Annotated in this window: 203 protein-coding genes and 1 riboswitch (1 of these 204 only partly in view); of the genes, 108 read left to right on the top strand and 95 right to left on the bottom strand. The window is 47.7% G+C overall.

The annotated features are described in order from the left end of the window. Positions 1–190 carry the end of an ADP-glyceromanno-heptose 6-epimerase gene (rfaD, locus tag CWM47_RS08560; RefSeq protein ID WP_100987585.1) on the top strand. Its footprint begins 776 nt before the window's first position, so the window shows 190 of its 966 coding nt (coding positions 777–966); its start codon lies beyond the left edge, outside the window; the stop codon is at positions 188–190. 26 nt (positions 191–216) lie between these two features. Here the strand turns inward: rfaD and CWM47_RS08565 are convergent, their stop codons facing one another. From CWM47_RS08565 to CWM47_RS08580, 4 genes are all read right to left on the bottom strand, one after another. Continuing rightward, on the bottom strand, positions 217–1,530 hold the full coding sequence (locus tag CWM47_RS08565; protein ID WP_100987586.1) for a sensor histidine kinase: 1,314 nt from the start codon (positions 1,528–1,530) through the stop codon (positions 217–219). After that, positions 1,527–2,198 carry a response regulator transcription factor gene (locus CWM47_RS08570; protein WP_100987587.1) on the bottom strand — a complete coding sequence of 224 codons (672 nt, stop codon included), beginning with the start codon at positions 2,196–2,198 and terminating at the stop codon, positions 1,527–1,529. Before CWM47_RS08570 ends, CWM47_RS08565 begins: the two co-directional genes overlap by 4 nt. Before the next feature lie 88 nt (positions 2,199–2,286). Further along, the gene (locus tag CWM47_RS08575; protein ID WP_100987588.1) at positions 2,287–3,102 is read right to left on the bottom strand and encodes a hypothetical protein; all 816 of its coding nucleotides are present in this window, start codon (positions 3,100–3,102) and stop codon (positions 2,287–2,289) included. A gap of 97 nt (positions 3,103–3,199) precedes the next feature. Continuing rightward, positions 3,200–4,780: a S8 family serine peptidase gene (locus tag CWM47_RS08580; protein WP_100987589.1), complete on the bottom strand. Its 1,581-nt coding sequence runs from the start codon at positions 4,778–4,780 to the stop codon at positions 3,200–3,202. A 143-nt stretch (positions 4,781–4,923) separates the two neighbouring features. Between CWM47_RS08580 and CWM47_RS08585 the strand changes: the two genes are divergently transcribed. After that, positions 4,924–6,216: an aminopeptidase P family protein gene (locus tag CWM47_RS08585; protein WP_100987590.1), complete on the top strand. Its 1,293-nt coding sequence runs from the start codon at positions 4,924–4,926 to the stop codon at positions 6,214–6,216. An 80-nt stretch (positions 6,217–6,296) separates the two neighbouring features. Here CWM47_RS08585 and CWM47_RS08590 read toward each other — a convergent pair whose 3' ends face one another. Further along, positions 6,297–6,908, bottom strand: a complete 612-nt coding sequence (locus CWM47_RS08590; protein WP_100993791.1) for a TetR/AcrR family transcriptional regulator — start codon at positions 6,906–6,908, stop codon at positions 6,297–6,299. Between the two features lie 613 nt (positions 6,909–7,521). Here CWM47_RS08590 and CWM47_RS08595 point away from each other — a divergent pair. Beyond that, positions 7,522–9,018, top strand: coding sequence for a CotH kinase family protein (locus CWM47_RS08595; RefSeq protein ID WP_240625783.1), 1,497 nt, complete (start codon positions 7,522–7,524; stop codon positions 9,016–9,018). A gap of 84 nt (positions 9,019–9,102) precedes the next feature. After that, complete coding sequence (locus CWM47_RS08600) at positions 9,103–9,975, top strand: glycosyltransferase family protein (protein WP_100987592.1); 873 nt, start codon at positions 9,103–9,105, stop codon at positions 9,973–9,975. Between the two features lie 87 nt (positions 9,976–10,062). On the opposite strand, the gene CWM47_RS08605 is transcribed toward CWM47_RS08600, so the two are convergent. Further along, the gene (locus tag CWM47_RS08605; protein WP_206170621.1) at positions 10,063–10,935 is read right to left on the bottom strand and encodes a hydroxypyruvate isomerase family protein; all 873 of its coding nucleotides are present in this window, start codon (positions 10,933–10,935) and stop codon (positions 10,063–10,065) included. A gap of 89 nt (positions 10,936–11,024) precedes the next feature. Further along, positions 11,025–11,804, bottom strand: coding sequence for a 3-keto-disaccharide hydrolase (locus CWM47_RS08610; RefSeq protein WP_100987593.1), 780 nt, complete (start codon positions 11,802–11,804; stop codon positions 11,025–11,027). Between the two features lie 165 nt (positions 11,805–11,969). On the opposite strand from CWM47_RS08610, the gene moeB reads away from it, so the two are divergent. From moeB to CWM47_RS08635, 5 genes are all read left to right on the top strand, one after another. Further along, positions 11,970–13,109 (top strand): molybdopterin-synthase adenylyltransferase MoeB, encoded by a 1,140-nt coding sequence (gene moeB, locus CWM47_RS08615; RefSeq protein WP_100987594.1) that lies wholly within the window; start codon positions 11,970–11,972, stop codon positions 13,107–13,109. A gap of 26 nt (positions 13,110–13,135) precedes the next feature. After that, positions 13,136–13,489 carry an aspartate 1-decarboxylase gene (gene panD / locus CWM47_RS08620; RefSeq protein ID WP_100987595.1) on the top strand — a complete coding sequence of 118 codons (354 nt, stop codon included), beginning with the start codon at positions 13,136–13,138 and terminating at the stop codon, positions 13,487–13,489. Positions 13,490–13,618: 129 nt separating this feature from the next. Continuing rightward, complete coding sequence (locus tag CWM47_RS08625) at positions 13,619–14,671, top strand: lysylphosphatidylglycerol synthase transmembrane domain-containing protein (RefSeq protein ID WP_100987596.1); 1,053 nt, start codon at positions 13,619–13,621, stop codon at positions 14,669–14,671. A gap of 14 nt (positions 14,672–14,685) precedes the next feature. Continuing rightward, positions 14,686–15,165 carry a D-glycero-beta-D-manno-heptose 1-phosphate adenylyltransferase gene (gene rfaE2 / locus CWM47_RS08630; protein WP_100987597.1) on the top strand — a complete coding sequence of 160 codons (480 nt, stop codon included), beginning with the start codon at positions 14,686–14,688 and terminating at the stop codon, positions 15,163–15,165. Between the two features lie 182 nt (positions 15,166–15,347). Then, complete coding sequence (locus CWM47_RS08635; RefSeq protein ID WP_100987598.1) at positions 15,348–16,013, top strand: zinc metallopeptidase; 666 nt, start codon at positions 15,348–15,350, stop codon at positions 16,011–16,013. 176 nt (positions 16,014–16,189) lie between these two features. On the opposite strand, the gene CWM47_RS08640 is transcribed toward CWM47_RS08635, so the two are convergent. Further along, positions 16,190–16,588 (bottom strand): phage holin family protein, encoded by a 399-nt coding sequence (locus tag CWM47_RS08640; RefSeq protein ID WP_100987599.1) that lies wholly within the window; start codon positions 16,586–16,588, stop codon positions 16,190–16,192. A gap of 78 nt (positions 16,589–16,666) precedes the next feature. Here CWM47_RS08640 and CWM47_RS08645 point away from each other — a divergent pair, with 78 nt between their 5' ends. Then, the gene (locus tag CWM47_RS08645; protein ID WP_100987600.1) at positions 16,667–17,395 is read left to right on the top strand and encodes a class I SAM-dependent methyltransferase; all 729 of its coding nucleotides are present in this window, start codon (positions 16,667–16,669) and stop codon (positions 17,393–17,395) included. A 10-nt stretch (positions 17,396–17,405) separates the two neighbouring features. On the opposite strand, the gene CWM47_RS08650 is transcribed toward CWM47_RS08645, so the two are convergent. After that, positions 17,406–19,088 carry an amino acid permease gene (locus CWM47_RS08650; RefSeq protein WP_100987601.1) on the bottom strand — a complete coding sequence of 561 codons (1,683 nt, stop codon included), beginning with the start codon at positions 19,086–19,088 and terminating at the stop codon, positions 17,406–17,408. Positions 19,089–19,232: 144 nt separating this feature from the next. Here CWM47_RS08650 and gldA point away from each other — a divergent pair, with 144 nt between their 5' ends. Then, positions 19,233–20,150: a gliding motility-associated ABC transporter ATP-binding subunit GldA gene (gene gldA / locus CWM47_RS08655; protein WP_100987602.1), complete on the top strand. Its 918-nt coding sequence runs from the start codon at positions 19,233–19,235 to the stop codon at positions 20,148–20,150. A gap of 68 nt (positions 20,151–20,218) precedes the next feature. Here the strand turns inward: gldA and CWM47_RS08660 are convergent, their stop codons facing one another. From CWM47_RS08660 to aroB, 3 genes are all read right to left on the bottom strand, one after another. After that, on the bottom strand, positions 20,219–20,905 hold the full coding sequence (locus CWM47_RS08660; protein WP_157815924.1) for a transposase: 687 nt from the start codon (positions 20,903–20,905) through the stop codon (positions 20,219–20,221). Positions 20,906–21,029: 124 nt separating this feature from the next. Further along, the gene (locus CWM47_RS08665; RefSeq protein WP_100987604.1) at positions 21,030–21,563 is read right to left on the bottom strand and encodes a DUF4136 domain-containing protein; all 534 of its coding nucleotides are present in this window, start codon (positions 21,561–21,563) and stop codon (positions 21,030–21,032) included. 123 nt (positions 21,564–21,686) lie between these two features. Continuing rightward, the gene (gene aroB / locus CWM47_RS08670) at positions 21,687–22,724 is read right to left on the bottom strand and encodes a 3-dehydroquinate synthase (RefSeq protein ID WP_100987605.1); all 1,038 of its coding nucleotides are present in this window, start codon (positions 22,722–22,724) and stop codon (positions 21,687–21,689) included. A 244-nt stretch (positions 22,725–22,968) separates the two neighbouring features. Here aroB and CWM47_RS08675 point away from each other — a divergent pair, with 244 nt between their 5' ends. The 5 genes from CWM47_RS08675 (at position 22,969) to CWM47_RS39150 (ending at position 27,763) form a co-directional block, all read left to right on the top strand. Beyond that, a complete protein-coding gene (locus tag CWM47_RS08675; protein WP_100987606.1) occupies positions 22,969–24,216 on the top strand; it encodes an MFS transporter in 1,248 nt (415 codons plus the stop codon). A 1,202-nt stretch (positions 24,217–25,418) separates the two neighbouring features. Beyond that, on the top strand, positions 25,419–25,670 hold the full coding sequence (locus CWM47_RS08680; protein ID WP_100987607.1) for a redox-active disulfide protein 2: 252 nt from the start codon (positions 25,419–25,421) through the stop codon (positions 25,668–25,670). A 104-nt stretch (positions 25,671–25,774) separates the two neighbouring features. Further along, positions 25,775–26,200: a transposase gene (locus CWM47_RS39140; protein ID WP_240625788.1), complete on the top strand. Its 426-nt coding sequence runs from the start codon at positions 25,775–25,777 to the stop codon at positions 26,198–26,200. Continuing rightward, positions 26,197–26,679 (top strand): hypothetical protein, encoded by a 483-nt coding sequence (locus tag CWM47_RS39145; RefSeq protein WP_240625790.1) that lies wholly within the window; start codon positions 26,197–26,199, stop codon positions 26,677–26,679. The genes CWM47_RS39140 and CWM47_RS39145 overlap by 4 nt, the downstream gene beginning before the upstream one ends. Further along, the gene (locus CWM47_RS39150) at positions 26,651–27,763 is read left to right on the top strand and encodes a transposase (protein WP_240625792.1); all 1,113 of its coding nucleotides are present in this window, start codon (positions 26,651–26,653) and stop codon (positions 27,761–27,763) included. Before CWM47_RS39145 ends, CWM47_RS39150 begins: the two co-directional genes overlap by 29 nt. Before the next feature lie 143 nt (positions 27,764–27,906). Here CWM47_RS39150 and CWM47_RS08690 read toward each other — a convergent pair whose 3' ends face one another. Next, positions 27,907–29,046: a pyridoxal phosphate-dependent aminotransferase gene (locus tag CWM47_RS08690; protein WP_100987608.1), complete on the bottom strand. Its 1,140-nt coding sequence runs from the start codon at positions 29,044–29,046 to the stop codon at positions 27,907–27,909. 249 nt (positions 29,047–29,295) lie between these two features. Beyond that, a complete protein-coding gene (locus CWM47_RS08695; RefSeq protein ID WP_100987609.1) occupies positions 29,296–30,330 on the bottom strand; it encodes a glycosyltransferase family 9 protein in 1,035 nt (344 codons plus the stop codon). A gap of 28 nt (positions 30,331–30,358) precedes the next feature. On the opposite strand from CWM47_RS08695, the gene CWM47_RS08700 reads away from it, so the two are divergent. Next, positions 30,359–31,594: a M16 family metallopeptidase gene (locus tag CWM47_RS08700; RefSeq protein ID WP_100987610.1), complete on the top strand. Its 1,236-nt coding sequence runs from the start codon at positions 30,359–30,361 to the stop codon at positions 31,592–31,594. Between the two features lie 37 nt (positions 31,595–31,631). Then, entirely contained in the window at positions 31,632–31,958 is a 327-nt protein-coding gene (locus tag CWM47_RS08705) for a nucleotide pyrophosphohydrolase (protein ID WP_100987611.1), read from the top strand. Positions 31,959–32,084: 126 nt separating this feature from the next. Here the strand turns inward: CWM47_RS08705 and CWM47_RS08710 are convergent, their stop codons facing one another. From CWM47_RS08710 to bshA, 3 genes are all read right to left on the bottom strand, one after another. Next, on the bottom strand, positions 32,085–32,732 hold the full coding sequence (locus CWM47_RS08710) for a sterol desaturase family protein (protein ID WP_100987612.1): 648 nt from the start codon (positions 32,730–32,732) through the stop codon (positions 32,085–32,087). A gap of 95 nt (positions 32,733–32,827) precedes the next feature. Further along, the gene (locus CWM47_RS08715; RefSeq protein WP_100987613.1) at positions 32,828–34,165 is read right to left on the bottom strand and encodes an NAD(P)/FAD-dependent oxidoreductase; all 1,338 of its coding nucleotides are present in this window, start codon (positions 34,163–34,165) and stop codon (positions 32,828–32,830) included. Between the two features lie 150 nt (positions 34,166–34,315). Further along, complete coding sequence (gene bshA / locus CWM47_RS08720; RefSeq protein WP_100987614.1) at positions 34,316–35,455, bottom strand: N-acetyl-alpha-D-glucosaminyl L-malate synthase BshA; 1,140 nt, start codon at positions 35,453–35,455, stop codon at positions 34,316–34,318. Positions 35,456–35,633: 178 nt separating this feature from the next. Between bshA and CWM47_RS08725 the strand changes: the two genes are divergently transcribed. Then, positions 35,634–36,509: a geranylgeranylglycerol-phosphate geranylgeranyltransferase gene (locus tag CWM47_RS08725; protein WP_100987615.1), complete on the top strand. Its 876-nt coding sequence runs from the start codon at positions 35,634–35,636 to the stop codon at positions 36,507–36,509. 153 nt (positions 36,510–36,662) lie between these two features. After that, positions 36,663–37,043: a MerC domain-containing protein gene (locus CWM47_RS08730; RefSeq protein WP_100987616.1), complete on the top strand. Its 381-nt coding sequence runs from the start codon at positions 36,663–36,665 to the stop codon at positions 37,041–37,043. On the opposite strand, the gene CWM47_RS08735 is transcribed toward CWM47_RS08730, so the two are convergent. The 3 genes from CWM47_RS08735 to CWM47_RS08745 form a co-directional block, all read right to left on the bottom strand. Then, on the bottom strand, positions 37,040–38,227 hold the full coding sequence (locus tag CWM47_RS08735) for a cytochrome-c peroxidase (protein ID WP_240625794.1): 1,188 nt from the start codon (positions 38,225–38,227) through the stop codon (positions 37,040–37,042). The genes CWM47_RS08730 and CWM47_RS08735 overlap by 4 nt on opposite strands. Continuing rightward, positions 38,224–39,036 carry an MbnP family protein gene (locus tag CWM47_RS08740; RefSeq protein ID WP_100987617.1) on the bottom strand — a complete coding sequence of 271 codons (813 nt, stop codon included), beginning with the start codon at positions 39,034–39,036 and terminating at the stop codon, positions 38,224–38,226. Before CWM47_RS08740 ends, CWM47_RS08735 begins: the two co-directional genes overlap by 4 nt. A gap of 121 nt (positions 39,037–39,157) precedes the next feature. Continuing rightward, positions 39,158–39,913 (bottom strand): phosphatase PAP2 family protein, encoded by a 756-nt coding sequence (locus tag CWM47_RS08745; protein ID WP_100987618.1) that lies wholly within the window; start codon positions 39,911–39,913, stop codon positions 39,158–39,160. Positions 39,914–40,144: 231 nt separating this feature from the next. Between CWM47_RS08745 and CWM47_RS08750 the strand changes: the two genes are divergently transcribed. After that, a complete protein-coding gene (locus tag CWM47_RS08750) occupies positions 40,145–42,601 on the top strand; it encodes an outer membrane beta-barrel family protein (RefSeq protein ID WP_100987619.1) in 2,457 nt (818 codons plus the stop codon). A gap of 31 nt (positions 42,602–42,632) precedes the next feature. On the opposite strand, the gene CWM47_RS08755 is transcribed toward CWM47_RS08750, so the two are convergent. From CWM47_RS08755 to CWM47_RS08765, 3 genes are all read right to left on the bottom strand, one after another. Next, positions 42,633–43,109 (bottom strand): SRPBCC domain-containing protein, encoded by a 477-nt coding sequence (locus tag CWM47_RS08755; protein ID WP_100987620.1) that lies wholly within the window; start codon positions 43,107–43,109, stop codon positions 42,633–42,635. Between the two features lie 59 nt (positions 43,110–43,168). Beyond that, entirely contained in the window at positions 43,169–43,969 is an 801-nt protein-coding gene (locus tag CWM47_RS08760; RefSeq protein ID WP_100987621.1) for an RNA polymerase sigma factor, read from the bottom strand. A gap of 78 nt (positions 43,970–44,047) precedes the next feature. Continuing rightward, positions 44,048–44,893 carry a sugar phosphate isomerase/epimerase family protein gene (locus CWM47_RS08765; protein ID WP_100987622.1) on the bottom strand — a complete coding sequence of 282 codons (846 nt, stop codon included), beginning with the start codon at positions 44,891–44,893 and terminating at the stop codon, positions 44,048–44,050. A 268-nt stretch (positions 44,894–45,161) separates the two neighbouring features. Here CWM47_RS08765 and CWM47_RS08770 point away from each other — a divergent pair, with 268 nt between their 5' ends. Both CWM47_RS08770 and CWM47_RS08775 read left to right on the top strand, forming a co-directional pair. Beyond that, entirely contained in the window at positions 45,162–46,172 is a 1,011-nt protein-coding gene (locus tag CWM47_RS08770; protein WP_100993794.1) for a ScyD/ScyE family protein, read from the top strand. 72 nt (positions 46,173–46,244) lie between these two features. Next, positions 46,245–46,418 carry a DUF1059 domain-containing protein gene (locus tag CWM47_RS08775; protein WP_100987623.1) on the top strand — a complete coding sequence of 58 codons (174 nt, stop codon included), beginning with the start codon at positions 46,245–46,247 and terminating at the stop codon, positions 46,416–46,418. Positions 46,419–46,502: 84 nt separating this feature from the next. Here the strand turns inward: CWM47_RS08775 and CWM47_RS08780 are convergent, their stop codons facing one another. After that, positions 46,503–47,804 (bottom strand): alpha/beta hydrolase family protein, encoded by a 1,302-nt coding sequence (locus CWM47_RS08780; RefSeq protein WP_100987624.1) that lies wholly within the window; start codon positions 47,802–47,804, stop codon positions 46,503–46,505. A 111-nt stretch (positions 47,805–47,915) separates the two neighbouring features. Then, a riboswitch (TPP riboswitch) is annotated at positions 47,916–48,017 on the top strand. Positions 48,018–48,063: 46 nt separating this feature from the next. Here CWM47_RS08780 and thiM point away from each other — a divergent pair. From thiM to CWM47_RS08805, 5 genes are all read left to right on the top strand, one after another. Beyond that, a complete protein-coding gene (gene thiM / locus CWM47_RS08785; protein ID WP_100987625.1) occupies positions 48,064–48,870 on the top strand; it encodes a hydroxyethylthiazole kinase in 807 nt (268 codons plus the stop codon). Further along, a complete protein-coding gene (thiE, locus tag CWM47_RS08790; RefSeq protein ID WP_100987626.1) occupies positions 48,867–49,490 on the top strand; it encodes a thiamine phosphate synthase in 624 nt (207 codons plus the stop codon). Before thiM ends, thiE begins: the two co-directional genes overlap by 4 nt. Before the next feature lie 40 nt (positions 49,491–49,530). Beyond that, on the top strand, positions 49,531–50,337 hold the full coding sequence (gene thiD / locus CWM47_RS08795) for a bifunctional hydroxymethylpyrimidine kinase/phosphomethylpyrimidine kinase (RefSeq protein WP_100987627.1): 807 nt from the start codon (positions 49,531–49,533) through the stop codon (positions 50,335–50,337). A gap of 6 nt (positions 50,338–50,343) precedes the next feature. Then, a complete protein-coding gene (tenA, locus tag CWM47_RS08800) occupies positions 50,344–50,994 on the top strand; it encodes a thiaminase II (RefSeq protein ID WP_100987628.1) in 651 nt (216 codons plus the stop codon). Between the two features lie 198 nt (positions 50,995–51,192). Further along, on the top strand, positions 51,193–51,729 hold the full coding sequence (locus tag CWM47_RS08805; RefSeq protein ID WP_100987629.1) for a pyridoxamine 5'-phosphate oxidase family protein: 537 nt from the start codon (positions 51,193–51,195) through the stop codon (positions 51,727–51,729). Between the two features lie 58 nt (positions 51,730–51,787). On the opposite strand, the gene CWM47_RS08810 is transcribed toward CWM47_RS08805, so the two are convergent. From CWM47_RS08810 to CWM47_RS08845, 8 genes are all read right to left on the bottom strand, one after another. Further along, a complete protein-coding gene (locus tag CWM47_RS08810) occupies positions 51,788–53,029 on the bottom strand; it encodes an ABC transporter permease (RefSeq protein ID WP_240625796.1) in 1,242 nt (413 codons plus the stop codon). A gap of 89 nt (positions 53,030–53,118) precedes the next feature. Further along, entirely contained in the window at positions 53,119–53,556 is a 438-nt protein-coding gene (locus CWM47_RS08815) for an ester cyclase (RefSeq protein ID WP_100987630.1), read from the bottom strand. Between the two features lie 13 nt (positions 53,557–53,569). Beyond that, complete coding sequence (locus CWM47_RS08820; RefSeq protein ID WP_100987631.1) at positions 53,570–54,190, bottom strand: DinB family protein; 621 nt, start codon at positions 54,188–54,190, stop codon at positions 53,570–53,572. Positions 54,191–54,272: 82 nt separating this feature from the next. Next, the gene (locus tag CWM47_RS08825; RefSeq protein ID WP_100987632.1) at positions 54,273–55,109 is read right to left on the bottom strand and encodes a helix-turn-helix transcriptional regulator; all 837 of its coding nucleotides are present in this window, start codon (positions 55,107–55,109) and stop codon (positions 54,273–54,275) included. Positions 55,110–55,659: 550 nt separating this feature from the next. Next, positions 55,660–56,361, bottom strand: coding sequence for a hypothetical protein (locus CWM47_RS08830; RefSeq protein ID WP_100987633.1), 702 nt, complete (start codon positions 56,359–56,361; stop codon positions 55,660–55,662). A 405-nt stretch (positions 56,362–56,766) separates the two neighbouring features. After that, positions 56,767–57,153: a VOC family protein gene (locus CWM47_RS08835; protein ID WP_100987634.1), complete on the bottom strand. Its 387-nt coding sequence runs from the start codon at positions 57,151–57,153 to the stop codon at positions 56,767–56,769. After that, positions 57,150–57,596 (bottom strand): helix-turn-helix domain-containing protein, encoded by a 447-nt coding sequence (locus tag CWM47_RS08840; protein WP_100987635.1) that lies wholly within the window; start codon positions 57,594–57,596, stop codon positions 57,150–57,152. Before CWM47_RS08840 ends, CWM47_RS08835 begins: the two co-directional genes overlap by 4 nt. 178 nt (positions 57,597–57,774) lie before the next feature. After that, on the bottom strand, positions 57,775–58,125 hold the full coding sequence (locus tag CWM47_RS08845) for an MmcQ/YjbR family DNA-binding protein (protein ID WP_100987636.1): 351 nt from the start codon (positions 58,123–58,125) through the stop codon (positions 57,775–57,777). 145 nt (positions 58,126–58,270) lie between these two features. Between CWM47_RS08845 and CWM47_RS08850 the strand changes: the two genes are divergently transcribed. Next, positions 58,271–58,681, top strand: a complete 411-nt coding sequence (locus tag CWM47_RS08850) for a nuclear transport factor 2 family protein (protein ID WP_240625798.1) — start codon at positions 58,271–58,273, stop codon at positions 58,679–58,681. 234 nt (positions 58,682–58,915) lie between these two features. Here CWM47_RS08850 and CWM47_RS08855 read toward each other — a convergent pair whose 3' ends face one another. Further along, the gene (locus CWM47_RS08855) at positions 58,916–60,010 is read right to left on the bottom strand and encodes a serine hydrolase domain-containing protein (RefSeq protein ID WP_100987637.1); all 1,095 of its coding nucleotides are present in this window, start codon (positions 60,008–60,010) and stop codon (positions 58,916–58,918) included. 147 nt (positions 60,011–60,157) lie between these two features. On the opposite strand from CWM47_RS08855, the gene CWM47_RS08860 reads away from it, so the two are divergent. The 4 genes from CWM47_RS08860 to CWM47_RS08875 all read left to right on the top strand — a co-directional run bounded on the left by CWM47_RS08860 (position 60,158) and on the right by CWM47_RS08875 (position 64,290). Further along, positions 60,158–60,955, top strand: coding sequence for a HipA family kinase (locus CWM47_RS08860; protein WP_100987638.1), 798 nt, complete (start codon positions 60,158–60,160; stop codon positions 60,953–60,955). Further along, positions 60,942–61,316, top strand: coding sequence for a DUF3037 domain-containing protein (locus CWM47_RS08865; protein ID WP_100987639.1), 375 nt, complete (start codon positions 60,942–60,944; stop codon positions 61,314–61,316). Before CWM47_RS08860 ends, CWM47_RS08865 begins: the two co-directional genes overlap by 14 nt. A gap of 97 nt (positions 61,317–61,413) precedes the next feature. Next, positions 61,414–62,709 carry a serine hydrolase gene (locus tag CWM47_RS08870; protein WP_100987640.1) on the top strand — a complete coding sequence of 432 codons (1,296 nt, stop codon included), beginning with the start codon at positions 61,414–61,416 and terminating at the stop codon, positions 62,707–62,709. A gap of 228 nt (positions 62,710–62,937) precedes the next feature. Beyond that, positions 62,938–64,290, top strand: a complete 1,353-nt coding sequence (locus CWM47_RS08875) for a serine hydrolase domain-containing protein (RefSeq protein ID WP_100987641.1) — start codon at positions 62,938–62,940, stop codon at positions 64,288–64,290. A gap of 82 nt (positions 64,291–64,372) precedes the next feature. Here CWM47_RS08875 and CWM47_RS08880 read toward each other — a convergent pair whose 3' ends face one another. Continuing rightward, positions 64,373–64,813: a WapI family immunity protein gene (locus CWM47_RS08880; protein WP_100987642.1), complete on the bottom strand. Its 441-nt coding sequence runs from the start codon at positions 64,811–64,813 to the stop codon at positions 64,373–64,375. A 224-nt stretch (positions 64,814–65,037) separates the two neighbouring features. On the opposite strand from CWM47_RS08880, the gene CWM47_RS08885 reads away from it, so the two are divergent. Next, positions 65,038–66,255: a saccharopine dehydrogenase family protein gene (locus tag CWM47_RS08885; protein ID WP_100987643.1), complete on the top strand. Its 1,218-nt coding sequence runs from the start codon at positions 65,038–65,040 to the stop codon at positions 66,253–66,255. Between the two features lie 434 nt (positions 66,256–66,689). Here CWM47_RS08885 and CWM47_RS08890 read toward each other — a convergent pair whose 3' ends face one another. Both CWM47_RS08890 and radA read right to left on the bottom strand, forming a co-directional pair. Beyond that, the gene (locus tag CWM47_RS08890; RefSeq protein WP_206170623.1) at positions 66,690–67,136 is read right to left on the bottom strand and encodes a Fic/DOC family protein; all 447 of its coding nucleotides are present in this window, start codon (positions 67,134–67,136) and stop codon (positions 66,690–66,692) included. A 52-nt stretch (positions 67,137–67,188) separates the two neighbouring features. Continuing rightward, positions 67,189–68,574 (bottom strand): DNA repair protein RadA, encoded by a 1,386-nt coding sequence (radA, locus tag CWM47_RS08895; RefSeq protein ID WP_100987644.1) that lies wholly within the window; start codon positions 68,572–68,574, stop codon positions 67,189–67,191. 241 nt (positions 68,575–68,815) lie between these two features. On the opposite strand from radA, the gene CWM47_RS08900 reads away from it, so the two are divergent. Beyond that, positions 68,816–69,490, top strand: a complete 675-nt coding sequence (locus CWM47_RS08900) for a porin family protein (RefSeq protein ID WP_100987645.1) — start codon at positions 68,816–68,818, stop codon at positions 69,488–69,490. A gap of 86 nt (positions 69,491–69,576) precedes the next feature. Here the strand turns inward: CWM47_RS08900 and CWM47_RS08905 are convergent, their stop codons facing one another. Next, the gene (locus CWM47_RS08905; protein ID WP_100987646.1) at positions 69,577–69,996 is read right to left on the bottom strand and encodes a LytR/AlgR family response regulator transcription factor; all 420 of its coding nucleotides are present in this window, start codon (positions 69,994–69,996) and stop codon (positions 69,577–69,579) included. Between the two features lie 252 nt (positions 69,997–70,248). Next, complete coding sequence (locus CWM47_RS08910; protein WP_100987647.1) at positions 70,249–70,680, bottom strand: LytR/AlgR family response regulator transcription factor; 432 nt, start codon at positions 70,678–70,680, stop codon at positions 70,249–70,251. A gap of 365 nt (positions 70,681–71,045) precedes the next feature. On the opposite strand from CWM47_RS08910, the gene pheS reads away from it, so the two are divergent. The 9 genes from pheS (at position 71,046) to CWM47_RS08955 (ending at position 80,832) form a co-directional block, all read left to right on the top strand. Next, entirely contained in the window at positions 71,046–72,086 is a 1,041-nt protein-coding gene (gene pheS, locus CWM47_RS08915) for a phenylalanine--tRNA ligase subunit alpha (protein ID WP_100987648.1), read from the top strand. Between the two features lie 91 nt (positions 72,087–72,177). Further along, positions 72,178–73,380 carry an exodeoxyribonuclease VII large subunit gene (locus CWM47_RS08920; protein ID WP_100987649.1) on the top strand — a complete coding sequence of 401 codons (1,203 nt, stop codon included), beginning with the start codon at positions 72,178–72,180 and terminating at the stop codon, positions 73,378–73,380. Positions 73,381–73,473: 93 nt separating this feature from the next. Next, complete coding sequence (gene xseB, locus CWM47_RS08925; protein WP_100987650.1) at positions 73,474–73,662, top strand: exodeoxyribonuclease VII small subunit; 189 nt, start codon at positions 73,474–73,476, stop codon at positions 73,660–73,662. A gap of 161 nt (positions 73,663–73,823) precedes the next feature. After that, the gene (locus tag CWM47_RS08930; RefSeq protein WP_100987651.1) at positions 73,824–75,164 is read left to right on the top strand and encodes an OmpA family protein; all 1,341 of its coding nucleotides are present in this window, start codon (positions 73,824–73,826) and stop codon (positions 75,162–75,164) included. A gap of 178 nt (positions 75,165–75,342) precedes the next feature. Further along, positions 75,343–76,428: an SDR family NAD(P)-dependent oxidoreductase gene (locus CWM47_RS08935; protein ID WP_100987652.1), complete on the top strand. Its 1,086-nt coding sequence runs from the start codon at positions 75,343–75,345 to the stop codon at positions 76,426–76,428. 82 nt (positions 76,429–76,510) lie between these two features. Further along, positions 76,511–77,461: a TspO/MBR family protein gene (locus CWM47_RS08940; protein ID WP_100987653.1), complete on the top strand. Its 951-nt coding sequence runs from the start codon at positions 76,511–76,513 to the stop codon at positions 77,459–77,461. A 180-nt stretch (positions 77,462–77,641) separates the two neighbouring features. Further along, the gene (gene clpB / locus CWM47_RS08945; protein WP_100987654.1) at positions 77,642–80,266 is read left to right on the top strand and encodes an ATP-dependent chaperone ClpB; all 2,625 of its coding nucleotides are present in this window, start codon (positions 77,642–77,644) and stop codon (positions 80,264–80,266) included. Between the two features lie 99 nt (positions 80,267–80,365). Next, positions 80,366–80,575, top strand: a complete 210-nt coding sequence (locus CWM47_RS08950) for a hypothetical protein (RefSeq protein WP_100987655.1) — start codon at positions 80,366–80,368, stop codon at positions 80,573–80,575. Beyond that, positions 80,575–80,832 carry a type II toxin-antitoxin system RelE family toxin gene (locus tag CWM47_RS08955; RefSeq protein WP_100987656.1) on the top strand — a complete coding sequence of 86 codons (258 nt, stop codon included), beginning with the start codon at positions 80,575–80,577 and terminating at the stop codon, positions 80,830–80,832. Before CWM47_RS08950 ends, CWM47_RS08955 begins: the two co-directional genes overlap by 1 nt. Positions 80,833–80,940: 108 nt before the next feature. Here CWM47_RS08955 and CWM47_RS08960 read toward each other — a convergent pair whose 3' ends face one another. Further along, the gene (locus CWM47_RS08960) at positions 80,941–81,714 is read right to left on the bottom strand and encodes a M48 family metallopeptidase (protein WP_100987657.1); all 774 of its coding nucleotides are present in this window, start codon (positions 81,712–81,714) and stop codon (positions 80,941–80,943) included. 264 nt (positions 81,715–81,978) lie between these two features. Between CWM47_RS08960 and CWM47_RS08965 the strand changes: the two genes are divergently transcribed. After that, complete coding sequence (locus CWM47_RS08965; protein ID WP_100987658.1) at positions 81,979–82,269, top strand: nucleotidyltransferase family protein; 291 nt, start codon at positions 81,979–81,981, stop codon at positions 82,267–82,269. Between the two features lie 152 nt (positions 82,270–82,421). Then, positions 82,422–82,823: a Dabb family protein gene (locus tag CWM47_RS08970; protein WP_100987659.1), complete on the top strand. Its 402-nt coding sequence runs from the start codon at positions 82,422–82,424 to the stop codon at positions 82,821–82,823. Between the two features lie 139 nt (positions 82,824–82,962). On the opposite strand, the gene CWM47_RS08975 is transcribed toward CWM47_RS08970, so the two are convergent. Continuing rightward, positions 82,963–84,393 carry an MFS transporter gene (locus CWM47_RS08975; RefSeq protein WP_240625801.1) on the bottom strand — a complete coding sequence of 477 codons (1,431 nt, stop codon included), beginning with the start codon at positions 84,391–84,393 and terminating at the stop codon, positions 82,963–82,965. Between the two features lie 186 nt (positions 84,394–84,579). Here CWM47_RS08975 and CWM47_RS08980 point away from each other — a divergent pair, with 186 nt between their 5' ends. From CWM47_RS08980 to CWM47_RS08990, 3 genes are all read left to right on the top strand, one after another. Beyond that, positions 84,580–85,722 carry an acetamidase/formamidase family protein gene (locus tag CWM47_RS08980; RefSeq protein WP_100987660.1) on the top strand — a complete coding sequence of 381 codons (1,143 nt, stop codon included), beginning with the start codon at positions 84,580–84,582 and terminating at the stop codon, positions 85,720–85,722. Positions 85,723–85,809: 87 nt separating this feature from the next. Further along, positions 85,810–86,739, top strand: coding sequence for a helix-turn-helix domain-containing protein (locus CWM47_RS08985; RefSeq protein WP_100987661.1), 930 nt, complete (start codon positions 85,810–85,812; stop codon positions 86,737–86,739). Between the two features lie 103 nt (positions 86,740–86,842). Continuing rightward, positions 86,843–87,622, top strand: a complete 780-nt coding sequence (locus CWM47_RS08990) for an SDR family oxidoreductase (protein ID WP_206170625.1) — start codon at positions 86,843–86,845, stop codon at positions 87,620–87,622. A 10-nt stretch (positions 87,623–87,632) separates the two neighbouring features. On the opposite strand, the gene CWM47_RS08995 is transcribed toward CWM47_RS08990, so the two are convergent. Continuing rightward, positions 87,633–88,067 (bottom strand): hypothetical protein, encoded by a 435-nt coding sequence (locus CWM47_RS08995; RefSeq protein ID WP_240625803.1) that lies wholly within the window; start codon positions 88,065–88,067, stop codon positions 87,633–87,635. 120 nt (positions 88,068–88,187) lie between these two features. Continuing rightward, positions 88,188–89,852, bottom strand: a complete 1,665-nt coding sequence (locus CWM47_RS09000; protein ID WP_100987663.1) for an ArnT family glycosyltransferase — start codon at positions 89,850–89,852, stop codon at positions 88,188–88,190. A 137-nt stretch (positions 89,853–89,989) separates the two neighbouring features. Between CWM47_RS09000 and pgi the strand changes: the two genes are divergently transcribed. From pgi to CWM47_RS09025, 5 genes are all read left to right on the top strand, one after another. Next, positions 89,990–91,648: a glucose-6-phosphate isomerase gene (gene pgi, locus CWM47_RS09005; protein ID WP_100987664.1), complete on the top strand. Its 1,659-nt coding sequence runs from the start codon at positions 89,990–89,992 to the stop codon at positions 91,646–91,648. A gap of 163 nt (positions 91,649–91,811) precedes the next feature. Continuing rightward, on the top strand, positions 91,812–92,708 hold the full coding sequence (locus CWM47_RS09010; RefSeq protein WP_100987665.1) for a porin family protein: 897 nt from the start codon (positions 91,812–91,814) through the stop codon (positions 92,706–92,708). A 119-nt stretch (positions 92,709–92,827) separates the two neighbouring features. Continuing rightward, positions 92,828–93,724, top strand: coding sequence for a hypothetical protein (locus CWM47_RS09015; RefSeq protein ID WP_100987666.1), 897 nt, complete (start codon positions 92,828–92,830; stop codon positions 93,722–93,724). Positions 93,725–93,775: 51 nt separating this feature from the next. Next, on the top strand, positions 93,776–94,342 hold the full coding sequence (locus CWM47_RS09020; RefSeq protein ID WP_100987667.1) for a precorrin-2 dehydrogenase/sirohydrochlorin ferrochelatase family protein: 567 nt from the start codon (positions 93,776–93,778) through the stop codon (positions 94,340–94,342). Between the two features lie 85 nt (positions 94,343–94,427). Further along, positions 94,428–94,976, top strand: a complete 549-nt coding sequence (locus CWM47_RS09025; RefSeq protein WP_100987668.1) for an NADPH-dependent FMN reductase — start codon at positions 94,428–94,430, stop codon at positions 94,974–94,976. A gap of 9 nt (positions 94,977–94,985) precedes the next feature. Here CWM47_RS09025 and CWM47_RS09030 read toward each other — a convergent pair whose 3' ends face one another. From CWM47_RS09030 to CWM47_RS09045, 4 genes are all read right to left on the bottom strand, one after another. Further along, the gene (locus CWM47_RS09030) at positions 94,986–95,321 is read right to left on the bottom strand and encodes an MGMT family protein (RefSeq protein WP_100987669.1); all 336 of its coding nucleotides are present in this window, start codon (positions 95,319–95,321) and stop codon (positions 94,986–94,988) included. 35 nt (positions 95,322–95,356) lie between these two features. Further along, complete coding sequence (locus tag CWM47_RS09035; protein ID WP_100987670.1) at positions 95,357–96,160, bottom strand: alpha/beta fold hydrolase; 804 nt, start codon at positions 96,158–96,160, stop codon at positions 95,357–95,359. A 144-nt stretch (positions 96,161–96,304) separates the two neighbouring features. Next, positions 96,305–97,126 (bottom strand): sugar phosphate isomerase/epimerase family protein, encoded by an 822-nt coding sequence (locus CWM47_RS09040; RefSeq protein WP_240625805.1) that lies wholly within the window; start codon positions 97,124–97,126, stop codon positions 96,305–96,307. A gap of 125 nt (positions 97,127–97,251) precedes the next feature. Next, positions 97,252–100,458, bottom strand: a complete 3,207-nt coding sequence (locus tag CWM47_RS09045) for a PVC-type heme-binding CxxCH protein (RefSeq protein ID WP_394341987.1) — start codon at positions 100,456–100,458, stop codon at positions 97,252–97,254. Between the two features lie 279 nt (positions 100,459–100,737). Between CWM47_RS09045 and CWM47_RS09050 the strand changes: the two genes are divergently transcribed. Both CWM47_RS09050 and CWM47_RS09055 read left to right on the top strand, forming a co-directional pair. Then, positions 100,738–103,287, top strand: a complete 2,550-nt coding sequence (locus CWM47_RS09050; protein WP_100987671.1) for an FdhF/YdeP family oxidoreductase — start codon at positions 100,738–100,740, stop codon at positions 103,285–103,287. A gap of 287 nt (positions 103,288–103,574) precedes the next feature. Further along, complete coding sequence (locus CWM47_RS09055) at positions 103,575–104,351, top strand: glycosyltransferase (RefSeq protein ID WP_100987672.1); 777 nt, start codon at positions 103,575–103,577, stop codon at positions 104,349–104,351. 11 nt (positions 104,352–104,362) lie between these two features. Here the strand turns inward: CWM47_RS09055 and CWM47_RS09060 are convergent, their stop codons facing one another. Beyond that, positions 104,363–105,166, bottom strand: coding sequence for a glycosyltransferase (locus CWM47_RS09060; RefSeq protein WP_100987673.1), 804 nt, complete (start codon positions 105,164–105,166; stop codon positions 104,363–104,365). Between the two features lie 1,840 nt (positions 105,167–107,006). Between CWM47_RS09060 and CWM47_RS09070 the strand changes: the two genes are divergently transcribed. Continuing rightward, entirely contained in the window at positions 107,007–107,327 is a 321-nt protein-coding gene (locus tag CWM47_RS09070; RefSeq protein WP_100987675.1) for a LytTR family DNA-binding domain-containing protein, read from the top strand. A 963-nt stretch (positions 107,328–108,290) separates the two neighbouring features. Here CWM47_RS09070 and CWM47_RS09075 read toward each other — a convergent pair. Both CWM47_RS09075 and CWM47_RS09080 read right to left on the bottom strand, forming a co-directional pair. Then, entirely contained in the window at positions 108,291–109,244 is a 954-nt protein-coding gene (locus tag CWM47_RS09075) for an SGNH/GDSL hydrolase family protein (protein WP_100987676.1), read from the bottom strand. A 65-nt stretch (positions 109,245–109,309) separates the two neighbouring features. Continuing rightward, positions 109,310–110,293: a glycoside hydrolase family 16 protein gene (locus CWM47_RS09080; RefSeq protein ID WP_240625809.1), complete on the bottom strand. Its 984-nt coding sequence runs from the start codon at positions 110,291–110,293 to the stop codon at positions 109,310–109,312. A gap of 284 nt (positions 110,294–110,577) precedes the next feature. Here CWM47_RS09080 and CWM47_RS09085 point away from each other — a divergent pair, with 284 nt between their 5' ends. From CWM47_RS09085 to CWM47_RS09095, 3 genes are read left to right on the top strand one after another with little or no spacing between them, the layout of a single operon-like run. Beyond that, positions 110,578–111,327, top strand: a complete 750-nt coding sequence (locus tag CWM47_RS09085) for a dioxygenase family protein (RefSeq protein WP_100987678.1) — start codon at positions 110,578–110,580, stop codon at positions 111,325–111,327. Positions 111,328–111,343: 16 nt separating this feature from the next. Then, positions 111,344–111,853 (top strand): hypothetical protein, encoded by a 510-nt coding sequence (locus tag CWM47_RS09090; RefSeq protein ID WP_100987679.1) that lies wholly within the window; start codon positions 111,344–111,346, stop codon positions 111,851–111,853. Between the two features lie 18 nt (positions 111,854–111,871). Beyond that, a complete protein-coding gene (locus CWM47_RS09095) occupies positions 111,872–112,579 on the top strand; it encodes a pirin family protein (RefSeq protein WP_100987680.1) in 708 nt (235 codons plus the stop codon). Positions 112,580–112,680: 101 nt separating this feature from the next. On the opposite strand, the gene CWM47_RS09100 is transcribed toward CWM47_RS09095, so the two are convergent. The 4 genes from CWM47_RS09100 to dtd form a co-directional block, all read right to left on the bottom strand. After that, positions 112,681–113,256, bottom strand: coding sequence for a DUF3109 family protein (locus CWM47_RS09100; RefSeq protein ID WP_100987681.1), 576 nt, complete (start codon positions 113,254–113,256; stop codon positions 112,681–112,683). A 105-nt stretch (positions 113,257–113,361) separates the two neighbouring features. Then, a complete protein-coding gene (locus CWM47_RS09105) occupies positions 113,362–115,758 on the bottom strand; it encodes a LysM peptidoglycan-binding domain-containing protein (RefSeq protein WP_317046725.1) in 2,397 nt (798 codons plus the stop codon). Positions 115,759–115,767: 9 nt separating this feature from the next. Continuing rightward, positions 115,768–116,412, bottom strand: coding sequence for an O-methyltransferase (locus CWM47_RS09110; RefSeq protein WP_100987682.1), 645 nt, complete (start codon positions 116,410–116,412; stop codon positions 115,768–115,770). A gap of 89 nt (positions 116,413–116,501) precedes the next feature. Continuing rightward, the gene (gene dtd, locus CWM47_RS09115) at positions 116,502–116,954 is read right to left on the bottom strand and encodes a D-aminoacyl-tRNA deacylase (protein WP_100987683.1); all 453 of its coding nucleotides are present in this window, start codon (positions 116,952–116,954) and stop codon (positions 116,502–116,504) included. Between the two features lie 312 nt (positions 116,955–117,266). Between dtd and CWM47_RS09120 the strand changes: the two genes are divergently transcribed. From CWM47_RS09120 to CWM47_RS09130, 3 genes are all read left to right on the top strand, one after another. Continuing rightward, a complete protein-coding gene (locus tag CWM47_RS09120; protein ID WP_100987684.1) occupies positions 117,267–117,479 on the top strand; it encodes a hypothetical protein in 213 nt (70 codons plus the stop codon). Between the two features lie 79 nt (positions 117,480–117,558). Next, a complete protein-coding gene (locus CWM47_RS09125; RefSeq protein WP_100987685.1) occupies positions 117,559–117,855 on the top strand; it encodes a hypothetical protein in 297 nt (98 codons plus the stop codon). Continuing rightward, positions 117,842–118,276 carry a hypothetical protein gene (locus CWM47_RS09130; protein ID WP_157815925.1) on the top strand — a complete coding sequence of 145 codons (435 nt, stop codon included), beginning with the start codon at positions 117,842–117,844 and terminating at the stop codon, positions 118,274–118,276. The genes CWM47_RS09125 and CWM47_RS09130 overlap by 14 nt, the downstream gene beginning before the upstream one ends. Here the strand turns inward: CWM47_RS09130 and CWM47_RS09135 are convergent. Beyond that, entirely contained in the window at positions 118,273–120,183 is a 1,911-nt protein-coding gene (locus tag CWM47_RS09135) for a S9 family peptidase (RefSeq protein ID WP_240625811.1), read from the bottom strand. The two genes, CWM47_RS09130 and CWM47_RS09135, sit on opposite strands and share 4 nt — an antisense overlap. Before the next feature lie 285 nt (positions 120,184–120,468). On the opposite strand from CWM47_RS09135, the gene CWM47_RS09140 reads away from it, so the two are divergent. After that, the gene (locus CWM47_RS09140; RefSeq protein ID WP_100987688.1) at positions 120,469–121,254 is read left to right on the top strand and encodes a DUF2490 domain-containing protein; all 786 of its coding nucleotides are present in this window, start codon (positions 120,469–120,471) and stop codon (positions 121,252–121,254) included. 116 nt (positions 121,255–121,370) lie between these two features. After that, complete coding sequence (locus CWM47_RS09145; RefSeq protein WP_100987689.1) at positions 121,371–122,156, top strand: DUF2490 domain-containing protein; 786 nt, start codon at positions 121,371–121,373, stop codon at positions 122,154–122,156. Between the two features lie 5 nt (positions 122,157–122,161). Here the strand turns inward: CWM47_RS09145 and CWM47_RS09150 are convergent, their stop codons facing one another. Together CWM47_RS09150 and CWM47_RS09155 are read right to left on the bottom strand one after the other, a co-directional pair. Continuing rightward, positions 122,162–123,430, bottom strand: coding sequence for a sensor histidine kinase (locus CWM47_RS09150; protein WP_100987690.1), 1,269 nt, complete (start codon positions 123,428–123,430; stop codon positions 122,162–122,164). After that, complete coding sequence (locus CWM47_RS09155) at positions 123,427–124,104, bottom strand: response regulator transcription factor (RefSeq protein WP_100987691.1); 678 nt, start codon at positions 124,102–124,104, stop codon at positions 123,427–123,429. The genes CWM47_RS09150 and CWM47_RS09155 overlap by 4 nt, the downstream gene beginning before the upstream one ends. A 430-nt stretch (positions 124,105–124,534) precedes the next feature. On the opposite strand from CWM47_RS09155, the gene CWM47_RS09165 reads away from it, so the two are divergent. The 4 genes from CWM47_RS09165 to CWM47_RS09180 all read left to right on the top strand — a co-directional run bounded on the left by CWM47_RS09165 (position 124,535) and on the right by CWM47_RS09180 (position 131,964). After that, positions 124,535–125,671, top strand: a complete 1,137-nt coding sequence (locus CWM47_RS09165; protein WP_100987692.1) for a TlpA disulfide reductase family protein — start codon at positions 124,535–124,537, stop codon at positions 125,669–125,671. Positions 125,672–125,911: 240 nt separating this feature from the next. Next, a complete protein-coding gene (locus CWM47_RS09170) occupies positions 125,912–127,363 on the top strand; it encodes a TolC family protein (RefSeq protein ID WP_240625812.1) in 1,452 nt (483 codons plus the stop codon). A 125-nt stretch (positions 127,364–127,488) separates the two neighbouring features. Then, positions 127,489–130,716, top strand: a complete 3,228-nt coding sequence (locus tag CWM47_RS09175; RefSeq protein ID WP_100987693.1) for an efflux RND transporter permease subunit — start codon at positions 127,489–127,491, stop codon at positions 130,714–130,716. Positions 130,717–130,821: 105 nt separating this feature from the next. Next, the gene (locus tag CWM47_RS09180; protein ID WP_100987694.1) at positions 130,822–131,964 is read left to right on the top strand and encodes an efflux RND transporter periplasmic adaptor subunit; all 1,143 of its coding nucleotides are present in this window, start codon (positions 130,822–130,824) and stop codon (positions 131,962–131,964) included. Between the two features lie 65 nt (positions 131,965–132,029). Here the strand turns inward: CWM47_RS09180 and CWM47_RS09185 are convergent, their stop codons facing one another. Further along, positions 132,030–133,256, bottom strand: coding sequence for an FAD-dependent oxidoreductase (locus tag CWM47_RS09185; RefSeq protein ID WP_100987695.1), 1,227 nt, complete (start codon positions 133,254–133,256; stop codon positions 132,030–132,032). Between the two features lie 91 nt (positions 133,257–133,347). Here CWM47_RS09185 and CWM47_RS09190 point away from each other — a divergent pair, with 91 nt between their 5' ends. Further along, complete coding sequence (locus CWM47_RS09190) at positions 133,348–133,833, top strand: ankyrin repeat domain-containing protein (protein ID WP_100987696.1); 486 nt, start codon at positions 133,348–133,350, stop codon at positions 133,831–133,833. A gap of 94 nt (positions 133,834–133,927) precedes the next feature. Here the strand turns inward: CWM47_RS09190 and CWM47_RS09195 are convergent, their stop codons facing one another. The 3 genes from CWM47_RS09195 to CWM47_RS09205 form a co-directional block, all read right to left on the bottom strand. Next, positions 133,928–135,322 (bottom strand): M16 family metallopeptidase, encoded by a 1,395-nt coding sequence (locus CWM47_RS09195; RefSeq protein WP_100987697.1) that lies wholly within the window; start codon positions 135,320–135,322, stop codon positions 133,928–133,930. 3 nt (positions 135,323–135,325) lie between these two features. Further along, the gene (locus tag CWM47_RS09200; protein ID WP_100987698.1) at positions 135,326–136,735 is read right to left on the bottom strand and encodes a M16 family metallopeptidase; all 1,410 of its coding nucleotides are present in this window, start codon (positions 136,733–136,735) and stop codon (positions 135,326–135,328) included. A 94-nt stretch (positions 136,736–136,829) separates the two neighbouring features. Beyond that, the gene (locus tag CWM47_RS09205) at positions 136,830–137,546 is read right to left on the bottom strand and encodes an SDR family oxidoreductase (RefSeq protein WP_100987699.1); all 717 of its coding nucleotides are present in this window, start codon (positions 137,544–137,546) and stop codon (positions 136,830–136,832) included. 229 nt (positions 137,547–137,775) lie between these two features. Here CWM47_RS09205 and CWM47_RS09210 point away from each other — a divergent pair, with 229 nt between their 5' ends. Then, positions 137,776–139,164: a glycoside hydrolase family 88/105 protein gene (locus CWM47_RS09210; RefSeq protein WP_240625814.1), complete on the top strand. Its 1,389-nt coding sequence runs from the start codon at positions 137,776–137,778 to the stop codon at positions 139,162–139,164. Positions 139,165–139,336: 172 nt separating this feature from the next. Here the strand turns inward: CWM47_RS09210 and CWM47_RS09215 are convergent, their stop codons facing one another. Together CWM47_RS09215 and CWM47_RS09220 are read right to left on the bottom strand one after the other, a co-directional pair. After that, on the bottom strand, positions 139,337–139,768 hold the full coding sequence (locus CWM47_RS09215) for a nuclear transport factor 2 family protein (protein ID WP_100987700.1): 432 nt from the start codon (positions 139,766–139,768) through the stop codon (positions 139,337–139,339). 127 nt (positions 139,769–139,895) lie between these two features. Further along, the gene (locus tag CWM47_RS09220; protein ID WP_100987701.1) at positions 139,896–141,608 is read right to left on the bottom strand and encodes a GMC oxidoreductase; all 1,713 of its coding nucleotides are present in this window, start codon (positions 141,606–141,608) and stop codon (positions 139,896–139,898) included. Positions 141,609–141,759: 151 nt separating this feature from the next. Here CWM47_RS09220 and CWM47_RS09225 point away from each other — a divergent pair, with 151 nt between their 5' ends. The 7 genes from CWM47_RS09225 (at position 141,760) to CWM47_RS09255 (ending at position 149,363) form a co-directional block, all read left to right on the top strand. Continuing rightward, positions 141,760–142,506 carry an ATP-binding protein gene (locus CWM47_RS09225; RefSeq protein WP_100987702.1) on the top strand — a complete coding sequence of 249 codons (747 nt, stop codon included), beginning with the start codon at positions 141,760–141,762 and terminating at the stop codon, positions 142,504–142,506. Positions 142,507–142,542: 36 nt separating this feature from the next. Next, the gene (locus tag CWM47_RS09230; RefSeq protein ID WP_100987703.1) at positions 142,543–142,944 is read left to right on the top strand and encodes a hypothetical protein; all 402 of its coding nucleotides are present in this window, start codon (positions 142,543–142,545) and stop codon (positions 142,942–142,944) included. Then, positions 142,934–145,192, top strand: coding sequence for an ATP-binding protein (locus CWM47_RS09235; protein ID WP_100987704.1), 2,259 nt, complete (start codon positions 142,934–142,936; stop codon positions 145,190–145,192). The genes CWM47_RS09230 and CWM47_RS09235 overlap by 11 nt, the downstream gene beginning before the upstream one ends. 269 nt (positions 145,193–145,461) lie before the next feature. After that, positions 145,462–146,316 carry an SDR family oxidoreductase gene (locus tag CWM47_RS09240; protein WP_100987705.1) on the top strand — a complete coding sequence of 285 codons (855 nt, stop codon included), beginning with the start codon at positions 145,462–145,464 and terminating at the stop codon, positions 146,314–146,316. A 164-nt stretch (positions 146,317–146,480) separates the two neighbouring features. Beyond that, positions 146,481–147,344: an SDR family oxidoreductase gene (locus CWM47_RS09245; protein ID WP_100993804.1), complete on the top strand. Its 864-nt coding sequence runs from the start codon at positions 146,481–146,483 to the stop codon at positions 147,342–147,344. Between the two features lie 65 nt (positions 147,345–147,409). Next, entirely contained in the window at positions 147,410–148,768 is a 1,359-nt protein-coding gene (locus CWM47_RS09250; protein WP_100987706.1) for a cytochrome P450, read from the top strand. A gap of 217 nt (positions 148,769–148,985) precedes the next feature. Beyond that, positions 148,986–149,363, top strand: a complete 378-nt coding sequence (locus CWM47_RS09255; protein WP_100987707.1) for an HPF/RaiA family ribosome-associated protein — start codon at positions 148,986–148,988, stop codon at positions 149,361–149,363. 73 nt (positions 149,364–149,436) lie between these two features. On the opposite strand, the gene metK is transcribed toward CWM47_RS09255, so the two are convergent. From metK to CWM47_RS09275, 4 genes are all read right to left on the bottom strand, one after another. Beyond that, complete coding sequence (gene metK, locus CWM47_RS09260) at positions 149,437–150,714, bottom strand: methionine adenosyltransferase (RefSeq protein ID WP_100987708.1); 1,278 nt, start codon at positions 150,712–150,714, stop codon at positions 149,437–149,439. 84 nt (positions 150,715–150,798) lie between these two features. After that, positions 150,799–151,998 (bottom strand): lycopene cyclase family protein, encoded by a 1,200-nt coding sequence (locus CWM47_RS09265; protein ID WP_100987709.1) that lies wholly within the window; start codon positions 151,996–151,998, stop codon positions 150,799–150,801. Positions 151,999–152,094: 96 nt separating this feature from the next. Beyond that, on the bottom strand, positions 152,095–152,973 hold the full coding sequence (gene lipA, locus CWM47_RS09270) for a lipoyl synthase (RefSeq protein WP_100987710.1): 879 nt from the start codon (positions 152,971–152,973) through the stop codon (positions 152,095–152,097). A gap of 174 nt (positions 152,974–153,147) precedes the next feature. Beyond that, positions 153,148–153,933 carry a hypothetical protein gene (locus tag CWM47_RS09275; protein WP_100987711.1) on the bottom strand — a complete coding sequence of 262 codons (786 nt, stop codon included), beginning with the start codon at positions 153,931–153,933 and terminating at the stop codon, positions 153,148–153,150. Positions 153,934–154,134: 201 nt separating this feature from the next. Between CWM47_RS09275 and CWM47_RS09280 the strand changes: the two genes are divergently transcribed. Next, a complete protein-coding gene (locus CWM47_RS09280) occupies positions 154,135–154,569 on the top strand; it encodes an OsmC family protein (RefSeq protein WP_100987712.1) in 435 nt (144 codons plus the stop codon). Between the two features lie 17 nt (positions 154,570–154,586). Here the strand turns inward: CWM47_RS09280 and CWM47_RS09285 are convergent, their stop codons facing one another. After that, a complete protein-coding gene (locus CWM47_RS09285; protein ID WP_240625815.1) occupies positions 154,587–155,324 on the bottom strand; it encodes an MFS transporter in 738 nt (245 codons plus the stop codon). Positions 155,325–155,928: 604 nt separating this feature from the next. Between CWM47_RS09285 and CWM47_RS09290 the strand changes: the two genes are divergently transcribed. The 6 genes from CWM47_RS09290 to CWM47_RS09315 all read left to right on the top strand — a co-directional run bounded on the left by CWM47_RS09290 (position 155,929) and on the right by CWM47_RS09315 (position 164,994). Then, a complete protein-coding gene (locus CWM47_RS09290) occupies positions 155,929–156,744 on the top strand; it encodes a FecR family protein (RefSeq protein WP_240625817.1) in 816 nt (271 codons plus the stop codon). Between the two features lie 35 nt (positions 156,745–156,779). Continuing rightward, on the top strand, positions 156,780–159,932 hold the full coding sequence (locus CWM47_RS09295) for a SusC/RagA family TonB-linked outer membrane protein (protein WP_100987713.1): 3,153 nt from the start codon (positions 156,780–156,782) through the stop codon (positions 159,930–159,932). Positions 159,933–160,011: 79 nt separating this feature from the next. Next, entirely contained in the window at positions 160,012–161,721 is a 1,710-nt protein-coding gene (locus CWM47_RS09300; RefSeq protein ID WP_100987714.1) for a RagB/SusD family nutrient uptake outer membrane protein, read from the top strand. Between the two features lie 192 nt (positions 161,722–161,913). Further along, a complete protein-coding gene (locus tag CWM47_RS09305; protein WP_100987715.1) occupies positions 161,914–162,840 on the top strand; it encodes a sugar phosphate isomerase/epimerase family protein in 927 nt (308 codons plus the stop codon). Positions 162,841–162,899: 59 nt separating this feature from the next. Continuing rightward, complete coding sequence (locus CWM47_RS09310; RefSeq protein WP_100987716.1) at positions 162,900–163,640, top strand: 3-keto-disaccharide hydrolase; 741 nt, start codon at positions 162,900–162,902, stop codon at positions 163,638–163,640. 28 nt (positions 163,641–163,668) lie between these two features. After that, positions 163,669–164,994, top strand: coding sequence for a Gfo/Idh/MocA family protein (locus CWM47_RS09315; RefSeq protein ID WP_100987717.1), 1,326 nt, complete (start codon positions 163,669–163,671; stop codon positions 164,992–164,994). Positions 164,995–165,067: 73 nt separating this feature from the next. On the opposite strand, the gene CWM47_RS09320 is transcribed toward CWM47_RS09315, so the two are convergent. Together CWM47_RS09320 and pyrF are read right to left on the bottom strand one after the other, a co-directional pair. Next, on the bottom strand, positions 165,068–166,357 hold the full coding sequence (locus tag CWM47_RS09320; RefSeq protein ID WP_100993807.1) for a DUF2851 family protein: 1,290 nt from the start codon (positions 166,355–166,357) through the stop codon (positions 165,068–165,070). A gap of 101 nt (positions 166,358–166,458) precedes the next feature. Beyond that, positions 166,459–167,298, bottom strand: coding sequence for an orotidine-5'-phosphate decarboxylase (pyrF, locus tag CWM47_RS09325; protein ID WP_100987718.1), 840 nt, complete (start codon positions 167,296–167,298; stop codon positions 166,459–166,461). Positions 167,299–167,411: 113 nt separating this feature from the next. On the opposite strand from pyrF, the gene rfbC reads away from it, so the two are divergent. Further along, positions 167,412–167,957, top strand: coding sequence for a dTDP-4-dehydrorhamnose 3,5-epimerase (rfbC, locus tag CWM47_RS09330; protein ID WP_100987719.1), 546 nt, complete (start codon positions 167,412–167,414; stop codon positions 167,955–167,957). Between the two features lie 106 nt (positions 167,958–168,063). Here the strand turns inward: rfbC and CWM47_RS09335 are convergent, their stop codons facing one another. Next, entirely contained in the window at positions 168,064–168,756 is a 693-nt protein-coding gene (locus CWM47_RS09335) for a type 1 glutamine amidotransferase domain-containing protein (RefSeq protein WP_100987720.1), read from the bottom strand. 271 nt (positions 168,757–169,027) lie between these two features. On the opposite strand from CWM47_RS09335, the gene CWM47_RS09340 reads away from it, so the two are divergent. Then, positions 169,028–169,423 (top strand): hypothetical protein, encoded by a 396-nt coding sequence (locus tag CWM47_RS09340; RefSeq protein WP_100987721.1) that lies wholly within the window; start codon positions 169,028–169,030, stop codon positions 169,421–169,423. Positions 169,424–169,506: 83 nt separating this feature from the next. Here the strand turns inward: CWM47_RS09340 and CWM47_RS09345 are convergent, their stop codons facing one another. The 6 genes from CWM47_RS09345 to CWM47_RS09370 all read right to left on the bottom strand — a co-directional run bounded on the left by CWM47_RS09345 (position 169,507) and on the right by CWM47_RS09370 (position 179,062). Then, on the bottom strand, positions 169,507–171,048 hold the full coding sequence (locus tag CWM47_RS09345) for a hypothetical protein (protein WP_240625819.1): 1,542 nt from the start codon (positions 171,046–171,048) through the stop codon (positions 169,507–169,509). A 91-nt stretch (positions 171,049–171,139) separates the two neighbouring features. Then, the gene (locus tag CWM47_RS09350; protein ID WP_100993809.1) at positions 171,140–172,165 is read right to left on the bottom strand and encodes a DUF6807 domain-containing protein; all 1,026 of its coding nucleotides are present in this window, start codon (positions 172,163–172,165) and stop codon (positions 171,140–171,142) included. A gap of 128 nt (positions 172,166–172,293) precedes the next feature. Then, the gene (locus tag CWM47_RS09355) at positions 172,294–172,911 is read right to left on the bottom strand and encodes a hypothetical protein (protein ID WP_100993810.1); all 618 of its coding nucleotides are present in this window, start codon (positions 172,909–172,911) and stop codon (positions 172,294–172,296) included. Positions 172,912–172,967: 56 nt separating this feature from the next. After that, complete coding sequence (locus CWM47_RS09360) at positions 172,968–174,881, bottom strand: DUF3857 domain-containing transglutaminase family protein (protein WP_170069416.1); 1,914 nt, start codon at positions 174,879–174,881, stop codon at positions 172,968–172,970. 4 nt (positions 174,882–174,885) lie between these two features. Continuing rightward, positions 174,886–176,919: a transglutaminase domain-containing protein gene (locus CWM47_RS09365; RefSeq protein ID WP_100987722.1), complete on the bottom strand. Its 2,034-nt coding sequence runs from the start codon at positions 176,917–176,919 to the stop codon at positions 174,886–174,888. A 124-nt stretch (positions 176,920–177,043) separates the two neighbouring features. After that, entirely contained in the window at positions 177,044–179,062 is a 2,019-nt protein-coding gene (locus CWM47_RS09370) for a transglutaminase-like domain-containing protein (RefSeq protein WP_100987723.1), read from the bottom strand. Positions 179,063–179,265: 203 nt separating this feature from the next. Between CWM47_RS09370 and aat the strand changes: the two genes are divergently transcribed. The 5 genes from aat to CWM47_RS09395 all read left to right on the top strand — a co-directional run bounded on the left by aat (position 179,266) and on the right by CWM47_RS09395 (position 182,958). After that, positions 179,266–179,883 (top strand): leucyl/phenylalanyl-tRNA--protein transferase, encoded by a 618-nt coding sequence (gene aat / locus CWM47_RS09375; protein WP_100987724.1) that lies wholly within the window; start codon positions 179,266–179,268, stop codon positions 179,881–179,883. A 98-nt stretch (positions 179,884–179,981) separates the two neighbouring features. Continuing rightward, the gene (gene proB / locus CWM47_RS09380; protein ID WP_100987725.1) at positions 179,982–181,016 is read left to right on the top strand and encodes a glutamate 5-kinase; all 1,035 of its coding nucleotides are present in this window, start codon (positions 179,982–179,984) and stop codon (positions 181,014–181,016) included. 42 nt (positions 181,017–181,058) lie between these two features. After that, positions 181,059–181,328 (top strand): hypothetical protein, encoded by a 270-nt coding sequence (locus CWM47_RS09385; protein WP_100987726.1) that lies wholly within the window; start codon positions 181,059–181,061, stop codon positions 181,326–181,328. Next, entirely contained in the window at positions 181,325–181,705 is a 381-nt protein-coding gene (locus CWM47_RS09390) for a toxin-antitoxin system TumE family protein (RefSeq protein WP_100987727.1), read from the top strand. The genes CWM47_RS09385 and CWM47_RS09390 overlap by 4 nt, the downstream gene beginning before the upstream one ends. A gap of 2 nt (positions 181,706–181,707) precedes the next feature. Continuing rightward, positions 181,708–182,958 carry a glutamate-5-semialdehyde dehydrogenase gene (locus CWM47_RS09395; RefSeq protein ID WP_100987728.1) on the top strand — a complete coding sequence of 417 codons (1,251 nt, stop codon included), beginning with the start codon at positions 181,708–181,710 and terminating at the stop codon, positions 182,956–182,958. Between the two features lie 52 nt (positions 182,959–183,010). Here CWM47_RS09395 and CWM47_RS09400 read toward each other — a convergent pair whose 3' ends face one another. Continuing rightward, entirely contained in the window at positions 183,011–184,324 is a 1,314-nt protein-coding gene (locus tag CWM47_RS09400; RefSeq protein WP_100993812.1) for a sensor histidine kinase, read from the bottom strand. Between the two features lie 306 nt (positions 184,325–184,630). On the opposite strand from CWM47_RS09400, the gene CWM47_RS09405 reads away from it, so the two are divergent. After that, positions 184,631–184,933, top strand: coding sequence for a hypothetical protein (locus tag CWM47_RS09405; RefSeq protein ID WP_100987729.1), 303 nt, complete (start codon positions 184,631–184,633; stop codon positions 184,931–184,933). A gap of 9 nt (positions 184,934–184,942) precedes the next feature. On the opposite strand, the gene CWM47_RS09410 is transcribed toward CWM47_RS09405, so the two are convergent. The 4 genes from CWM47_RS09410 to CWM47_RS09425 form a co-directional block, all read right to left on the bottom strand. Next, the gene (locus CWM47_RS09410) at positions 184,943–186,214 is read right to left on the bottom strand and encodes a replication-associated recombination protein A (protein WP_100987730.1); all 1,272 of its coding nucleotides are present in this window, start codon (positions 186,212–186,214) and stop codon (positions 184,943–184,945) included. A gap of 147 nt (positions 186,215–186,361) precedes the next feature. Further along, positions 186,362–186,961 (bottom strand): RNA polymerase sigma factor, encoded by a 600-nt coding sequence (locus tag CWM47_RS09415; protein ID WP_100987731.1) that lies wholly within the window; start codon positions 186,959–186,961, stop codon positions 186,362–186,364. A gap of 105 nt (positions 186,962–187,066) precedes the next feature. Next, positions 187,067–188,710, bottom strand: coding sequence for an adenine deaminase (gene ade, locus CWM47_RS09420; RefSeq protein WP_100987732.1), 1,644 nt, complete (start codon positions 188,708–188,710; stop codon positions 187,067–187,069). A 3-nt stretch (positions 188,711–188,713) separates the two neighbouring features. After that, entirely contained in the window at positions 188,714–189,964 is a 1,251-nt protein-coding gene (locus CWM47_RS09425) for an acyltransferase family protein (protein WP_394341988.1), read from the bottom strand. A 136-nt stretch (positions 189,965–190,100) separates the two neighbouring features. Between CWM47_RS09425 and CWM47_RS09430 the strand changes: the two genes are divergently transcribed. The 5 genes from CWM47_RS09430 to CWM47_RS09450 all read left to right on the top strand — a co-directional run bounded on the left by CWM47_RS09430 (position 190,101) and on the right by CWM47_RS09450 (position 196,142). Next, complete coding sequence (locus tag CWM47_RS09430) at positions 190,101–191,768, top strand: UxaA family hydrolase (protein WP_100987734.1); 1,668 nt, start codon at positions 190,101–190,103, stop codon at positions 191,766–191,768. A gap of 85 nt (positions 191,769–191,853) precedes the next feature. Beyond that, on the top strand, positions 191,854–192,627 hold the full coding sequence (locus CWM47_RS09435; protein WP_100987735.1) for an SDR family NAD(P)-dependent oxidoreductase: 774 nt from the start codon (positions 191,854–191,856) through the stop codon (positions 192,625–192,627). Positions 192,628–192,792: 165 nt separating this feature from the next. Continuing rightward, positions 192,793–193,647, top strand: a complete 855-nt coding sequence (locus CWM47_RS09440; RefSeq protein ID WP_100987736.1) for a fumarylacetoacetate hydrolase family protein — start codon at positions 192,793–192,795, stop codon at positions 193,645–193,647. Between the two features lie 101 nt (positions 193,648–193,748). Continuing rightward, positions 193,749–194,573, top strand: a complete 825-nt coding sequence (locus tag CWM47_RS09445) for an amidohydrolase family protein (RefSeq protein WP_100987737.1) — start codon at positions 193,749–193,751, stop codon at positions 194,571–194,573. A gap of 105 nt (positions 194,574–194,678) precedes the next feature. Next, entirely contained in the window at positions 194,679–196,142 is a 1,464-nt protein-coding gene (locus CWM47_RS09450) for a gluconokinase (RefSeq protein WP_100987738.1), read from the top strand. Here CWM47_RS09450 and CWM47_RS09455 read toward each other — a convergent pair. From CWM47_RS09455 to CWM47_RS09470, 4 genes are all read right to left on the bottom strand, one after another. Further along, positions 196,137–196,649: a GNAT family N-acetyltransferase gene (locus tag CWM47_RS09455; RefSeq protein ID WP_100987739.1), complete on the bottom strand. Its 513-nt coding sequence runs from the start codon at positions 196,647–196,649 to the stop codon at positions 196,137–196,139. The two genes, CWM47_RS09450 and CWM47_RS09455, sit on opposite strands and share 6 nt — an antisense overlap. Before the next feature lie 97 nt (positions 196,650–196,746). Continuing rightward, positions 196,747–197,730 carry an N-acetyl-gamma-glutamyl-phosphate reductase gene (gene argC, locus CWM47_RS09460; RefSeq protein WP_100987740.1) on the bottom strand — a complete coding sequence of 328 codons (984 nt, stop codon included), beginning with the start codon at positions 197,728–197,730 and terminating at the stop codon, positions 196,747–196,749. Between the two features lie 206 nt (positions 197,731–197,936). Next, entirely contained in the window at positions 197,937–199,151 is a 1,215-nt protein-coding gene (locus CWM47_RS09465) for a glycosyltransferase family 9 protein (RefSeq protein WP_100987741.1), read from the bottom strand. Continuing rightward, entirely contained in the window at positions 199,148–200,338 is a 1,191-nt protein-coding gene (locus tag CWM47_RS09470; protein ID WP_100987742.1) for an argininosuccinate synthase, read from the bottom strand. The genes CWM47_RS09465 and CWM47_RS09470 overlap by 4 nt, the downstream gene beginning before the upstream one ends. Positions 200,339–200,790: 452 nt before the next feature. Here CWM47_RS09470 and CWM47_RS09475 point away from each other — a divergent pair, with 452 nt between their 5' ends. The 7 genes from CWM47_RS09475 (at position 200,791) to arr (ending at position 204,975) form a co-directional block, all read left to right on the top strand. After that, positions 200,791–201,765, top strand: coding sequence for a hypothetical protein (locus CWM47_RS09475; protein ID WP_100987743.1), 975 nt, complete (start codon positions 200,791–200,793; stop codon positions 201,763–201,765). Positions 201,766–201,802: 37 nt separating this feature from the next. Continuing rightward, the gene (locus tag CWM47_RS38755; RefSeq protein WP_170069417.1) at positions 201,803–201,979 is read left to right on the top strand and encodes a hypothetical protein; all 177 of its coding nucleotides are present in this window, start codon (positions 201,803–201,805) and stop codon (positions 201,977–201,979) included. A gap of 166 nt (positions 201,980–202,145) precedes the next feature. Further along, positions 202,146–202,739 carry a DUF3885 domain-containing protein gene (locus CWM47_RS09480; protein ID WP_100987744.1) on the top strand — a complete coding sequence of 198 codons (594 nt, stop codon included), beginning with the start codon at positions 202,146–202,148 and terminating at the stop codon, positions 202,737–202,739. 241 nt (positions 202,740–202,980) lie between these two features. After that, a complete protein-coding gene (locus CWM47_RS09485; RefSeq protein WP_100993813.1) occupies positions 202,981–203,322 on the top strand; it encodes an ArsR/SmtB family transcription factor in 342 nt (113 codons plus the stop codon). Continuing rightward, entirely contained in the window at positions 203,319–203,822 is a 504-nt protein-coding gene (locus tag CWM47_RS09490) for an SRPBCC family protein (RefSeq protein WP_100987745.1), read from the top strand. Before CWM47_RS09485 ends, CWM47_RS09490 begins: the two co-directional genes overlap by 4 nt. 153 nt (positions 203,823–203,975) lie before the next feature. Next, positions 203,976–204,380: a putative quinol monooxygenase gene (locus CWM47_RS09495; RefSeq protein WP_100987746.1), complete on the top strand. Its 405-nt coding sequence runs from the start codon at positions 203,976–203,978 to the stop codon at positions 204,378–204,380. Between the two features lie 166 nt (positions 204,381–204,546). Continuing rightward, positions 204,547–204,975 carry an NAD(+)--rifampin ADP-ribosyltransferase gene (gene arr / locus CWM47_RS09500; RefSeq protein WP_100987747.1) on the top strand — a complete coding sequence of 143 codons (429 nt, stop codon included), beginning with the start codon at positions 204,547–204,549 and terminating at the stop codon, positions 204,973–204,975. Between the two features lie 27 nt (positions 204,976–205,002). On the opposite strand, the gene CWM47_RS09505 is transcribed toward arr, so the two are convergent. Beyond that, positions 205,003–205,881: a diacylglycerol/lipid kinase family protein gene (locus CWM47_RS09505; RefSeq protein ID WP_100987748.1), complete on the bottom strand. Its 879-nt coding sequence runs from the start codon at positions 205,879–205,881 to the stop codon at positions 205,003–205,005. A gap of 297 nt (positions 205,882–206,178) precedes the next feature. Then, the gene (gene fabG, locus CWM47_RS09510; RefSeq protein WP_100987749.1) at positions 206,179–206,916 is read right to left on the bottom strand and encodes a 3-oxoacyl-ACP reductase FabG; all 738 of its coding nucleotides are present in this window, start codon (positions 206,914–206,916) and stop codon (positions 206,179–206,181) included. 123 nt (positions 206,917–207,039) lie between these two features. Here fabG and CWM47_RS09515 point away from each other — a divergent pair, with 123 nt between their 5' ends. After that, positions 207,040–207,492, top strand: a complete 453-nt coding sequence (locus CWM47_RS09515; RefSeq protein ID WP_100987750.1) for a YybH family protein — start codon at positions 207,040–207,042, stop codon at positions 207,490–207,492. Positions 207,493–207,567: 75 nt separating this feature from the next. Here the strand turns inward: CWM47_RS09515 and CWM47_RS09520 are convergent, their stop codons facing one another. Beyond that, the gene (locus CWM47_RS09520; RefSeq protein ID WP_100987751.1) at positions 207,568–208,800 is read right to left on the bottom strand and encodes an acyltransferase family protein; all 1,233 of its coding nucleotides are present in this window, start codon (positions 208,798–208,800) and stop codon (positions 207,568–207,570) included. A gap of 178 nt (positions 208,801–208,978) precedes the next feature. Here CWM47_RS09520 and CWM47_RS09525 point away from each other — a divergent pair, with 178 nt between their 5' ends. Next, positions 208,979–209,395 (top strand): MaoC family dehydratase, encoded by a 417-nt coding sequence (locus CWM47_RS09525; protein ID WP_100987752.1) that lies wholly within the window; start codon positions 208,979–208,981, stop codon positions 209,393–209,395. A gap of 76 nt (positions 209,396–209,471) precedes the next feature. On the opposite strand, the gene CWM47_RS09530 is transcribed toward CWM47_RS09525, so the two are convergent. Together CWM47_RS09530 and CWM47_RS09535 are read right to left on the bottom strand one after the other, a co-directional pair. Further along, the gene (locus tag CWM47_RS09530) at positions 209,472–209,654 is read right to left on the bottom strand and encodes a histone H1 (RefSeq protein ID WP_100987753.1); all 183 of its coding nucleotides are present in this window, start codon (positions 209,652–209,654) and stop codon (positions 209,472–209,474) included. Positions 209,655–209,798: 144 nt separating this feature from the next. Continuing rightward, positions 209,799–211,103: an aminotransferase class I/II-fold pyridoxal phosphate-dependent enzyme gene (locus CWM47_RS09535; RefSeq protein ID WP_100987754.1), complete on the bottom strand. Its 1,305-nt coding sequence runs from the start codon at positions 211,101–211,103 to the stop codon at positions 209,799–209,801. 245 nt (positions 211,104–211,348) lie between these two features. Between CWM47_RS09535 and accC the strand changes: the two genes are divergently transcribed. After that, on the top strand, positions 211,349–212,857 hold the full coding sequence (gene accC, locus CWM47_RS09540; RefSeq protein WP_100987755.1) for an acetyl-CoA carboxylase biotin carboxylase subunit: 1,509 nt from the start codon (positions 211,349–211,351) through the stop codon (positions 212,855–212,857). Between the two features lie 100 nt (positions 212,858–212,957). Here accC and CWM47_RS09545 read toward each other — a convergent pair whose 3' ends face one another. From CWM47_RS09545 to CWM47_RS09565, 5 genes are all read right to left on the bottom strand, one after another. After that, positions 212,958–214,007, bottom strand: coding sequence for an AAA family ATPase (locus tag CWM47_RS09545; RefSeq protein WP_394342009.1), 1,050 nt, complete (start codon positions 214,005–214,007; stop codon positions 212,958–212,960). A gap of 146 nt (positions 214,008–214,153) precedes the next feature. Beyond that, the gene (locus tag CWM47_RS09550; protein WP_100987757.1) at positions 214,154–215,065 is read right to left on the bottom strand and encodes a PorP/SprF family type IX secretion system membrane protein; all 912 of its coding nucleotides are present in this window, start codon (positions 215,063–215,065) and stop codon (positions 214,154–214,156) included. Between the two features lie 154 nt (positions 215,066–215,219). Beyond that, positions 215,220–217,610 (bottom strand): carboxypeptidase regulatory-like domain-containing protein, encoded by a 2,391-nt coding sequence (locus CWM47_RS09555; RefSeq protein WP_100987758.1) that lies wholly within the window; start codon positions 217,608–217,610, stop codon positions 215,220–215,222. Between the two features lie 237 nt (positions 217,611–217,847). Next, a complete protein-coding gene (locus CWM47_RS09560; protein ID WP_100987759.1) occupies positions 217,848–218,822 on the bottom strand; it encodes a PorP/SprF family type IX secretion system membrane protein in 975 nt (324 codons plus the stop codon). 5 nt (positions 218,823–218,827) lie between these two features. Next, on the bottom strand, positions 218,828–230,551 hold the full coding sequence (locus CWM47_RS09565; RefSeq protein ID WP_100987760.1) for an SdrD B-like domain-containing protein: 11,724 nt from the start codon (positions 230,549–230,551) through the stop codon (positions 218,828–218,830). Between the last annotated feature and the right edge of the window lie 135 nt (positions 230,552–230,686).

The raw sequence follows: 230,686 nt of genomic DNA on the forward strand, positions 1-230,686 counted from the left end.
CGCCCTCGACATAGAACCTGTTATTAGTTTCGTAGATACCCCCGTCGATATTCGAGATAAATATCAGTATTTTACACAAGCCAACATGGCCAAGCTTCGCTCTATAGGCTACGACCGCCCATTCGCATCGCTGGAAGAGGGTATCTCGGATTACGTAAAAAACTACCTGAGCAAAGGTGAGTATTTGTAAATACTTTTTTTGACGACAGAAAACAGTTAATTGATTGTACCCGGCAATATCAATTCGCTGGTGAATGTAAAGTCCTGCCAGTCGAGATGTAATTCTCCCCCTAACAACATGGTTAAACGGTGGCTAATCCACAGGCCTAATCCATGCCCTTCTTTGAGTGGGTCGGCCCGAAAATAGGGTTGTAGTAGATCGAGCGTAGAGCCACTCTTCCGAATCGTCTGATTTTGCACCTTAATGATCCAGCCAGTAGAATAGGTAGCCTGAACGAGAACGTTGGTCCCTCCTGCTGCGTACTTAATTGCATTTTCGATCAAATTCAGTACGATGTGTTCCAGTTTAACAGCATCCGTCAATACACTTTCCTGGCTCGAATCGTCTGGCTCAAACTGCACATTTACTTCGTAGTCAGTAGACAAACTTGTTAGTTGAGTTAAGCAACGACTGACTAAAGCAGGCACACTGACGTCGCTAAGCTTGAGCGCCTGTTTGGTATCTTCGGGGCGGCTCAATGTCAGAAACTCGTCCAGCAAACGCGCTAACCGGCTTACTTCATCCAGTTGACTGGCCAAAAACGGCTTTACCGTTCTATCAAGCTGTTCATTGCCAATGGTCACCTCCAGACCCGTTTTCATGATCGTCAGGGGTGTTCGGAGTTCATGGGCAGCCGCGCCAAAGAAATTGCGCTGCAAGTCTACATTTTCCCGAATTCGCTCCAGCATACGGTTCAGGGTATCGGTTAGCTGGTACAGTTCATCACGGGATTTTGGCAGTGTAATCTGGCTACTGGTGGTGGCATTGCTTATCGCATTAGCCTGATCAACAATTGACTGAATCGGACGCAGCAGCCAACCGGCAACAATGTAGCCAGCCCCAAAAGCGAGCCCAAGGCTTAGCAGCCAACCTAGGCTGAACACCCATCGTAGCTGATTTATATCCTGCCGCAGGCTCATGTCAGGCACAGCCAGTGTTAGCGTAATGAGCCCATCGGGTGCCTGCTCAGTGCTTGTTTGAGCCGTTATGGCCCGATACGAATGCGGACGCGAGCCTTTAGCCCGACCGGAACGCGATATATCTGAAAAACCAGGACTGTGGAAGAGTTCACGTTGTCGGCCGTAGGCATGATACACCACCTGCATTCGTTCGCGTTCGGTGGGCAAGGGCAAGATAACCGGGTCCACACTCACCAATGACAACAACCAGCTGGCCCGTGTTTGGGTAGCCCGGTCAAAAGCAACCTGCAAGCTTTTTTCAGCGTGATTGAGCATCAACCAACCCGCCAGCAGGCTTACCCCGGCAAAAACCGCCGTAACGGCCAGCACAATGCGACTGCGCAGGCTCATGGCGTTTTGAGCCGATAACCCCGGCTAATTAGCGTTTCAATCAGGCCAGTGGTACCAATGGCGTCAAGTTTTTTCCGCAGTTGGTAAATATGGACCTCAATAACATTGCTGCCCATATCGAAATCGACCGACCAGACCTTCTCGGCAATTTCATTTTTAGTCACCAATTGCCCGGCCTTACGCATCAGCAATTCGAGCAGGGCAAATTCACGGTTAGTCAGTTCGAGCGTCGTTTTACTTTTGGAAACCTCATGCTTAATGAGCCGCATTTCCAGATCGGCTACCCGTAAAACAACATCATCGCCTGTGGTAGTTCGGCGTTGTAGCACGCGAATACGAGCCAGTAATTCATTAAAATCGAACGGCTTTCGCAAGTAATCGACTGCGCCTAAATCCAGTCCCTGCACCACCTTATCCGGATCACTCAGCGCCGACAGAATCATAACCGGAACGGTTAGCCCGAACGAACGCAGGTTTTGCAAGACTTCAAAGCCCGTTTGTCCGGGCAGCATCAGATCGAGAAGCACCAGGTCATATAGTCCACCGGCAATATGATTGAGCCCCTCAGAACCTGAGTGGGTTAGATCGGCGACATGGCCGTGTTGCTCCAGCCCCTGTTTAATAAACCGGGCCAGTTTACGCTCGTCTTCGATAATCAGGATTTTCAATTGGCGAAAGAGTGAATGAGCGAAAGAGCGAAAAGTTGTTAGGCATGCTATTTTCCCGTACCCACTCTTTTGCTATTTCGCTCTTTAATTAGCGTACCAAATATTGTTGTCCGTTAATGGTTAATACCGACGCTCGGAGAACGTTCACTTTCTCAAGGTGCACCTGCCCATCTCTGAGGGTCTTAGGATAGCCCTGCACGGTTATTGTGCTTCCTTTTTTGGCCAAATCCGTAAGTTGATACGCTACATGGGGCGGAATGCTCACGATAGTTTTGTCATCCAGCACCAACCCGCTAACACGCCCTCCCCGATCGAGTCGATAATCGGCAATCTTGCCGGTAGCGGTCGTTAACGCGGGTGCATCGGGTACTGTTGTGGGACGAACGGGGGGCGCATCGAGAACCGTCACTTTCCCTGCGGTCAGGCTGTTCATCCGGAAACGAGTTTCGCCGGTTGGTGCTGTTTCAGAAAAGCCGGTAACGCTTACGGTGCTGCCAGCCTTGATAGCTTTCTGAACCTGCGTACCCAAGTGAGGGGGAAATTTAACGGTAGTTGTCGGGCCTGAGCCAGCGTTGAGCGTGAAGCCATCAAGAATGAAGTCGTCATTGCCGACAAACTGCCCGACTGTACCCGAAACGGTTGTTAATGAGGTGAGTCCGCCAGCCGGATGCCTCCTGCCTGGCTCCTGTTCATCACCTCTATCATCGCGCCCGAATCCAGGACCGGGTTTACCATGCCGACGACCTGGTCCGCCGGGATGTGGAGCATCGCCATCAGGCCCTTTCATCGCTAATGCCGGCTCATTTGGTGGAACGGGCCCTGCCGGGTTCTGAGCATGAGCTAAGGGCGAAGATAAAGTCGAAATAATAAGGGCGAGGGCAATTAATTTTGCGTTAGTTTCCATTAGTCAATTGTTGTTTACTGTTGATTACGGAAGCAAAACTATAACTGCCACATAAGGCCCATCTGAACTGGAAATTAATTTTTCTTCATCTCAGGATTTACTCCCAGATCACTTCAATAACTTCCTTTTTCATATCCACTGTCGTCTGTTTTTCGTCGCTTGCCCGACGTAAAATCAATTTGCCGTTACTGACTTTCACGGCTTCCTGCTGCAACACATGCGTAGCGTCTTTTTTATGGAATACAGAAACCGCCACCTCACTGGTAGAAATAGGCAGGGTCATCGTTTTGCCGGTGGCCTGCACAACACGCGGCACAGCGGGCAATTCCTGATTGCGAAGTAATGCCAGCGCCCGCGATGCCTGAGGGACGCCGTACCCAACGTAATTATTTCCGTACGGATACAAATGCGCTGACTTTTCAATAATAGCCATCACTTCTTTGTTTGTCAGTTTTGGATTTGCCTGCATAATACAGGCGGCAAATCCGGTAATTACCGGAGCCGATAAGGACGTTCCGTATAGCGAAAAACAAGACACATTCGGCTTTAAATACGCCAGATTCTCAGGGCCGATACTGCTGTAACCGATGCGGTTCCAAAGTCGGGCGTTTGTAGCGCCAATAGCCAGCACACCCTGCGCATCGGCGGGCGTGCTGATAATGCGCCACGAGCGATCTTCACCCTCGTTACCGGCCGATACAATAATCAAAATCCCTTTTTTATCGGCGGCTATCTGCGCGGCTTTGCTGATAAGACTTGTATGGCCATCCATCTGGCCCGGTTCGTAATTGTCTTTAGGGTTGCTCATGCCCTTCGCATAGCCCAGCGAAGTGTTTATGAGCCGAACACCGAGGCTGTCCATCCACTCCATCGCAGCCACCCAATTATCTTCCTCACCCCGGTATTCCCGATTTCCCTGATCTGTGCGGGCCAGGTAAAATGTTGCATCGGTGGCTAGTCCGAACTGGATGTTTTCGGTCGGGTCGCTGCCTGCAATGGCCGCCAGCACCTCCGTACCGTGAAAATCGGCGCTGGATTCGAGTGTTCGAAGGAGGTCATTATTGGTTTTCTTCTCGTTCACATAATCGCGCACACGCTTAACGCCCCCGCGGGCAAATACATGCTTAAGCGCATTGGCCGAATCGGCACCAAAGAAACCAGCATCAATAACACCAATGTTCACGAATCGACCGGTCAGTCCCGCCCTTACAAAGTCGGGAGCCTGAATCTGCGACATGACCGGAGCCAGTTGAGGGTTTGCCGGTAAGTCGATCGAGGTGATTACAATTGCCGGATCAATGGCCTGAATTCCCTTCACAAAAGGCATCTTCACGACCTGTGCATATTGCCGGGGTGTTAGCCGGGCCGACACCGCATTGAGCCAGCGTGACTGGCAAATAGGCTGAACCCCTGCTTGTTTAAGCCGATTTAGATAGGCTGTCGATACAGGCTGATCCGTATCATCCAGTGGTAAATTCTGCGTCCTGCGCTGAGCAATAGCCGTTGGCGATAAAGCGGCAGGCGATACACGGTCTCTATCAGTTAGTAGAACCCAATATTTAAGGTCTCTGGCTGGCGGGGCAGGCACAACCTGGGTTTGTGCGGGCTGTGCCAATACAGGCAGGACCTGCACAAAAAGCGTCAGCAGGCAAAATACTACAGATAGTCGACGTGTCATGGTTAGTTTAGGAAGACAGATAAGCTGGCAATAACGTTAAATACAAACCGGATAGAGTCTAAACACAAAAACGCGCAGAAACTCTTATTGCTTTTGAGTTTCTTTGCAAACTTAAACACAAATGCGCCCTCAACAGCCACGATATGCGTTATCTACCAATTGATAGCCAACTTTTTGTTCAAAATCGCCAGCGACTAGTTAGTCTGCTGAAGCCTAAATCGTTGGTGGTGGTGAATGCCAACGACATTATGCCCACCAATGCGGATGGCACAATGACATTTCGCCAAAATAATGACCTTTTCTACCTGACAGGAGTTGATCAGGAAGAAACCCGTCTGGTTCTTTTTCCTGAACATCCAGATCCGAAATTCCGTGAGGTTCTGTTCCTGCGTGAAACGAGCGAACTTATTGAAATTTGGGAGGGCCATAAACTTACCAAAGCCGAAGCCGAGCAAGTAACGGGCCTATCTCAGAAACAAGTGTACTGGATGCATCAGTTCGATCAGGTTTTTGGGCAGATGATTTTTGAAGCCGAGCACATTTATCTGAACACCAATGAACACACGCGGGCCGGTGTTGAAGTCCAGAGTCGCGATGCCCGCTATATAGACGAATTCCGCAGTAAATATCCTTTGCACCAGTTAGAACGGCTTGCACCCTTAATGCACTACCTGCGAGCCATTAAACAACCACAGGAAATACCACTAATCCAGACCGCCATCGACATTACCGACAAGATGTTCCGTCGGCTATTGGGCTTCATTAAACCCGGCGTGTGGGAATACGAAATAGAAGCCGAGATGATGCACGAATTCCTGAGAAGTCGTTCGCGGGGAGCGGCTTACTCGCCCATTATCGCTTCGGGAGCCAACGCTTGTGTACTTCATTACATCGACAACAGCCAGCAATGCCAGGACGGCGACGTAATTTTACTCGACATTGGTGCCGAATATGCGAACTACAATGCTGATATGACTCGCTCGGTACCGGTAAATGGCCGCTTCACAAACCGCCAGCGGGCTGTGTATGATGCCGTTCTCCGTGTCATGAAAGAAGCAACTCAAATGCTTCGTCCCGGCAACCTGTGGGACGAGTACCACCGCGAAGTGGGCAAGGTCATGGAATCCGAATTGATTGGCCTGGGCTTACTTGACCGCACAGACGTTGCGAATCAGGACCCTGACGCACCTTTATACAAGAAATACTTCATGCACGGCACGTCTCACTTTCTGGGTCTTGATGTACACGATGTAGGTAATAAGTACCGACGGATGGAACCGGGTATGGTATTTACCGTTGAACCGGGCATCTACATTCGGGAGGAAAAATTAGGCATACGTTTAGAGAACAATGTGCTGATCACTGAATCAGGTAACATTGATCTGATGGCCAACATTCCACTTGAGGCTGAAGAAATCGAAGACCTGATGAATTGATGTACGAGTTACGATGTACGAATTACGATTTGGCAGCCACATGGCTTGTACATCGTAACTCATACATCGTAATTAGTAAATTACTTTGTTTTGGCCTGCTCGCGCTCAAGCGCAATATTCAGACTGGAATAGATTCGGCGGATAGCCGTTTCCAGACGCTCCCAACCCGAATCGGATGTGAGGTCGATATCGCCAATGTGGTCGCGCTGTGTGCTGGTGAGCACGATGTTCGTTACAGCGGCTACCATCAGACTGGTGATTGCCAGAGGATCGAAATCTGAATAAGGCGCTAGTTTAGCGACCATATTTTTATATGATTGATCCCGGAAATCGGCTAGCCGACGGGCCAGTTCTGTTTCGCCATTGGACATTTCCCAACGAATCAGTTCCTGTGAGGACTTACGCGTTCTAAACTCACGCATAAACTGAATCGTGTATTCAGACCACGCTTTACTACGTGCTTCGGGCGGCACATTGTCCGGCACTGAGTCCAAAAATTTCTCATTGAACATGGATAGAAAGAAACCACGATGCACGTAGGCTTCCAGCAAACCATTCCAGCCCCCGAAGTAACGGTAAATGAGAACTTTGTTGACACCAGCGCGGTCAGCAACGGCATTAATGCCTGCTTTTTCGGTGCCTCGTTCGGCCATTACTTCTCCCATGGCACGTAAAATACGTTCCATGGTCATCTGGCGGTTTCTACGCTTGACGACTTTCATAGATTGGTCGTTGTTTTTGTTAAGAGGAGGAATCAATCAGTTTCTTTCCGTTTAGAAAAGAAAACCTTATTAAAAGGCTCACAAATTTACTGTAAGCGCAAATATGGGTATTAGAGCCGATGTTTTCAAGCTACAAAGTAGAAAATCAAAAAAAACTAAAACTCCAGTTTACTTATTAGGTAACACTATTCTGGGTATACTATATTTTTGTATGTCAACTTTACTCATTATATACTTAAATGCTTATCAGGACTTTAATCCTATAAATAAATACATAATTACTTAAGACTAATTGAGTACAAATACTCAGTAAAAATTATTTAATTTTTAAATAAGTTATTATAGGTCAGCAAATTAAAAAACTTTAAAATATAACTTAATGAAAATCAACTCGTTTCGTCCAATAAAATAGCCGTATTTTTATAGATAAAATTTATGGACAATGCGTATCATTTGGCTTGTTTTATTTCTCAATATCAGTTTATTCAACAGTACCGGTTTAGGCCAAATACTGAGCACATCAAATTTACCAATTATCATTATCAATACAAATGGGCAGTCCATACCTGACGAACCTAAACTCGTGGCTGAACTTCGTATCATTGATAACGGTGCGGGTAAACGCAACGATGTAGTAGACAAACCTGCTTTCATCAGTAAAATTGGCATTGAAATGCGGGGGGCAACATCCCAACAGTTATTCCCCAAAAAGCCTTATGGTTTTGAACTTCGGGATAGTTCTGGTATAAATTCCATTAATGCCTCGCTGCTTGGCATGCCCTCCGAATCAGATTGGGTCTTAAACGCAACCTACAACGACAAAACGCTTATTCGGGAAACGCTGACCTATGACTTAAATCGACAGATAAGCCCTTTTTTTACGCCCCGGTATCGCTACTGCGAGGTGATTTTAAACGGCAGTTACAATGGCGTCTACATTCTTTTCGAGAAGATCAAACGGGGCAAAAACCGGGTCAATGTTAGTAGCATCAAACCAACTGATATATCGGGCGATGCACTGACAGGGGGCTATATTTTTAAACTAGACAAAACAGAAGGGTCGCCTTCACGGTCGTGGAACTCGCCTTACAGAAGCTCAAATGGACAACTGATTCCCATTCAGATTGACCGACCAAAGCCCGAAGATCTTGCCGAAACCCAATTCCAGTATGCGAAACAATTCGTTACCGATTTTGAGAATTCGTTGAAAGGCGCTCAATATCAGGATTCCACCACAGGTTACCGCAAATACATCAACGACGATTCGTTTGTCGATTATCTACTGTTAACTGAGGTATGTAAGAATGTTGACGGTTATCGGTTAAGCAGTTATTTTTATAAAGATCGTGATAGCAAAGGAGGGAAGTTAATTATGGGTCCCATTTGGGATTATAACCTCACCTATGGCAATGCCAATTACTGTAACGGCAACCCGTATCAGGGATGGGTCTACAGTTTCAATAGCATCTGCCCAACCGATACGTATCAAATGCCCTTTTGGTGGGACCGGTTGCTTAGTGACCGTCGCTTTGCCAACAATGTGCGTATCAAATATCAGGCACTTCGCAAGAATGTTCTCAAAACGGAGCGAATTCAGGCTTATATAGATTCGGTGGCAACCGAACTTACCGAAGCCCGAACCCGTAATTTCCAGCGTTGGCCCATTATTGGCACCTATGTCTGGCCAAATGGCTATGTGGGACAAACCTATCAGCAGGAAGTTGACTACCTGAAATCCTGGGTTAAAAATCGGCTGGAATGGATAGACAACGCGATTATACCCTTTGGCTCAGAAGTACTGGCGACAGAACCTACTGATGACTATAAACTCACGATCAGCCCAAATCCATCGACCAGCGATGTTACTCTGTTTTATAAACTCCAGCAACGTACTGATTTACAACTAACAATTACAGACGACAGCGGGCGAACCGTTCATAATACATCTTGGCTTGGTCAGCCAGCGGGCGAGCACAGACAAGTATTATCTGCCGGGTCACTGCCCTCTACACCCGGAGTTTATTTCCTGCACTTGAATGCGAACGGACAACCTGTCAGCCAAAAAATGCTTCGCAATTAAGTAAACATCCCCGGCCAGGATTAAGACGGCGAATTGTGAAACGGTCTTATCTTTGGCCTTTGTCGTCCATTCATCCTGTATCTTATGAAAGTAGCCGGATTCAGTTTTATCCGAAATGCCATCCAGTTCGATTACCCAATTATTGAGGCCATTACCTCTGTCCTGCCCCTGTGCGACGAATTTGTCATTGCCGTTGGCGATTCAGACGATGACACAATTGGATTGATTGAGGCAATGTCGTCGGATAAAATTCGAATCATTCGAACGACATGGGATGAAAACGCGAAAGCCGGTGGTCGCGTGCTGGCAAAGGAAACAGATAAAGCGCTGGCCGCCATTTCGCCGGATGTGGACTGGGCTTTTTATATTCAGGGCGACGAGGTACTACATGAGAAATATATCCCGGTGGTTCGGGAGGCCATGCAGCGGTACGTGACGGATAAACATGTAGACGGACTACTCTTCAATTACCTACATTTTTACGGCTCATACAACTACGTAGGCGACTCCCGGCGGTGGTATAGGCGGGAAGTTCGGGTAATTCGCAATACGGGCAACATTGTGTCCTATAAGGATGCTCAGGGCTTCCGAACCCGCGACAACAAGAAACTAAGGGTAAAATTAATTGACGCCTACATTTACCATTATGGGTGGGTAAAGCCCCCCGAAACCCAGAAAAAACGGCTTCGTAATGCTAATCACTTCTGGAATACAGGCGAAAATATAGCCAAAGCCGATGCCGGCGTTGATGCATTCGACTATGGCCACATTGATTCACTGGCACATTTCACAGACACACATCCAGCCGTAATGCAGGCCCGCGTAAATCGGCTGAACTGGCCATTCACATTCGATACCAGTCAGAAACGCTACACCCCCAGAGTTCGATTTCTGACGTTTATGGAAAACCTGACAGGCTGGCGAATTGGGGAGTATAAGAATTATATTTTGAAGTAATAGGAGTGAGAAGCGAGTAATAGTAGGCTCAACGACAACAACGCATCTGCACTTCTACTACTCGCTATTCGCTCCTAATACTACCGTCTACACATCACACAACATCACCGCTTCTTTCAAACTGGTGAGCGGATCACGTTTAGGGATGAATTCCTGAGCCACAAAGCCTTTGAAACCAGTATCCACGATGGCCTTCATAATAGCTGGATAGTATAGTTCCTGCGATTCGTCGATCTCGTTACGACCGGGATTGCCACCGGTATGATAATGACCAATGTATTTATTATGCTCCCGTATGGTGCGGATAATGTCGCCTTCCATAATCTGCATATGGTAAATATCATACAGCAGCTTGAAGTTTTCGGACCCGACGCGTTTGCATAATTCGACGCCCCAGGCCGTATGATCGCACATGTAATCTTTGTGATCGACTTTGCTGTTCAGCAATTCCATGATCATGGTGACACCATGCTTTTCGGCACTTGGCATCAGACGTTTCAGCGCTACGGCACAGTTGTCAAGCCCCTCTTCGTTGCTCATGCCCCGCCGATTTCCCGAAAAGCAAATAACGGTCGTTAAGCCCGCAGCTTTCAGTTTTGGAAAAATCGCTTCGTAACTGGCAACCAGCTCGTCATGAAATTTTGGATTGTTGAAGCCGTCATTGATACCCTTGCCTGCACCTTGTGGCAAAGCGACCGTTAAGCCGTGTTTTTGCACGATTGGCCATTCGTCTGGATTGAGTAGTTCAATCGACTTGATGCCAATTTCTTTAGCAGCTTTACAGAAATCCTCGAGCGGAATTTTGCTGTAACACCACTTACAAACGGAGTGATTGATGTGCCCTTTCAGCAAAGGGGCTGTTTGTTCGGATTGTGCCATAGAACTTGCAAATGAGTCAGACAGCAAGGGTAGCGTCAATGCGGTACCAGTAAGCGTTTTGAGAGCCGATCGGCGTATCATAATGAGTGAATGAAAGAATGAGTGAGTAAATGAGTGATTAGTTGGCGCAGCAGTTTTCACTCTTTCGCTCTTTCACTCTTTCACGTTAGTTACAGTTCGCGTATCCGAATATTGCGGTACCATACCTTATTGCCATGATCCTGCAAGGCAATATGGCCGGTAGCATATTTACCAAAGCCTTCCCACCCTTTAAATTTACTCTCCGATACCATTTTATCCCACTCGGGGCCACTGGTTGGATATTCGGCGGTTTTTTTGCCGTTCAGGTACTGCTCCGCTTTGCCATTGTTGATGACCAAACGAGCCTTGTTCCATTCACCTGCCGGTTTAGCTGCTCCGAGTGTAACGGGCTTTTGTAGATCATAGAGCGAACCCGCCGTACGGTTACCATCCCGCCCCTGTTTAGCATCCGGGTGACGCTCGTTATCAAGCACCTGCATTTCAGGACCCGTTTGATAAGTAGCCTTAAACTGGGGGTCCTCGTGAACGTGGAAAATAATACCACTATTTCCACCCTCGGCAATTTTCCACTCGATTTCCAGCTCAAAGTTGCCGTACTCTTTGTTTGTCACTAAATCACCAACACCACCCGCCGTAAGGTGAATAGCCCCATCATCAACAGTCCATTTCTCGGTCACAGGCTGTCCTTCTTTCAGGTAAACATGCCAACCCGACAGGGTTTTACCATCGAACAGCGTTTCCCATTTGCCTTTCTTCAACAGATGAGTTGGTTGAGCAACAGATGGATTGTGGGGATTGATGCCCGCATCGACAGATGGAGCGTTAAGTGTCAGAGTGAGAGCCAGCAGACCAAGCGTTAGCGGTGGCCGAAATGTAATACCATTTGCTGGAAAACGCAGATAGTTCATAGTTGAGAATCGTTAGGATTTTGTCGGGGCAATAGTACTAAAAAAATGCACACCCATAACGTTTACTAAATATTTACCCTTGGGCTTATCTACATGCAATTTTAGATAGTCTAAATCTGTTGGATTAATGCAACACTAATTTGGGTTGCCTATTATTGCAACATTATGGAAGCGACAACATTGGTACCTGCCGAAAAACAACGTTATCAGAAGCATTTAAACTTACCGGAAATTGGCACAAAGGGCCAGTTAAGGCTCAAAAATGCCCGTGTTCTGGTAGTGGGCGCGGGTGGTCTGGGTTGCCCGGTACTGCTATACTTAACAGCGGCCGGGGTAGGTACAATTGGTGTCATTGATCCTGATGTTGTTGACCTTAGCAATCTGCAACGGCAAGTTCTTTACACGACCGATGAGGTTGGTAAACCTAAAGTGAAGGCCGCGATAAACCATTTAAACCGACTTAATCCAGACATCACGTTCGATACATTCACAACGGCTCTGGACATCACGAACGCCCGCGCCATTATTGACGCGTATGATATTGTAGTGGACTGCACCGATAATTTCAAGGTACGCTACTTAGTGAATGACGTATGCGTTGCGCAGGGTAAACCCTTCGTGTATGGGGCCATTCATCGATTTGAGGGTCAGGTGGCAGTACTAAATGCCGACCTCGGCGATGGGAAACGGGGCCCTACTTACCGGTGCCTTTTCCCGGAGTACCCAAACGACATTGAAATTCCCAATTGTAATGATACAGGTGTATTGGGCGTATTGCCTGGCGTTATTGGCACCTACCAGGCCAACGAAGTCATAAAACTTATTACAGACATTGGTCAGTCGCTTGGTGAACACCTGCTTATGGTCGATCTGCTGAACATGAGTCAGCAAAAGATTAAAACAAAGCGCCGGGCCGACGCGGAGAAGATTGCCCGCGAAGGCTTGATTTCGGCGGGCTCCAGACCTAATCCTGCTGCTTTAGGTCCGCAAAAAATATCCGTTCAGGAATTAGCAGATCGGCTGGCATTGGGCGAAGACCTCTTCCTGCTCGATGTGCGCGAACGTCCCGAGTTCGAACTTTGCCATCTGGAAGGAGCCGTTCTGATTCCGGTGGGCATGATTCCCAACAACCGGAAACGTATTCCGACCGACAAGCCAGTTATTGTTTATTGCCATCACGGTATCCGGTCGGCCAACGTAGCTCAATACCTCTACGCACAGGGTGGCCTGACAAATCTTTTCAATTTGGATGGGGGAATTAACGCCTGGGCGCGGGATATTGAACCCGAGATGGCTATTTATTAGTTATTGATTGATATTACTCAATTATCATGTTTGTTACCGTATTAAAATCAAAATTGCACCGAGTTAAAGTCACGCAGGCTGAACTAAACTATGTTGGCAGCATCACCATTGATGAAGACCTGATGGACGCGGCCAACTTACTCGAAAACGAACAGGTTCATATTGTTAACAATAACAACGGCGAACGGCTCATTACTTATGTTATTAAAGGCGAGCGCGGTTCCGGAATTATCTGCCTGAATGGGGCAGCCGCCCGCCGGGCACAGGTTGGCGATATTGTCATTATCATAGCATACGCCATGATGACCGCAGAAGAAGCTAGGATGCACAAGCCAACCGTAGTTTTCCCAAATGAGAATAACCAATTAGTGAACGGATAGCCCTTTTACTAACCATTTACCCCAGTTTCAGCGAAACTCCGTTACTTTGTAGCGGAGTTTTCTGTTTCGCGGTCGAATAGCCGCATTCGTAACCATCTCTGCTCGGCTTGCCAGCCGTGCCACTTCTATATGAATCTCAAAAACATTATCAAGTACATTGTCTCGCTGGCCATTGCCGGGGGGCTACTCTTGTTTACATTCCAGCAAAGTCACCTCGACGCAGCAGATTTGTGGCAAAAAATAAAGGGCGCCGATTATCGATGGGTGTTACTATCGGCGGTATTTACCATTGTAGCACACTGGAGCCGGGCAGAACGCTGGCGTATTCTATTGGAACCGGTCGTACCGCAACGCACAAATTCGCTCGATACAACAGCCAGTGTATTAACAGGTTATCTAGCCAATTTAGCCCTGCCCCGTGCGGGCGAAGTAGCCCGTTGTGGTACGCTTTACCGGCTGTCGGGCGTGCCGATTAATGTTAGTTTCGGTACAGTTGTAGCCGAACGCTTGTTCGATCTACTGATGCTGATCCTTTTACTAGGTACTACGTTTATTCTGGAATTTGACCGATTGAGCCAATTCTTCATGGAATTTATTGGCGGCAAGCTCCCCAAAGGCTCTAGTGGTTCCGGGGTATTGCTGCTGGCAGTTGCCGTTGTATTGGGTCTGGCATTGCTGGGATGGTTTTTGTTTAGTCGGTACCGGGAGGCACTGGGTCGTCATCCGCTCTACCAAAAAGTTAGTGCCTTTGCAAAAGGACTACTGGAAGGCTTGTTAAGTGTTCGAAAAATTCGTCGGCCGGGGGCATTTGTATTTTATACGCTGCTGATCTGGGCGATGTATTACCTCATGTCGTTCTCGTTATTCTTTGCCATGCCCGCAACAGCAAACTTAGGCCCACTGGCGGGTCTGACGATTTTGGTGGTTGGTTCCTTAGGTATGGCAGCTCCAACACCGGGCGGCATTGGTTCTTTCCACCTCTTGGTAGGCCAAGTAGCACTGCTGTATGGCCTTACCAGCCAGGATGGGCAAGTACTGGCTACCTTCATTCATGGTGTGTCGACAATAATGATTATTATTCTGGGCATTATTTCGCTGTTGGTGGTCCTGTTCCGAAGCAATAAAACAACCATGGCTATGGACGTGCTGGACGACCCCAAAGCAATCAAACTTGAGCGGTAATCCAGCTTATTTTTATGACCGAATCTAAAATTTTAACGAGGGAGAAGGCAATTCAACAAGCCGAAAAATGGCGAGCCGAAGGCCAGCAAATCGTTTTTACCAACGGCTGCTTCGACATCGTTCATCTCGGCCACATCGATTACCTCGAAAAAGCCCGCAGCCTGGGCAACCGCCTGATTCTGGGCCTGAATACCGACGAGTCTGTTAGCTGTATAAAAGGCCCATTACGCCCTGTCGTGAATGAATACGCTCGCGCCCGGCTCATGGCTGCCCTCGAATTTGTCGATGCGGTTACGCTCTTTGGCGAGCCAACACCTCTCGAACTAATTGAGGCAGTAAAACCCGATGTACTCGTGAAAGGCGATGATTATACAGTTGCCACAATTGTTGGGGCCGACTTTGTTTTAGGCCGGGGTGGCCGTGTCGAAACGGTTGCGCTTGTGCCGGGCTATTCGACTACAAAACTCATCGACCGCATAAAGGCGAGTTACTAGGCAACTTTTCTATCTATTCACTCGGGAGCGGTTTAGCTTGTCAAAAGGCTCCCCAGCTTGATAAATGGTGAAGCCATTGGGATACTTTTTCGTCCCAATAGTTGTTTTACCTATAACGAGCCAATACATTGGCCGTTTAATTGAAACCACAAACCTAACGAACAAAGATGATCTGGTTAATAATGATTCTTATCTTCGGTGCCAGTGCATTCGTGAGCTGGCGGTTACGAAGCAAGTTTAATGAATACTCACAAATTGGCTTGAGCAACGGCCTGAGCGGTGCCGAAGTGGCCCAGAGAATGCTGAATGAAAACGGCATTTACGACGTTCGCGTTGTTTCTGTCGAAGGTATGCTCACCGATAATTACAACCCACAGGAAAAAACCGTTAACCTCAGCGCCGACGTGTATTATGGCCGTAGTGTTGCTTCAGCAGCCGTAGCTGCCCACGAGTGCGGTCACGCTGTGCAGCATCAGAAAGCCTATGCACCGCTCAAACTTCGGTCGGCAATGGTGCCGGTGTTGACGTTTTCATCACGGTATATGCAGTGGATATTGCTGGGGGGTATTCTGCTACTTCGGACAACCCCGCTTCCGCTGGCAGTGGGCGTTGGTCTGTTTGCGCTAACAACCTTTTTTAGCTTTATAACACTACCTGTTGAGTTCGACGCCAGCCGTCGGGCACTGGCCTGGATTCAAACGCGCGGTATTGTGAATGAACGCGAATATGGCTTTGCCAAAGATGCACTCTGGTGGGCCGCCATGACTTACGTCGTAGCCGCGCTGGGTTCACTGGCAACCTTACTTTACTACGCGAGCATTTTAATGGGTGGCCGACGAAGCAACTAATTTATTCGAAAGCCAATTTAAAGTTAATAGGTTGATCTGAAAGGTTTTTTAACCACAGAGGCACAAAGAGCACAGAGGTTCAATAGGGTAGAAATTATCCCGTTAGATCTCTGTGCTCTTTGTGCCTCTGTGGTTAAAAAACCTTTGTCGAATGCCAATAAACTATTTTATTGGCATTATCCCATTCGTAAATCCGTCAATACGCTAACCACATAGCCGGAGTTTACCATTTCCTGCGTTGGGGCGGAGCGGTCAATAAGCGTTCCGGCAACGGCTACTGCCAGCGCAATAACAAGCGCAGGCCAGAATCCAACAATCGTGAAACTGTCCAGAAAGCTATCAATTAGCTTCAGCAAAACAGCTGTGACGATGATTCGAACGATGCCGGTCAACAAGAAAAACGTAACTAAATTAAGCGGAAACCGAATAAGCCAGCCAATAACGAAGTTGAGTAAGCCCAACAAAACAGCAATCAGAATAGCTGTTCCAAAGTTTTTAACATCAACTTGTGGCATCAGATACGCCAGACCGAAAATGACAGCGGCATCGAGTAATAAATGTAGGATTAGATTCATAATCAGGTTGTAATTTGTTTTTTAAACAACTGTTTTGCGTCAGGATGGTTTGATACTCTATACACGAACACGTTTGCCATGCACCGTATCCCGATTTTACTTTTCACGCTGCTCTTCTCCTGTTGCCGGGGAGCCTCACAGCAACAGCCCGCGACTGTTCAAACCGATTCGGTACCAGCTTACCGTCTTGATAGAGCCAGCCGCGACGGTATCGGCAAGTTTTATCAGGGCCGCGAAATTGCCCAGGTCATGGGCCACCTTGGCGCATCGTGGCTCGAACGTCCGGGGCGGGAGCAGGAAGAGCGCACCGACTTATTACTGAAAGCACTCGCGCTTAAGCCAACCTACGTGGTCGCTGATATTGGCGCCGGAACAGGCTACTTTACCTTCCTGATGGCTCCGAAAGTATCAAAAGGCAAAGTTCTGGCGGTTGATATTCAGCCCGAGATGATCGATTACTTAAACGAAGGAAAAGCCAACCGAAAAATAATTAACGTAGAGCCTGTACTCGGTACAGAGTCTGACCCGAAATTAACGGCTAATAGTATTGATCTGGCCATTCTGATCGACGCCTATCACGAGTTTTCGTATCCACGCGAAATGATGTCCCACATCGCATCGGCCTTAAAACCGGGCGGGCGCATCGTACTAGTCGAATACCGCGCCGAAGACCCTAATGTTCAGATTAAAGAACTTCACAAATTGAGCGTACCGCAGGCAACCAAAGAGATGAAGGCGATAGGCTTGAAACTATTAAAAAACGACGACCGGCTACCTCAACAGCACATTATGTTTTTTGGAAAGTAATCCCATGAATTTACACCTCCAATGCCTTTTCCCGTATGGCTAATTTACTCTTTCTGAATCCGTATGAAAAGTAAATAACCAAACCAATTACTAACCAGATTCCGAAAATCTTCCAGTTGCTGGCTCCTAATTCGGTCATAAGATAGAGGTTGGTTAGCACACCGATGACGGGCAACAACGAGAAATTGTAACGAAATCCCTGCACTGCCATAAACGCCCAAACAGCCCAGAAAACGACTAATAAAGGCTTGCTTTCTACAGTTTGCAGCAGTCCGTCTTTTGTCAGTGCATAAGCCAGTACAGCCAGCAATACCAGGCCAATGATGTATTTTCCATTTACATAAGGCACCTTGAATTTCGATTGTGCCGTGAGCCCTTTGGCGTCCAGAAACAAAATACCGGCACACACAAGAATAAAGGCAAAGAAGGTTCCAACGCTGGTAAGATCCACAAAGAACTTAAGATCCATGAACAGCGACGGAATAGCCACCAGAAAACCCGTGACGATGGTAGCGAACGAGGGCGTTTTGTAGGTAGGATGAATCTTCGAAAAACGCTTCCATAGAAGACCGTCGCGGCTCATGGTCATCCAGATGCGCGGCTGGCCAAGTTGATACACCAAAAGCGCACTGGTAATAGCAACAACGGCACTTACCGAAATCACACCCGCGACAAAATCGAGGTTCACTTTTTGGAAAACATAAGCTAGTGGATCACTCACGCCCAACTCTTTATAGTTAACCATTCCTGTCAATACGAGTGTAATCAACACATATAAAACCGTACAGATACCCAGGCAGTAAAGCATAGCGCGGGGAAGGTCGCGCTGGGGGTTTTTGCATTCTTCGGCAGTAGTTGAAATCGAGTCGAAGCCGATAAAGGCGAAAAACACCGAAGCCACCCCACTCAACACGCCAGAAATACCATTCGGTGCAAATGGCGACCAGTTAGCGGGTTTTACGTAAAAGGCCCCCACGCCAATGACCAGAGCAATGACCGCCAGTTTAAGAACAACAAGAATGTTGCTCGCTGTGCGCGATTCCTTGATGCCAATATATACCAGCGCTGTAATAAGCACGGTTATGGCCCCGGCAGGCAGATTTGCAATAAGATGGAGATTACCAACAACGGGTGCATTGGCATAGGCATCGGCAAGAAGACGTGTATTTTCGGGCAGTGTGTCGAGCGATGTTCCAGCTAGCCTGGTTTGCTCAACAAGCGTAAAGGCGCGCGACGCTGAGCCATAGTCGGTAGCAAAGTATTTGGGGAAGGTGATACCAAACCCACTGAGCATAGACGTAAAATACTCCGACCAGGATATGGCAACGACCATGTTACTGACAGCATACTCAAGGATAAGCGCCCAGCCAATAATCCACGCAAAAATCTCACCGAAAGCGACGTAGGCGTAGGTGTAGGCGCTACCGCTTACGGGCACCGTACTGGCGAACTGGGCGTAGCTTAATGCCGTGAATACACAGGCAATAGCCGTGAAAACAAACAGCAACGATACCGCCGGACCACCGTTATAACTCGCCAATCCAATTGTACTGAAAATACCGGCCCCAATAATAGCGGCAATGCCAAAGGAGGTTAAATCACGGACGCCCAACGTCTTTACCAGTGTACTTGATTCACCTTCGGCGGCATCACTCAGGATTTGGGTTACGGTCTTTTTTCGTAAAAGCGACATAGGCAGAGAAAGAAAAACGATGTCTATTGATGTTAAACCGATAAAAATAGAAATTCTTTCCGGTTTTTTGTACGTTACTTTCACATAGCGTACATGCCAGTCGTACGCTGTTTGTCGTTTATCCTTTATTAGTCAACAGTCAGCATGTCTATCCGAGTCCAGAATCTTACGAAAGAATACAATCACCAACGGGCTGTGAATCAAATTTCACTTACTGTGCAGGCGGGTGAAATCGTCGGTTTTCTGGGACCAAACGGTGCGGGCAAGTCCACGACTATGAAGATTGCAACAGGCTACCTCCCTCCTACCGATGGCACAGTGGAGGTAAATGGCTTCGACGTCAGGACTCAGTCTATGGACGTTCGGCGGAGTGTAGGCTATCTGCCCGAACACAACCCACTTTATCTGGATCTGTACGTAAAAGAATATTTGCGTTTTGCCGGGTCACTGCATGGCATGCGCGGAACCGACCTGAGTCGACGCATATCAGATATGATCGAGCTGGTAGGTCTGGGCCGCGAACAGCACAAGCGTATCGGACAGCTTTCCAAAGGCTACCGCCAACGCGTTGGACTGGCGCAGGCTTTGCTGCATAATCCGCCTGTTTTGATTCTGGATGAACCAACAACGGGCCTCGACCCGAATCAACTCGCCGAAATCCGTCAGGTTATTCGGGAAGCCGGACGCGACAAAACGGTGTTGTTCTCTACCCACATCATGCAGGAAGTAGAAGCCATTTGCGACCGTGTCATTATTATTAATCGGGGGGTTATTGTAGCCGATCAACCTTTAAGCCAGCTAAGAAGTGCCTCGGCAAATGCCAGCCTTGTTGTTGTCGCTGAGTTTGAAGGCCCATTAGCCAACCCGGATGTATTGACCTCCATACCGGGCGTTGAACGTGTGGAACCTATAGAGCGCGGACAATACCGGATAACCGCCATGCCGAACACTGACCTGCGGGTAGCTATTTTCCGGCTTGCCGCCGACCAGAACCTAACACTTGTCGGCCTGCGTCAACAGGAAAACTCACTGGAAGGAATTTTTAAAGAGTTGACGAAGTAACGCGGACATCCTGTCCGCAGTGTAAGCGAGTTGCTCATCATTTTTACACTGCGGACAGGATGTCCGCGTTACTCGTGTCTACAGTATGTATGCGGCCAGTCCTCCCAATTGTCAACCAGACCGGATTTAACTGGATTGTTCAAGATGTAGGCAATTATCCGCTCGAATGATTTCGCATTCCTTACAGAGTGATCATAACTCTCAGGTTGCCAAAATGGTTGGCCTACACGATTTAGTATCCGGTTTGCCCGAACAGCCATATACGTTTTTAAACGTTGTAGTATTTTATAAAACGGCACGCCTTCGCATAAATTCGTTAACAGCACATGAACGTGGTTATGCATAATGCAAAAGGCATGTAGATCATAGGAGGTGCCATCTCCGAAAAATAAACTACCCTTAACCAGTTCAGCAATTTCAGCATTCTGCAACCAGTTTATAGAACCCATACAGCTATCTATGTACTGATCAAACAGCACAAAGTATCTACCTTCCAGCCGTTTTTTAACAGCTTCTATCGACTCATTTTCTTTGATATGTTGTTGAACAAGCCGACTGTGTTCCTCCTGCATTTGACGTAACACAGTGTAAGGAACAGTACCATTAAGCCTAAATGTGATAAAAAGCGTTTCGCCAGGCGGCATGATATGTGGCAAACGTCGGCGGTACGGTTCGTGCATATACAGTATACGCAGACCGTCGTAAAAAGTAACGCGGACATCCTGTCCGCAGTGTAGAAAGACGTTTAAGTTCATACACTGCGGACAAGATGTCCGCCCTAGATTATCTGTATTAGTCGAAAGTAACGCGGACATCCTGCCCGCAGTATACAAAAGCCATTCAAGCCTCTTACACTGCGGACAAGATGTCCGCCCTACACTATCTGGCTGTAGCCATTAAGGGGTACTGATCGAAAATAGATCGGACGATGCCTTTGAAATAGTTGTTCTTGAAGTTCTGGTTTCGCATCATTTTCGATGCGTATCCTTTCCAGATAACCTGATACGATTCGGCGTCGATGAGCGAGATCATCAACGTACCTTCATCGAGATTGTAGTCAATTCGTTTGTAGGTAGCGTCGTCATCTTCACGTACCACCCAGTCTTTAATGACCGGTTGCTGGTAGCCCCGGAAGCGCAGGTCAGACCGGAATATATTGTAGGATATCAACAGATTTGGGCTGCGGTTACTAACCCGATAACCCCGAGCTTCCATCTGGTGTCGAATTGCATCCTGAATATCGGAGCAGAGAAGTGTTGAATCGACGAATTCACATTCTAAAAAATTAAACGATTCGTAGTTTTTGAAGTGCCCTTCGTAGCTGTAGTCATGCTCGACAAACAACCTACTCGGCGAGCAACCCGCCACCACAATTACAGCCAGCGTAAACAGAATTCCGATGCACTTTTTCATACTCCCGTTTGTAAAAAGTTTTCAATAGATAACTGAGATTAAATAAACTGCGATGACAACATTTGAACAAACCCAAATATAGACGTAAATGTTTCTTAAACAATACTATACGTCCACATTTATCTACTTATTTATGCCTCGGTAAAACTCAAGTCCCTTGCGCATTTCAGAGGCCGTTACGGCAATATCGAATGCACAGCTTCCGGCCCCATCCAGTAAGGACATTCGTACTTCACGACCCCTGTTTTTCTTGTCCTGCAAGGTTAGCGACAATATTGGTTCGATGTCCTCCTCGACTAACCGCACATTGCCATATACGGCAAATATATATTCTTCGATTTGCGTCAATAGCGATTGGTCGATCATTTTTTTGTGATGCGCTATAAACGCTTCGGCAACCATACCAACAGCAATGGCTTCGCCATGTAAAAGGCGTTTGCGCGGTTGTGTCAGGTAATAAGTCTCGACAGCATGACCCAGCGTATGACCGAAGTTCAGAATTTTACGAAGCCCTTTTTCGGTTGGGTCCTGCGCGACAACGTTTTCTTTAACGGCTACAGAATGCGCTACCAGCGCCGACCAATCCTGCTCCTCAAGATCGCGCCGACGAATTTCGTCCCACTTAGCGGCATCGGCAATGAGACAATGTTTAATCACCTCGGCAAATCCCGACCGAAGTTCGCGCTCCGGCAAGGTGGTCAGAAAGGTTGTATCAATAAGTACCGCGTTGGGTTGCTGGAACACCCCAATGTGATTTTTGAAGCCCCGAAAATCAATACCGAGTTTGCCGCCCACACTGGCATCTACCTGAGAAAGTAAGGTAGTGGGTATTTGAGCAAAGGCAATACCGCGTTTGTAGGTAGCCGCACAAAAACCACCCATATCACCAATGACGCCACCACCGAGATTCAGCACCAGCGCATGACGGTCGAAATTAGCGCGGGTCAGCGCATCCCAGATCATTTCGCAGGTAGCCAGATGCTTCTGCTCTTCGCCCGATTTGATCCGAACGAGCGTGTGCTTTGGCAAAAGCGCTTTCAACTCAGGGTAGCAGAAACGAAATGTATGGTTATCGGCAATGACGGCGATGGCCGAAAAATCGTAGGAATCGAGGAAAGCGGGAAGGCTTTCGGCAAGTGGAGCAATGGTTACGGTCGACATACTGTAAAAGTACGGCGGTCAACGGTTGGTGGAACGAGAGTGACCGAGTTTATTTTTCCGTCTAGGATGTCAGAAGCGTTTGGGCTGATTTAACGAATTCCTCAATACAAATTGATCAGATCAGGCAATCCTACCAAATAAAATATATGTCACTTACTGACAATCAGTGACATCTGTTGCTTTTCCGATCAGCCAACTTATCTTTACCCTACTCCTTTTTTTTACACACTTCATCATCTCCTTTATGAAGGTTCGCTACCGCGTTCTGGCGGGTTTATTTCTGCTCTCGACCATTACCTACCTCGACCGCGTTTGCATGAACGTAGTGAGCAAATATGTTAAAGCCGACCTCCATCTCGACAATGAACAATTTGGCTGGATTCTCGGCGCGTTCTCGCTGGCCTACGCTCTGTTTGAAATCCCCACCGGCTCCCTCGGCGACAAAATTGGCCCCCGGCGTATTCTGACGCGGGTGGTACTTTGGTGGTCCGGCTTCACGATGCTTACGGGCACTGCCTTTAATTTTATTTACCTGTTGGTGGTCCGGTTCCTGTTTGGGGCTGGCGAAGCGGGGGCTTATCCAAATGCGTCTATTGTTATTGCCCGATGGTTTCCGGCGGTTGAGGTAGGCCGGGCACAGTCCGTTATCTGGGCTGCTGGTCGGCTGGGTGGTGCCTTAACGCCTTTACTGGTTATTCCGCTGGTGCATTACGCGGGGTGGCGTTGGGCGTTTGGCGCTTTAGGCCTGCTGGGAGTTGTGTGGGCTATAGGCTGGTACATCTGGTTTCGCGACGAACCCGCGGCCCATTCGAGTATTGATCTCGACGAGGTTCGGGAGATTGAACGGGGTCGAAAAATCAAAGATTCGGATCACCTGATTCCGTGGAAAACCATTCTCCGCAACCCCGACTTATGGGCGCTGATGTTGATGTGCCACCTATTCTTTTATGGGTCCTATTTCTTCACCAACTGGTCGTCGGTGTATTTTCAGGAAGGGCGCGGTATGACCGAAGACCAGACGAAAAACTTTATCTCACTCTCTTATTTCCTGGGAGCCGTTGGCTGTCTGGTGGGCGGAGTGTTAAGTGATGCGCTCAGCAAGCGCTATGGCCTTAAAATAGGTCGTCGGGCGGTGGGCGTGGGCGGACTGGGTTTGTCGAGTCTGTTCTTCCTGCTGGCCGGTCTCACCACCGACAATCAGTTGGCGGGCTACTTTCTGGCGATCTGCGTTTTAGCTAAAGATCTGGCCTTACCTGTTGCCTTTGCGGTATGCGTAGATATTGGGCAGCGGAACGCGGGTTCGGTAACGGGTGCCATGAATTTTGCCGGGCAGTTGGGTGGCTTTTTCATCACCATCCTATTTGGCATCATCGTCAAACACACCAATAACTTCAATTACCCATTGTTTATGATTGCGGGTTGCCTGCTGGTTAGCGCGTTGCTATGGCTGCGAATTGACCCAACTAAACCGGTGACGATAAAAGGCGTGTGATTGAAATATATAGGATAGAAATACCATATAATGTTGAAATTATTTTATAAATTGATTAAAATTTTAAACTAATCAGTATAATGCTGATTGTGTAACAACTTTAGCGTACCCTTCCTGTTTATGGAAATCATAAGAAATGTTCGTTTTATACTGTCATTTATACTTATGTAGGACAGATAAGCAAGGGCCATAATCGGTTATGCTGGTTCACCAGGCGGTTATCTAAACAACATAATTTTACTCTATTTGGGCGAAGCAGTCGGCTTTCCGGGATTGAGCTGGCTTACAAGGATAGTACAGTCAAAAGGCCCATATAAGCGAGATTATAGAACTAATAGCAGGGTTTCCAACCAGCTTCATACAAATAAGGTCTTCTCTCAAAGAACACGACAATGCGGACACATATTATTACCTCACTAGTGATGATTAGTTGCGCTCTATTCCCTTTAACCAGTAACGCACAATCCGATTTGACCTCACCATTGCTTAGAAAATCGCTCTGGCGAGTAAGCTTGTTCAACTTGGTTAGACCTGGAATCAGCCATGAACTACGAGTCACTCGTAATGTTTCAGTACTCTCAGTGGCCAGTTTACGTACTGGTTACATTAGCCACAGCGAACAAAATAAGCCCACAATCTGGTATCGATCATTGGCAGCTCAAGCCAGCTTAAGTGCGCGTTATTACTACAATTTAGACCGTCGTCTAGCGGCTGGTAAGAGTATCCAGTATAACAGTGGAAATTACTGGAGTTTAGGCGCTTACTATACCTCACCAGTTATTACTCACTGGGGAGAGCAAAGTCTTTTTAATACTACCTACCCCTTAGGGTCAGGCAATTCCGTAAATATCCGATTGTTATGGGGCATGCAACGGCAGTTACCCACTAAGCGCTTTTACTACGATTTTTCGGCAGGTCTCCAAGTGAATACTAACAAACCAGACAGCCGTTTGCACGGTTCATTTACGGCTCAACTGGCTGTTGGCTATTGCTTGACCAAGTGAGTTTGACAGATTACTATAATCGTTGTGGCTGTTGCAAAAGTCAACAGAGCTATGAACCCAGCGGCTAGATAAGCAATTTCTTGCCTTGTGAACGGGTGAAATTGGCGACTGATCCAGGACAATCACACCCCTTTTAGACTTTTGCAACAACCACTGCACTTATACAACAGCATTTTTAACTACTATCAAATTATACATATGAAGAATAAAAATCTGAGCGAAATGGATAGTGAAGCTTTGCTCAAACAAGAGAAATCAATAAAGTTCTTAACCGGCATACTAATTGGAGCACTGATAGCATTACTTGCGATTGGTATTATATCGGCTTATAAGAATGGTCAATACACATTCATTATTCTGCCTCTAGCTCTACTGCCCATCGTATTTTTAAACATCAACAATTTAAAAGAAATAAAAAAGGAGATTACTTCTAGAAGAAATATGCTTTAAGTATAATGTTTGAAAACAGTATCTATTCTAGATTTTATCCCTTAACATAAAGTTAGTGGCTGTTGCAAAATTAACTCATTGAGGGTTAGATTAGTTATGAGCTCATGCTAGGCTATCACACGATCCAAACTTCGTTGGTCAAACTGGTACCCGCTCACCATCTTTACCAGCAATTGCTAAAAGCGGTCGACTTTCGCTTTGTCAGGCCGCTTTTTGAGCCCTTTTATAGCACCACGGGGCGGCCTTCGCTGGACCCAATCGTGTTTATTAAGCTGCAACTAGTAGCACATCTGGAGAATATTACCTCGGATCGGAAGCTCCTGGAACTGGCCAACCTGCATCTAGGCATCCGTGCGTTTTTAGGCTATGCACTAGAGCAGCCCTTGCCCTGGCATAGCACGCTGTCACGAACCCGCCAACGCGTCCCGGTCTCCGTCTTTGAAACCGCACCGGCGGCCCGGGTGCTTTACCCACATCGTAGGCTTATGCATCCACAAGGGGCTCGTCAGTGGCCATACCCAGGTGATTGACCGCGGCAGCGGACCGCTCTGCCTACATCAAAGCGAATGCGTCGATGAGTCGGCTGAAGCGAAAGCCGGCCATCTGGTCATCTGAGACGACTTCTTCGTTAAGTAAGCTTAACGCCCCTCGGCTAACCGCTTCGGCGGATCGCTTACAGCACATCCACCGGTTTCATAAAAACATCAAAAAAGCTGCCCCTAACAAAACGGGCCAACTTTTCAGCAATCTCACTCATTATAGCCCCACAGACCCAGATGCCCGTATTGCGTTCAAAACCGGTAAGCCTCGCCAACTGGCGTACATGACCAGCGTGAGCGTGGATGCCTCCCAACATGTGATCACGCATATTAAGGCGGGTTCAGCCGACCGGCGCGATAGTCGCAATCTACTACCAATCGTCGATACCACTCAAACCCGCTTGACGAGTTTTGGTGTGTCCATAAGCAACATAGTGGCCGATGCGGCCGGGCCGCCGGTGCGGCTATAGTTCCGGGGAAAACTATGAGCACTTAGAAGATCGGGGATTGACCGGTTATATACCTCCTCATGGCAAGTACAAAAAGGAGCGGCCAGGCTTCCGCTGTGATCCTACGAGTGACAGTTACACCTGTAGTCAGGGGAAACGTTTGGCTTTTGATCGACTGGTGGTTGATAAACAGGGAAATCCTAAGAAACGCTATATGGCCAAGGGGTCCGATTGTAAAGACTGCAACCTTTGTGAGCCCTGTAAGGGCAAGAAGGCTAGCGAAAAGCGCTTACATCATACTTACTTTAAAGCTCAATACGAGCGAATGGTGGAGCGGTTATCGAGTCGATTCGGCAAGCGCATGATGCGGATACGATCAGCGACGGTCGAGCCGGTCTTAGGTAGCCTGATCAATTACTTTGGGCTCCGCCAAATCAATACTCGGAGCCGAGAAGCTGCGGCAAAGGTGATGTATGTGGCAGCCATGGCCTACAATCTGAAGAAGTACCTGCGCTTTACCCCCGTTGAACAAAGTGGAATGGTAATCGCTCTGCCAATACCTGATCAGTTTTATTATATACTGTTCTACTTTTGCAACAGCCACCGTTCTTATACAACAGTCGTGAAATCCAACCTTATTACTCTTTTTAGAATCACGGTTAAAGATAAATTAATCGATTGGGGTATGAGAAGTATTGTATTAAGTATACTAGTGTACGTGACCTTGGGTTTGGCAGGTTGTCACCAAGAGGTTGATCCTATCAATGAACACACTCAAAATGTGCAACAAGCAAAGAAATGGTTTCTTGGTCGGTGGAAACTCGTCAATGTAGTTGTCCAGTTACCTAATCCTGTGATACCGAGTGTAAACTTGGTAGTAGACGATAATCAAATTAAACTTTTACAAGATGGTAGCCAGATTGACAGAGTTGACTATGAAATAATCAGCGTAAATAATGGTCTGAAGATTACGACCAATGCTCAACCCAGAACTGATAATTGGTATGTACGCAATCCTAGTTTGTACCTCAATAAAAAGCGAATGTTTCTAGATTTAGGCGTGGCTTCGGATGGGCCAGGTTTTGAATTTATTAAAGTAGATTAGCTTGGGCCATTTGTAAATAACGAGGATTGGCATTCATCAAGAAATCTTTCTGGAACAGGCAAAAAAAGTGGTGCCAACGTAGGGCACCACTTTTTTATAAGGTTTATGTCTGCGTAGCGGTTTTCCAGCCGCATTACGTTTATTTACGAAATCAGTTTCAGTCCATCGGCAAAGGCCTGCATCTGCGGCATAGTGCCCAGGCTAACGCGGCACCAGTATTGACCGTCGAATTTCCACTGGCGGATGCTCACACCCTGATCCATCATTCGGGTTACGAAATCTTCACCCTTCATCCGAATCGGGAACATCACGAAGTTTGCGCCCGATGGAAGCGGCTCATAGTTGGTTTGTTTTAGCACTTTATACAGATAGTCTTTTGATTCCTGCGCCTTACCCAGCGAGTACTTCACGAACTCTTTATCCTGCAAACTGACAATGGCAGCCCGCAGTGTGGTCATGCTCATCGAACTGCCGCCGGTTGCGAATTTGGAAATTTGCTCCAGTAACTCCGGCTTGGCAATCATGTAGCCCGCCCGCAAACCGGCGAAACCATGTACTTTCGAGAACGTTCTGGTAATGATAACGTTGCTGCCTTTCTTCACCAGATCGACCATTGAGTAGGCTTTTGGATCGGGCGTGTAATCAATGTAGGCTTCATCGACCAGAATGGGCGTTTTGGCCCCTACCGCTTCGCAAAAAGCACGCAGTTTGGTTGGATCAACGGTTATGGCGGTTGGGTTGTTGGGGTTGCATAGATAGACCATGCCCGTCTGACTACCAACGCGCTCGTTGAGTTTATTCAGGTTGATATCATAACCATCAGCTGCCACCAGTGGAACTTTGTCCATCGTGATGCCGTGTTTAACCGCCGTGCGGGGCAATGCGTCGAAGGTTGGGTCTGGCGCGACAATCGTGCGACCAGCATCAGGCCGGTAAGCCGCCCAAAGTGAAGCCGCCGTTAGCAACTCGCCCGAACCAGCACCCAGCAACACGTGATCTTCAGGCACGCCTTCGGTGTCGGCAACGAGTTTGCGGAATTGCTTGGCATACTCCATAGCGTACAAATAGCCATCGGGCGCAGCCTCCGTAATGGTTTTAATCGCCTTAGGCGAGGGGCCATAGGGGTTTTCGTTGGCTGACAAACGAGCTTTCAACGCTCCTTTCGGAATTTTGTAGCCCTTGGGCATTTCTGGTTCTGGTTCACAGAATGCCGCAGGAGCAGCCGCTAGCGTCAGGCCAGATAACATACTGGCCCGTAGCCAGTCACGACGATTGATAGACATAGCAGAACATGGATCTTACGTACAGACCAAATATATCCCTTTTACCTATATCTATCAAATAATATTCTGGCAATTAACCTTTTTGTAATTATAAAATTCTAATAAGTAAATATACTCCAAATAAACTGCAAATAAATGCAACAGCGTAGCGTGGACGGTCGGCCGTTGCGGTGGAAACCCGCGACTGATGCGTCAGCAGTAATTCGTCAGTAATGATGTACAATTTGATACTACCCCATTGCTAACGCATCAATCGCGGGTTTCCGCCCGCGCTACGTCCTCTAGCCGAATGCCCCAGGCACAACGGAAATGACCAAGCGGACAGGACTTTTGGCCATGTAAGCTACAGGGCTTGCAATCCAGCCGTTCGGGGGTTTGTACCACGCGGGATACATCGGCCAGGGGGCCAAAGCCAAATTCGGGAACCGTCGAACAAAAGATTGCCGTTGTTGGCGCGTTCATTGCCGAACAGAGATGCAACGGAGCCGAGTCATTCACGTAGTTCATGATAGCCCCCTGTTGCAAGGCAGCCGACTGAAGCAAGCTTAACGTACCGGCCAGATTGACAATTTTCATTCGGGGTGCAGCTAATGTTTTGATCGTTTCGCAGGCAGATACATCGGTTGGCGCTCCCAGCAAATACACCGTCATGTCTTCTGGCAAGGCCTGAATCAGTTCAACCCATCGTTTGGTCGGGTACTGCTTCGTAAACCAAACCGACATGGGTGCCATACAAACATAAGGATGAGCTTTGTAAACGTTGACAGCCTCATAATCGGCAATCGATGGGTACAGTTTGGGCCGACGCGCAAACCCGCCTTTGATGCCCATTGCCCGCAATAAGCTTGTATTTCGATCTACCTCATGTACACCCGGCTCAAACCGATGCTCTACCCGGTGCGTAAAAAAGCGGGCCAATGGGTTTTTATCATAACCAATCGTTGTTTTTGCTTCCGACAAAACCGTTAGCAAGCCCATCGTACCATATCGCTGAAGATTCAGCACCGTATCGTACTGGCGGGCGCGGATGATTTTTAGCAGACGCCAAAAATCAGTGTATTTGGCAAATGCACCACCGGCCCCTTTTTTATGCCAGATCAGGACTTCGTTCAGAAAGGGATGATTCGCCAGTAAACCCTCGTTACCTTTGCGAACCAGTATATCCAGCATCGCGTTAGGATATGCCTCGTGTACTTGTTCGAGCATAGCCGTAGCCAAAATTACATCACCAATAAAGGCAGTTTGGATAATCAGGAACCGGGGCGGATTGGTAGCGGTTATCATTAGTACGCTCAATGCGTAAAAGCTAAGAATGGAAGATTACGAAGTTTATACTTTGCCCAACGGAATTCGGATTGCGCACAAACAAATACCGCATACGCAGATTGCCCACTGTGGCATTATGCTCGACATTGGTAGCCGCGACGAACAACCGCATCAGCAGGGACTGGCCCATTTCTGGGAACACATGGCATTCAAAGGTACGGAGAAACGAAAATCCTACCACATAATTACTCGCTTAGAAAACATTGGTGGTGAGCTTAATGCCTACACAACTAAAGAAAAAGTGTGTTTTCATGCTTCTGTGCTAAATGCTCATTTCGAGAAAGCTACGGAGTTATTGGCAGATATCACCTTTCATTCGATTTTTCCCGAAAAACAAATCGAACGGGAACGTAGCGTTATCCTCGAGGAAATGGCGATGTACTACGATTCGCCGGAAGATGCGATTCAGGATGATTTTGATGAATTGGTATTTCCGAACCATGCGCTCGGTGGCAATATTCTCGGCACCATCGAGACGGTGGGATCGTTTACCCGCGAAGATCTTCAGCAATTTATTGCCGAGAACTACGATACAAGCCGAATCGTGTTTGCCTCGGTGAGTAATCTGTCGTTCAAACAGGTCGTCAAGGTAGCAGAAAAATATTTTCGGGATGTACCAGCGCAGCATTCGGCTCGTGCGCGAAACAAGCCGACAAACTACATGCCGCGTCAAACACGGGTAGAACGGCCCATTACGCAGGCGCAGTGCGCTCTTGGCCGACCAGCCTATGGCCTGACCGACCCAAAGCGGCTCCCGTTTTTTATGCTTGTCAACCTTCTTGGCGGGCCGGGCATGAACTCGCGGCTAAATTTGAACCTGCGCGAAAAGTATGGTCTCGTTTATTCAATTGATGCCAGTTATACCCCCTATCTGGACACGGGTTTTCTAGGCATCTACTTTGGTACGGACCCTAAAAAGGTAGATAAAGCGCAGGCGCTCATTGTCAAAGAGCTGAAGCGACTACGCGAACAACCGCTGACAACCCTGCAGTTGCACCAAACAAAAGAGCAATTGATTGGGCAGTTGGCAATGGCCGAAGAAAGCAATAACAGTTTTATGCTGATGATGGCGAAAAGCTTGCTCGACATTGATCGGGTCGAAGCATTGAACGACATCTTCAGCGATATAAAAGCCGTGACCGCCGAGCAATTGCAATCGCTCGCTCAGGAGGTTTTTGATGAAGATCAATTCAGCTTCCTGACGTTTGTACCAGAGAAGTAATGTTTTGTCGGGCTGGCGATCCAGCATGCCAAAAATAATGACTATTAAAGACGCCCAAACTACCGTCGACGACTGGATCAAGACGGTTGGTGTTCGTTACTTCAATGAACTTACCAATATGGCCCAACTGACCGAAGAGGTTGGGGAGGTAGCTCGTATCATTGCCCGGCGGTATGGCGAGCAGTCCGAAAAAGAATCCGATAAGAACAAAGACCTTGGCGACGAACTGGCTGATGTACTCTGGGTAGTCATTTGCCTAGCCAATCAAACCGGCGTCGATCTGACAGAAGCATTCCAGAAGAATCTGGACAAAAAAAACATCCGAGACGCCACCCGGCATCTTGACAATGAGAAACTTAAGTAGCGCGGACATCCTGTCCGCAATGCTATATGTTAAATTAAATAGCATTGCGGACAGGATGTCCGCGCTACACAAAAAAATCCCCGCTGGAGGCCAGCAGGGATTTTTTTGTTTTAATGCAGGCGAACTCTATTTCTGAAACGATCCAAAAATATAGTCCCAGAACGGCGACGATACACCGTAATTACTTTCGGGATTTTTGTAGTGGTGAACGCTATGGTTTATCCACAAAACCTTGAAGAAATTCTTGGGTGGCGCATACGCATGAACAATGAAATGCACAGCTAAATAGCCGGAATAACCGACCAGAAATCCGGGGAAGAACGCATAAGCCGCTTCGCCCATGACCAGAAAGAATAACCCAAAAAACGCACCTGCCACAAATATCGCCAGTGCCGGAGGCATTGCCAGCCGAGTCTTGTCTTTCGGATATTCGTGGTGAATACCGTGGAAGGTGTACTGGATTTTAGCGCGTTGGGGCGTCGATGGAGTTAAGTGGTACAGATATCGATGCAATACGTATTCAAACAGCGAGAACACCAATAAGCCCGTTACAAATAGCGTTGCGATGGTACTGGTACCCATATCGGTGTATGTGAACGCGTACCAACCTAAAAATACCGATAAAACAAGCCACATAGAAATGGGCACCATAATGTGTGTCCGCGAGAGGGCTTCCAGAATCGGGTTATCAAATAGCTTTTTACTACCGCTATTTTTAGGCCGGGTTTTACCGTGACCGGCCATAGTATGGAGCTTTTCAGTAGTTGATTCCATAGAGAAAGATCATTAACAAAGAGTATTACAGGCACAAAATTAAAACGAAATCAAATTAATTAGTCTAGATAGTAAACTAAATTTACTATCTGAGCTTATGTTTTACTAACCTCCAGCTGATCGGATAGTTTTTCCTGCATGGCAGCCATATTGCCTTTAGGCATTTTCTGACGAATAATTAACCGAAGGGAATTATTGTAAGTCAGATAGTTAAACATCCAGTTCAGAAAAATAGCCAGACGATTTTTAACGCCAACGATGGACATCAGGTGAACAAATAACCACGTTATCCAGGCAAAAAATCCCTGAAACTTCAAAAATGGCAAATCGACGACAGCTAATCCACGACCAATGGTAGCCATTGTGCCCAAATCACGATAGGTGAATACGACAGGTTGTTCATTACGCTCCCATCGAATCATATTTTTCGCCAAATGCCGACCTTGCTGAATTGCGGGTTGCGCTATCTGCGGATGACCATTGGGCCATTTCTCTTCGGTCATCAGGGCTACGTCGCCAATGGCAAATACATCCGTGAAACCCTGTACTTTACTGTACTGATCGACTAGCACGCGACCACCCCGGCCAATTACTTCTGGTGGCAAACCGGCCAACGGGTTAGCTTTAACGCCAGCCGCCCAAATAAGGTTATTGGTGCGAAGCGTGGAGCCATCGTTCATCGTTACCGTACGACCGTCAAAATCCTTCACACGCGTGTTGAGCCGCACATGCACCCCTAACTTCTGCAAATAAGCGAGCGAATGTTCCTGCGACTGTACCGACATAGGTCCCAGTAATTCGGCTCCCGATTCGATAAGGAAAATATCCATCATCTTGAAATCCAGCTCCGGATAATCTTTGGGCAACACCGTTTTTCGCATTTCGGCCAGTGTACCGCAAAGCTCCACACCCGTTGGTCCACCGCCTACCACCACCACATCCATTAAGCCTTCCCGTTCGTCGAGCGTTTCCACACTCAGCGCATCCTCAAAATTTTGAAGCATCCGGTTTCGCAAGGCAATAGCCTCGGCTACCGATTTCATCGGCAACGCTTTTTCGATAATGTTTTGCTGATTAAAATAATTTGTATCAGCCCCCGTCGCCATCACCAGGTAATCGTATGTAATTGGCCCTAATTCGGTATCAACTGTTTTATCATCCGGACGAATACCAGTTACGTTGGTTACCCGAATATGCACATTCTTGCAATCACCAAACACGGCCCGTAACGGAAACAAAATCGAATTTGCCTCTAACCCGGCTGTGGCCACCTGATAATAGAGCGGTTGGAACTCATGGTAGTTCTGTTTGTTGATCAGCACTACCTGAAACTCTTTCCGATGCGACAGATGGCGAGCCAGCTTCAGGCCACCAAAACCAGCACCAACAACAACGACGCGTCTGCGATCCGTTTGAGGTATGTTTGGGTTCATTCAAATTTGCGGTTTACACCGGGCCGTCGAAAATAGGCCGCTGTCGTGCGGTTTGCATTTAAGGTTCTGAACCGATGGCAAGATTCGCTAAAAATTGACCACCGGTAACTGACCATTGTAACGTCAAAGATTGATATTTGTTAGGCTCACTTACAACGCTAAAGGCTGGACAGCTTGCAGCACGCGTTCATAGTGGGCCTCATAAAGCGGCAAAATCTGCGAAATCTCGAATTCCTTTGCACGTGCCAACGCGTTTTCTTTGAAGGTTGGCAGATGGTCATCATCCAGGATGTAGAGCGCATTTTTAACCATGTCGGCCACATCACCCAGGTTGCTGAGGAAGCCCGTAACACCCTGTACGTTCAGTTCAGGCAAGCCGCCTACATTGGTCGTAATGAGCGGGACTTCGCAGGCGAGTGCTTCCAGACCGGCCAGACCAAAGCTCTCATTTTCAGATGGCATCAGAAACAGGTCGGCCACAGACAGCACCTCTTCAACGGCATCGAGTTTTCCCAGAAAACGAACCTGATCATAGATGCCCAGATCACGCACAAGCCGCTCAATTCGGGCGCGTTCGGGGCCATCGCCTACCAATAGAAGTTTGGCGGGTGTTTGCTGCTGAACGTGGTAAAAGATCATTACGGCATCGTCGATACGTTTGACCCGACGAAAGTTTGACGTGTGCACAATCAGTTTTTCGCCGTTGGGACAGATCGCTTTTTTAAAATGTTCTTTTTGCTGGCGCTTAAACCGACTCAAGTCAATGAAATTGGGGATAACCTCAATTTCACGATGAACGTTGAAATGCTTGTACGTATCCTGCCGCAAATTTTCTGACACTGCCGTTACGCCATCCGACTCGTTGATACTGAATGTTACCACAGGCGCGTATGATTCATCTTTACCAACCAGTGTAATATCGGTACCGTGGAGTGTTGTCACAACGGGTACGTTGCGTCCCTGCGACCGTAAAATCATTTTAGCCATATAAGCAGCCGACGCATGCGGAATAGCGTAGTGAACGTGCAGTAAATCAACGTTTTCGTTCGTTACTACATTAACCATAGCACTTGCCAGCGCCGACTCATAAGGCGCGTACTGAAAGAGTGGATAGGCGGGTATATTTACTTCGTGGTAGAAGACATTTTCGTTAAAAAAATCAAGCCGCGGTGGTTGCTGGTAGGTAATAAAATGAATCTGGTGGCCTTTTTTGGCCAATCCTTTGCCAAGTTCGGTGGCGACAACACCACTGCCACCAAAGGTTGGGTAACACACAATGCCAATTTTCATGCGTGATAGAACGAGTTTGTCTTTCAACAACAAACGGGAGTAAAAAGAATCCCTAACAATAGAAGAAAGGGACAAGAGGCAAGATGAACTACTTTTTTGTTGTTTCTTTGCGTGTTGGCCGTCATTAGGCCATGCTCCTCCTGCTTCCCATAAGTTTGGTTTCATAAAAACAATTGTCATGGTTGCGCGGCAGTCCATTCCTTTCTCGGCGTTCACACTCGGCTTTCTGCGGCTTATACGGGTGCAAAACCTGTTGATTGTTGTCTTGACGCAGTTTCTGGCACGGCTGTTTCTGATTGGTCCAAAATCTGAAATCATTCAATCCCTCACCGATCCTAAACTCTGGATTCTGGCGGTATCGACAAGTTGTATTGCAGCCGCCGGATACATTATCAATGACTATTTTGACATTAAGATCGACCTGATCAATAAACCTCAACGGGTTGTTATCGGACGCTATCTTAAACGTCGTGTAGCCATGGGCGTGCATCAGATTCTCAATGTAATCGGGTGTTTACTTGGCCTTTACCTGAGCCGATGGGTTTTTGTGGTGGATGTACTATCGGTATCCTTATTGTGGTTTTATTCGGCACAATTCAAACGCCAACCGCTTATCGGCAATGTGGTTATCTCGCTCTTAACCGCTTTTTCGTTGATTGTGATGGCCGTTTTTTATCGCCAGAACACCGCAATAATCCTTATCTACGCCTTATTTTCGTTTGGCATTTCGCTGATTCGGGAGATCATCAAAGATATGCAGGATATTCGGGGAGACGCTCGTTTTGGTTGCCGGACATTGCCCATTGTGTGGGGCCTCCGCCGAACAAAATACCTGCTTTATGTACTAATCGGGGCGTTTCTTATCAGCCTCTTTCTTATTGCCAACTCGTTACAGAACGTTCGGCTCGCCTTTATTTTCGGGTTATTACTCTTTCCTATTGCCTGGCTCATTTACCGGCTCATCATTGCCGACACCCGACGCGATTTCGGTTACCTCAGCAATCTCTGCAAACTGATTATGCTCATGGGTATCGTGAGTATGATATGGGCTTAGAAAGATGTAAGATATAGGATGCATTATCTATCAGGAAGTTGCCGCTAAAGCAATACATCCTACATCTAATATTTTCTTTACGCAACTTTGTTGCAACAAAGTCAGTTAAAAGGAAGTACATTTGCCCAAAGCATCGTATTTTTGTGCGTGCTCATGAAAACAGATATTTTCTCCCGCAAGGCTGATTACATAGGTATCACAGGCTCCGTGCTGTGCATTATTCACTGCCTTATTACGCCTGTGCTGCTACTAACGAGTTCTGTATTTCAGAATTCAGCTTTGCGTGTTGGGTACCTTAGTCTGGATTATGTTTTTATTGGGGTAAATATCGTAGCCGTTTATTTTGCCACTCGACATTACGCGCCCCACATTATTAAACGGAGCCTCTGGGGATTTCTGGGCCTGTTTTCCATTTCGCTCCTGCTAGAGGATGCGTCTCCTGTTTTCCAATATATCGCATACGCTGCATCGGCTGGTTTGGTGATTACCCACTTGCTTAATATCCGGCAGCATAAGGTTAGTCATACGCATTAGTTTGCGCTGAATGACCTATTGCTAATAAACGCATCGTCAGTCAAGGTTTTCAGGAAGGCGATGACCTGCTTCTTTTCGGTGTCGGTCAGGGCAATGCCGAGTTGCCCGTTAACTTTCAGAGCGGGGTCTAGTGTAGGGCTATCTTTTACGCCACTGGTGTAGTGGTTGAGTACCTGGTCTAGTGTGGCAAATCGGCCATCATGCATATACGGAAACGTTTTCTCCACATTTCGAAGACTGGGTACCCTGAATTTTAATCGGTCTGATTCATTCAAGGTGATGGCGTGGCGGCCCTGGTCATTAATTGCACCTACAGACAAGCCATTATTACGATAACTCCGGTCTGTAAATAAATCGGTCGCATGACAGGTCGTGCATTTCTGCTGAAACACCGTTAGTCCGGCCAGTTCGTCCGGGCTTAAATCGCCCCCGGCCTCTTTCCGTACGTATTTGTCATACCGCGAATCGGCGGAAACTAGCGTCAATAAAAATTGCGAAATAGCTTTCAGAAACCGGGCAGTCGTAACGGTATCGGAACCGAATGCCGCGTTGAACAGAGCCGGATATTTAGGGTTTTTCTGAACCCGGTTCAGGGCTTCCGAAAATTTCAAATCCATCTCAACCGCATTTTGAATGGGCGATATGGGCAGTTCGTCCAAGCTAGTCACGCCCCCATCCCAGAAAAATTCGCGTCCCCAGGCCAGATTTTCCAAACCGGGCACATTGCGCGTTCCGAACTTGCCCCCAATGCCGTGGCTTAACGGATGATCGGAATGGCCAAACCCAGCAAACTGCTGGTGGCAAAATCCGCAGCTGATGCTCGTATCGCGGGATAACAGCGGATCGTAAAACAACGTCTTGCCTAACGCCACTCCCTCGACCGTCAGCGGATTTTTGGTCAGGTCATAGGCCATCTCTGGGAAGTTCGCGGGTTTCCGAAGTGTAACGGGCGTCGTTTGGTAGGTAATCCCGCCACCGGGCGTTACGGGAGTAGGATCGACACTTTTGCCAGATTGGCAGGCAACTGCTACCGCAAACAGGAGTACACTTAAGCCCAACCCTACCCGTGTTGTAAGGCTGATAGCAGGCGGATATGTTAAACGCCATATCTCCAAGACATGGCGTTTAACATATCCGCCTGCTATCAGCCGCCACCAGGTCAATATGGTATTTTTAAGCCTCATTGGTTAGCCTGAATACGATCATAGCTGAACATCTGTCCGTAATTGTCAGCAATATTTGTAGAGAATGGATCAAACATAACCGACGAATTCTGGGCGATACTCAGTTTCGTTGTGCCATTAAATAACGATAGAACGTTTGTTTTTAATTGAATAGATGGCGTGGCATTGTTTTGTACTTTAGCGACATCAGTCTTGAAAGGAACTGTAATAGTACGAAGATTATTGATCGTTTTTTTACCGTTATAGCCTCCGCCAAAACCACCTATATGATAGAAAAAGGCGTTGTTCTGAGCCGCTGGTGCCACATTGGATATACCTTCGAGTTTCAGGAAAATATAGCCCGAATTCCACTCCCAATACATGCCGTCGTTTAGTCCCGGATCGAGCACGCCCGTTCGTTTACTGATATCGGCCAGACTACGAGTGCTATCGACCCCAACAACAAAGGTCATCCCGGTATAATTACCCGTTGGCACATTGGAAAGCGTAATCGTTTGAGAAGCTGGCTTTTCTTCCTGAATCAGGAAATAGCAGCTATCCTGCGGCACAACATAGTCGCTGCCATCATCCTTACGAAGGTGAATATTGCTGACGAAGTAATTGAATTTCGTAACTGTAAACGACTCGCCAACGGCGTTTTGGTAGGTGCCCGAATTCAACGCCAAATCCGATGTACCAGCTACATTATCGAACGCGATCCGCATCCGGCCTGTGATAGTCGGGTTTGGCGTATCGTTGGTGTGACACGAAAAAACGGCTAACCCCAGCCCTATACTGGCCAGTAATCCAACAATAATGGTCTTTTTCATGGCGTACGTATTGACAATCCATTCAGTTTACAACAGATGGGCAGGCAAATAACTAACGACAATAGACCTAAAATCATGCAGGATATTGGATTAAATATGAGTTAGATAGACAGAGCGTAGTTCATTTATTCTCTGTACGGTGGCTGGTACGCTGCCATTCGGTGAGCACAATGCCCAAAATCAGCCAGCAGGACCCCAATAGATAGCCGCCCAGCACATCGCTCAGATAATGAACACCCAGATAAATTCGGCTGAAGCCAACAACCAAAATCAAAAAAACGGTACTTATGGCAACCAGCCATCGGTTTCGGATACGACGTCGCCCCCGAACCAGCCAGTAGCCGAGTAAGCCATACAGTGTCATGGCCGTAGCCGCATGACCACTGGGAAATGAATAGCCCGTTTCAGGATAATAAGCAACCTGAGTTGGCCGTGCCCGGTAAAAAGTTCGTTTGCCAATTTGTACAAATACCCCTACACCTGCCATTAGCAGGCATAGAATAAGTATGTTCCGTTTCTTTTTCTGCCGAAACAAAACGTATGATCCAAGTAGGGTTAAACCAACTGTTACGTATGCGGACCCTAACCACGTAAGCACATACAGTCCCTGGCTAATCGAGGTAACTCGCCCCTGAAACAGAAAGTGGGTAAACCATACATCAACTTGAACCATCGGCTCGGCATTGACCACGTTTTCAGCAATTTCCGATAAAATCAACGTATTGGCGATTAATAAGCCGATCAGCATCGTAAGGGGTAAACCCCGGAAGTGTTCCGTTGACAAACGCTCGGCCAACCAATGGACAAAGCCTGTGTATCGGGCAGCAGAATGACCCATGTACTGACGAATTCGCTGCTGAATCTGGATTGACGTCATAATTTCCCCGTCGAGTAAAAGCGGTAATTCCGAAGTAAACTTCGATAAAGAATCTGAAGAAATATTGATGTCTCCTTAATGCAACGACCTATCTAAAACACGTTTATCAACCATCTCCTGTTCCTGATTCTGTAACTAATAGAAGGATAAACTGTATTGTTCATAGAGCCTGATCTATTCTGTCAAAGCTTCAGATTTACTTCAAGTTTAGCAGCCAGTTTTGTTGCTATTATGAAATCAGTAATCTACCCTTCCTTTCTGCTCTTTCTTCTTTTATTGGCACAATCTACCTCTGCGCAACAGGTGGTGCCGAGCAACACGAATCGACTGACAGGTAAGATTTTGGATGTAGGCACCAATAAAGCCTTATCGTTTGCGTCGGTTGCTGTTTTCGAGCAACGAAATGGCAAAGACAGTCTACTGACAGGTAGTCAGGCAAATGGTGAGGGGGTGTTTGTCGTTTCGAATTTACCTTCGGGTTCGCTGACAATGCGGGTGACCTTTGTTGGATATCAAACCCTTGAGCAAACCATTCGAATCAATCAGGCGCAGACAGATGTGGGAACGCTGGCCCTGAAACCTGACGCCAGTATGCTAAAAGAGGTGAACGTAACGGGCGAGAAAAGCGCAATTTCTATGACGATGGAAAAGCGAACGTTCAACGTGGCCAAGAATCTGACCACTATTGGCGGAACAGCCGAAAACGTCCTTAAAAATGTGCCGTCGATTACCCTTGACGAAAGTGGCAATCCCAGCCTGCGCAACATGGCGACAACCATTTATGTCAACGGTAAACCTACCCAGTTGACGCTGTCCCAAATACCGGCCAACCAGATCGAGTCGGTAGAAGTAATATCTAATCCCTCGGCCCGCTATGATGCCTCTACATCGGGTGGTATTGTCAATCTGGTGCTGAAAAAAAACCGGCTTCCTGGCTACAACGGGCTCGTTAGCGCGGGTATCGGTAATAACTCGCGTTTCGACGGTACAGTTAACATTGACTGGCGCAAGGGCAAATGGAATCTGACCAGTTTTTACTCCATCAATGCCACCAGGAACCCGATAACAGGCTACGTGAATCGAACGAACCGAAAGGCCGATGGCAGTCCATTAAATTACTTTACACAGACTACCAGTATTAGCCTCAACAACACATTCCAGAGTGGGAGAATTGCCGCCGATTATGCGCTGAATAATAGAAATACGTTATCGCTGGCGGGCACAGTGGTGGGAGGGGCATTCAACACCGTTAGCGCACAGCCATACACCTATCTCGATCTGAATCAGACAGTTACCAGTTCGGGCAATCGAACAACGGTGCCTCAAAATGCCTTCACTAACATGGGCCTGGAGTTCGACTGGAAACATCAGTTTGCTCGCAAAGGCCGGGAGTTGAGCCTAGTTACTTCCTATAGCCGCAACCACTTTTCCAACGCGGCCGATTGGTTGACAACGGCCCTGGATGCCGGCGGAAATTCGCAATCAGGCTTCCCGGAACGGGACAAAATTACGGGCCGCACCAATGGCAATCAGATTATTGCCCAGTTAGATTATACGCATCCGCTGGGCGACTCGGCCAAGCTTGAAATGGGACTTCGAAGTTACACCTTCGTTCGCGACCAGCAGTATTTCTTCAATAAACTTAACAACGATACACAAGCGTATCAACTGCTCCCGAGTTACTCGCAGGATGCGCGGATTGCCGAAACCGTCAATGCGATTTATGCGCTGTACACGCGTCAGTTTCGCCGGAATATTAGTTTACAGGCAGGTCTGCGGTTGGAACAATCGAGTTTGCACGGTACCTCCCGGCTCGATACAACGACCTTTGGCTATAACTACCCGTCTGCCAACGGCCAGAATCTGTTTCAGTCGCTGTTTCCTTCATTCGCGCTCTCCAAAAAGCTGAACGAAACCGATGAGATCGGTATTAATTTAAGTCGTAAAGTAGGTAGACCAAATTTCCGGCAACTATTTATTGGCATTCAGTCCAACGACCGTCAGAACATCACGATTGGTAACCCTGCCCTTCGTCCCGAGTTCGTCAATACTGCTGAAGTTAATTACAACAAGAGTTTCGGGAGCGTAAGCTGGCTGGCCACAGCCTACTATATTTACGAAGATCACACCATAAAACCCTTCACTCAGCCATCATCAACCGACTCGTCGGTACTGGTAACCACGTTCGTTAACGTAAAAGCCGACATTCGCTATGGTTTTGACAACACGCTGAAGTTCAACATCGGGCCAAATCTGAGTGCAGTAGCGAACATCAATGTATTCAATGTAATTCTGCAATCAGTCAATTTACAGAACCAGTTGGTCTCTTACAATGCCAAGCTGAATTTAACCTACCGCTTACCGGCCAACATATCAGCGCAACTAACAGGTACCAACGACGGCAAGGCTCCGTCGTTGCAAGGGTATCGTCAGGCAGTACGGGGTGTTGACTTTGCTATTCGGAAAGGTTTCTGGGCCAATCGGGCCAGTCTTACCTTCAGCGTCAATGACATGTTCAATTCGCGCCGATTTATCAGTATTTACGACCAACCGGGTGCCTATCAGGTGTCGATGAATCGCCGGGAAGTACGATTTTACAAACTGTCTCTCCAGTTGCCGCTTGGCAGTGATACCGCCAAACGAAATCAGCGTAAAATGGACCGCCCCGACGTAGATTTCAGCAACTAAGCGAAGCCTGGTGCCATCAGATTATTTCTCGTTATTTCATGTTCATAATTCGTTCTGCTTCCTTTTTCAGGTCGGCAGCAAATTGGTTGAAAGACTGGTCGAATGGGGGAATCATTTTGGCAAACAGAGGAAACAACGGGCCGCCAATTTTTTCAGTCATCGAAAACCGCGTAGAGCCTTTTCCGCTACTGGTTAGTGCATAAATACGGTTGCCCATTGAGTCTCCCCAGACGAGTTTTTTTTCCGGATCAACTTGTTTTATCTGTAAGGTAAAAACTCGCTTGGGATCGAGGGTTGAGGTAAGTTTAATTTTTTCGTTTGGGCTAATCGTGCCTTCTATTGACACGATGGTCGAATTCCATCGGGGATAATCAGACGCCGTGGTCAATAGTGCCCAGATGATGGATGGATCGGCATCAATTGTAATGCTCACGGATGTTTCGCGGCTGAATAGTTTTTTTACCGTGTTGGCTTTACCGTCTTGAGTGAGATATGGAGTGTTTGCCATTATCGTTAGTTTGTCTGCTTAGTTTACCGTTTGACGGTTGGGCAGAACGAAACGATAGGTTAACTGGCATTTTTCTCCAGATAGTTTTCAATAACCTGCCTATTGTGCTCTAAATGATGAAGTTGTAATTCGGCCGCGTTCGATTCAAAGGGGTCTATACCCTGTATCACCTTCATTCGAAGATCAAAAAGGTGTTCTCTATCGGCAGTAGCCGCTTTTCTGACCAGATCAATTTTAACCGCTTCTTCCTGAAATTTCTGTTTTGGGTTGAATAATCCATTCAATTCCGAGCATTGATGGCAAACACCCTGTTTGTTAATTAGGGCGCATCTACCTTCAAAAACATGAATCATTTTTGCCCGGCCCGTATGCAAATAATACTTCACCATGGCTTCGGTGCTATCAAGAATCTGCGCGATTTCGTTGATCCTGAAATCATACACTTCTTTCAGCAAAAGGCTGAGCTGTTGTTCCAGAGGTAATGATTTGGCAATACAGGTAAAACAAAACGCAATATGTTCTCTTATTTCGAATTGCCCCTGAAGTGAAGTGGCCTGAATGTGCATCGCCTGCTGAAAGAACGTCGGATTAGCTAAAGCGGCTTTTTTCGCAATGTCGGTCACGTTATCCACCCAGCGTTTTCTGGCTCTGAGATTATCTTGGGCCAAATTTGATGCGATGGCAAACAGCCAGGTTTTCAGCGACGATTGCCCCCTGAAGGACTCCAGTTTTTCAGTAGCTTTAATAAAGGTGTCATGGACAATATCCTCTGCGTCTGCTACGCTTGCCGTTATTCGCAGGATATAGGACTTCAGTTGTCCTTTTGATCGCTCAAATTCATCTACCAGTTCCTCTGACATGGGTCGAATCAATTACAGGAATACAGGCAATTTAGGTCGTTTTCCGTAATTGATTCGACCCATGTCAGAAGAACTTGTTCATAAACTTTTCAGATACGCCAGACTTTTGGGCACTTGCTGCTCGGCGGCTTTACTTTCGTCCTCAATGTACAGGTGCTCTATCGACGACTTGTTCACGGCTTTGAGAACAGAAGGCCAGTCAATTTGACCCGTTCCCAATACAACACATTCCTCATTGGCCATGCTCCCCTTATCATTACGGGCAACTCCTTTTTGCACGTCTTTCAGGTGAATGAGCCGGAACCGTTTAGGGTATTTCATCAGAAGTGCAGCCGGGTCCTGACCGGGCAAGTACGTCCAGGTTACGTCCATTTCGTAGCCTACGTATTCGGGGTTCGTTTGCTTTACTAAATAATCAAACAGCGTACCATTTTCGTAGGGCTGAAACTCGAACCCGTGATTATGGTAACAGAACATAACACCCTGTTCGTGGGCCTGTTTGCCGAAACGGTTGAACACCTCGGCGGCCTGCTGCATCATTTCCAGCGTGGCTGCGCTCTTGTGTGGTATAGAACCGATACGGATGTATTTCACACCAAGTGCTTTTGCATTTTGCAGAATAGAGTCCGGTTTGTTGGCGATGGCATCGTAACTCACGCCGTAGCTGCTACATGTGAGCCCGCGCTGGTCGAGGAGGGCTCGCAGTTCAGGGGCGGTTTTACCGAACAGGCCCGAAAACTCAATGTCGGTGATGCCCCAGGCTTTCACTTTATCCAGTGTACCGGGCACATCTTTCGAAAAGCTTTCGCGCAGGGTATAGGAAACCATGCCGGGCATTTTCTTCACCAGTTTTCCAAAGGGCTGTGCCTGAGTGGCTGATGCGCCAGCCAGCCATAAACCTACAAGTAATGTTAAACGTATCATTTGGGATAAGTCAATGTAATTGAATCCGATTAATCAATACGGATAAGGCGTACGGATCAACATTTCTACTATATACATAAGCGTTAGCTATTCCTGCTTAAAGGCAAGCAGCCAAAACAAAATCATGACTGATTTGCCGAATAATAAAATACATAAACCGTTGACTCAAAAGATTTTACAGAAACCATCCAAATCTATAAGTTTGAACCAGGCTATCATTAAATGGACCGTCAATCAAATTTTTCATTACTTCTTTCCACAATCAGTTATGAATTACAAACTCCCTCTTTTATGCTCTCTGTTAACCGGTGCTCTGGTTATAAGCTGTCAGGACCACCGGATTCCGGCCCCTGAAACAGTTAAGGTTTCCACTTTTGCAACGGGATTGGCCTCACCTATCGGCCTCGAAACAGACGCTAGCGGGCGAGTCTGGGTAACCGAAGCAGGTACCGGCAAAAATGATGGGAAAGTCTCCGTTATTACACCAGACGGTAAAGTCTATCCTGTCATTACTGGTTTTGATTCAGAAGTATTTCAGGGGAGCGAACTGGATGGCTTAAATCACCTGCTGTTTGCAGATGGACTGTTGTATGTGCTAGGGTCTAAAAGTCGATTATATAGCGTCAACATAGCTTCGTTCAAACCCGGTGACACCCCGCTTTCAGCAACGTCGCTTCCCGTTGAGGATGTGAGTAAGTTTATTATCGACTTTCCATTTCCAGCTGATCAGGATACCGGTGAGTCTCATTTGTACAACATGACCGTTGGGCCAAACGGGGACCTTTTCTTTAGCGATGCGGCTGCCAACGCCATTATCCGCCGAACAAAAGCAGGTGTGTGGAGTGTGTTTGCCAATATACCCCGGCTCAAGAACCCAACGCCCGTTGGCCCGCCCTTTATTGACTCAGTGCCCACGGGTATTGTTTTCGACGGCAAGAATTTGCTGGTTACCACACTGGTTGGCTTTCCATTCCCTAAGGGAGCATCTATCGTTTACCAGGTAGACCAGTCAGCAGCAATCTCTGTTTTCAAACAGGGTTTTACCAGTTTAGTCGATCTAAATCTGGACACAGATCTGGGGCTGTTACTGATTCAGCATGGCGTATTTGGCCAGCAAGGTTTTGGGGCTAAAACAGGTCAGGTGATTCAGGTAACGGCTAGCGGTAGCTCGGTTCTGGTCGATGGGTTAAATCTGCCAACAGACCTTCGGCAAATTGACGCACATACGGCTTACGTATCCAGTCTGGGCGATGGGTCTGTGTTAAAAGTGACGTATTAACATAAAGTTGTCCGTGTTGCGCTGCTCTACAATGCGGTCATAACCTTTCTTACTTAAACCAAACCAATACAAATGAAAACGCTACATTGTAGAGATGCCGGATTTGATTGCGAGGCCGTTGTTCGGGCCGATACAGAAGAGGAAGTGCTGGCCCAGGCTGCCGAACACGCCCAACATGTTCATGGTGTAACGGTAACGCCCGAACTAGCCATAGGCATGAAGAGCCTGATCCACGATGAAGCATAAGTAGATGAATGTATGGTGTTTCACGCCAACTCCCGAAGTAAGAGATTGTCGTGAAACACTACACTACTCAACCAATTAACAACCCTACGGCTTTGCATGGCGCATTTCCAGCCCCACCGACATGCGGGGCTTGAAACCGGTCCACGTTCCGGCAGCGTCTGTTTCGGGTACGTCCAGGTATTTGGCGTACTCCATCTTCTTGAGGTGAATACCCAGAAAAGCCGTAACGAAGTGCTGGTTGATGTTATTGATCCGGCGCTCGTTCCAGGCGGGTTCAGCGTAATGCATGTATTCATCGACAGACACACCGGGTTGTAATGAAGCGGCTGGTGGTGGATTTGGCGCTACGTTGTGCCGGGCGTTCACATAGGTCAGCATATAGCGGTCGGCGTTGACGGCTCCGTCATAAATGGCTTTGATGCCTTTTTCGTAGCCCGACACGTCGTCTTTGCTACCCGCCACAAACAGCGTTGGCAAGGTCAGACCCGCCAGTCCTTTGGCATCCCACATACCCCGTTCCATACCCCAGGGCGCAAAAGCAACGACCGCTTTAATACGGGGATCAAGTGTGGCTTTGTAGGCGGGCGAATCCATCGAACGAACGTCGAGGGCAGTACTGCCCTGCGCCAATTGACCAAACGCCTTAACGGCCTGCGGGCTATACCCCGCCCCTGTGGCATTCAGTGCGCCATAGCCACCCATCGAGTAACCAATAAGGGCTGCATTCTCAGCGTTGAGCAACCCCGACAGGAATGATTTACTCCCTTTAGCACTTAGCCCGGCCATTTCGTTTAGTACAAACAGGTCATCGAGAGCCCGGTTCAGGAGCGTACTGGGAAATCCGGCCGCATCGCTGTAGGTCGACTCCATATGGTCGATGGCCACGACAACGTAGCCTTTCGACGCCAGATTTTCGGTCAGGTAAGTTAGCAGCAGACGAGAACCGAGATACCCGTGCGACACAATAACCAATGGATAAGCACCCGCACTGGCATCCGGCTCGGCATCACGACTGGCCCGGCCTGCGAAGGTGAATGGAACCAGGGGGCGTTTAGGGTCGTTGGCGCGGCCAAGCACAGATTCGTACGTTACGCTAGACGCTTTATCGGCAGGAATATTGGCCGGATACCAGACTTCAAGGGTTAGCTGACGGTCGTACAAAGGGTGCTTTCCATCTTTCATATGCAGCACATCGACCTGATCCTTGTGGACTACTTTGAGCGTTCGTACGCCAACGCCATAGGTACCGCGCGGGGATAGATCGGGTGAATTAGGCATAAGATCGCCATTGACGAACGTATCATTGAGCGTTTGGGCGATAGTCTGCCAGGACGTTCCCAGCGTGAGAACCAGAAGAATCAGGTAACGAACAGAGGTTGATTTCACAGAATTTGAGGAATAGGAATGTTGGCTGTAAAGCTATCGTAAACTTTCTAAAGTCAGCAGACAGCTATGTATTTTTTACAATTATGTAATTCATTATCCCCTACCTTTGCCCCACAACTTTAGGGGTGTCAGTGCCAAACCGGACTGACTGAGAGGATACCCTCATTACCTGATGCAGCTTGTACTGCCGTAGGAAAAAGTTAACGAGACGCGCTCTGCTCTCCTAAAGTTGCTGTCCAATAAACTTAGTAGCAGCAACATGAACCCATCTCCGCAATCCATCTGGACCGACATTGAGCGTATTCGCGCTCAGGCACCGCTTGTCCATAACATCACCAACTTCGTGGTCATGAACAACACGGCCAACGCACTGCTGGCCTTGGGGGCATCGCCCGCTATGGTTCATGCCCCCGACGAGGTCGAAGATTTTGTTTCGATTTCGTCTGCGCTTGTCGTCAATATCGGTACGCTCGATGAAACGTTCGTGGCGGGTATGCGGCTAGCCATGCAGAAAGCCAAAACGTTAAGCAAACCCATTATTTTCGATCCGGTGGGCGTGGGCGCCACCGCCTATCGGAATCAGGTAAGTGCTGAGTTACTGGAATTAGCGGCACCCGATGTGATTCGGGGAAATGCGTCCGAAATTATGGCACTGGCGGGTCTGAACGCCCAAACCAAAGGTGTCGACAGCCTGTACGGTTCCGAAGCCGCCAGTGACGCAGCCCGACGGTTGAGTGCTTCGCTGGGTAGCGTGGTCGTGATTAGTGGGGCAACCGATTACATCATTCAGGGCGAGCGAACAGCCACCATCAAAAACGGGCATTCACTCATGGCCAAAGTTACCGGCATGGGCTGCACCGCTACGGCCCTGACCGGTGCCTTTGCCGCCGTCAATTCAGATTACTTCCTGGCCGCCACGCACGCGATGGCCGTTATGAGTATTGCGGGTGAACTGGCCGTTGAGAAAAAACCAGCTCCCGGCAGCCTGCAACTCAACTTCCTCGACGCCCTCTACGAACTAACCGAGGCCACTATTACGGATCGACTCCAACTGACCTACGCGTGAACGGACTGTATTTAGTAACCGATAGCGGCATTGCCCATCAGGCGGGCCATACGTTGCCTTTCGTAGTCGAAGAAGCCTGTCGGGCAGGTGTTCGATGGGTGCAACTGCGCGAAAAAGACCTGACTACGCGTGCCTTTCTGGAACTGGGCGTTGCGCTGAAACACATTACCCAACACTACGGGGCGAAGCTCATTATCAATGACCGTGTCGACATTGCCCTTGCCGTTGATGCCGATGGCGTTCACGTCGGTCAGGACGATATGCCGCACCAACTCGTTCGGTCGCTCATCGGGCCAGGCAAGATCATTGGCCTGTCTATCAACAATATGGACGAATTGAAAGCCGCTCAGGGTGCCGATCTGGATTACCTTGGGATCGCCACCATTTTCCAGACCGGCACCAAGCAGGACACTTCGAGCCTGCTTGGATTAGACGGTTTGACTGCCATTTGCCAGCAAACCAGCTTACCCACCTTTGCCATTGGCGGGATAAATGCGACCAATAGTCAATCTGTAGTAAAGGCTGGAGCCTCAGGAGTGGCTGTTGTATCAGCCATTTGTGGGCAAACGTCGCCATATGCGGCTAGCCGGGAGTTAATTAAGCTATTCAACGGCGTGTAAGTTGAGATTCGCTCTTTCGCCCTTTCACTCTTTTAACTCCATGAAAACATACGCACGTGCCCTTACCATTGCAGGCTCGGATAGTGGCGGAGGAGCCGGTATTCAAGCCGACCTCAAAACGTTTGCCGCACTAGGCTGCTACGGCATGTCGGTGATTACCGCGCTGACCGCCCAGAATACGAAGGCCGTTACGGGTATTATGCCGGTATCCCCAGCGTTCATTGACGAACAGATGAAAGCGGTATTGAGCGACATTGGTGTCGATGCCGTAAAGATTGGCATGCTGCACTCGGCCGAAGTCATTGAACAGGTGGCCAAAACACTGGTCGAGTTTGGGGTAAAAACCATCGTGCTCGACCCCGTTATGGTGGCTAAAAGTGGGGATAAACTTTTGCTGGACGAGGCCGTCGACGCGCTCAAGACGCACCTTTTGCCCATCGCGTCCATGATTACGCCTAATCTGCCCGAAGCCAGCGTATTGCTCGGTCGCCCGGTCGAGACACTGGCCGATATGCAGCAGGCCGCCATTGATTTGGCAATGCTCTGTCCGGGGGCCATACTCATGAAAGGCGGTCACTTAACGACAGACGAAAGCACCGATTTGCTCTATATATCTGCGCGTGAACAGCACTCGTTTCCAACAGTCCGTATACAGACGGGTAACTCGCATGGAACGGGCTGTACGCTCTCATCGGCTATTGCCGCCGGGCTGGCTCGGGGGTTATCGGTTGTCGATGCCGTGACGGAGGCTAAAGACTATTTGACTCAGGCCCTTCGCACAGGTGCTGTTTATAAACTCGGGCACGGACACGGACCGGTCCACCATTTTTTCAACGTCTGGCAGTAAATCAATATGACATTCACAGACCAACTCTGGCAGGACATCAGCCCCACCTACGAGGCTATCCTGACTCACGGTTTTGTAAACGAACTACAAACTGGTAATCTGCCCTCGCCCACCTTTCAGTATTACATTCAGCAGGACGCACTTTATTTGACGGACTTCAGCCGGGCACTGAATCAACTAGCCGCGCGGGCCACCACGCCCGACGATATGCTGACTTTCACGCTCTTTGCCCAGAATGCCATTCTGGTAGAGCGAGCTCTGCACGAGACGTATTTTTCGCTGTATGATATCCAGCCCGAAACGGCGAAAATGCCCGCCTGTTTCGCCTATACAAACTACTTGTTAGCGACCACCTCGCTTCAATCCATTGCAGTAGGTGCGGCTGCGGTGCTGCCCTGTTTCTGGATCTATCGGCAGGTGGGCAAACACATTTACGAGCGGGCCATTCAGGAAAATCCCTACCGAAGCTGGATCGATACCTACGCGGGCGACGCCTTCGACCAGTCGGTGAATCAAATGCTGGCCCTGACCGATAAATATGCCGAAACAGCAGGTGCGCTGGAGTTAGCCCAGATGCGGGAAGCATTTAGGGTGTCGAGTAGGCTGGAATGGTATTTCTGGAATGACGCTTACACACAAAATCGCTGGCTTGTCTGAGCTTTCTAACAACGGATAGTACACAGAGCGACACACCCCGACTGGTCATCCGTTCATAATCCTCATCGACAGCATGGCGCTGGTTTGTTCTAACCATTCAATAAGGAAAGACATTTTCCAGACATCATAAAAAGAGGTTTACCCAAACAGGTTGTTAGCCATTAACAAGTTACCATCTAACAACTCAACTCAATCGGTATGGACAGTATCAATCGGCAGCAACCCGAAAAGAATCATGAAGACTTGATCGGCAGCGAGGCCGGGAAGAAAATAAAAGAACTGGTCGACAAGAACAGTACCTGCTTTTTCTGCACAAAAATCACCGCTGGAGAACCCTTGACAACAAGGCCTATGTCGGTACAGAAGGTCGATGAAATGGGAAACTTCTGGTTTTTGAGCGCCAATGACAGCCATAAAAATGCAGCCATTCAGACCGACAACAAGGTTCAGCTCCTGTTTCAGGGATCAGAGTATTCCGATTTTCTGAGTGTATACGGTGAGGCTACCATATCGACAGATAAGGCGCTCATCAAAGAGCTTTGGGAGCCTATTTTGAAAACATGGTTTACTGAAGGTGAGGATGACCCACGTATCACGGTCATAAAAGTAGATACCCTCGAAGCCTATTATTGGGACAACAAACACGGCGATGCGGTGGCGTTCGTCAAAATGGCCGCTGGTGCCATTCTGGGAAAAACGCTGGACGATTCTATTGAAGGCAAGCTGATTGTATAAAAGGGCAATACGGATACGAACCCAGGCCGTCAGGTTCGTATCCGTATTGATACCAGCTCTACTCGCGCCGAATGGCTTCGACAGGATCAAGACGGGCGGCTCGCATAGCCGGGTAAGTTCCGAAAACAACACCGATCAGCATGGCGATGACCATAATGATGATGAATGTATTCCAGGTATAGGCCATCTGAAAAGGGACATCGATGAGCGCTTTTACAATGGGTACGAACGCGAGCGTACTTAATAGTCCCAGCCCCAATCCAAGCAAACTGCCGAAGGTCGAAATTGTGATGGACTCCGACAGGAACTGCCACAAAATATCCTGCCGTTTTGCGCCGAGGGCTTTGCGCACGCCGATTTCAACCGTACGTTCCGATACGGAAATCAGCAGTACGTTCATGACGCCAATGCCGCCAACCAGCACCGAAATACCGACGATCATGCCCATGATCAGACGAAACAGAAGGAACCCTTTGGCCACCTGACTAACGCGCTGTTCGTTGGTAATAATTGAGAAATCGGCCAGTTTGGTTTTCATATTGACAGTCAGCCAGTTCTCAATCTGCTTTTTCAGCTCCGGTACATCTTCAACGTTCCCGGCCTCAATGATGCCCATGGGTGGAGTAGCTTTTAACACACTATCGGGCAATAAAGTGATTGGCATCAGCAACTGACCAACTTTAGCATCTTTGTCAGCTGAAATTCCGATGACGGTCAGTACCATGCCTTTATAAACAATCTGCTGATTAATCGCCGTTTTCTCCGGCTTCTTCCCAACCAACTGCTTCGCCAGTCGTTGATTGATAAAGGCGACATTTCGTCTGGCTGTCAGGTCCGCTTCACTAAAGGCAGTGCCGTAGATAATGGTTATGTCTGGGTGAGTTGGCAGGCCCAGACCGGTAACGATCGTGCCAATGGGGCGGTTATCGGCTTTTTTGGTAATCTCCGCATTCTGCCGACTGTATAGATAGCCCGCTGCCGGTTTTGTCAGGGCCGACCGCAGTTTCACAAAGGAGTCGTAGTTTAAATAGGCGTAGGTCTGTTTTTTTACCCCTACATCGTTCACGGATTTGTACAGATTGGGCTGCAATAAAATAGCTTTCAGTGACGTCGTTTTCGTGATTTGCTCCTGAGCATATTGCTCCATGCCATCAATCAACGACAGCATGGCCACCAACGCAGCCACGCCAATCACGATACCTAGTATTGACAAAATGGTATGGAAGAAGCGCGACCGAATATTTTGTAAAGCTGTCGCAAACGAAATCAGGATTTTCTTGCCCATAACCAGTGTAGTCATCGTGTAGAACGGGCAAAATAAGACGCTTTCCCAACTGAATGCGACACTTATGTGATAAGAGGTTTACCGTGTTACCGTTCTACGCCAAACTACGAAAGCTGTCTGACAAAGTCAGTATGATCCCAGTTGATGTTCAGGTGTGTAATCCGGTCGGCATTATCAAATTGAAACACGAAGACATGGTCGCTGTTAAAGGTTTTTCCTTTGCTGACAAGCCCCATAAACTCTTTCTCCTGCGTACCATAAATAGCCACCCGGCACAAAACCGTATCGCCCTCGGCAGTCAGGGTATCAACGGTGTTGTCGAGATTCGGAAAGCAATCGATAAGCAACTGCCAGACAGCCTTACCAAACTCCCAGAAAGTCCCCTTACCATCGTTGCCCAATGGCTGGAAGTGAACCGTTGCATCGGCAGTAGCCAGGCCAATCATCCGGGCCGTGTCGAGGTCGCTGTATGCGTCAAAAAAAGCAAGGCAAGCGCCCTTACGGGTTACTTCGGATACGGATTCCTGATTGATCGTTTTCATATGTTTAGCGAGATTAATGAGAAGAAGTAGGATAACCGGAATCGGCTTTTACCTTGCGAATCTGCCGTAGATGGCGGTCGACGTGGCCCCACTGAAAAATATAGACCTGATGCATGTTTCTGGGGCTATCGGTGCCGGCAAGCTCAAATTGCGCCCGCATATCGGCCCCTGTTTTTCCGACAAAGGCGATGGTTTGTTCACGTAGTTTAAGAAAAAAAGCCAGGTTATTTTTCCCCTCGATAAAGCCGGTTGGCCGCGAAAAATCAGGCGATACGTGTGGACTATCTTCCATAATCCAGGTAGCGTAAAAGCTATCGGGCTTGCTGGTCTGGTTGAGTTCGGGCTGTGGCTTACTGCGGCTGCCCATGCTTACTTCCCGCGCCCAGATAATTTCCCAGAGGGCAAGGTGTTCAACAATTTCGCCAATGTTCCAGCGGTCGGGTGACTCTTTGAATTTCCACTGGGCAGGTGTCAGGTTTTGCGTTTCCTGCACAATCAAATCGCGGGTTCGGCGCAGGTTGTCGAGGGTGTACTGTCGGTCGGTTTCGGTCCAGAGTTTAGCCAGGCTTGTTGTTTGGGCCAGTAAAGGGCTGGTTAGCAGCCATAATAGACAGAGGGTGTGATAGCGTTGCATAAGAGTTTGATTAGTAAGCCAAAACTATCTCCTCATCAGCAGTACTACTTGTAAAAATGCGACATTTTCAACCTATCAGCGCTCAGGTGGTCAGATAATTAGCCAGTTCGACATTATTCCGCACGTAAGCCGATGGATTCTTGCCGGTAAACTCCGTGAACTCTTTGATAAAATGGGATTGATCGTAGTAACCACAGCGAAAAACGAGATCCTGCCAATCGGCAATTTGCCAGGATTGTGAGGCCAGTTGCGCGCATAAATAGCTAATACGTCGAATTCGGGCGTAGTATTTAGGGCTTACGCCAACCCGTTGTAGAAACTTACGCTCAAACTGCCGCCGACAAAGAAAGGCGTCATCAACCAGCGCATTTATGTTGATAATACCCCGGTGAGCCACAATCTGATTGGCCGAATGGTCGATGCGGTCGGGAAGTAGATTCCGTTTAAGTAGCTGGAACGACAGAAACTGATCCAGAATAGCCACACGGGCCGGGTAGTCGGGGGCTTCGGCAAGCTGCTCGGTCAGAAACTGCACCGAGTTCCCCAGTGCATCGGCAAGTGCCACGCGTTCATTGGCAAACTCAACCATGGGCAACCCGAACAAACTGCTGATCCCCGCTGGCTGAAACACGATACCGACCATATGAATCGCTCCGGACAGATACAGCCGGTACTGGCGAGTAGCCTGACCCGTCAGAAACGCTTCCGGTACGACCTGGAAGGGATTCCGCAGGCTGGCTTCAACTCTGTAAGGGGTTCCTAGATTAAACACGAACGAGCCAAATCCAGTTGGCGGTGATTCGATCTGGAGGGAATCGCTAGCTGATCCCGATGAAGGATCGACGCTATGTTCCCAAACATAATAACAGGCCACATACGGGGTCAGGTGAGCACTGGGTTGATATTTTTTGTAGAACATAACAGCGTCTGCATTGATCGAACAAATAGGCTTGTCCCCTTTCAAAACCTAAACCATAGTTTCCCGGAGTAGCTTTTAAAATAACCAATATAGCGGATACTTACCTGTAGGTCAACTTAGATTAGCCACCGGTATACGTTCGGCCGTTTAACCGCTCAGACACGACTAGTTCAATCTGGTAGTCAAACAAGCGGGCTGGTTTCCGGAACGCAGTTGCGACACTACATGCTCACCCAAAACACAGTTCCCAGAGCGCGTTCAGCGTAGCTTACCGAACAAAAACAAACAGAGCAGTGGAATGAACAGTCCAAGAAAATGATGAGCCGTAGTCAACCCTTCAGACACAGGAAATTTTTATAGATAGGTTGGATAAAAACCCATCGTAGTGATGATCAGGAGAGCGACGAAGAAGTAGCCAACGCGGTTTTGGAGCGCTTTTTCCATGAGCTATTTTATTTGGAGACTAGTGGAGCCGTATGCACAGACCAGAACCTGCCAGCCATCGAAGCGCGGGCAGTTACTACCAGTTCGTATAAAAGCAGACTTGTCCTTAAAAAAAGATACTGGCAAAGGTTTTGGCGAATGAGAGCCACCAGCCCGATGTCTGGAATAGCCAGCAGAGCAGGTTCAGGCCGATGACGAGAAAAATGACCAAAAATGGAATTGGGCTTTTCCGATTCCGGATATCCAGCAACAGAAATACCAATGCGATCAGCGTAGACAGGGCGAGGACGAACATAACAGAGATCGGAAAGGGAACACCGCCAAAAATGATTAACGCCCGGCCCAAACCCGGTCCAATCATAAGCAGTGACGTAGCAATCATGTACCGCATATGCGCGGCTGCCTGTTTTTGATACACGAAGGCAAGTAAAGCAAACAGGGCGAAGGTTAAAATAGTCGGGATGTCCAACGACAATTGCGCCAACACCTCGTTTTCGGGACGATGGGCGGTTTCGCGGAGATACACCATCCGGCTTACTTCCAGAATGGAAAAGCAAACCAGCGGGGCCAGCACGTAACCTATTTTACCAAGAGCCCGGTGCCAGTCATACTTCCCGTATTTTATGAGAAAAGGCTGCACGATGAGCATAAAAAACCAGGCCATGAGCGTGGCCCCATGAACGTGCTGCTCCCAGCGAAATCCCTTGAATGAAGGAAAGAAAACTGTGTAGGTTTGATGAAATCCGATGAGGGCAAATATCCAGATCAGGATGAAAAAATAGCCGATATTTTTGTACGAATTCTCCATGATTGACAATGAGTTGGATGTGAATGATGGGTTGATTTGATCGAGAAAGACCAATTCGTGGGGTAGCTATCAGCTCAAGATTGCAAGAGCAACAGTCAGGAATGGGTATCTCACCGAACGATCTATTTTGTTCATATCTGGTTTGTCGTACAAACCTGCGAGTAAGGAAACGGCCTTGCAACCAGCCTTGCGTGAACGGTAGGTTTTTTGAGTGAACGGCAAGTTATATTGAGCAACTGAGCAACCGAGCGTACCGATAAAGGCATTGTCGTCAAAGCCGGGCAAAGTCCGCTTCGGGGAGAAGACTGAACTCGGTGGCACCAGCCCAAACTACTCTCCGTGAACTTTCCCGGCAGGAAAGTCAGGCACCCAAACGGATATTCGGCATTGTGTAGACGTAATTGATTACAGCATTTGCACCAGTTGGATATGATTACCGCATGTATCGTCCAGGACAACGAGTTTAACCGGGCCCATTTGAGTAGGCGGCATACTGAACGAAACCCCCAGCGTTGTCAGTCGTTCGTACTCTTTATCCACATCCCCGACTGTAAACATAGTCAGGGGGATGCCAGCGTCAAAAAGGGCTTTCTGATAGGTTTGAGCCGGAGCAAAACTCATGGGCTCCAATAGTAGCTCAACACCGTCCTGTTCGTCTTTTGATACAACCGTCAGCCATTTATGTTCGCCCATCGGAATGTCGGTCTTCTTTACGAAGCCCAGAATCGTTGTGTAAAAGGCAAGGGCTTTGGCCTGGTCATCGACCATGACGCTGGTGAGTTTAATTTTCATTCGATGTTGTTTAGCCGATTGGACAACAAATCTCCGAACGGATTCCCGATTCCACGTCTCGAAAATTGCTTTTTTCGACTTCTGTAACCGGAGGGTGTCATTCCTGTCGACTTTTTAAAGAGCGCACTAAACGATGTAACGCTGTCAAATCCAACAGCATAACATACACCGGTTACGCTATCGTCGGTTTGCAGAAGTTGTTTGGCCTTTTCAATCCGCACCGTCGTCAGGTATTGATTTGGCGTTCGGCCGTAAAGCGATTTAAAACACCGAATGAAGTGAAATTTTGAATAGAAGGCCACTTCGGCAATTCTGTCAAGATCAATAGATTCGGCAAAATTGCTATCAATGAATTGTTTTGACTTGATTATCTGCCGGGTCAACTGCTCCTTTGGATAATGATCCTGCTTGATTTGCCGTACTGTTTCAGCGTAAAAAGTCATGGTTAATCAACGGATATACATTTGATTTTTTTGTCATGCTGACGCAGCCGGGCGGCCGGAGCCGAAGCATGACAAAAGCAACTATTCTTAATACTCTAGACTATTTGTACTTGAGTATTTATTTGAATAAGGCCGATGTGACGTTAACAGGTACGTGAATTAGGTAATAAAAACTAGCCTATTCATACCGATCTCCTTTGGCAATAGCCGCCAATTTTTTAGGAGCAACCTCACAATAAGCCATTGTCAGGGCGTCGATTAGGGTCTCATCAAGCACATTGACCAAATTAATGAGTGTCCACCCCTGCTTACCCCACTTGTTGGGAACAGGATAAATAACAGAGCTATCGAAGCTGCAAAAAGCATCCTGATCAAGTTCTGACAACTTCACACACACCCGATTATACGGCCCGTTATAGGTCGCAAATACCTTTTTGCCGACTTTAAACGACCGCTTTTCAAAATGAGGTTGCTCGGTCGTTTCAGGAAACGATAAGGCGATTTGTCGGATTCTTTCTAAATCGACCATATTGGTTTATTACAAATTCTACTGCTAACGCTCGTATATAGGCGGATGAGACCGCCCCATAGGCGAATTAGGCGCTGCATTGTTAGACTACGGATACGCGGAGGACCATCCCACGCTACATCCAACAAAATCTCAACTTTCACCGATGCTATCTTTCGCCAGCATCTGTTTTTTTTGGGAAGCAAAACTCAACCCTATTCTTTCAGCAAAAGCGATGGACAATCAAGACCTAATCAACCGAGCCTACAACGCCTTCAACACCCGGGATATTGACGGCGTATTAGAACTCATGCATTCGGATGTACAATGGCCCAACGGCTGGGAGGGCGGTTATGTACATGGACATGATGAAGTTCGAACCTACTGGACCCGGCAATGGCAGGAAATTGATCCGGAAGTAACGCCCGTTTCGGTTCGGTCAATGCCCACTGGCCAAATCGAAGTGATCGTTCATCAACTGATCCACGACAAAAAAGGAAATATCGTGACAGATGGTCTTATCAAACACGTATACACATTCGATGCAGGTAAAATCAAACGGATGGATATCCAATGACCAGACCACATATTTTTGACGTAACAATAAAATAGACACAACACCCTTACAATCAATTGTTTACAATTAATCTTTTGTCATCCTGACGGCAGGAGGGATCTTCGGCAAGTTGGAGCACTTCGTCTCGTCCGAAGATCCCTCCTGCCGTCAGGATGACAAAAAATATGCCTTTTCAGGACAGAGTATAGCCATAATTTACACCACATAAGGCGTAAGCATAACAGCAGACCTGCTTTATTTTTCCAGCAAAGCCTGTATCGCTTTTATGATGTCGGCCTTTTTCTCGTGGGCATTGTTGCAGAGCACAATAATTGTTTTATCGGCGTCGATGTAGCGCATGATCTGGGTTTTGTAGCCGGGATTGTCGCCGTCGTGCCAGACAAGACGGCCGAGCTTAGGGCTTTGTGCCAACTCCCACCCAAAGCCGTATTGTGACAAGGAGCCATCGTTGAGTTTGGCCGGGGTAAAAGCGTCTCTCAACGTTTGCTGACTAACCAGTTGATCGGAGTAAAGTGCGCGGTCCCACTTCAACAAATCCTCGACGGTGGAGCTGATTCGACCAGGGCCTTTGCGGTTGCCCAGCCAGATGGCATAGTTAAATTCGGGAAAGGAATCGGCCTGGACGTAGCGTTTTTTCTCAGGTACATAAATATGACCCCAGGCCACGTCGGGTAGTTTTAGTTTCTCCTCGCGGGTACGGATGCCCGTATGCGTCATGCCGACGGAGTTAAAAATGTGCGTCTGGCAAAACTGGATAAAATCCTGTCCTGATGCCCGTTCGGCAATGCTCGCCAGCAACATATAGCCTGTGTTGCTGTAAGTGTATTTTGCTCCCGGCTCAAATAGTTTAGCAGGATGATACTTGATGAGATAAGCAATGTTGTCGGCGTTGTTCGCGACTTTGCTTTTGTCCCAATGCTGGTCCATTACGTCCTGATAATCGGGCAGACCCGATGTGTGGTTGAGCAGGTGCCGGATGGTAATACCCGGATAGGGCAAGTTGGAAATGTATTTATCAATCCGATCATCGTATGCCAGTTTACCCGCCTGTTTCAGCATCATAATCGTCATGGCCGTAAACTGTTTTGATACGGATGCCAGTTCGAAAATAGAGGACGTTGTTAGGGGCGTTTTTGTCTCGAAACGTTTGTAGCCAAATGCCTTTTCGTAGACGGGCTTGCCCCCTTCGGCGATGAGCACCACACCACTGAAGTCGGGGGTTTGGGCAATGAGTTTGTCGAGTTCAGCGGGTAGTGATTGCTGGGCGCTGGTGGGTAGAGGAATTAACAAGACAGCAAGAAATAAGTAGACAAGCAAATGGATTTTCATATAGGAGTAGGTTGTGCTCAGTTTATTCAGGTTGAATTATTTCACAATGCGATTTAAGCTGAATGTAGTAAAAGTACCGAATGCCCCATAAATTTAGGCGATTGAAAGTCCTGTAGCAGCTAAATCTGTATTTCCCGTTCACTATTTGTGCCTACTCATCAACCAGAACTCCGAACCGTCAATGTAACGCGCTATGCTAAACCTTTGCGGGAAGGTGGCTCGTTGCCCGCTCTTGTGGAGGCCGACGACGATTTTTTATACGTTCTCAAGTTTCGCGGGGCCGGGCAAGGTGCCAAAGCCCTGATTGCCGAGTTGATAGCCGGTGAAATTGCCCGTTTGCTGGGTCTGCGAATACCCGAAATCGTGTTCGTTACACTCGATGAAGCCTTTGGCCGCACTGAGCCCGACGAAGAAATCCAGGATTTACTCCGCGCCAGCGAAGGGCTGAATCTGGGTCTGCACTACCTGTCGGGCTCGATTACGTTCGACCCACTGGTAACCACCGTCGAGGCCAAACTTGCCTCGCAAATCGTGTGGCTGGATTGCCTCGTAACGAATGTAGACCGCACGGCCCGCAACACAAATATGCTCATCTGGCATAAAGAATTGTGGCTGATCGACCACGGCGCGTCGCTCTATTTTCATCACTCCTGGGATAATTGGGAAGCGCAGAGCCAGCGACCATTCGTACAGGTCAAAGACCACGTATTGCTGCCTCAGGCATCTGAACTTAGAGCAGTCGATACCGAGTATCACGCGATTCTCACACCCGAACGAATCCAGGCTATTGTGTCGCTAATTCCCGACGAATGGCTGACGAACGAATCGACCCCGGAGTCGGCCGATGAGCAGCGACAGGTGTACGCCCGGTTTTTAGAGGCCCGGTTGGCCTCGTCAGAAATTTTCGTAAACGCAGCAATCGACGCCCGACATGCACTTATTTGAATACGCTGTTATCCGCGTCATGCCACGTGTCGAACGCGAAGAGTTTCTTAACGTCGGCGTCATCTTGTACTGTGCATCGCAGGGCTTTTTGAAAACGATGTATACCCTGAACGAGAGTCGATTGTGTTCATTTTCAAGCGAAATCGACTGTCAGGAATTACAGGAACGTCTGCTTGCCTTCGAGCGAATTTGTGCGGGGCGTAAAGAAGGCGGCACCATTGGCCAATTGCCCATTTCGGGTCGTTTCCGCTGGCTCACGGCCACCCGAAGCACCGTCGTGCAAACGTCGCCCGTTCATCCGGGTTTGTGCAACGATCCCGAAGAAACGCTCAGAAAATTGTTTGAGCAGTTGGTTCTGTAGCTTATGTAACGCGGACATCCTGTCCGCATAGCCATCAGCTAACCTGTAACAATTTTGGCTATGCGGACAGGATGTCCGCGCTACTTACTGTACGACTATGCACCCATTCACAAAGTATCTGCTCAATCTTCTCCTATTACTTTCAGCAACCGCCTTTGCTCAACCGCGAACGGACGATTTTCTCAAAAACTTACTTTCTAAAAATACCCACCCCGTTTTTCAGCAGGTTGTCAATCACCCGGACGCGTATCGGTTGCAGATTATTTACACGAAAATTGATCGGGACAAGAACAACACGCCCTCCTTCACGAACTACTATTTTAATGTCGACAGCACCAACTACTTCAACCCGGCATCGACGGTGAAGCTGCCGCTGGCACTGCTATCACTGGATAAACTGAACAGCCTGAAAAATCCGAAGCTGACGAAGTTTACGGCTATGCAGTTCGACAGTGCGTATAGCGGGCAAACGAAAGAGTGGACAGATAAGACCGCGCAGAGTGGCTATCCTTCCATAGCTCACCTCATCAAAAAAGCTTTTCTGGTGAGCGAGAATGACCCTTACAGCCGTATGTATGAGTTTGTCGGTCAGGAAAACATCAACCGAAATTTGCATGCCAAAGGCTATCTGGATACGCGTATTACACACCGGTTTGTGCGAATGACAGGCGAAGAAAATCGCCATACCAATCCGGTGCGCTTTATTCAGGAAGATGGAAAATTGATTTATGCACAGGCTGCAGCTTACAACAAAGACCCGTTTGATTTCTCCCGGACAGCCAGACTCGGCAACGGGTATTACACCAAAGACAGCCTGATTCATGAGCCGTTCAACTTCACCGAACGGAATAAATTTCCACTGGAAAGCTTTCAGCAGGTACTGCAGTCGGTGATGTTTCCGCTCTCGGTTCCGGCGAAACAACGGTTCAACCTCACCACTGACGATTATCAGTTTCTGCGTCAATACCTGTCGCAATTGCCCGGCGAAACCAATTTCCCTAAATACGATGCCAGCCAGTATTACGACACTTATGTAAAGTTCTTTTTCATGGATAGCCTGCACCACCAATTACCCAAAGGTGTTCGGGTATTCAATAAAGTGGGATGGGCGTATGGCTTTCTGACGGATGCCTCATACGTGGTCGACTTCACCAACAAAGTCGAGTATATGCTAACCGCAACACTTTATGCGAATAGTGATGGTATCCTGAATGACGACAAGTACGAATATGAATCGGTAGGGCACCCATTTCTATACCAGCTGGGCCAAACCATTTATCAGCACGAATTGAAACGCAAACGCACGTACACACCCAACCTGAGTCAATTCAAAATCTCCTACGAAAAACGAGTGAATGACAACCGGCCAATAGTAAAAGATGTCGATAATTGAGATCTGATTACACTGGCGCGGGTTGGTTCAGGCTGGCGCGGGTATTTACCCGTGCCTGTTTATAAAGTCAGTATTCACTGACGCAAGCGAACCGGGGCGCCGGACCGGCTTGCTATATAAATAGGCACGGGTAAATACCCGCGCCAGCCTGAATCAACCCGCACCATTTTACTAAAAAATCCGCTAATTTACAGGCAACAAATTCCTTATCCTCAAACCTTTAGCTGTATGACGTTTATCTCTAAATTCAGGGCGACGGTTTTACTGTTTGCACTCACTATCGTTTCGCTATATGCGCAAACAGGCACCAGACAAGCGCCCCCGCTACTGGCTGCAGCCGCTCCCGAAACCGTTGGATTTTCATCTGAACGACTCAACCGTATCGACGGACTAATTCAATCGTACATCGACAAAAAAGCGTTTCCCGGTGTAACCGCTATCGTGGTGCGCAATGGCAAGATCGTTTATCATAAAGCCTTCGGCACGTCAGATCTGGCGGTAAACAAACCGTTGGCGAAAGATGCGATTTACCGCATTGCCTCCATGACAAAGGCCATTACATCGCTGGCCGTTATGATGCTCCACGAAGAAGGTAAAATCATGCTCGATGACCCGATCAGCAAATACATTCCCGAGTTTGCCAAGCCAGTGGTTCTCGACAAGTTCAACGACAAAGACAGCACCTATACCACCATTCCGGCCAAGCGGGAAATTACCATTCGGCATTTACTGACCCACATGTCGGGACTCAATTACAACGTCATTGCCAGCGATCCACACATGCGGATCATTTATACAAAAGCTGGCATTATCGATGCCTTCACGACCCAGAATGTCAAAATTGGGGATGCGGTGAAGATATTGGCCAAACTTCCTCTCAATCACCAGCCCGGCGAAAAATGGACCTATGGATTGAGTATTGACGTGTTGGGCGCTTTAGTGGAAGTCGTTTCGGGTATGCCGCTGGACCAGTTTTTCCAGAAACGCATCTTCGAGCCGCTGGGTATGAAAGATACCTATTTCTATTTGCCTGACTCGAAAAAAGAACGTTTGGTAGCCTTGTATTCCGAAGACAAAGACAAAAATCTGGTCAAAACGGCAACAATAAAAAGCCTGCCTACCGATCCTGATTTCCCGATTGTTGGGGCAAAAGCTTATTTCTCCGGTGGGGGTGGTTTGTCGAGTACGGCTTATGATTACGCTATTTTTTTGCAGATGTTGCTCAATGACGGCGTCTATAATGGCAAGCGTTTCCTCAGCCGTAAAAGCGTTGATCTGTTCACTAACTCGAACCAGACCGGCACACTTTTCCCCGATCCACACGGTTATTTTAGCCTGGGGTTTGCGGTCACTAATGAAAAGGGACATACGAAAGACCTGAGTAGTGTAGGTACGTTTTCGTGGGGTGGCGCCTTCAGCACGGATTACTTCGCCGACCCGAAAGAAAAAATCTGTGCTGTCCTGATGAAGCAAATGTGGGGAACAAGCTATGGTGGAGAGCTTGACGATAAATTCGGCATGATGATCTATCAGGCACTGGACGATCAGGAAGCCGTTGAAACAGAACCTGTACGTCCGTAGTAACGCCAACCAAAAAAGCTGCGGGGCAATCTGACTAACATCAGATTGCCCCGCAGCTTTTTATAAATCGTGTAGTTGACTTTTACCGTTCAGGAAACGTTTCTACCTGACCCGACAAATCCTGTATAGCTTCCTGCAATTGATTCCGACTCAGCATAATATCCATTTCCAACGGAAAATCAGGGTATTCGTGCCAGGATGGCGTCAAATCGTGTCCTAACTGAATCTGTAACCGATACTTATCATTAGGCAATGCCTTGGCATCCATACTTAAACCCGGCTCCGAAAACGTCAGGGCAACATGATTAGTGGCCTTATTCCAGAGTGACCGTAATCCAACAAGCAACCGTTTAACTTCCCACGTATGCAAGCGCGCTAGCTGTGTATCAGCCTTCTGTCCCCAAAGCGTGGAAAACTGGCATTGAAGCCGGTTTCGATCCCGCCAGGTAGTTGTAGTCTTACCATACCCCAAAATGGCTAGTTCGAATGAGCCAGGTGAATCGGAAGAGGATACAAATTTCATAGTATGTATAATTTAGGGAGCTATTGTATTGTCTACTTAACAAATATACTAAATATGTTGTTTATTTTTTCCAACAAAATCCGTTATTTACTATGTAACCTTGGGATTCTATGCAATGGGAAAACAAAGCATCATCGTAAGTTCATAGTCCACAAACCTATTGGCTTAGTCACTTTCCTTATCTTTGCGCCAGAAAGAACACTCAAACTAATCATTTCAGATAAATGGCAAACGTGCTCATTATTGGAGCCGGTGGAGTTGGCAGCGTTGTCGCGCATAAATGCGCCATGAACAGCGATGTCTTCACAACGATTATGCTGGCCAGCCGCACTAAATCCAAGTGCGACCGTATTGCGGCCGAAATTCAGGAAATGCACGGTATAACCGTTCAAACCGCGCAGGTAGATGCCGATGTTGTGGCCGAAATGGTCGCGCTTATCCGGGCATTCAAGCCCGTGCTGGTTATAAACGTTGCCCTCCCCTACCAGGATTTACCCATTATGGACGCCTGCCTAGAAGCCGGTGTACACTATATGGATACGGCTAACTACGAACCTAAAGATGTAGCCAAGTTTGAGTATAGCTGGCAGTGGGCCTATAAAGAGCGCTTTGAACAAGCGGGTTTGATGGCTCTCCTGGGTTGCGGTTTCGATCCGGGGGCTACGCAGGTCTTTACAGCCTACGCTAATAGGCACTACTTCGACCGGATGGACTACCTGGATATCGTAGACTGTAATGCAGGGAATCACGGCAAAGCATTTGCCACGAACTTCAACCCGGAAATCAACATTCGCGAAATTACCCAACCCGGCCGCTATTGGGAAAATGGCGAATGGATTGAAATTCCGGCCATGAGCATTCATAAACCGATTGCCTACCCGGAAATCGGCGAGCGCGAATCGTATGTGCTTTACCACGAAGAACTGGAATCCCTCGTTAAAAACTTTCCAACGCTGAAGCGTGCCAGATTCTGGATGACCTTCGGGCAGGCCTATCTGACTCACTTAGAAGTGCTTCAGAATGTGGGCATGACGCGTATCGACAAGGTTAAATTTCAGGGCATGGACGTTATCCCGCTCGAATTCCTGAAAGCGGTGCTCCCCGCTCCCGATTCGCTCGGCGAGAATTACACGGGGCAAACCAGTATCGGCTGTCAGATCAAAGGCGTGAAAGACGGCGAAGAACGTACCTATTTCATCTGGAATAACTGTGACCACGCCGAAACCTATCGCGAAGTGCGCGGACAGGCGGTTAGCTACACAACGGGCGTTCCGGCCATGATTGGCGCTATGCTGATGCTTACAGGCGTTTGGATGAAACCCGGTGTGTGGAATTGCGAAGAACTGGACCCCGATCCATTTATCGTACAGATGAACAAGCAGGGTTTAACCGTTCAGGAACGTATTAACATTCCATTACCCCACGACTATCCAGAGGCTTAACTATAATTTGTTAAAATTGAAATCCCGCTAACGTAAGACGGCGGGATTTCAGTTAGTTAGCCAACCAGTAAGATCCACCGAACCTTATTAGTATTGTTGCAACGGGTCAGCTTTGCCAGATGAAGTTTTGTATCAAGGATAAGGCAGCCATCCTGATTAATGCCATGTTGAACAGACCACAGGGCAGGCGTGCACCTAAGGTTAATTCACACGAGTTATTTCTTATTGTTTTTGTAAGTATTCGAAATTTTCAATTAACTAAGTAGCTGATAATCAGAAGCTAAACAACTCTACTGGAGCTAGTCCGGGAAAATAGAGCCAATTAACTGTTCCATTTTTTGGTACTCCTTGCCAGCAGATGCCTGAACGGCTTGCACATATTCGTCAAACCGACCATCCGCAATTTCACCATATAACAGAGGTGCAAACCCCTGTTATATGGCCATAAGGTTTGCCAGAACCCGAGCGGTTCGTCCATTCCCCTCCCTGAACGGATGAATAAACAGGAATTCGCCATGAACACTCGCCACATCCTTAATCAGGCTGTTTTTATCAGCGTAGCTATTGGGTAAAGCCGCGAGAATTTCCTCCTCAAAGGCTTTCATAGTTTCGGGTAAAAATCGAGCCGAAGCAAACGGAAACCCTCCCTTTGAGATATTGACATCCCTATATTTACCGGCAAAAGCATACAGGTGAGCTAACGACAACTTATGTAGTTTGAGAATATAGGCAGTATTGAATTTGGTTCGGTTCGTTAGCCGCTCGGTTAGGTATATTTCTGCCCGTAAAAACCCATCAAACTCAGCCAGACCAATTTCTTCAGCCGATTTTAACCCAAGAAGGTTTGGTAATACTTCGTTGTGGTTTCCTGCGGGAGTCATAGTTCATAAAGGGATAGAGGCTAAACTGTAAATAATTCTTGAGCGACCCCACTTACATCAACACACCCTGGAATACTTCATCAAGTCGGGATACGGGTTTGATATTAATTTTATAGCCTTTCGTATCCAGCCCTTTTAAATTATACTTGGAGATAAACATTTGTTTGAAACCCAGTTTTTCGGCTTCGGCAATGCGGGATTCGATCCGGCTTACTGCCCGCACCTCGCCCCCTAGCCCAACCTCGGCAGCAAAAACGATGGATGGCGGAATGGCAATGTCTTCGTAACTAGACACAATGGCAGCACAAACGGCTAAGTCGATGGCCGGGTCTTCGACACGCAAACCACCAGCAATGTTCAGAAATACATCCTGCTGACCAAGCCGGAAGCCCCCGCGTTTCTCTAATACGGCAAGCAACATATTCAGCCGCTTGGCATCGAAACCGGTGCTGCTTCGTTGGGGTGTACCATAGGTAGCCACGCTCACTAAAGCCTGACTCTCAATCAATAGCGGCCGGTTTCCTTCCAGCATCGATCCGATAGTAACGCCACTCAGGGCTTCGTCGCGCTGAGAGATCAGGATTTCGGAAGGGTTAGTTACCTGCCGGAGTCCCGAACCGAGCATTTCGTAAATACCGAGCTCGTCGGTACTGCCAAAACGGTTTTTGTTGGTTCGTAGAATCCGGTAAGTCGTATGCCGATCACCTTCAAACGTCAGCACCGTATCGACCATGTGTTCCAGCACTTTAGGACCCGCCAGTGTGCCCTCTTTGGTGATGTGGCCAATCATGAACACAGGTACGCCACTTTCTTTGGCATACTTCATAAACTCGGCCGCACATTCGCGCACTTGCGAAACACTGCCCGCTCCCGATTCCACCAATGACGACTGCATGGTTTGAATCGAGTCGATGATCAGGATTTCCGGCTCGAAATGTTCCACTACCCGAAAGATGTTCTGGGTAGATGTTTCGGTCATAACGTGGCAATCGCTGGTGGGGGCATCCAGACGTTCGGCCCGCATTTTAATCTGCTGCTCACTTTCTTCGCCAGACACATAGAGCACACGCATACCAGCCAGGCTGAGGGCAATTTGCAGGAGGAGTGTCGATTTGCCAATACCCGGCTCACCGCCAATCAGGACAAGTGAACCGGCAACAATGCCGCCACCCAGTACCCGGTTCAATTCACCATCTACGGTGTAAATTCGGGGTTGTTCTTCGTAATTGATCGCGTGGAGCGCCTTAGGTTTGGCGGCTACTTTCAGGCTACCCGGCCCGGCCGATGGGCTACGCCAGCCGCCTTTTTCGGGCTCATCCTTTTGAACAACTTCTTCTACGATCGTATTCCATTCTCCACACGACGCGCAGCGGCCCATCCATTTAGCAGACTGATTACCGCAACTCTGACAAAAAAAAGTGGTTTTTAACTTGGCCATTCGGCAGTTGGTAGATAGCTAACGAACCGCAGGAACGGCCCGAAATAGACAATGAATTTATGGGCCGATTAAACCCTTGGTAACCCAGCCAGTCCAACCAAAACGCAGCGCTTCAGCAGCTCATTTCGCTTTGACCAGCCGGTACTAATAGAACGCCGTTCGCTCGAAATAAGTTGATGTTCCGTACCGTATCAGGTCAATTTACGTTTAACAACCGGTATATTCTTTGACACAACCAGCAATGAAAAAAATCCTGCTTTTCGCATCATTACTCATTATGCCTGCGCTATCATTTGCACAGGGAGGCTTCCAGATTGGTATTAAGGGTGGCGTTAATCTTTCCAAACTTAGCTTTGGCGACTTCCTCAAAACAGGCACGAACGGAACGGGAGCGCCCGTTGTAAACGTTGATGGACAAACATTTAGAAATAGCATCAGCGATAGTTTCAATAGTAAAACGGGTACCTCGTTCGGCATATACATGCGCTTCGGCAGAAACCTGTTTATTCAGCCTGAATTACTTTACTCTACCCGGGCGGGGCAGTTTGGTGTTATTCGAAATGGGCAGACAGAGACTGTAACGATCACGACCAGCAGTTTTGATGTCCCCCTTTTGCTGGGTATTAAAGGTGGCCCAATCCGGGTAATGGCCGGGCCAGTCGTTTCATTCCTGGTAAATGATAATCAGAAGTTGGGGCAAGCCCTAAGCCAATATACAAGCGGCTCGCTCAATGATGCCTGGGCCAAAGCCTACTATGGTTATCAGGTTGGGGGCGGCTTAGATCTGGGCTCCTTTGGCCTCGATGTTCGATACGAGGGGAATCTGTCCGATATTGCGCAAATCGAGAATAGTCAGGGCAAATTCAGCCAACGGCTAAAATCGTGGCAAGTGACGCTGGCGTATCGTTTGTTCTAAAAGTAATAGGTTTAAAGTAGACTTGGCTGACGCGTTGGTAAAATACCAACGCGTCAGCCAAGTCTACTTTAAACCTACTGCACAATTTAATTCAACAACCGAAGCCAGTATTGAGCAAGCCGCTGTGTGATGTCTTTCATACGACGACGCGAGATAGCCACTTCACGTCCATCGGCCATTCTGACCTGACGTTCACGGTTGAAGATATTACGCTGGACGTAAGCCAGATTGACGATATATGATTTGTGAATACGCAGGAATATGGACCCATCCAGCGTCTTTTCGAATTCTTTCAGCGTTTTTGACACTAAATACCGTTTACGGTCGCGAGTGTGTAGAAACGTATAATTGCCTTCACCTTGCAGACACAGTATGTCATCAACCGAAATGAAAATTGTTCGATTCAGGTAAGGCAGCGCAATGCGCTGTGTACCACGCTGGTAAGACGTTGGAAATTGTGGAACAACGGCAAGTGGCTGAGGAGATGTGAAAATTGAGGCTTCCATAGTAGAGAATAGTTTTGGTTCAGTGCCTTAGTTGCTGACTGATGAAACAAAGCTACTTTATGGTCGCTTCTTCAAAAAGGATGGCTTGATCAGCAAGGGTTCATTTTTTCAAATAACCAGTTGCTAATCAAGCCATTACGCCTTCTCTTGCGTTACTCTTCGGGTGGATTTACCCAACTTATTGCGTAAAACTACGCAGTGGCTATACGTATGAATTTGCTCCTGTTTTCAGGGAAAACCCATTCACATAGTTTAACTGACTACTACCGGTTGAAAATCACGGATACGATCGATAAACACTTGTGCCCGACGACGTGAAATTTTCACCTGCTGGCCATCAGTTAATTCAAGTTCGCCTTCCTTCTTAATAAAGAACTTACGAACAAAACCAAGATTGACGATACAGGATTTATGCACCCGAACAAAAGCCTGACCATCCAGCAGGATTTCGTATTCTTTTAGCGTACGAGACACCAGCATCTTAGTACCGTCTTTTAAAAAGAAGTTTGTGTAATTACCACAACCTTCCAGCCGTACAATTTCATCGACGGAAACTGTACGTTTACGATCATAAAACGGAATGAGGAGCTTTTGCAAACACGTAGAATCGGCAATTTTTTCCACACTATTGTGGAAAGGTCTGGACATAGTTTCGAAAATAGAGTCGTTAGCGAATGCGTTCATAGTCGTCTTATAAGATGATTGTGTATAAAGAGTTAGAAGCTGACATTCAGACACTTGCTGCACTATTCTGGGTACCGAAACTGCTGTCGATATCTTCTGTCATATCGAATAGAGTTACAAGAATCAGACCTACTTACCCAGATCCTTAAAACTGAGTTATTTTATTTGTATAACTACTTACCATTCAGCACCAAATTACCGATTAATAAACAAATAATATATAAACACAAAAATTTATAGTGTATACTAAATATTAGGCAATGAGTAGCATAAAACATAGTTCATACACACTGATTCTAACTGATTTCTCTGCTCTCCTCAGTTTTGCGTACCTTTGTTCAAGAAAGTAGTGAAACACGTAGCGTATGCTGGATAAAGTAAAAGACCTACACCAGGAGATTAAACAGTACGATATCAATACGGCCGAGCAACTGGAGCAGTTTCGGATGCGATTTATTAGCCGTAAAGGTGTTGTGACTGAGTTGTTTGAAGGCTTGAAAAGCGTTCCGCCCGCCGATAGAAGAGCGGTGGGTCAGGAACTCAACGGCCTTAAAAACCTAGCTCAGGAGCGCTTTGAGGCTTTTAGCCAACGAATAGAGGAGCAACAAACATCGGCCACCAATGCACCACCCGTTGACCTTACCCTGCCAACGATACCAAATCTTACGGGTACGCAGCACCCGCTGAGCCTCGTTCGCCAACGGATCATTCAAATTTTCGAACGAATCGGATTTAACGTAGCCGACGGTCCCGAGATCGAATCGGACTGGTACAACTTTGGCGCCCTCAACTTCCCCGACAATCACCCGGCCCGCGATATGCAGGACACGTTTTTTGTCGAGAAAGCTAGCGACAGTGCCCCTGCCGATATGCTGCTGCGTACGCATACATCGAACGTACAAATCCGTTTGATGGAGCGTCAGAAACCTCCTATACGGTCTATCATGCCGGGTCGGGTATACCGCAACGAAACCATATCGGCGCGGGCGCACTGTATGTTCCATCAGGTTGAAGGCATTTATATTGACAAAAATGTCGGGTTCAAAGATCTGAAAGACACGCTTTACCACTTTGTAAAGGAAATGTTCGAGCCTGGCACCCAAATTCGTTTCCGGCCTTCATATTTCCCTTTTACAGAGCCAAGTGCAGAGATTGATATATCGTGCCAGATCTGCGGAGGTAAAGGTTGTAACATTTGTAAACATACGGGCTGGGTCGAAATTGCCGGTTCAGGTATGGTTGATCCACAGGTTATTGCCAATTGCGGCATCGACCCCGAAGAGTACACAGGCTTTGCCTTTGGTATGGGTATCGAGCGCATCACACAGTTGAAATACGTAGTGAACGACTTACGTCTATACACCGAAAACGATGTGCGCTTCCTGCGCCAGTTTGAAGGACTTTAATCATAAAAGCGAAAGAGTGTAAAGAGCGAAAGAGCGACTAATCATTGCACACTTTTGCTATTTCACTCTTTCGCTCTTTCACTCTTTACGAATGTCTCCCCTCCGCCTTTCAGATTTAGCATTTACGCTCGATGCCGTTATAGACGAAGCATTTGGGCAGAAGGCCGTATGGGTAGTGGCCGAAACGAGCGACATAAAAAACTATCCTGACAGAGGCTACTGTTTTCTGACGTTAGTGGAACGCGATGCTAACGGCCGCGACACGCTGGCGAAACTCGATGCCTGCATCTGGCGTAAGAACTACCATGCTATCGGCGATTTTGAACGGGCAACGGGCGTTGCTTTCGCCCGGAATATCCAGCTTCTACTGCTGGTGTCTGTTAGTTTTAGCCCCGTCTATGGATTACGACTGGAGATCCTGAAAATTGACCCATCCTATACACTCGGCAACCTCGAACGCGAGCGGCAAACGGTACTCGATACACTCGTCAAAAACCATCCCGATTTGGTTTGGCTCGAAGACGGACAATATATTACGGCCAATCAATTATTACCCCGCCCGGCCGTTATTCAGCGGGTGGCACTTATTACGGCCCCTAACTCAGATGGCTGGCGTGACTTCCGGCACGAACTGACCCAGAATCCCTTTGGCTACGATTTCGTTGTTGACGAATATTTGACGCAGGTGCAGGGTCAGGGTGCCGAACGGGCTATTTGCGGCCAGTTGGAACGTATCCGCACAAGCAGTGTAGGGTATGATGCCGTTGTGATTGTGCGCGGAGGTGGCTCGCAGTTGGACTTTGGCTCATTTGATTCCTATTTGATGGGCGAAGCCGTTGCTGGTTTTGGCATTCCAATTCTGGCAGGAATTGGCCACGAACGAAACGTGAGTATTACTGACCTGCTCTGTCATGAGAGTGTAAAAACGCCGACAAAAGCGGCTGGCTTCTTGATTGAACATAATCGAAAATTTGAAGAAACCTGTCTCCAGCTGCGTGACCGTCTGCGGGTTGTCACGCGTGACGCTCTGCAAACCGCCCGGGAGGAATTGGATCGTGAAACAGAACGACTTCGGTTTGTTTCGCAAACCTATTTTCGTGAATGTCATACAAATCTCACTGAAAAGGCGGTTACCCTACGCCATCTGGACCCGTCTAATGTGCTACGTCGTGGCTATGCTTTGCTGCTTCGCAACGGCCGAATTCTGACCCAGGCAAGCAGCGTTCAGCCTGACGAAATGCTTGAGGTACAAATGCGTGATGGAACCATACCCATCAAGGTCAGGCAATCATAAGGCTTCCAGACTGGTTTATCGCGTTGATCTTAAGCCCGTTGCGATTACTATCTTAAAATTTCATTACTTTAGAACGATACACTTAAAAAGAGAATGACTTATCAGGAATCTTATGACCAATTGAGTACATTGGTCTATGAAATTGAGAATGAGCAGGTTCCACTTGATGAGCTGCCCGGAAAAATCCGGCTGGCTACTGAGTTGATTACGTTTTGTCAGGAGCGCCTTCGAGCCGTTGAGACGGAATATCAGGAGGTAATCGAACGTCTGCCAAAGCGTTGATATCCAGAATTTATTAATACCCATGAGTAACGTTTGCTAAACCTTCCCTAATTTTAACCCCGGAATGGATACTCCAGGGCAAATGTCCCGAGGTGCTCAGCGTTGTTTAGGTTGTGAGGTAGTCAATAGCACCATTTTTTGCCTGATTGAGTCATTATTTTATGAATTTATTTGCCAATCTGACTAATGTTTTAAATTCGGAGGTTTTGTCGCGCATAGCTGCATACATAGACGAACCGTTCGAAAAAACCAGCAAAGCCGTTGATGGCCTTGTGTATACAATTGTGGGGGGCCTGATGAAACGCACAACGAGTGAAATTGGCGTTAATCAGTTGTATAACCACATCCAGAAAGGCCGTTACGACGGACTTTCACTCGATAACCTACCCACGGTACTGCGTGACCCCGCCCAAACGAATACGCTGATTACGCAGGGTAACGATGTCATTAGTCATTTACTGCCCGCCATGAAAAGCTCCATTGGCAGTATGATTTCGAGTTATGCCGGCATTCGTAATTCGTCGGCGATTTCATTGCTGGGTTTAACCACAACTATTGTGCTACAGGTACTTGGCAAACAGGTGAAAGACCAGAAATTAGATGCCGATGGCCTGGCCACGTCGCTATTTTCGGAACGGGAAGCCTTTGTCAGCATTGTGCCGGAAGAGTTTATGCCCCGCCTGGTTGAGAAAGTTGGCCTCCATCAGGTTGTGGCCGGGCTAGCAACACCCGCCCGACGAGCCGTTGTTGAATCGCCCGGGCGGACAGTTGTTACGGCCACACGTCCGGCAATCAATTATGACCTTGGCGACGATTCTGAAACAGATAATGGTGCCCTGACAAAATGGGGTGTTGGCGCACTAATTGCCCTGGCGCTCGCTTTTGGTGGTTACTACCTCTATCAGAACACCCAGAAATACTCGGACGGAACCGAAGAAGCGACCGATGTTACTACGGTTACCAGCGATACAATTCAGGCCGATACCGTTACCCGGTCGTTGGCCGTCCCTAAAGAGCAGGCGGTTAAAACCGCTCCAAAATCCACGTCAGCCATATCGGCATCGGCATTGAGTGCAACAGGGCTTGCCGGAGCCGCTGCGTCTGGCAGTTTGACTCAACAACTAGCTCCCTACCTCGGCAACGCTGCCTTGCCTAAAGGTCGTACACTTCCCTTAACAGGCATTGCGTTTCAACCAGGCTCTTTATCGATGACTCCCGGTTCGCAGGCCACCGTTAACGAGTTGGCTACGTTGTTAAAAACCTACCCGCAAATGCAGGTGTTACTCGTTGGCTTCGCGAATGATGCACCAGGAGGGGTGCTTACAAACAAGGCTCTATCGTTTAAGCGAGTGAATACAATAAAGCAGCAGTTGGTATCATCAGGCATTAATTTTATGCGAATCGACGCCATTGGACGGGGTACAGGTATTGCCAAAGGCGACACCTCCCGCGTACCTAAACCAGCGATGCGAAAAATCATCCTGAAAGTAGTATCCAAATAGTCATTACTCAGTCTATTGGCTGAATAAATCAGTAAAAAAGCCTTCCTGGAGATTCAGGGAGGCTTTTTTAGTATATCCATGTTGGCGTTTCTCATGGTTTCAAACAACAGATATTGAAACAACTTTCACTGGTTGCAGTTGCATAGGTGAAGTGTGTACTCACTAACCATATAAACGTATGAACTCAGAAACGGGGAAAACTGCCCTGATTACCGGTGCCTCAAGTGGTATTGGTCAGGAACTCGCCAAACTCTTCGCACAGGATGGCTATAACTTAGTTTTAGTAGGTCGCAGTGATGATAAACTGGACAGGCTGGACGAGGTATTTAAAAATAATTACGGTACAGATCAGATTACGGTCATTCATAAAGACTTGGCGCAGGAAGATGCTGCACAGGATGTTTATAACCAGATAAAGGCAAAGGGAATTACGGTCAATGTACTCGTCAATGATGCGGGCGTTGGTCTTTATGGCTTGTTTGCTACCGATACAGACTGGGAGCGAGAAAAGGCAATGATTCACCTCAACGTCTTGTCGCTGACCCAAATGACGAAGCTGTTTCTGTATGATATGCTGGCACGTAACGAGGGCAAAATTCTGAATCTGGCCTCTCTCCTATCCATCACGCCCTCTCCTTTGATGGCTGTTTATGCAGGCACAAAAGCGTATGTGTACAACTTCACACAGTCGCTTGTCAACGAGCTGAAGGATACAAACGTTACCATTACCGCGCTGCTGCCAAACGCAACGGATACCGACTTCTTCAACAAAGCGAATGCGGAGAACACGAAAGTGACCGACGAATTACAAGATCCGGTCATGGTGGCTCAGGAGGGTTATGATGCGCTCATGGCCGGTAAGCCTAAAATTGTTCCGGGCGGTTTCAAGAACAAATCTTATGAAGTGATGGCCTACGTGGCTCCCCAGGAAACTCTGGCGGCTTTGATGCGGGATAAAATGTCGCAGAAACCGGAGCCCGAAGAAGAGAAAGAAGCCTCTATCTCGCTGGCCTGGGGAATTGGGTTTGGCATCGCCGTGATTGCCGGTATCGCCTTAACAGTAGGCTACAAAAACGCGAGCCCCTACGACAAAATACGGTACCGTTACAAAGCTAAATCGGCAAGCGATTCGCTGTCAAATACGTTGTCATCCGTTCTGAGCACGGTCGTTACCGGAGTTGCCGATGCGTACAAAACGACGAAACAGAAGGCGCAACAACTGGCGGAGAAAGAAGAGGATGTGCAGGAGGAAATAGCGGCATAACAGAACACAAACAGACGTATCAATCAATCGACCAAGGCCACAGTGGCTCTGGTCGATTGTCCTTATTTCAGTCTAATTCATTATGAAAAACTCATCGTTTTGGCGAATTGCCACCGCAGTATTTGCCGTTGGCAGCATCATTTACACGACTGCGTCCAGCAGTCGGTCGCGGCAACAAAGCAAAGAGCGTCATGATGCCGGTTCGGACGGATCGGAATACGAATATGACGTACCAGTCGAATACGAGGCTGTATTTGAGAAGAACATGATTGTTCCAGCAGGCTGGGCATTTGGCGTTGTTTGGTCTACAGTCTACACGGGTCTGGCGGCCCTGCTGGTTCATCAGGCATTACCCACTCAGGAAAACAACCCACGTTATATAAAGGCATTGCCCTGGTGGTGGACAAGTTGGACGCTCAACGCTATCTTCGGCCGTTTCTTCTCACAAAATGACCCACGGAGTATTGTCATTTCCGACCTGACCACGAAGTTTAATTTACCGGCGGCCCTGGCTCTGCACCAAAGTCTGGAAATTGGTAAAACGGATGTACCATCGCCCGAAAAATACCTTCGTATTCCGGTTAGTTTGTATGCAGGCTGGCTTACGGCAGCAACGGTTGTTGGCACGCCAAACACCTTACTAACCCTCAATGCCTGGGAGCCCGACGAGAAACGTGATGAACCCGTCTCGGCAGGAATTTTAAGCGCAACAGCTGGTGCCGGTTACCTGATTGCCAACCGGCTTAACGACCCCTGGTATATGGTTCCTTTCGTAGCTGGTTTTGGCGGTATTGCTACCCGGCAGTGGAAAAAGGAACCCATAGTAGGCTGGACGGCGGCTATGCTGGCTGCTGCCTATGTAGGCTTGCTGGCCTACTGGCTCCCTAAAGGTAAATTCCATGAATATGAACAACGGGTAATTGATGATACTGAAGCGGAGGTTTTGGCTGGGCCGGTCGAGACATGGGAGCCGCATCAGGCAGAAATAGCCCGCGAACGAATGAAACCGATAGAAACCGAAGGGCTCGATTAATGACAAAGCCGCCTTGTAAACACAGGGCGGCTTTTTTGTTTAAGACATAATGGCGTAATAACCGCTGGAAATAGCTTTTTATGCGCCAAAATGACCGAAAAATCACCTCGGCCCGTGATTTGTTACAGGATAGGTATACAATAAAATTCCTACTCTCAACGGCGAATAGCCCTCACCATCATGGACTTTAAGAATTACACCATAAAAGCACAGGAAGTTGTCCAGAAAGCGTCGGAAATTGCGCTCGGCAACGGACAACAAGGTATAGAAACGGGACATCTGCTTCAGGCGATTCTATCAGAAGATGAAAACGTCGTTGGTTTCATTGCCAAAAAGACGAATGTCAACCTACAAAATACGAACGCGGCTTTACAAGCCATCCTGACTACCTACCCTAAAGTTTCGGGGGGGAATGGCAGTGTTTATTTGAGCAATGATACAACCGCTGCTCTGGCCAAAGCCAGTAGCTATACCAAAGAGTTCGGCGACGAGTTTGTAAGCGTCGAATTAATGCTGCTGGGACTAATGGGCGGTAAAGACCAAATTGCAACCTTATTGAAAGATGCTGGTTTCAACGAGAAACAAACGAAAGCGGCCATCAATGAACTTAGAAAAGGAAATTCGGTGAAAGATCAGAACGCAGAAGCTAAATATCAATCCCTGGAGCGGTTTAGCATTAACCTGAACGAACGCGCCCGCACGGGTAAAATCGACCCCGTTATTGGCCGCGATGAAGAAATTCGGCGGGTGCTGCAAATTCTGAGCCGCCGTACTAAAAATAACCCCATTCTGCTTGGCGAACCCGGCGTTGGTAAAACGGCCATCGTTGAAGGACTAGCCCAGCGAATTGTATCGGGCGACGTTCCCGAAAACCTGAAAACAAAAACCATCGTCTCGCTCGACATGGGCCTGCTCATTGCGGGTGCCAAGTATAAAGGCGAGTTTGAGGAACGTTTGAAAGCCGTTATCAAAGAAGTGACCGACTCCGATGGTCAGATCATTCTGTTCATTGACGAGATTCATACGCTCGTGGGTGCCGGTGCTGGTGGAGAAGGGGCTATGGATGCGGCCAACTTGCTGAAACCGGCCCTTTCGCGTGGTGAGTTGCACACGATTGGTGCCACCACGCTGAAAGAATACCAGAAATATATTGAGAAAGATAAAGCCCTCGAGCGTCGTTTTCAGGCGGTTGTTGTCGATGAACCCGACATGCCCGATGCCATTTCAATTCTGCGGGGGATAAAAGACAAATATGAATTACACCACGGTGTTCGGATTAAGGACGATGCCGTAATTGCGGCTGTCGAACTCTCGACACGCTACATTACCGACCGTTTTCTGCCCGATAAGGCCATTGACTTAATGGACGAAGCAGCCGCCAAGCTCCGGCTGGAAATGGATTCCGTTCCCGAAGAACTCGACGAACTGAACCGCCGTATCATGCAGTTGGAAATTGAGCGGGAGGCCATTCGTCGCGAAAACGACAAGGAAAAGGAAAGCTCGCTGAACAAGCAGATTGAAGATCTGAGTGAACAACGAAACAACCTGAAGGCCAAATGGGAGACGGAGAAAGCATCTGTCAACGAAGGCCGGACATTGAAAGAGCAGCTCGATCAGTTACGCTTTGAAGCCGAACAAGCCGAACGGTCGGGTGATTACGGCAAAGTAGCCGAAATCCGATACGGACGCATTCCCGAAATCGAAACGAAGCTCGACTCATTGACGAAAGAAGGTGCCGATAATGATTCGTCGGACCGGATGATGCAGGAAGAAGTTACCGCTGAGGACATTGCCGAAGTAGTGGCCAAGTGGACAGGTATTCCGATCTCAAAAATGCTCCAAAGTGACCGCGAGAAACTGCTCAATCTGGAAAAAGAATTAGGCAAACGTGTAGCCGGACAAGCCGAAGCTATTGGCGTAGTAGCCGATGCCGTTCGTCGGAGCCGCGCCGGTATGCAGGACCCCAAACGGCCTATTGGCTCGTTTATCTTCCTTGGCACCACAGGTGTTGGTAAAACCGAAGTAGCTCGCACGCTGGCCGAATATCTGTTTAACGACGAGAACGCGCTGGTACGAATTGACATGTCAGAGTATCAGGAACGCCACGCCGTGAGCCGTCTGATTGGTGCCCCTCCGGGCTATGTAGGCTATGACGAGGGGGGTCAACTGACCGAAGCCGTTCGCCGGAAACCTTACTCGGTGGTGCTGCTCGACGAAATCGAAAAAGCACATCCCGATGTCTGGAACATTTTGTTGCAAGTGCTTGATGAAGGCCGTTTAACGGATAATAAAGGTCGTGTGGCGAACTTCAAGAACACGATCATCATCATGACCTCCAACATTGGCAGTCACCTGATTCAGGAGAAATTTGCCGAAGACGAAGGCTGGAACCATACACTGGTGCTGGAAGAAGCCAAATCGGCGGTGATGGAATTGCTTAAACAAACCATTCGCCCTGAGTTCCTGAACCGGATTGACGAAATCGTGATGTTCGAACCGCTGACGAAAGCGAACATCCGTAAGATTGTCGACATTCAGTTCCGTGGAATTAAGCAGCGACTGGCCGAAAACGGCATTCAACTCGATGCCACCGATGAAGCCCTGGATAAACTCGGCGAAGAAGGATTCGACCCGCAGTTTGGTGCCCGCCCGCTCAAACGGGTGTTACAACGCCGGATACTGAACGAACTGTCGAAAAGCATCCTATCGGGTGAAGTCAAGAAAGACTCTGTCGTGCTGATGGAGTTGAGCCACGACGGTGAGATTGCTTTCACCAATCTGGATGCCGAGATTGAAAACCTGTAAATGATAGATAGACAGAGAAGCCCGGTTGCTGAAAAGTGGCCGGGCTTTTTTTATCTCTAATCTGCTTATATTTGTTAGCAACCAATAATTAGTACGTTTATGCTAAACGTTCAATACGTTACCGATACCAAGGGCAAGCCACTTTATGTACAAGTACCTGTTAAAGAGTACGAAAAACTGTTGGCTGATGCGGAAGAATTAGCCGACATTACAGCCTATAAAAAAGCCAAAAAGAAAGCAGGTAAAGTTGTGCCGTTTGACGAAGCCTTTCGTGAAATTGAAGCTTATCACCGCGAACAAGCTTCATAATGTATAGGATTGTTATTACCGAGTATGCGCTACGGCAACTAAAGAAAATCAATATGCAAATGATTGCTTCGCTTAAAGAAGCAATTGCAGACTTAGCGCAAAATCCCAGACCACATAATCATATTAAGTTAACCAATATTGATGCGTACCGCATTCGAGTTGGCAACTATCGTATCATTTATGAAATCCAGGACAGTGTATTGACCATTACGGTAGTTGAAATCGCTGACCGAAAGCAAGCTTACAAGAAAAAATAGCACTCACTTACAACTTCACAATCCGCTTCGTGGCCGGTCGGCTCCCAACTCGAATTTGCAGTACATATACGCCCGCTGGTACCTCTACTCAATACAGTGCAAGCCCGACTATTTTGACAACCCATCTCGTTTTGCACGGTCACGCACCCGCTGGGCGCGCGCCTTACTATCAGGGTGCGTTGAGATAATGGACGCGATACGCCCTCCCTGTGCTCCACCGCCCTGCTTGGCCAGTTTCTCAAACGACGTAGCCAAGGCTAAAACACTATAGCCATTGCGTTTCAAAAAATCGTAGCTGTAATCATCGGCTTCGGTCTCCTGCTGACGGCTATACTTAGCGTCCCACAAGTAGTTAGCAACCCCGGCCAATTGCGATTGAGCCAGTTTCCCCACCGTACCAGAACCCGAAGCTAAGGCATCGCGTAAAGCCGACGTTTGAAGTCCCCTTTTCATAGCATCTTTGGAGTCGTGGTTAATAACGTGTCCAATTTCGTGTCCCATAACGGCCAGCAATTCGTTGTCGGTCATCATATCCATCAGGCCTTTAAACACACGTACACTACCATCGGCAGTAGCAAATGCATTTACATCGGGCACTTTATACACCTTGAAATTGAGGGGTAACCCACCAATAGTATGATGGCGGCTAACGATTTTATTTAGTCGAAGCGTATACGGATCATTAGCGTCGGCCACCGGATTTTTGGCATCCATCTCCTTGATCGCCTGCCGGGACACCTCGGCAACCTGCGCATCTGATACAGTAGCCGAACTAACCGCTTCCATCAATGCCTGCATCAGGCTGGGTTTGGTATTCGTTTGCGCCTGACTTACCAATGGAAGCCAAACGACTATAAAAAATAAGCTTTTTGTGTAGTTCATACGTTGTGTTATTCTTTACCTGAAATCTGTGTTATTCGTAAATGGATTTTCTCTATTGACTCGTTTAACAGACAAAAGTTTATTTGACCGATAGAATTACACAGATTTAGCGTCTTCATAATCCATTTATTCATGAGAAAATTATGACTTGGTCAACCTCAAATCAACACTAGTTCCATTTGCAGTCTAGTGACTCAAATGGCAACTTTATAGTATCTTGCCTACTCAAGATTGCTATTGGTCCATTAAAGCGTTTTAAATGCCATGCCACTAGATGAAGAGCTAGCAAATACCCTTAGGTATTATTTCGTGCATCAACCTGTCAAACGGGCCTATGTTTTTGGCTCTGTAGCACGTGGAGAAGCTACTTCGCAAAGCGATATAGACGTATTGGTTGAGTTTGACAAAGGGGCAACGCTGTTCGATCAGGCCAGGATGTCATGGCAATTAGAAGACTGTTTACACCGAAAGGTGGACGTAATAGCAGAGAGTGGGCTTTCTCATCATATTCGCCCATTCATATATCGTGATCGTATTCTGGTTTATGAAAAATAACCTGGGCGATAGGCAACGAATTGATCATATATGCGAAGCAATAATGCATATCCAGAATTTTACTGTGAATGTTGATTATGATGCGTATCTAGCTAATCTAAAAAATTCCCTGGTGATTCCACCATATTCTATTAACCAAGATATACTTGTCGATGAAAGATCAATCACGGAGAAGTTTTGTTAAGAAAAGCGTCGCGGCTGGCATGGGAGCCAGTTTGCCTACCTTATCAGCAGCCCCAAAGGAAATGTTTGTCCACCACGTTTTCTTCTATTTGAAAAATGTTGGCAATGAAGCCGATAAAGCCAAATTACTGGAAGGCTTAAACAAACTAGCCAAATGCCCAACCATCAAAATGGTACACATTGGCACGCCCGCAGGCACAACCCGCACAGTTATCGAGCGCGCATACACCTACTCGTGGCTATGCTTCTTCGATAGTGCCGCCGATGAAGAAGCCTATCAGAAACACCCCATCCACGACGATTTCCGGAACAACTATGCATCGCTCTGGGAGAAAGTCGTAATCTACGACTCTGTAGGGCCAAAGCGGTAACCCGATAGTGTATAATGGATAATGGATAGTGTATAATGACTAATGCGCGGTGCGGCAACTCCTGATGCACCGCGCATTAGTCATTATACACTATCCATTATCCATTATACACTATCTATTATACACTATCTATTATACACTATGGGGCTACCGAGTTTTTACCTCGTGAGAAAGAAATAATGGCTCCCAAAAGAACAAGGCTTGCCATAACCAGATAGGCGTAATGCATGCCCAGTAGCTGAGCGTTTGTTTCTTCGGGGTGAACGCCATTGGCCAATGCAAACCGGTTACGAGTGCTGTACCAAACGGCGGCTGCCAGGGCTATACCCACGACAAACCCCAGGTTACGCATAAAGGAAATCATGCTACTGGCAATACCCCGCTGGGCCAATGGAGCCGCATTGAGGGCGCTACTGCTGTTTGGCGACTGAAACAAACCGAAACCCAGACTGACCAGCGAACTCCGCCACACTACATCTTGCCAAGTCCAGCTGGTATCCAGAAAGGAAAAGGCGAAATAGCCACTGGCCGTAATCAGCAAACCAAAACTGGAGAGCCACCGGGTACTGACCCGGCTGGACAGATAGCCGCCTAAGGGAGCTATAACACTCAATGTCAGCGGACCAGCCAGCAGAACGAGGCCAGCCTGAGCCGGATCTAGTTTTAGGAGTTGCTGCAGAAAGAACGGAATTACGAACAAGTTTCCGCCCGAGGCCAGAAAGCCACAGAAAGCCGCCAGAATAGCCATTGTAAACGGGCGCACCCGAAACAGACTTAGTCGCAGCATAGGATCACTAACCCGCATTTCCCAGAAGAGAAAAGCGACCAGCAACACGGCCCCAACAGAAAGCAGCCCAATAACCAGCGGATTATCCCAACCGTAACGAGGTTCCGGACCAAATTCGATGGCTGTAAGCAAGGTTGTCACACCCACTAGAAACAACCCGGCTCCAACCAGGTCGAAGCGTTGACCTGTTACTTTGGGGCTTTCGGGCAGAATAGTCCAGGCTCGCCAGATTGCCAGCAAACCAATGGGGACGTTTACAAAAAAGATACTTGACCAGCCAAATTTACCAAGTAACAGCCCGCCAATAACGGGGCCGGCACTAGAACCCGCAGCCACTACTGAGCCCATGAGTCCCATGGCCTGACCGCGCTCCTTCGACGAAAATGCATCGCTTATAATAGCCGGACCAATGGCATAAATCATTGAGGCACCTAACCCCTGAACGACGCGAAAAGCGACCAGCGACCATAAATTCCAGGCCAGCCCGCAAAGCAATGAGCCAAGCACGAAGACGCAAAAACCCGCGATGTACATCTGTCGGCGGCCCACCCAATCAGACAGTTTACCCATAATGAGCAACGTACTGGTTGTGGTGAGCAGGTAGCACAGCACAATCCATTCGACACTATCGCCCGCCTGTAATTCCCGTCGGATGGTTGGCAGGGCAATATTCACAATACTACTATCGAGCGTGGACATGAACGTGCCGAACATGACCGTACCCAGTATAATCCATTTTTTTGGCGACGATACAGTAGCCGCTGGTACAGTTGGTGATGACACTGACAAATCAGGTTAATTCTGAATCCTAACTTGTTAAATAAGTCGGTTGTTCAGCAATTCATTATCTTACAGAAGCAATCTAAACAGTATGGAACACAGATTTTCAGGACCTATATGATATTTTAAGATCTTGACAAATCAGACAGATCCTGAAAATCTGTGTTCCATCATTCTTCATACAACCTGATGAAAACATCCCGACGCAGTTTTTTACAAAAAACGAGCCGAAACAGTTTAGCCCTTCTGTCAACAGGCGGTTTAACAGCTCAATCAATTCTTGACACAAAAACGTCCGGCATTAATGAGCCAGCCAGTAAGGCATCGGTCATCAAACCCGATCATGTCGTTCGGTCGTTACCCGAAAATATGGTTTGGGGTTATTTTGGGGCCGATGTACCACCTGCCTATAAGGTAAAAGATGGTGATGTAGTCGAAATTCAAACGGTCAACCCATCGGGCGTGAGCCGGACAAATCCCGAAGAGTTTTATACCAAAAACAACCTGCCGCTCGATCAGCACGCGCAGGAAGTTATTGCGATCCTCAAAAACGTAAAGCCCGAACCATCAGGTATTCGGGGGCATATGCTAACGGGACCCGTTTATATCGACGGCGCACAGCCCGGCGATAGCCTCGAAATTCGCATCCTTGACCTCACGTTTCCTGCCGGTTTTGGCGTTAACAGCGTGTGGCCGGGTGGGGGCGGTATTCCAGATGAAGTAAAGACCCGAGAAACCTTCGTGTATCGTTACGATGCCAAACGTAAAATGGCCTTGCTCAAAGAAGGCCTCGAAATTCCGTTAAAGCCGTTTATGGGTGTTATGGCCCTGTCGCCCCCGCCCGACATGGGTCGACAGAGTTCGATTCCACCTAACTTTTTTGGCGGCAATCTGGACATCAAACATTTGGTAAAAGGCACGACCTTACACCTTCCGGTCTCCGTGCCGGGCGGGTTGTTCACTACCGGTGATGGACACGGTGCGCAGGGCAATGGCGAAGTAAGCGGTGTAGCCATCGAAACGGCCATTAACCTCACGGTTAAATTCATTGTCCATAAAGGCAAAGCACTCAAGCAACCCCGTGCCGAAACGCCCACCCATTTCATTGCCGTCGGGCTTGATAAAGACCTGAATAAAGCCATGAAAAACGCCCTTTCCGAAGCCTGTGCGTTTATAAAAGATGAGTTGGGGTTCACCTTCAATGAAGCCCTTTCCATTGCCAGTACCGGCGTCGATTTTGAGGTTAGCCAGGTTGTAGACCAGACCCTGGGCGTTCATGCCATGATACCCAAGTCAATATTTACGAAGAAGAAATTTGAGTATTGGACCTAATCCAATGCGGGCGGTTTGCGGTGTAACAAACCGTCCGCATTCCTTACTCTAAAATTCATACCTTTGAATTTTACAAATACGCTCATCATGGAAACCACAACCGTCGATCAGTTTTATCAGCAGCTTACCAACAGCATTGACACTGATATACGGGATTTTCTTCCCGATGGCATAAACAGGGAGATTGGCCATTTCAATGTGTTCAGCATGGTGGAGCTGACCAAACGACTTCAGAAAAATCCGGTCATGCCCTATAACCGGAGGGCCTACTACAAGATCAGTCTGATTAGTGGTCGAAACCGGGCCGAATACGCCGATAAGGTGATTGACATTGAGAAAAACGCTCTCCTATTTGCTACGCCAAAAGTACCTTACCATTATTTGCCGCAGGACGACAACCAGACCGGGCACTTCTGCATCTTTACCGACGAGTTTTTAATTCAGAGCAAAAGTGGTGTTGTCCTGGATGAGCTTCCAATTTTTAAGCCGGGCGGTTACCCCGTTTTTCAACTCACCGACGAAGATGCCGATGACATTGCCTATGTCTTCAAAAAAATGGAGAAGGAATTGGCCTCCGATTACGTCTACAAGTATGATTTACTGCGTAATTATGTGCTCGAACTAATCCATTACGGGCAGAAACTGCAACCCGCCACCTCGCTTTATCCATTGCATACCGCTTCGGCCCGCGTTTCATCGCTCTTTATTGAGCTATTGGAACGGCAGTTTCCCATTGAATCTCCCAATCAAAAGCTGGGTTTGCGTACGGCAAAAGATTACGCCAACCGGCTGTCTGTCCATGTGAACCATCTTAACAAAGTATTGAAAGAGAACACCGGCAAAACCACCACTGATATCATCAGCAGCCGGATTGTTCAGGAAGCCAAAATCCTGCTGAAACAGACCGACTGGAACGTATCGGAAATTGCTTATAGCCTGGGTTTTGAAGAGGTTGCCCACTTTTCAAACTTTTTCAGAAAGCAAACGTCCCTCTCGCCGGTAGCCTTCCGGGCTTAACCCCCTCGATTTGAATTTTGCAACGATCGGATTGATCTTTGCAAACTGCGCGCTTCCTTTATGACCGACCTTTGTTCCATCGAAATCATAACAAAAACAACCGATGGAAAATACAGTAATAGCAACCCGCACAAAAATTGCACTGGTTACCGGTGGAAGCCGGGGTTTAGGTAAAAACATGGCGCTAAGCCTGGCACAAAAAGGATTTGATGTCATTCTGACCTACCATAGCAAACAGGAAGAAGCACAGACTGTTGTTGCTCAGATTGAACAGATGGGCCGAAAGGCGGCTACCCTCCAACTCAATACCGGCGACGTAAAAAGCTTCGATGCGTTTTTTAGTCAATTAACCGGAGTCCTGTCTGCTACGTTTGACAGCGACCATTTCGACTTCCTAATCAATAATGCCGGCATTGCCGGTCGCTCGTCCATTGCCGAAACAACAGAATCGGTCTTTGACGAGTTAACGAACATTCACCTGAAAGGGGTCTTTTTTCTGACGCAGCAATCCCTGCCGCTGCTCAACGATGGTGGCCGCATTATTAACATCTCAACCGGCCTGACTCGTTTTACCACACCTGGTACGGCGGTTTATGCTTCTATGAAAGGGGCTATCGAAACGTTAACCATGTATCTGGCGAAGGAACTCGGGTCCCGAGGCATTGCCGTCAACATTGTAGCACCGGGAGCTATCGAAACCGATTTTGGCGGAGGCACAGTTCGCGACAATCCAGGCATTAACAAGCATATCGCTGAAATTACGGCCCTTGGGCGAGTTGGCCTTCCTGATGATATTGGCGGTGTTGTCGCCTTTCTATGTACCGAAGATGCCCGTTGGATTAATGCCCAGCGTATCGAAGTGTCAGGCGGCATGAATCTGTAAAAAGACCAGCTTATTTTGCCGTCACCTGCACAACATACGTTCGAACAGTTTGCCCGGTACCAGCCTGATTCATGGGCTTGGTCGAAAAAACGACGTTTGCCGTTCCTACGGTGACACCTTTTATCTGAAAAACTGTTGGGCCTGTTTTGTTACGCGAAAGTGTATCGACAGCGGGGGCAAGTTGCTGCCGAGAAACTTCGACAACCTCCTGATTATCTGAGGTTCCAGTTAACTCCGATCCACTATCGCCACGATCAGACAGGGAGATTTCTTTTATTTCACCAACCGAAACACGTAGTTTTTTCTGAGAACCACCTCCGGGTTGGCTGGAATGACTACAGGCAAACAGCCCGATCAGTAAACCGGCAAATACCATTGATTTTGCCGTAATTCTGCCTGCCTTTGACGGACAGGATTCTCGTTGGATTTTGCGCGTAGTAGCCATAACGGTTATAACTACCGGATAGCAGCAACGGTTTTAAATAGGGGTTAGTCTAGTATTTTTTTTAGACAGGATTACCGGGTTGTCAGGGTTTTCAATCAATAAAAACCCTGACATATACCTTTATTTTGCCGTTCTCCGGTAAAAAACGAAGCCATTTTCGGCACCCGTTTTCCGAACGTCGGGTAACGAATCGAGCAGGGTTGGCTCTTCGCTGGCTTTTCGGATAAACAGCACATCTTTGTCGATCCGACCACGCAGGAGCCATTCATCGTTATACTGATTCGGGTTCGTGACAGCGGGCTTCTTCGTATAAAAATAAGGTCCATAGCTGTGATAGCCATAGGTTTTCACATACACATTCTGCCCTTCGGCCCGCTCGAAAAAACGCATTGCGGCATCCTGCGATATACCTTCAATCCGACCAATTAAAAACCAGAGAGTAAGGGTAATAAAGACAGCCATCCCCACAAAAAGCGTTAGGGAAGCCCGGACCGATTCGCGCAGATTATACCAGATAATGGCCAAAATCAATATCACAAAGAGCCAGACGCCGGGCAGAGCCTCCCAGCCTGTCCAGTTGATCTTCGCGTCCAGATTCCCCTGCGAAAATGCATCCTGATCGGCATACATCCTGACGATGTCCATGTGATTCGCCAGTATGGGCATTGCAACAATGGCGACTACGTAGATGCCGCCAATTAGAATCAGGCCCGCCCGCATCCAGTTGTTAAACTGTATTTTTCGTTCCTCCAGTTGCAAGAGTGTCAGGGCAGCAAAGTAGGTCAGGGGAAAATAACAGAGCGACGAATAATGGACAATTTTAGACTGGACGATACTGAACAGCACCAGCACGACCCAGAACAAAATGAGCATCCATTTCCGAAACTCCCGCTGGTAGTTCCGTTCGATAAACAGGGGGCCAAATGCCCGAATCGCAAATATTGACGCCGGGAAACAGCCCACTAATAAAATGATGATGTGGTAACCGGGAAAGCCAACGTGACCGGCATCGGGTGTACTGAACAACCGGAAATTATAGGCCAGAAATTCCTGCATCAGAGCCGGTCCATGCAGGTAAATATCGAGGCCGTACCAGGCCAATGACACAACGGCAGCGGCTGCCGAGAAGGCAATAAACTGCACTGGCGAAATAAACCACCGAAAGTGACTTAACATCCAATAAATGACCAGAACCAGACACACAATAAGGTAAGCAACGGGGCCTTTGGTCATAATGGCGAGGCCCAGTACAAAGCCGCCAAGCAGTATATAGGTCCACTCCCTTTTGGGCACAGTCATGGCACCGCCCAGCCGTTCGCGTTTCCAGGACGCAAAAATCAGGTTGACTAAGCCAATAAAGATAAACAGATTAAAAAATGGGTCGATAATACCCGATCGAAAGTACAAATGGGGCGTTACAGACCCCAGATAAGCCAATGCCCACAGCCAGCCGAAACGGTGACCGTGCAGTTTCTGGCCGAGGTTGTAGAGATAAACAAGGGTGATAACGCCACATACCGCATTGGGTAGTCGGGCCGAAAATTCATTGACACCAAACAGGTGCATCATGGTCGACTGGAACCAGAAAAATAACGGAGGTTTTTCGTAAAAAGGCTTAAAATCTATGTGCACGTGCAGATAATCACCAAGTACCATCATTTCACGGGCGCATTCCGCAAAGTTGATTTCATCCCAGTCAAATAATCGAACGCCCCCCAAAAATGGAATAAAAAATAAGGCCCCAACAACGACCAGCACCAACGAATAAAAAAGTTTTTGATTCATTCAGCAATGTATGTAATGACAAAAAAGTACGTCTGCCTTCGAAAAAGTAAGCGCAAAAATAGCCGAAAAAAGATTGCCGGGATTCACGATATTCGCGCCGACAAGTCGAATACCCAATTACCGCAACCCTGAAATTTATGCTCGCCAATAATCGATTCACGAATTTACCGGCTTATACACAGCTAAAAGCCCATTATGATAGCCTGAAAGACCGTCACCTTCGCGATATGTTTGCCGAAGACACAGAACGGTTTACCAAATTCACGCGCCAGTTCGAAGAGATCCTGCTCGACTTTTCCAAGAACCGCATCACCAGCGAAACCCTTGACTTACTGGAGCAACTAGCCGAACAGGCCAGCCTGACCGATGCGATCGGCAAGATGTTCTCGGGCGACAAAATTAACCGGACCGAAGACCGGGCCGTGCTGCACATCGCTTTACGGAACCGCTCAAATACGCCGATTCTGGTAGACGGAAAAGACGTAATGCCAGACGTAAACGACGTGTTGGCCCATATGAAATCGTTTACCGGGCGGATTCGGTCGGGTGAGTGGAAAGGGTATACCGGCGAGGCCATTACCGACGTGGTAAACATTGGCATTGGCGGGTCGGACCTTGGCCCCGTAATGGTTACCGAGGCCCTGAAGCCCTACGCCGATGACAAAAAACTGCGCGTACACTTTGTTTCCAACGTCGACGGTGTTCATATCTACGAAACGCTGCAAACCGTCCGGCCCGAAACAACACTGTTTCTGATTGCGTCGAAAACCTTCACTACGCAGGAAACCATGACCAATGCCCAAACGGCGCGGCAGTGGTTTCTGGACACGGCTAAAGACGAAGCGGCTATTGCCAAACATTTTGCAGCCCTTTCGACGAACAAGAAAGACGTTGAGAAATTTGGCATCGACCCCGACAATATGTTCGGTTTCTGGGATTGGGTTGGTGGTCGCTACTCGCTCTGGTCGGCCATTGGGCTTTCCATAGCCCTATATGTTGGCTACGACAAGTTTGAAGAATTGCTGGATGGTGCGCATGCCATGGATAATCACTTCCGCGATACCCCTGCCGACCAGAACCTGCCCGTTATTCTGGCCCTGATGGGTATCTGGTATAACAATTTTTTCGGAGCGCAAACAGAAGCCATTCTCCCTTACGACCAATACATGCACCGCTTTGCGGCTTATTTCCAGCAGGGCGATATGGAAAGTAACGGCAAATCGGTTGATCGGGATGGTCAGCCAGTTGACTACCAGACGGGGCCAATTATCTGGGGCGAACCCGGCACCAACGGGCAGCACGCGTTCTACCAGCTTATTCATCAGGGAACAAAGTTAATTCCGTGCGATTTTCTGGCTCCGGCAGTTAGTCAGCGGCCCGTTGGCGAGCATCACAAAATTTTAATGGCTAATTATTTTGCCCAGACAGAAGCCCTGATGAATGGCAAAACGGAGCAGGAAGCAGCCGATGAATTACGCAAATCAGGGAAGACTGAAGACGAGATTAAATTCCTGGCTCCTTTCAAAATGTTTTCGGGAAACCGCCCGACAAATTCGATCTTATTCAAAAAGCTAACCCCCCGAACGCTGGGTAGCCTGATTGCTATGTATGAGCATAAAATCTTCGTTCAGGGCGTTATATGGGACATTTTCAGCTTCGACCAGTGGGGCGTCGAACTGGGCAAGCAACTCGCCAGCCGCATCCTGCCCGAGCTACAGGATGATGCGCCCGTTAATACCCACGATAGCTCAACGAATGGCTTAATGAACGCATTTAAATCTATGCGGAATGAGTAGCGCTCAGTTTCGGCTAACATTAAATTTCTACTCATCGCACACATTAAATTTTTGCTTTGAGTTACACTAGTTCAAAACATTGCTTGCAAATGGCCTGTTAATGGGGTGTAATCTAAATTACACCCCATTTTTTTTTCTCACTCAACGATAAAAACGAAACGCTATGAAACGGCAATTTTCACTTCTGGCCCTGGGCCTTATGGGAATCGGCATCGCGAATGCCCAGACAACAACCAATACGTACTCAACCACAAGTGCAACAGCTAATCCGACGTATACCTCGCCGGTAACAACGGACAGCACGAATTCGATGAACAATGGTTCGATGAATAATGCGAACACAACGAACAATGGTTCGATGAACAACATGAATACAACAACGCCAAACAGCACGTATTCGACTAACACGGCAACGCCAACGGATGGTACAACAACGACTACCACGACAAATTATAGCACAACAGACCGCCCGGAGCGCATTAAGAATACGAAAGATTATAAAAACTTTGTATTTGGCATTTACGCGGGTTTGAACTCGACCAAGCTTAAAGGCGAAACAACGGGTGGCGACATTTCGGGGCGCATTGGCTACCAGGCAGGTTTCTTCGTGCGCGGTGGCGGTCGGCTTTTCGGTCAACTTGGCGCTGAATATTTTGCATCAAGTTCTAACTATTTTACCAAAGGAGATGGTACTACGGCATCTCAGATTCAGGATCAGATCAATATTCAGTATGTTCAGATCCCTGTATACATTGGCTATAAATTGCTTGAATCAGATCGGGGCATTTCGGCGATCCGTCTGCAAGTTGGTCTTGAGTATGCCAACCGTATCAATTCGAACAGCGGCAAATTTGATCTAAGCAATGCTGAGATCAAGAGCGGTACGTTCAATGGTTTAGGTCAACTTGGTTTTGACATTGGTCCCCTTCTTATTGATCTTACCTATCACTACGGTCTTAGCGATTCGATCAAAAATCCAACGAACGGCAACACGACGTCAACGGGCTTTAATGGTTCGGCTCGTCGTATCCTGAGTGCGAGTGTAGGCTTCAAATTCTAGGACTTGTTAGTTCAAAAAGTAAAAGTCGCCTTTCAACGAGGGCGACTTTTTTGGTTTAATTCCCCAAACATTCACTATTGGTGAGGGGTTGTAATCGTAAATACTCAACGTGTTAAATTATGAAAACGTTAACAAAAACAGTCCTGGTAGTAGCAGGCGTATGCAGTACGAGTCTCGTATTTGCACAACAAAACTCATATAATGACCGATATGATCGTTACGACGATCGCTCATCCCGTCGCGATGAACGCAGAGATGACCGGCGTTTAGATGACCGCCTTGACGAACGGCGCGACTACAATCGCCGGGAAGAAGAGGAGCCTCGATATAACAATCGGTATGAAGATCGACGGGGCGACAGTCGGCGGGATGACCGCATGTATGATGAGCGCGACTTAAGTAAAGCGTACGACGAAGGGTTCGAAGATGGTCAACGGAATCAGGTTGTGAGTGAACGCCAGGAGCACCGTGAAAACTACAAACACTTCACCTTCGGTATTTATGGTGGTGCCAACTCAACCCGTTTTGAGGGCGAAACCGTAAATGGTCAGGGGTTGACAGGTCGCTTAGGCTACCAGTTAGGTTTTCTGGTACGGGCCGGTGGCCGGGTTTATGGTCAGATCGGCGCTGAATATTTAGCGTCCAGTTCGCAGTTTTTTCAGGCGGGCGATGGCAAAGTAAATGGCGTTAGTGACATCACGGCTAACATCGATCAGCGCTACCTGCATATTCCGGCTTATATAGGTGTAAAACTGGCGCAGTCAGAACGCGGGGTGTCGGGTATACGATTGGCACTTGGCGCTGAGTATGCCACGCCATTGGGCACCGACAAAAATGACTTCAACTTGGGCAATGCCGATTTTCAGGCCGCTACCATCAATGGTCTGGCTAATCTTGGTTTCGATGCAGGCCCAATTACGCTGGACTTTGTTTATCACTATGGCTTTGCCGATGTGCTGGCCAGCGGTAACAGCAAGCGCCGGATTCTGGGCGTGAACCTTGGCTTTAAGTTTTAAGTTAGTCAGTCAGTTGATATCGGGACCATCCCGGTATCAACTGACTAATCTATGAACACCCTCTTCCCTATTTTCGTCAAGGCTGAAAACCTGCACATCCTTATAGTGGGGGGCGGCTATGTTGGTCTCGAAAAACTGACAGCGCTTCTGGGAAATTCGCCGGATGCCCGCGTTACGCTTGTGGCGTCCGCAATACGCGACGAAATCCGGGAAATGGCAACGCAGTACCCTAAACTGCAGCTCATTCAGGAACCCTACCATGCGCTTTATCTCTCCGACAAAGACTTGGTTATTGTGGGTACTAATGATAAGGACGTTAATCGGCAGGTACAGGTCGACTGCAAAGCCCGACGAATTCTTGTCAACGTTGCCGACACCCCCGCGTTATGTGATTTCTACCTGAGTTCGGTTGTCAAAAAAGGCGACCTGAAAATCGCCATTTCGACCAATGGTAAGTCGCCCACCTTTGCCAAACGTTTCCGTGAAGTGCTGGAAGACATTCTGCCCGATAGCTTGCAGGAAACGCTCGACAACCTGACCGCCATCCGCAACCAGCTTAAGGGTGATTTTGTGCAAAAAATGGAGAAACTAAACGAGATAACGAAAGTGTTGAAATAGATGTACCCACGGGCTTTAGCCCGTGTTGCATTGTAAATCAAACACGGACTAAAGCCCGTGGGTACAAACTACGTCAACGTCCTCCATGCATATTCTCGCTATTTCGGGCAGCCTTCGAGCTGGTTCAACCAACACCGCCCTGTTACGCGCTACCGCCGAACTGGCCACGGATATAGTACGTATCATACTATATGACGGCTTGGACGATATTCCGCCCTTCAGTCCCGAGCGCGATAAGGAAAATACATCAGCGTCTGTCAACCAACTTCGCCAGTTGCTTCGGGAAGCCGATGCTGTGCTTTTTTGCACACCCGAATACATTCATGGTATGCCCGGTGTCCTGAAAAATATGCTCGACTGGCTGGCCTCATCAGGGGAATTTGTCGATAAGCCTGTTGGTGTAATTAGCGCCGGACCTTCGGATATGGGCGGCTCAAGGGCACACGCGTCGCTGTCGTACACCCTGAAAATTTTGACCGCTCAACTTCCCGAGAAGGCATCGCTGATTGTGCCATTCGTTCGGCAAAAAATAGATGCTGATGGTCAGGTGATAGACCCCGCGTTAAATCAGCAACTCCGGGATGTAGTTGATGCGCTGGTGCAAGCCGTGCAGGATAACAGACAACCGGTATAAATCGCATGGCTAAATCGCCAACTCGATCATTGGGTCCCAAAACATAGTTTTAAAATCGACAACCCGGTCATTTTCAACCCGAACGCCTTCGTCTTCGAGGAGTCGCTGCATGACGTTCGGCTCCCCGAAAAAGTGTTTGCCGGTCAATACACCAATACTGTTAACAACCCTATGCGCGGGGATATCGGGGCGATTATGACACCCGTTCATTGCCCAGCCAACCATTCGGGCACCCGCCCGCAGACTTAGGTACTTAGCAATAGTGCCGTAAGTCGTTACACGGCCTTTTGGTATCAGGCGCACTACCTCATAAACTTCCTCAAAATAATCGCGCTGTTCGGGCATAGTTATCGAACGTATTCCAACAGACCAACGTACGCTTAATGGGCTAGTAACCAATCACGAACCCTCGGATTGAAGTCGTCGATACACTCCCAGTGGAACGCATGGCCAGCACCTTCATACAGGTGCAAGTCGCTGTTTGGTATGGCTCCGGCCACTTCCTCACTCATCCAGAATGGCGTAAAAATATCGTTCTGCCCGCCAATCACTAAGCAGGGTTTGTTAATAGTTGGCAACTCAGCCAGTGTATTGTGCGTAATGCACGCTTCGGCCTGTCCTTCGAGACCATGCAAGGGCTGAGGAGACGAATCAACGGCAGCCTGTTGGCGTCCAGTCAAAAAAGCAGCAAACATAGTATCGTCGTCCCAACTGCGTTTCGCATAAATCAGGAGTTGAATATAAGTAGCGAACTCTTCGGGCCTGAGCCGGGCTTTGATTGTTGCCATATGCCGGAAGATGGCCTCGGCAGTGCGGTCGCAACGCGCCCACGGGCACATCAGCACCAGCGAGCGCACTTTGTCGGGGTGCCGCAGGGCAAGTTGCTGAGCAATGGTGCTACCCATTGACACACCTATCACCCGAACGGATTGCAAGCCCAGTTTGTCGATCAGACCCGCATAATCATCCGCCATTTGTGCGGTAGTATAAGGCCCGGCAGGTTTGTCGGACTGGCCAACGCCCCGGTTATCGCCCATTATACAACGAAAGTCCTGCTGCCAATAATCAGCGTGCTTTTCCCAGACAGAACCGGGTGCGGTAATGCCCATGATAAGCAACAGCGGCTCACCCGTGCCGCGCTCTTCGTAATATAAGTTGATGCCGTTGGTCTCTACGAAAGGCATGTATTTGGTAGTTAGTAGTGGAGTAGTGGATTGGTTAAATAGTAAAGTAGTAGCATGGTGGAATAGCTAGTCAACGCCTGTGAACGACTACACAACTTGACCATTCCACTACTTCACAACTCCACTACTTAACTATTCCATTGATTACAGAACAGAAGGAAGTAACGTCTCATACACCCATCGTCCATCGTGCAGGGTAACACCGTCCGGGTCGTCCATCGCTTCAGGCCCTTCATCTTCGCAGATGATCCAGCCGCTGTAGTTTTGCTCAATCAGCCATCGGGTGATACCGTCAAAATCAACTTTACCCTTGCCTAAAAGAGCGAATTCGGGTTCGCCATTCCAGTCTTTGAAATGAACAAGATTGATAAGCGAGGCATACTCCTTCATTTTCGTTAACGGGTCCATACCGCCATTAATCATGTGGCCCACATCGGGTGTCCAGCCTGTTACCGACGCATCGAGCGATTCGAGAATGACGCGATAGTCCTCTTCGGTACGGGTTATGGACGAATGCGGTGAGTTGGGGTGAAACGAGCAAGGTATGCCCTGATCTACCGCCCGGCGCGACACCCGGTTAACAATGTTAACGAGGTTCTGCCTACGAATCTCAAGATCGTGCCGCCCCGTTGGCTTCTGCACCGTACAGAGCAGCGCACCCGGAAAATGTTTGAGCAGTGCAATAGCCCGGTCGGCTTCGTAACGTTCCTGCTCGGTTTCTTCGGTTCCGTTCCAGTCAAGAGCGAGGGCAATGGCGGCCAGTTCTACACCTTGCTCATTCAGTTTTTTGGCCAGGCTTTCGGGATCAGGCAAGTCGCCCATCCAGTTGAAAATTGGTTCGATGCCGGCAAAACCCGCCTGAGCCGTAATGTCGATCATATGCCCCAGCCTGTTGACGTGGGTTAAACCGTTGTTGTTCATGAACCACGTGTAGGCTTCGGCGCCAAAGCGAAAGGATGATGTCATAGAAAATATGGAACGCTGATTTGGTACTGTAGTACCGACCGTCCCGGTCGGGTGAGGATCTTTTCACTACACACCCGACCGGGACGGTCGGTACTACAGTACCAAACCAGCGTTCTATTAGGTTGTTACTTTTCCATTGGATGCTCTTTGAGCAACTGGGTTGGTGAATAGAAATCGGTTTTGCGTTCAACAGCGGCTCTGACTTTCTTCACCTTATCGGGAGAAATAGCCGGCGCATTATTGCCAAACGAATTTCGTACATAGGTTAGCACCGCAGCAATTTCATGATCTTTCAGCAACCCGCCGAAGGGTGTCATGGGCACTTGACCCGGATAGGTTTTACCCACCACATCAATAGGCCCCATCAACCCTTTCAAGGCAATTTTTATTAGACGATCTTCATTGCCCGACACCCAGTTCGTACCCGTAAGCGGTGGAAAACCGGAAGCCGTTAGCCCTTTGCCATCGGGTTGGTGGCAGGTGGCACAATAGCCCTCTTTGGCATAGATCTGTTTACCCATGTTGTACAAGACCAGCTCCTCCCCTTTCAGATTCGAGGTAACCGCCTTTTCTACCTCTTTCTTCACGTTCATACCCTTTAAGTGGGCCACGGCAGATTGGTGTGCGTGAATCATCCAGTCGTCCAGCGGCTTCTTCGTCGCTTCGGCCAGAATGGGTAGTCCTTTTTCTTTCCCAATCCAGGAAGCCGCCACAATTGCCGCCAACCGAACCCGGCTGTTATCATCTTTAACGGCCTGCATCAGCAAATCGGCCTGATCAGCAACCTGATGCCCCGTATACCGAACGACCTGAACAGCAGCGGCCCGCGCATGGTAATCCTTGGCCTGAAGCACTTGCCGCAGGAGTTTCTGGTCTACTTTATCCAGACCCCAGCTCACCCATAAGCCTTCGAGCAGGTGGTGTTCGTAACGAGGGTCATTTTTATCCAGTCCGGCAGTCCAGGTAGTTAATTTTGCCAGTACCTGCGAGGCATCGCGTCCGCGAAGTTCGCGTCGGGTACGGTAACGGGTGCGGTATTCGGGGAGTTTAAGGTTGTCCAGCAACTGCTCAATACTGGCTCCATCAATTTTGGCTGGCGTCACCAACGGCCTCGATGGGTATGTAATCCGGTAAACACGACCATGCGAGTGATCTCTCAGGGGGTCGCGGGCGTTGTGCTGCATGTGCCCGATCAAAATGTTATGCCAGTCGATCAGGTAGAGTGAGCCATCCGGCGCAAACTCCATGTCAACGGGGCGGAAGTTGCGGTCTTCACTCACCACCAGATCAGCCCGGTGCTTGCTCACGTAGCCCGTACCATTATCGACAAGGGTGTGTTCTTTCATACCCAGAAAACCAATGGTATTGTTGATCAGGAAATCACCCTGAATATCGTCGGGGAAGTGGCGGCTCGATACAAATTCAAGGCCGGACGTTGGCCGAACGCGGTGAGCCTCTTCAATTAACTGAACCGATTTATGGTTGGCTTCGCCATAACGCGGAAACACCGAACCGGGCATCATCCAGCGAACATCAGGGCTTGAGGTTTCGGCAAAAAACGGCTGTCCCCAATCGTCAAACGCAATACCCCAGGGGTTTGGAATGGACAACTGAGCCGTACGTTCCAATTTGTGCAGCTGGGGCGCATAGCGATAGAAACCGCCGTTCGTAGCCCGAACGGGACCATAAGACGTTTCGACATTGGTGTGCAAAAACACGCCTTCGCCCGAATAAATAGCGCCGGAAGGGTCAACGGTGAAGGCATGACTGTTGTGGTGTGTATCATGGTCATCGTAGCCACTCAGCAAAATTTCCTTTTTGTCGGCTTTATCGTCGCCGTTGGTATCGGTGTAGAGTTTCAGGTTGGTGCCCTGCGAGACGTAAACGCCCTCCTTCGCGATTTCGAACCCTAGCGGCAGGTGCAGTCCATCGGCAAAAACCGTTTCTTTATCTGCTTTTCCGTCACCGTTCGTGTCTTCCAGAATCAGGATTTTGTCGTTTGGTTTGGCATCGCCCGGCTTGTAGTGCGGGTAACTGGGCATAACCGCCACCCATAGCCGCCCTTTGCCATCGAACGACATCTGCATGGGTTTGGCCAGATCAGGAAACTCTTCCTCGGAAGCAAAAAGCTCGATCTTGTAGCCCGATGGCACCTTCAGTTTGCTCAGGGCTTCCTGCCCGTACAGATACGTCAGGCTACCGTTTTTCTCTGGATTAAAGTTGGTTTTAACGACTGGGAGTTGTTTCGTTCGCTTGTCGGCAGCGGCAATATCCATTTTCTCCCCTTTCGTTGCGGCCAGCCAAACAGCCGTATCGCGGATGGCAGTCATCTCCCGAATTTTCTCGATTTCGGCGGGGTAGTTATCGGGGCCAAATGGATTGTACCGGCGACCATAAACGTGAACACCATTCGGAATTTTATAGTCATTGTGCCACATCCAGTTCTTCTCCAGTACGGCATCCTGAACCAGTTTCCGGTTGGTTTCGGCCTTGGCGGGCGTCTTGCCAAAAATCTGATCGACTAGCAGCAGGCCTAACTTTTTGTATCCGGCGTCGTTGAGTTGCGAACCGTCGATGGTCAATGGCTCGGCGTTGGCATCGTACCATTCTTTGGATGGGGTGAACGCATCGACAAATAATACCTTATTCTGACCGGCAACTTCCTGCATCGCTTTGGTATACAGCAACAGGTTTTCATTCTCTTTTTTGCCATTTGGCAAATCCATCGTGGCAGACAAATCTTCGAACGCAATGGGCGACACAATGGCCAGTTTCGGGGCAGAAACCCCGTTGTATTTTTGTTTCAGTGTCCACTTGATAAACGCATCCAGTTCAGCCTTATAATTGGCCAACCCATCTTTACCCTGGAAGGACTCGTTGTAGCCGAAAAAAGCAACAATCACGTCGGCTTTCAGGCGGGTGAGCCATTGGTCGGGGTAGTCGAAATGGCCTTCACTTTCCGAATTATTGGCTAGCTCTGTCTGAAATTTTTCGGCACCCGGAAACGCCCAGGGCGTATTCCGGCTGGCATGTGGACGAAAACCGGGGGTATCTCCCCCATCGCACATATTGCGAATAAAGAGTTTATTCTCCGGGTAACGAAGCTGCATTTCGGTTTCGAAATAGCCGTAATTCATCATGCGCGACCCCAGGTTATTACCCAGCAACATAATATGTGAGCCCTTTTGAACAGGAATTGCAACGGACTCTCTAACCGAAAGTCGGTTCGACTGAAAAGCACTAACCGCAATTAGTAGTAATCCGGCTACAATCAGCAATCCATTGATCTTATTCTTCGTTGGTAGAGCCATCTTGATTTTTGATAGTTGCATGCGAATGCGCGTTCTTTGACTTTATCAAGTTAAGACGTTCGAAGTCCGAATTTACTTAACTGATCTATAAGTTGTCTTGAAATCAATCAACTAGCAGCTTATTGACCAAACAAGGATGTAATTTGCCCGCTAGTTAACTGTACAAGCCAGCCTGTTTACGAACAAAATAGCTTCCAGGCTGGCCCTTATCTCCTATTATTTGTTACTTGTGAACGAACGGAGTTTACTGAATCAGCTCGACCAACGTTCTTTTGCCTGACCTCAAGTCATCCTACTAGTATGGAAAAGTCCCCAAACAACGAGCAAAAACCGAGCAATCCGGCTGAACAGGAAGTTAGCAATTCGCCTAAAAGTGGAGAACGCCCTAATCAGGGCACTGAAATGACGAACGATCATTACGATCCACAGGGCAAGCCAGATGCCGATAAACGGGTCTTTCCCGCACCTGATAATGTGGGGGCAAAACATAAAAACCCGGTACTGGCCCAGCCCCCCGACCAATTCACAGGTCTTACGCTCGGCAAACCCGCTACGGTGGCGGCCGGGGTTAAAGCCGTTTTGAAATCTATGGAGTTTTCGTGGAGCGAGGCAGGCGTTAGCCGAGGTACGCACGCACTCCTGAAACTCAATCAGAAAGATGGTTTCGACTGTTCATCCTGCGCCTGGCCCGACCCCGACGACCATCGGTCGGTAGCGGAATTCTGCGAAAATGGGGCCAAAGCAACCGCGTCGGACGCCGACACCCGCCGGGCCGATCCTGCGTTTTTCGCCAAACACAGCCTGGTCGATTTATCGCGCATGACCGACCGCGATCTGAACAACGCCGGTCGGTTAACGCACCCGATGGTGCTTCGGCCCGGCGCTACGCATTACACCCAAATTTCCTGGCCTGATGCTTTTCAGGTAGTGGCCGATGAGTTGAACTCCTTACAATCGCCTAACGAGGCTATCTTTTATACGTCCGGCAAAGTACCTAACGAACCCGCCTACCTGTACCAGCTTTTTGTCCGGGAATTTGGCACGAATAACCTGCCCGACTGCTCGAACATGTGCCACGAAAGCAGCGGATCGGCACTGAGTCCTACGTTAGGGTTAGGTAAGGGTTCCGTAACGTTGAACGACATTTACGAAGCTGAGGTCATTCTGATTATGGGGCAGAATCCCGGCACCAATCACCCGAGAATGCTCACGGCTTTGCAAATAGCCAAGCGAAACGGAGCTAAAATTATTGCCGTCAATCCACTGCATGAAGCCGGTTTAAGCCACTTCAAGAATCCGCAGGATTTTATGAATCCTATTAAAGCAGTAGGCACGTTACTAAGTGCTGGCACACCCATCGCCGATCTTCATTTGCAGGTAAAAATTAACGGCGATATGGCGGTGTTACGGGGTATTATGAAACACCTGTTACGAGCCGAAGAACTGAATCCGGGCGAGGTGATCGACCATGATTTCATTAAGGAATACACGACCAATTACGCGGAGTTTCTGGATACGCTCAACAACACCAGTTGGGAAGCTATTGAGCAAATGAGTGGTTTGTCAAGCGATCAGTTGCTCGAAGCGGCTAACATCATTGCCCCAAAACAGAAGATTATTACCTGCTGGGCAATGGGCCTTACCCAACAGAAAAACGGCGTGATGAGCATTCAGGAGATCGTGAACCTTCAGCTGATGAAGGGCGCGATGGGCAAGCCCGGTGCCGGAACCTGCCCTGTGCGCGGCCACTCCAACGTCCAGGGCGACCGCACGATGGGCATTTGGGAACGTCCGCATAAAGAGTTTCTGGATGCATTGGCAAGAGAATATGGTTTCGAACCCCCTCGCGAACATGGGTTTGACACCGTGGAATCCATTAAGGCCATGTATGAAGGAAAAAGCAAGGTATTTGTAAGTCTGGGCGGCAATTTCCTGTCGGCTGCGCCCGACACAGAACTTGTAGCCGAAGGGCTTCGTAAACAGCGGCTTACGGCTTTTATTAGCACAAAACTTAACCGGGGGCACTTAGTCACCGGCAAAACCTCATTGATTTTACCCTGCCTGACTCACCTCGACATCGACATGCAGCGTTCGGGACAGCAGTTCACATCCTGCGAAAACTCGATGGGCGTTGTTAGCCAGAGCAAAGGCGTACTGAAGCCGCTGGAAGGTGAGATGCTCAGTGAAGTGGCTATTCTTTCGGGGATTGCCATTTCTACGCTGGGTGATCGCTCAAACGTTGACTGGGTAGGCTACACCGAGAATTACGACCGAATTCGGGATTCAATTGCGCGCGTGATCCCCGGCTTCGACAAATTCAACGAGAAGATCCGCAAGCCCGGTGGTTTTTATCTGCCCAACGGCCCCCGCGAACGAAATTTCACGACCGAGAATGGGAAAGCTAATTTTACAGTGACCGACATGGTCAGGCACGAGATCGAACCCGACCAACTGGTACTTATGTCCATTCGAAGCCATGACCAGTTTAACACCACCATTTACGAGTACAACGACCGCTATCGGGGCGTTTACGGCGAACGGCGGGTCATTTTCATGAATGCACAGGACATGAGCGAGCGCCATATTCGGGAGCGTCAGCTAGTAAACATCACCAGCCATTTTGACGGACAGCGACGGAAACTGGAGAAATTCATCGCCATTCCTTATAATATTCCGAAGGGTAATACAGCCGCTTACTACCCCGAAGTAAATCCATTGGTGCCTGTGGCCAGTGTCGCCTATATCAGCAACACGCCCACATCTAAGTTCGTCATTATTACGGTGGAGCCTATTCCTGAACTACTGCCGGAAGGAAAAACGACACCCATTTCGATTACTATAACTGCTTGATAAAGTTACACAGTTCTCTATAAATATGTGTCAATACATTCATGTTGTAGAGAACTGTGTGGTTTCTATATATACTACTGTATTTATATTATATATTTAAAATAATTTTACTGGATTAAACTTTTAATTTAAATTATCATTATAGATATTTATTAAAATTTTGATTTATCAATATTTATTTGTGTAACATATAGTTTACATTTTAAGCTTGTAGAGCTTATAACAAACATAGAATTTATATAAATCACGTTTAGGCTATTGACCTTATCTCCAAATCTACATATATAATGGTACCTGGTAAAACAACATTTGACAATGTGACTTTGCTCATTACCCACTTTAACCGAAGCAATTCTCTAAAGCGTTTACTATCTGCCTTTCATGATCTCAACTGCTCGTTTGCGGATATTGTTGTTTCGGATGATAGCAGCCAGAGCGTACACTTTCAAGCCTTAAAGTCCCTGCAAAAACAGTATAACTTTCGGTTGGTTACGTCGGTCAGTAACCGTGGATTGGCGAATAATCTAAATAAGGGGCAGGATGCCGTACAAACGCCCTACACGCTCTACATACAGGAAGACTTTGTACCTCAGCCATCCTTCGTCCCCAAGTTGCAGGAATCAGTAGCTTTCATGCAGCAAGACAATACGCTGGACATGGTACGGTTCTATGCCTATTTTATATATCCCTATTTAAGGCCCTTTAAGAATGGATTTTCGGAGATGGTCTTTTCCCCCTGGGCAGCCAACTACAACAAAATTTACTGTTATAGCGATCATCCTCATCTGCGCAGAAGCACGTTTCTCGACAAATTCGGCCGTTATGTGGAAGGTATAAAAGGCGATCGGGCTGAATACCGAATGTGTATTTCCTTTTTGCAAAAGAGGGGAAAAGCTCTTTTCTACAACGATTATGAAAGTCTACTTATCCAGGAGAACGATGCTCAGGAACCCAGCACCATGAAACGGGCCGAATGGACGCAGCATCAAAATCCATTTATTATCATTGTCCGATATATATATCGGCAAATCAGATACAACTACGATATCCGATTTCTGACGTAGGGAAATCATTTTTACTCATATTTTTTAGTGCCGAACAATGCTAGTTCACCTGTATTTTTTATAAGTCGATAGACAAGATAAAATTTTCTCAAAAAAAGATACATCTTTTCATTGAGTTTCCATTTTTTCCGAAACGAAGCTGTAGTAGGTTCGCTTACAGTGTTTACCTGATCGAATATTGTTGTGAAACGCTCAAAAAATAAGCCTTTCCCTCCATTTTTTATAAACGATAAGCACATTGTAAACTCTGTAATATCACCATTTTCCCCCTCAATATAACGGCCGAATTTAGTAAAGAATGTGCTTCTTCGAAGGTGTGGATGATCGCTATAGTAATAAAATTTTAAGTGATTTGAATACCATACCGTTGGTTTATAAATCATTTCGGAAAAACCCAAAGAATAAGGCTTCAAATAGGGGTATTTAAAATAAGCATAAAAGCGAACAATATCAAATTGTTTATTTTGATTCATTAATTTTAATGAATTCTCAAAATGAATAGGAAAATCAGTCTTAGGTACGAAATCTTCCTGTACATAAAGCGTATAAGCAGTCTTTACTGCATCCTGGCCTTTATTAATATTATGTCCTAACCCTCTATTGGCAGGTGTTGTAATGAGCTGAAAATTATATGTATCTTTCAACTTAAGCAACATACTCCGATGCTCAGGCAGACTGCCATCATCCGACACTACTATGTCTGTAAATGAGCAACTTAGCTCATTAAATGTACGAAGTAGACGTTCCAGAGAGCTACTGCGATTATAATGTGTAATTAGTAAGGTTACTTCCTCAAAGTGATGCTCAACTAACATTTTAGTCAATAAATATACTTTACCAAACTGTTTGAAATTTACTAAACTTTACGATTTATTATACGTGTCGAATCTGTCACCTATTTTTCCAATTATAAATCTTTGCAAACATTATTCTTCAAGCTATATTCATTTGTGCAACCAAGTGTATAGAGCCCATGAACTCATTTTAGTAAAAATAATTACGCTATACATTAGGCTTTATTTATAAAAAATAACATGTTTATTTATATCATAAAAATACAACAATAATAAACAAAATGAAATAATTTGCCCCATAAATGTATACGTAAATAGTATAACACACTTTAACTAGATTCCTTATGAAATAGAATAGGCTTGTATTGATCATTTACCACCAGCACTACGGATAAAACTGGTGATGTAAAAACTTTATCTTATATTTTAAGAAAGCATTAACTAAAAGAAGAACCTATACCAGATAGCCAGCTATTTCCATGAACGAACCCCATGATTCTCTCTAAAGTCAATAAATCACTAATTTTCAAATAATTACAAAAAAATTATAGTTAAGTTTGCAGACTTTTTAGGAAACGAGAACAAAGTCACCGCTCTACGTTAACACACATATAGTTATCCGAGAAAAGTTTATTTCGACTCATTATATATCTAGTAGTATATATATAGAAGTAAAACAAGTACTCTTTAGTTAGCGAGACGTTTCGCTGCTATAGTCCCGGACACTCATTGAATGGATATCAACCATTAGTATCCCCGTGCATCCGCTACAATTCCAGTGAACAGTAATGTCAATTTCTTCTATCATTCCATAACATTTCAAGCTCTCCTAGCCTATCCGTTACGTTATGGAACCGACTATAATTAGTCAAATATTGCTCGAAAAATGCATCATTCAGAAATTGAGTGCTAGGGGCGGCCCTATTAAGTTAGTGACTTGCCATGAACGTATGACAAAGCTTGTTTGGACCTTGTTACAAACGGATCCAAGTCATGTCAACTATATTAAAACTTGGGAAACATTAGTTGACTACGGAGAAAAAGAGCTTAGATATCTAGTGCAATTCTATCAGGTCTCTACTAGTAAGAAGTATACTAAATATTTATATCGACTTACAAAAAAAATTAGCTTGGCAGTATCAATCTTGTATTAATTAGAACATTCTCACCTGAACAGATTTCCCATTCCCGTTCCACTCATCACATTTAAATATTATTTATTATCATATGAAAATAATAAATTATTTTCTTCAACTTAACTAAAGTGTTAGATTACTTATCTTAAATGTTCCATTTTTTGGCGTTAACTGTTTAACAATTTTTTCAAGCTGTAACATTGTTGCTAATAAACTATAAGTTTAATATTCGTATATGTAGTAAAATAGTAACTAAAACTAGTGCCAGATGTAAATTAAAGAACAACTAAAATACCATTGCTTAAAGTTAAAAATAAATAAAACTCGAATACTATAAGTTTATTTATAGTGTAATATAAATATATTATATTAAAATTTATTTTTAGATAGATATCTCAAAATCAATATATGAGGTAAATATTGTGTGGACGCACAAATTGATTTATAATTGAATGCATAGAAACATTTGAGCTATATAAATTTATCAAATTCAATGCGATAAAGCGATACAAGCCAATCAAAACTAGGCACACATTCAACTATATTCCTTAAGATTAACTAGCCTGTTAATGAACAAGTGAATAGTTAAATTTATATAAGTAATCATTAAATATCAGTGGACTTAATTAAATTTTGAGTAAATATTAATAACGTATTTCCTCAATTTTTTTATATCTTTTTGAACAACAACACCATAATCAACCTCTCTAATAATCTATACACTTATGAATATGTACCCTAAAAATCTGTTTTTAATTCCAATTCCATCGATCATTTGGTTAGAGGGTGATGGCAACTATACCCGAATTCATTTGCAGAACGGAAAGTTGCAGTCATTACCCTACACATTAAAATTTATTTCGGAAAAATTGCCAGACTTTGTCCGTATTCATAAATCAAGTCTAGTTAATCCTATGTACGTCCAGGAACTAACAAGTAAGGGCTACCAAGACTATTGGGTGAAATTAAGTAGCGGGCATACTCTATCGGTTTCCAGAAAGAGGATGCCGCAAACGGCTGTAAAATTAAAGCTTCCAACACCATAGTTTACTCCTTTTATAACCTATAACAGTCGACTGCCCACCAACTAAATACACATTTTAATTAAAATGTGTATTTAGTTGGTGGGCAGTCGACTGTTATAGGTTATAAAAAATCTGTCAAAGATATGTTCACAAATATTACTATTAATTTGTAATGACCATATCAAAACTGATAATATACATCTACTGCTGAGCAAAATAAACTTCAGCCTATTCGTATTTAAAATAATACTGCGTTTATAGTTTAAAGAAAATCTTTAGATTTATTTAGAACTTGATTTTTCAGCATTTTTGAATGAGTTATAAATTAAATTGACCTTGATCATATATACTAGTTGAAATACGCAACATTTTTTGATGATCCATCAAGAGCTAACTAGTAAAAGGTTATTAAATAAATGTATTTGCTGTTGATATAATTGATATCAATCTGAAAAATATTCTTCATTTTAAGATTGATTGAGTTGTATATACCATTTAAAAAAATAGATAAATTTCTCTTAATTTAAATTATCTTTTACAGTTTATTTAATAGTGGAAATAAAGGCAGAAAAATCAATTTATATGTAGAAAAATTTGAACGCTATCGCTAAGGTAATATGATCTAAATTTAGATTATTATCTGCCGAATATGTAGTTAATATAAATAGATATAGGTAAATTTCTAATATAATTTCAATAAAAGTAAATTACAACGGATATATTTTATAATTATCAAGTAAACATATATAAGCTATTCATTCAGCCTAAAGTCAACTGGATTTTTTCAATTATTTACATAATAGAGTGTGTCTAATTGTATTATATAGACTGATAGTTAAGGTGCATTTACTTAGGCACCTCTTATACGCTCAAACTTCCTTTTCTTCTTGTAAATGCAATCAGTATGTCACACGTATAGAGGGTAAGGTTATGTATTTATGAATGCCCAGCATACCCAAAAATGGAAGTAAACAAATCGTTTTATTAGGGCATAATCTCTTTGAGCTGGAGGTCTATTTTAGCAGCTTTTATTTTTGCTTCTTCGAGTGGCAACCCTTTTTTCATACCTGGCCGTTCGTGCCCTGCTGCCGTTAGCCAGGCATCTTTCAAAATACGTTGACGTTCGGCAACGAGGGCTACAAACTGAGCAGTATGGGGCGTCGTTGCCAGTGTAGCAACTACGTCTGATGCCTGGGCAATGGCTTTTTCACCTAACCCTAACAGTATGCTTTTTGCCATTATCCAATGCCCTACATCACCGGGATGTACACCGTCCTCAGCCAGCGAAAATGCAGCTACAGAAAATCGGGCATCGACCTGCCGATGAGCTTCCAGAAATTGCTTCATGGGGTAGTGAACATCAATTACCTCCCACCGAGCTGCTGTTTTCTGGCTTATAAACCAATCAGCATAACGGTCAAGCACGGCAGCATACCCTATTTTTCCGCCCTTTAATTCGTCATAAACAGGGGGCGTGAGATGAATAATTTGGGCACCGCTTTTTACTACTTCGTTGTGTAGCCAATGGATCCCCTCTTTGAATTTCTGGAACCGACTCTCGTCGAAGGGCATGTAGATTCCATCATTCATACCATAACTGGCGAATACCAGATCTGGTTTGGTAAGCGCCAGTACGCTGGCCAATCGATTATGTAAATCGGGGCGCGGAAATTTCCCGTCAGCGTGCCCTTCTTCCGAAAGTCCGGAAACGGTTTCACTTGGTAAACCAACGTTGATAAATTCAATGGGGTGATCGGGGTAATGCGCTCTGTAATATACTTCGATATCGGTAATGTATTTCCCGGAATAGGTAATGCTATTCCCTAAAAACACTACCCGGCGAACACTGGCCGGAAAGGGGGATTGCGCCTTACAGTAAGCTCCTACTAACCAAAGAGCAACGGTTAATGTATAGCGCAGTCGATAAATAGTGGTCATGGTAAAAATAATTTTAAGGCTTCTTCTAATGAGCCAGATCTCATTGAATGATTAATCCGACGAGCTTATTTCTGATAAACACGCACATAATCGACCTCAAATCGACTTGGAAATGGCGTTTTGGACGGGTCTCCTCCATTATCGCCCCCAATGGCCAGATTTAGCAGCACATAATGAGGATGGTGAAACGGATTAAGACCGGAACCATCCTGATTTATGGTTTCGGCAAGGAGAACCGTGTTTAGCAGTTGATCGTCAACATACAGGCGAATAGCCGTTTCATCCCAGTCCATACGCCAAATATGAAACTTTTTTGACCAGTCCGGATCGTCAAACGTAGTCATTGGCTTTTTTACGCTTCGCCACTCAGCTGTATAGCGTTTTGCGGTGGCCCAGGCTACGTTTGCCAGTAACTGATTTCGATAATATTCCATGATATCGATTTCACCGTTCGATGGCCATTCGCCCGACACGCCAAGTGTCCAGAAAGCTGGCCAGAGACCGGACCTGGTCTCAATACGGCCCCGCATCTCGAAACGCCCATATTGCCATTGGTGCAGTTTTTCTGTTTTCATACTCGAAGACGTGTACTCAATAGTAGGGCGATTGGTTCGCCAACTGGCACTGTTAGCTTTATAGAAAGGGTTGGAGCGTTGCTCACGTTTTCCTTCAATAATGAGCACACCGTTTTCACAATGAGCGTTTTCAGCCTGATACCATTGGTATTCATTATTGCGCACAAAACCCGTTTCAAATACCCAGTTTTTAGGATTTGGTGGCCCGTTTGTGTCAAACTCATCGGCCCACACCAGCCGCCAGCTTGTATCTGATTTTACTTGCTGAACTTCCGCACGAGACTGGGCAAATAAGCTACCGACTTGCAGGCAGAACCAGAGTGATAAAAGAAATAATCGTCGCTGCCACACCCTTTTTACAGCTGTATTTAACAGATACCATAAATCTGGTCGGCCGAAGATGAACCGATAGATTCCCCCTGTTTGCATCGTTGCATTATAGCATAAGGTCAATCTTTTCGTGTCGGAACGCATGGCGGTTGTTGGTTTTGTCAACACTAAAAGCACACAACTACCAGAAACTCCCCGAAGGCTGGCTCGTTACGGATAACGGGCAAAGTTTTGAGTAAATAAGCGCTTATCCATGTAATTTATTCGTCGACGTATTCGGGTATTTACGCTATACCAACAGCTCATCTAGCATAAAACCAGCTTTCCAATGCAACGTTTGGGTGTTTTTTACGCTATAGGTATATGAAACGGTTCATTGTACCAGGTCAAAAACTACTCACTAAAAACACCCTCATTTATAAAGTAATATGGAACGTAAAGAATTTTTAAAGCGTGGCTTCAGCAGTCTATTGGGCGTTGCGGCCATTGTTCCCGTTATAGGCGCTTGTTCGAACACAAGTGTCGAGCCTACAACAACCAACACGGGTACCAGCACATCAACGGGGTCAAGTAACGGTAGTTCGTCGAGCAACTGCACGGTTACCCCATCCGAAACAGAAGGGCCATTCCCAACCAAAGTACCCGCCAACTTTGTTCGGCAGGATATTCGCTCAGATCGCACTGGTGTGGCCTTTACCATGACTATTACCATTAAAAATTCGAGTAGCAACTGTGCTGGCTTGTCGGGGGCAATTGTCGATATCTGGCACTGCGATAAAGATGGATATTACTCGGAATATGGCGGAACCGGCATGCAGAGCGTCAATTTTACCACTGTCGATTTCCTGCGCGGGCGGCAAACAACAGACGCCAATGGCCTTGTTACGTTCACGTCGATTTTTCCCGGCTGGTATAGTGGACGGGCACCGCATATTCACGTCCACATCTACAATTCGGCCGGAAAATCGCTACTGGTGACGCAGATCGCTTTCCCTTACGATATCTCCAACATAGTATACACCACAGCGCAATCGTATGGCTATACCAAGGGCGTACAGGACACTAAAAATGAAAGAGACAATGTGTTTTCCGATTCTGTTGCGAACGAGTTAGGCACTGTTGCCGGAAGTATTTCGGCCGGTTATACACTAACTCACACGATTGTTGTGAGTGCTTAGCAGCAGGACATTCGCTATGAAAGGCCTTATTCGTTTCAGTTATACTAAACTCATCGACGCATCGGCCACCAAAGCCTGGGACAAAGTCGTTTTTGAGGAAACATATCAGGAGTTCTTTATGCAGGCCCAGTTTTTTAATCAGTCGACACACTACCTGACGTTTCAGGAGTTGATCGACAATGTACCCGGTGCTGACCGACTGCATTACCTGACCAGCCGGGTGGCTATGGGCTATTTACAACAGTTGAATCAAACGATTCCAGATGTAGTGAATGCTTTGGAGAAGTTATGCATGCCATTTACTCAATTCAAATTTGAGATTCTGGCATCACATATGGAGCAAAAAGAGGCTCACAAGATTGCCATCCACTTTTATAGTGACCCAATTACCTGGATCGACACAATTGGCGATCAGATGCTGATTGCGTATGGCGACCAGAGGCAGGCCTTGCAAACCGGCAGCGACGTATCGACCGACCTGATTGCGCTTCAGCCAAAGCTGACTATCTGGTCATTTCAACCCTGAGCACTTAATCCGTAACGAATGGATACGAAAACACAGGCTCAAATTTATCTGGCCGACCAGCGGGGCTGCTCCGAAAAAACCGATTTTCGAAGTTATCACACGTTCAATTTCGGTGGATATATGGAAGAAAGCCGCCAGCCTTTTGGCTCGTTATGTCTGTTAAACGACGATATGCTTCGCGCTGGCATGAGCCTGACTATGCAGGTAGAGCAGAAAATGGATGTCATTCTGCTGCCGGTTTCTGGCGGTCTGGAATACGGGCAAGAGCTATCGAACGGGACACCAGTAGCATACTTTCTTGAACCCGGCCAAGTTGGCATTCTGTCATTGAATACAGGCATGAGTTACACGGTCAGTAATCCATACGAGACAGAAACGATCAATTTTTTACAAATCTGGCTGAGCAACCTGTCGGTGCATAGCTCTCCAACAATTAACCAGGCTGGATTCGATCTTACAACGAAAAACACACTTTTGCCACTTACCGTGTCATCAGATAAACGGCTCTTTATCGGCCAGTATGACGGTCGGGCAGAAGGCGAGTACATCGTAGGGGCAACTGCAGAAACGCAGGGAATTTTTGTCTTTGTTTTGCAGGGCACTTTTGAAGTAGCTAACCGACTTCTTCACGAAAAAGATAGTTTAGCATTAACCGTTGAGCGTGGGTACACTTTGGCATTTGAAGCCCTGTCGAACGACGCTATTCTCCTTTTGATGGACGTGTAGCCAGGGGTGCGTCAAAAGCCTGCGGGACGGTTGTTACATGAACGAAATTAACGGGTAAATCGGCTATCTAATAAATTGACAAATTTTCATTGTCCATTTACTTAATGTGCTTCGCCTTTTTCTTCAATGGCCTTCGATAAACGTACATACCATTCTTCGCCGTAAGCCCGCACAAGGGCTTCCCGAACGAATTTATAGATGGGTACATTCAACTGTTCGCCAAGGCCACAGGCCGGGCTGCAAATGGGCCACCGGTCGTAGTTTAGCGCATGGAAGGATTCATATTTTGTAACGCGAATGGGATAAAGATGGCACGAAATGGGTTTTTTCCAATCGACTTTCCCATCGTTATAAGCTTCTTCAATGCCGCATTTCAGAATTCCTTTGTTATCCCAGGTTGCATAAACGCATTCGCGTCCGGCAACGGTATTCGTCACAAAGCCACCCGTTTCGTCGGATTCATAACCCCCCTTTTGCTCTATGACTTTAATGCCTTCGGGCGATAAATAAGGCTTTATATTTTCGTAAATACGATCTAAAATAGCGGGCTCATCGCCCTCCAATGGTGCACCCATGTCGCCTTCGACGCAACAGGCTCCTTTACATTTATCCAGGTTACAGACGAAGAACTTTTCGGCGACATCGTCGCTAATACAAGTATTATCAATGAGTATCATATACGTAAAGATACTAGGTGACTGACAAATTCTGATGATAATCGCCGGTTATAAAAAAAGCCGCCCCAGGTTGGGACGGCTTTTCAACTGAATAACGTTAACCCGTTACGGCTTCATAATCTTAAGCTTCTGCCCCACTTTAACGCCCGCATCGGTCAGGTTATTCCACGACTGGATTTGCTCGATGCTGACGCCATATTGCTGCGAAATACGAAACATAGTTTCGCCTTTTGCAACCGTATGGTACGTAACGGTCGATTCTGATGTTGACATTGGCTTGGTGCCTGATGATGGCTTCACAACCCGACCACCAGGTGTAAGTTTCACCGCAAGTTTCTGACCAACTTCCAGCTTATCATCCGCAGTCAGGTTATTGATTTCCAGTAATTCATCAACGGTCAGACCGTAGAGTTTTGAAATACTGTAATACGTTTGACCCGGCTCTACGGAGTGCGTAGTGGCCGACCGGTTCACGCTTGTTGATGTTGCAGACCGCGTGGTGGCTGGCATAGAAGCCTCCTTCGGTTCCGGGCTGGTCATAACGGGTGTTGTTGGGCGTGTATCCGTTTTGGTAACGGACGGTGGTGCCGGGCGCGGTGGCGCTTTGCTGGTCGGTACGGCGGTCGGGATTGTGAGTGACCCATCTGCCTGTTGCTCACGTGGGCCATCATATTTTCCCGCGTCAGGGCGACCCACTTCAGGGCGACCCATATCCATGTCTGTAGTTGGCGCTGGCTTGGTTTTAGGGGTACTGGCGTACGTATCCGATGCTTTTGGTCTGGGCATTGCCGCTACCGAACTGCCAGCAGACTGGGCACGCTCGGGTGTTGTGGCAACGGGTACGGCCCTGGTAGGTTCTGGTCCGTCGGGCGTTCTGACAATAACTACCCGTTGCGATCCATTGCTATCATCCAGGGGCGTCGTTACAGTTGGCACAAGTTTACGAGCGGGAGCCGGACGGGCTGTTCCAGACTGAATTGATGGGGATTGAGGCTCTGCCCGTTGCGGTGTAGCCGGTTCCGATGTGCCATCGTTCGGGGTAATGCCCCCGCCAACTAATTTGGGTTGATATAATTTACGCTCCGATGCATTGCGTGGAACACCGTCACTGCCCGTTACCTGCCGTGTTGTAGCATTCGATGCTACAGTTGGCGTGCGGTCATATACGGGTGGCGTTGGAGCGTTAATAATTTCGACAGGTTTATTGCTGGGTCGGCGTTCACGAAGCCACATCACCCGGCCAGTCGCTAGTTTTTGTACCCGATCAAGGCGGTTGTACCGCATTAATTTCTTGAGTCGAATGCCATAGCGTTGCGAAATACTGCGAGAGGTTTCGTCTTCGCGAACCGTGTGGAAGGGTACCAGGGCTTTTTTACGCTTCTTGGCTAAATAATATACATCGTTCACCAATACTGGGTCGCGGTCGGTCATATCGTTGTATCGCAGAAAGCTCGACAAACTGATTTTAGCTTTTCTCGCCAGCGATCCGGCATTGTCGCCAGCTTGTGCCTGAATACCCGGCAGGCCATTGATTTCGTACAAAACTGGGTCATTTTTGCTGCTGACACCCGTAGTAACCCGGCGCAGGACAGGGAAACCAACGTCGCTCTGAACGAAATCGGGGCTTTTGCTCGAACTTACGCTGACGATTTTTTGCCGAATATCATTGATCTGGTCGCTTGCAACCGGAACGGCCATCACATACATTTTGTCTGTCGGCACGCCATCGCCCATCACCCAGCGGTTGTATTTACGCAATTCAAACTCATCGACGCCCAGTTCTTCGGCAATGGACTTCATGGTTTTCCCACCCCCGTTCGGGTATTCGATGAGGGCAAACCGGTTGCTCGTCTGGTGGAATTTCAAGGCATTTTCAATGGCCACCTTGTGGGCGAAGAATCGCAAAATATAACGGTCGGTATTCCCATCCAAGGCCACTTCGCGGGCATATGACCAATCGGGTGGAATCAGTTTAGCAATGCCGCCCGCCCCCAGATAATAGGAATAGAGCGACGCAACCCAGTTATTAAACTGTCCATTACTCCGCTTAAGGTATTTAGCTGCTCCGTGCGTTGACCCCGTAATGCTTTTACGTTCGTCGATAACCTCATCCACACGCATGCCATTATCTATAGCTGTTTCGCGCTTAAACTGCCAGTACCCTACGGCTGTTGATGACGACACGGCATCGGGCGTGAGTGAACTCTCCTGAACGGCGAGGTATTTAAAATCGGTTGGAACATCCTCGTCAATTAGGATAGACTCGATCATGGGAAAATACAGTACGACCCGATCGAGTTTTGCGGTCCAGTATTGCCGATTGGACAGAAGTGCATTGACATCCTGTTGCACAATACGCCGGGCATCAGGATTCAGGCGTACGATTATATCGGCAAACGTCACCTGCTCCGGCACAATCGGAACTGAAACTGTTTGCGCCGACACAGTCAGTCCTATCAGAACAAAGAAAAACAGTAAGGGGGTAAGTCTATTCATCATCATTAAAGTAAATCAGTTTCGTTTTCTAAGCATCATAATCCCATCGCGAATGGGCAATAACACGTTTTCTACACGTGGGTCATTATGAACTTTTTGATTAAAACCATGCACGGCCAGTGTATCCAGGTCCGATGTTTTTATTGGTTCAACAACCTTGCCACTCCACAATACGTTGTCGGCCAGAATAAACCCGCCGGGCTGTATTTTGTCAATTATCAAGTCGAAATAAACGGCCAGATTACGCTTATCAGCGTCAATGAACACCAAATCAAACGCTTCGTTGAGGGTTGGGAGTATATCTTTGGCTATACCAAGCCGAAAATCAATTTTGTCGTTTAGGGGTGATTGCTGCCAGTAAGACCGGGCAAAGTCCTCCAGCTCCTCATTTTGGTCAATGGTAATCAGCTTACCATCATTGGCCAGCCCTTCAGCCAGGCAAAGCGCCGAATAACCGGTATATGTACCAATTTCAAGCACACGCCGGGGACGTATCATCCAGGAAATCATCGACAGGAATCGCCCTTGTATATGTCCCGACAACATGCGGGGGGCCATTATGTGCGCGTGGGTGTTGCGATTAAGCTTACTCAACAACTCACTTTCGGGTGAGGTATGAGCGTCGGCGTAAGCGGTGATATCAAGGGGTAAAAAATCCATTCGGCAATTCACCTACCGTGAAGGCGGCAGGTTAGGGCTGGTTTTAGTAAAAGTAACGGATAACGGTAACATATTGGTAATGCCGGTGGCTAAATCCGATTTTTTGAGTCGATCAAAATAGTTACCGGTCCGTCATTGAGCAGGGAAACCTTCATGTCGGCACCAAATTCACCGGTTTGAATTGGCTTACCTACGTCAGTTGATAGCTGAGCGATCATGGCTTTGTAGAGCGGCACGGCAACGTCTGGTCGAGCCGCTTCGATAAAACTGGGCCGGTTTCCTTTTTTGGTACTGGCGTGCAGGGTAAACTGGCTGATCAATAAAATATCACCCTCAACGGCCGCCAGATCGAGGTTCATTTTGCCTTCTTTATCGCTAAAGATGCGCATGCCAACAATTTTTCTGCTTAGCCAGTCCACGTCTTCGCGGGTATCCGCATGAGTGATTCCGAGCAGAATCAAAAATCCGGCGTCAATCTGACCTTTCACCTGATTGTCTATAACTACAGAAGCTTGAGAAACGCGCTGAATAACGGCAATCATAGGGTAATGCTTTTGGGAAATTCAGCAAAAGTAAGAACAGATGTCTACAGTCTGTCAATTTACAGCATTCAAGTGGTTGAACTAAGAAACTAACCGTTTCCTCAATAATGTTACAGCATTTAGCTATTTATATACTAATCTTGTAAAGTTTTCTGGTATCCCGCTCAGCCGTCGCGCATCTGTCAAGCTGTTTTTGCCGTATACTAAGTAAATGCAAAAATGTGTTAACCCAAATTAAACCCTTTTACGACATAGGGGTCATAAGATTCACTTACATTCTTAACTTTGACTCCCTGTTCGGGATTATGAACTATGAATAAGACATTCTTTTTATTGATCGTTATTACTGGTGCATCGCTGGCCTTTTTTGCTTACTGCGCGATACTGATTAATTGGGTACAGGATTATTCAAGCGGTGTGTATGTTCGTAATCATACAGAAGCAATACTCGAATCGGGGGCTTTAGTAGCCTATACCTATTTTGGTATCAAGTTTTTTCATCGGCACGTAAGCTCACTCAGGTAAACGAAGCTGTTCATCAACGTTAAATACCCAATGGCGATTGGGCGTCTAAATAGCCAATCGCTGAATTAATAATACAGGCATGTGGTGGAAGAAAACCAAAGTATTTAGTAAGCAACGGTTAATTGAGGCTAATCTGGACCCAATTCCGTTTATAAAAGAACGTGTACGAAGCGAATTTGCCCGCACAGTTTTAGAACCACTACCCGTTACACAATCCGATCAGGGCGATCAAGTCGAGTTTCAGACCGATGCCATCGTGTTAAGTCTTCCGCTATGGGAGCGGGTAAAATCAGATTTAGTTACCCTCTCGGAGAACGTTTCGCCTGCTCAGCGAGATACCATAACCCAACTAATCCATTCGATTGAGAATGAATAGCGGCCCGTCCATATATAAAGCTGTAATTTTTGGGATTCTGCTGGTGTCGACCCTGGCCTGTCAATCAGGCAATCAGAAGGTTGCCGATACCGATACCCCAAATGCAGTCCGTGATTTGTTGATTGACCGCATTTTCTGGAAGCCCGGTCCAACCGGTAAAGCTGGTGAAGCACCGCTTAATCTCCACCGATTCACGATTACCAACACCTCGCCCAAATATTCGTACAATAAGATTGCCGTTCGATTCGATTATTACGATCGCGCTCATCACAAGATCGACTCGGCCAAACAAACCGTTGAGCGGACGCTGGAGCCGCGGGCAGCCATCTCTATTGGCGAATTACCCACAGGTCCGGCTAAACCCGAAACAACTTCGGCCACGGTAACGGTCTTAACAGCAGTTGGAAAGGTACTACCTTAGTTTGCTGGCCCCTTAAGGTATTTATCCAAAAACTCCCTTACGGCTTTGTACGCTGTGATTTCGTTTTCTTTTTTCACGAAACCATGCCCCTCGTTCGGAAAGGTAACATACTCGACCGGTACGCCGTTTTTCTTCACATTCGCCACGATCTCGTCCGACTCGATCTTTAATACGCGTGGGTCATTGGCTCCCTGAATAACCAGGAGCGGCTTTTTGATACGCCCGGTATGAAACAGAGGTGATTTGTTGTACAAGGCAACAGAATCTGTTTTGGGGTGACCAATTTCCTTAAACAGGGCATCACGTTGAGGACCCCACCATTCGGGCATACTGTTTAACGTGCGAAGCCAGTTAGCTACCCCGAAAATATCGACACCAACGGCAAACTCATCGGGCGTGAAAGTTAAACCGGCCAGTGTCATATAGCCGCCATATGACCCACCCATAATGCCAATTTTTGCCAGATCGACGTAGCCTGTTGCGGCCAGAAACTTCTTCGATTCCACACAGTCTTTCAAATCGGCATCGCCATGTTTGCGATCATCGGCAGCAAAGAACGTTTTGCCATAGCCCGAGCTACCCCGATTATTGACGGCCAGCACCACATAGCCGCTGTTCACCAGATACTGCACCAGGGGCGAATAGGTCAGGCGGGTTTGCCCACCCGGACCACCATGAATTGAGAGAATAGCGGGTAGTTTTGCACCGGCACCAGCGTCTTTGGGCTTATAAAGCAAAGCAGGCACCTCCATCCCATCGAACGATTTATACCGAATTACCTCACCCGCCACCAGATCGTCAGCGTTGATTTCGGGATTAAGGCCACGAACTAAAGGCGTCACTTTCCCGGTCTTAAAGTCGTATGAATAAAGTGTCGCGGGGGAGTTGGAGCTATTGACATAAAAGGTCATCCGGCTCTCGCTGTCCGTGATATTCACACCCGTTACATCGCCATCAGGAAGGGCGGGTAGTTTGATGGGCTGATTAGTCCGCGTGTCAATGATTTTGAGTTCAGTACGGGCATCATTATTAACAGACAGGACGCGGTAACGACCCCGATGCGACAGGTAATCGCCCGAAATATCCCAATTGGCTTTGTCAAGCACGGTACTCTGGCCCGAGGCTATGTCATACGCTTTTATATGAGCAAACTCATTTCCTTCGTCAGTCGAAATCAGGAGTTTTTTCCCATCGGGTGTAAATTCTCCCGGACCATTGTTCACGTCCCCCTCATGTTTGGTCAGTAGTTTATTTTCTTTGGTTTGCGTATCGAACAGATACACATCGCCGTTGCTGGTGGTCATGGTTTTGGCCAGTGCGATATACCGTCTGTCAGGCGATACATCGCCGGGAAAGAAGCCACCCGGATTTTCAAATATCAGCTTTGGCTTCATCGTAGCCAGATCCATTTCATACACATCGAAAGCGGCCTTATTGCGCTGGTTAGACTGATAGAAGAAACTTTTGCGGTCGTAACTCAGACCCGCAAATTGGAATTTAGCTTTCTCGGCGGGTGTCAGATCAGCAACGGCACCGTCTTTTTCGCGCAGATAGATATGGCTTAATTCATTGCCGCCCTGATCGCTGCTGTACAAAATACGGCCATCAGGCAAATACCCGATCACATAAATAGCATTCGTTTTCGATGTTGTTAGCTGTTTGGGCTGGCCCGTTCCGGCAAAGGGAATTTCATATAAATTAAATACGCCATCCTGGTTGCTGCTGAACAGCACGGTCTGCTCATCCGGCGAAATATCGGATCCGCCGAACCGGATGGTTTTCATGAATTGCTCAATCGTGTATTTGCGGACTGCGGATGGCTTGGGGACAGGTCCGGCCATAACCACACCAACCGATACCGATAAGGCTAGCATCAATGCTATCCGTTGTATATGTCGAGTTTTCATTCGTAGGTAGTTTGAAGAGAAATGAATTTACGTCCATTATAGAGGCTCACGGCAACATTTACAAATTTGACGAATTAACCGTAAGCTTACTTATGTCTACAGCTATTTTTCGGAATGATTTGATTTAAAGGTAGATACGCATACATTATCTCAGAATCTGCTGTAGGTTGGTACCAGCTAGCCAAACCAACAAGTTGAATTATCAAATTGTTAATAATAAGGCGATTGACTTCATCTCTGGATAATAGTAAGTAATTTTACGCACCGTAATATATCAAATCTGTTGTGATCCGTTTTCGATTTACGTTATCTTTAGTAGTCTTAGTGCTGGTTTGTACCCTCAGCCGTAGCCTTGCTCAAACATCGCTTACCCCTTCCTCCCCCTGGGGAACCTGGTTAATTGGCACGTTGGTGTTGCCGGGTGGCGAAAAAAAATGGGGTGGTTTTGCCGAAGTACAAGGTCGTGCAAATTCCGTTTTCAACCAGTTTTTTTACAGCGAATTAAAGGGTGGTGTCAGCTACGATCTCGACAAGAATTTCACCCTCACAGTTGCCGGTGGGCGGTATGCTACCTACGACTATAAGGACCTGCCTGACGGCCCGCTCAATACTGAAAAGCGATTGTGGGAGCAACTTATTATCAACCAGTACCTGACCCGAGTGAAGTTTGAGCATCGCTACCGGGTAGAACAGCGCTGGTTCAATTTTCGGGATGGTACTACGCCTTATCGCAGCCGTATTCGTTACCGGCTAAATATGTTTATACCGATTAATAACCGCACGGTTACGGCCAAAACGACCTTTTTGTCCGTTTACGACGAGGTTTTTTTGAATCCAGTTGGGCCAACCTTTGAGCGAAATCGATTGTATGCGGGCGTTGGTTATCAATTCGATCAGCAGTGGATCGTGCAGCTTGGAATGGTAAATCAGACCAACTACAACTCAGCTACATTTGACCAGGGTATCTTTACTCCCCAGTTAGCAACGGGTAAGTACAATGTAGTGGTGGGCCTGACCTATCGTCTAAAACGGAAAAATGCAACAGAAAAGCTACCAACACAGCCCGATTAGGAAACCGACATTAAAGAGAAAAGCTTTCTCGTGTAATTCTTATCCAGCTATTCTGTTGGCTATAATCTGGCACAATTGCTGATTATTTTTACACTATCGAGTATGCCCGGTCTCCTGTGATTCGTCTTCTTTTTACGCTTAGTTTAGTAAACATCCTGCTTGTCGGTACGTTTAGTCGTTCTGTTGCCCAAACATCCCTTACCCCATCCACAACCTGGGGGTCATGGATGACTGGAACGATACAACTTCCTGCCGGTAAAAGAAAGTGGGGTGGTTTTGCTGAATTACAGGCCCGTTCTAATGGGGTATTTAATCAGTTTTTTTATTTTGACGTAAAAAGCGGTATTACCTACGAGATTGATCGCACCCTTTCGCTAATGGTGGCGGGTGCGCAGGTATCTACATACGATTACAAAGCACTGGCAGATGGGCCGCTTAATACAGAAACCCGGCTATGGGAACAACTGACACTTAATCAGTTTGTGTCTCGTATAAAGTTCGAGCATCGCTATCGGATAGAACAACGCTGGTTCAATTTTCGAAATGGCACAATGCCCTATCGCAATCGAATTCGCTATCGGTTCAATACGCTTTTGCCGCTCAATAACTATACGATTACTAACAAAACGGCCTTCCTGTCAATCTACGACGAGATTTTTGTCAACCCTATTGGTCCCGTTTTTGAGCGTAATCGAATATATGCCGGCGTTGGTTACCAGTTTGATAACCAGTGGATTTTGCAGGTTGGCTGGATGAACCAGACTAACTACGATGCTGCAACCTTCGATAAAGGCATCTTTACGCCTGAGTTGGCAACCGGTAAAAATAATCTGATCATAGGCCTGACCTATCGGCTGAAACGGAAAAATGCCGCAGAAAAGCTACCAACACAGTCCGATTAAGGAGCTTATCTCACTACTCTTTCGAGGCAAAACCGATGAATACCGTTAGTCTCCTCATACGAGATAGTCAAGCCATAGCTGTCCCCTATCTGCCGGATAATTGACAAGCCTAATCCAACCGAATCGGGACTCGCGCTCTCCTTTTTGAACCGCTCGAATAACCGCTCAGGCGATGACTTGAGCACTCCGCCCGTATTGCTCAAATAGAGTTGGTCGGCCGTTGACACCAGTTCAATCTGGCCTGCAGTCTGATTGTGCTTGATTGCATTATTCACCAGATTCGTTACCAGGATATCGGCTAATGTCTGCGGGAGAACCACATCGAATGAAGCTATTATCTGAATGTTTACCGACAGTTTTTTGAACGTCAGCACCTCTTCCATGTCAGTCAACTTTCCGCTTAGTAAACTCGACAAGTCAATCGACTGGCTATCGTTAAATTGTTTATTCTCGATTTTAGCCAGCAACAGTAATCCCTGATTCAGGCGCGATATACGTCGCGACGCGTGATAAATACTCTCAACCCAGTGCGTCTGGATTTCGGTTAGCTGTTCATTTTGAATGAGTTGCTCTACTTTGGCATTGATAAGTGCCAGGGGCGTTTGCATCTCGTGAGAAGCATTTTCGGTAAATTCCTTGAGGCTTCTGTAATCCTGTTGCATCTTGTCGGCCATTTTCTGCAACACGTCGTTCAACTCCCGAAACTCGGTTATCTCGGGCTTCTCTAGCGCCAGTGATGTGCCACTACTCAAATCAAACCCCTTGATTCGCGACAAGGTATCGTAGAACGGATGCCAGAGCCGTCCCGACAGTTTGTTCTGAAACCAGAATGTGCCCACCAGCAGCAGCCCCAGAAAGAGCATCATGGCAAGGGTCATGACTTCAATAAGTCGATAGGTCTGAAGGAGCGATTTTCGAATTTCGACCCGATGCACAACGCCCTGAATGGATTGATAGAACGTTAGCTGCCGAAACGGACTAAGTTCATTATCGTATCGGTTTAGTATGAGCGTATCCGAGAACTCTTCCTGCCGAGTCGAATTGCTATTCACGGGCGTAATTTCAATCTTGTTTTCAACAAAGTAGGGGATGTTCGACCAGGTGTTGTGAGCACGAACATAGGCCTGAAAATCACGCTTTTCGACCCGCAGCCGATTCTCGACTTCATCATAGATCACCAGCCGGATAATCTGGTAAAACGCAATTGCTGTTAGCAGGTAGATGACCAGCGAAAAGGCCAGGTAGATTCGATTGGTTTTGTTGAGTAGCTTCAAAACTGACTGAATTTATAACCGATGCCGTAAATGGATTGCACATAGTCGGCGGAGCCTTTTTCCAGCAATTTCCGGCGCAGGTTTTTGATGTGGGAATACACCATATCGAATGAATCGGCCGAGTCGATATTGTCGCCCCAAAGGTGCTCGGCAATGGATGCTTTAGTCAGTGCTACATCTACATTCGACAGGAAATACAGCAATAAATCATACTCTTTCCGTGATAGGGTCGTCAATTGCCCGGTCACGAAAACTTTACGGGTATGAGGCACCACAGCGATTTCCTGAAACCGAATTTCGGTATGACCGCCAAACTGCCTCCGACGCATCAACGACTTGACACGGGCATTCAACTCCGACAGGTGAAAAGGTTTTGTCAGGTAATCGTCTGAGCCAATTTCCAGCCCTTTTAGCTTATCTTCCAGTGCATTACGAGCTGATATAATGATAACACCGGTTGTGGCGATGAGTTTTTTCAGGGCTTCGATAATCTGAAAGCCGTTGCCATCGGGCAGGGTCAGATCGACGATTACGCAATCGTAGGTGTAGAGGTGAATTTTCTCTTCAGCCTCCCGAAACGTGGCTGCGGTTTCGCATATGTAGCCATCCTTCACCATGTATTCGGTGATACTTTCGGCCAGCCCTTGTTCATCCTCTACCACCAGTACTTTCATAACGTTGCCTTTCCTAACAGGTCGCTAAAATAAGGGGCAATGTTGGAAAGATTCTGGAAGGTACTTGGTGGAATGGGTGAAATAAGTGAAATGAGTAATGTCGGGTCCTGGAACGCCACTACTACTCCACGTTCTTCACCTACTCCACTAAATCTACCATTTCACCAATTCCCCTAAAGCCCTTCAGCAAAATACGTCATTGCCTTATTCAGAAAAGCTGCGTATTCAGGGTTTTCCTGTCCGTTTTGCTGCGTATACCGCAAATCATTGACGAATCAAATGTAGGCTATGACGTAAGGGGAGAGTCAAAAGAAAGTTGATGTTTTTTTCGTATTCATGGCAAAACGTTTGATCCCTAGACTACATGAAGACTTTCAGACGTTTAAAAAATTGACAGACAGCGCGTTTCAAACCTATCAATGATATAAACATGAGCGAACTCTCCAATTATCTGATAATAAATAAAAGGATAAAAAGACAAAGGCATGAAGCCGCCCTCTGGTTAGTCATCGTTTTTGTTTTGGGTGCGCAGGGCAACTTACAGGCTCAATTTAGTAGTACGATAAATGGCTACTTTCCGAAAGCCTGGGAGGGCAAGCAAGCCATGATTGTTGCCAACCCATTGCATCATCCCAAAATCATTGACACCACGACCATCGTTAATCGAAGTGCCACATTTACAATAAATTTAGCAGAGCCCTGCCCGGCTTATCTTTGGGTAGAGGGCAACAAAGACGATATACAGTTTTTCATTGACTCTCCAACGATCTCAATCGGGATTGAATCAGGGCTATTTGGATCGCCTATTATAACGGGGTCGGCCAGTAGTGAACTATGGCCCGAACAACTTACCCATTTGAGACAAGATATTGACATTGAGTCAGATAACCAATCAACTCTGTTCGACGCGTTACGTTCCGGCGATTCACTTAAAGTTTTTTCTCTGGAATACACCAGGGATTCGCTACGAACAATCCGCAAAAATGCAGTAGCGAAACTAATTCTGGAGAAGCCGCAACTGGCATCCAGCTGGTACCTTTTTGCCTCAGACTACTTCCCATACAAGCAAACACTTGAGTTATTTAACGGCCTTACTTTCTTTGCTGGCTACCCATCCTACCAAGAAATTAAAGAGCAACTGGCTCGTAAACAGTTGGGCAATAAAGCTCCCGACTTTAGTTTACCCGGAGAGAACCAGAAAATTGCTCATCTATCAGCCTTGCCCGACCATTTTGTTCTTATCGACTTCTCGATGCGTATTCTAACCGCCTGCCAGAAACGCCATGTCGACTTAAAAAAACTCTACAAAAAATATCACGCTTCAGGGTTGGAAATCATTACCGTATCCGTCGAATTCGACCAATTGGATGGGCAAAATGCAGCGACGAATTACCGATTGCCCTGGATTCAAGTCCAGGACTTTATGGAAAAAGCGGTTGTAACTAAAGACTACGCCGTTCATCAAATGCCAGACAATGTCCTGCTGGATGCCAATAAAATTATGATTGGCCGGGATATGTCGATACAGGAATTGGATATGGTCCTGGAGCAATTAATGAAGAAATGAGGCATGATGTCTTGTACCTAACGGCACGAACAAAAGTTGCGCTGGACCCTTTTACTACAAACATCTCGTCGCTAACGCGACTAAGTCAGATTGAGCAGACTTCACTTTCCTTACTTGTCATTACAAAAGCCGTATAATCTTTCGCACTAATATCCGTTTTCCCAAATGTTTCCAACATTGAGATCGTGTTTTGCAGACACTTGACCGTTCGTAAGCTCAACCGGGGTCAGGTTGTTGCCAATGAAAAACCCACGTTTGGTAAACTTATGTTTTCGTTATGTCCTGCACGAACGCCTAACCGATTTCGGTCATGGCCGAACGGCGGGCACACTGCTCATGCTGACAATGAGCGTTCTTACGTTTCAGGCAAAAGCGCAGGTATTGAACCTGAATCAGGTTGTGGACCAAAGCGTGCGGCAATACCCGTTTCTGAAAGCCAAACAGGCCGAAGTCAGCAGTGCCGAACGACGCGTGCAGGCCAGTCAGACAGATTTACTGCCCACACTCATTGTTCAGGATCAGTACACCTATGCCACCAGCAACAGCCTGAATGGTTCGTTTTTTCCGAACGAAGGGACGAACATTTCGACGTCGGGCGGGGTACGAGCTACCAACGTTTCGCAGGCGAGTTTCGGCAGTTTTACAAGCGCATCTATCGAGTGGCGAGCCATTACGTTCGGGCGCATCAAAGCCAATATAGGCGTTGCGAAAGCTGATCTTCAGCGGAGCCAAGTAGATTATGAAAATGAAATTTTCCAGCATCAGGTTCGCACCATTGATTCGTATCTGCTTTTGCTGATCAACCAGAAACTGGTTCAGATTCAGCGCAGTAATCTGGATCGGGCGCAAACATTCAAGCGGGTGGTCGATGCGGGTGTTCGGTCGGGAATGCGGGCGGGTGTCGATAGCTCGCTGGCTACCGCCGAGGCTGTTCGGGCACGCTTGCTTCTGCTGGGTAGCCAACAGCAGGAACAGGTTCAGCGACTGCGACTATCCGAATTGGCAGGTCAGGTACAGGCCAGTATGCCTGTAGATAGCATGAGTTTTTACACTACGCTTCCCAACGGCAATTTCCTCTCTGACTCGATTTCACCCAAAAATCCAACGCTGCGATTGTTTCAATCGCAGATCAACCTGTCGGCGGCCCGGAGTTTATCCACACAGCGATCGGGGATGCCGACAATATCATTGGTAGGTGTGGGCAATGCCCGTGGCTCGGGCTTTTCCAATCAGGGGGACATTTTTCAGGCGAACCAACTCAATGGCCTTGGTTACCAGGTGGCCAATTATCTGGTGGGCGTTGTGGCCCGCTGGAATCTGACCAATCTAATCCGCACCAACCGGGATTACCACGCCGATCAGTTTCTGGTCGAACGGTCGCGGCAGTTGTTCAATACACAGCGGCTTCAGATTTCCCGCCAGTATCAGGAAGCCGAAACCCAATACCAGGTGGCATTGGAACAGGCCCGGCAGGCACCTGTTCAGCTACAGGCCGCCCGGCAAGCCTACAATCAGGCAAAATCCCGCTACGAAAGCGGCCTGACCGATTTACCAACCTTACTCCAAAGCGTTTTGACGCTCAACCGCGCCGAAGTTGATGGCTATGTATCGGTCAGCAACGTGTGGCGTTTCCTGCTCCTGAAAGCGGCCGCCGAAGGAGATTTGTCGCTATTTATGAATCAGGTGAAATAGGATGGTTGGTTTACGGTAGTCGGTATACGGTCGGCTGACGCGAGCATGGCTGATGCTGGACGTTTTTGCGTCAGCCAACCGAAAACCACAAACCGAAAACCATATACCACAAACCATATAATTATATGTACAACATTATTCGTTCTGCGCTGCGTAAACCCATTTCGGTGGTAGTGGCGGTTATGGGGCTTTTGTTTTTTTCGGTCATGTCGCTGTTCACCATTCCGGTGGATATTTTCCCGAACCTCGATTTGCCCACTATTTATGTGGTGCAGCCGTATGGCGGGATGGCACCCGACCAGATGGACGGCTTTATTGCCACTCGCTATCAGGATCACTTTTTGTATGTGTCGGGTATCCGCGACATTGACGTAAAGACCATTCAGGGGTTATCGCTCATCAAACTTTCGTTCTACCCTGGCACCGATATGGCACAGGCGGCTGCCGAAGTGGCCAACAACGTGTCGCGGGCCAAAGCCTACATGCCCGAGGGCACCGTACCGCCCCAGGTGGTGCGTTTCGATGCCAGTTCGGTGCCGGTGGGGCAGTTGGTTTTCGAAAGCCAAAGTCGCTCGCTGAACGAAATTCAGGATTATGCCTCCTCGCGGGTGCGGCCCATGTTCTCCCGGATTCCGGGCGTATCCAGTCCCCCACCCTTTGGCGGTAACCAGCGAACGGTAATAATCAAGGTGAATCCGCAACTGGTTCGCAGCTATCAGCTTACGCCCGAAGAGGTTATCAAGTCGATTATTACCAACAACCAGCCCTCGCCCGCCGGGAACATCCGTATTGGCGACAGAGCGTTGATGACCCCGGTGAACTCGCTGGTAAAACGGCCCGAAGACTTTCTGAATATACCTATCCGGGTGGGTTCGGGTCCAACGGTCTTCGTTCGGGATATTGGTACGGTAGAGGATGGTGCCGACGTTACGGTGGGTTATGCACTGGTAAACGGCCGTCGGGCGGTGTATATTCCGGTAGTAAAAAAATCGGACGCGTCGACGCTCGATGTGGTGAACAACATCCGCAAAGCCCTGCCCGAACTTCGGGCTGCGGTACCGGAAGATGTCAAGATTTCGTACGAATTCGACCAATCGGTATACGTGACCAACGCCCTGAAAAGTCTGGTGACAGAGGGTATTCTGGGGGCTGTTCTGACAGGTTTGATGGTGCTGCTCTTCCTGCGCGACTGGCGCAGTGTGATCATTGTGGTCGTAACCATCCCGATCTCGATTCTGTCGGCGGTGATTATGCTGAATCTGTGCGGACAAACCATCAATATCATGACCCTATCGGGTCTGGCGCTGGCCATCGGAATTCTGGTCGATCAGGCCACGGTGACGATTGAGAATATTCATCAGCATCTGGAAACCGGCAAGCCCAAAGCGGTGGCGATATGGGATGCCTGTAAGGAAATCGTTTTTCCCGAATTTCTGATTCTGCTGGCGATTCTGGCCGTATTTGCCCCTGCTTTCGTAATGAGTGGTGTGCCGCGTTCCATGTTCCTTCCACTGTCACTCTCGGTTGGCTTTGCCATGATCGCGTCGTTTCTGCTTTCACAAACATTCGTGCCGGTACTGGCCAACTGGCTGCTGAAAAGCCATCCCGAACACGAAGCCCCGACACTGGCACTGGATGCGCAGGAACGCCATGCCATGCTGGAAGAAGGCGCTCACCCGGTAGCCAACGCCAAAGGATTCGAGAAATTCAAACAGCGGTATTCGACGGTGCTCGAAAAAATCCTGAACCGCCGTGGCTTGATTGTGGGTGGCTATCTGGCAGGTACAATGGCCATTATCGTCGTATGCTTTATGGTGATCGGAACGGATATTTTACCCCACGGCAACAGTCACCAGTTTCAGATGCGCCTGCGTATTCCCGATGGCACGCGGGTTGAACGCACCGAAACCGCGACCTTGAAAGTACTCGATATTATTAAGGAATCGGTAGGGGCAGATGCGGTAGAAATTTCATCGGCCTATGTTGGCACAGTACCATCCAGCTACGGAACGTCCAACATTTTTGTGTTCAACAGCGGCCCGCACGAGGCTGTTTTACAAGTATCGTTGAAGGAAGAGCATCCGGTGAAGATGGACGATTTGAAGGAAGATCTCCGGAAACGGATTGCCAAAGCCTTGCCCACGGCCACCATCTCCTTCGAGCCAATTGAGCTGACTGAAAAGATCATGAGTCAGGGCGCGTCGACGCCTATTGAAGTGACGGTTGCGGCCAAAGACCTGAGCGAAGCAGGCCGATTTGCCAACAAGATTCGGGAGCGGATGTTAAAAATTGACTTCCTGCGCGATGTGCAGATTGCCCAGCCACTGGCCTACCCGGTTCTGAAAGTGACGATGAACCGCGAACGGGCGGGCCAGTTGGGCGTAACCTCTACGCAGGTCGCCCGGTCGATGGTGGCGGCAACCTCGTCCAGCCGTTTTACCGATAAAAATCTATGGCTCGATGAATCGAAAGGGCTGGCCTATCAGGTGCAGGTACAGATTCCCGAATATCAGATGAGTAGCGCCAGCGACATTGGCAACATCCCCCTGAAAAGTGGCGAGATGCACCCTGTTCTGTCAGACGTAGCCACGTTTTCGGAAGGGACAGCCCCCGGCGAATACGACCGCGCCGGGCCAAACCGGCTTGTAACGATAACGGCCAACTTGCAGAAAAAAGACCTTGGCACAGCTCGAAAAGCCGTTGAACAGGCTATCAAAGAAGCGGGTGAGCCGCCCCGTGGTGTGCTGGTCGAACTGGGTGGACAAACCACCCTGCTGACCGATACACTGAGCAGTCTGCAAACGGGCTTGCTGGTTGCCATTGTGATTATTTTCCTGTTACTGGCGGCTAACTATCAGTCGTTCAAATTATCGCTGGTGATTCTGGCCGCCATCCCGGCGGTGGTTGCAGGGGCTTTGCTGATGCTGCTGGCCTGTGGGGCCACGCTCAATCTGCAATCCTATATGGGCCTGATCATGTCGGTGGGGGTATCGGTAGCCAACGCTATTCTGATGGTGACTAATGCCGAGAATCTGCGGCTGGAAATAGGCGACACACGCAAGGCTGTGGTGCTGGCCGCCAACAGCCGGATTCGCCCTATTCTGATGACCAGTATCGCCATGATTGCGGGCATGGTGCCAATGGCATCGGGACTTGGCGAAGGGGGTGACCAGATTGCCCCGCTCGGTCAGGCGGTTATTGGCGGATTGATTGCCTCAACGCTGGCGGCTCTGCTGATTTTGCCTTGTGTGTTTACGCAATTCCAGTCAACTGCCACCACGCAATCGGTATCGCTCGATCCGGATGATCCCGAAAGCAAATTCTATCATCGGGAGCTAAGTCCCAGTGTGTAGCCAACATTCGTATGTATCTCCTGTCCACGTTCAATTGAATCAGACATGCATCTCCCAATCATTAATCGCTCTTTCGCACATTCACCCTTTTGTTCTTTTCTGACGATGAAACCGCTAGTAACGCTACTCGGAATTGCCTCCCTTGCCGTTGGGTTTACGGCCTGTTCATCGGCCAGCAGCGACAATAAACCGGCTGCTGCTAAAGAGCCGGAGGTACAACAGGTTGAAGTAACGGCAGTGCAAGCCTTACAGCCCAGCAACCGGGTTATGTTGCCTGGGGAATTGAAGCCCTGGAACAAGGTAAGCATCTACGCCAAAGTAAAAGGTTTTGTGCGCGACATCTCCGTAGACCGGGGCACACTGGTTCGCAAAGGACAGGTGTTGGCCCGACTTGACGCGCCCGAAGTGCTATCGGAACTGAGTCAGGCACAGGCGCAGGTTCAGGCGCAGGAAGCTACGCTGGTGGAGCAAACAACCCGTGCCCGTGCCAGCCGATTGACCTATAACCGGTTGGTGCAAACGGCCAAAATGGAAGGGGCGGTATCAGCCAACGAATTGGATCAGGCACTGGCAAAAATGCAGGGCGACAGCGCGATGGTCGCCGTGGCGCGGGGAACAGTACAGGCTGCCCGCTCCAACTACCAGGCCAAAACCGAACTGCGGCAATACCTCACCATCACGGCTCCCTTCGACGGCATGGTGATTGAGCGGAACATCAGCCCCGGTGCGCTGGTTGGCGCGGGCGATAGCGGCAAACCCCTGTTTGTGCTGGAAGACAGCCGCACCTTACGCCTGACCGTCGCCATTCCCGAAACCTTTGCCAATCAATTACAAACGAAAAGTGCGGTATCCTTCACCGTCAACGCCATGCCTAACCGGCATTTTAATGCAAAACTGGCTCGTTCGGCAGAGAGTCTGGTGGAAGCCAACCGCGCCATGATGGCCGAATTTGATGTTGTTAATGCCTCCCATGAACTCAAATCGGGCATGTATGCCGAGGTGACAATGCCCGTTACCCGCTCAGGCAAAACAATGTTTGTACCGACGACATCGGTGGTCAGTTCGAGCGAAAAAATGTTCGTTATTAAAGTGAACGACAACCGGGCGCAATGGGTATCGGTGCAGAAAGGTAATGTCGTGGATACGCTGGTGGAAGTATTTGGCGACGTACAGGCGGGTATGCCCATCGTAAAAAAAGCGTCGGAAGAGATTCGGGATGGACAAGCCGTGAAGGCAGTGAACATGTAGATGGCAGGTGATATCAGTTTCTTAAATCAGCATCCATCCCAACCTGTATCGCCATAGAAAATGATTCACTTCGTGCGTATATGTTCGGGGCGCGGTCCCACACCAATTAAATAAGCGGGTAGTCTACGAATAAATGGCACCTGCCGGAATAGCCAGAGAATGAAGGGAGGAATGACTGCTGGTTTAACAACAGACGCATTGATCAGTCGCTTATGAACAAAAATCTGACCGGTCTGAATCACTCGTACTGGCCATTGTCGTCGTCGCTGAACACGTGCCAGCTGGTCAATACCTACGCCCCCCTTTTGAAGTGCCGCGGTCAGTTGATTAGCGGTGGCGACGGCATCCTGAACACCCATGTTAACCCCTACTCCACCCGCTGGCGACATGGCGTGGGCCGCATCCCCAATGCAGAGTAGACCGGGTCGATACCACTGCCGCAATCGGTCAATTTTCACGGTTAGCAAGCTGATCTGATCCCAGGTTTTCAACTCCTTTACATAGTCATTTACAAAGGGGGCCAGCTTCCGGATATTATCCTGTAAGGCAACAATACCCCGCTCTTTTATCGACTCATATTGCCCTTTAGGAATGATGTAGCCGCATTGAAAATAATCATGCCGATCAATTAGAACCATAAATTGGCCCGACTTAAAATAGCCCAGCGACATTTCGCCAAGCGCCGGGTCTTTCGGAATCCGTGTCCAGAGTACATCTACAGGTACGCCAAAATCCTGCACAGAGAGGCCCGCTTTTTCCCGAATAATAGACTTTCGTCCATCTGTGCCCACCACCAGATCGGCCCGGATAGTTAGCTCGCCATCGGGCGTGATAGCCTTTACGCCCACAATTTGTTTATTTTCTTCAATCAAATCAGTAGCTTCTGTTTCCAGATGCAGGTGAAACGTGGGGTACTGTTTCGCTTTGTCGGCTAAAAAATTCAGAAAATCCCATTGAGGCATGAAAGCGATAAACTTGCAGTGCGTTGGCAAATGGGCAAAATCGGCGATGGGAATAGTTTTCCCCTCGACTGTTGCCTGAACCGTTCGAAGTTCCTGATGCGGAAGTTGAAGAAATTCATCTAACAGGCCAAGTTCAACCAGTAATTCCAGCGTTGAGGGATGAATGGTATCGCCCCGAAAATCGCGCAGAAAATCTTTGTGTTTTTCCAGAACGACGACCTCAACACCGGAACGCGCCAGCAGAAAACCAAGCATCATTCCGGCCGGTCCACCACCTACGATACAGCAGCGAGTCGTTATTTTTTCCTGACTTTTCGGAGCCTGTATCATAGACTTTGTATGTTTTAAAAGAAACAATCGGTTTTCTGTTGTTTACCTATCTGGTAGCCACAATTTTCAAGAAACTCAATACAGATCTATTATGTCTTTTTCCTCAGACCGACCCGAAGACCTACTTTTCGATGCCGCTCGCAAGGGTGATGTTACCTATATACAACAACTATTAGATGCCGGTGTTAACGTTAATACGTACAACGACAAAGGTTTTACTCCCTTAATTTTAGCGGCCTATGATGGTCATCTGGAAGCGGCAAAGACACTTTTGTCCGCCGGGGCCGATGTAGATGTACAGGACGTGAGCGGCAATACGGCCCTGATGGGTGTTTGTTTTAAAGGCTATTCTGAAATTGCTCAACTGCTAATCGATCAGGGTGCAGACCTGAATTTACAGAATGGCAATGGTGGTACGGCTTTGATGTTTGCTACATTGTTTGGCCGTAATAAGTTAGTAAAAGTCATGCTTGACGCTGGCGCCGATACATCCATTCAGGATGTTCGAGGACTTACCGCTCTTGATTTAGCGATACAACAAAACAACGAAGAAGCCTGGCTATTGCTTCGGGGCTAGACTACTGCCAAACCGATGGCGCAAACAGAAAACGGTGCGGTAGTAGCTGAATGAACCGCCTGCTGCCGCACCGCATCTGTTTCCGGTCAATCAACTACTTGCTCCCCGACAGTTTACCAGCTGGTTTATAGTCCGTTAACTGACCCTCTACTTTGCTGCGATCTCCCACAACGATCACCGTCATATTCTGTGGGTTGATGTATTTCTGGGTAACCTGTTGCACTTGGTCCGGCGTAATAGCCATAACGTTTTTAACGTAATTAGTCAGGTAACTTTCATCTAATCCGTGAAAATCCACGAACGACAATTGATTAATAATACCCATCGGGCTGGAATTTCTAAGCACAAAAATCCCGGATTCATAATTCTGAATACCCGTTAACTCCGCCTTCGACGGGGCCGTACTTCGCAACAGGTTCACTTCTTTCATGATTTCATTCAGCGACGCCCCCGTGTTGGCCGTCGTTACGTCGGCGCGTTCAGTCCAGGTGCCCCCCCGGTAGTAACTATTGATCGAGCTGTAAGGCGAGTAGGTATACCCTTTGTTTTCCCGGATGTTGCTCGTAATACGCGATCCAAATGAACCACCCAGTAACGAGTTGGCCACAACCATCGACACGTAGTCTGGCTGCGACGGGTCAAGTATGGGCAGTCCCACGATGAGGGTCGACTGGGGTGCGCTGGGGCGGTCAATCAAAGCAAACCCCTTGTTTGTAGATGGTTTGGCAATCGGTATTTCCAGGGCTGGCCCTTTACGCCAGCTACTCAGCGATGTACGAATGGCTTTTTCAACGGCACCTTCATCAAATTTACCGGCTACATACACTTGCGTACGCTGCGCTCCAAACTGGGCATCATAGAAACCACGTATTTTGGCCAGATCATAATTGGCAATCATCTCTACGGTTGGATAAATCCGACCGTAGGGTTGGTCAGGGTACATAGCGGCTGCAAACTTCTCGTTGGCCTGCGACTGCGGGCGGTCTTTCTGCACGGTTAACTGCCGCTTGAGATCCGCTTTCAGCCGGTCGACTTCCGAAGCCGGGAACCGGGGATTCATCAGCACATCGGCCAGCAGGCTCACCAGAGCGGGCGCATATTCCGACAGCACCGAGCCCGACACCATCATGGCGCTGAAATTAGAACTTATGGATAATGAGCCACCCATCCGGGCTACCTCTTCCGACAGGGCCTGTGCTGTGCGGGAGGTTGTTCCTTCCTGCATCAACTGGGCCAGCAGGTCGGAGAGCCAGCTTTCGTTGGCTTTTTCGTGCATGTTTCCTGTGCGCACAATCATCGTAATGGTTACCTTCGGAACAGTGCCGTAGGGTACCATTGAGGCCTTTAATCCGTTTTCCAGGGTAATCACCTGCCGCTTTGGCAAAATAAAATCCTTGGGTTTGCCACCTTCAGGCGGGGTTTGTTTCTGAGCCATTACCGAACCCGCCAGTAAGGTTAGGCCCGTGAGCAATAAGAGGATGCGCTTCATGGATTAATTAGCTTTTTTAACAGGTTCGAGCAACAGGAGCGTGCGATTGGCCGGGCGCAGGTATTCGCGAACGGTGCGCTGAATGAGAGCGGGGGTTATCTTCCGAAATTCGTCTTCGAGGGAGTTGATTCGATCCGGCTTATTATCGAAAAGGGCAAGCGAAGCCAGCATGTCAGCCCGGCCGAATCCAGAACTGATCTCATCGTATAGGGTAGACCGGAGCTTTACCCGCGCCAGGTCTAACTGCGCCTGTGTGACACCGTTTTTGTCAATGTCGGCAATGACCTGGTCCAACTGCCGCACGACTGAATCGGCAGGTACGGTACTGTCATGAATCAGATCGCCCATCCAAACCATCGGGCCTTTGTAGTTAAACATGTTGCCCAGATAGTTGATACCGCCAGATACCGTACTGGTATATCCTTTTTTCTGCACCAGTGCCTGATAGAGCTTACTGTCGTTCCCCTGTAACAGCAACTGATCGAGCAGGCCCATGGCGTAGTATTCGGGGGTATTCCGATCCGGCATGTGATAGGCGAATGCCAGTGCGGGTTTAGTTGCCAGCGAATCTTTCTTGATAGCCCGCTTTTCCTTCTGCTGACGGGGCTCCGAAATATCGGGCTGGGTAGGTAGTTGCACGGATGGAATACCGGCAAAATATTTTTCGACAAAACGCTTAGCCTCGGCGGGTTCAAAGTCGCCTACAATTGCCAGAACGGCGTTGTTAGGCACATAATACGTTTTAAAGAATTTCTTTACGTCGTCTAATTTAGCGGCATCGAGGTCTTTAAGATCGCCATAAAAATTATGCGCATTATACCAGTTGGTGTTCGCGTACTGCGGCATATCCAGCCACGGAAAACCACCGTAGGGCGCATTGAGTACGTTGACCCGTACTTCACTCTTCACAACTCCCTGCTGGTTGGTCAGATTATCCTGCGTAATGGCTAATCCCTTCATACGGTCCGCTTCGGCCCATAGGGCGGTTTCCATCTTGTGCGCCGGGAGCGTTTCAAAATAGTTGGTAAAATCAAAACGAGTGGAGCCGTTCAGAATGCCCCCGTTCTTCTGCACCAACTGAATAAACTCCATTTTCCCTAAATTCTGCGAGCCCTGAAACATCATATGCTCAAAGAGGTGGGCGAAGCCGGTACGATCTTTCGGCTCAATTCGAAAGCCGATGTTGTAGTACACTGCCGTGGTTACGGTTGGACTAGTGTGGTCGGGCGACAACACGACCCGCAATCCATTGGGTAGCTTGTAATAGTCGACTGGAATATCAAACCCGGCAACGGGTGCTTTAGCGGCTGGTACCGTCTGCCCATAGAGTGCCGGAGTCGTTAATAAAGCCAGCAAAAAGAAGCCGAGAAAGTGGCTTAGTGAGCTGGTCATTTGTACCTTGGTGAGGAGCATAGTAAAAGAGTTAGTGTTCCTCACCAAGATAAGCCAATTTTCAATTGATCATCAATGTTTTTAGTTAAATGGTAAAACGCATTGATGAAGCTTACTACTTCCCTCCCGGCCGCGTAGGGCGAACTTCAATCTTACTGGGAAGCGTCCGGGCAGGCATGTGAATAAGATCAGCCACGATCTGCCCAATGTCTTCGGGTTGAATTTTCCAGGCGTCTTTCTCATTCGGTTCGTGGTCATTGAAATAGGTCGCTACAGAGCCGGGCATGATGGTCGTCACTTTGATCCCTTCGCTACGCAAATCAAGCATAATGGCCTGCGAGAAACCAACCAGGCCAAATTTACTCGCGTTATAAGCCGCTCCTTTTTCAAAGAAATTCGTACCGGCCAAACTCGCGATAGAGATAAAATACCCTTCAGTTTGTTTCAACGAAGCCAGCGTGGCTTTTGCCGTATAGAAAACACCCGTGAGGTTAATGTCAATGGTTTCGTGCCATTGCTCGGGAGTAAGCTCCTGAATTGACGCAAAATGACCTACGCCCGCATTGGCAATCACGTAGTCGAGTTGATGCCATTTGGCCAGTATGGTTGCCACAGCCTGCTCCTGGGAGGCCAGATCGCGCACATCGGCGGCAATACCCAGCGCATAGCCGGGTTTGATTTCATTGAGTTTAGCGGCTGCCAGTTCGGCCGCTACCGACGAACGGCTGGTAATGGCCACTTTAATACCGTCACGAATTAGAACCTCCGCAATGCCGTAGCCAATGCCTTTTGAGCCACCCGTGATGAGTGCAATTTTGGTGTTATCTGCCATGAATGAAACAACTTTTTAATGAATTAGCGAGTAAATCGCCTGTAAAAACAACCCGGCAACGAACCCGAAAGTTTTGTGCAGGCTGTTCCTATTTTGAATCTGGCAGGAGGGTACATGATAGAACGCCAGTAGAGTTTGGCAATATTTGGTCTATTATAAACAGCAGTTGTTAATTAACCCACCGCAATCCGTATTTCTAAACGCTCGATTTGCAACACCTATCATGTTCATGTCTATATCCAGAGCCCGCTTCGTAACCTGTCGTCCAGTGGGTTTACTTCTCGCTGGCTTGCTTGCCTGCGGCACACTCCATGCCCAACCTGGTGCCCCTAAAGCCAACGACTCTACCACGCCCCTGCATTTGCTCCAGCCTGATTACCCGGTTCCCTACGGTCAGCCAAAACTTGAGGATGTCACGAAGGTACTCGATCGAATCTATACCTATCTAGAAGCCAATACGCCTACGCAACTCATTGATAAAGAGACAAAAAAAGATATAACATCCGGTGGCACTTTCAACCAAAACGCCATTTTCAAACCGGGCGATTTCCGGCTGATTAGTTATGAATGGGGCGTCACGTATTCCGGCATGTTACTGGCCAGTGAAGCGACCGGCGATGCCAAATACGCTGATTATACAAACAAACGGCTTCAGTTTATTGCCGATCAGGTGCCGTATTTCCGCGCTCAGGTGACGGCCGATCCGAAGGCCAACACGCCTATGCGGGCGGTAATGGCCCCCCACGCCCTAGATGATGCCGGTGCCATGTGTGCCGCCATGATCAAGGCCAGTCGCGCCGGTGGTGTGAAAGCCAATCTACGGCCCATGATCGATAATTACATCAACTACATCCAGACAAAAGAATACCGGTTAGCGGACGGAACCTTGGCCCGCAATCGGCCCCAACCGAACACGCTCTGGCTCGATGACCTGTTTATGAGCGTTCCGGCACTGGCGCAGATGGGCAAACTCACCGGCGACAAAAAATATTACGACGAAGCCGTGAAGCAGGTTACGCAGTTTTCAAAACGGATGTTTAACCAGCAGAAAGGATTGTACATGCATGGTTGGGTTGAAGGCATGACCGTACACCCCGAGTTTCACTGGGCGCGGGCCAATGGCTGGGGTATCCTGACCGCCGTTGAATTATTGGATGTGCTGCCCGCCAACCACCCCGGCCGACCGGCTATTCTTGATTTATTGAAAGCTCATGCCAAAGGGTTGGCGGCCCAGCAGTCGGGTTCAGGATTCTGGCACCAGCTGCTCGACCGGAACGATTCCTATCTGGAAACATCGGCAACGGCTATCTATGTTTACTGCTTTGCGCACGCTATTAATCAAGGCTGGCTCGATCCGCTGGCGTATGCCCCGGCAACCTTACTTGGCTGGAACGCGTTAGCCACAAAAGTTACCCAAAACGGTCAGGTTGAAGGCGTTTGCGTGGGTACGGGTATGGGTTTTGACCCGGCATTCTATTATCACCGACCCATTAATCCGTATGCAGCTCACGGGTATGGCCCGGCACTATTGGCGAGTGCAGAGGTAATAAAGATGCTAAAAAACAAGACATTTGAAATCAATGATAGCTCTCTGCAATTGACTCAGAAAAGTAAATAAGTGAACTAATGATGGGTGTGCAGGTGAGTTCAGAAGAGTGAAGTCAAAAAAAACGTCTATATTGTCAATACGTTATATCATAGGTTACGTTATTATCAGACAAGCCCACCTGACTTCAGATGGGCTTGTTTCTTTCAAGAACGCTTGTGTTAGCGCGTGTAGGGCTATTTTATTAGATTTTTACGGCCTGACGGGCCAGTAATTTCCAGCTTCCTTTTTGTTTCACCCATACCAAAAGCACTGCCAATTTTGCGGTACCGGGTTTTCCGTCGTTTGCCGTTTCAGCCATCAATTTATGCCGTACCATAGCGGTATTATCGACAATCGAAATAGTTTGTTCGGTTAGGTCGATAGTTTTGAAATCCGATGAACCACTCGTAAGGGCTTCAATAAATTCCTTTTTATCTTCCAGTTTTCCTGTCGAATGCCCGTAGCTTAATTCATTGGCTGCAATCGACTCAAGCTTGCCCTTATCGGGGTCGATCATCAGCAACCGCAGTTGCTGAACTGCACTTTCAACGGCAGCCTGTTCTTTACCCTGCGCCTGAGCATTGATGGTGAATACACCACACAGGGCAATAAGTGTCAATAAAATGGTTTTCATAAATATCGTCGTAAAGACTTTAGGAATTGGTTTAACGAAGGCGAAACGGCCCACGCCGTATCTATACTAAAAGTCAGATTGGAAATTTTTTACCTTACTGTATAGAATATGGTCTTTGCCGGAGAGCTTACAAATTACCCTTCTTCATTTCGCTCACGGCAAAGTTTGCGGCCCGCGCCGTCAACGCCATAAAAGTAATCGAGGGGTTTTGCGTACCGGTCGATGTCATGGCCGCGCCATCCGTCACGAACACATTCTTAACGCTGTGCAGCTGATTATGGGCGTTTAGCAACGACGTTTTCGGATCACGACCCATGCGCACACCACCCATTTCATGAATATCGAGGCCGGGATTTCGGTGATCGTCATATGGATTGATATGTTTACAGCCCGCTTTTTCCAGCATATCGGCTCCCTGCTCCAGAAAATCTTTCATGACTTTCAGATCATTGTCGGTATAGTCGATTGATGTGACAAGCTGCGGAATTCCCCACGGGTCTTTCTGGTCGCTGCTAAGCCGAACCTGGTTTTCGTAGCGGGGAACGGTTTCGGCCTGCATCATCATGAACACGTGCCAGGCACCGGGGTCACTCAGTTTATCTTTGAAGTCAGCGCCGAATCCCTCCTGCCCGGTTCCGCGTTGCCAATTGCCCCGGGCCGCGCTAAAGGCTACCATATAGCCCCGCTGAAAGTCTGTTTCCTGCTTACGAACATTTCGAAAGTTGGGCATAAAGGCCGTTGTTGGCCGACGGCCATAATAATAGCCGTCGTCAAAGCCCTCATAATCGGCCACGATATTACCCCGGTAGTTATGGAAGGCAACATAGCGGCCCAACACACCACTATCATTGCCCAGCCCATTTGGGAAACGACGGGACGTTGAATTAAGCAGAACCAGATTCGTATTCAGACAAGCCGCATTGACGAAGATGATGCGGGCATAATACTTCGTCATCTGCTTCGTATGGGTATCAATGACCCGAACGCCGGTTGCTTTCTTTTTGGCATCGTCATAAATAATTGAATGCACCACCGAATCGGGCCGCAGGGTCATCTTTCCCGTTTTAGCCGCCCACGGAATGGTCGATGAGTTACTGCTAAAATACCCGCCATACGGGCAACCCCGATAGCATAGATGACGGGCCTGGCACTGCGCTCGTCCCTGATCGTAGTGAATCTGTTTCGGCTCTGTCAGGTGGGCGCATCGGCCAATGATCACATGGCGGTCCTTGTACTGTTCAGCAACGCGTTTCTGAATGTGTTTCTCCACGCAGTTTAGCTCCCAGGGCTTTAAAAATTCTCCATCGGGCAGGGTTTCCAGCCCGTCTTTGTTGCCGCTGATGCCCACGAATTTCTCGACATGACTATACCAGGGAGCTATGTCTTCGTAGCGGATGGGCCAGTCGACGGCGGCACCATCGCGGGCGTTGGCTTCAAAATCGAATTTACTCCACCGCTGCGTTTGCCGCGCCCATATCAACGACTTGCCGCCAACCTGATAGCCACGAATCCAGTCGAACGGTTTTTCCTGCACATAGGGATGCTCGGCATCTTTTACAAAAAACTGTTGGGTGCCTTCGTCCAGTGCATAACACTTGGTCGCAATCGGATTTTCTTTATCAAAAGCCTCTGGCATGCGATTTCGGTGCGAAAACTCCCAGGGATTGAGCGTAGCCGTGGGGTAATCGACAATGTGTTTCACATCTCGTCCGCGTTCAAGCACGAGGGTCTTCAACCCTTTTTCGCACAGTTCTTTAGCCGCCCAGCCGCCACTAATTCCAGAGCCGACTACGATGGCATCGTAGGTACGGGCGGCTTTCGCATCACCGATTATGTTCATAATGGTAGTATTCTTGGTATAAGTAAAGATACGTAAGGCCCTCGATTACTCTGTATTTGTAAAGGCAATATTCACTTAACAATAAAACTATTGTCAAATAATTTGACAATAGTTTTATTGTTAATAAATTTGACAAAAAATTCATTGTCAAATGAGGAATATCATTGGTCAAGCAGTATCAGGGAAGGATTTCTTTGAACGGCCACAATTAATCAATCAAATACGCCGGGCCATTCGGAATGGCAGTTCAATCTATTTATCAGCACCCCGGCGAGTAGGTAAGACGTCAATCATGAACTTCCTCCAGGATAATCCTGAGCCTGATCACCACTACGTATATGTAATTACGCAATCCATTGATTCTGTGGATAATTTCTACAAGGAATTAGCTAAGCAGGTCATTGATAGTCCGGCTTTCCGTACAATGTCAAAGATTACAGACACGTTGAAGAAAGTTGCGAGTGGACTACTGAACCGGGTAAACCTGAAAGTTTCCATTCCGTTTCTTGATGTTTCACTCGACAAAGGAGAAGCGATCAACTTCCAAACAGACTTGGAAAAACTACTGGAGGAGATTGATTTGAATGGCGGTAAACTTATTATCATGGTTGATGAATTTACAGAGACAATCGACAATATTTTGTTAAAGCATGGCAAACAGGAAGCCCGGCGATTTCTGCAAACATTTCGTGAGCTGATGCACAACCGTAAGTTGACAGACAAAGTACAATTTTTGCTAACCGGGTCGATTGGTCTGCAACCGTTAGTCAGGAAGCTGGAAGCCAGCGATCTTGTCAATCAGCTCAAGTACATTGATATTCCACCATTAACGGAAGACGAAGCATGCACACTTTTCCGGCAACTGATTGACGTGGAAGAAATTCAAATTGATGACTAAACAATTCATTTTATCCTCCAAAAGATTGACTGGTTAATGCCGTTTCATGTTCAACTACTGGTACAAGAAGTAATTGATGTATTTGAAAGTAGTGGCAATCCAATTCACCAGGAAAAAGCCGAGAAAGCGTTTCAGCAGGTTTTTCATCAGCGAAACAAAATCTACTTTGAACAGTATTATGAACGACTAAAAAAACGGCTCGAACCCGGTGCAGAATACCTATTTGTGCATGATGTATTAAACCAGGCGACCGAAGAAATACCGCTTGAGAAATCCGTCGTTCACGATATGGCTGTCAAACATGGAATTGCTGATAGCTACAAAGCCACAATTGAGTCGCTGGAATATGACGGTTACTTACACCAAACCGACGACAATAAAGCTTATCGCTTTAACTCATCTATTCTTAAATTCTGGTGGAAGAAATATGTCTCCTAACTCGCAACCGCTGATTGCTACAATCTACAATCCGCACAATCAAAGCAAAGAAGCGCTGATTGCCGGGTTCATTGCCCGTAAGCAAAAATTCGAGCGTCTTTTTCGAGACATTCGCGATTCGCCAATGGTAAAACCCGAACAAAACTACCTCATTCAGGGTATTCGGGGTATGGGCAAAACGACGCTCCTGTTACGCCTTGCGTATGAAGTCGATAACACCCCAGAGCTAAGGCAACACCTGGTTCCAGTCGTATTCAACGAAGAAGAATACGGCATTGGCTCACTGGCCGACGTTTGGGAACGCACGGCTCAATACTTGGGCGAAACCGATGCATCATTTGTGGATTTATACGACACTATGACGCAACGGTATGGCGAAGCTGATTATGAACAGCAAGCTTTTCAAACACTCATTGTTGCGCTCCAGCAACAGAATAAAAAGCTACTCTTACTCATTGACAACGTAGGTGATGTTCTGAAAAAACTGGACACACAGGAAGAACAGCGCCTGCGTGAAGTGTTACTTACCACACCTGAACTACGCCTAATCGGTGCCACATCGGTGGTTATCGAACAAGTCCATGACTATACCAAACCCTTCTACGAGTTCTTCAAAATCATTCATTTAGATGGTCTGACGCAACAGGAAGCCATTGAGTTATTTGCGAAACTGGGCGAAACCTACCACGCCGAGGCCGTGCAGCAATTGATTCAACGTCAGCCGGGCCGCATTGAAGCCATCCGCCGACTAACGGGGGGCGTCATTCGGACTATGGTGTTGCTCTTTGAAATTATGGTTGAGAACGATTCGGGGTCCGTTTTCCGTGACCTCGAAGTTTTGCTCGACCGTGTGACGCCCCTATATAAACACCGCATGGATGATCTTCCGGCGCAGCAACAAAAGATTGTAGCCGCGCTAGCTCAGGCATGGGATGCCGCCAGCGCGAAAGAACTAGCTCAGGCAGTGCGATTAGAGAGCAAAGTTGTTTCGGCGCAATTAAAGCAGTTAATCAATAGTGGCCTTGTCGAAAAAGTAGAGACCAACACCAAAAACCACCTCTACCGACTCGAAGAACGGTTCTTCAATATCTGGTATCTCATGCGCTTCGGTCGAAAAACCGACCAGCGGATATTATGGCTAGTTCGCTTCTTTGATACGATGTTTGAAGGAGATTCTGAGTGGATGCACGAGCGAATAGACGGGCATTTGCAGGCAATTGAACTCGGGAAACTAGACCCAGAAGCTGCTTTGTATTTGACGACGGCGTTCGCGGAATTGGTGAAGAATGAGGAGGTAGAAGATGTATTGAAGAGGAAAACAATTATTTACTTGTCAAAATCTGGAAGAGTTGACTTAGTTAATGATTTGTCAGAATCAAAATATGAGCGGGTAAATTACTTACTCGAAATCGAACAGTACCAACAAGCGATAGTAATTTTAGAGAAGTTTAACAATAGAAGTTACCAAAATTTATTAGATCTTACCACATGTCATTTGTTTCTTAATAATCTAGATAGAGCGAGAGAGATAGCTATAGAAATCCTTCTTACTCAATCCATAGACCATAAGCAAATGAAGCTCAAGGCCTCAGAATTCGAAGAAGAAAAAGTATCAAAGGGTTCATACACAACGATAAGAATGCTCGTATCCCTTCTTATTGTTTTAGGGATTGTGGTTGTACTATTTACACGTTATTCTGAGGTGGATAATATGATTGAGATAAACACAGAAGACTCTGATATTTTCTCATCAAATTTGAAAGCCGATTTAAGCTCTGAGGTTGCCCTAAGATACTTTTTAATTAACAACAGTAGTAGGAAAGTAACTGCATACAAACTTATAAGTGATATTAGTCATACTGATAGCGATTTAGATGATAAACAAACTAGAACTTTAATTGCGAAGAGGATTATAGAGCTTTGGAACAATAAATATGAAGAATTGTACAAATTAATACCTCTACATAAATCCCCCCCTTTAAAAGCTTCTCATAAGCAAAAAGGAGCTGACGTAGCCACATTGTTCTTGTTCCTTCTGCTCGCAAAAAAACAATACCACACTGCTTACAATTACTTCGCTCAGGAAGAATGGCAATTAAAAGATCGTTTCAAGCCGCTCTATTATGCCACCCTGTTTTTCCTCAAAGACGAGTACCCAACGGAGTACCTGCGCATGGGGCCGGAACTCAAAGAAACTGTTGACGATGTGCTTACCGAAGTTGCTCAGATGGCTATTGACTACGCTTAAGACCACCAGTACAAAATCTACTAAAATTATAGATTTCTCCAAACAACCGCCGTTGCTTTTGGCTTATTGAGGGTGAAGCTGTTTAAACTTTTAAAATCAGGCCCGAATTAGGCGTTTTTTGTCATGCTGACGAAGGAAGCATCTTCGGGATATACACTAATTGCTGTTAACGAAGATGCTTCCTTCGTCAGCATGACAAAAAACTAACTAAATGGGCCTGAAAAATAAATGTTTAAACAGCTTCGGTAACAAAACTCAACAGCAACGTTATGGAAACAAAAATCCCCCCGCAGCATCAGGACATTCAGCCGGGTATCCAGGCCGAACTTGATCCGCAGCCAAAGGTGATTCGGTACCTCTACAAAGGGTCGAACAAACTTAAAGACAAAGTCGCCCTGATTACGGGTGGCGACAGCGGCATTGGGCAGGCAGTAGCCGTACATTTTGCCCGCGAAGGGGCCGATGTAGCTATCTCCTACACGCCACGCGAAGAAGTCGATGCGCAAAAGACCAAGGAACTCGTTGAGGCTGAGGGTCGCAAATGCCTGCTGCTACCCGGCGATATTCGTCAGCCAGCGTATTGCGATTACATTGTGGAAACGACGGTTCAGCAACTGGGCAAGCTGAATATTCTGGTCAACAATGCTGGACTTCAACTACAACACAAAGAGCTAACCGACATCCTTGACGAAGATTTGCTGGCTACCTACGAAACCAACATCTATTCCTTTTTTCGAGTGTCGAAAGCAGCCGTGCCACACCTGCACAAAGGCGACTGCATCATCAATACCACTTCGATTACAGCCTATCAGGGCCGTGCCGATCTACTAGAGTATTCGTCGACCAAAGGGGCGATTATGACTTTTACCCGTGCTTTGTCTAGCAACCTCATCACAAAAGGTATTCGCGTGAATGCCGTGGCACCCGGTCCTATCTGGACGCCCTTGAATCCGGCTTCGGTGAGTGCAAAAGAGGTAGCCCAGTTTGGGCAGGACGTACCCATGAAACGACCTGGCCAACCCAGCGAAGTAGCACCTGCTTATGTATTTCTGGCCTCGGACGATGCCTCCTACATTACCGGGCAGGTCATGCACCCCAACGGCGGCACAATTGTAAACGCCTGACCATCTGGCGCGGGTATTTACCTGTGCCTGTTTATGAGGTCAGTATTCACTGACGCAAGCGAACCGGGGCGCCGGACCGGCTTGCTATATAAACCGGCACGGGTAAATACCCGCGCCAGATGCGACAGATCGAAATAAACTATAAATCATTGACTCAACCCGTTATGGAACAAATGGAAATTGACACCAAGGCCCAGCATCAAAACGTACAGCCGGGACTTGAATACGAAATGGACCCTCAACCGATTTATATTCGGGATGACTATCAGGGGGCCGATAAACTGAAGGATAAGATTGCCGTTATCACGGGGGGCGATTCGGGTATTGGTCGCGCGGTGGCCATTCACTTTGCTCGTGAAGGGGCCGATCTGGCCCTTTTCTACCATCCCCGTGAAGAACAGGATGCGCAAAAAACAAAATCGCTCGTTGAAGCCGAGGGACGTCAGTGCCTGCTGATTCCGGGCGATTTGAAAGAGGTTTCGTTCATCGAGGAAGCCGTTGGAAAGGTAATCGACAAATACAGTCATGTGAACATTCTGGTCAACAACGCGGCCAATCACGTTGAGCAGAAAGAGTTCGTCGATATATCGGACCAGCAGATGCGCGAAACATTTGAGCTGAATATTCTGGCCATGTTCCGATTGACCAAGCGTCTGTTGCCGTACATGAATGAATATGACTGCATCATCAATACCACCTCGGTTGTGTCGTACCGGGGCAGCGAATCGCTCATTGATTATGCATCGACTAAAGGGGCTGTTACTGCTTTCACGCGGTCGCTGTCGCAGAATCTGGTCGAGAAAAACATTCGTGTCAATGGCGTTGCCCCCGGCCCCATCTGGACACCCCTGATTGTGGCAACAAAAACGCTCGAAGAGGTCGAGAAATTTGGTAAAGATGTGCCAATGGAACGCCCCGGCCAACCTGCTGAACTGGCTCCAGCCTACGTATTTCTGGCGTCGGAAGATGCATCCTATTTTACAGGGCAGGTTATCCACGTCAATGGTGGTGAGGTTGTGAGTTCGTAGAGAGTCTATTCTGTCGTTACTACCTATATTGTCGGCCCGACCCAGAATCGGGCCGACATTTTTGAATGGAAACAACCGTCATTTCCACCCAGCCAGTACCCCTCCATCCCGGCTTACCTTTCCTGGGCAATACGCTTGCGTTTCTTCGCAATCCGCTTGGCACTCTGCATACGTTACAGCAAAATCATGCACGTATGGTTCACCTCCGTATTGGTGGACGAAACCAGTATCTGGTACTGAAACCCGAAGATGCCAAACACGTTTTGCAGGAAAATAACCGGAATTATGGCCGGTCGCCCGCGTTTGAAGTCCTCAAGATTTTTCTGGGGAATGGCTTGCTTACCAGCGATGGCGATTTCTGGCGTCGGCAGCGTCGGTTGGCACAACCCGCTTTTCATCGGCAAAAACTGGCCGCCCTCACGCAGACAATGATTGCCGAAAGTGCCGACTGGATTGATGAGCTGAAAGGACATAACCCGAAGGAGCCAGTCAACGTATCGCAGGCGTTTATGGACGTAACGATGCGTATTGTCTGCAAAACCCTATTCGGATCTGACACGACTGGGAAACTCGACGGTTTGTCAACAGCATTGGATACGTTAAATTACCTGGCGAATAAGCGGATGCTCTCACCGCTCAAATTTCCGTATGCCTGGCCAACGCCCAATAATCTACGGTCGAAACGAGCCCGGATGCAGGTCGATACTTTTATTTACGGACTTATCGAACAGCGACGAAAAGCTAGCGAAGAACGAGATGATTTGTTGGGTATGTTGCTGAGTGCCGAGGATGAGGAAACGGGCGAAGGCATGTCGGATCAGCAACTGCGGGACGAATGCGTAACCATTTTTTCGGCAGGCCACGAAACCACTGCGGTATCGATGGCCTGGACAATTCACTTGCTTACCAACCACCCCGATGTGTTGGCCCGGCTTAAAGCCGAAAGCCACTCGGTATTGGGTGATGCCCGAACACCAGCACCCGAAGTCTTTCGCGGACTGACCTACACCCTGCAAGTTGTGCAGGAATCATTACGACTGTACCCACCCGCCTGGATCATGAGTCGTAAGGCTTTTAACGATGATCATATTGGTTTTTACACGATTCCGGCTGGGGATACGGCGTTGGTTTGCCCCTATTTATTACATCGCGACCCAGCCAACTGGCCCGACCCGGGCCGTTTCGACCCTGACCGTTTTGCGCCGGGAGGGCCGAAGGATAGTTTGCACCCCTACGCCTATTTACCGTTTGGTGGAGGCCCCCGTTTGTGTATCGGAAATCAGTTTGCGCTGATGGAAATGCAGATCTTACTGGCCCTGTTTGTGCGTCAATTCGACTTAAAAGCCGTACCTCATCAGCGCATCTTTCCGAAACCGTTGATCACTTTACGACCTAATCAGTCGATTTGGGTAACATTAAATTAATAGTGTAATTATACTTTTCCAAGAACTTTTACCGTGAGCCGTTCCACGAATTGCCCTAAAGTGTACCCCATACAGGCGTTTAACTTTTTCGTACTGGTATAGCCGTGGAACAGGCTTGCATCTTTCGTAGATGGTCTTGACTTTGTGGTAAGTAAACACAAACTTAGTTAGACCATTGATGTTCTGAATCAATTCAATTCACCTTAAAAGCGACACAATGAGACTACAAATGCATGCCGTTAAGTTCACGGCCGATCAAAGCCTGTTAGATTTCATCCAGGCGAAACTCGATAAGTTAGACACATTCCATGACCGGATTATTAGCGGGGAAGTGTTTTTGAGGTTAGAGGGCGCTGACTCCAACAAGGTTAAAGAGAAAATAGTGGAGGTTAGGCTGATGCTGCCCGGTAAAGAATTGTTCGTTAAAGAACACGACAAGAGTTTCGAGAGCGCTACCGATCGCGTGATGGACGTCCTGAAAGACAAGCTCGTTCGGTTCAAGCAAAAACGAAATGACATTTCCAGCCCCGCTATTGAAGAAGCGACAACGCGGGTAGAAGATGAAGACGAGGTCTATGAGGCCGATGAGTTATAAACTAACTTAGTTTCTTAGAAACACAGAAGGCCACTCCAGTACTGGAGTGGCCTTCTGTGTTTCTAACAGATTCTTACAAACCAAAAGCGGTTTTCACCTGATCAACGAAATCGAGTTTCTCCCAGGTAAATAATTCAACTTCCAGTTCAATCATGTTCCCGTTTGAACCGAAGGTTTTCTTGACGATCTCGTTCTTCCGGCCCATGTGACCGTAAGCAGCCGTTTCGGAATAGATCGGGTTACGGAGTTTAAGGCGTTGCTCAATGGCATACGGACGCATATCGAAAATCTCGGCAACTTTCTCGGCAATTACGCCATCGTGAAGATCGACTTTAGATGTACCGTAGGTATTTACATACAACCCGCAAGGCTTGGCAACACCAATGGCATACGACACCTGTACTAATACCTGATCGCAAAGACCGGCAGCAACCAGGTTTTTGGCAATGTGGCGGGTGGCATAAGCTGCCGAACGGTCTACTTTGGAGGGATCTTTACCCGAGAAAGCCCCACCACCGTGAGCGCCTTTACCGCCGTACGTATCAACGATAATTTTACGACCCGTTAGACCGGTATCGCCGTGAGGTCCGCCAATAACGAACTTGCCGGTTGGATTGATGTAGTAGGTAATGCTGTCTGTGAATAAACCCTGAAGGTCGACTTTCAGAGCGGCTTTCACACGGGGAATCACAATATTGATAATATCAGCTTTGATTTTCGCCAGCATTGCTTCGTCTTCGTCGAAATCATCATGCTGGGTCGACACAACAATGGTGTCAATACGAATAGGCTGATCGTCGTCTGAATACTCAATCGTCACCTGCGACTTGGCATCGGGGCGCAGATAGGGCATCAACTCGATTTCATTATTGCGGATTTGTGACATCTCGCGCAGAATAGCATGAGCCAGATCAAGCGGAAGCGGCATGTAATTATCCGTTTCGTTGGTAGCATATCCGAACATCATGCCCTGATCGCCCGCTCCCTGAGCGTTTGCTTTCGCTTCGAAATCGTCATTGTCAACCAACCGATCAACACCCTGGTTGATATCGGCCGATTGGTCATGCAGGGCGGAAAAAATGCCGCACGAGTTCGCTTCAAACATGTATTCGCTCTTGGTATAGCCGATTCTACGGATAACTTCACGCGTAATTTTTTGAACGTCGAGGTACGTATCGGTTTTAATTTCTCCAGCCAACACAACCTGACCTGTTGTAACGAGCGTTTCGCAAGCTACCTTACTGGACGGATCAAATGCCAGGAAGTTATCAATTAATGCATCGGAAATTTGGTCGGCGACTTTATCGGGGTGGCCCTCGGAAACAGACTCGGAAGTGAAGAGATAAGGCATTTCTCTATCTATATGACTTGGTTAGAAACCGCAAAGCTACGAGTTTCTGGGCAGGGCACAAGTCACTAACGGGCTTGATAAGCATCATCCTACTAACTTCCGTCGAATAACGCTGAAAAAAGCGTTAAGAAACGGCATAAATGGCATGGTGGCAAACAACTTCAGTTCATCGACAAAACTTGTTTCTTCGTCCAGAAAGGTGAATACCCGGCCGGGATTTTTTGTATAAACTCGTGTAAAAATATCGTCAGCCGGATGCCGGTGCTTTTCCAGCACATTTAGAAAAATACTATCGTAGAGTTTAAATCGTCGGTCAAACCAGGACGTGGGTCGCTGGGGTTTACCTGTTTCAATCAGGTTTTGGACAATACGTTGCAGATACCGTTGTGTTCGCAGAAAGGTGTATCCTGTCGATGCTTTCGTGTAACCCCCCGATGTACCAATGCGAATAATGTGTTCCGATGGATTTTCAGACGTTGTTTCGTCAGACATAGGGATAACGCCATACTCTGTTTCTACAATTTCGTAGGTTCCAGTAGGTATGTATTGGTCTATATAGTGCCGTAACTCGGCTTCATACTCATTATCGGCAATGAGCTTATCGTTAAACAGGGTAAACTCAACCAATGCCGTTTTTTCGTCAAAAGGCAGTATATACAGGAAACGGCAGTCGTCGTGCTGCTCCACGCGAAAGTCCATGATTTCAGGACGTTTCGGGTCAAAGCAGGCCTGTTCCGTTTTGATGATCCATCCCTTAAAATGTTGTAGCAGGTTATGATTTTCGGGTTGGTCCAACTTCAAAGAAAACGTACTATCGAACACAAAATCGGCAATGTATGGCTCGTCATCAGCGATAACGAAGCCGCCCTTTGGCGTGTCTTTTATTCGGTTAATAGTAGCCTGTTTCCGTTCAATTGACGGGTGTTTGGCCAATTCATCCTGAACAAAAGTATAGAAGTCTATCCCCCGCAGCATCTTATACTGATAGTCCCCCATCTCGATGGGTCCCGCATAGGTAGTCCCATGAAAACTGACGACATTCCAGCAACGGAACAGAATAGCCTCAAAGGGGTTTGGCTTCGTCGGCGTTCGGCCAGGCGATGCAGCTTGACCAGAACCCTGCGCCGGTCGCTCCCAAAAACACCACGTTCTATCATTGCTGTTTTTGGGCTCCCTGTCAAGAATTAAAATGCTTCGGTCGCGTAACGATGACTGGCTCAGGTAATATGCCATACTTAAACCTGCCATTCCTCCTCCGGCAATAATGAAGTCGTATTTTTTCATGCAGTAAAGAAAAAGTCCGAACCCAGGGCCCGGACTCTCTTCTTTAATTAACGGATAAGCTTAATTGTTTTGTAAGAAAGTCGCTAAGTTAAAAACCTATACATTCACATGTTTCTCTGCGTGGTAACTCGACCGGACTAATGGGCCGGATTCAACATATTTCAGTCCACGCATCAACCCTTCTTCCCGGTATTTGGCAAATATTTCGGGATGAATCCACTCGATCACTTCGTGGTGCATTTTGGTTGGTTGCAGATATTGACCCAATGTTAGAATGTCGAGTCCATTTGCGGCCAGATCATCCATTGCTTTAGCTACCTCATCGTAGGTTTCGCCCAGGCCGAGCATAATCCCCGATTTGGTTCGTTGGCCGTAGGCCTTCGTCCGGCGAATTTGCTCCAGACTACGTTCGTAGCGAGCCTGCGGCCGAACACGCCTGTAGAGCCGTTCAACCGTTTCCATGTTGTGCGAAACAACTTCCTGACCGGCCGAAATCATCCGTTCCAGAGCTTCCCAGTTTCCTTTTGTATCTGGAATCAGCGTTTCAATGGTTGTTGCGGGCGACGCTTCTTTGATGAGTCGAACGGTCTGATACCATATTTCGGCACCTTTATCTTTCAACTCATCCCGGTTAACCGATGTAAGCACCGCGTGTTTTACTTTCATCAACACGATGGCTTCGGCTACACGTCGGGGTTCGTCGGTATCATATTCAGTGGGCCGCCCTGTTGCTACAGCACAAAAGGTACAGCTTCTTGTACAAATATTCCCCAGAATCATAAACGTAGCCGTACCGGCTCCCCAGCACTCACCCATATTGGGACAATTGCCACTCTCGCAAATAGTATGAAGTTTATGTTCATCAACCAGTTTACGGACTTTGGCATATTCAGGACCAATCGGCAATTTGACACGTAGCCAGTCGGGGCGTTTACGGCGTTGTTGTTCGGAGGGTATTACAGGTAGTTCAATCATATCTCCATTCCTTTCCAGCAAAATTCGTTTTTCGGATGTAAAGTTCAGCGAAAAGGAGAAAAGGAAGAGCGGGAGGAAAGGGAAGAGCGGGAAGAAAGGGAGAAAAAAGAAGAGAACTTTGATATGAGGAATCCTTTCCTCCCGCTCTTCCCCTTCTTACCCCTCCTCCTTCCTTTATTTCTTACTGCCGAAAAATAAGGTAATGTAGCCTGACGTGAAGAAACTGCGATTACCGTCTTCACGTTTCCCGGCCGGATCTGGATTTGGGATAATAACAATTTTGTTCGGAAAGGCTTCGGCCAGGAAACCAATTTCAAGACCTGTCGTATTATTCCTGAACGCGCTCAATTCAAAACTCAGTGCGGCTTTCAGGTGTAGACCAACTGTAAGTTTTGACTCGCCAATACCCTGAAAAAATCCACCAGCTCCGGTCACAGTTTCACCTGTGGCAGTAGCAAATCCGTTTACCTGCGATGCGGGTACCGTTCGGGTTTGGTTGCCGTAAGATACTTCGAGATAATAGGGCTTGATAATACCCAGCGATGGACCAGCCGCCAGAATGCCGCTAATCGCAATACCTTCGTCGGAACTGCGTTGAAATAATTTCACTTCCCGACCGTATGAAGGCCGCAAAACGAATAAATAATTTTCTTTTCCATCGAGGTAGCCTGAGCCAACATTATTTATGGATGAGCGAAGTTCTTTAGGGTGTTTAACATTAACCAGTTCCAGGCTCAGATAGCGGTACTGCGGCATACCAAACAGCGAGTTTGTCAATTGCTTGGCCTGCCTGAATGCAAAGCCACCCACGATACCCGAATTCGTGTTTGTGGTAATACCAAATGTCGTTATCGTTGAATAGTTATCATCCTCAACGTCAGCTTTTTGAGCTACAGCCTGCTGGCCCGATAAGAGCCAAGCGCTCGTTACAAGCCCAAGTATTGCGTATATAGTTTTCATTGTCGTAGTATCCTGAACTAAAAATACTCTTTTTTGCGCTCCTTCACAAAATAGCGCTAAACTATTAGCGTAACTACATCATTATTTATATGTTTAAAGACTCTAACCTGAGTTAGGCCACTAAGCATTTATTTACGCACACAGCTTATTATCAGTATACGAACTGATAGGCCAACAGGTTGCGACCAACTTACTTTATTTATGGCTACAATTCACATTGATTACCTTGGCGAGTTACGAACCGAATGCGTTCACTTGCAATCAGGCACGCACATTAATACCGACGCCCCTACCGACAATCAGGGGCGGGGGGAAGCTTTCTCCCCTACCGATCTGGTTGCCAATGCTCTCGGCACCTGTATTATTACGACAATGGCAATTTTTGCCCGGCGCGACGGTATCGAACTAAAAGGCAGTAAGCTGGATGTGACAAAAATAATGACCACTCATCCGCCCCGTCGCATCGCCCGGATTGTGGTTGACCTAACCCTCCAGGCTGAAAATTTGCCTGATGAGGAAACCCGTGTCCGTCTTGAGAAAATTGCGCATACCTGCCCGGTAGCCATCAGTTTGCACCCCGATATCGAACAGGCAGTAAGCATCCGTTGGGAAGAAGGAGTTCCTGTTTCAGAATAAATTTAGGTACAAGGCCACTAGCGACTTCGTTTCCGTTTTTGCCGCCAGCGCTTCACGTCGGCAGTCAGATTTTCGAGGAAGAACGATGGCCCTACAGACACATAGAAGCCGGTATAATTGATTTGACTTTCGGGAACATCGCGCTTAAGAATAAATCGGTAGCCTGTCAGAATATTGAGTCCGAACCAGTGCAATGGTCTTAACCAGCGTATGGTTGGGAACTGATAGGCTGCCGATACCCCTACACCCAGCGGCAAAAAAACACCTCTGGCAACTTCATTCCTGCTGGAGAGATCATCATTAATTTCGTAACGGGAATGGCCATAACCAAACTCGATAGGCAAACTTACTTCAAACGCCTTCCGGCGGAGTAGATACCGTTCATAATATACTGTTGCAATACGCAGGTGGCGTGTAACAGATTCCGAGGTATTGGGCAGCAGCCCCGGACGATCCAGATGCTGGTTCACAAAGTAAAATCCGGCTCCTGCTTTGAAACTAGCTGATCTCCCTCCTTTCAAATCGGGGCGCTCATGGCGGGGTGGAAACAAAAATCCCGCCCTTATACCGTATACGCTAACCGGCACCAGCCGATTGTCTTCAGTACGGGTATCATTAAAAAAGAAAAATCGCTGATCGGTAGACGCCGTAAACGTCAATGACTTGGGTCGGGTTGCCTGAACTACCGTTGAATCCGCAACTTTATCTGACTTTTGCAGATTTGCTTGAGAAGCCCCTTCTTTAGGCGACATCATTATCAGTACTAATGAACACGTTATGTGTATAAGATAGGCTGAAAACAGCCGTCGGAGCTGATATATGTTTTTCATCATGTCGATGAGAACATAACCGATAACAACCATAATAGTTAGAAAGCCACTGAGTCCGTAACCTATTTCACCACCTAAATAACATATATTTACTAGTAACTCTATAGAAATGAAGCACAAGTGTGCATTTTTATATATAAAGTATTCTATTTTGACATGTAAAAATGAAAAGTATTATGTTTATAAAAAAGTTATTTCTAAAATAAGTACAATTTTAATTAATTAAATTTTTTAATTAGTAAATTAACCGAATACAGGTTTTCGATGGCATTAACTCTTTTTCATACAACAAAATCTTCTAGTTTTACTTTTCGGGAACGTTCCCGGCAACGCTTGCATAAAAAAAAGGAGGTTTTTTCTTTCTATTGTCTACTATTATTTACAAGCTTACAGAAGGTATTCAAAGAGGTAATCATTAAGAAAATTTAAACTATCACTGAAAAATCCATAATCAATAGAAAAAGGTAGCAACATTTTTTTGGTTCGCATTTAAGTTCGCCAATAAGTAGAAATCCCTATTCCTAACGCTTTGACTTACACGAAACAGTTATATACCGTGTCTTATAAGTCATATTCTGTCTACAGCGCTGAGGAATTCGCCCTTGACGACCTGTTTGTACGTTGGGTAAAGTATCCCAATGACGAAGAGGTAGCATCGTATTGGACTATATGGTTATCAAATCACCCATACCAGGAAGAAACGGTTGAATTAGCACGTGAATTGATCCGAACGGGGAGTCGCTCTTACTTACCGAATTTATCGACTGATGATATCTCAAGTGTATGGGGGCGGATTCGCGAATCACTTCAAACAATGGAAGATGTTCGCCCACTTCAACCCGACGTACGGGCCGTTGTTGGGTGGTGGTATTTTATCAGGACAGTACTTGCAGCAGTTGCGGTTGTGTCGCTCATTGGCTGGGCATTGTGGATGCAGTATGGGCCTAACCAATCTATACGAACCGTTAGCACCCCTACTGGGCAAACCCGACAGATTCGGCTACCAGACAATTCAAGGATGACGCTGTATCCTAACAGCACAGTTCGTTATGCACGCCGATGGACCGATGAAACGCCAAGAGCAGTATGGTTAAATGGAGAGGCTGATTTTTCGATAACTCACCGGAATGATACATCATCGGCCCGACTGTTTAGAGTTCATACGGCTGATCTTACAATCGAGGCACTGGGAACTATATTCCGGGTGCGGCAACGCCCAAAAGGCACTTGTGTAGCCCTGACCTCGGGTCAGGTAGACTTACTTCTTAAACATCAAACCCCAATACGGCTCAAACCCGGCGATTCGATCGAGGTTGCAAGCAGTTCGCCCAAGTTTTTACCTTAACACTTAACTTTTACGCCAATCTAATCTAATTCATAATGCAGACAACAATTACCCAACCTCCACGGCAATCGTGGTTACCCCTGCTTGGCCTGACAGCGCTTGTGCTGGTTGGCCAACCGGCGTTCAGCGCGCCACCCACAAACAGGCTTCCGATGAACAACCCCGTGCAGGAGCGATCCGTATCGGGCAAAGTTCTATCGTCCGACGACAATAAACCACTTCCAGGCGTTAACGTTGCTGTGAAAGGTAGCACCCGTGGTACCACTACGGACGCTAACGGCACGTATAAAATCAATGTACCGAATGAGCAGGCAATCCTAGTGTTCTCATCGGTCGGGTTTATTTCTCAGGAGATCAACGTAGGAAACCGCTCCTCAATCGACGTAACGATTTTAGCTGATACCCGTGCCCTGAATGAAGTGGTCGTTGTTGGTTATGGTACGCAGAAAAAGAGTCAGTTAACTGGAGCCATTTCGTCAGTAAGTTCGAAGCAAATTACGGAGATGCCTATTACCAACCTGGGCCAGGCGATGCAGGGCCGGGTAGCGGGTGTCGACGTAGCGCAGTCGGGAAGTAGACCCGGATCGACACCAACAATCCGGATTCGTGGCCGCCGTTCGTTCAATGCCGGCAATAACCCGCTCTATGTAGTCGATGGCATTCCGCTTACAGGCGACCGGAACGAACTGCTATCCACTCGTCCGTTCGATTTTGCATCGGGTGGTTACGAAGATCTCAATCCAAATGATATTGCCTCGATGGAAATCCTGAAGGATGCTACATCAACCGCAATTTATGGGGCCAGAGGTGCCAACGGTGTTGTCTTGGTAACAACCAAACGGGGTAATAACAATGGGAAAACAACTATCAGTTATGATGCCTATGCGGGTGTTACGGATCCGCTGGATAAAGTCCATTTGTTTACTGGCCCCGAATTTACCGAGTATGTTCGGGAAGCTTACCGGGCAACGGGCCTATACAAAGATGCAAACGGCAATCCCGTTCCAACTGGCGTAGCGGATGCTTTTGCAGACTCAAAAGTAGCCGTTTTGGGTGGTGATCCCGCTGTAGCGGCAGGTATTGCGGCTAATAGGAACACCGATTACCAGTCGTTGATTCTCAGACAGGGCGTTCAGCAAAACCATTCACTTGGTATTCAGGGCGGTAATGAAAAAACGCAGTTCTACATTTCCGCCAGCTACTTCACGGATAAAGGAATTGTTCCTGGTCAGGATTACAACCGGTATTCGCTTCGTGCCAATATCGACCACCAAATTAACAAGGTACTCAAGGTAGGCATCTCGTCCTACATGATGTATAGCGGCCGGAACGGAGCCAATTTAAATCCCTACCGTTTTACACTCCAGCAAAACCCACTCGGCAGACCCTATGACGATAACGGTAAACTGATTTTTGCGCCGACAAACGATGCGCTATTGACTAATCCGCTGTATGAGATCATACCGGGTGCCCAAATCGACAACACGAAGAAGTACCGGATTTTCAATAGTATTTATGCCGAAGCCAATATCATCGACGGCTTGAAATACCGCGTCAATTTTGGTCCTGACTTTTCTGTTTCGCGGGCGGGTCGCTTTGTAGGATCTCTAACGAACGACCGGAAAGGTGGCGACGCAACGGCAGCTAATAACAGCCAGTATGGATTCAATTACACCCTGGAAAATATCCTGACTTACAATAAGACGTTTGGTAACCATAATCTGGGTATAACGGCCCTCCAATCCATTCAGCGGGATAACTTTGAATACAATAGCCAGTCCGTACAAGGTGTTCCTGCCGAGTCACAGCAGTTTTACAATACGGGTAATGCCAGTCTTGTCTTAGGTGTGGGCAGTAATTTAATTCAGTGGACACTCAACTCGTTCATGGGTCGCGTCAACTACGACTACAAGGATAAATACTTGGTAACCGCTACGTTACGGCGGGATGGTTCGAGCCGTTTCGGCGAAAACAGTAAATATGGTAACTTTCCGGGTATCGCACTGGCCTGGAACATCAATAACGAAGATTTCCTAAAGGATGTGACCTGGCTCGATCAGTTAAAACTACGCGTTAGCCGGGGGTCGGTAGGAAACCAGGGTGTGGTTCCTTATCAAACACAGGGCCTGTTGGGCCGTACAGTCTATGCCTGGGGGAATACGGGTGCTTACGGGTATCGCCCAAGTACCATTGGTAACCCGGATTTGAAATGGGAAACATCAACTTCGTCAAACATAGGAGTAGACTTCAGCTTTTGGAGAGGCCGCGTAGCTGGTTCGATTGAATTCTATCAAACCAACACCACCGACTTACTGCTGTCTGACCAACTGCCAACCTCTATTGGCTTCAATGCGGTAACGAAAAACGTAGGTGAAACGCGTAACCGGGGGGTCGAACTCAGTCTGTCGACCGTAAACATTAATTCGAAAAGCGGATTTAAGTGGACATCTGATTTCGCCTTTACCAAAAACAGCGAAGCCATTATCTCGCTTTATAATGGTGCTGTCGATGATTTAGGCAATAGGTGGTTTATCGGAAAACCATTAACGGCTTTCTATGACTATAAGAAAGCGGGCATTTGGCAAACAAGCGAAGCTGACCTGGCGAAATCGTTTCAAAGCTCTGTTGGACAAATTAAAGTACAGGATACCAATAACGACGGCAAAACAACGGCGGATGATCGCGTTTTTCTGGGTTCGGATATTCCCAACTTTAGTGCCGGGATTACCAACCGGTTTAACTATAAAGGGTTCGATTTATCGTTCTTCGTCTATGGACGTTTTGGCCAGACCATTTTGAGCGGCTTCCACCGGGACAATAACCAGCTGGCAGGTCGTTATCAGCAAATTAAAGTAGACTACTGGACGCCTAACAACCCAACCAACGAATTTCCACAACCCAAGTCGAACCAGGAGTTTCCCGTTTACAATTCATCCCTGTTTTACTTCGATGGCACATTCGTAAAAGTGCGTAATATCAATTTTGGGTATACGTTCACGTCTAAAATAACTCAGAAGCTGGGCATGCAGTCGCTGCGTGTATTTACCAGTATCCAGCAGCCATTCATCTTTTCAACCTACCGGTCGAAATATAACGGCGTCGATCCGGAAACAGCGGATGGAACCATCAATAATGACGTCGTACCGGCTACCCGGATAACTACATTTGGTTTGAACGTTAAATTCTAAGCACATATATAATCGTTGATCCAGGTAAATGCCCTGGCCTACGCTTTAAAGGCTTATAAAATCATTAGATTCTAAAAAAATGAAATCTATAATTTCCCCAAAATCATTGCGTATCCTGGGGCTTGTAATGCTCTTACTGAGCGGTCAGGCCTGCAAGAATGTATTGGAAGAAAAAGTAATCTCCAGTATTGGTAACGATTACGTTAATACCCCAAAGGGATTTGAGGATGCTGCCAAGGCAGCCTATGCTCCCTTACGAAGTTTTTATGCTACGCAGCAAGGCCTAACGATGACCGAATTTGGTACCGACCTCTATGCAACCGGTGCCGATGGAGGCTATAAAGGCTTTCATTTCTACGATACGCAACTAAATAGCTTTGTGGATTTCCTGCAAAATGTTTGGGAAGAATTGTATCGGGGCATCAATACCTGTAATTCGGTCATCGAACGTGCTTCGGCAGCCAACGTTTCGGATGCGGTGAAAAAACTACGGGTAGCCGAAGCGAAATTTCTGCGAGCGCACTATTATTTTATTCTTGTTCAACAGTGGGGTGGTGTCGATCTGCGATTAACGGAAACCCTGGCACCCACAAAAAAAACCAGCCGTGCAACAGAGGCTGACATATACAAGGCTATCCTGGCCGATCTCGAATCAGCTGCGCCGGATCTAGACCCCAAAATCAGGTCGACAGATTATGGTCGCGCTACCAAAGCCGCTGCCGAACACCTGCTCGCTCGTGTGTACCTGACCAAAGCAACATCGTCGGCAAAAGCGGCCGATGATTATGCTAATGCGGCTAAATATGCCACCAGTGTTATCAACAATTACGGTTTTAAGTTACTGCCTGATTTTGCGAGCGTATTTGCCCAGGGAGCCGGTGAAATAAGCGATGAGGTCATCTTTGCGGTTCAATATACGTCTGATCCATTGACCAATGCATCAACTCCTCCGGTTGCTAATTCGGGGGGAAACACGGGTGGCAATAACCTTCACCTATTTTTTGGGATGCAGTACGACGTGCAGGCGGGTATGGTTCGTGACATTTTTTATGGACGCCCATTCAAGCGATTGCGCCCAACAGCTTTTTGTCTAGAAACTGTTTTCAAAGATCGGGTAAACGACTCTCGCTACAAAAAAACGTTTAGAGACACCTGGTTAAGCAACGCTCCCGGAACCTACAACACGGCCTTCGACAACTCTAAAAAGACAGTTACCTTTAAAGCAGGCGACACCGCCATTTACATTCCGGGTGTTGAATGGACATTGGCCCAGCGGGCCGCCAAACCGTATCAGGTACTCGTACCAAGTGCCTACAATGAAGCACTGTTTCCTACACTGCAAAAATTCTTCGATCCACTCCGTCCAGATCGGACTTACGAACCAGGTAGCCGGGATTTCTTAGCCTTCCGTCTGGCCGAAACGTATCTTATTCTGGCGGAGGCCCAACTGAAGCTGGGCAAAACGGCAGACGCTACAGCCGCGATCAACATGGTTCGCCGTCGGGCTGCGTGGCCTGGCAAAGAGACGGCCATGGAAATAACAACCGCCCAGATGGATATGGAAATGATCTATCAGGAACGAGGACGGGAATTACTCGGCGAGCAAATCCGATGGATGGATTTGAAACGCTGGGGCAATCTGGTTGAGCGAGTTAAATTATATAACCCTCAAGCAGCAGTGAACGTAAAAGAAATCCATAATCTGCGGCCAATTCCGCAAACCCAGATTGACCGTACTGAGAAAGCGGCTGACGGTAGTCCTGGGTTTCCCCAGAATCCAGGGTATTAAGTTATGAAAGGGCGAAAGAGTGAACGAGTAAAAATTGCTTACGCCAGTTTTTTGCTCGTTCACTCTTTCGCCCTTTAAAATAAGTAGAAGTATATACCTGAGCACTTATTTTAGCAGGTTTTACATAAAAAGATTCAGTTCACAATCAGTCTTTGTGGCATCGGCTACCATTGATTTTTGATCCTTACAACTATGCTGGAAACGGTAAACCGACGACAGTTTTTGACAACGGCGGGCGTTTCGGCCCTGACTTTGCTAGCGGGTACAAATCGGCTATTGGCCGGTGCCGCTAAACCATCCGGCCTGAAAATTGCCTACTCGGCTATCACCTGGGGTGGTAACGATGCCCAGGCTATTGCGGACCTGTCGGCACTAGGCTACCGGGGCATTCAATTACGGGCTAATGCCTTTGGCCCCTACAAAGCCAAACCATCCGAATTAAAAGCGTTGCTCGACCAGCACCATCTGGCGCTGGCAATGTTTTCGAGTGGGAACGTCGAGATCGACCCCGCCAAAGAGCAAAGTACCATTGACATGCACGTGGCCCATGCCAGTTTTGTAAAAGCGCTGGGAGGCTCGGCTATTCAGTTGACCAACTCGGCCCGCCCCAAAGACCGGCTTCCAACCACCGAGGAACTGAAACGGTTGGCAACCGTGATGAACGAAATTGGTAAACAAACCGCCGACTTGGGTGTACAGGCAACCTACCATAACCACATGAGCCAGCTCGGCGAAACGCCCGAGGAAGTGGAGGTGATTGTGCAGGCGATGAACCCCAAGTTCGTAAAACTAGAACTCGATATTGCTCATTACAAGCAAGGTGGCGGGCTACCCGAGAAAGCCGTAAAGCAATACAAAGACATTATTTACGCACTTCATCTGAAAGACACGATGTCGCCCCTACCCGACAAGCCCGGCGACCCAAAAGCTTATAAATTCGTTGAACTGGGCCGGGGAAATGTCGATGTTCCAGCGGTATTCAAAGCGCTTGACGAAATCAACTTCAAGGGCTGGGGTATTATTGAATTAGATGGTGTACCCGAAAAGGATAAAACCGCTTCTCAATGCGCCCAAATCAATAAAGACTACATCACAAAAACCTTGAATCATCCGCTGTAACAAAAAATTTGACACAGAGATACACGGAGAAAACACAGAGATTCGCAGAGAAAACGCTTATGAAACAATTAATCTTATCAGGCTTATTACTTAGCTTGTTTGCTTTTGAAAGCCCGCAGGCACCTAATACTCTGACAACTAAAGAGAAAAAAGACGGCTGGAAATTATTATTCGACGGCAAAACGACAAATGGCTGGCGTGGTGCTTACAAAGACAAATTTCCGGCAAGAGGATGGAGTGTTAACGATGGTCTACTCACGATTCAGAAATCGGATGGCTCGGAGTCGCAGAGTTACGGCGATATTGTTACGGATGGCGAATACAGTGACTTTGACCTGATGTTCGATTTCAAACTGACCGATGGAGCCAATAGCGGAGTTAAGTATTTTGTGGCCGAGCAAAGCCCTAAACCAAAAGGTTCGGCCTTCGGTCTTGAATTTCAGGTGCTGGACGATGACAAACACCCCGATGCCAAACTGGGGCGGGATGGTAACCGTACGGTTGGTTCGTTGTATGATCTGATTCCCGCAAGCGGTAAGAAAGCCAACCCCATTGGCGAGTGGAATACGGGCCGGGTCATATCCAAAAGCAAGCATGTAGAACACTGGCTGAACGGTAAAAAAGTAGTAGAGTACGAACGCGGCAGCGAAAAATTCCGGGAGTTAGTGGCCATGAGCAAATACAAAGCCCCCGAATACAATAACAATGGTCGTTTTGGTGAAGCGCCCAAAGGACACATTCTGCTTCAGGACCACGGCGAACTGGTGTCCTTTAGAAATATCAAGATCAAAACTCTTTAATAAGAAACTGACTATCAGCTTATCTCTTATGGAAAATCGTCGTGAGTTTATAAAAAAATCTGCCCTTGCCGGATTGGGCATGAGCTTTTCGGCGGGCAGCTACGCCCGCATCCTCGGCTCGAACGACCGTGTTCGAGTGGGTATCATTGGTTTTTCTGATCGCTTCCGGCAATCGCTGGCCCCCGCGTTCATGGAACATGCCAAAGCCCAGAACTTTGCTTTTGTAGGCGTATCGGACATCTGGAGCCGCCGTCGCGATGAAGCTGAACAGTATTTAAAAGGTAAAGGCTGGAACGACGATTCGTTTTTCAAAGCCCGCAATAACGACGAACTTCTTGATCGCAAGGACGTAGATGCTGTGATCATCAGCACTGCCGATTTCCAGCACGCACTCCACTGCGTTGCCGCTGTTGAATCGGGCCGAGATGCCTATTGCGAAAAACCATTTGCCGAATCGCTCGCCGATGCCCGCAAAGCCGTAAAAGCGGTAGAGAGTTCCAGAAAAATTGTGCAGGTTGGCTCACAACGTCGGTCGGCCCCTAACTACCACTCCGCTAACGATTTTATCAAATCAGGTAAATTCGGCGACATCACTATGGTCGAAATGACCTGGAATGTCAACCAGCCCGGTCGCTGGCGTCGGCCTAAGTTAGTGTCTGAGATTCGGAAGGAAGACACCGACTGGGATCGTTACCAACTAAACCGACCCAAAACCGAATGGGACCCGCGCAAATACCTTGAGTTCCGGCTGTTCTACCCCTACTCGTCTGGTATTCCCGGCCAGTGGATGTCGCACCAGATTGATACTGTACACTGGTTCAGCGGGCTGGATCACCCACGTTCGGTGGTTGCTAATGGCGGGGTATACAGTTGGAAAGATGGCCGCGTTAATGCCGACACCTTTACAGCCGTATTTGATTACGGCCCGGACAACGACAAAACCAAAGGCTTTCAGGTGCTGTACTCCTCCCGAATGAACAACGAAGCGGGTGGCGTTAAAGAATATTATTTCTCGAATGGGGGTATGATCAACCTCGATACGAACAAGATCTCGCCTGAGGGTGGTCTGGAAGCAAAATATGCCAAAGACATGAACATGCAGGCCAATCTGCTTCCAACGATGGCACTGGGTGAAGCGGCTAAAATGGAGACATCTGCCAACACCGGTGGCGACCCAATGACGTCGCTGCACATGTTGAACTGGATGGGTTGTGTTCGTAGCCGCAAAGAGCCTAATGCACCGGCACGAGTTGGTTTCAACCACTCTATAGCCAACATTATGGCTACTACGGCCCTGCACACCGGCAAGCGCGTAACCTGGGATGCCGCCAAGCAGGATGTGATTATTAGTTAAATGAATAATGTGTAATGACTAATGGATAATGAATGGTCAGTGGCAAAATTCATTAGTCATTACACATTATCCATTATTTCAACAGCCCTGCTCCTACCTGACAATTCAGGCATTTTTTTACGGAACAGAATTCATTGTAGAGTTCAATGGCCGCCTGCGAATCGAACGCTGTGCGGATACCCAGACCAAGGGTATCCCAGTTGTCGGTCAGGCGGTTTTTTTCTGGGGGGAGTTGCTCAAGCAAGGCTATGGCCCGATCAATGTAAGCGGGTTGCCCACGATGATGGGCATAGGCCGCCAACAACGGTACAATGGTGTTGATCACTATATTTTCGGCCGAATTCTGGCCCAGAGCTGGAGCAGCCTTTGGGGTTTCTTTCCCGAATCGGTAGTGCGACTGCCAGTAGTCGGATGGCATAACCTGCAATGATTTCACCAATCGGCCAATGTCTGTTGTACCCACAAAAAGTGAGAATAAACTGGCGTGCTGCGTCAGTAAACGAGCGAATTGAGCCAGCCGGAGGGTTGGAAAGTTAGCGGGTCGAAGTCGACCCCATTTCCAGGCATGAGCCGTTATTTGTTTATCGGCATGTGCATACTTAACCGACAGGAACCGATATTCCCGCTGTAGAGTTGCTGCATAGTCATCGGGTTCGTCGATGGGTAGCAACCCTGCCGTACCAAATAACATTGCTTCGGCTTGCAACAGGTTATCTCTATGCTTCAGAATGGCTTTTAAGGGCACTGTCCGACTAAGTTGCGCCATTGGATCAGCGTTGATCTTAAAGCCCATGTTGGCTGCCAACAGTCGGTAAGCCGTTTCTTCCCAATCACCGTTCGTTTGTCTAACAATTTCATGAACGTCTTCGGCTTTACGTTCAAGCCGCTGCATCATCGCTTTATCCAGCATAGACGTAAGGCGCAGGGGTGACACAGACTTAAATTGTCCGGCACAGGGAATGGCATCCGGCGAAGTGGTAAGTGCCTGAAAGCGTTCTAATAAAGCTGGGTCAGTAAGTGGGCTTAATTCCAGCGTGGGCAATGGCATTCCGTCTAGTCGATCCACACGCTTGCCATTTGCAGCGCGATCATCCTGCCAGACAACGTGCAGAATTACATTGTCATAGGCCCGGTCGTGCTGATGATTATGAGCAAGCCAATCTGACGTACGAATATGCATTTCCACTGTACCAACCCATTCTACGTTGTCAATAAGCAGACGAGCATTCGTAAAATCCGGCCCGGCATTATGATTTCGAAAGCCCGTATGTACTATCTGAACAACGTGGCCATCGGTAGTTATCAGACTATTTTTCGAGAAATACTGATATTGCCAGATAAAATACAGAAAGGATTCAGACACGGGAAAATAGCTAACAGGTATGTAGTAAGACTCTGATTGTGTCTTAAATATAAACACAATCAATTAAAGTGATACCTAATATCGGTTACTTCCACGAATTATCAATCCAAGCTGGCCAGGTGCTGCGCCATTTCCTGCTGTAATGCTCTGGCTTCTTCTCTAGCCCTGTCGGCAAAATCAGTCCCGTCCGATGCATACAGGATGTTTCTCGACGCATTGACCAGTAACCCACCCGTCTTTGTCAACCCTAACCGCGACACATCGGCCAAATTACCCCCCTGAGCCCCAACACCTGGCACAAGCAGGAAATTATTGGGAGCCAGTTCCCGAATTCGTTGCAGTTCACTAGTCTGAGTGGCACCCACTACAAACATCAGTTGATCGTGGCCCGCCCAGGTTTGGGCCGTCTGGATAACGGTTTCAAATAAGGCCTGACTCCCAAGAGGGCCATCGTGCAGTTGCTGCCGCTGAAAATCGGCACTGCCGGGGTTTGACGTCAACGCCAGCAAAATAACCCATTTGCCCTCATAAGCCAGAAAGGGCAGTACAGAATCGCGACCCATGTAGGGAGCAACCGTAACCGAATCGAAAGCGAGTCCGGCTGCTGCAGAGTCAAAGAAAGTGCGGGCATACAGGTCTGAGGTATTGCCTATATCACCCCGTTTTGCATCGGCAATGGTGAAGCAATTTTCAGGAATATACGCCAGTGTTTTTTGCAGGCTCTCCCAGCCGCGTGGTCCCTGCGCTTCGTAGAAAGCAATATTGGGCTTATAGGAAACGGCAAATTCTGCAGTTGCATCAATGATCGCTTTATTAAATGTAAATACCGGATCAGCTTCGGTCAATAAATGCCGGGGGAGTTTACGAGGGTCCGTATCCAATCCAACACATAAATAGGAACGCTTCTGAAAAATTTGCTCACTTAATTCCGAATATGTCATGCTCAACCGCAACGTTCTACGCTAAATGATTATTTCCAAAAGTACAACTTGTGGTGCCAGTTTCATAAATTTGTCCGCTAAGAGTAACTACGTTTACGCAACACCCCTCTATTATGCAAGTTCGGCAAACAGCCATTGAAGGCCTGATTGAATTAATTCCACGCGTTTTTGAAGACGAGCGTGGTCATTTTTTCGAAACCTACAATAAGCCCCTTTTCGTATCGCTGGGCTTACCTATGGATTTCGTTCAGGACAATCAGTCGTTTTCTGTAAAGGGCGTTCTACGCGGTTTACACATGCAAAATTCGCCATTTGCCCAAGGCAAACTGGTTCGGGTAATTAGCGGACAAGTATTAGATGTGGCTGTTGATTTGCGCCCCGATTCGGCTACATTCGGGCAATACGAGACGTTTTTACTGGATGCTAAATTAGCCAATATGGCCTACATACCGGAAGGTTTCGCACATGGATTTGTTGCACTGGAAGACAGTATTTTTTGCTATAAATGTACTAATGTGTACAACAAAGGGGCTGAATCTGGTATTATCTGGAACGACCCCGACCTTAACATCGACTGGGGCATCGCGAATCCTATTGTTTCCGAGAAAGATCAGGAATTACAATCCCTGCGCGACATTTTTCCGCAGGCAGTAGTTTAGGAATGTAAAATGTACAATGAATAATGGTTAACGCACATATCAGGCGTGATCACTATCTATTATCAGTGTACATTATTCATTGTACATTTTACATTATTCATTAATCTTACTTCTCATATATTTCTTCTAACACCTTCCGGCCAACTTTTCGGGCCGAAAGCGGGTTCTGCCCCGTTACCAATCGCTCATCGACTTCAATATAGGGCATAAAGGGCAACAGGCTTTTGCTGTATAGTGCCTTTTTCTGTCGGAGCGCATCTTCCAGCAAAAACGGCACCTCTTCATCCAGTCGAACAAGTTTTTCTTCCATATTTGAGAAACCCGTTAGCTGTCGGTTGTCGATCAGCAGCGAGCCGTCAGACAAGGTTACGTTGAGCAACGCGCTGACACCGTGGCAAACAGCCGCCACCATCCCTCCCTTTTCATAAATCTGCCGGGTCAGGCTCTGCACAGTTGGATCATTCGGAAAATCCCACATAGTGCCATGACCACCGGTAAAATAAATAATCTGGTAATTGGCCGGGTTCACGTCCGCAAGGCGAAGGGAGTTATCCAGTTTGGCCCGAAACGAAGGGTCATGATACCATTTCTCGTTGATGGTATCCCGCCGGTCAATGCTCTTCTCATCAATAGGAATGGGCCCACCGCTGGGACTGGCAATATCATAGGGTAAGTTACGACCCGCCAGCTCATCGTAGAAGTGGGTGGCTTCACTTAGCCACAAGCCCGTTTTATGAGACTTTGTTGGGTAGTCTGTATGATTTGTGCAGACAATAAGTGCGCGATAGATAGGGTCCATGAGCAGGAGTGACGTTCGTGCTTTGAAGTTCGATGTTTACCATCAAACTTCAAACTTCGCTCGTTAAACTATATACTTCACACTGGTTTTGGTGCAATTAGCAAGATGATGTTCCCATTTTTAAACAAGTAAAAACACCAGTGATTTACCTACAAAATAGTTTGTTTGCTTAACGGTATGCAGAAAAATATTTGCTAAAACACGAAATTTACTATAAAATCAATTGTGTTATTATTATATTTGTTTATAAACCGTATTCGTACTAATCACCATGAAAATTGTAACGTATGACTCTTTACAAGCTGAACATGCCTGGATGATTGTATCCGACCAACTTCAGCAACGCAACAACATGCTGGCCAAAAGTATTTCGCACATGGAGCGCAATCAGAACGAGTTACCCATGGCCAGCCGATTGATTATATTGCGTTATCACCTCAAAATGAGTTTGCGACAACTCACGCAGGATGCGCGACAGCAAAAGCAGAAAATTGAGCGTAAAAACCAGTTAGCCGAACAGTGGATGCATGTGCATCAGTTATTTTTTTTACTACGGCAAATTGATAATGAACTCGGGCGGGCCACTGTCGAAAATAATATACTTCGTTCCTGGCTGGAATCGGTCGAAGGCCGCGTTTATCGATCAGCGCTGGTCCATTTGAATTAGTAAGTTGTACGTGAGTCATTGGCTGATCGAACCGCCGAGCGTATTGCATTCGCCGGTTCGGTCAGCCAATGACTCACTAATTTTCACTTCGCCCGGCTATACGTCACTCGCTTAACCGAGATGGGAATACGTCCGGGCTCGCAGGGAATTGGAGCGGGCTCCTGAGCAACTGCAGGCTGATCTAATGGCCCGTTCTGCGCAGTTGACAGCCATTCAATTTCTACCCAGCCACTTACGAGTGGTCCTTCTCTGACTGCACCGAACTCAACCTGCCCAATGTTATTCTTCAACCAGTCTGCATTCTGACTGAGGTCAATTTCGTAGGTATGAAATTGACCATCGTTAATAATTGAAAAATCCAGTTGTCGGTCAGGGGTACCCAGCATAGTAGCCTCTTCACTACGACGCCATCTCATCCTGAATTTGTCAACCTTCGTTTTGAAGGCTGCACGCAAATAAAGTTTAGGGTTATTACCGCCTTTCCAAAAAGAATAAGGTGAGGAGATGGCCACAATATTGTTATTGTCAGGATTCGTTAGGTTGACATGGAGTTTACCCTGAATTGGCAAGCCGGCATCCTGTGCATTATGATAATACCAGCCTCTGCGCGATGTGTCGAACCGGTAATTAATTAGGGAAGAGATGGGTGTTTTTGTGTAGATGTGCGATCGAATCTCATCCAGATGACCCACAATTAATTCATAATCCCATTCATAAACCAGATTGTGATCCAGTACAACCCGGTTTGCAGCCGCAATGTAAGAAGCAACCGTACTGTATTCATCACCACTCAAATCACTTCCAAAATAGCCTCTTTTCCATTCATAATTATCCTTCACATACAAACCCATTCCGTATCCATTGTCGTTTGTTGACGCCATCCAGGGTTCTGTTGGATAAACATCGCCAAATAACATGGTACTGGGAGGCTGGATATGTTCAAGAGAAAGTTTGTCATTCGTATATGGCTCACTGCCTTTGTAGAACCACATATTATGATAGTCGCCATTTAAGTAGGCACAGGGAAACTCCTGCTGGCGAGCCTCATACTGGTTTTTGTCGGAGCGCAGCATCACTACTTTAGCATGCACCTTTACAAGGTTGCCTTCCAGATGAATCCAGTGCTCAATGGTTGCCTCGCCCGGTTCATTGGGTATACCGAACTGCTTGGGAATCGTTTTTACGTATAATAGATTTGGTTTCTCCTCAAGAACAACCACTTCGGATGAGTTTCCATAGGTATCGCCCGCCTGAATTGGATCCCAGCCAAGGTGCCATCCCCATCGATCCGAATAATCAATTGGACCACTATATAGAGCAATCTGGATTTGTCGGCCAAGATCAGGATTGTTAACCATATTGGCGGTACTCACTTTACCACCATGACTATCCAGAAAGGCAAGATATGTAATGGCGCCACCGTAGTTAGTGTTGACACCAACCTTAATCTGGCCGTTTTCAATGGTATGAAGACCATCGGCTCCTCTGCGAAGCAATGGAGGAGCCGATGGAGTATGGGTAGCCGAAATGCGGGGTTGGGCATTTACTCCCCCTATTATCAGAATTACGGCAAAAACAGTGCTGTATGTTAACCGTAATAAGGTCCAAAAAAAAGGAAGGATCATAATTAAAGTACATTTTCGTGTACCTTATGACCCATTGGCAAATATTATGCCAAAATAAATTTACAAATTAACAGTTAAGTATCACTTTCATTTACCTAACAAACTGTTTCAAGGCTACATCTGACAAACTTCCCGATTGAATCAGTAAACGGTAACGAAACGTAACAGATTGACCAGACGGTAACGTGTAGTTCATAGCGGCTGCTTTGCCATTGCTGAATACAGATGGTGCCAGTGGATTGGCCGCAAACAGACCATAACCCCTTGCGTGCCAATAGGTTGGGTAGCCAACGTTTTTCGGATTGTCCATCAACACTATCGATACAGCTTCATTCCCGACAGTGCCGGTTAGTTTGGTCCAGGGAGCGCGAGTACCCCAAACAGCATCGCCTTCCACGCCCTCGCTGGTGTGGTAAAGTCCGGTTATACCGGCATTATCCAGCGTAGGCACTTTCGTTGCCACGCCCTGCGCATCGGTAAAAACCTCGGGCTTCGTTGATGGGTGTTCGAGCTGACGGGCCAGGCGCAAAGCGATCATCCCTTCTTTATTGTCTTTAAAAACGACCTCTTTGTCAAGCGCTTTCAGGGTTGTGACCCGGTCAATAATACGTTTATCGGCACCTGCGCCAAAGATATAGGTCGTTGTTTCCTGGAGCATAGGCTTACTATCTTTATCGAGCCAGTCGGCGGTAACGACCAGTTCGGCTTGTCCTTTGCCGCTTTTCATGGACTTTACTCCCGTGTGAACAATCGTCCCAAATGGTCCCTTGTGTTCCGGCCCGATTTCGATGGAATTATTCCAGAAATCATGTCCGTTTACATCGCCGTAATTAAACCACATACCCACATGGTGCGGGTGGTCGATGCGCTCGCCCGGACGAGGGTCAAGTGGCCAGCCACGCGTTATAAAATTCCCCCCTGCGGTCAGAATCGGATACAGAACCGGTTTTTTCAGCACCGTTGGGCCTGGATAGATGTAGGCCGTAAAGGGTTTTCCGTCTACCATAACTGTAACCTTCTTTTGGGCTTCGTTATGCGTAAGCTGAATCTGGTTCGACTGAGCCCGGCTGGTTAGGATTGAGCCCGCCAATAAACAGGAAAAGAGAATATAGCGCATTGTATTGTTCATTAATCGACTTTATAAACTTCGTTTTCTGGAAAGGCAATCAAATAAATCGCCCCGACCTAAAAAAGCCGGGGCGACCGAAATGCTACTGAGTTAAGCGATATAAAAGCCTGTTCTCTTTAGTTTCCTAACAAAATTTTATTTGTTACATCCTGATCAATAGTGATATAGCCAGGATAATTAACCTGCTTACCCAGCATATCCAGCGTTGGTTTGATCCGAATGGTCAGTTTTGAGGGCTGCGTACCGCTTGCTCCAGACAGGTTCTGTACCAACTGCGTAAAGGCATCGCGCGTCTTGCTATCCGTAAGCAGTTGGTAAGCGTTGGTATTTAACCGAATCGGAACGCGGGTATGTCCACCACCGGGCTGCACTTCGATACGCTGATTCAGGAAGCCGTTGAACAACTCCTGACCAGCCAGCAAAATCCGGTATTCCAATTGATTTATACCCGCCAGCTTGTTGGTTGGATTGGTAATATCGATGTTCAGACGAGCGTCCAGCGGCACATTTCGTGTTAACAGACCGGCGGCCAGTCTTGGATAGCGGGCAGGGTTAATATCTTCCAGTTTCCGCAGTTGGCGCACATCAATTCCCGCTAGGTAAATACTGTCGGCCGACGCGATGGTATACCGACAATCGCCCAGCGTTTTGGCCTGTGAAATCTGTTTATTAACACTACACTGGCTGAACAACAACGGTAGAGCCACGAATAGTAAAGCAAGGCTTTTTTTCATGTTTGATAAGTGAATCATTTATCTATAAACGTTCGACAGCGGGCAAAGGGTTTGGTTTAATTTCGTTTAATGAATACCATTTGTACGCGGTCGGCCTTAGCAACCTTTTTTCGGAAGTCGATCAGGTCTGCATACGCTGCTGCCGGAAAGCGTCCTCCATGCATGGTTATCTGACGAACATAGGTGATATGGTCACCTTTAATAGCTAGCTGAGCGGTATAACGGCCAAACGTTGATTCGATTATCTGTGGTTCTAGTTTATATTCTGGTTCATAGCCTTTTGGAAGTTGGTAGGTAATTGTATCACTATCGGCAAAATCATAATTAGCGCCTAACTCAATGGCAGTCCGGCGCGGTTGCGTAAGTGGAGCAACCGGCGACAAAGCAGACATAAGATTAAGCGGCAAAAACAGCCTTGTTCCACTCACTGTTGCCCAACGGCGGGCAGTCATATCCAGAGTTTCAACAACCACAGGCATGGGTTCGATCTGTTCCTTGTAACCGAATGACGTCAGTTCAAAAGCTGGAACATGAATACGTTTTAGCAGCCAGCTCCGCTGATCGTCGTGGTTTAGCCGATGAATTGCACTGGCGTAATCATCCTGTTGAAGGCCGCTATAAATTGTTCGGACATTGGCCGAGGCATCGCCCTGTTCGGTAAGGTTAACCACAATCTGCCGTTGCTGGCGGTTATCCGTTGGACTATATACAGGCGTTTTTATCAACCGACCTCCATCGGGCAAAACAAGAAGCACATGCCGATTGCCCGTAAAATCGCTCATATAACCCGCCGGACCATGCCCGCTTGTACATTCCAGAAAAAGGGTGTCACGCCCGTTGGGTACGCACAAAATGACGTGGTTAAACTGAAAACTCGGAAAATCGACCAATATATCAGGCTCCTTATCTCCGGCTCGCACCAATGCTGGATAGGCTGTAACGCCAACAGCTTTCAGCATCGCTTTGGCATAATTCGTCAGGGCTTTACAATCGCCGTATTTACTGTCGGCTACCTTATCGGCTTCAATCGTTTGCCAGCCACCAATGCCCAACTGCACACTGATGTAGCGTGTATTATCCTGTAAGTAGGCATACACTTTTCGTACTTTCCCGAGCGTGGTTGTTTCGTTTTTCGTTAAGTCCAAAACTCGTTGCCGTAGGTCCTCGGGAATACGGTCGCGGCCATCGTTCAGGCTGTGATAAAACCGGCTTACGTCTTTCCAGCTCGTTATCTGCCCTTTGTAATCCTGCACATCAAATGCGGCAGGAGCTGTGTAAACCAAGGGGAGTTGCTCTCTGGCTGGTGGCGATATTGGCTCAAACTCCAGGGCTGGCCTGTTATTTATTTTCCAGCTATACGTTTTTCCGCCGTCCGGCAACGAACTTGACACGCCCGGTGTAGGCAGGTTCATTTCTTTATAGCGTAAGGCCAGCGCAGGCGGCATATTTACGGTATATGCCGCCTGTTCTACAGCCAGATGCTCCTCGTCCTGCGGCACCCAGGTTGGGTAAAACATCAGGTTTCGCTCCGTTGTCTCCACCAGAAATTCAACCGTGTAGGGATAGCTGGGCTGTTTCGGAAAAGAAGCGACCTTCATGCGCTGATCATCGAAAAGATTATAGTCGCTATAGGTGCTGGAGTCATCTATATCGGCTTTTTTCAGCTTCTTGATCAACTTACCCGCGGCATCATAAAGGGCGCCCTCCAGGTTGGTCACTCTGGAGAGTTTATCATACCCAACCACCTTTTTGGCCTGGTCATCTCCTTGCTCATCCAGCACCGTAACAACGGTATGAACACTCAGGTTAGCCTCCCCTACCGATTTTACGGTAAAGATTGTTTCATGCCTGCGAACAACCGCATGGGCATTTTCTGTCAATGCCGACGATAGTACACCAGCCTGATATTCGGACTGCGCCCAAGTGCCTTGATTCGTTAGTAGAATCAGAAAAATAAGTTGTTTTATCATGTGCTTATTTCTTTTCGGCAACAGCGCCCCGTTTCAACACAACCTGCTCGGCATGTTTGGCCGCGATACGACTAAACAGTTCCCGCAATGGGCCATACTCCCCGGCTAAATAGCGTGTTTTACGAAGGATGATCCGGCTGACAACCTGAAGCTGGTTGCCATTCGTCACGGCTAGTTGATATAAAAAACGCCCCCCATTCTCAGGTAAAACCATAGAAACCGGCTTGGGCATTTCCTCTACCTGAAAGCCTTCGGGCAGGGTGTAGGTAGCGGTAAAAGTCTCCTCGATTTGTGTCCCAAAGTCTACCGGATAGAGTCGTTCAGCTTCCTTAAATGGATTTTCGCCATGCGCTTCGGTCAGCATTGGGCGGAAATACAGCCGGTCTCCTGCCCTACTACAGGCTTCTGGAATCGTGAGGCTATATTTCTCATTAAATGAGCTATTCGTTATATCTGTACCCGAAAAGTCGGCCTGTTCAATTTGCCAGGCCGTGCGTTTTTTCTGAACACGCTCCAGGTATTTCGTTTTCCCCTCCATAGCAAATTGCTTCCGGCTACTCCAGGCACTATAGCCCCCATGCGAGTGCATGAGCGTGCCGGCAACTTCGCCATCGCGGCTGAGGGTAAAGGAACCAATTTGAGACTCAATATCACGCTCAGCGGGCAGCAATGAGATGAAGCGGGCCTTTGTTGGATGCACCAGCCGACCGGTTCCATTCAGGCAACGGACAGGGAGCATTCCGGGGACCAAATACGGGTCGGTGGCATCCAGAAGCTGGTCTTTGCCACCTATTGAAACTTGGGCAACGACATAATTAAATTTCTTCAATAAGGGATAGGTTTCATTGATACGCCCGTGGGAGCGCGTGCTCAGAATAACCGGATTGGCATCAATATCCATCTCCCGCAGTAAGGCAATCAACATCAGGTTAATATCGGCCACGTCGCCTTTTTTATCCTCAAATGCTTTCTTGATATTCCCCGACCAGATCGATGCTTCTTCATTCCATTTTATAGTCTGACGAACAAAATCGTAAGCAGCGTTAACACGGCTCAGGGTATCGGTATGCTTGCTGTTTAGTGTTTTTGCCGTTTCGCGCAGGAAAGCCGCCCGTTTAATCTGCCCGCCGAAGTCAGCATCATTGAGCAGAGTTTTATCCATAGCTTCCCATCCAACAGAAATATTCGTGTTCAGCGGGCCGCTGGCACCCGGTAGTTGATAGCTTGCCAGTTCAAATTCAATTTTGGATAAGTAGTCATCCTCTGTAGTAATGTAAGCCTCATCCCGAAAAGCCGGAACGTTTCCTATGGCAAACCGGTAAGCAGATGCCGTAACCGAACCCTGACCGGATAATAAATCGACCGACGTAGATTCGCGCTTATTGACCGTCATGGACAAATACCCGCTCTGCAAGATTTTGTAATAGAAATAATCAGGTATTGTAATACGGTATTCACTCCAGTTAACGGGTATTTCCTGCTGGAATTTCCACGTCCTGGGATTATAGCTGATACTAAAGGGTGTACGCGTTGTGTATTGGTACTCAATGATGGAGCCTTCCCGAACGTTGGGCAGCGTGTATTTTTCAATCCAGAATTGATCGGATGCCTTTTCGGTAAAATGACCCGTCTTGGTAAGCCGATCAAATGTTAGGCTTCCATTCGTAAGGTTATAGGTGTAACCATCGACGTTGGTAACTATTTCATGCTGCCCCTGTTTACCACGACGTGCAATAAACTGAATGGTAGCCCGGTCATAAGCCGATTTCTTACGAATCTGTATCCTGACATGGTAATTACACACCAGCCATAATTCACTGCTACCGTTTTCAAATGTCACCTCGCCATAATCATACAGAACAACGGCCTCAGCCGTAGAATCGGACGTGGTATTCGAAAATTGATCAGGGGTAATTTGACCAAATTTAACAATGGGAGCGGGGTCTTTAGCTTTCTGGGCAAACCCAGCGTGGAACCCCAGAAAAACAAGGGCAAGCGTCAGCAGCAAGCTGCGCTGGTAAGGTAGGAAAGTGAACATGAGTGGTGGGTAAATATGCTTTAATCGCTAAAAAATGTATCTATTTTGCCAATTAAACAAAAAGTAGCGCAGCAAGAGTCTGCTCCATTTCTCATCTATAGCTAAAACTAGGCCAATCCAGTGCCTACTTATTGCTTACTACTGCACGTTTCAATACAATCTGTTCGGTATGTTTGGCTACCATTTGGACAAACAATTCCCGCAATGCCCCATACTCATTTGGCATGTATACTGGCTTACGCAGAACAAAGCGGCTGTTAACCCGAATTTGGTTTCCATCAGTACTTACCTGGTATAGAAACCGGCCACCATTGTCAGGCAAGGTCATGGAAACAGACTTTGGCAGTTCTTCTACGTTGAAGCCATTAGGCATCTGATAAGTGGCCGTAAAGCTCTCGTCGACAGGTACAGCGAAATCTATAGGATACTGGCGATAGCTTTCTTTGAATGGGTTTTCTGTACGACCTTCGGCTAGCATTGGTTTTAGATACAGTCGATCACCTGCCTGCATACACGCATCGGAGATAACAAGGTTAAAATCTACCCTGAATGCATCTGTTGTTTGATTTGTATCGGCAAATGTCACTTCGTTTATTGTCCATCCCTCATGTATTTTATGAACGGCATCGATGTAAACAGGCTTTCCCACGCGGGCAAATAATTTGTGATTTATCCAGGCAGCATACCCACCCAATGAGTGGGTCATCGTACCCTTCAACTCACCCATCTCACCAAGTGTAAAGCGAGCCGCTTTCACTTCGACCAAACGCTCTTTGGGAGCCAATGAAACAAACCGGCTGTTGGGCGGATCAATAACCCGGCCAGTACTATTGAGGCAATGATAAGGCAACATACCGGGCTTCAGAAAAGGGTCTGTAGCATCCAGAAACATTGTTTGCCCGCCCACATTCACCTGTGCAACAACATAATTGAATTTATTAAGTACCGCAAATTCTTCGGCTATGGCTCCGTGCGACCGGGTACTTAAAATAACCGGATATGCCTGAAAACCAATGGACCGAATCAGGGCGATAAGCAATAAATTAATATCGCCCGAGTCACCTTTTTTAGCCGCCAGTACCTGATTTACATTGTTTGCCCAAATAGAATAATTTCCATTCCAGGACATAGTGCGACGCACGAAATTATAAACCTCAAACACTTGACTAAGCGTATCGCCGAGTCTGCTAAACATTCCCTCGGCCTGTTTACGCATTAGAGGAGTTGGCGCTATTTGCAGGCCAAAGCTTTCATTTTTCTGCAGGCATTTGTCAATGGCCTCCCAACTATAATCGGCAAACTCTAAACCTGCTTTAACATCCTTATAATTAGGGGGCTCAAAATCGATCTTCGATATGTAATCATCTGCATTTGCCAGGTAATTTTCTCGCCTAAACGCAGGAACATCTTTTATGGCATAGAAAAGCTCCTGAGCTTTACTTCGGATCTCGCCGGGAACCAGATTTATTTTTGTCAACCTGGCATCCTGAACCGTCAGTTTAAGCGAACCGCCCAAAATCAGTTGATGCGGATATCCATCCGGCAGTAGAATATGGCACTGACTCCAGTCAACCGGTATATCTCGTTGAAAACGCCATGCTTGAGGGTGGCGATTTATACTGAACGGAGTTTTAACGGTATATTTATACTCAATTACTGAACCCTCGCGAACATTGGGCATCGTGAATTTTTCGATCCAGTATTCTTTCGTAGCCTTTTCAGTGAAGCGGGCAGTTTTGAGACTAAGTGGAGTAATGTCCACATGGCTATCGTCCAGATTATAGGTGTACCCTTCCAGATTGCTCATTTCTTCATGAATAGTTCCGTCGTCCCGGCGCATCTCCAGTTCCACAGTGGCCCTCCGGTAAGCTGATTTACGACGAATTAGCAGGCGAACGTGGTGCGTAAAAACAACCCACATCATTCCACGCACTTCAAACGAAACATCGCCAGATTCGTATAGCACTACGGCCTCAGCTGTGGAATCTACTGATGATGAAGCAAACTGAGCGGGCCTGATTTTCCCAAACTCAACGACAGGAATAGGTTCGGATATTTTCTGGGCAAGGCCTGCTGTTAAGCCAATTAAAACATAAACGACTGTCAGCAACAGGGCACGCTGGTCCGGCAGGAAAGTAAACATGAGCGGTGGGTAAATATACTCTAATAGTGAAGCAATATAGTAGACCAACTCTACATTCGCAATGGACAGTGTACATATAAACCGCAACAGTAAGCTTGTTGATCAGTGTTCTATCGCCTAATTTCCCATAGACTACCATTCATGCGCTAGTGAACTAGTCGCTTAATGTTTTATCTTTGCTCAATACACATCCACCAGTTTTAATGGAGAAGCTAACCGCCGACGACCTTGTTTACGGCTACATCAACGGTATTTTTCCAATGGCCGACGCAGATGGTACGCTGTACTGGTATGCGCCTGACCCGCGTGCGGTTATCCCGATTGATACCTATAAACCCGCGAAATCACTCCGGCCGGTGCTTAATCGAAATCAGTTTGACATCCGTATCAATACGGCATTCAATGAAGTTATGCACAATTGTTCAGTTCCTCGTTCAGAGGACGATAGTGTGTGGATATCTGAAGAAATCATTGATGCCTACACTGAACTGCACCACATGGGACTGGCCCACAGCGTTGAAACGTATATGGATAACAGGCTGGTTGGAGGATTGTATGGCGTAGCACTCGGGTCAGCTTTTTTTGGTGAGTCGATGTTCAATCGGGTCAGCAATGCCTCGAAAGTAGCCTTTCATCACCTGATTCTTATTCTTCGCCAGCAGCACTTTACCTTGCTCGATACGCAGTTCATTAACGACAATGTTCGGCGGTATGGTGCTATTGAGATTCCTAAAGCCGACTACCTGAAACAGCTCAAAACAGCCTTACGCAAAAAGGCCCGATTCACGGATGCCGTAACGGAATCGTTGCTCAGAAAATAAAGATAAAGGCTTTCGTTTCCTTTATTTAGAGCCAGACAAGCTGGATGAATACAGGCATTCGCTGAGACCGAAAAAAGTAAAGTCCTATCTTTGTGGGTATGACAAAGCCCGTACTTGTACTTAAATTCGGCACCGCATCCATCACCAAACCCACTGGCGAGCCTAACGAACCCGTCATGGTGGATATAGCCCGGCAGGTTGCGGCCCTGCATTCACACTATCGCATTGTGCTGGTATCATCCGGGGCAGTGGGTGCCGGAAAATCCCTGATTCATGATTATCGGGGCGATATTACGCAGCGAAAAGCCGCTGCGGCTGTTGGTAATCTGCTGTTACTCAATCAGTATTCCCGTTTTTTCTCTATCTATGGCATTTCCATTGCCCAGAGCCTGTGCGAACGCCACCACTTTGCCAACCGCGATCAGTTTCTGCAACTAAAACAGACCTACGAAGAGTTGTGGGCCAACGACCTGATTCCTATTGCCAATGAAAACGATGTAGTTAGTAACCGCGAACTCAAATTTTCGGACAACGACGAACTGGCTACCCTCATTGCCGTTGGCTTCGGGGCCGAAGCGCTCATGCTTTGCACATCCGTAGGTGGCTTGCTGGATGCAAATAATCAAATCATCAGGCAGGTAACCGATTTTGACGAACGTGTTTTTGGCGTGGTTCGAACCGACAAATCATCGCTGGGGTTAGGTGGTATGGCCTCAAAATTAACCTTTGCCAAGCTGGCCACCCGAATGGGTATTCGGGTCGTCATTTTCGGTCTGAGCGAACCCGACAGCATAAGCCGGGCGTTACGCAGTGAAATTGGCACCGATTTTACAGCACAAACGACCGCCCTCTCCGCCCGAAACAGGTGGCTTGGCAGTGGTAGTCTGGCCGTTGGGCGGATACAGATCGATACCGGAGCTGTTCGAGCCTTGCAGAAACGACGCAGCCTGCTGGCGGTAGGAGTTCGAACTATCGTTGGCGAGTTTGCCGCTGGCGAAATGATCGAAATTCTGGACGAAGATCAGACGACCGTAGCCGTAGCGAGGGCCCGAATTTCGTCTGAAACCCTATCGCAACAGCTTAACCAGCAAAACGTTGAAGTGGCTAATGCCAATGATATTGTCCTTTTATAGACCAATCTTTTTGCCCAATTTTGTTCTTTAATTCCATATAGTATGGTACAGGTAACAAAACAATCAGTGCAACAATGGGCGATGTTTGACTATCTGTCAAAAAAGCATCGTTTTCAGTCTACCATCAACCAGATGGAGCGAAAATATGGTATGACGCTTGCTGAATTTGAGAAGTATATCGAAACATCCGAGAAAGAAATTTTCGAAGAATGGGATGATAATATTGAGTGGTCAGCAGCAGTTGGTATGCTCGCTGACGTGTTGCAGAGTATTGAAGAAATAAAACGCGGAGCCATTGAAGTGATCGAATGAGCAGCAATTATGCAGGTATACAGCACATCTTGGATGATTTGGATAAAAATTCGTTCATTAGTCAATATGATGTTCTGAAATACGAACACACTACAGTGAAATTTCAATTAAGGCTCCAGATTAAATTCATCGATCAGTCCGTACTTTTTACAAACGAATATATAGGATCAACTATCAGAAAGTATGCCTTTCACTGGCAACAATTTGATAATCAAAGTATAATTCGTTGGGACAACGCTCCTCACTTTCCCAAATTATCTTCTTTCCCTCACCACAAACACGATTATCGACAAGCCCTTGAAATCGTAACCGATAGTGTTGACATTTCGCTGGTGGAAGTACTAACCTACATCCATAATCAGCTAACGAACTTGTAATTATGACACCTATTACGCCCCTCCTTCAGGCTACCCAACAGGCCGCAGCCATTGTTCGGCGGCTTAGCCCTGCCACAAAAACAGACTTACTGAATCGGCTGGCCGATGTGCTGGCTGCACATACCACCGAAATTTTGGCCGAGAATCAAAAAGATCTCGACCGGATGCCTGAATCGGACCCTAAATATGACCGACTAAAATTAACCGAAGCCCGCATAGCCGATCTATCAACGAGCCTGCGCCAGGTAGCCGTTTTGCCCGATCCGGCAGGTGAAGTTATCCTGGAGCGTACAATTGAGCAGGGGCTTCAACTCAAAAAAATTACGGTGCCTTTGGGTGTAGTAGGCGTTATCTATGAAGCCCGTCCGAACGTAACGGTCGATGTGGCTTCGGTCTGTTTACGGTCGGGGAATGCCTGCGTGCTGAAAGGCGGCAAAGAGGCCGATTTCTCCAATCGCTGCTTAATCGGACTTATTCAGGGCGTACTGGTTGAATTCGGCGTGCCCAAAGCCGCCGTAACCCTCCTCCCGCCCGATCGAGCTGTTGTTAATGAACTCCTTACCGCCACGCGCTATGTAGACATTATCATTCCACGGGGCTCGGAATCGCTGATTCAGTTTGTGCGCAAAAACTCGCTGGTGCCAACCATCGAAACGGGTGCCGGTGTTTGCCATACCTATGTCGAAAAAACCGCCGACCTGGCCAAAGCGGTGGCTATTGTTGTCAACGCCCGCGTTTCGCGCCCATCGGTCTGTAACTCACTCGACTGTGTGCTGGTCGATGAAACCATTGCCGGACAATTTCTGCCGATGCTTACGGCTGATTTCACTAAATGGAATGTCGAAGTTTTTGCAGATGAAACAGCCTATTCAATTTTTGAAGAGGCTGATTATACCAACCTGCAACATGCCCGGCAGGAAGATTTTGGCCGTGAGTTTCTGGATTATAAATGCGCCATAAAAATTGTATCGGGGCTTGATGAAGCCTTATCGCACTTACAAGCTTATTCGTCCCGCCATTCCGAAGCGATTCTCTCACAGGATCAGGCCCTTATCGATCGTTTCCTGTTTGAAGTCGATGCGGCTGCCGTATATGCCAATGCGTCAACACGTTTTACAGATGGTGGTGTATTTGGGCTAGGTGCCGAAATTGGCATATCAACCCAGAAACTGCACGCCCGTGGGCCATTTGCCCTCGAAAAACTGGTGACCGAAAAATGGATCGTGGTCGGTGATGGCCAGGTCCGCTGGTAATTTCACCAGACTATAGTTTATACACTTAAGCGGTTACCTTACGGCTGCCATGTTAACATGGTAGCCGTAAGGTAACCGTTGTTCCTTTATTTAGCTCGCTCCGCAACGACACCTCACCACCCATTAGTTTGACATAGTGACCAACAATGTGCAGTCCCAAACCAGTGCCCGCTATGTTGGTTACATTTCTGGCGCGAAAAAACCGCTCGAACAAATGCATCTGATCTTCTTTGGCTATACCTATGCCCTGATCCTCAACCGACAGAATTAGCTGCCCGCTTATATAGGCTCCCTGCACGTTTATAGTCGATTCAGGTTTGGAATACTTTACTGCATTTGATAATAAATTGACAAGAATTTTACGCAGCAATGATGGATCAAGCCACAGTGACGATGTAAACAACACTTGCGTTATAATCTGCTGCTGTGGCTTTAGTGCACCCTTCATATCCATTACGACCTGATTAACCAGTTGCGTCAGGTCTACCTCAGAGGAACGTGCTTTGATTTTCCCCTCCTCCAGTTTTCCTACCGATAAAAACTCTTCGAGGATATTGTTAAGGTTTATAACGGCTGCCTGAATCCGGTGAATATGCTTCAGTCGTTTATCCTGCTGATCACCTTCTGTATATTTCTCAATTAACGTGGTTGACGACAATACCGTTGTTAATGGAGTACGAAACTCATGGGAAGCCATCGATACAAACCTTGATTTCAACTCACCCAACTCCCGCTCGGCCACCAATGCACGCGTCAGTTCATCTTTGGACTGCTTCAATTGGTCAAGCGTATTTAGAAGAACCTGTGTCCGCTCCACTACTTTCTGCTCCAGTTCGGCATTAATTTGTTCGATATGATCACGCTGCGCTACCAGTTGACGCTGGGCGAGAACGATCTCTGTAGTTTCGGTGACAGCGGCCAAAACGCCCCCAATACCACCTGATTCGACGTAGATAGGGCTATAGGAAAACGTAAAATAGCATTCTTCCGGGAAGCCATGTCGATTAATAATCAGGAGTTGGTTTTCTGACCAGGTAGCTTCACCACGCGTCAACACGCCATCGATCATTGGTCCGATGATATCCCAAATTTCACTCCATTCTTTGTCACCCCGCTTTCCAAAGATAGCAGGATGTTTGGCGCCAATCAGCGGTGCGTAAGCATCGTTGTAAATCATTATCAACTCCTTCCCCCACCAGATCAACATAGGGAAACGAGAGTTTAGACACATGCTAACAAGTGTTCGAAGGCTCTGAGGCCAGCTTTCGATTGGGCCAATGGGCGTAGATGACCAATCCTTCTGACGAATAAGGGTTGCCATCTCGCCGTCGCCAGCCAGAAATTGAGGAGTGCTTGCTTGACGCATTACAATAATCTCAGCTTTATCAGCTTGCGTATTATTCTGTTTCAATCAGTATGTAGATAAGTCATTTGTAATTTATAGATATTATAATTTTTATTAAACTGTATGTATTCTACTAATTGCACTATTGATTTACGAATCCAAAGAAAAGGCGATTTGGTTACACGAAATCCAAATAAAATTGCTCTCTATTAGCCCAATAAACATGTAAAAAATGTGATTTTAGTCATTTGACCTCCTGATACGGGTCAGGAGATGCACTTACCCAACCCTATACTTTTGATTACACAAACGCAAAACATCTATCACATGCTTCTTTCTTTCACCTCCATCGATCAACACGCAAACTTCCGGGAGTGCTCCTGGTGGCTTACTACTCCAGAGGCTGCATTCGACGCCTTGAGCGCCGTTGCCGCGAAAGGCAATCAAATCCTGAGTGCTCTATTAATTGACGAAGACCAACGGACCATACTGCCAGTCGATGCTTTTGATGGCGACATTTTCTCTGCACCCTTGAAAGAACTTGAACAAGAATGGCAGCAGATCCTGAGTGTACCTGTTAACCGGCAACCGGCCCGTAACGAGTACTGGGAGAAGGTCGAGAAAAAATAGGAAGTTTTCTTAATAGCCGTACCATTCGCCCCACCATTTCTGTAGACTCCTTCGAATTTCGGCTTCACGGGCATTATGGCCAGGCTCATATATCTTTCGTCCTTTCAGATCGTCAGGCAGGAAGTTTTGCAGCGCAAAATTGCCCTCATGAGCGTGCGAATATTGATATTCTTTCCCGTACCCTATTTGCTTCATTAGTTTTGTGGGTGCATTGCGCAGATGTAAAGGTACGGGTAAATGCGCTGTTTGTTCGGCTAGTGCTATGGCCTCATCAATAGCCACATAACTGGCATTACTCTTGGGAGATGTGGCCAGATAGACCGCAACCTGCGACAGAATGATCCGCCCCTCGGGCATACCAATTGCCCGAATGGCCTGAACGGCTTCCGACGCCATGATCATAGCGGTGGGGTTAGCGTTACCAATATCTTCCGACGCCATGATGAGCATTCGTCGGGCAATAAAAATGGGGTCCTCACCCGCCACGATCATTCGGGCCATCCAGTACAGTGCCGCGTTTGGGTCGGAGCCGCGAAGGGATTTTATGAAGGCCGAAATAATGTCGTAATGCTGCTCGCCAGACTTATCATATCGGGCAATATTTTGCTGTGCAACGGTCGTGACACCTTCATCGGTAATAACCAGTGGATCGGCAGAAACATGGGCCGAAGCCACCAGTTCAAGTAAGTTCAACAGCTTCCGCCCATCGCCACCTGACAGGCGCATCAACGCATCATACGATTCGACAGTAATATTTTTCGATTTCAGGAAAGCATCCTGTTCAATAGCCCGGTCAATGAGCTGAATTAATTCCTCTCGGCTAAGTACGTCGAGAATATAAACCTGACAACGCGAAAGCAAGGCGCTGTTTACCTCAAAAGAAGGATTCTCGGTTGTAGCACCAATCAGCGTAATCTGCCCTTTTTCAACGGCTCCCAACAACGCATCCTGCTGGCTTTTGTTGAATCGGTGGATTTCGTCAATAAAGACAACGGGTGGAAATATACCGCTGGGACGGCTCAGCACATCCCGTATTTCTTTTACCCCCGAGTTAATGGCACTCAACGCGATGAACGGTCGCTTAACAGCTTCAGCCAAAAGTAACGCTAGTGTTGTTTTACCAACTCCCGGCGGCCCCCACAAAATCATAGAGGGCAAACGGCCAGCATCAACGGCTCGACGGAGGGCACCGGCAGGGCCAATAAGTTTACGCTGACCAATTACTTCATCAAGGACGCGGGGGCGAACCCGCTCAGGCAGGGGCGTTGAGTCTGTATTCATTTAGCGAAGTTACCCGAACAGCCTAGTCTTTACAACCTCGATTTTACGAGTCTGCTGGTTACAACCTGAGTAGCATGGAATTAAGTAAAAAGCCCGGTAACTTTTAAAAAGTTACCGGGCCAGAGGAAGATTTAGGAATAGACAGCGTCAGAGTGACACATTTTCAAGCGTTACGTAGCGCTTGAGGTTACTCATAGCCCCAAATATTAAGTTGTAAACTGATTGAATGTTAATTTCCATAAGCGACGAAATCTCTTCATTACTCATGTTCTGGAAATACCGCAGATGAACCGCTTCGCGCTGACGGCGGGGAAGTTTGTCGAGTGCCTGATGCAGACAATCGGTCATATACGAATCTTCTTCGTGTGCAATCAGCAAATTTTCGTGCGATGGATCAGCGCCGGGCAATGTATCACCTACACGCCGTCCATTGATCATATCGTCCTGGCTAACCAGCTTTTGCTCAGCCGTTAAGTGGCGCACTAACTTGCGTTTGATAGAGGCCATCAGGTAGAAACGTACAGATGTCGTTGGCCCAATGGTGGTCCGGTGTTTCCATAATTCGACAAACAAATCGTGGATGCAGTCTTTAATCAACGCACGGTCTGTAGCAAAGTGGGCGCAGTAATGGTAGAGGGTTTGAACATAATTTTGATACAATCGGGCAAACGCATTTTCATCGCCAGCGCGAAACTGATTCCATAGTGTTTCGTCGTCGGGGCCGGTTTGGGAGCGTGAGCGAGCCATATAGATAAGTGAGAGGGTAAAGGTTAGGAATAGCCTTGGGAAGTGTAAACGTACCCATAAAAAATAGAATTTAAAACAGTTCTTAAATAAAATTTTTTTATGGAGCTATTTCACTATTTGAAGAGGAGTAAATCTGAACATTTGGCCATTAAACAATCCTTTATCACTTAGCTTCAGCGCCGGAATTACTAGCAAAGCCATGAAGGATAAGGTCATAAACGGTGCCAATAGGGTACTTTCCAAATTATATTTGGCGAACTGATCTAAAGCCGAATACAGGGCGGCAACCTCATAACCATCTTTATCGGTCATCAGGCCCGCTACGGGTAGTGGTAATAACTCCTCTCTCTCGTTACCCACCGCCGACAGGCCGCCTTTTGCCCCGATGACCAAATTTACCGCCCGGCAAATACTGACATCATCGCAGCCAACAGCGGTAATATTATGCGAATCGTGCCCAACCGATGAGGCAATAGCGCCCTGTTTCAGTCCGAAGTTTTTGATGAAAGCCACAGCAGGAGGGGTATCCTGGTAGCGATTGACGACCACCAATTTCAGAATATCCCGATCAACATCCGACACAAGTTGTCCATCCTCTATCCTGGCGGCTACCTGCAATTCATTTGTAATAAGCTGCCCATCGAGTGCTTCAATGACCCGAATGAGGGGCTCGTCATCCGAAGCGTCGGCGTTTACGATAAAGTCAGTCGGCGTTTTCGGTGAGCAGGCAAACTTATTGACGTGTTCACTTTGTAAATCAGGTATAGTCGATTGACCATCCTTGGCCACAACCTGTCCATTTATAACGGTTTGTCGGACACAAAATGACTGTAAATCATCCACGACAATATAATCGGCCGGGTCGCCTTCGCGCAATAGGCCAACTGGCAGGCGGTAATGAAGCACCGAATTTAAACAGGCCGCTCGTAATACATTCCAGAGTGAATGCCCTTTTTCCAGCGCCCGCACCACCAACTGATTGATATGCCCTACGGCCAGGGTATCCGGATGCTTATCATCGGAACAAAACATGACCTGCGCAGGAAACTCCGCCAACAACGAAATCAGGGCTTCGAAATTACGGGCGGCACTCCCCTCCCGAATCAGAATTTTCATACCGCGCCGGGCTTTATCCAGCCCTTCTTCATACGTAAAACACTCATGGTCAGTGCTGATACCGGCATCAATGTAACGCTGTGCCTCATCGCCGGTTAAGCCGGGGGCATGTCCATCTACGGGTTTATTAAATGCTTTGGCTAAATCAATTTTCGCCATCATCTCGGGGTCGCCATGCAGCACACCCGGGAAATTCATCACTTCGGCCAGATAGCCGATTTCTTTCATGGCCAATAGTTGCCTGACATCTTTTGCGCTGATAACCGCTCCTGCCGTTTCAAAGGTCGTGGCCGGAACGCATGAAGGTGCGCCAAACATAAACTTGAAGGGTACTCGCCGTGCTTCCTCAATCATGTAATTCACTCCGGCAACGCCCAGCACATTACCGATTTCGTGCGGGTCCGACACAGTGGCTACGGTGCCATGCACAACCGCCAGCCGGGCGAACTGCGGGGGCGTTAGTAAGGAGCTTTCGACATGAACATGGGCATCAACAAAACCGGGCAATACATAAGGTTCATTGATACGTTCGGGACCGAGCCGGTCTATCCGGACAATACGCCCGTTTTCGTGTGCGATCGTACCATAAAAGATTGTTTGGTCAAACAGATTCAGGATATTAGCCGTGAGCATGTATCAAATACGAATAAAGAGTTTTCGACGGTACATCCACCGAAGGATAAGGTAAAAAATGCCAAGTGTGACGATACCAATCAGCAATTGCTCATAAGCGGGGCCAAGTATCAGAAAAGGGCCACTTCCCAAATGTGTATACAGAGAGGTTATGATGAAGCGATCGATCAAATGCACCAAACAATAAATAGCAATCGAGTTCATCCCAACAACGATTAAGGGAAAAGCCCAACTTCTCTTGTTGGCCACATCAATAATTCCGTAGAAAAAGGCGAGCAGCCAAAAACACCAGCCACCACTGAATAACACCCAGGCAGGTGTCCAGATTCGTTTGACAACGGGGCAGATACCAGTCACCTGCAGCAAAACACCGGCGGTTAATCCAATCGCTCCTACCAGCAAAAACCGCTTCAATAGTTCTCGACGCGTTAGATCTGAGCGCAACCAACGACCCGCTATCAAGCCCAGCAACATGGTCCCCAGAGTAGGAATAAAGCTAAGCGTCGCATACCCACCGCCATTGAACAAAAATGGCTTCGCCCTCGGAAACAGATTCAGAAACCAGGTATCGAACGCCCAGGCAAGATTACTGTTTTTATTAAAATGAGCCATCAATCCGCTATAATGCTCCGGCCAGTCGACCGGAACGCCTACGGCACCATAGTCAAAATTTGTGCCGGGAGCCGGATAAAGCACAAAGGCCAGCCAGTACCCAACAAGAACCACAGCCAACGCAATCCAGATAGTTCGGGGGCTTGCCTTTCCCAGCAAAAACAAAAACGGATAACCAAGACCAATTTGCGTTAGTGTATCTTCAAATGTGAAATTCGTTTGGTCAGCGTGAGTTGACCGCAGAAAGATGCCCAGTAAAATCAATATCAGCGACCGGCGGAGGGCATTCCCGAATTGTGTTCCGGGTGACTGGCCCAGTCCGGCTCTGCTCGCCATTGAATAAGGCAGCGCAACCCCGACTAAAAACGAGAACGATGGCTGAATAAGATCGTGCAGCGAGCAGCCAGCCCAGGCAACGTGGCTCTGGTGATGGGCCAGCAATGCCCAGATAACACTATTGGGAAAGGCTTCATGCATGTGCTCAAATTGCAGCATTTCGGCAGCCATCAGAATCATCACAAAGCCCCGGTAGGCATCCATAGACATTAAACGTCCGGTCAATGCAGGGCTAGCAAGCGCCGGGCCGGACGCTAGTGGGCCAGCCGCAGAGCCGGGTTGGGTGGTAGACAAGGATGGGGACATGAGTAAGGAAGGAATTTAACTACCAAAACTTGGCATTGCCGGTCACATTCGCAATAGAGTTGCCTAAAGTTTTTACCAGAGGTGGTATATTTAAAGCCGTTCTGTCTCTTTACCAATAAATAATCCGTTTTATCTGATGCCTGCCCGTGTATTAAAAGTTCATCCTGCCGATAATGTCATCGTTGCGTTGCGCAATCTGGCGGCCGGAGAACAAATCGAGTTCGACAATGCTGTTTACGACCTGCCCTATGCTGTTGGGGCCAAACATAAATTTGTGACCGAGGACCGGCAGCCCGGCGACCCTATTACGATGTATGGTGTACTGGTTGGTAAAGCCAGCCAGCCTATTCGTCGGGGGGAGCCCATTACCACATTTAATCTTAAGCACGACGCCGACCGCTACGGTCTCGATAAAAAACAGCCTTATGCCTGGCAGCCGCCCGATGTGTCGGTCTGGCAGGATCGCACGTTTATGGGCTACCATCGCGCCGATGGCAGTGTAGGTACGCGTAATTACTGGGTTGTCATTCCGCTGGTGTTTTGCGAAAACCGGAACGTACTGATCCTGAAAGATGCTTTTGAACGTGAACTTGGCTATGCACAACCCGAAATGTACCGCGCACAGGTGCATGAAATGCTGAGTCTGTATAAAGCGGGCGAAATGGACATTGTGAAAAAAATGCAGCCGTTTGTTGACGAATCGCAAAACCAGACGCTTAACCATCATCAGGCCAATCGCCCGTTCAAAAATATCGACGGCATTAAATTTCTGACGCACGAGATGGGTTGTGGCGGCACTCGCCAAGATTCAGGTTATTTGTGTTCGTTACTGGCTGGCTTCATTAATAACCCTAATGTAGCAGGGGCAACCGTCCTCAGCTTAGGCTGTCAGCATTTGCAGGTCGACATGATCTCCGCTGAAATCAAGCGGCAGAATCCGAAATCTAACAAGCCACTTTTGCTGTTTGAGCAACAGGCCGGAACGGAATATGCGCTGATGGCTCAGGCCATAAAAGAGACCTTTCTCGGCTTAGTGGAGGTCAATAAGCTCGAACGCCAGCCAGCGCACCTCAGCGCCCTGACGATTGGCCTGAAATGTGGCGGCTCCGACGGTTTTTCGGGAATTTCAGCCAATCCGGCTTTGGGTCAGCTATCCGATATAATCGTAACACTGGGTGGGAAAACGGTATTGGCCGAGTTCCCCGAGTTGAACGGTGTTGAACAGGAATTGATCAACCGCACCGACGATACCGCCAAAGCACAGAAGTTTATCACGTTGATGGGCGATTATTCGGCGCAGGCTGAAGCCGCCGGGTCTGGTTTCGATATGAATCCATCGCCCGGCAACATTAAAGACGGACTAATTACCGATGCCATCAAATCGGCGGGGGCGGCTAAAAAGGGGGGCACTTCGCCCGTGGTGGATGTTCTGGATTATGCCGAGCCCGTAACAGCTTCCGGTCTCAACTTACTTTGCACACCCGGCAACGACGTTGAAGCGACTACTGGCATGGCGGGTTCGGGCACCAATGTCATTGTTTTCACGACTGGCCTTGGCACACCTACCGGCAACCCGGTTTGCCCCGTCGTGAAGGTTTCGACCAACACCATCCTTAAAAATCGGATGCCCGATGTAATCGACTTCGATAGCGGCCCCATCATTGATGGTGAACAAAGCATCGAACAAAATGCCCACGACATGCTCGAATACATCATCCGGCTTGCCTCAGGCAACGAAATTACCCAGGCCGAGCGGCTGGGACAGGACGATTTCATTCCCTGGAAACGGGGCGTTTCACTTTAAATTGGTGAAAGAGTGAATAAGTGAAAGAGCGCTATAATCTGCGTCTGTATTTTCACTCTTTCGCTCTTTCGCTCTTTCGCTATTTATGTTCTCACTCAAAAACAAAACTGCCCTCATTACGGGTGGGGCCAGCGGGATTGGGCTGGCCATTTCGCAGACTTTCGCTCAGGCGGGTGCAACTGTTCACATTCTGGAAATCAATGGTGACCTTGCCCGGCAGGTTGCCGACGATATTATTGCAAACGGCGGTCAGGCGCAGGCCCACACGGTCGATGTATCGGATCAGGCGCAGGTGGTCGATCTGATTGGCCAGATAGCGGCTCAGTCGCCCATTCATATTCTGGTCAACAACGCAGGGGTCGCACACATTGGTAAAGCAGATACCACTACGGAGGCCGACTTCGACCGAATTTTTCGTATCAATGTGAAGGGCGTTTACAATTGCCTGTATGCTATTATTCCCCATTTCAAAGCCAATGGCGGAGGGGTTATTCTGAATATGGCGTCGGTAGCAGCAACGCTCGGTTTGTCTGACCGGTTTGCTTACTCAATGAGTAAAGGAGCCGTGCTGACCATGACGCTATCGGTAGCAAAAGACTATTTGACCGATAAAATTCGGAGCAACTGCATATCGCCGGCTCGGGTGCATACGCCTTTCGTCGATGGATTCATCGCCAAAAACTATCCGGGTCAGGAAGCCGAAATGTTTGAGAAATTGTCGAAAACGCAACCCATTGGCCGCATGGCCGAACCACAGGAAGTTGGCGCGTTGGCCCTGTATCTCTGCTCCGACGAAGCAGGCTTTGTAACGGGTTGCGACTACCCGCTGGATGGCGGCTTTGTTCGGTTAAATAGCTAACTCATAGCCAACAGCCATAGAATGCTCTCCTTCCCGACTCGAATTGACACTTATTTATTAGTTGTTTAATCAACTAACGTTCACTGGCTACACGGGCTACGTTTGCGGCATAATGATTAAACTTGTGGCCTGTATTGCTTTTCGTTTAAAGAATATCTCTCCTGCATGAAACTCTTCCGCTTCGGCTCGCCCGACCACGAACACCCTGGTGTCGTATTACCCACTGGTCAACATATTGACGTAACCCACTTTGGTGAAGATTACGACGAATCTTTTTTTGCCAGCAATGGACCCGAACGGCTCACGCACTGGCTCACGGCCCACGCACAAAACTGCCCCGAGGTATCGGCCGAAGAACGGTTTGGCCCTTGTATCAAGCGTCCGTCTAAAATCGTTTGCGTTGGCCTGAACTACGCCAAGCATGCGGCAGAGACTGGTGCAGCAACACCCGCCGAACCCATTCTATTCTTCAAGGCAACCACGGCCCTTTGCGGACCCAACGATAATGTTGTCATTCCTAAACGCTCCGAAAAAACGGACTGGGAAGTAGAACTGGCCATCATCATTGGCAAGCGTGCCAGCTACGTCGAACTGGACGACGCTATGGACTACGTTGCGGGCTATGCCCTGCACAACGATTACAGCGAACGTGCCTGGCAACTGGAACGGGGCGGCCAATGGGTGAAAGGCAAAAGCGCCGATACCTTCGCTCCGCTGGGACCGTATCTGGTAACCACTGATGAAGTGCCGGAGCCGAACAATCTCCACCTGTGGTTGAGCATCAACGGTAAGATGTTACAGGATTCGAATACCGACGATATGATTTTCAACGTACCTACATTGGTTAGCTACATTAGTCAGTTTATGACGTTGCTACCGGGCGATGTTATCTCGACGGGCACACCCGCTGGTGTTGGCCTGGGCATGTCGCCCCCCTGGTACCTCAAACCCGGCGATGTAGTCGAACTGGGAATCGAAGGCCTCGGCGAACAGAAACAGACGGCGGTGGCATTTACTTAAGGGATAATGTAGAATGAATTAGGGTTAATGGACAATGAGACCACATCCTACGCTATTGTCCATTAACCATTATTCATTCTACATTTTACATTAACAACGTTATGACAGTTGACGCTCACCAACATTTCTGGCACTTCGATCCGGTTCGCGATAACTGGATTACGGACGATATGGCTATCATCCAGCGCGATTTTCTGCCCGCCGATCTGGAGCCGGTTCTGAAACAGAATGGTATTGATGGTTGTGTGGCCGTTCAAGCGTCGCAGTCGGAGGAGGAAACGATGTTTCTGGTTCGTATGGCGCAAACCTACGATATTGTAAAGGGCGTAGTCGGTTGGGTCGATCTGCAATCAGAGCAGTTACCGGAACGCTTGCAGGCGTTGTCGCAATACACAGAGATCAAAGGCTACAGGCATGTTGCCCAAGCCGAACCCGACGATTTTCTGGCCCGTCCATCGGTCATCGAAGGCATTCGGCAACTGGCTGAGTTGGGGTTGACATACGATATTCTGATCTATCCAACGCAACTCAAAGCCGCCTTGCAACTGGTTCGCGCCGTTCCTGAAGTTCCTTTCGTGATCGACCATCTGGCCAAGCCGTATATTAAGAAAGGGGAAATCAGTCGCTGGTCGAATTTCATGGGCGAGATCGCTAAAAACAAGCATGTCTCGTGCAAACTTTCGGGCATGGTTACAGAAGGTGACTGGCACAACTGGAGTAAAAAAAATTTCTTTCCATACATGGACGTGATCTTCGAACATTTTGGCCCTGATCGCATCCTGTTCGGTTCCGACTGGCCCGTGTGTCTGGTAGCGGCCGACTATACACAGGTTAAAACCCTGGTTGAAGACTACGTGGAGAACTGGGGCGACGAGGTGCGAGCGAAAGTTTTTGGTGGTAATGCAGTGTCGTTTTATAAGTTATAATTTGAAAGAATTATTACACAGAGATTCACGGAGGAATAATAAAAAACTCTGTGAATCTCATTTACCCTCTGTGTATCTCTGTATCACAACCCCTCTCCCTGAGTTATGAATTGTTTCGTTGGCGTTGATGTCGGCACTACGAATGTGAAAGCGCTGGCGATGCCCGCCGATTTGAGTCAGATTCTGGCTCATGCATCGGCTCCGCTTACGACCCTCAATCCCGAACCCGGTTATGCCGAACAGGACCCGGCCGAGATCTGGGCCGCTTTTGTACAGGTCATTGCCGAAGTAAGTCGGGAGCTAGCTGTCAACGGACACACGATTACGCACGTTGCCTTTTGCACGGCCATGCACAGCGTGGTACCGATGAATGCGGATGGTTCTTCCATAGGTAATGCGATTCTTTGGTCCGACAATCGCGCTGAAGCGCAGGCAAAAGCCCTTCGAACAACGCAGGCTGAGTTAGGCAAAGCAATCTATACTCAAACCGGAACGCCCCTTCACCCCATGATTCCGCTTTGTAAATTAGCCTGGATGCGGGAGCATGACCCTCGAACCCTGCGCCGAACAGCCCGTTTCGGCTCCATCAAAGAGTTTTTGTGGTATAAACTCACCGGCGAATTTGAGATTGATTTTTCCATTGCCACCGCTACGGGCCTATTCGATGAAAGCAAGCGCGAATGGAGCAATCAGGCGATGGACTTTGCCGGTGTTCGGGCCGATCAATTGTCAGCACCCGTTCCAACGACCTACCAACGGTCGTATCAAACACGGCCCGAAACCGCCGGAACGGGCCTGCTCTCAGGAGTGTCGCTGGTTATTGGTGCGTCAGATGGATGCCTGGCCAATCTTGGTGCGGGTGCCATCAAAGCGGGCACGGCTACACTCACGATTGGCACCAGCGGGGCCATCCGACAAACGGTTCGTAAACCACTTCGCGATGCCGAAGTTCGCTTGTTTTGCTACTACCTGGATGAAGGTTATTACGTTGTTGGCGGGCCAACTAACAATGGCGGCAATGTGCTGGAATGGGTCACGGAAAAGTTAACCCAACAGGATACTGACGCGGTTCTGGCCGAAGCCGAAACCATTGCACCCGGTTCCAATGGGTTGCTGTTCCTCCCCTATCTACAGGGCGAGCGGGCACCCTTGTGGGATGCGTCCGTTCGGGGGGCTTATCTGCACGTGGATTGGCAACACACCCGCGCCCATTTCGTGCGGTCTGCACTGGAAGGGGTGCTCTTTAATCTGCTGAGCATAAACGAATTGCTGACCGACAAAACCGGTCCGGCACGCGTGATACATGCCAACGGCGGCTTTGCTCAGTCAGACTTCTGGGTTCAAATGCTGGCCGATATGGCGGGCATTCCGGTACGGCTCAATGCCAGTAACGAGAGCGGTTCCATGGGCGCTATTCTGTTAACACTCAAAGCCACCGGCGTTGTAAAAACGCTGGATGAAGCCGCCGAACGGGTAGCCTTTGGCAAGACGTTCCAGCCCGATCTCACAAGATTTAAACAGTATCAGACCGATTTCAAACGGTGGGAAGCTGCCTTGCGAAAGCTATAAATTGACAAGCAGCCGCCCAAATAACAAACTCTCCTCTCCATTACCAGTAAACGTGAATCGTTTCTCAAGGCGCAAACCGAGCTTTTCAAGAAGACGGATTGACGGCTGGTTTGCCGGATTGGTAAAACCAAAGATGCGCGTTAGGCCAAACGTTTTCTGCGCGTAGGTTATAACTGCCGAACCAGCCTCGTATCCGTATCCTTTCCCGGCATAATCGGGTAGAAACGCAAAGCCAATGTCTGGATCATCGAGCGCGTCCCGTTTGAATAAACCACAAAGACCAATGGAGAGCCCATTGGTCTTTAGTTTTACCAGATAAGGCCCAAAGCCATGTTCTTTATAGCTTTTCAGGGCACCATTGATAATGTATTGCTGGGCATCCCAAAGCGTTTGCACATGCCGGTCGCCAATGAATTGAATCCATGACGGTGTATTCAGCAAATCGAGCATGAAGGCCGCGTCGTCAACAGTAAGTTCAATAAGCAACAAACGGTCTGTTTCGATCATCTTCTGGAGTTCCCATTTTGCAACGATGCCATTTCTTGAAGCTGTACAACCTTTTCAAGAAAAACTACTCCCAATCGCGGCTTTCCAGCCACGTTACTTAGAACGCTACCGATTTCAATCGCAATCCGGTATCCTCCGGCAAACCAAAAACAAGGTTCATGTTTTGAACGGCATGACCTGCCGCGCCTTTGGTCAGGTTGTCGATAACGCTCGTAATCAGCAGTTGGCCGTCGTGAACTTCCAGATGCAGCAAACATTTGTTCGTATTCACTACCTGCTTCACGTCAACGGGCGTATCGCTGACATGCGTAAACGGATGCGTTTCGTAATAGGCTCTATACAACTGTTTTGCTTCGTCCAGCGTACCGGTAAATGGCGTGTACACATTAGCCATAATGCCTCGTGTGAAATCGCCCCGGTAAGGAATGAAGTTGATAGCCTGGCTAAAATCAGGGTCGAGTTGGGTTAAACTCTGACGGATTTCGGCTAAGTGCTGGTGCGTAAACGCTTTGTAAATCGACACGTTGTTGTTTCGCCACGTAAAACCCGTTGTCGGCACAAGTGCCTGACCTGCACCCGTGCTGCCCGTAACGGCACTCACATGAACATCGTTCGTCATAACGCCCGCTTTCGCCAGAGGTAACAAGGCAAGTTGAATGCTACTCGCAAAACAGCCGGGGTTGGCAATGCGCATGGCTTCCTGAATACGCTCCCGGTTGAGTTCCGGAAGACCGTACACAAAATCGTCGTGCTCGTCGCGGAAATCGGCACTCAGGTCAATCACGGCAATATCGTCAGACACATCATAATCGGCCATAAACGTAGCCGATGCGCCGTGTCCCGAGCAAAGGAAAATGGCATCCAGCCCATCCTGAGCCAGCAGTTCGCTTATATCCTCGCCCGAAAATGTCAGGTCAGTGTCGCCCAGCAAGTCAGTGTGGGTTGACCAAACGGGTTTACCCGCCTGACTCTTGCTGTGCGTAAACACCACATTCGCAAAGGGGTGATTGATGAGAATACGCAACAGTTCGCCACCTGTGTAACCCGCTCCGCCAATAATGCCAACGTTAATTTTTTCCATGTTTTGGTAACGACTTTGTTCTTTTATTGATTCAAAAGGCCCGGGGTTAGACCCGGTTTGGTAGAATAGACATAAAATTACCCCACCCCAGCCCCTCCCCTTGAAATAAGGGGAGGGGCTAAAAAGAACTAGCTTAAGCCCCTCCCCTTGAAATAAGGGGAGGGGTTGGGGTGGGGTAAAACAGACCAAAGCTACTACATCATTTCTTAAATAGCCGCCCGGCTAGTTTCGCCAATTGACCGGAACCAGCCCATCGCCCGGTTCAATACGCTTTCGTCGAAAGTCGTTACGTATTCACTATCAAATCCGGGCCGGTCAAGGGTTAGCGTGCGGCTTAGTTGATGATTGTGTATCACCAGAGTTGGCTTGCTGGAAATCGGGAAGAATTGAATACCCATCCCGTTTTTCTGAAACGACAGTGTTGGGCAACCCAGGCAACACAAGTGCATGGGCAACGAATCGAGCGTAAAAGCAGCCTGCGCCTGTTCGCTTAAACTGGCCATATCCTGAAGTGTCGACGTGCCTACCGCCGAAATCAACCTATCTACTGCGGTTGGGTTGGTGGCCCGCACACGCTCGTATAATTCGGTTGTAAATGCTTTTTGTCCGCTAAACACTAGCGGATTCGAGCTTTCCTGCAACAACCGGGTTGCCAGTTGGCACCAATAGTCAATCGACAGCATCCGAACAGGCTCGCCCGATTCAGGGCAGATCAGAATGGGTTTACAGGCTGGAACCGTACTGTTAAGTTTGGCCCACAATTGAACGGGCGACTCTGGAGGGTGGAAAAAATATGGCTCCACCGTCCGTAGATCAGCCTCAATACCCATTGGTTTCAGCAGCGTAAGAATCAGGTCGAAGTTATGCACTTCGCCATCGGGCAGGAAAAACTCATCATCGAGCAGCCCGCCAAATCCCCGCGTGCCATAGCCAATTTTTCGCCGGACGTTTATATACGGCAACACAAAATGCATGGGCGAATCCGAAAACCGAATATCGACCGAGTAATCATATACCGTGTCGCGAAGCGTTTTTATGGCCGACTTCGTTGTTTGCCAGAAATCCTGCCATTTCTGAAATGTAGACAGCGGCCGACGACTCGTTCCAACATGATTGAGGTGGATAACACGCCGTATATATGGATTGTCTTTCCAGATCGGGTCGCACCAGCTACCCGCCAGTACGTCAATCCGGGCATTTGGATATTGACGCCGGATAAGGGGGAACGCGTAGGACAAAATCAACGCATCCCCCAAATGTCCCGACGTCATCAATAGGAGTGACAGTTCGTCGGCAGCCGGTAAACTGTCACTCCTATGCGCATAGCTTCCCTGCGCGTAGGCATCAACAACGACATCGAGCAGTTGTAAAGGATACGCTACGCTGCGGGGAGCACAGTATTTTCTCGGCTTACCGATCACTGATTGTTGATTTTCTCGTAGATCATTACCTGATTGGAAGCTACTTTCGAGAAGCCCCGCACATCGTCGCCGGTCCAGGCATTGTTCATTTCGCCATACGAACCAAATTTCGACGACATCAGGTCATGATCCGACTCGATGCCCAGCACCTGGAACCGGTAAGGAGCCAGCAATACATGCACTTTACCCGACACATGGGCCTGCGAATCGGCCAGGAAGGTTTCGATGTTCCGCATAACGGGGTCCATAAACTGCCCTTCGTGCAGCATGGTGCCATACCAGTTGGATAGTTGCTCTTTCCAGTACAACTGCCATTTGCCCAGCACGTGTTTTTCGAGTGTGTGGTGCGCTTTTATGAGAATTAAAGGCGCGGGTGCTTCAAAACCAACGCGGCCTTTGATACCAATAATCGTATCGCCAACGTGGATGTCGCGCCCAATGCCAAATGGACCAGCCAGTTCGGTAATTTTACGAATCGCATCGACTGAATTGGCGAATTTTTCACCGGCTACCTCTTTGATTTCGCCATGTTGAAACACCAGCGTAATGGTTTCAGGCTCGGTTTTCGTTACCTGCGTTGGCCAGGCCGACTCAGGCAGGAATTGATCGGAAGTCAGGGTTTCCTTGCCCCCAACCGATGTTCCCCAAAGGCCTTTGTTGATCGAGTAAGCCGCTTTGTGCCACTCCTGATCAACGCCTTTTGCTTTCAGGTATTCGATTTCGGCCTCGCGCGACAGGCGCAAATCCCGAATTGGGGTAATAACTTCGGCGTCGGGCGCAATGATTCGAAACGCCATATCGAAACGCACCTGATCATTACCGGCACCTGTGCTACCATGTGCAATAGCCGTCGCCCCAATTTCGCGAGCGTATTCGGCTGCGGCAATGGCCTGAAAAATCCGTTCGGCACTTACCGAAAGCGGGTAGGTATTGTTTTTCAGGACGTTACCGAACACCAGAAACTTCAGACATTGCTGGTAGTAATCATCTGTTTTGGAGACCGTTACGTGCGACTTAACACCCAATGAATAGGCCCGTTCTTCAATGGCTTTGAGTTCGGCATCCGAAAAGCCACCCGTATCGACCAGCACCGAGTACACATTCATGCCCCGGTCTTCGGACAAATATTTAACGCAGAAGGAGGTATCGAGACCCCCGCTAAAGGCAAGAACTACTTTTTGAGACATCAGAGAGAAAGACGCCGGGCGATTGCGCGCCTGTTGTCAGAATGGTTTTGGCGGGGCAAATATCGGGCTTTCAGCGTTATGTTGCGCAGGTAAATCCCCTTATATTGATTTAAGTTGCAAGCTGTTGGAAGGGTTTGGCAGTACTAAATCACTTACTGCCGGATGGGATTTTGCACCCATCAACGGCGTGGTGACTGTTCAAGATACGAAGTAGGCAGTTTGTATTGCCGGTGAAGGGGGTTATGGTTAATAGCTTGTTCGAGTTTTTGATTAGTGGCTAAATGGAGTAAGATTACCTAGCTGATTAATAAGAAATTAACCACAAATCAAGCAGAATCTATGTAGCGGCAATTCAGTGATTGCGTTTAAGGAGATAGCTGAAAAGGTTCGTATATTTGAAATTTGTAGCCAATAGTAGGACGACCGAGCCGTAATAGACAAACAAACAGACAATGACATTAAAAGAAGCCGTATTAAAAAGTCTAGAAGATATTAACGACATCACAAATTATTTAGCCGTGCTTAACCATATCAATGACAAAAACTATTACAACTTTGGTGGCGCAAAAACGCCAAGCTCAACAATTTCGGCAGTTTTGGGCGACTTCATTCGAAATGGCGATACAAGAGTGAAACGAATAAAACAGGACGGTGGAATGTACTCCTATTACTTGACTAAAAACGAACAAAATATTGGAATTGAAATTTTAAGTGGCGAAGCAGAAAATCAAATCATAAAACCAATTAAAGTAAACAAACTAAAGGCATACGAAGAGAGAGATTTACACAAACTTTTGAGTAGTTATCTTAAAAATACAGACACTTATTCAAAAACTATTTTTCACGAACAATCCAACGGAAAAGACAATAATCAAATTTGGACCCATCCAGATATGATTGGAATTAAGTTCTTGAATTTACAGACAAAAGCAAGTCAAAACTTTTTAAAATCAATAAATCGAGTTGACACTTTTAAACTGAGTTCATACGAACTTAAAAGAGAAATTAACAGCGACAGTGAACTAAAAAAAGCCTTTTTCCAAGCCGTTTCAAATTCAAGTTGGGCAAATTATGGCTATTTAGTAGCATTTGAGTTTAGCGACAACTTGAACGAGGAAATGGCAAGACTTAACCAATCGTTTGGAATTGGAATTATAGAATTAAACGCCAATCCTTACCAAAGTAAAGTGCTTTATCCATCAATATTTCGAGGCTTAGACTTTAAGACTATTGACAAACTTTGTAAGATGAATAAAGAGTTTGAAAAATTCATTGAGCAAACAGAAAAGCTTATGACTGCAAGTGAAAAATACGTTTCAGGAGCAGAAAAAGAGCTCGACGAATTTTGTGATGATTACTTTGAAAACGATACAGAAGTTGAGAACTATTGCAAGGTGAAATACATACCAATCGAAGAACGACAATAAGAATTTGAATCTGCTATACTTTTAAAATCATAAGATTATGGGACTGATAAAAGAACCTCTTGACGTTGACTTTATAGTTGACCCAAGACCATTGAGGAAAGAAGAAGAGCTTGCAATTAGTGCATTTATAAAAGCAGACAAAGAAAAAAGAGTTTTATTAGAAAAACGACCAATAAGAACTAAATCTTCAAGCAAAACAAAAGCAACTGCATGACAAGTACGAACTGCTTATATTGGTTTGGCACAAGGTTGCCTGACGAACATAGGCTTTCCATTAGTTTCTCAACTTGGCTATGTATAAAGGTAGGTCTTACGTTCGTTCCCTGATGTTGAGTTCTGCACAAAGCCCTGTTCGTTGGCAGTAATTTTAAAACGACACGATGACCAAAGAATATTTTCAAAAATTATGGAATTTAAATTATCCTGAAACAGTGCCAATTTCGCATTTGTTTAAACAGGACTACTTGGATAGATGGTTTAGGATTCATAGTTTGCCAGAATCAAAACGGTATGCCGACAATGAAGATGATTGGAAAATACTTCTTTCAAGACAAAATGAAATAATCACTGACTTGTTTGGATTTGATACCCCTATTTTATTTGTAACAGGAAAATATAATTGGGGTACCAAAAGAACAATTCACATAACAGATGAAAAAGACATATTTAAGTCTTTTTCATTTACAAGACTTGACAGCATTGAGTTATTTAAATTTGACTCTGAACAATATGATGAGCCTGATATTTACAGACCAGCATTTACAATGACGGTTTGGAAAACTAATTATCACGACAATATTTTAAGAGAAATTGCAACGGATAAAATAAGAGGATTTTTCGTTTCTTTTGATAAAAATATAATTGTTGCACCATATGATGGTGGCATTGACTTTATGATTAAAGACAGTTTGACAAAAGAATATTATAAAAATAAATATCGACAGTGGTTATCGGAAAGAGAAGATGGCCTTTGAAAATAAAATAAAAACTACTACTGCCAGGAAGGGCTTGCCAAAATGGGGCGGCAAGTACTAGATTAAATATTTTTACGTCTACTGCCCTCACTGCCAAGCCCCAAACCGTTCTTAGCCCCTTCACTCCTCCCCCTCCTAAGCGCCAACTCCAACCTACTTTTTTAATCTGAAAAATTTGCGAAACCGAATGGTTGCGCGTATATTTGCAACCGAATGGTTTCACAAAACAAATTTGAACAGTATGAGACGAGATATATTCCAGGCAATAGCCGATCCCACAAGGCGGGCAATAATTGCGTTGATCGCTTTGCAGGCAATGACCCCCAACGCCATTGCCGACAACTTCAACACCACCCGGCAATCGGTTTCCAAACACCTTCGCATACTCACAGAATGCGAGATCGTGAAACAGGAACAGCAAGGCAGAGAAATTTACTATTCACTTGAGGTTGAAAAAATGAAAGAGGTTGATGAATGGATAAACCAATTCAGGAAGCTTTGGGAAACTCGATTCAATCAATTGGATACTGTATTAGCCAACCTGTCTGCCGAGAAGCAGGCAACTAAACAACAAAAAAAATGACAACTGACTTGCTATTTGATTTCATCGTTGACAAATCAACAAAAACGGCAATCGTAACCAGAGAGTTTGATGCCGACCTTTCGCTGGTATGGGATGCTTACACCAAACAGGAAATTCTTGATCAGTGGTGGGCACCCAGACCCTGGACCTCAAAAACAAAGTACATGAATTTTGAGGTAGGCGGGCAACGGTTTTATGCGATGGTAAGCCCGGAAGGAGATGAGCGTTGGTCTGTTCAGAAATATACGTCCATTAGTCCAAAGACGAATTTCAAAATGTCGAATGCGTTTGCCGACAAAGATGAAAATCCCGAATTGCCGGGTTCTGACTGGGACTTTAATTTCAGCGAACAAAACGGAAAGACGAAGGTCAGTATAAGTATCTATAATGAATCACTTACCCGTCTGGAGAAAATGATTGCCATGGGCTTCAAGGAAGGCACGGCTATGACAATGAAAAATCTGGATGAATTACTGGCAACTTTATCGAAACAACAGTAGAACGAAAATTCGCTATTACTTTCAGCCTCACTATATGCCTGTCGGCAGGTAGTGGGGCTGATTGCTATATTTGTCATCAAATATCAAGCTTCCAGAAAACGTAATACTATTGATTAAGGGTTAGAACTAAAAATCTCGAAAACAACGGATAAAATGCAGCGAAGACACTATAAATTACTTGCCACTGTAATTAGTTTATTTATACTAACAATTTCCTTTAGCAAGAATGCCATAGCGCAAGGAAAAAATCAAATGGTTAGACTGGCAAAAATTAAAGTCGACCCATCTCAATTGAATAACTATAACAAGGCACTAAAAGAACAAATGACAACTGCTGTTCGTCTTGAGCCGGGCGTATTAACGTACTACGCTGTTGCCGACAAGAAAGACGCTTCACATATTACAATACTGGAAATATATGCTGATACAGCCGCATACAAACTACATACAGAGACCCCTCATTTTAAAAAATACAAAGACACGGTTAAGGGCATGGTTCAGTCATTAGAGCTTGTTGATGTTAATCTAATTGGTTCTTCTAGGAAGCCGGGTATGTAGTGCAGAAACTAAACCAACACATTTCGTTAATAGAACTGAATACAGCGCAATTTAAGTCTATTCTGGGACTACCTTCCCCCTGAAGGGGCTAAAATTGAGAATAGTCAAGCTTTAGCCTGACGTTGATGGATATTGTAATCCGACACCTAAAACACATCAATAACGGATGGAAAACAAAAATGTCGAATTGAATAAGACTGACGTTTTAGACAACGGTCCCTTTTACCACGGGACGAAAGCGGATTTGCACATTGGTGATTTGTTGACAGCCGGGTACAGGTCGAATTACAAACCCGAAGTCATCATGAATCACATCTATTTTACAGCCCTGGGGCCTACAGTGGCGGGACTTGCCGCAGCCCTGGCCAACGGTGATGGACACGAACGTATTTATATTGTTGAACCGACGGGGAGCTTCGAAAATGATCCGAACGTTACAGACAAAAAATTCCCCGGCAACCCAACACGCTCGTATCGCAGCCAGGCACCCTTAAAAGTCGTAGGCGAAGTGACAGACTGGGTGCGACTAACGCCTGAGGAAGTACACCAATGGCGAGAGAAAATAGCGAATATAAAAGGAGAAATTATTAATTAATTTCTGAAATGCTCACCCCCTGCCCCGCTACAACAACACCAGCAAACTACTTGGTAACACCCGTACTTCGGCCCGACCGGTTGGCAATATGAGCGGTTCACCATCGGCATGAATCAATAACGGGGCGCTCGTCTGAACAGTAGCCTTTGTGACAGACTGCCCCCGCCAATAACTGGAGTGGTTGATGGTTTTATTGAATAAACGCCAGGTTAACATAGCGGCTGCCTGCGCCGGAAACGGTCGAATTTCGCACTGTTCCAGCCGCCCGTCGGCAATGTTGGCTGTGGGGGCCATCCAGGCATTATTGCCAAATTGGCCCGCATTGGCAAACGTCATCGAAAACAGGGTGCGCTCCTGTCCATCGAGCTGGAAAGGTTGTGGTTTGTAGGCCCAGAATGCCCGAAACGCCGTACGAATATAGGTAGGTAAGCCCCGAACGGGTTGCTTCGCGAAGGCATGAGCTACGTAGGCTTCAAAGCCCAGTCCGGCTGTACAGAAAAAAGGATGTTCGTTGATCTCACCGCTATCAATCACCACCGGACGACCGTTTAAGGCCCGCTCGATGGCTTTCAGCGGATTTAGTGGAATACCCAGATGCCGAGCCAGTCCATTGCCCGAACCAATAGGGACAATACCCAGCGCGGTTGCCGACCGGCGGAGTGCCTGCGCGGTTTCATTAATGGTACCGTCACCCCCGATGGCAAGCACCCGATTAACACCCCGCTCGACAGCCGCCTGGGCCAGTTCGGTAGCATGACCGGGATGAGTAGTAAGCACTGCTTCGGGCGCAAAACCAAGTGCCTCGGCCTGACGCATAAACGCATCCTGAAGTACCGCTTTCTGCGCAACCGAGGTAGTCCCCGACAGTGGATTTATTATAGCCAGTATGGCCGACCGATTCGCCACTCAGGAAAAGAAAATAAACATGAGTAAAATGAACACAACGATAAAGACATAGTACCAACCGTCGGAGAAGATGTACGGTTTATAATCTTCGTAAAATTTACGGACTTTGCTCATGGACAGGTTACGATTAAATGGTACTGTAAAGATAAGGGGTAAGTTAATGGATAATGTAAAATGAATAATGCACTGTGCGGGTCCGAAACATTACACATTGATAATCATCACCTTACCATTCACAGCCGCCCGCGCGATCAATTATTCATTTTACATTCTTCATTCTTCATTAACTTATTCGATTTACAACGCCTGCCCGCCATTTACGGCCAGTACGTGTCCATTCACGAATGAGGCTTCGTCGGATGCCAGAAATAAATAGGCGTTGGCAATATCCTCTGGCTGGCCAATGCGTCGTACCGGAATGGTAGCTACCGCCTGATTGCGCACCTCATCGGGCATGGCGTCGGTCATAGCGGTCTGAATGAAACCGGGTGCCACCGCGTTTGCCGTGATGCCTTTTGGCCCAAGCTCTTTCGACCACGAGCGTACCATGCCAATGATACCCGCTTTGGCGGCTGCATAGTTAGTTTGCCCAAACGCACCATGCACCCCATTGATGGACGAGGTACAAATAATACGTCCGTATTTCTGCTCAACCATATAGGGAGCAATGATCTTCGTGCAGTTGAACACACCCGTCAGGTTCACATCAATAACCTGCTGCCACTCCTCGAATGACATTTTCAGCAGGCTTTTATCCCGCGTAATACCTGCGTTGTTGATAAGAATATCTATTCGCCCGTAACGGTTATGCACCTCTTTGGCCGCCGTTTCGATGCCGGGTACATCTGTGGTGCTAACAGACATGAAATCACATTGGAAACCCTGTTCACGCAGCGTTTGGGCATTAGCTTCTCCTTCGGGCAGGAGATCCCAGATAATGACAGTAGCGCCTTCCCGGCAAAACACCTCGGCGGCTGCTTTTCCAATGCCCCGGGCAGCCCCGGTAATGATGGCAACTTTATTCTGTAATCGCATAACTCAACAATAAAGGCTATTCGTTAGTAGTACAGAGACCAATAACGGAAAAATCCCGTCGAATCGCCAACGTCGATTCGAATATCAACTATGTATCTTAGCTGTAGTCAAATACTGTCCCTGATGAAACAACACGTTGTTGTCCTATTGTTTAGCCTCCTGGCGTTGCCTGCCATCAGTCAGCCATTGTCCCAGAAATTAGCAGCCAACCGTGACCGACGGCTCATTTTAGAAACCCTGAAACGCCAAACCGACGACTGGAATGTCGGTCGCATTGATCGTTTTATGGTAAGCTACTGGGAATCGGACTCGCTCACGTTTGTAAGCAAAGCGGGCATTACGTATGGACATCAGGCTACGCTTGCCAACTACAAAAAACGCTACCCCGACCGGGCGTCGATGGGAACCCTTAAATTTGATATCCTGCAACTGGACCTGCTTAATTCAACTACTGCCTATGTGATCGGGAAGTTTCACCTCACCCGTCCCGAAATTGGCGATGCAGAAGGCCATTTCACATTGCTATGGCGCAAGATCAAAAACCGCTGGGTAATCGTTAGCGATCATACGAGTTAAAAGGTGAAAGAGCGAAAGAGCGTATCCGAGAGGACACTTCGCATGTACTTTTCGCTCTTTCACTCTTTCACTCTTTCACTCTTTCACTCTTTCACCTATAAGTTGCGTCGGTTCTTTGGCCGATAGTCGTTCGCGGAGTTGGGTAACGGGCTTTTCGAAGAATTTGTACAGTAATGTGGATAGGACGAGTACCACAGCCCAGAAAAGGCCAATCTTCAACCAACCCATAGCTAATGATGTGGTGGGAATCCGCTCAATGAATGTGATCATGATGGGAGTCAGATTGAGCAGATACATCGAATAGGAAATCAGGCTGATGTGGGTAATGATACGAGCGAGGCCAAACTTCGCCCAGAGGCCCGTAGCCATTCGCCAGCCGTCCATATAGGGCATCAAAAGCGCCATACTCAGGCCAATTGCCGGGAAATAAAACGTACGCTTGTAGAACGTATAGGCCGGAAACAACCCTGCATTGTAGTAATACTTAATAATAAAAATTGACGACGTAAAAGCGGCTATCACCGTGAGCGCTAACCCCGCAACTACCAATCGACGACGCAGGGAATCATTTTGCCAGCTCGCAGGAAAATAATTCTTTACATAAGCAGCCAGCACCCCATACGAAATAGCATCTAAGCGCATCACAACAATACCCCGATAGCCCAGTTCCCCTTTCGAAATCGGGATTTGGATTGCCGAGATAAACCGATACAGGTTCGTTCCAATAATAACGAACAGAATAGTGGCGAGCACAATACGTTGTCGTGGCCATCTGTTCGAGAACAAGCTATGCATTACCCAAAGTACCAGAGGTAATGTTATGTACGACCATTCTTCAATAGCCAGACTCCAGGTTTCTGGAAAGAAGTCAGGGATATATTTAGCGAAATTTTGCAGGAAAAAGAAATAAGTGACCAGCGTTCCTTTATCGGGCAGTTTGTGGTGCAACCCACTCCGAAACGCCTGCAACAGCGCCAACACAATTAAACCACCCAACACGAGGTAATAATTGGGTAAGGTGCGAAACCATCGGCGGGTCCAGAAATTCAGCAACAAGTGGCGGTCGAAGGTTTCCTTTTTTTCATACGACCGAATCAAAATTCCCCCAATCAGAAAACCACTCAGCACAAAAAACAACTCAACGCCATCGGGCAGGAGATGATGCCAGAATGCCCCATCATAGTACTCTTTAAGGGCAATGGTTGCGTGGGCATCTACCACAATCAGGATAGCAGCAGCCCGCATAATATCTAACCCAAATACACGCTTTGCTGTCGCCGTATCGAGTGAAAATAGTTTTCTCAGCATAATTAACCACGAAGGTACGGGTGAATACTAAATTAAGAATGAAGAATGATGAGTTAAGAATGAAGAATGATATGGCATTACGTTACGAACTTTACCGACTTTTGCAGCTCACGGGTGCGGTAGCCCGATCTTGCGCCAGCCTACTCTTCATTCTTCATTATTAATTCTTCATTACAATATGGTTTCTGACTTTGGCCTCGATGCCGTTCATCGCTACTCGTTTCGATTCTCACAGGCCGACGTAGCCGATTTTGCCCGCGTTACGGGCGATAATAACCCGCTTCACCTCGACGCTGACTTTGCAGCACAAACACCGTTCAAGCGGCCTATAATACATGGTATGCTGGGGGCAAGTGTATTTACGAAAGTATTGGGGACCGAATTCCCGGGCTATGGCTCGGTGTATCTGGGGCAAACGCTGGAATTTTTGCGTCCTATGTTCGTCGATACCGATTACGAAGCCACTTTTACGGTACAGTCGATTGATGCCGCAAAACACACGGCTCAAATTCTAGGCGAGATTCGGGATGTGCAAACGGGTAAGGTGACAACAAAGGGCATAGCAACCCTGATGCACAAAGAGAAGATTGTTTAGCGAAGGGACTAAAAAGAGAACTCCCCCGTCTGTTTAACAAACGGGGGAGTTCTTTTTCTGTGGTTAAAATAACCTCTTACTCCGCAGCACCGTTCTTGGCATTCTGAACTTCCGAACGAATGTTTTGTGCCAACGTTTTCAAATCCTGCATCCCTTTCCGAACGCGAGTGCCAGCGGCCTGGTTATTTTTTTCGTAGAATTTTTCAAAATCACCTTCCAGCGACATAACCAAATTCTTTACTTCATCGAAGCGTGCCATAGCGATTTGTATGGGTTAAAGTGTTTAAAAATGCCCAAATTCCGCTAAAAACGCGGTTTTCGGCTGAAATTTAGTCATTCTAACATACAGCACAATAGGCAAGACAAAAAAATAGCCAAAAAATGCAACTTTTTTGCAAAAACCCTACTCAGCGGCTGATTCGGCAGATACTTCGATGGTTTCAGCGGCAATTTCGGACGTTTTTTGACGGTAGTACCCCTTTTCCAAATTGTCGGCTACTTTTGAGAATGCTTCGAGCGTGTACTGGACATCTTCGAGCGTGTGAGCGGCCGTAGGAATAATACGTAACATCACGATCTCTTTGGGCACAACCGGATACACAACAATGGAGCAGAAGATACCATGATTTTCGCGAAGGTCGCGAATTAGTCCTGTGATTTCGGGAATACCACCCTTCACATTTTGCAAAAGAACGGGCGTCACCGGCGACTGCGTGTCGCCAATATTAAAGCCGCGCTCTATTAAACCGCTCTGGAGCGCCCGAACGTTTTCCCACAGTCTATCACGGAATTCTGACGAGTTTCGAATCATGTCGAGCCGCTTCAGGCCACCCACTACATACGGCATTGGCAAAGCTTTGGCGTATGTCTGCGACCGCATATTGTACTTGAGGTACATGATGATGTCATGATCGGCGGCAATAAATGCCCCGATAGCAGCCATCGACTTGGCAAAAGTGGAGAAGTACAGATCGATACCGTCCTGGCAACCGAGCATTTCGCCAACACCGGCACCTGTGTCACCCATCGTGCCGAAGCCGTGCGCGTCGTCGACCAACAAGCGGAATTCGTATGTTGACTTCAGCGCAACGATCTTATCAAGGCTCCCTACTTTACCCGACATACCAAATACACCTTCGGTAATCACCAGAATGCTTCCACCTTTCTCAGCGGCTTTTTTGGTTGCCCGCTGAAGATTCTTCTCCAGACTGGCCATGTCGTTATGGTTGAACTTATAATATTCGCCCATTTTTGCTTTGTGAAGCCGGATACCGTCAATTAAGCAGGCATGGCACTCAGCATCATAAACGATTACGTCGCGGTGATCGACGACGGCTTCAATGGCCGACATAACCCCCTGGTACCCGTAGTTCAGCAGAAATGAATCTTCTTTACCAACGAACTCAGCCAGTTCTTTTTCAAACTGCTCATGAAGATCGCTGTTGCCCGACATCATCCGGGCCCCCATTGGATAGGCCAATCCCCACTGTGCCGAGGCTTCGGCATCCACTTTCCGGATTTCGGGATGGTTCCCTAAGCCAAGATAGTTGTTCAGGCTCCAGTTCAGAACATCCTTTCCCTGGAAACGCATATGTGGGCCAAGATCACCTTCAAGCTTGGGGAATGCGAAATAATGGTGGCCATTGAACTCCCGTGCGGGCGAACCGATGGGGCCTAAGTTATTACGTAGTTTCTCAAATAAATCCACTTATTGCTATTGTTTATCAGGGCAAACCCTTGTTTTTTTACAGAGTAAGTGCAAAAATACGGTTAACTTTCGGTAGCACAAATTCGAGCTTGTAAAATTCAGGTAGAGAACCGATTTGTAACAAATGCATTACTTTAGCCGCGTGAAAAAGTAGTGCATCATTATTGGTCCGTTAAGTTAGCCTAAATACCTTCATAATTACCTTTTTAGCGGCCCACCGTAGTACCGCACCGATTCAGATTAGTATGCCAACAATCAAAAAACTCCTCATTGCGAACCGTGGCGAAATCGCTCTGCGGATCATGAGAACAGCCCGCGAAATGGGCATCCAGACGGTAGCTATCTACTCGGAAGCCGACCGCAATGCCCTTCATGTTCGCTATGCCGACGAAGCGGTCTGTGTAGGGCCTCCCCCATCTGCCGAATCCTATTTGCGGGCCGATAGTATTATCGACGTATGCAAACGGCTTAATGTCGATGCCATTCACCCCGGCTACGGCTTTTTATCGGAAAATGCTGCTTTTTCCCGTGCAGTGCGTGAAGCGGGGCTACTGTTCGTTGGGCCATCGCCCGAGAGCATTGAGGTAATGGGCAGCAAACTGGCCGCCAAAGCCGCTGTTTCCAATTACGACATTCCCATGGTTCCGGGCACACCCTCGGCCATTACAGACCGGGCCGAAGCGAAAATTATATCAGCCGAAATTGGTTATCCAATTCTGATTAAAGCCAGTGCGGGCGGTGGCGGCAAAGGCATGCGTGTCGTCGAGAACGAAGCCGATTTTGATGAACAAATGGATCGCGCTGTTAGTGAAGCCATATCGGCCTTTGGCGATGGGTCGGTGTTCATTGAAAAGTACGTTACCTCTCCCCGGCACGTTGAAATTCAGGTACTTGGCGACCAGCATGGTAATATCATTCATTTATTTGAACGTGAATGTTCGGTGCAGCGTCGTCACCAGAAAGTGATCGAAGAAGCGCCATCGTCCATTCTCACCCCCGAAATCCGAGATGCCATGGGCCGTGCCGCTGTTGACGTAGCTCGTGCCTGCGGGTACTACGGTGCCGGAACAGTTGAGTTTATCGTCAATGACAACCTCGACTTTTACTTCCTGGAAATGAACACCCGTTTGCAAGTTGAACACCCTGTTACGGAGCAGATCACGGGTGTTGACCTGGTGCGGCAAATGATTTACATCGCTGAGGGTAAAGAGTTGACTATTAAGCAAGAAGACTTAAAGATTAAAGGACATGCGATGGAAGTGCGGGTCTATGTCGAAGACCCTGCAAACAACTTCCTGCCCGACGTTGGCACACTTGATACCTACATTCGGCCACAGGGCAACGGTGTTCGGGTAGACGATGGTTTCGAACAGGGAATGGCTATCCCCATTTACTATGACCCGATGATCGCCAAGCTCATTACCTACGGCGACACGCGCGAGGAAGCCATTCAGAAAATGATCCGGGCTATTGATGAGTACCAGATTTCGGGTGTACAAACGACCTTGCCCTTTTGCAGGTTCGTGATGGAGCACGACGCATTCCGGTCGGGAAATTTCGATACAGGGTTTGTAAGCAAGTACTTTACGCCCGATAAGTTAACACCGGCACCAAACGCAGTGGAGAATACACTGGCGTCTGTTCTGGCGGCCTACTTAATGGAAAACAACAAGCCTAAAAACTCCGGGCAACAAGCTAACGGTGCTGTGGCACCTAAGCAAAGCAAGTGGAAAGCGAATCGGGTGGGACAATAGTCAATTAGTTACCGGCCATAAAATAAGCCCATGAATCCTCATGGGCTTATTTTATGGCCAACTAGCGCTAAATTTCATTTACTCAATACAGGCAACTCTATCAAAATCCTACTCTTACTTCCTGCCGTTCGCCGGAGACTGTTTGATCGTCGAGGTTGAAGATATCGGCCAGGGTCATGGGTTGATCGGTGCGATACTCCATACCGAGGTGGTCAAGCAACGTGTTGGCTTTGGCAGGTGCCAGTTTTCCAAAGGCATAATCGACCATCAGGCGTCCTTTCCGCAGGAGCGCCTTATCCAGCAGGTGTTTACTGGCGTTAAAGGTTGCAATGACCTGAATATGCATACAGTCGGCCAGGAGCCCGTCTGTGAGGTTCAGGATATTCGACACGCTGTTTGTATCTCCACCCGCTTCACGCGATTGCAGAATCCGTTCGGCATCTTCAATAATAAGTACCGACTCTTTGTTATCCAGCAGGAACGGAATGATTTCGGGCGAAGTCAGGTAGTTCGTCATATAAGGCGGCAAAATGAGCATGTCCTTTTTGACCAGCGAACTGAGGTGCTTTATATAGGTCGTCTTGCCCGTTCCGGGCTCGCCGTGCAGCAAAATCAGCCCTTTGCTTTTGGGTTTTCCCAATAAGTCTACCAACCGTTCGTGTACAGCAGGAAAATCGTCATTGTAGTGAAGTGAGAGGTCAATTTCGGGAGGCATAATTTCAACACGCTCCGTATGCAATCCCCCCAGCCCGCTTTGAATTAAGTATATATGCGTCTGATTGTCTTCATGAATATATTTATGTTCCTGAAAACCCTCCATTAGCGTTTTTGCTGACTCCTCATCGCGGTAATAGCCATAGAGCCGAAAGAAGCGATCGCCCACAAACTCGGCTTTTAGAATCATGCCATCTTCATGCTGATAAATTCGCTCGATAACATGCCAGCCTTCATCATTTACGCGAGCCGAATTATTAATAACGACAAATCCCCGACTATCTAATAATTGCTGTGCAGAGGGCTTAAAATCGTCGTTAAAATGAAGATAATTCGGATAGCTGCCGAAGGTCTGCACATAATGAGGTGCCAGTGGAAACTCTCGGTCGAGATCACTGGGAATATGTAGATTCTGAATAATGGCTTGGCTGGGCATATGACTGTTGGCCGACAGATTACGCAACAGACCAGCCTCGGAAATCTCGTCGTATGATTTCAAATGGGGTTGAGTTACGTTCCTTCGGGTACTAAGTTATCAATTTTTTCTGATGCGTGTTCGAGAAGACGTTTAGCCTAATTGTGTCAGTAGGCAAATTTCAATCCATTGGGCGAAAAGCGCAGCATAATCTCATGAACGCTCTTTTGGTCATACTGCATGGCATTGGGACTTTCGGGCGTTTGTGAGTTGAATATATAACCCAGCCGGATTGCTTTCGTCAGTTGATATTCGATAAACGCCTGCAAATAATTGGTTTGAATCTGACCAGGGCTATTTTGACGGTATGACAACCCCAAACCAACCTCTTCGTTGAACCATGCCCGCAGGTTTATATCAACACCCAATGGACGATCCGCGATTTTAGAAACCAACACAGACGGAATCAGTACGGTGGACTCGCCTACTTCAATAGGTACGCCCGCCTGAAACATAATTGGCCGAACGCTTTTATATAAATATCGGCCCGTTATATCCGTTACCTGACCACCCAGCTCGGGCGCGGAGACGCCGGCAAAAAAGCGGTCTGATTGATAATAAACTCCTACCCCCAGGCTGGCGACTGCCTTATTAATGCTGGCCGCAGTCGTGACATCAAAAATGGGAAGGATGCTAACACCTCCCTGAAAACCAAAAGATAGCTTAGCCAATGCCGGCAAATTGATCCGATACGCCACGCTGCCATATACGCCCGTAGTCGCAAAAAGGCCCATCCGGTCATTCAGGGCCTGAAATCCCAGGCCAATCCGCCCATTCGCAATGGCACCATCGGCAGACACACTCTGGGTTACAGGTGCATACCGCACACTAATCCATTTTCGTCGAAGAAAGGCCGATAACTGAAAGGACTCCCGACTACCCGCATATGCTGGATTGATGCTCAATGGGTTGAGCAGGTACTGGGAATAAAGCACTTCTTTCTGGGCCTGAGCGGCCTGGGTCGTCAACAAAACCAAACTGCCAGCCAGCAATAAACTAAATGAGTAAATAAAACGCATACGAACAGTAAATGAGAAACCAATTTGCAAGAGTTCAGGCTAAAAACCTAAAACGCCAAACATCCTATTTAGGTACAGGATATTTGGCGTTAAAAGACTTATTGAAACGATACACCTCAACCGGGCAATAAAGCGTTGAAAAGGCTATGTTGCGTTAGTCTAGTTTTAGAATTTTAATTTCTGTCCGACGATTTTGCTGATGCTCATCTTCAGGGCAATTCACGCCATCTTTACATTTATTCAACAACTCACTTTCGCCATACCCCTTCGCGATCAACCGTTTCGTAGCAATACCTTTCGATTTCAGATAGGCCACTGCTGCTTTAGCCCGATTACTCGATAAGGTTTTGTTATAGATGGCCGTAGCCCGACTATCGGTATGCGACCGCATTTCAATGGTCATGGCTGGATATTTAGTTAACAAGGCTACTACTTTGTCCAATTCAACAGCGGCATCAGGACGAATGGCCGACTTATTCAAATTGTAATAGATATTGTCAATTTTAATCACATCGCCTTCCCTGAACATCGTCAGATCGCTCGAGCCTGCTCCATCCTTGGTAACACGACTGCCAAGCGTACCCATACTATCTTTCATGGCTTCGAGCGAGTAATCACAGCCGGGTTGAACCGCAAATTCGTAGCTGCCGTCAGGCCCGGTTGTCGCTTCCTGCTTGCTGCCATCGCAACCGTTCACCAGCACTACGTTTACACCGGCAATGGGTAGTTTATCTGTTTGGGTCGTTACACGGCCACGCAGAATCGATGCGGTAGATGTTCCTGAACTCGTTGGTTTGTCCAACAGGATTTCCAGTCGTGAGGGCTGGTCATCAGAAAGATCCATCGTAGAGAACCCAACTGTGTTGTCAATGTATCCTTCCCGACTGGCCATGAATTTAAAATCACTATCGACATCCAGACAAATTTTGACAAGACCTTCAGCATCGGTTTTCAGCTCTTTCTGTTTATCGTTCTTTGGATTATCCAGGGCGATAACTGTGTTGGCCAATGGTTCTCTGGACATGGCATCAACTACGCTCACAGTTAGTTCACGGCATGGATAAAGGGAGCCTTCACGTGTAAAACGATACACATCATCGTCGGCACCGCCGTGTTTACGATTACTACTAAAATAACCGGCATTCCGGTCACCATCGGTTACGATACCGAAATCATCTTTCGATGAGTTGATGGGTTCGCCCAGATTGCGCACAAATCGGACTTGCTGACCATCGGGCATAAGTTGTGCGTAGAAAATATCCAGATCACCCAACCCTGCGCGCCCATCCGACGAAAAGTAGATATTTCCCTTTTCATCGGCAAATGGAAACAGTTCATTCCCTTTGGAATTCACTTCCTTGCCAAGATTTATGGGATCACCCCATTTACCATTGGTCCACTTGGATACATAGATATCTGTGCCACCAAACCCACCCGGCCGGTCAGACGCGAAGTACAGCAATTGATCTGGTTCGCCGTTAGCGCCTTTCGATAAAGCCGGGTGCCCGGTAGAGTATTCATCGCTGTTGAATGGCAACTCCTCCGCTTTGCTCCAGGTTCCATTTGTTTGGGTAGCGGTAAACAGCTTGAGTTTATTTACGCCATCGGTACTTTGACGGTATTGACCTTCATTAAAATTATTACGCGTAAAAATAACCCGCGACCCATCTTTTGTGAAAGTGGCCGGACCTTCGTGGTACTTGGTATTCAACGTCCGGCTAAATCGGTCCGATTCGCTAATAGGCTGATCTTCGTACCCTTTACTAATGTTATTTCCTCCGTAGAAACCAACCGTGCGTGTATCGTTGGCGGTTGGCGCGGTGTAATCATCACTGCCGAGTGGCCGAATCAACCGCGTTTGAACTGGTTTTTTCGATGATTTGCTGCCTCCCAAACTGAAAGCCTTCGATGACTTCACCGTTTTTAAATCCGGCAGGTAATACAAATCCAGGAAAGGCGTATTGTTCCATTTAAACACACGCTTAATGCCGTTACCTCCATTGCTGGCCGATACAAACACGAGCCCGTCTTTATACAGCATCGGACTAAACTCAGCGCGTTTGGTATTCATGCTCAAAAATTCAACCTTATAGCTACCTGCGTTTCGAGTGAGTGCACTGGCATCGCTATAAAGTTTCGAAAAGGACGGACTACGTTTATCGCTCGACTGTACGCTGCCGAATTTCTCGTAAGCCTCCTGGGCTTCGCGGTACTTGCCGTTACTGGCCAGCGTCTGTGCATAAAATAAATAGCATTTATTATAATCGGCGGGGAGAGTGCCGCTGTTAATGAGGTCGCGGTAAACACGCTCGGCATTGGGCATATCGCGTGTTTGCTGATAGCTGTATCCTAGCTTGGCCTGCGCATCCCGGCGTTCCTTTTCTGCCAGATTTTTAGGATTTGACAGGGCCTGCTCATACAATTCAATAGCCCTTGAATAGGCCAGTTGATCAAATTGATTATCGGCTTTTTTCGTGATCGACTGCGCCAGTACTAAACTGACTGTCAGCCAGACGAGCGCAAGAGTTGAGAAAAAACGTATCATATACTAGTAAAGTTGGGAAGCCTCATAAAAGGAAAAAGGTACATTCTCCTATACTGAGAGAACATACCTTTTTCAATAAGCAAATACTGAGCCGAAAATTAAAAAAGCAGATGGGAAATAGTGGAGCGGGTAAATAGTAAAATAGTGAAGCGGTGAAATGGTAAAGTGGTGAAATAGTGAAGATGGCTTTTGCCTTATTTCACCATTTCACCACTTTACTATTTCACCGCTTCCTGCTTAAAAATAACGCGGGGTCAGGATACGGTTCTTCCCAAAACCAAGTTCGTACCGGATCATGATCTCGTGCGAGCTTGGTGCTACGCTTTGCAGATTGCTCATGGTACGATCATAGGCATAGCCAAACCGGAACTGGTCTGTCAATTGCACTTCGAGCATGCCAACAACAGCATCGGTCGTGTACTTCGTCCAGCTTGAAAATTGATTCCGGCGAATCGACGCACCGATGGCGATCCGGTCGGCAAACCAGAAGTTGATGTTTCCATCAAATCCTAGCGGAGCCCCTTCGGCATATTTTACCAGAAAGGATGGCTTCATTTTGACAACCGGGCTAATACCCACCACAAAACCAGCCGCTAAATAAGCCTGGCGAGCCTGTACGGAACGATAGTCGCCCACGTTGTACTCACTTAACTTGTTCTTGATCAGGCGAGGTACGGATATGCTCAGGTATGACTTGTCGTTGCTCAGGTAAATGCCGGTGCCGAAATTCGGTAGCATTTTCGAAATATTACTGGCAAAGGCGGGGTCAATCTGGTTATCGGGTGATGTTTTCACCTCACTTAGATTAGCCTGATAGCTCGATGCACCTCCCTGTAAGCCCAGTGCCAGCGTACTTTTTGCGCCCACTTTAATGCGGAAGGCATACGAAGCAAAGGCACCTGTTTCCTGAATTACACCAACCTTATCGCCGTAGAGTTGTATACCAACGCCAATACGCTCATTGTTGAGGGGCATATCGGCCGTAAACGTTGCCGTTTGCGGAGCGCCGGGCAGGCCGGTCCACTGGTTCCGATAAAGAGCCGACATGCTTAGCACATCCCGACTGCCAGCATAGGCCGGATTAAGGGCCATCATGTTGAACATGTACTGCGAGAACATCTTGTCCTGCTGCGCCCGGACCTGGCTGCTACCGATCCCGAGGACCAGTAGCAGCACGACTGCCGAATGTTTAATTGAAAACTTGTTTGACATCGGTATTAGCGGTTAATCGTCATGTATCGTACAAACTTGCGTCCGTCGCTGGTATTAATCACGTAGTAGTACGTTCCATCAGGCACGCCATTCGCATCAGAGCTAATCGCGATTCCTGTGTTTGGCTTCCCATCCCAATCGTTCTGATAATCGTCGTTTTTATAGACGATGTGTCCCCAACGGTTGTAAACTTCCAAACTAACGGTCAATCCTGCAACTCCGCGAATCACGAACAGGTCATTGACACCATCACCGTTTGGCGAGAAGCCCTCTGGAATGAACATCGACTGAAGTGTATGCGGCAGATTCAGCGGAGTCGATTCACGTTCGTTCGAATCAGTTGGGTTGTTGTTACCATTCAAGTCGGGGTTCAGGCCGCTCGTTGATACATCACTCACCGTAGCCGACGTGGATTTCGCAGTGGCATAAGCCGAGTTCAGGAAGGTCATTGTGCTGCCATCTGTAGCGACATTCACAACCATCTGAAGCGTATCGACTTTACCAGCGGCCAGTACACTGATGCTGTCGCCAAGAATCAGAACCGGGTCGGAACCACCGTTGAAGTTCGGATTCAGTTTCAGCGCACTACCTGTAGACGTTACGTAAGGTGCTTTGGCGATGCTAAAGGTCGCGCCAGTCTGGCTGTTAAAGACCTTCGACAGGCTGTCGCTCACACTCACATAGTTCAACTTCTCAGAACCGTAGTTTTTCACCACAATCTGATAGGTAACATCGAAGCTACCATCAGGCTTCCGAAGTGTATCCCGGACCGACATAGCCAGACCGATGTACGATGAGGTCGAGAGCGCGTTCAAAGCGATCGGTGTTGGTTTGCTGTTATTGCGTGGGTCAAGGTCATTGTCCGGGTCATTGTTGATACCAGCCGTCGACATATCCGTTACAACTTCGTTCGTTGGCGTTAAGGCTGTTGCGTCGGCAACGTTATAGAACGTCAGCGAATCAGCATTCTTAACATTTACACGAACCGTGAAGCTAAGATTGCTCTTGGCTCCCACTGCCAGCGTACTCGACGAATCGACCAGCATATTTGTTACCAACCCCTGACCTGTGTAGGCTGGGTTGACCGACACCGTTCCTGTGCTCGTTACCGAAATCTGGTTGCTCACAATCAGGGCACCATGACCGAAGGCTTCAGACAGGTTATCAACAACCTGTACTTTCTTCAGCGGCACGCTACCCATGTTGCTCAGCGTAATGGTGTAAGGGATGTCATAGACACCTTCTTCAACCAGCCTTGGTACGCCAACGAATTTCGAGACACCTAACAAGCCTTTCGGCAGGTCGAAACGAACCGTTGTCGATGCAGATCCGGCTGGTGCCGGATCTAGGCCGTTGTTCGAGATATCTTTAACGATCTGGCTCGAATCAGGCGAACATCCAACCACACTGGCACTTGAGTAGAACGGACCGTTATTACCATTCGTTTTGACGTTCACCGTGAACAGTACCGTATCCTGAGCACCAACAGCCAGGTAGCTGTATGGATTCAGAACGGTTGGGGTGGTGTTGCCATTAAAACCGGCATTCGCGATCAGCGTGCTGCCTGAACTTACAACCGGACTGCCAACAACGCTGTAAGACGTTGGTGACGCGAAGGTCCGAATCAGGCTGTCGGTCAGAACGATTCCTTTCAGTTCAACATCACCGAAGTTCTTGATCGTCGCTTTGTAAGTGATGTTATACGAACTGTCTGGCTGTGCCGCAATATTAACAACCGCCAGTGCCAGACCAATGCTCGCACCCTGAGGCTGATTCGGGCTTAGCGTGAAGCTGGCGAAGCCCGTGTTATTAGTTGGGTTTCTGTCGTTGTCAGGGTCAGAATCACCACCACTTGTCGATAGATCAGTTACTGTTGTCAGGCTATTTATAGCCGATGCAGCAGCAATGTTCCTGAACGACTTGGTCGTATCGCCAACCGCCCGCTTCACCGTCACATTCAGTACAAAGGTTTGTGACGCCCCTGGCAGAATGTAACTGGTCGAATCAAGCAACTGCGTAGTAGCACCCATACCGGTGAATGTCGGATCAGCTTTCAGCGAAGAACCCGAAGCAACCATCACGTTGGCCGACTGTACACTGTTTGGTGCAAAGGCGTAAGCCAGATCATCACCCACCTTAACATGGCGCAGGGTATCGTCGCCAAAGTTCGTAGCTACGAAGCTATACGATACCTTGATAAGCGAGTCGCCAACAGTTGTTGGTTTGCCAAGTACTGCTTTTGCCAGACCGATCAAGCTAGCCTTGTGCGACGACGTGTCTTTTACGGTCACGCTGGCGGTGTTGTTTGCCAGGTTGGTGTCTTTATTGTCGAGATAGGTAATCTCGGCTTTGTTCACCACTTCCTGACCTTTCACCGTAACGCGGGCAGCAAATACCAATTGTGCAGATTCACCTGATTTCAGGCTATCGATCCGTTTCGTGATCGCTCCGTTCGACACCTTGTAATTTGGTGACGAGACAGGGAGTAACTCCAGACCTTTCGGCAGGATATCACGAACATCGATGTTGCGGGCCGTATGCGGACCTGCGTTGCTCACCGTAATGGTATAAGTAACAGGAGCCCCATTTTTAACAAATGCGTTGCTCACTGTTTTCGCAATGCTCACATCGGCATTCAGTGTATCGGCCGCACAGTTGAAGACTTTAACAACCACTTTAGCCGGTGCGCTCACACAACCCGATGCGCTTTTCTCAACGATCCAGTAGGTGCCTTCACAAACCGAATCAGGACGCATCACAATGTTTGATGTGTTGCATTCACATATCCGGTAGATGTATGAGCTACCCGGTGTCGTTGATGCCAACGCTTTCGTTAGGTCAACAATCTTGGCAGGGCACGTGTTGCGCAGGTTAGACACAAGGGGTGTCAGAACTGGCTCCGCAACATTTACTGTCACACCTTCCGATTTAACTGAGCTACAGCCCGTCGCGTCGAACAGCTGAACAGTATATACACCACTTGTCTTCACGACAATACTCTGTGTAGTTGCGTTGTTGCTCCATTTGTACCCCGCAGCACCAGCTGGTGCTTTCAGGGTTACAGAATCGCCGTAGCAGAGTTTTGTTGCCCCTACTACCGTTATGACAGGTACGGACTTGATACCGTTAATTGTCAGCAACATAGCGTCAGTGGCAATCGCGCAGGCTGCATTGTTTGTACTTACAGACAGGGTCAGGGTTACTTTACCCGACAGGATGTCTTCGTTACTAGCGGTGTAGACTGCATTCAGCGCATACGAGTTATCGAACGATCCATTACCACTGGTGGTCCAGTGGGCGGTTTTACCTGCACCACCCATGGAACCAGCCAATTGGTATGCCTTATCTACGCAAACGCTGGCATCTATGCCTGCGTTTGCCGTAGCTGGATTCTGTGTATCGCAAGGCGTTGGTTCAACACAGGTGTTAATCTGCACATGAATCGCAACCGGTAAGCTTACACAGCCATTCGTCGTTTTCTCAACAACGTAGTACGTTCCCGTACCAACAGCTGCCGGGGTAGCCACTTTGCTGCTCAGTGAAGCATCTGTGTAGTATTCTAACACACCACCTGTTGTTGATACGCTACTGGTTACTGCTGTAGCCAGATCAACCGTTTTGAACGGACATGCATTCGTTTTATCAACCACGATTGGTTGCGCCACTTTTGGCAGCACCGTTACAGCGAGTGCGTTCGATACAACGCTCTTGCACTGGTTCGAGTTGCAGCACTGTGCCGTGAAGGTAGCCGAGCTTGCCAGCGTTACCGTGATAGACGAGCCAACCTGATTATTTGACCAGGTTACATAGCTACTTGCCGAGCAACCGGTAGCAACCAGCGTTACAGGTGTACCGTAGCAAATCGATGTGTTAGCTGTTGAGCCAGCAATCGAGATCGTTGGAGCAACCGGTGCACCTACTTTGATCGTCGTGTATGCCGACCAGTCGCCAGTGCATTCGCCAACTTTACATTTCACGCGGTAGCTTACATCCGATGTTGGCGTGATGGTCAGCGTGCTGCCAACTGTTTTATCGTCCGACCAGATGTATGTACCACCTGCGCAACCCGTAGCCGTTAGCGACACGGTTTCACTTACACAAACGGTTGGCACGTTGCTCACGATAATCGGGATAGCTGGCGTACCTAAGGTTATGTTTACGAGACTCGATTGCGAACTTGTGCAACCATCAACTGTGCAGACAGCGGTCAGTACCTGATTGCTATAGACAGCTTTTGAGTAAACTGCGCCTTCTGTGCCATCCGACCAGCTTACTTTACCACTTTCACAACCGATAGCAGTAAGTGATGCTACACTACCACTACAAACGGTGAGCGATGAAGCCGATAGGGTTGGCGGTGCAACTACACTCACCTTCACCTTGGCGCCTGTCACATCCAGAGCAGCACACTTGCTACCAATCAGTTGAAGCACATCGCTGGCCTTGGTAATACCTAATTTCACAACTGACAGATCAATGTAGTTCTGATCAGCTGCGTTGGCATTGTACACCAGCGTATGGATTGTATAGTCTGCAGCATCTGATGATACGGTGAATTGTGGCGTTGCACTGGTTTGCTGAACAACTTTGTCAGCACCTTTCGTCAACACATACAGAACCGAATAGCCTGCTGGCTGTATCATTCCACCATTCGGGGTAGCAGCAATCGTTACCGTCGTGCTCGTACCACCACAAACAGTACCATTCGCGGCTACCAGTGTGCCGGCCTTAGCCACACAAGAGGTACTCTGATTGATGGTAATTGTTACGGATGGATCGCTCAGACAGACACGGTACTTACATTGAGCGTAGTAGGTCTGCGTGCCATTTGGCTGCACAACGATTACGGCACCTTTGTTATTCCCGTTGATGTCGTTCGCCGACCAGATCACATCGCCATTGCAACCCGAAGCTGTCAATGTTACACTACTGCCTGGATTAACTGCCGTGGCCGATGCAGTAACGGTCGGTATGGCAACCGGTGTCACAGTGATTGTATATGACTTAGAGGTTGCGCTCGTACATGTTCCGTCAGAACAGAACACGGTATAGGCCGTCGTTACCGTTGGAGCAACAACGATGCTGCCTGTTGTAGCCGTGGTGCTGCTCCAGTGTGGAGTACCCAGGCAATCCTTAACAGTCAGCGTTACAGTTTCGCCAGGACAGATCTTATCTGTGCTACAGGTTACAGTTGGTGTCGGAATCGGCGTTATCTTGATATTGATAATGTTCGATTTACCAGTACCACACTGAGTACCAATCTGGCAAAGAGCGTAGAATTCATGGTTGGTTGACGTTGCCGTTACCGAAACCACAGACCCTGTCTGACCATCAGACCACTTCACACTACCACCCTCACAGCCGGTAGCGGTCAGCGATACAAGACCACCGTCGCAAGCCGCTGAGGTAGATGCTGTAACGACTGGAGCTGGGGATGCTGAGGTATTAACCGTTACACGAACCTTGTTAGAGGCTTCGCTTTCACACGTACCCTGCTTACAGGTCGCGTAGTATTCAGTAGTTGCCGTTGGGTAGATGTCAATGCTGGCACCCACTTTATCAACACCATGCCACTGAACTGTACCGGCACAACCTTTTGCGGTAAGCGTTACTTTTTCTCCGCTACAGATGAGCGTTTTACTAACCGAAATAATCGGAGCCGTTGGTGTTACCACCGTGATAGCTACGGTTTTCGATGGTGCGCTCAGGCAAGTGCGGAATTGGCACTGGGCAAAGTAGCTGATGTTGGCCGTTGGATACACGGTGATGCTCGGACCCGTTTGGTCTTTCACATTCCATATAACGGTTCCATTACAACCTGTTGCCGTTAAGACAACCGCGCCTTTCGCACACACACTATCAGCACTGGCAGTTACGGTCGGAACAACCGGTGCCACGATATTGATGGTGTATACAGAAGACGACTTGCTTACGCAGGCACCATTCTTACAATACACCGAGTACGTATTGTTGCCGACAGTTGGCGTTACAACAATGCTGCTGGTGGTTGCTGTCGTGCTGTTCCAGACCGGCGTACCCAGACAGTTTTCAACCGTTAGTGTGATGGTTTCACCAGGACAAACGACAGTTGAGCTGCATACGATAGATGGTGTTGGAATATCCGAAGACATTTCAATCGTTTTCGTAGCCGGGGTGCTCAGGCAAGTACCCATCCGGCACTGAGCCGTGTAGGTTGTTTTGCCTGTTGGCATAACCACAATCGACAAACCTGTTTGAGCCTTGTCAGACCACTCAATTGTACCACCAGCGCATCCAGATGCGGTGAGTATTACAGATGAACCTGGGCAAACGTTGTCTGCGCTGGCGGTGATTGTCGGCATTTGTGGCTCAAGTATCGTTACCTTGATTTTGTTCGAGGCATCGCTGATACACTTACCAACCACGCAACTTGCGCTGTATGTTGTTGTTGCGCCCGGCGTTACCGAGATTGATACACCTGTCTGTCCATCAGACCATTTCACGATACCATCCGTACATCCTCTTGCCGTCAGGGTCGTAGTTCCACCTTTGCAAATTTCAGTAATTGAGCAAAGGATAGTTGGCGGCAGAACAGCACATGGGCTAACGATAACGGGTATAGTAACCGATGATGTATCGTTTTTCGTCTTAGTCGGATCATTGTCCGGGCTACGCACAATCGCGGTATTCTTGACTGAACCTGTGCCAATGATGGTGGCTTCAACCAGAAGATTCCGGTCAGAACCGGCACTCATCAAACCAATGGTCCAAATACCCGTTGCAGGATTGTACTGACCAGCTGGTGTCGAGCTAACATACGTCAGAGTTGCTGGTAGCATATCATCTACTTTCACACTGTTGGCCGTTATCGGTCCGTTGTTCGACACCGTAATAGAATAGGTGATTTTTTGACCTACACTATACGTACCGGGTGTAATGACCTGTTTCACTACAGCCAGATCAGCCGAACATTTACCAACTGTGAGTGTAATCGACGAGCGATCACTAACGCAACCCGTTTCCTTGAAGGCTTCGGCATAGTAAACAACAGAACCGGTTTTTGTTGGGGTTACCACCAGTTTACTACCACTCTGAGTTGTACCAATCAGTTTACCATCCTGGTCATACCAGTTGATTTTGCTTCCTGGTGCAAAGCCTACCAGTTTCGTACTGCTGCCCTGACAAACCAATGTATCGTCGCAGGCAACATTTACTGGCGTTTCTGGCCGCTTGTTGATCTGGGCAATCAGCGAGCTTGTAGCTGACTGGCAAACTCCGGCAGGTCCGTCCGGATCGTTAGTCGTTGCCGTTAACATAACATTGCCCGTCGCGATATCGGCTACCGATGGGGTATAGTTCGATGTCAGGCTGGCAGGATTGCTAAATGTACCCGTACCATTTGTTGCCCAGACTACGCTTGTGGCCGAACCCGAAAGAACCGCTTTCACTGGGATAACATCCCCGGAACAAACAGCTACACCCGGTCCAACATTCACACCCGCTACATTCTGACAATTACAATCAACAATTTCAACCGTTAATACAGTTGGGTTGCTGTAGCAGTTACCCGATTTAGCGAACAGGTAGAATTTACCACCGCCAACCGCAGTCAGGTTGGTTACGCGAGTAGCTACAGAACGATCCATGCTCGTATACCATTCGTACGCCAAACCAGTGTTGTGATTTTCGATCTGAATCTTGGTAAGATCCACTGTTGAAGCAGGACAGGTATTTTTGATATTACCCAGGCAAATTGGTGTCGGAACAGTCGTAACCGATACAACTACCGGCTTGCGAGCGCTTACGCAACTGCCATCCTGCGTGACAGCTTCAGCGTAATACACCGTTGTCGTCGTCGGGCTTACCGTCAATGATTGCCTGGATATACTTAGCGTATCAAATGCCGTTCCATCATATGGTGTCAGATACCAGCGTACGTATGAAGCCGTTGTCCATGCGGTCAATGTGGCCTTATCACCGTTACAAATGCTCATATCATTCGACACAACCAAGCTGAAGTTGGTTGGGCATGTTGGGAAGAAACCCGCATCCAGATTTGGATTGTTCTCTCCTGGCGCCAACGTCACCGAACGAGTCTGGCCCGTGATCGGATTGACATCACTGTCTTTGGTATCATTGCCACCCTGTTGGGCCAACGTTGCCGTGTAGCCAGTTGGAGTTGTAAAGCTCACCGAGTAGGGAACACCCGGGGTCAGACCCGTGAAGGAGTAGATACCCGAGGCATTGGTGGTGGTCGAAGCGACCACGGTGCCATTGCTGACCAGCGTCACAACCACACCCGCAATACCCGGCTCACCCGGCTCCTGGATACCATCCTTGTTGGTGTCCACGAAGACAAAGTCCCCTAAGCTCGCGCCCGGAATGTAGAAACCAGCGTCCAGCGTGGAGTTGAACTCCCCGTTGGCCAGCGTCACCGACTGGGTCCTGCCCGTGATCAGATCCGCATCACTGTCTTTGGTGTCATCCGCACCGACGTTCTGCAACGTAGCGGTGAAGCCCGAGGGAGCCGTGAAGCCCACCACGTAGTTGTTGCTGCTGCCCGGCGTCAGGCCCGTGAAGCTGTAGAAGCCACTGGCGTTGGTCAGGGTTGTCAGCGACACGACGTTATTGACATATAAGGTCGCCACCACACCGGCAATACCGGCTTCGCCCGCATCCTGAATGCCGTTCTTGTTGGTATCGTAGAAGACGTAATCACCCAAACCAGCTGTTGGCAGGTAGAAGCCAGCGTCCAGATTTGGATTGTTCTCCCCCGGTGCCAGCGTCACCGACCGGGTTTTGCCCGTGATCGGATCCGCATCACTGTCTTTACCATCGTTGCCCCCGATCAGCGCCGAGGTCGACACGTAACCGGTTGGAGTCGCGAAGCTTACCGAGTAGGGAACACCCGGGGTCAGACCCGTGAAGGAGTAAATGCCAGACGCATTCGTAGTAGTCGAAGCAATCGGGGTATTGGCGCCGTTCAGTAAGACCACAACCACACCCGCAATGCCCGGCTCACCCGGCTCCTGAACTCCATTCTTGTTGGTGTCCACGAAGACGAAGTCTCCCAATGAAGCACCCGGAATGTAGAAACCAGCGTCCAGCGTCGGATTGAACTCCCCGTTGGCCAGCGTCACTGACTGGGTCTTGCCCGTGATCAGATCCGCATCCGAATCTTTCGTATCGTCCGACCCCGCGTTCTGCAGCGTAGCGGTGTAGCCCGAGGAAGCCGTGAAGCCCACCACATAGTTGTTGCTGCTGCCCGGCGTCAGGCCCGTGAAGCTGTAGAAGCCACTGGCGTTGGTCAGGGTTGTCAGCGATACGACGTTATTGACATACAAGGTCGCCACCACACCGGCAATACCGGCTTCGCCCGCATCCTGAATGCCGTTCTTGTTGGTATCGTAGAAGACGTAATCACCCAAACCAGCTGTTGGCAGGTAGAAGCCAGCGTCCAGATTTGGATTGTTCTCTCCCGGTGCCAGCGTCACCGAACGAGTCTGGCCCGTGATCGGATCCGCATCACTGTCTTTACCATCGTTGCCCCCGATCAGCGCCGAGGTCGACACGTAACCGGTTGGAGTTGTAAAGCTCACCGAGTAGGGAACACCCGGGGTCAGACCCGTGAAGGAGTAAATGCCAGACGCATTGGTGGTGGTCGAAGCGACCACGGTGCCATTGCTGACCAGCGTCACAACCACACCCGCAATGCCCGGCTCACCCGGCTCCTGAACTCCATTCTTGTTGGTGTCCACGAAGACGAAGTCTCCCAATGAAGCACCCGGAATGTAGAAACCAGCGTCCAGCGTCGGATTGAACTCCCCGTTGGCCAGCGTCACTGACTGGGTCCTGCCCGTGATCAGATCCGCATCCGAATCTTTCGTATCGTCCGACCCCGCGTTCTGCAGCGTAGCGGTGAAGCCCGAGGGAGCCGTGAAGCCCACCACATAGTTGTTGCTGCTGCCCGGCGTCAGGCCCGTGAAGCTGTAGAAGCCACTGGCGTTGGTCAGGGTTGTCAGCGATGCGACGTTATTGACATATAAGGTCGCCACTACACCGGCAATACCGGCTTCGCCCGCATCCTGAATGCCGTTCTTGTTGGTATCGTAGAAGACGTAATCACCCAGGCCAGCCGTTGGCAGGTAGAAACCAGCATCAACCGTAGGATTGTTGCGGGCCGTACTGGAAGTAGGCTGACTGGTGTCTATAGTATATACACCTGTAAACCCATTCACACCAGCATCACTGTCTAAGTCATCTTTGACACCTCCTGCATTGGCAGTGGTCGATTGATAACCTGATGGCGAAATAAACTGAACTACATATTTACCATCCGTTAAACTATCAAACAGGTATTTACCGCCACCAGAGGTAACGGTCGAGTCTAACTTAGTTGTACCAGTCTCATCGTATAAATAAACTTTTACGCCATTGATTCCTGGCTCGCCTGTAGTTTGAGCCCCATCTTTATTGCTATCAATAAATACGTAATCACCTAAACTACCATAAGGTCCCTGAATGACCTGAATGTCGCAGCAGTTCGTTGCCGGACAACCCGTACGATATGTTACAAACCGATAAACACCCGGACTTTTAATGGTCAGGGAAAAATCGCTATTGACTTCGGCTAGCGATGTTGACACAGCCGTAGTAGAAATTGCTACATCGTTCCGATACCAAACAATCTGGTCGTAGCCAGATGGAATTGTTACCGTATATTCATCACCTGCATACCAAAGAATAGGAACTGAGAAACAGACGGCATCATAGTCGTCTTCTGTTAAACTCTGATTGTTAGGTATAGAATTAGAATCTGTTTGATCGGCCGAGGCAACTTCTGCCGTATTGAACCAGACACCCCGTTCATTAACGGTCGCTTTTGACACCAGCACCACCGAATCACCTGGGGCAATAGAGGCAATCCTCCAGACACCCGACGAATATGACCCGGTTCCCCGCACCACACTAGCCGACGCAGGTACGTATGTTACTCCTCCAGCCGGCAGTTCATCTTTTATGGTTACGTTCGTAGCCGTAGTTGAACCGGGTGCATTGGCGACAACAACCGTGTAGGTAACGATATCGCCAATAACCGGAGACTGGTTATTGATCGTTTTGTGAAGGCGCAGGTTTACTGTTGTGGGTACCTGGGCTTGGGCGGGCGAAACAGCCAGCAAAATCAGAAATAAGGTCAACAGGGTGTAGGCACCCTTTACCATAGGTATGGTTGTGCTATGAGCATAATCGACAAACGAGGATAGCCGCTTTAGAAAGCGGCTGAATCCCGGTGGTTTTGTTCTCACTGGCACGGACCCTCCACCAGTGTCTGCCACCACTTGGCGAGAATCTTTGTGAAGCGGTTTTGTTAGTATAATTTGCTCATTCATTGTCTGTTGTGCAAAATAATTAGAGGCACTTTGAAAACTTCGGTTTCGAAAACCGGGTGGGCTCGGTTCGGGTATATCAGGTGGCTCTCCATCAAGCCTGACAAATGCTTCAAGCTTACTTTGCACACTAATGGATGACGCTATAGTAATTATTGCCGACGAGTGGACCGTCTGCGAATACATAGATTTTTGAACTGGCAGTAGCCGCCCATGAATCAGTTCCAGTAGGAAGTTAATTAACCGTCCGGCAAAGACACCTACCTGGCCTTGTTGACTACTCGAATAGCGATAGCCTGGCGTAGATTTACCAGTAGCTATGAGCCGGGAAGGATTCATGTATGGTGTAGATATTTCTTCCATCTGCAACTTAATTTGGGACTGTTTTCTGTTTGCGAAATGGAACCTCTGGATTCATTAATACCTCAGACAAGTACACCCTAAGTAGGTCACTGTTCTACAGTACACAATTCAGAAGCTCTTATGCTCCCATAGGAT

It is taken from the genome of Spirosoma pollinicola, from assembly GCF_002831565.1.
Lineage (GTDB): Bacteria > Bacteroidota > Bacteroidia > Cytophagales > Spirosomataceae > Spirosoma > Spirosoma pollinicola.

Coding starts and splice junctions, on each gene's coding strand:
- CWM47_RS08565 (WP_100987586.1), bottom strand. CDS start 1,530: ATGAGCCTGCGCAGTCGCATTGTGCTGGCCGTTACGGCGGTTTTTGCC.
- CWM47_RS08575 (WP_100987588.1), bottom strand. CDS start 3,102: ATGGAAACTAACGCAAAATTAATTGCCCTCGCCCTTATTATTTCGACT.
- CWM47_RS08580 (WP_100987589.1), bottom strand. CDS start 4,780: ATGACACGTCGACTATCTGTAGTATTTTGCCTGCTGACGCTTTTTGTG.
- CWM47_RS08585 (WP_100987590.1), top strand. CDS start 4,924: ATGCGTTATCTACCAATTGATAGCCAACTTTTTGTTCAAAATCGCCAG.
- CWM47_RS08590 (WP_100993791.1), bottom strand. CDS start 6,908: ATGACCATGGAACGTATTTTACGTGCCATGGGAGAAGTAATGGCCGAA.
- CWM47_RS08600 (WP_100987592.1), top strand. CDS start 9,103: ATGAAAGTAGCCGGATTCAGTTTTATCCGAAATGCCATCCAGTTCGAT.
- CWM47_RS08605 (WP_206170621.1), bottom strand. CDS start 10,935: ATGATACGCCGATCGGCTCTCAAAACGCTTACTGGTACCGCATTGACG.
- CWM47_RS08610 (WP_100987593.1), bottom strand. CDS start 11,804: ATGAACTATCTGCGTTTTCCAGCAAATGGTATTACATTTCGGCCACCG.
- moeB (WP_100987594.1), top strand. CDS start 11,970: ATGGAAGCGACAACATTGGTACCTGCCGAAAAACAACGTTATCAGAAG.
- panD (WP_100987595.1), top strand. CDS start 13,136: ATGTTTGTTACCGTATTAAAATCAAAATTGCACCGAGTTAAAGTCACG.
- CWM47_RS08625 (WP_100987596.1), top strand. CDS start 13,619: ATGAATCTCAAAAACATTATCAAGTACATTGTCTCGCTGGCCATTGCC.
- rfaE2 (WP_100987597.1), top strand. CDS start 14,686: ATGACCGAATCTAAAATTTTAACGAGGGAGAAGGCAATTCAACAAGCC.
- CWM47_RS08635 (WP_100987598.1), top strand. CDS start 15,348: ATGATTCTTATCTTCGGTGCCAGTGCATTCGTGAGCTGGCGGTTACGA.
- CWM47_RS08640 (WP_100987599.1), bottom strand. CDS start 16,588: ATGAATCTAATCCTACATTTATTACTCGATGCCGCTGTCATTTTCGGT.
- CWM47_RS08645 (WP_100987600.1), top strand. CDS start 16,667: ATGCACCGTATCCCGATTTTACTTTTCACGCTGCTCTTCTCCTGTTGC.
- CWM47_RS08650 (WP_100987601.1), bottom strand. CDS start 19,088: ATGTCGCTTTTACGAAAAAAGACCGTAACCCAAATCCTGAGTGATGCC.
- gldA (WP_100987602.1), top strand. CDS start 19,233: ATGTCTATCCGAGTCCAGAATCTTACGAAAGAATACAATCACCAACGG.
- CWM47_RS08660 (WP_157815924.1), bottom strand. CDS start 20,905: ATGAACTTAAACGTCTTTCTACACTGCGGACAGGATGTCCGCGTTACT.
- CWM47_RS08665 (WP_100987604.1), bottom strand. CDS start 21,563: ATGAAAAAGTGCATCGGAATTCTGTTTACGCTGGCTGTAATTGTGGTG.
- aroB (WP_100987605.1), bottom strand. CDS start 22,724: ATGTCGACCGTAACCATTGCTCCACTTGCCGAAAGCCTTCCCGCTTTC.
- CWM47_RS08675 (WP_100987606.1), top strand. CDS start 22,969: ATGAAGGTTCGCTACCGCGTTCTGGCGGGTTTATTTCTGCTCTCGACC.
- CWM47_RS08680 (WP_100987607.1), top strand. CDS start 25,419: ATGAAGAATAAAAATCTGAGCGAAATGGATAGTGAAGCTTTGCTCAAA.
- CWM47_RS39140 (WP_240625788.1), top strand. CDS start 25,775: ATGCTAGGCTATCACACGATCCAAACTTCGTTGGTCAAACTGGTACCC.
- CWM47_RS39150 (WP_240625792.1), top strand. CDS start 26,651: ATGCGGCCGGGCCGCCGGTGCGGCTATAGTTCCGGGGAAAACTATGAG.
- CWM47_RS08690 (WP_100987608.1), bottom strand. CDS start 29,046: ATGTCTATCAATCGTCGTGACTGGCTACGGGCCAGTATGTTATCTGGC.
- CWM47_RS08695 (WP_100987609.1), bottom strand. CDS start 30,330: ATGATAACCGCTACCAATCCGCCCCGGTTCCTGATTATCCAAACTGCC.
- CWM47_RS08700 (WP_100987610.1), top strand. CDS start 30,359: ATGGAAGATTACGAAGTTTATACTTTGCCCAACGGAATTCGGATTGCG.
- CWM47_RS08705 (WP_100987611.1), top strand. CDS start 31,632: ATGACTATTAAAGACGCCCAAACTACCGTCGACGACTGGATCAAGACG.
- CWM47_RS08710 (WP_100987612.1), bottom strand. CDS start 32,732: ATGGAATCAACTACTGAAAAGCTCCATACTATGGCCGGTCACGGTAAA.
- CWM47_RS08715 (WP_100987613.1), bottom strand. CDS start 34,165: ATGAACCCAAACATACCTCAAACGGATCGCAGACGCGTCGTTGTTGTT.
- bshA (WP_100987614.1), bottom strand. CDS start 35,455: ATGAAAATTGGCATTGTGTGTTACCCAACCTTTGGTGGCAGTGGTGTT.
- CWM47_RS08725 (WP_100987615.1), top strand. CDS start 35,634: ATGGTTGCGCGGCAGTCCATTCCTTTCTCGGCGTTCACACTCGGCTTT.
- CWM47_RS08730 (WP_100987616.1), top strand. CDS start 36,663: ATGAAAACAGATATTTTCTCCCGCAAGGCTGATTACATAGGTATCACA.
- CWM47_RS08735 (WP_240625794.1), bottom strand. CDS start 38,227: ATGAGGCTTAAAAATACCATATTGACCTGGTGGCGGCTGATAGCAGGC.
- CWM47_RS08740 (WP_100987617.1), bottom strand. CDS start 39,036: ATGAAAAAGACCATTATTGTTGGATTACTGGCCAGTATAGGGCTGGGG.
- CWM47_RS08745 (WP_100987618.1), bottom strand. CDS start 39,913: ATGACGTCAATCCAGATTCAGCAGCGAATTCGTCAGTACATGGGTCAT.
- CWM47_RS08750 (WP_100987619.1), top strand. CDS start 40,145: ATGAAATCAGTAATCTACCCTTCCTTTCTGCTCTTTCTTCTTTTATTG.
- CWM47_RS08755 (WP_100987620.1), bottom strand. CDS start 43,109: ATGGCAAACACTCCATATCTCACTCAAGACGGTAAAGCCAACACGGTA.
- CWM47_RS08760 (WP_100987621.1), bottom strand. CDS start 43,969: ATGTCAGAGGAACTGGTAGATGAATTTGAGCGATCAAAAGGACAACTG.
- CWM47_RS08765 (WP_100987622.1), bottom strand. CDS start 44,893: ATGATACGTTTAACATTACTTGTAGGTTTATGGCTGGCTGGCGCATCA.
- CWM47_RS08770 (WP_100993794.1), top strand. CDS start 45,162: ATGAATTACAAACTCCCTCTTTTATGCTCTCTGTTAACCGGTGCTCTG.
- CWM47_RS08775 (WP_100987623.1), top strand. CDS start 46,245: ATGAAAACGCTACATTGTAGAGATGCCGGATTTGATTGCGAGGCCGTT.
- thiM (WP_100987625.1), top strand. CDS start 48,064: ATGAACCCATCTCCGCAATCCATCTGGACCGACATTGAGCGTATTCGC.
- thiD (WP_100987627.1), top strand. CDS start 49,531: ATGAAAACATACGCACGTGCCCTTACCATTGCAGGCTCGGATAGTGGC.
- tenA (WP_100987628.1), top strand. CDS start 50,344: ATGACATTCACAGACCAACTCTGGCAGGACATCAGCCCCACCTACGAG.
- CWM47_RS08805 (WP_100987629.1), top strand. CDS start 51,193: ATGGACAGTATCAATCGGCAGCAACCCGAAAAGAATCATGAAGACTTG.
- CWM47_RS08810 (WP_240625796.1), bottom strand. CDS start 53,029: ATGACTACACTGGTTATGGGCAAGAAAATCCTGATTTCGTTTGCGACA.
- CWM47_RS08815 (WP_100987630.1), bottom strand. CDS start 53,556: ATGAAAACGATCAATCAGGAATCCGTATCCGAAGTAACCCGTAAGGGC.
- CWM47_RS08820 (WP_100987631.1), bottom strand. CDS start 54,190: ATGCAACGCTATCACACCCTCTGTCTATTATGGCTGCTAACCAGCCCT.
- CWM47_RS08825 (WP_100987632.1), bottom strand. CDS start 55,109: ATGTTCTACAAAAAATATCAACCCAGTGCTCACCTGACCCCGTATGTG.
- CWM47_RS08830 (WP_100987633.1), bottom strand. CDS start 56,361: ATGGAGAATTCGTACAAAAATATCGGCTATTTTTTCATCCTGATCTGG.
- CWM47_RS08835 (WP_100987634.1), bottom strand. CDS start 57,153: ATGAAAATTAAACTCACCAGCGTCATGGTCGATGACCAGGCCAAAGCC.
- CWM47_RS08840 (WP_100987635.1), bottom strand. CDS start 57,596: ATGACTTTTTACGCTGAAACAGTACGGCAAATCAAGCAGGATCATTAT.
- CWM47_RS08845 (WP_100987636.1), bottom strand. CDS start 58,125: ATGGTCGATTTAGAAAGAATCCGACAAATCGCCTTATCGTTTCCTGAA.
- CWM47_RS08850 (WP_240625798.1), top strand. CDS start 58,271: ATGCTATCTTTCGCCAGCATCTGTTTTTTTTGGGAAGCAAAACTCAAC.
- CWM47_RS08855 (WP_100987637.1), bottom strand. CDS start 60,010: ATGAAAATCCATTTGCTTGTCTACTTATTTCTTGCTGTCTTGTTAATT.
- CWM47_RS08865 (WP_100987639.1), top strand. CDS start 60,942: ATGCACTTATTTGAATACGCTGTTATCCGCGTCATGCCACGTGTCGAA.
- CWM47_RS08870 (WP_100987640.1), top strand. CDS start 61,414: ATGCACCCATTCACAAAGTATCTGCTCAATCTTCTCCTATTACTTTCA.
- CWM47_RS08875 (WP_100987641.1), top strand. CDS start 62,938: ATGACGTTTATCTCTAAATTCAGGGCGACGGTTTTACTGTTTGCACTC.
- CWM47_RS08880 (WP_100987642.1), bottom strand. CDS start 64,813: ATGAAATTTGTATCCTCTTCCGATTCACCTGGCTCATTCGAACTAGCC.
- CWM47_RS08885 (WP_100987643.1), top strand. CDS start 65,038: ATGGCAAACGTGCTCATTATTGGAGCCGGTGGAGTTGGCAGCGTTGTC.
- CWM47_RS08890 (WP_206170623.1), bottom strand. CDS start 67,136: ATGACTCCCGCAGGAAACCACAACGAAGTATTACCAAACCTTCTTGGG.
- radA (WP_100987644.1), bottom strand. CDS start 68,574: ATGGCCAAGTTAAAAACCACTTTTTTTTGTCAGAGTTGCGGTAATCAG.
- CWM47_RS08900 (WP_100987645.1), top strand. CDS start 68,816: ATGAAAAAAATCCTGCTTTTCGCATCATTACTCATTATGCCTGCGCTA.
- CWM47_RS08905 (WP_100987646.1), bottom strand. CDS start 69,996: ATGGAAGCCTCAATTTTCACATCTCCTCAGCCACTTGCCGTTGTTCCA.
- CWM47_RS08910 (WP_100987647.1), bottom strand. CDS start 70,680: ATGAACGCATTCGCTAACGACTCTATTTTCGAAACTATGTCCAGACCT.
- pheS (WP_100987648.1), top strand. CDS start 71,046: ATGCTGGATAAAGTAAAAGACCTACACCAGGAGATTAAACAGTACGAT.
- CWM47_RS08920 (WP_100987649.1), top strand. CDS start 72,178: ATGTCTCCCCTCCGCCTTTCAGATTTAGCATTTACGCTCGATGCCGTT.
- xseB (WP_100987650.1), top strand. CDS start 73,474: ATGACTTATCAGGAATCTTATGACCAATTGAGTACATTGGTCTATGAA.
- CWM47_RS08930 (WP_100987651.1), top strand. CDS start 73,824: ATGAATTTATTTGCCAATCTGACTAATGTTTTAAATTCGGAGGTTTTG.
- CWM47_RS08935 (WP_100987652.1), top strand. CDS start 75,343: ATGAACTCAGAAACGGGGAAAACTGCCCTGATTACCGGTGCCTCAAGT.
- CWM47_RS08940 (WP_100987653.1), top strand. CDS start 76,511: ATGAAAAACTCATCGTTTTGGCGAATTGCCACCGCAGTATTTGCCGTT.
- clpB (WP_100987654.1), top strand. CDS start 77,642: ATGGACTTTAAGAATTACACCATAAAAGCACAGGAAGTTGTCCAGAAA.
- CWM47_RS08950 (WP_100987655.1), top strand. CDS start 80,366: ATGCTAAACGTTCAATACGTTACCGATACCAAGGGCAAGCCACTTTAT.
- CWM47_RS08955 (WP_100987656.1), top strand. CDS start 80,575: ATGTATAGGATTGTTATTACCGAGTATGCGCTACGGCAACTAAAGAAA.
- CWM47_RS08960 (WP_100987657.1), bottom strand. CDS start 81,714: ATGAACTACACAAAAAGCTTATTTTTTATAGTCGTTTGGCTTCCATTG.
- CWM47_RS08965 (WP_100987658.1), top strand. CDS start 81,979: ATGCCACTAGATGAAGAGCTAGCAAATACCCTTAGGTATTATTTCGTG.
- CWM47_RS08970 (WP_100987659.1), top strand. CDS start 82,422: ATGAAAGATCAATCACGGAGAAGTTTTGTTAAGAAAAGCGTCGCGGCT.
- CWM47_RS08980 (WP_100987660.1), top strand. CDS start 84,580: ATGAAAACATCCCGACGCAGTTTTTTACAAAAAACGAGCCGAAACAGT.
- CWM47_RS08985 (WP_100987661.1), top strand. CDS start 85,810: ATGGAAACCACAACCGTCGATCAGTTTTATCAGCAGCTTACCAACAGC.
- CWM47_RS08990 (WP_206170625.1), top strand. CDS start 86,843: ATGGAAAATACAGTAATAGCAACCCGCACAAAAATTGCACTGGTTACC.
- CWM47_RS08995 (WP_240625803.1), bottom strand. CDS start 88,067: ATGGCTACTACGCGCAAAATCCAACGAGAATCCTGTCCGTCAAAGGCA.
- CWM47_RS09000 (WP_100987663.1), bottom strand. CDS start 89,852: ATGAATCAAAAACTTTTTTATTCGTTGGTGCTGGTCGTTGTTGGGGCC.
- pgi (WP_100987664.1), top strand. CDS start 89,990: ATGCTCGCCAATAATCGATTCACGAATTTACCGGCTTATACACAGCTA.
- CWM47_RS09010 (WP_100987665.1), top strand. CDS start 91,812: ATGAAACGGCAATTTTCACTTCTGGCCCTGGGCCTTATGGGAATCGGC.
- CWM47_RS09015 (WP_100987666.1), top strand. CDS start 92,828: ATGAAAACGTTAACAAAAACAGTCCTGGTAGTAGCAGGCGTATGCAGT.
- CWM47_RS09020 (WP_100987667.1), top strand. CDS start 93,776: ATGAACACCCTCTTCCCTATTTTCGTCAAGGCTGAAAACCTGCACATC.
- CWM47_RS09025 (WP_100987668.1), top strand. CDS start 94,428: ATGCATATTCTCGCTATTTCGGGCAGCCTTCGAGCTGGTTCAACCAAC.
- CWM47_RS09030 (WP_100987669.1), bottom strand. CDS start 95,321: ATGCCCGAACAGCGCGATTATTTTGAGGAAGTTTATGAGGTAGTGCGC.
- CWM47_RS09035 (WP_100987670.1), bottom strand. CDS start 96,160: ATGCCTTTCGTAGAGACCAACGGCATCAACTTATATTACGAAGAGCGC.
- CWM47_RS09040 (WP_240625805.1), bottom strand. CDS start 97,126: ATGACATCATCCTTTCGCTTTGGCGCCGAAGCCTACACGTGGTTCATG.
- CWM47_RS09045 (WP_394341987.1), bottom strand. CDS start 100,458: ATGCAACTATCAAAAATCAAGATGGCTCTACCAACGAAGAATAAGATC.
- CWM47_RS09050 (WP_100987671.1), top strand. CDS start 100,738: ATGGAAAAGTCCCCAAACAACGAGCAAAAACCGAGCAATCCGGCTGAA.
- CWM47_RS09055 (WP_100987672.1), top strand. CDS start 103,575: ATGGTACCTGGTAAAACAACATTTGACAATGTGACTTTGCTCATTACC.
- CWM47_RS09060 (WP_100987673.1), bottom strand. CDS start 105,166: ATGTTAGTTGAGCATCACTTTGAGGAAGTAACCTTACTAATTACACAT.
- CWM47_RS09070 (WP_100987675.1), top strand. CDS start 107,007: ATGAATATGTACCCTAAAAATCTGTTTTTAATTCCAATTCCATCGATC.
- CWM47_RS09075 (WP_100987676.1), bottom strand. CDS start 109,244: ATGACCACTATTTATCGACTGCGCTATACATTAACCGTTGCTCTTTGG.
- CWM47_RS09080 (WP_240625809.1), bottom strand. CDS start 110,293: ATGCGTTCCGACACGAAAAGATTGACCTTATGCTATAATGCAACGATG.
- CWM47_RS09085 (WP_100987678.1), top strand. CDS start 110,578: ATGGAACGTAAAGAATTTTTAAAGCGTGGCTTCAGCAGTCTATTGGGC.
- CWM47_RS09090 (WP_100987679.1), top strand. CDS start 111,344: ATGAAAGGCCTTATTCGTTTCAGTTATACTAAACTCATCGACGCATCG.
- CWM47_RS09095 (WP_100987680.1), top strand. CDS start 111,872: ATGGATACGAAAACACAGGCTCAAATTTATCTGGCCGACCAGCGGGGC.
- CWM47_RS09100 (WP_100987681.1), bottom strand. CDS start 113,256: ATGATACTCATTGATAATACTTGTATTAGCGACGATGTCGCCGAAAAG.
- CWM47_RS09105 (WP_317046725.1), bottom strand. CDS start 115,758: ATGATGATGAATAGACTTACCCCCTTACTGTTTTTCTTTGTTCTGATA.
- CWM47_RS09110 (WP_100987682.1), bottom strand. CDS start 116,412: ATGGATTTTTTACCCCTTGATATCACCGCTTACGCCGACGCTCATACC.
- dtd (WP_100987683.1), bottom strand. CDS start 116,954: ATGATTGCCGTTATTCAGCGCGTTTCTCAAGCTTCTGTAGTTATAGAC.
- CWM47_RS09120 (WP_100987684.1), top strand. CDS start 117,267: ATGAATAAGACATTCTTTTTATTGATCGTTATTACTGGTGCATCGCTG.
- CWM47_RS09125 (WP_100987685.1), top strand. CDS start 117,559: ATGTGGTGGAAGAAAACCAAAGTATTTAGTAAGCAACGGTTAATTGAG.
- CWM47_RS09135 (WP_240625811.1), bottom strand. CDS start 120,183: ATGAAAACTCGACATATACAACGGATAGCATTGATGCTAGCCTTATCG.
- CWM47_RS09155 (WP_100987691.1), bottom strand. CDS start 124,104: ATGAAAGTACTGGTGGTAGAGGATGAACAAGGGCTGGCCGAAAGTATC.
- CWM47_RS09165 (WP_100987692.1), top strand. CDS start 124,535: ATGAGCGAACTCTCCAATTATCTGATAATAAATAAAAGGATAAAAAGA.
- CWM47_RS09170 (WP_240625812.1), top strand. CDS start 125,912: ATGAAAAACCCACGTTTGGTAAACTTATGTTTTCGTTATGTCCTGCAC.
- CWM47_RS09175 (WP_100987693.1), top strand. CDS start 127,489: ATGTACAACATTATTCGTTCTGCGCTGCGTAAACCCATTTCGGTGGTA.
- CWM47_RS09180 (WP_100987694.1), top strand. CDS start 130,822: ATGAAACCGCTAGTAACGCTACTCGGAATTGCCTCCCTTGCCGTTGGG.
- CWM47_RS09185 (WP_100987695.1), bottom strand. CDS start 133,256: ATGATACAGGCTCCGAAAAGTCAGGAAAAAATAACGACTCGCTGCTGT.
- CWM47_RS09190 (WP_100987696.1), top strand. CDS start 133,348: ATGTCTTTTTCCTCAGACCGACCCGAAGACCTACTTTTCGATGCCGCT.
- CWM47_RS09195 (WP_100987697.1), bottom strand. CDS start 135,322: ATGAAGCGCATCCTCTTATTGCTCACGGGCCTAACCTTACTGGCGGGT.
- CWM47_RS09200 (WP_100987698.1), bottom strand. CDS start 136,735: ATGCTCCTCACCAAGGTACAAATGACCAGCTCACTAAGCCACTTTCTC.
- CWM47_RS09205 (WP_100987699.1), bottom strand. CDS start 137,546: ATGGCAGATAACACCAAAATTGCACTCATCACGGGTGGCTCAAAAGGC.
- CWM47_RS09210 (WP_240625814.1), top strand. CDS start 137,776: ATGTCTATATCCAGAGCCCGCTTCGTAACCTGTCGTCCAGTGGGTTTA.
- CWM47_RS09215 (WP_100987700.1), bottom strand. CDS start 139,768: ATGAAAACCATTTTATTGACACTTATTGCCCTGTGTGGTGTATTCACC.
- CWM47_RS09220 (WP_100987701.1), bottom strand. CDS start 141,608: ATGAACATAATCGGTGATGCGAAAGCCGCCCGTACCTACGATGCCATC.
- CWM47_RS09225 (WP_100987702.1), top strand. CDS start 141,760: ATGAGGAATATCATTGGTCAAGCAGTATCAGGGAAGGATTTCTTTGAA.
- CWM47_RS09230 (WP_100987703.1), top strand. CDS start 142,543: ATGCCGTTTCATGTTCAACTACTGGTACAAGAAGTAATTGATGTATTT.
- CWM47_RS09235 (WP_100987704.1), top strand. CDS start 142,934: ATGTCTCCTAACTCGCAACCGCTGATTGCTACAATCTACAATCCGCAC.
- CWM47_RS09240 (WP_100987705.1), top strand. CDS start 145,462: ATGGAAACAAAAATCCCCCCGCAGCATCAGGACATTCAGCCGGGTATC.
- CWM47_RS09245 (WP_100993804.1), top strand. CDS start 146,481: ATGGAACAAATGGAAATTGACACCAAGGCCCAGCATCAAAACGTACAG.
- CWM47_RS09250 (WP_100987706.1), top strand. CDS start 147,410: ATGGAAACAACCGTCATTTCCACCCAGCCAGTACCCCTCCATCCCGGC.
- CWM47_RS09255 (WP_100987707.1), top strand. CDS start 148,986: ATGAGACTACAAATGCATGCCGTTAAGTTCACGGCCGATCAAAGCCTG.
- metK (WP_100987708.1), bottom strand. CDS start 150,714: ATGCCTTATCTCTTCACTTCCGAGTCTGTTTCCGAGGGCCACCCCGAT.
- CWM47_RS09265 (WP_100987709.1), bottom strand. CDS start 151,998: ATGAAAAAATACGACTTCATTATTGCCGGAGGAGGAATGGCAGGTTTA.
- lipA (WP_100987710.1), bottom strand. CDS start 152,973: ATGATTGAACTACCTGTAATACCCTCCGAACAACAACGCCGTAAACGC.
- CWM47_RS09275 (WP_100987711.1), bottom strand. CDS start 153,933: ATGAAAACTATATACGCAATACTTGGGCTTGTAACGAGCGCTTGGCTC.
- CWM47_RS09280 (WP_100987712.1), top strand. CDS start 154,135: ATGGCTACAATTCACATTGATTACCTTGGCGAGTTACGAACCGAATGC.
- CWM47_RS09285 (WP_240625815.1), bottom strand. CDS start 155,324: ATGATGTCGCCTAAAGAAGGGGCTTCTCAAGCAAATCTGCAAAAGTCA.
- CWM47_RS09295 (WP_100987713.1), top strand. CDS start 156,780: ATGCAGACAACAATTACCCAACCTCCACGGCAATCGTGGTTACCCCTG.
- CWM47_RS09300 (WP_100987714.1), top strand. CDS start 160,012: ATGAAATCTATAATTTCCCCAAAATCATTGCGTATCCTGGGGCTTGTA.
- CWM47_RS09305 (WP_100987715.1), top strand. CDS start 161,914: ATGCTGGAAACGGTAAACCGACGACAGTTTTTGACAACGGCGGGCGTT.
- CWM47_RS09310 (WP_100987716.1), top strand. CDS start 162,900: ATGAAACAATTAATCTTATCAGGCTTATTACTTAGCTTGTTTGCTTTT.
- CWM47_RS09315 (WP_100987717.1), top strand. CDS start 163,669: ATGGAAAATCGTCGTGAGTTTATAAAAAAATCTGCCCTTGCCGGATTG.
- pyrF (WP_100987718.1), bottom strand. CDS start 167,298: ATGACATATTCGGAATTAAGTGAGCAAATTTTTCAGAAGCGTTCCTAT.
- rfbC (WP_100987719.1), top strand. CDS start 167,412: ATGCAAGTTCGGCAAACAGCCATTGAAGGCCTGATTGAATTAATTCCA.
- CWM47_RS09335 (WP_100987720.1), bottom strand. CDS start 168,756: ATGGACCCTATCTATCGCGCACTTATTGTCTGCACAAATCATACAGAC.
- CWM47_RS09340 (WP_100987721.1), top strand. CDS start 169,028: ATGAAAATTGTAACGTATGACTCTTTACAAGCTGAACATGCCTGGATG.
- CWM47_RS09345 (WP_240625819.1), bottom strand. CDS start 171,048: ATGATCCTTCCTTTTTTTTGGACCTTATTACGGTTAACATACAGCACT.
- CWM47_RS09350 (WP_100993809.1), bottom strand. CDS start 172,165: ATGCGCTATATTCTCTTTTCCTGTTTATTGGCGGGCTCAATCCTAACC.
- CWM47_RS09355 (WP_100993810.1), bottom strand. CDS start 172,911: ATGAAAAAAAGCCTTGCTTTACTATTCGTGGCTCTACCGTTGTTGTTC.
- CWM47_RS09360 (WP_170069416.1), bottom strand. CDS start 174,881: ATGATAAAACAACTTATTTTTCTGATTCTACTAACGAATCAAGGCACT.
- CWM47_RS09365 (WP_100987722.1), bottom strand. CDS start 176,919: ATGTTCACTTTCCTACCTTACCAGCGCAGCTTGCTGCTGACGCTTGCC.
- CWM47_RS09370 (WP_100987723.1), bottom strand. CDS start 179,062: ATGTTTACTTTCCTGCCGGACCAGCGTGCCCTGTTGCTGACAGTCGTT.
- aat (WP_100987724.1), top strand. CDS start 179,266: ATGGAGAAGCTAACCGCCGACGACCTTGTTTACGGCTACATCAACGGT.
- proB (WP_100987725.1), top strand. CDS start 179,982: ATGACAAAGCCCGTACTTGTACTTAAATTCGGCACCGCATCCATCACC.
- CWM47_RS09385 (WP_100987726.1), top strand. CDS start 181,059: ATGGTACAGGTAACAAAACAATCAGTGCAACAATGGGCGATGTTTGAC.
- CWM47_RS09390 (WP_100987727.1), top strand. CDS start 181,325: ATGAGCAGCAATTATGCAGGTATACAGCACATCTTGGATGATTTGGAT.
- CWM47_RS09395 (WP_100987728.1), top strand. CDS start 181,708: ATGACACCTATTACGCCCCTCCTTCAGGCTACCCAACAGGCCGCAGCC.
- CWM47_RS09400 (WP_100993812.1), bottom strand. CDS start 184,324: ATGCGTCAAGCAAGCACTCCTCAATTTCTGGCTGGCGACGGCGAGATG.
- CWM47_RS09405 (WP_100987729.1), top strand. CDS start 184,631: ATGCTTCTTTCTTTCACCTCCATCGATCAACACGCAAACTTCCGGGAG.
- CWM47_RS09410 (WP_100987730.1), bottom strand. CDS start 186,214: ATGAATACAGACTCAACGCCCCTGCCTGAGCGGGTTCGCCCCCGCGTC.
- CWM47_RS09415 (WP_100987731.1), bottom strand. CDS start 186,961: ATGGCTCGCTCACGCTCCCAAACCGGCCCCGACGACGAAACACTATGG.
- ade (WP_100987732.1), bottom strand. CDS start 188,710: ATGCTCACGGCTAATATCCTGAATCTGTTTGACCAAACAATCTTTTAT.
- CWM47_RS09425 (WP_394341988.1), bottom strand. CDS start 189,964: ATGTCCCCATCCTTGTCTACCACCCAACCCGGCTCTGCGGCTGGCCCA.
- CWM47_RS09430 (WP_100987734.1), top strand. CDS start 190,101: ATGCCTGCCCGTGTATTAAAAGTTCATCCTGCCGATAATGTCATCGTT.
- CWM47_RS09435 (WP_100987735.1), top strand. CDS start 191,854: ATGTTCTCACTCAAAAACAAAACTGCCCTCATTACGGGTGGGGCCAGC.
- CWM47_RS09440 (WP_100987736.1), top strand. CDS start 192,793: ATGAAACTCTTCCGCTTCGGCTCGCCCGACCACGAACACCCTGGTGTC.
- CWM47_RS09445 (WP_100987737.1), top strand. CDS start 193,749: ATGACAGTTGACGCTCACCAACATTTCTGGCACTTCGATCCGGTTCGC.
- CWM47_RS09450 (WP_100987738.1), top strand. CDS start 194,679: ATGAATTGTTTCGTTGGCGTTGATGTCGGCACTACGAATGTGAAAGCG.
- CWM47_RS09455 (WP_100987739.1), bottom strand. CDS start 196,649: ATGATCGAAACAGACCGTTTGTTGCTTATTGAACTTACTGTTGACGAC.
- argC (WP_100987740.1), bottom strand. CDS start 197,730: ATGGAAAAAATTAACGTTGGCATTATTGGCGGAGCGGGTTACACAGGT.
- CWM47_RS09470 (WP_100987742.1), bottom strand. CDS start 200,338: ATGTCTCAAAAAGTAGTTCTTGCCTTTAGCGGGGGTCTCGATACCTCC.
- CWM47_RS09475 (WP_100987743.1), top strand. CDS start 200,791: ATGACATTAAAAGAAGCCGTATTAAAAAGTCTAGAAGATATTAACGAC.
- CWM47_RS38755 (WP_170069417.1), top strand. CDS start 201,803: ATGGGACTGATAAAAGAACCTCTTGACGTTGACTTTATAGTTGACCCA.
- CWM47_RS09480 (WP_100987744.1), top strand. CDS start 202,146: ATGACCAAAGAATATTTTCAAAAATTATGGAATTTAAATTATCCTGAA.
- CWM47_RS09485 (WP_100993813.1), top strand. CDS start 202,981: ATGAGACGAGATATATTCCAGGCAATAGCCGATCCCACAAGGCGGGCA.
- CWM47_RS09490 (WP_100987745.1), top strand. CDS start 203,319: ATGACAACTGACTTGCTATTTGATTTCATCGTTGACAAATCAACAAAA.
- CWM47_RS09495 (WP_100987746.1), top strand. CDS start 203,976: ATGCAGCGAAGACACTATAAATTACTTGCCACTGTAATTAGTTTATTT.
- arr (WP_100987747.1), top strand. CDS start 204,547: ATGGAAAACAAAAATGTCGAATTGAATAAGACTGACGTTTTAGACAAC.
- fabG (WP_100987749.1), bottom strand. CDS start 206,916: ATGCGATTACAGAATAAAGTTGCCATCATTACCGGGGCTGCCCGGGGC.
- CWM47_RS09515 (WP_100987750.1), top strand. CDS start 207,040: ATGAAACAACACGTTGTTGTCCTATTGTTTAGCCTCCTGGCGTTGCCT.
- CWM47_RS09520 (WP_100987751.1), bottom strand. CDS start 208,800: ATGCTGAGAAAACTATTTTCACTCGATACGGCGACAGCAAAGCGTGTA.
- CWM47_RS09525 (WP_100987752.1), top strand. CDS start 208,979: ATGGTTTCTGACTTTGGCCTCGATGCCGTTCATCGCTACTCGTTTCGA.
- CWM47_RS09530 (WP_100987753.1), bottom strand. CDS start 209,654: ATGGCACGCTTCGATGAAGTAAAGAATTTGGTTATGTCGCTGGAAGGT.
- accC (WP_100987755.1), top strand. CDS start 211,349: ATGCCAACAATCAAAAAACTCCTCATTGCGAACCGTGGCGAAATCGCT.
- CWM47_RS09545 (WP_394342009.1), bottom strand. CDS start 214,007: ATGCCCAGCCAAGCCATTATTCAGAATCTACATATTCCCAGTGATCTC.
- CWM47_RS09550 (WP_100987757.1), bottom strand. CDS start 215,065: ATGCGTTTTATTTACTCATTTAGTTTATTGCTGGCTGGCAGTTTGGTT.
- CWM47_RS09555 (WP_100987758.1), bottom strand. CDS start 217,610: ATGATACGTTTTTTCTCAACTCTTGCGCTCGTCTGGCTGACAGTCAGT.
- CWM47_RS09560 (WP_100987759.1), bottom strand. CDS start 218,822: ATGTCAAACAAGTTTTCAATTAAACATTCGGCAGTCGTGCTGCTACTG.
- CWM47_RS09565 (WP_100987760.1), bottom strand. CDS start 230,551: ATGGAAGAAATATCTACACCATACATGAATCCTTCCCGGCTCATAGCT.